Source organism: Myxococcus qinghaiensis (assembly GCF_024198215.1).
GTDB classification, from domain to species: Bacteria; Myxococcota; Myxococcia; order Myxococcales; family Myxococcaceae; genus Myxococcus; species Myxococcus qinghaiensis.
Window position 1 is genome coordinate 171,543 of sequence record NZ_JAKCFA010000009.1, and the last position, 229,473, is coordinate 401,015.

Below are 229,473 nucleotides of genomic sequence, written 5' to 3' on the forward strand. Positions count from 1 at the left end.
CAATCTCCGGGAAGCGCTCGTAGGCGCGCAGGAGCGTGGCCAGGTGCGCGGGCTCGTCGAGGTTCAGTGGTTCGTCGGTGAGTTGGAGCAGCCAGCCTCCGCCGTGGGTTCGCCGTGCACGGGGGAGCCACTCGGAGTCCAGCGTGGGCGAGGGGAAGCCGAGGAGCTGGGCGGTGGCGGCGGACCAGTAGTTGATCCACCCGAGGTGGTGCGGGACTTCGGGCGAGCGGAGGTCCTTCGAGAGCTGGAGGATGGGCAGGCCGCGTGGAGGGACGTGTGGCCCGCGTACGGGGCGAGCCATCTGCTCCACGATTTCAACCAGGGAGTTCCATGGCGTCGCGTGCCCCCATCGCGCGTGCGCGGCTTCGGCCACATGCTCCAGCAAGGAGGCTGACTGCGCACGGACGACCGCGTCCAATGGCAGCTTCGCGTGGACGCTGAGTCCCGAGGTCCCGTTGCCAGAGGACTTCGGCGGCGAAGCCAACCCATGCAGCGTCACGGGATGGAGTTCGTCACCGTTGCACACCAACGGGAAACCGCCGTCAGGCGTTCCCGCCAGGAGCCAGGCGTCACGGTTCGCCACGTGGAGCGGTACTCCTTCTTGGGAGACCTCCCACTCCAAGCGGAGTCCGGGCACGACCTGCTCCATTGCACGAGCAATGGCCAGAGGGCGGACATCTCTCTGAATCAATTCGGACGCGTGGACAGCGACGGAGAGTTTTTCGGCGGTGGCGAGCATCTCAGCATCCCGTGACGACAATCTTGAGGCCCTCGTCCAGTTCGAGGAGCGCGAGCCGGTGGCCTGCATTGCTCACGCCCACCACGAAGTCATAGCCACAAGCGCGCGCCAGTTCTCGCTCACGCTGAAGCTCGACAACCTGCGTCTTGCTGACCCGTTCCTTCAGGAAGTCCGAGTACCCGTCGAAGCGGTCCGTCTTGATTTCCCACAGCACGTTGGCGCCCACCTGCAGCGCGTCGAATCGCTTGCCGTTGATGAATACGTCTTTCCCGGGGAAGCGATTCGGCGGAAACGTGTCCGCACACGTGTCATGCACGGCATCGCCTCCGCTGTGAGGCACCAGCTTCACCTCACATTCCGGACGACGTGAAGCGGCCACCGGTGGCGGTGGATTCGTATTCGCTCCAGCCCCACCTCGCTCAGGCCGAGCTTCCGGCTGAGCCGAGGAGGATGCAGACCCGGACCGCTCCGTACCCTCGGACGTCGGTCGCACCGTGGCGCCCTCGGGATGAATGACGAGCGGAATCGGTGGCGCCAGACCGATAGGGGCGGGCACCACCACCGGCCTGGGCACGATGAGCGGACCCAAGGGGATGGCGATCTGATCGCGCGCACCCGTCTCCGGCGTGGAGCACGCCACACTGAACAGCAGCACTCCCAGGCTCGTGATGGGTCGTAGGCGCATTGGCGTGCGCATTCATCCAGGAACCACCGCACGACTCAAGCCAGTGTGGCCTCGGCGCCTGAATGATTCCGGCGAACACGCCCCTGGACATGAAGTGCGCCGGTGAACAGCCAGGCACCACTCCAGCCATCACAGTGTGATGACCCCGGTTACACCGGGCCCCGCGGACCTCGCGGCCCATCACCTCGTGCACGTCGTCAATCCGCGGAGTTGTCTCCTGGGTCGATGTGGCCTGGGCCTTGCTGAACAGCGAAGCGTTCCTGGCGCCTTCGCGGCGCGCCCCTTCGAGGTCCTTCATGCGTTCCTTCCTCTGTGTCCTCGCGAGCCTCGTCACGCTCGCCGCCTGTGCTTCCGAGCCCAAGAGGCTCGCTCCCGCCGTGGACCCGTCGAGCCCCGATGCGCCCGAGTCCTCGCCCGCGGCACTGCCCACCGCGCTCACGGCAACGCCGCCTCCTTCGACGGACTCGCATGCGCGGCACTCAGACCCTCAGAAGCCCGCTACGCCAGACGCTGGCACCACCGTCTACGCGTGCCCGATGCACCCCGAGGTCCAGTCCGACAAGCCAGGCGGCACCTGCCCCAAGTGCGGCATGAAGCTGACGCCGACAAAGCCCGAGGACACCGCGCCGTCCAAGAAGCCCGCTCCCGGTCATGAAGGACACGGAGCCCATCCGTGAGACTGCTCACCCTCGCCTGCGCGTTGCTGTTCGCGGGCGGCTGCGCCTCCATCCAGAAAGAGCGTGGCCACGCGGAGGTCGCCACCCTCGTCGAGGAGCGCATCGGCCGCAAGACCCGGTGGAACCAGGGCACGCCCGAGGACACGGAGGTGTCGCGTCATCTCGATGGACTGCTGAAGGACGACCTCACCTCCGACCACGCGGTGGAGGTGGCCCTCCTCAACAACCCCGCCCTGCAATCCACCTATGAAGACCTGGGCATCTCCCAGGCGGACATGGTGCAGGCGGGACTGCTCACCAACCCGACGTTTGACGCGAGCATCGGCTTTCCGCTCAACAACGACGGGGTCAGCGAGACGGAGTTCTCGCTGGTGCAGGGCTTCGTCGAGTTGTTCACCCTGCCGCTGCGCAAGCGCGTGGCCCAGGAGCAGTTCATCGCGGACACGCTGCGCGTCGCGCACGAAGCGCTCGCCACCGCCGCGGAGGTGCGCAAGGTGTTCAGCGAGGTCCAGGCGCGACAGCAGCTCGTGGAGCTGCGCCGCATGGTCCTCCAGGCCGCCGAGGCCGCCGCCGAGCTGGCCTCCCTTCAGCACGGCGCGGGCAACATCACCGACCTGGAGCTGGCCACGGAGCAGGCCGCTTCCGAGGAAGCACGGCTGGAGCTGGCGCGCGAGGAACTCACGCTGGTCGAGGACCGCGAGCGGCTCAACCGCTTGCTGGGCCTGTGGGGGCCGCGCACCCAGTGGGCCATCTCCGAGAAGCTCCCGGCACCACCCCAGGAGGAGGCGACACTGGAGCGACTGGAGTCGCTCGCCATCCGGCAGCGGCTCGACATCGACGCCGCGCGCAAGCAGACCCAGCTCTTGTGGAACGCGCTGGAGCTGGCGCGCAGCACGCGCTTCTTCGGCCGCGTCGACGTGGGCGTCCACACGCACCGGGACGCGAACGGCCCACGACTCCTCGGCCCCACGCTCACCCTGGAGCTGCCCATCTTCGACCAGCGACAGGCACTCATCGCCAAGCTGGAGGCCCAGCATCGCCAGGGCGAGCGTCGTCTCGCGGAGCTGTCCATCAACGCCCGCTCGGAGGTTCGCGCCGCCCGGGCCCGGCTGCTGACGCTCCGAGGCGTCGCCGAGCGCTACCAGCGTGTCGTCCTGCCCCTGCGCGAGAAGGTCGTCGAGCAGTCCCAGCTTCAATACAACGCGATGCAGATTGGCCTGTATGCGCTGCTCGACGCGAAGCAATCCCAGGTCGAGGCGTACCGCGCCTTCATCGAGACCGTCCGCGACTACTGGATGGGCCGCGCGGAGCTGGAGCAGCTCGTCGGCGGCAGTCTGCCCGGCACAACCTCGCGACAGGGCACTCCGAGCGACGCCACGCCCCCGGCATCCGAACGGCCGCCAGAGTCGACCCCTCCTGAGACCTCGCCTTCGGACCCCATTCCTCCCACCAAATCCCCTTCTGGAAACGGCCATCCCCCCGCGCATGGCCACGGAGCGACTCCATGAATCCCCTTCCCCTTGATTCCTCTCTCCGCGCGCAGGATGCGGAGGACACGACGGAGACGGCGGCCGCTCCGGGCGCGATGACCCGACGAGGCATGCTGGCGACAGCTGGCGCCACGCTCGCGGGTGGTGCGTTGCTGCTCCGGGGTGGTGTCGCCCAGGCTCAAGCCGCGCCACGTGCGTCCTCGCCGAGCGCGGGCCGACGGGACTGGCTGTCACCTGGAATGCCCAACCGGGACTATCGCCCCGTCATCGTGCCGAATGGCTCGAAGCTGCCGTGGAAGCTCGTGGACGGCGTGAAGGTCTTCCACATGGTGGCCGAGGAGGTCGAACACGAGCTGGCGCCCGGACTGAAGGTCCACTGCTGGGGCTACAACGGTCAGGTGCACGGGCCCACCATCGAAGTCGTCGAGGGCGACCGCGTCCGGTTCTACGTCACCAACCGGCTGCCCGCGCCTACCACCGTGCACTGGCACGGCCTGCTGTTGCCCAACGGAATGGACGGCGTGGGCGGCCTCAACCAGAAGTCCATCGCTCCGGGCGAGACGTTCCGCTACGAGTTCACCATCCGCCAGTCCGGCACGGGCATGTATCACTCGCACCACGACGAGATGACGCAGATGGCGCTCGGCATGGTGGGGCTGTTCATCATGCACCCCCGTCGCCCCTTGGGCCCGCGCGAGGACCGCGACTTCGCGCTCATGCTGCACGAGTGGCGCGTGGACCCCGGCGCGCGACGGCCAGACCCGAACGAGATGACGGACTTCAACCTGCTCACGTTCAACGCGAAGGCGTTCCCCGGCACGGAGCCGCTGGTGGTGCGCCAGGGCGAGCGGGTGCGCATCCGCCTGGGCAACCTGAGCGCGATGGACCACCACCCCATCCACCTGCACGGCTACCACTTCCGAATCACGGAGACGGACGCGGGACGCATCCCCGAGTCCGCGCAGTGGCCGGAGACCACGGTGCTCGTCCCCGTGGGCAGCACGCGCACCGTCGAGTTCGTGGCCGATGCGCCCGGCGACTGGGCCATGCACTGCCACATGACACACCACCTGATGAACCAGATGGGACATGACATCCCCAACCTTATCGGCGTGAAGCCGGGTGGGCTCGACGCGAAGGTGCGCACGTTGCTGCCGGGCTACATGACCATGGGACAGACGGGCATGGGCGACATGGTGGAGATGGGCATGCCGGTGCCCGCCAACTCCATCCCCATGAGCGGAGCGCGCGGCAAGCACGACGTCATCACCATGGGCGGCATGTTCACCGTGCTCAAGGTCCGCGAGCGGCTGGACGGCGACGGTGACCCGGGCTGGTACGACAATCCTCCCGGCACGCTGGCGGTGGCGGCGAACACGGAGGAACTGCGCCAGGACGGCATCGACGTGAATGCCCCACCCAAGGCACTGCCCGCATCACCGGCGGGACTCGGACGCGGGTGAGGCGTCACTCCACCTGAGCCCTCGCGGTGAGCTACACAGGGGGCTCCCTCTCAACGAACGGCCCTCTCCGGGCCGGTGGAGTCACCGACATGCGCCGCTTCACGCTGCTCCCGCTGGTGGCCACCCTGTGCCTGCCGGCCTGCCGTACTTCCGCTCCCGAAGCAGCTCAGGCCCGAGAGGCTCCCGTGACCGCCGGCGTCGTGGTCCACGGTGCCCTGCGGGAGATGATGCACCAGGGGCGCACGGCGTCGGTGGTGGACGTCGCCCAGGCAGCCGGACGCCGGGGCTCGTTCGCCGTGGGAGCCCTGGCCGACCTCGCGGGAGAAGTCACCGTCGTCGATGGAGAAGCGTGGCTCTCCTACGCGGAACAGGATGGAACCTCGCGCACCGTGCGCACGCGCGAGCCTTCCGCCGGTGCCGCCCTGCTCGTCGTGGGGCAGCTTCCCGAGACGCCAGGAATGACGCTCGACGAGGACATTCCCCTCAGCGCCCTGGGAGACCGCATCGCCGCGCTCGCCCAGGCCCAAGGAGTCGACACCACCCAGCCCATCACCTTCACCGTGGAGGGGCCACTCCAGGCGCTGGCGTGGCACGTCATCGACGGCCGCAAGCTGCGCAGTGGCGCCTCCCACCAGGAGCACGCCTCCGCGGGCGTACAGGAACAGCGAGCCCAGGCCACGGGCGTGCTGGTGGGCTTCTACTCAACGCGGCATCAAGGCATCTTCACGCATCACGACAGTGACACCCACGTGCACGTCGTGCTGCCCGAGGAGAACGCCTCGGGGCACGTCGACAACGTCACCGTGCTCCGCGGTGCACGACTGCGCCTGCCGGCGCCGACCGCTCGCTGACGTCCGGCTTCAGGTCCGCAACCTCAGCACCGTCTCGAGCCCCACGCCGGACCGCCCGCACCCGGTGGCGCATGGAAGGCGGACTGTCGCTCGGAACCGCATCTTCAGCAGAGCCTCATGCACGGCATCACCGACCGCGCCGAGCTTCTCGAGTTCGGCGGCACACCGCGGACGGACCGTCGCTCAGGTCCTCATCTTCAGCCGGGTCTCATGAACGGCATCCGCGACCGCGCCGGGCTTCTCGCGCTCGGCGGCGCGCAGCAGGCGGAGGATGCCGGGCCCGAGCACGTCAATCTCGGTGGAGGCATACGTCTCCGTGCCGAAGCGGCGGATGCTCTCCGTCTGCGTCCGCAGGATGCGCGCGTCCTGGCTGAAGATGTGGAGCGCCACCGGCATCGCCACCGGAAGCACCGCGCGCAGCAGCCAGCGCGGCAGCGGCAGGCGGAACGTCACCACCGCATAGACCAGCGTGTCCCAGTCCGACACGGGCGTCATCGCCGAGGTGACGATGATGTGGCTGCCTTCGCCAATCCGGTACTCCACCTGGGCAATCGACGGCATCAGGAAGCGGTCGAAGTGCTGCACCACACCGCCGCCCGGCGCCAGCAGCCGACCCACGACACCACTGGGACGAGGCTCGCCGATGTACTCGGCCTCCACCTTGTCCGCGCTCCGGCGCACCACCACGTCAATCTCGTTGCGCTTCTCCTCCGTGCGGAACAGGCCACCATGCAGGTAGGCCGTGTGCGGCACGTCGAGCGTGTTCTCCAGCGTGGCATGCAGCGAGCCCGGCGCGCGCAGCACGCGACGCACCGTGGTGTACTCACGCGCATCCAGCAGCGGAAAACGGAACGGCTCCGTCGTCGGCTCCGCGCCCGGCGTGGAGTACACCCAGACGAAGCCATCCTGCTCGCGTGTCGCATAGGACGTCGCGCAGCGGGTGCGGGCCTCGGGCTCGCCAAGGAAGCCCGGAATGGCGCGGCACTGCCCTCCCGTGTCGAAGCGCCAGCCGTGGTAGCCACACTGGAGCTGCCCCTCCTTCACCCGCCCCAGCGACAGGGGCACGTTGCGGTGAGGGCAGCGGTCCATCAGCGCGCCGGGCTTGCCGCCCTCGCCCCGGAACAGGACGAGCGGCGTGCCCTGGAGCGTGCGCGCCAGCGGCTTGTCGCCCAGCTCGCGCGACGCACAAAGGATGAACCAGGCATTCGGCAGGTGAACGACGGAGACGTGACCGGCGGCCGCACCTGGGGTGCGAGCCTCCTCGCGGGAGCTCATGGACGCAGTCTAATGGGAGCCCCCTCCCCGGCCTATAGCTTCAGCCGCCGCAGCCGGAGCGCGTTCACGATGACCGACACCGAGGACAGGCTCATCGCCGCGCTGGCGAAGATGGGGCTCAGGAGCAGGCCGAAGAAGGGGTACAGCACCCCCGCCGCCAGGGGCACCCCCAGCAGGTTGTAGATGAAGGCGAAGAAGAGGTTCTGCCGGATGTTGCGCAGCGAGCCCTGACTCAGCCGCCGCGCCCGGACGATGCCCCTCAAATCCCCCTTCACCAGCGTCACTCCCGCGCTCTCCATCGCGATGTCCGTGCCCGTCCCCATGGCGATGCCCACATCCGCCTGGGCCAGCGCCGGCGCGTCATTGACCCCATCCCCGGCCATGCCCACCACGCGACCCTCCTGCTGGAGCCGCTTCACCACGTCACCCTTCCCCTCCGGCAACACCCCCGCGATGACCTCGGAGATGCCCAGCCGGCGAGCCACCGCCTCCGCCGTGGTGCGGCTGTCCCCCGTCAACATCACCACCCTCAAGCCCTCCTGACGCAGCAGCGCCAGCGCCTCCGGCGTCGACTCCTTCACCGGGTCCTCCACTCCGAGCAGCCCCGCCACACGCCCCGACACCGCCACCAACACCACTGTCTGCCCCTCCTGCCGCAGCGCCTCCGCGCGAGTCGACAGCTCCGTGGCCTCCACGCCATGCGCCGCCATCAACGCCGCGTTGCCCAGCGCCACCTCCACGCCATCCACCCGCCCCACCACGCCCTTCCCGGTGTCCGAGCGGAAGTCCTCCACCGTCGTCAGCACCGCGCCACGCTGCTTCGCACCGGAGACAATCGCCTCCGCCAGCGGGTGCTCGCTGCCACGCTCCAGGCTCGCGGCCAGGCGCAGCAGCGTCGCCTCGTCGAAGCCCTCCGAGGGAACCACCGACACGAGGCGCGGCTTGCCCTCGGTGAGCGTCCCCGTCTTGTCCACCACCAGCGTGTCCACCGCCTCCAGGCGCTCCAGCGCGGCGGCGTCACGGATGAGCACCCCCGCCTGCGCGCCGCGTCCCGTGGCCACCATGATGGACATGGGCGTGGCCAGGCCCAGCGCGCACGGGCACGCGATGATGAGCACCGCCACCGCGTTGACCAGCGCATGCGCCAGCCGAGGCTCCGGGCCCCACACGCCCCACACCACCGCCGTCACCACCGCCACCACGATGACCACCGGCACGAAGACGCCGGCCACCTTGTCCGCCAGTCGCTGAATCGGCGCGCGGGTGCGCTGCGCCTCGCTCACCCGCTGGACGATGCGCGACAACAACGTGTCCTTGCCCACCCGCTCGGCCCGCATCACCAGCGAGCCCGTGCCGTTCACCGTGCCGCCCGTCACCTTCGCGCCCGACGACTTCTCCACCGGGAGCGACTCGCCCGTCACCATCGACTCGTCCACCGCGCTGGCGCCCTCCAGCACCTCACCGTCCACCGGCACCTTCTCGCCCGGCCGCACCCGAAGCCTGTCCCCCGGATGCACGTGTGCCAGCGGCACGTCCTCCTCGTGCCCGTCCTCACGCATCCGCCGAGCCACCGGAGGCGCCAGGCTCAACAGCGAGCGCAGCGCCCCCGACGTCGCGTGCCGAGCCCTCAGCTCCAGCACCTGGCCCAGGGCCACCAGCGTGACGATGACAGCGGCGGCCTCGAAATAGAGCGGCGCCGTGCCTCCATGCCCCGTGCGCAGTCCTTGCGGCAACACGTGAGGGAACAGCGTGGCGAAGACGCTGAACACATACGCCGCGCCCGTCCCCAGGGCGATGAGGGTGAACATGTTGAGGTGCCGGTTGCGCACCGATGCCCAGCCACGCTGGAAGAAGGGCCAGCCGCCCCACAGCACCACGGGCGTGGCCAGCACGAGCTGCGCCCAGGCCAGCACCGAGGCAGGCACCGCGTGCTGCACGGGCTGCCCCGGAATCATGTCCGACATCGCCAGCACCAGCAGCGGCACCGTGAGGCCCAGGCCCACGCGGAAGCGCAGCCACATGGACTTCAGCTCGGGGTCCGGAACGTCCTCCGGCAGCACCGTGCGCGGCTCCAGCGCCATGCCGCAGATGGGGCAGCTCCCCGGCCCGTCCCGCACCACCTCTGGATGCATCGGGCACACGTATTCGACGTGCGTCTCCGGCACGGAGGGCGTCTCCGGCTCCAGTGCCATGCCGCACTTCGGGCAGGCCCCCGGGTGGTCCTGACGCACCTCCGGGTCCATGGGGCACACGTACATCGCCCCTGGCGCCGCGGGCTCGGGCTCCTGCTGCTCGGAGGGCACGAGGAACCGCGCCGGGTCCGCGCGGAAGCGCTCCCGGCACTTCGGGTTGCAGAACGAGTAGGTGTGTCCGTCATGTGCCAGGCTGCCGCCCTTGGGAGCGGACGGGTCCACGCTCATCCCGCAGACGGGGTCGATGGCGTGAGCCCCCTCGCCTGGAGGCAAGGGGGGCGTCGGAGGCGAGTGGGTATGCGAGCGAGGGTGAGAGTGGCGGTTCATGGTGCGTCTCTCCTTTCACCCAGGCCAACGAGACACCCGGCCAGCTCTTACAGGTGACTTTCGGAAAGGGTGCGCACGCCCCGCCCCCGCCGCTCACTTCGGCGGTTCGTTGTAGCCCGCGTCTCCGTAGGGCTTGAGGCGCTCAAGCCACAGGTTCTCCAGCACCTGGAGCTCCGCCTTCAAGTCCGCGCCGGGCTCCTCGGGAGGCTCCAGCACATCGAGCACCTCGAAGGAGAAGCTGTCCGCGCCATGGCGGTTCCAATCCTCCAGGAGCGCGGGGATGCGCGGCATGCCGCTGGTCAGCTCGAAGCGGATGCGGTTGAGCATGCCCTGGACGTTGAGCGACGCGCCCACCAGCACCTTCCCATTGGCGCGATTGCGCACGGCATACACACCCATCGGCGGGGGCTTCTCCTTGTACTCGCGCTTCAGGTCCGAGCGGCGCGCTCGGCTCGAATCCGTGGACGACATGGCGGACTTCCTTTGGTGTGGAGGAGACGGGGGTTCAGCGGTGTCGGCGCCGCACAGCTTCAGCAGGCGTTGCTCCAGTCGCGCATGCGCCTGTGCATCCAGCGGCGCCAGCCAGTCGGGCCCCGCCAGCTTCCAGTCGATGTCGGACGGGTCCAGGCCCAGCGCGGTCAACAACGCCGACTGGCAGACGAAGAACTGCTCACGGAAGGGGAAGAGATGACCTCCCGAGACGCGCAGCGAAGCGACGGCCTCTTCGTACGTCGCGAACCAGTGGTTGAGAAAGGTGGGGCCCGCTCGCGCGAGGAGCCGCTCGAAGTCGACCTGAGGTGCGTCCCGAGCCTCCAGCGCGTGCTTCAAGTCACTCCAGGTGGTGTGTCCCTGCTCTCGCGCGATGACAGCCAGCACGTGCTTGCGCTGCACCGTGTCCCGACGCGCGAGCACCTCGCCGAGAGTCAGGCCCGCGAAGGCAGGCAGCGCGCGCAGTCGCTCCGCGGCCCGCGTGGCTCGCGCCGAGTCGGACGAGCCCAGCTCCTTGAGCAGGAGCGAAGCGCGGACCTTGCACTCGTGGAGGGTGAGGGGTTCGGCGTGGCGTGAGACGGTTCCCATGAAAAGTCCCTCGTTGGCGGCCCCACCCGTGTCACGGGCCGTGGAAGGAACTCATCGGAAACTGTGGGCCTGCCGGGAGAAGCGAGGGTGACGTCGTCTTTTCGGGAAGGCGCCCCTCGGCACCTCGCGAAGAGTTAACGGTGGGAGCAGCGCTTCGGCAAGTGCTTTCTCCGGCCGCCCGAGCAGCCTGCCTCTCGCCTGTTCAGGAGCGAGCCTTGCACGAACAGTCCAGACAGCCATGGGCCGCGCAGGAGCCACAGCTCCGCTCGAGCTGCTTCTTGAGGGCCTGCCTCGCCCGGTGCAGGCGCACGCCCGCGTTGTTGGGCGAGATTCCGACCTCACGCGCCACGTCAGGCACGGAGCGCTCCTCCAGGTCCACCTGTCGCACCAGCTCCGCGTACTCCGGCTTGAGGGTGGGCAGGAGCGTTCCCACGCAGGCACAGACGGTCTGCTTCAGCTCGGGGTCCTCCGCGGGCTCCTCGGCCTCGCGGGCTTCGCGCGCCAGGGCCCGTGTCTCCACCTGCTGGTGACGGTGGTGGTCCACCAGGGCATTGCGCAGGAGCCGGTAGAACCACGTCACCGCGCCCTCGGGCTCCGGCAGCGTGTCGCCCTTCTCCAGCGACTTCACGAAGGCGGACTGGAGGAGCTCCTCGGCCGTCGCACGGTCGCCCACGCGTCGCTCCACGAAGGCGAGGAACTGGCGATGGTTCTCCACCAGCGCGCGCGTCACCGCGTCACCGTCCTCCCGCGTCACCTCGGCGTCCTCGTTCATCTCACCACCAGCATGCCCTTCATCATCTGCATGCCGCAGGTGAAGGGGAATGTGCCGACCTTGTCCGGAGTGAAGGCCACCACTGTCTCCGACAGGCCAGGCAGGGGGCGCTGGATGCCGAAGTCGGGGATGAGCAGCTCGTCTCCACACCCACCGGAGTCCTTGCGCACGAAGCGCAGTCGCACGGGCACACCCTGCTTCAGCGTGACCTCGCTCGGCTGGTAGCCGCCCTGGACGGTAATCGTCACCTCCTGCACCGCGTCGCCTTTCTCCTCCGGCGACTTCGTCGACGACTTCGGCGCGTCCACCGGAGTCAGCAGGAAGCCGATGAAGTACTCGGGGTCCTCGGGCAGGGGCAGGCGCACCGTCACTTCGCGCTCCGCGTCGGCCGCCGGAAGTGTTCCCGTGAGGAACGCTCCCGTGGGCTCGGGAACGAGCGGCGCGGACACGTCGCCCACCTCCACCCTCCCCTTGCGGCCCGCCAGTGGAAGCGGTTGGCGGAAGGCGTCCGTCACCCAGACCCGCACCTCGCCCGAGCGCAGGGACAGCACCTCCAGATGCGTGTCTCCACTCATGGCCACGACACCTCCGTGGAACGGCGTGTGGTCGTGCTCCAGGGCCACGGCCTCGGCCACCACGCGTCCGCCGGCCTCCGTTCCCTTCACATGCACTCGCTGCCCCACGCGCGCGCTCAGCAAGGTCTTTGCGTCCTGCCCCGGCGCGGCGAGCACGAGCACCGTGGCGCCCGCTTCCTTCACCAGCGAGTACACCCCGCCCTGCTTCGCGCAGGCTTCGGCGCTCAGTCCCTCGGGAGGTGACGTCGGACACGGCGCAAGACGGAGCGTCCCCACGAGTCCGCCGCCATGCCCGTTCGCCTCCAGATGCGCGGCGAAGCGAGCCACCTCTGGCTTCCCGTCGCGCACCACCGTCACCACCATGGCCAGGTGGTCATCGGAGTGCTCCGGCCCCTGGCCCGCCAGGTGGTCATCCGAGGGCGTCAGCACGACATTCGGATAGCCCCCCTTGGCCACCTTCACGGAGCCGGTGGCCCCCGTCACCGGGCGCGGTGTCATCGCCTCGTCCAGCAGGTACACGCGGTAGCTCCCGTCACGCGTGGTCACCAGCTCCAGGTGTCCTCGGGGCGTGGACTCCACCTGCCCCCCATGAGGTGCCGCGTGGGCATGGGCCTGCCCCGCGGAGTGGGCCACGGCCGACGACGTGGGCTCGGGTGGGGGTGCGTCCTTCTTGCTGCATCCGACCACCAGTCCCGCCGCCGCGAGCACCGCGATGATTCTCTGTCCCATCGAACGCACCATCCCTCCAGAATCCAATGTCATGCGAGGCCCGTTCATCACCCGGAGCTCGCGAGCCGCTCACCCACGGGCGCGGACCCGGGAAGCGTCAGGTCATCTTCGGCGCGCACCGCTGCCTTGCGCGCCAGGTAGCGCTCCAGGGCGGGACGCCCGAAGCGATAGAACACAGCCGGGGTGACGAGCAGGTCCAGCAGCGTGGAGCTGATGAGCCCACCGAGGATGACGGTCGCCACCGGATGCAGGATTTCCTTGCCCGGAGCCCCCGAGGCGAGCGCCAGCGGCACCAGCGCGAGCCCCGCCGTGAGCGCCGTCATCAGCACCGGAACCAGTCGCTCCAACGAGCCCCTCAGCACCAGCTCGCGACTGAACACCTCGCCCTCGTGCTCCACGAGGTGGAGATAGTGCGAGATGAGCATGATGGTGTTCCGACTGGCGATGCCGCACAGGGTGACGAAGCCCACCAGCGTCGCCACCGACAGCGGCTGACCGGTGAGCACCACCGCCGTCACACTGCCTACCAATGCGAGCGGGATGTTGAGCATCACCTGCGCCACCAGTCGCACCGAGCGGAAGTGCGCGTACAGGACCAGGAACATGCCCGCGAGCGACAGCAGCGACAGCAGCGCGATGAGCCGCGTAGCGGACTGCTGACTCTCGAACTGGCCCTCGTAGGAGAGGAAGGTACCGGTCGGCAGCGTCACGCTGGCGGCCACGCGCTCGCGGACCTCTTCCACCGCGCCACCGAGGTCACGCCCCGCCACGTTGGCCATGATGACCACGCGCCGCTGGAGGTGGTCATGGTGGATGACGTTGGGCCCGCGTGACTCCACCACGTCGGCAATCGCGGCCACGGGCACTCGCGCACCGGACGGCGTGTCGACCAGCGCCCGACGAAAGGCCTCCGCGTCCACCCTCGCGCGCTCCTCGTACCGCACCAGCACGTCGAAGGTCCGCTGCCCTTCCAGCACCTGCCCCACCACCACGCCGTTGAAGGCCTTCTCCAGTTGCTCCGCCATCGCTCCCGGCTGAACGCCCAGACGCGCCGACTCCTCGCGCTTCAGGCGCACCTGGAGCTGGGGAATCAACGTCTGCTGCTCCACCTGGAGGTCCACAACACCGGGCACCTGGGCCATGACCGCGCGGACTTCTTCCGCCTTGCCTCGCAGCGCATCGAGGTCCTGGCCGAAGAGCTTCACCGCCACCTGCGCGCGGATGCCTGACAGCAGATGGTCCAGGCGATGGGAGATGGGCTGGCCCACGGACACGGACAGACCGGGCAGGACGGCCAGTCGCTCGCGAAGGTCTGCCAGCACCACGTCACGAGGTCGGCCCCCTTCCTTGAAGTCCACGTCCAGCTCCGAGTAGTGCACGCCCTCCGCGTGCTCGTCCTGCTCGGCGCGGCCCGTGCGACGTCCCACCGTCTTCACCTCCGGCACGGAGGCGATGAGCCGCTCGGCGAGCAGCCCGAAGCGGTTGGACTCCTCCAGCGAGGTGCCCGGCGGCGCCAGCACGTTCACCGTCGCGGTGCCCTCGTTGAACGGGGGGAGGAAGGAGCGGCCCAGGAAGGGCACCACCGCCACGGCGGCGAGCACCAGCAGCGTCGCGCCCACCAGCACGGGCTTGGGATGACCCAGCGCCAGGTCGAGGACCCGTCGCGCCCGCGCCTTCAACCACCGCACCAGCGCCCCGTCACCGTGCTCCAGCAAGCGCCCGCGAGTCAGCAGATAGGCGCACATCGCCGGTGTCACGGTGAGCGACACGAGAAGCGAGGCGAGGATGGACACCACATAGGCCACACCGAGCGGCGCGAAGAGGCGTCCTTCGATTCCCCCCAGCGCGAACAGCGGGAGGAACACCAGGACCACGATGAGCGTGGCGAAGACGATGGAGCCTCGCACCTCGGACGAAGCCCGGTAGATGACGCGGAGGACGGGCTCGGGCGGGTCCTTCGCGCGATTCTCCCGCAGTCGTCGATAGACGTTCTCCACGTCGACGATGGCGTCATCCACCAGCTCACCCACGGCCACCGCCAGTCCGCCGAGCGTCAGCGTGTTGATGGACAGGCCGAACGCCTTCATCACGAGCGCGGTGATGACGAAGGACAGCGGAATCGCGGTGAGCGTTATCGCCGTGGTGCGCAGGTTGACGAGGAAGAGGAACAGCACCACGACGACCAGGAGCGCGCCGTCTCGCAGCGCCTCCACCACGTTGCCGACAGCGGCCTGGATGAAGTCCGCCTGTCTGAAAAGCGTCTCCACCCGCACGTCCGAGGGCAGCGTGAGCCGGAGGTCCCTCACCGCCGCGTCCACCTGCTCCGTCAGCTCCAGGGTGCTCGCGCCGGGCTGCTTCTGCACGGCGAGGATGACGGCGGGCCGACCGTTCATCCCACCGTCACCGCGCTTCACCGCGGGGCCCACGTCCACTTCCGCGACCTGGGAGAGTCGCACCGGCACACCGTCGCGCACCGCCACCACCGTCCCGCGCAGGTCCTCCACGGAGGCACTGCGCGCGAGGTTGCGGACCAGGTACTCACGCCCTCCCTGGTCCACGAAGCCCCCCGTGGTGTTGCCTTGCGCGAGTCCCGCCGCGCGCTCCACGTCCTCGAAGGTGAGGCCGAAGGCCAGCAGCTTCTCGGGCGCCACGCGCACCTGGAATTGCTTCACGCCGCCGCCCAGCACCGTCACCTGCGCGATGCCCGGAATCGTCAGGAGCCGCTGACGCAGCACCCAGTCCGCCAAAGAGCGCAGCTCCAGCGGTGAGGTGCGGCCCTCCTCGCTCTGCACGCCGAGCAGGAGGATTTCTCCCATGATGGAGGACACGGGCGTCAGGTGGGGCGTCACGTCGCGCGGCAGTCGCTCGCGAGCCACCTGGAGCCGCTCGGTGACGAGCTGTCGGTCCAGATAGATATCCGTGCCCCAGTCGAACTCCACGTAGACGATGGACAGGCCCACACCGGAGGACGAGCGCACCCGCTGCACGCCTGGAGCGCCGTTCATCGCCGTCTCGATGGGCGTGGTGACGAGCGTCTCCACTTCTTCGGGAGACAGCCCTCCGGCCTCCGTCATCACCGTCACGGTGGGACGGTTGAGGTCCGGGAACACATCCACGGGCAGACGCGTGAGCGCCCAGCCGCCGTAGAGCAGCACCGCCACGGCCGCCAGCACGACGAACAAGCGGTGACGCAGCGAGAAGAGGATGACGTGGTCGAGCACTACCGCCCTCCCCTGGCCAACCTCAACGCAGCCACCCCAGTCACGACCACGCGCTCGCCGGCCTTCAAGCCCTGTCGCACGGCTCGCCACGCACCGTCGGTTCCGCCCAGCACCACGGGCCTCAGCTCGAAGGACTCCGGCGCGGTGTGGACGAAGACGAAGGTCCGCCCCTCGTCCTCCACCACCGCGTCCTTCGGCACCGCCAGCTCGTCCCTCTGGCCACCTTCTCCGAGCGCCACGTCCACGAACATGCCCGGCCGCAGACGCCCGTCCCTGTTGTCGACCTCGAACAACACGCGCACGCTGCGCGTCGACTCATCCACCATCTGCCCCACGTGATAGGGCCGCGCGGGGAAGTGCTGGCCCGCGTAGGCGGGCGTGGACACCAGCGCGCCGGTGGTGCCCTCCGCGCGCGCCACGTCTCCTTCGAAGACCCGCGCCTCCACCCAGAGGACGGAGGCGTCCAGCACCGCGAAGAGCGAGCGGGACGGGTCCACCTGCTCCCCCACGGATGCACGCGCCTCCACGAGCACCCCGTCGATGGGCGAGATGAGCGAGAAGCGCGCGGTGCCCTGCCCCTGGCGTGCTCCCGCGAGCACGTCTCGCGCGGACTTGGCTCGGCTCCACTCCTGCTCGGCCGTGCTCACCACGAGCCGCGCCTGTTGGACTTCCTTCTCCGCCACCACGCCCTGGAGAGACTCCAGGCGCGTCAAGTCTCGACGGGCCTGCTCCAGTGCCGCCTGAGCGCGCACGGCCTCGGCCTCCGCCTGGAAGTGGCTGGTCGACAGTCCCGTGGACTCCGAGGTGGACAGGCTCTGCTGCACCAGCGCGAGCACCTCACCGCGCTTCACGCGCTGGCCCACGAGCGGCACGGTTCCATTCGCGGCGAGCACCCGGCCCGACACGGGCGCGGACACCTGCGCGAAGCGGTCCGTGCGCGGCACCACCTTGCCTGGAGTCACCAGGCGAGACTCCAGGGAGCGCACCGCCGCGCGCTGCGTCCGCACCTCCAGGAGGAACTGCGTCTCCTTCGGAACGGTGAAGGACGCGCCTGCGACAATGGGCTGCTGAGCCGTGGCGGGCTTCCCATGTGGCGCACCCTCATGCGCCAGGGCGAGGGAGCTGGAGAGCAGCAGCGTGAGCAACATGAGGAAGACAGGGGACCCGCTCATGGCCGCACCTTCTTGTGCCGGTTCATCCACCACGCTCCCGCCACCAGCAACAGGACGATGCCACCCGTGGCGCTCCAGCCCACCGGTCCGCGCAAGCCAGGACTGGCATCGGCGGAGTCGTGTTCCGAAGACAGATGCACCGTCCCGAGCGCCAGCACATCCAGGTCATTGCCACGCGTCACGGTGACCACCGCCGCCAGCTCCGCTCCGGGCGACAGCTCCGCGTCGGCCACGTAGACACCGGGGGATTGAAGCTTCGGCACCAGCGTCTGCACGGTGGTGCCGGTGAGGGTGAGCTCCAGATGGGCACTGCTCACCGGCGCGTTCGTCTCCACGTCCGCGACCCACAGGCGCACTGGAGTCTTCGCCGCCTCTGAATGCTCCGGGTGCTTCAACACCACCTCGAAGACGTCTCCCGTGGCGGAGAGGACATGCTGCGTCTCGTCCGACCTGGAGACGGAGACGGTCTCTCCGTGGGCCGCGCCTTCATGGGCCAGGACCGGCAGCGACAGACCCGCCAGCAGCACCAACCCCCTCATCGCGACACCTCGCGCGAAAGCAGGGAGATATCCAACGGTCCTCTTCGTCCCAGCATCCCGACACGAATGGGCCACGTCCCCGAGCCGTTCATCGGTCCTCATTCCGGAACCTCACCCGTCGGCAGCCGTCCCACAGAGCGCAGCAGGGCCGTGCGTGCACGAGCCAGCGCCGCCGCTGCATCCACCGCATCCGCAGAGGCGGCGAAAGACCTGTCCCTGGCGAGCAACAACGCGTCGAGCCCGAGCTGCCCTGCCTCATAGGCGCGGCGCACCAACTCCAGATTCCGGTCCACCGAGGGATGCACCGACATCAAGGCCGTGTGTGCGGTTCGCGCCGCATCGAACATCGCGCGCGCCACGGTCTGCTCGGACTCCACCTCGCGGGTTCGCGAGACTCGCTCCGACTCACGGGCCTTGTGCCGGGCCCGAGCTTCCGCGAGCTCGCCCTGATTGCGGTCCCACAACGGCAGCGGCACCGACAGTCGAGCGATGAGCAGGTGCTCGGTGTGCAGGTCCGTGAAGGCACCGTGCGCTTCCGGCCGACGCTCTCGCTCGTAGCCCAGGGACAGCGTGGGATTGGGGATGCGCTCGCGGCGCAGCAGGTCCACCTCGGAGCCCGCGGCCTCCACCTCCGCGCGCGCGGCCACCAGGGTCGGTTGTTCGCCGCTCAGCTCCGAGGGCAACGCGTCCGTCGCGGTGGCGAGGAGCGAGACCGTGAGCGGCGCATCCGCCGGGCGCCCCAGCCGTCGATTCAGCTCGACGCGAGCCGCCTGCGCCTCCGCGTGGGCCTGTGCGACCCGAGCCTCCGCGCGGGCTCGCTCCAGGGTCGCGGCGTTGCGCTCCAGCTCCGACACATCCCCCACGGCGAAGCGGCGCACCGTGGCGGCCTCCAACTCGCGGGTCAGCTCCAGCGCCTCTCGGGCCAACGAGGACCGAGCCTCGCGCCGCTCCAGCTCCACCGCCGCATCCACCGCGCCCGCCGAAGCACTCACCATCGCCGCCTGACGCCGTGCACGCGCCGCCTCCTGGGCCGCCTTCGCGCGGTCCAGCCTCAAGCCACGCTGTCCCGCGACTTCCAGCATCTGGCTCAGCACGACCTCCGCGCGCTGCTCGCCCTGTGCCCCCGTGAGGGCATCACTGACGACCGCCACCTCCAGGGAGGGATTGTTCCGAAGCAGGCGGCCATCCGCCGCACGGACGCCCTCGGCGCCCTCCTCCTCGGCACGAGCCGCCGCGACCTCCGGACTCCGAGCCACGGCCTCCGACGCCACGCGCTCCAGCGTCCACGCCTCCAGGGGCGCGACAGCCAGCAGGAGCGACAGGGCAGCGGGCACGAGCAACATGCCCACACACCAACGCAAGTCTCGTACCCATCCCGACAACCAACGATTCCAACGAGTTGGGCGCGGGTGGTGCGCCGACAGGTGTGACCAACTCCATCACACTGTGATGGGCCCAGGCGGACACGGGCGCGGTGCCAGGAGTCGACGCTCGCTCCGTATCGTCTTCAACGCCCCATCCCACCAAGGAAGCAACGTGAAGCGAATCACTCGAAGTGTGGCCCTGCTGTCTCTGCTGGGTGCCGCGGCCTGCGGTGCGCCCGAAGATGCCGTCCAGGACGACCTGGACACGCTGACTTCGCAGGAGGGAGAGCTCACCGGCACCGAGGTGACGCTCCCTATCTGTGACACCAGTCTCACACCCTCGGGGTGGGCATGCTGGCTGGACAGCGGGAAGCAGACGGCGTGCCCCGCGGGACAAACGCCCGCTGACTACTGGTGGCGCTACACCAGTGGTTCCACGTACGTCCGCGCGGATGCGGCCCACGGGATTCGTGAAGTGAAGACCTGGTCGTTGTCCTGGGGGACGAGCAACTTCCTGTATCGGGCCGAGATGGTGCATTGCAACTCGGTTGCGCCCACGTACCAGGCATCTGCATGGAGTCGGTACACAGGCTCGCCGAACCTCCAGGCGCGGGTGACCTCCTTCGTGGACCACATCCGCCCCGCGATGGTGCGCGGCACGGTGCTCGCGTCGTCTGACGAGTTCTTCTGCGCCGGCACCGGAGGCTGCAGCGACGCGACTTCGCTGGTCCTGGTCCTCAAGAAGAGGGACCTGACGCAGTCGACCTGGACCGAAGCGCGAAGCCTGGAGTTGCCCTTCAATCGAAACGGGGCCGTGACGGCATACGAGGTCGAGACCACGGTCGAGCCCGGCATGGAGGTCGCGCTCGAAGTCTTCGTGAAGACCTCGTTCAACGCCGTGACGGAGGTTGTCTTTCACGACATCCGGCTGTTCACCGAGAAGTGCGTTCCCGACATGACCAACCCGGGACAGTGCCTGCCGTAAGCGCTCAACAAAGCCAGTCCTGAGAGGATGGGCGGCGGGAGCAGGACAAACCCGCCGCCAAAGCGCGTGATGGACCCGGTCAGCGCACCGGAAGCTCTCGAAAGGAGATTCCTTCCAGGGCCAGTCGATGCACCGACTCCATGAACAGCTCGGTTCCCACAATCACCGTGGCGAAGTTACCAACCCTGAAGAGGTCACGGTCCGGGGGCAAGGTCGCGGCATCGAGGATGGGCTCCTCGGGCAGGCGAAGCCCGACCCTTCCACAAGTCGCGCACGGCGGAGGCGAATCCGGAGGAAGACAATCCGGGTGCAGCCGTCCACGAGGTTCGATTTGAAGCTCCAGCAAAGAGGGGGGCTCTTGTTGATGGAAGCGCAGCTCCGTTCGACATCCCATGAGGCCTCGCACGCCCTCCGCTTGAAGCCCCTCCAGCACACCACTGCGAACAAGCAACAAGCTGTCGCCCAACCACGAGAAGGCGGCGAACCTGCCAGAAGCAGTCCCCACCAGCGGGCCGAATGTCGTCCCAGGTGGCAACGTCGCGGTCGACGGTGCCAGCGGCCTCACTCGTTCCCGAAGGCGCACGAACTCAGCGAAGGGCTCAGGCCGAGCCTTCAAGAACTCGTCCTGGTCTGGCAGTCCGGACAGGTCGACTGCCGGATACTGGTGCCCCGAGGAGCTCCAGGTCGCGCCGCATGCCGAGCAGTGAGCGCCAGGCAGTCCCCACCTGTGCGCGGCGTTGAGGCTCCCGTTGAAGCGAGGCCAGAGTGATTTTTCCCACCTGAGTTCAAAGACGCGCATCACGTTCCTGGCCTGGAATGGTAGGGCTGAATGGGGCCGCCCAGGAGCTGGAATCGGTAGATGAGTTCCCCCGCGTGCTTGAAGATCTCCTCAGGCCTCGCATCATCGTTTCTCCGGATGAACTCGCGCCAGGCCTCGTTCCAGGCGCCCCCAGACGGCCCTCCATCGTGAATCCGTCGGTGAAGGTCTCGCGGGATGGGCATGGTGTAGTCGTGAATCTTGAGCCCCTGACGCGCGAACCACCGTGCCAGATCTTCAGCCTGGGGGAAGATGTGGTGCTTCTCGAACCGGCCCCTCGGGAGCTGATGCGAAGGGGGGATGATACGTTCGGGGGCACTATTCCAGTTCGGGAAGACCATGACGGCGCCCTTGGGGAGTTGCTGCGCACCGCCCCAGTTCCGTCGAGGTCCCATCCCAGGTGCCGCTGCCGCCGCCGGTGGACGTGATGGAGGAAAGCGCGCGAGCTCGAAGTCGCTGGCCACGTCCTCACACCGGTAGAAACCGCACATGGCCCCGAGGCACATGAGCGTGACACACCGGTCCTCACGGGGAGCTGAGCACTCCGCGTCCGCCCCACCCATCTCCTGTGGGTCAGGGACGTGCTGAACGGAGGAGCAAGCCAGCAAGTGCGCGGCAACCAACATCCACCATGAGTCGCGAATGAGCGGCATATCGGGCGAAACCTAGCGCAGTCGCGGTGCGAGGGATTGACAAGGCCCCGCATCCCGTTTATCTCGCGTGCAGCATCAAGAGCGGTACCGCTTCGGCGGTGGCCCGACAACCTGGAGACGGACCTCCAAGGTGTCCAAACGATGCGGCTCGGGGAGCAGGTGCTCCACGGGCAAACCAAGCGTCCGAAGCGAGGCAGCTCCTCAGCTTCGGTGAGAGAGGACCTCCGTGGTTCCATCCACCTCCGCCGCATCCCCTCGCGCCATGCAGCTCCCCTGCAGCGAGAGCGCTCGAATGCGCCGCGCCCGCCACGTCACCGCCCCGCGAATGCGCGGGCCGCTACACGTCGGCTAGGGCTCCCACTCCGCGCCTCTCCCTATTCCTTTCTTCGTCGGCGCCCATGCGCCGCGCTCGCTCGACGTGTGTCGACAGCGCGGCCTCGCGCCCACTCATGTCTTCAGGGCCATGGCCCTCGTTCGAGGTTCGCAGATGAGCAGCAATTCCTTTCGGGTGATGAAGTTTGGCGGCTCCTCCGTGGGCTCACCCCGCCGACTGCGCCAGGTCATCGAGCTGATTGGCAAACACTCCCGCACGGGCCCGCTCGCCGTCGTCGTCTCCGCCATGGGTGACACCACCGACTGGCTCCTGGAAGCCGCTGACCTCGCCACACGAGGAGAACTCGAGGGCTCGCTCACCGTGGTGGCCCGCATCGCCCACCTGGCCAAGACGAACGCCGCCGCGCTCCATCCCGCGCAGTCCACCACGCTCGCCGCGCGCGTCGACCAGTTCCTCGCTCCACTCCAGCAGCTCCTCCAGGGCATCTCCCTCACCCGCGAGTGCTCCCCCGCCTCCAAGGACAAGGTGCTCGCTTTCGGAGAGCTCATCTCCGCCACCCTGCTCGCCGAGTTGCTCAAGGCCGCGGGCACCGATGCCCAATTCCGCGACGCCCGCCTGCTGCTCGTGACGGACGACACCTTCGGCACCGCGCGCGTGGATGTGGCCCGGACACGCGAGCGCCTCCAGACCGCCATCGCCGAGTGGGGAACCACCCTCCCCATCATCCCCGGCTTCATCGCCGCGACGCTGGATGGACGCACCACTACCCTGGGCCGCAACGGCTCCGACTACACGGCGGCCCTGATGGCGCAAGGCGTGGGCGCCTCGGAGGTCACCGTGTGGACCGACGTGCTCGGTCTGCACACCGCCGACCCGGACCTGGTCAGTGACGCGTACCCCGTGGCCCATCTCACCCATGGCGAGGGCCTGGAGCTCGCGGCGGTCGGCGTCCGCATGCTGCACCCGCGCACGATGATTCCCCTCATCGAGGCCGGCATCTCCCTGCGCATCCGCAACACCATGCACCCGGACCACCCGGGCACGCTCATCGACGCCATCGGCTCACGCGACGGCCAGCGCCCCACGTGCATCGCCACGCGCGAGGACCTGGCCCTGCTGGGCATCGAGGTGCGCAAGCTCTCCGACCAGTTCCAGCTCGGCGAGCGCGCCCTGGCGGCCCTGCGCGCCGCCCGCGTCACGGTGTGGATGACCGCCCAGTCCGCCAACGGCCAGTCCATCGCCCTCGTCGTTCCACGTCCCGATGCCCAGCGTGCCCGCGATGCCCTGGAGACGGAGCTCGCGCAGGAGCTGGCCCGCCGCGAGGTGGAGCCGCTCGGCATCCGCGAACCCGTGACGCTCGTCACCCTGGTGGCCGAGGCGATGGGCCACGGCGTCAATGTGGCCGGCCGCTTCTTCAGCGCCCTGGGCGCGGTGGGAGTCGGCGTGCGCGCCAGCGCACAGGGCGCCAGCTCGCGCTCCATCTCCTGCGTGGTGGACGCGGAGGACACCGCCATCGCGGTGCGCACGACACACGCGGCCTTCAACCTCGCCCACCAACAAGTCAGCCTCTTCGTGCTCGGCAAGGGCACCGTGGGTGGACAGCTCCTCGCACAGCTTCGCACCCAACAGGAGCAGCTCCGCCAGCGTCACGGCATCGCGCTGCGCGTGGTGGGAATCGCCGACAGCCGACGCACGCTGTTCGACTCCACCGGGCTCGCGTTGGACGGAATCGAGGAGCAGCTCTCCCGCGTCGTCCGAGGCGAACCCGGCACGCGCGCGCTGGCGCCCCTGCTGGACGAGCTGCGTCGGCTGCCCGTGCCCATCCTCGTCGACTGCACGGCGGACGGTGACGTGGCCCCGCTCTACACGGAGGCCTTCCGTCGGGGCATCCACGTCGTGGCCGCCAACAAGAAGCCGCTCGCCCTGCCCTGGAACGAGCGCGAGGCGCTGCTCTCCGAGGCCCGCCGACACCACGTCGCGTACCACTACGAGACAACGGTGGCCTCCAGCCTCCCCGTCATCGACACGCTCGCCAACCTGGTGCGCACCGGCGACACCGTGCGCCTCATCACCGCCTCCCTCTCCGGCAGCGTGGGCTTCATCTGCAACGAGCTGACAGCGGGCGTTCCCCTCTCGACGGCGGTCCGCACGGCCCGCGAGCGGGGCTTCACTGAGTCGGACCCGCGCGAGGACCTGTCCGGTGCGGACGTGGCACGCAAGGCGCTCATCCTGGCGCGGGAGCTGGGCCTGTCCCTGTCACTCGCCGACGTCGCGTTGGAGCCCTTCGTCCCCGAGCCCTCGGACGCGGGCGACTCCCCCGAGTCCTATCTGCGGAGCCTCCGGGCACTCGACGCCGAGTACGCGCAGAAGGTGGAGCGCTGCCGACAGTCCGGCACGGTGTTGCGTTATCTGGCCCGCATCGACCCGACGCGGTCAGGCACCGACGCACCCGTCATTCGCGTGGGACTCACCGCCGTCGAAGCGGGCCAGCCGGCCGCGGACCTGCGCGGCTCCGAGTCCTTCGTGTCCTTCACCACCACGCGGCACAGCGAGTTCCCCCTCACCGTGCGCGGCGCGGGCGCGGGGGGCGCTGTCACGGCGTCCGGCGTGCTCGCGGATATTCTCCGCGTCTCCCAGACGCTTCGGGGCCGCTGAGCCCCGCCCACCGGGAAACAGGAGCCACCACATGAAACTCGCCACCTCCCTCGTCCACGCCGGCACCCGCAGAGACCCGACCACCGGCGCGGTCGCCGTGCCCATCCACCAGTCCGCCACCTACCAGCACCCCGCGCTCGGCCAGTCCACCGGGTACGACTACTCGCGCACGAAGAACCCCACCCGCGCCGCGCTCGAGGACGCGCTCGCGGGCCTGGAAGGCGGCAGCCGGGGTCTCGCCTTCGCCTCCGGCATGGCCGCGCTGCACTGCGCCCTCCAGCTCCTTGGCCCCGAGGACCACCTGGTCCTTACCGAGGACCTCTACGGCGGCACCTTCCGACTGGTGGACAAGCTGCTCCACATCCCCCACACCTTCGTGGACACCACGCGGCTGGACGTGGTGCGCGCGGCGCTGCGCCCCAACACCAAGGCCCTGCTGGTGGAGTCACCCACCAACCCGCTGATGAAGACGGCGGACCTGCCCGCGCTCGCGGATATCGCCCGGAAGGCGGGCGCGCTCCTCATCGTCGACAACACCTTCAACACGCCCTTCCTCCAGCGTCCCCTGGAGCTGGGCGCGGACATCGTCGTCCACAGCGCGACCAAGTACCTGGCCGGCCACAACGACGTCGTCGCCGGAGCGCTCGTGGTGAAGGACGCGGCGGTGGGCGAGCGGCTCGCCTTCGTCCAGAACGGCATCGGCGCCATCCTGGGGCCTCAGGATTCCTACCTGGTGATTCGCGGGCTCAAGACGCTCGCGCTGCGCATGGAGCGCCACCAGTCCAACGCCCGCGAGGTAGCCGCGTTCCTGTCGAGCCACCCCCAGGTCGAGCGCGTCTACTACCCGGGCACGGGCGGGATGCTCTCCTTCAACGTCATCGACGCGGCGCTGGTGCCGCAGGTGCTCGCCGCCGTGCGCATCTGCCTCTTCGCCGAGTCCCTGGGCGGCGTCGAAACCCTCATCACCTTCCCCGCCACGCAGACCCACGCCGACATCCCCGTCGCGCGCCGGGAACAGCTTGGCATCACCGACAGATTGCTTCGCCTCTCCGTGGGCATCGAGGACAGCCATGACATCATCTCCGATTTGGCCCAGGCGCTCGAAGGGCGCTCCCAGCCCGTCGAGCTTCGCGACCCGACTGCTGCACACGGGTCATGAAGTCGACCCGGTGACGGGCGCCGCCGCGGTGCCCATCTACCAGGTCTCCATGTTCGACCAGCCGGGCCTGGAGCACTCCGGCGAGTTCGACTACGCGCGCTCCGGCAACCCTACGCGCAAGGCGCTGGAGGGTGTGCTCGCATCATTGGACGAAGGCGCCGGGGCCTTCGCCTTCGGCTCCGGCATGGCCGCGCTGTCCACGGTGCTGATGCTCTTCAGCGCGGGGGACCATCTGGTCGTCACCGACGACTGTTACGGCGGCACCTACCGCGTGCTCACCCGGGTGTTCAGTCGCTTCGGGCTCAAGGCCACCTTCGTGGACACGTCGGACCCGGACGCGGTGCGCGCCGCGTTCCGACCCAACACCAAGGGGCTGCTCGTCGAGACGGTGAGCAATCCGTTCCTCCGGCGCACCGACGTCACCGCCATGTCCATCCTCGCGCGGACGTACGGCGCGCTGCTCATCGTGGACAACACCTTCCTGTCCCCCTACCTCTCGCGTCCGCTCACCGAGGGCGCTGACATCGTCATCCACTCCGCCACCAAGTACCTGGGTGGACACAGCGACGTCATCGCGGGCACGGTGGCGGTGAAGACGCCGGAGCTGGCGAAGGAGGTCTACTTCCTCCAGAACGCGGTGGGCGCGGTGTTGGGTCCACAGGACTGCTTCCTGCTCCAGCGCGGCATCAAGACGCTGCAGGTCCGCATGGAGCGGCAGGTGCGCACGGCCGGGGCGCTCGCACGCTGGCTCGGAGGAAGGCCGGAGATTCGAGAGGTCTTCTATCCAGGCACCGGCGCGGTGGTGTCCTTCCGACTCGCCCATGACTCGATGGCGGCGACGTTCGTGGACTCACTGCGGCTGCCGTTGCTCGGCGTGTCGCTGGGCGCGGTGGAGAGCATCATCACCGTGCCGGCGAGGCACTCGCATGCCTCCGTGCCCGCCGCCGAGCGTGAGCGGCGGGGAATCACCGACAGCCTCATCCGCTTCTCCGTGGGACTGGAGGACCTGGAAGACCTGCAAGCGGACCTCGCGCTCGCGCTGGGCCGGGCCTTGAAGGAGGCCGCATGAAGGGGAGGTCGGGTTGACAGTCTCCGGCGGATTGGTTACGTCCTGAAGCCGATGCTCTGCTTCGTCGCTCCGTTCGGTTCCTGTTGTCGCGGCCTGTGTTGCCGCGTCACGACGGGTCCGTCCGTTCGAGCGTACTGAGCGTCTTTCGCGCGCAGGCGTGTCCGGCCCGTCCCCCAGAAACCTGGAGACGGGCCGTTCCATTTTCCCCACACGCCGGGCGCTGCATCGAAGTCCCGGCTCCAACCCCCGAGACGCGGATGCCCAACAACATCTATCCCGACGTGACGCAGCTCATTGGCCGCACGCCCATCATCCGCCTGTCGCGCGTCGGTGGCCCTGACGCGGCCACGCTGCTGGCGAAGGTCGAGTCCTTCAACCCCGGTGGCAGCGTGAAGGACCGCATCGGCCTGGCGATGATTGAGGACGCGGAGAACAAGGGCCGCCTGCGTCCGGGCATGACGATTGTCGAGCCCACCAGCGGCAACACCGGCGTGGCGCTGGCCATGGTCGCCGCGGTGAAGGGCTACCGCATCATCCTCACCATGCCGGAGAGCATGAGCGTGGAGCGCCGCCGCATCCTGGAGGCCTACGGCGCGGAGCTGGTGCTGACGCCCGCGGCCAAGGGCATGAACGGCGCCGTCGAGGCGGCCGATGAGCTCATCAAGGAGCTGGGCGACAAGGGCTTCATGCCGCAGCAGTTCCGCAACCCGGCCAACCCGGAGATTCACCGGCGCACCACGGCGAAGGAGATTCTCGGAGACCTGGACGTGCGCAAGCTCGACGCCTTCGTGGCTGGCATCGGCACGGGCGGCACGATTACCGGCGCGGGCAGCGTGCTGAAGAAGGAGAACCCGTCCCTGCAGGTCATCGCGGTGGAGCCGCTGCGCTCGCCCCTGCTCACCCAGGGCAAGGCGGGGCCGCATCGCATCCAGGGCATTGGCGCCAACTTCGTGCCGGAGGTGCTGGACCGCTCCGTCTACGACGAGGTCATCGACGTCGCGGATGTCGACGCGTACCTCGCCGCGCGGGAGCTGGCGAGCCGTGAGGGCCTGCTCGTGGGCATCTCCAGTGGCGCGGCGTTGCATGCGGCCCGGCAGGTGGCCAGACGACTGGGGCCCGGCAAGACGGTGCTCACCGTGCTGCCCGACACGGGCGAGCGGTACTGGAGTTCATTCGCTGCGTTCGCCGAGGAGCTGGCGAACACACCGCAGGGAGTCGGTGGATGATTGAGCTGCGCGGTATCAGCAAGGTGTACAGGCAGGGCGGGCGCGAGGTGTCGGCGCTCCAGGACGTGTCGCTGCGGGTGGACCCGGGGGAAGTGTTCGGCGTGCTCGGACAGAGCGGCGCCGGCAAGTCCACGCTCATCCGCTGCGTCAACCTGCTGGAGCGTCCCACCCAGGGCCGCGTGCGGGTGAATGGGAAGGAGCTGCTGTCGCTGAGTCCCGAGGAGCTGCGCCTGGCGCGGCAGGGCATCGGGATGATCTTCCAGCACTTCAACCTGTTCTCCTCGCAGACGGTGGCGGCCAACGTCGCGTATCCGCTGGAGGTGGCGGGGCTGCCGCGCGAGCAGATTCGCGCGCGCGTCGCGGAGTTGCTCGCGCTGGTGGGCCTGTCGGACAAGGCGGACACCTATCCGGCGCGGCTGTCGGGTGGGCAGAAGCAGCGGGTGGGCATCGCTCGCGCCCTGGCGCCGCGTCCTCGCATCTTGCTGTCCGACGAGGCGACGTCGTCGCTGGACCCGGAGACGACGCGCTCGGTGCTGGCGCTGCTCCGGGATTTGAACCGACAGCTCGGCCTCACCATCCTGCTCATCACCCACCAGATGGAGGTGGTGAAGGCCATCTGCGACACGGTGGCCGTGCTGGAGCAGGGACGACTCGTGGAGCAGGGCAAGGTGGTGGAGCTGCTCTCCCGTCCTGGCTCCCATCTGCATGGGCTGTGCTACCCGCCCTTCACCACGGGCGAGAGCGCCGTGCTGCGGGGTGGTCAGCGGGTGGAGCTGTCGCTGTCGGGCGAGCACTCCACGCGCCCCATCCTCTCCACCCTGGCGCGTCGCTTCGACGTGGATGCGCACCTGTTGGAGGGTTCACTGGAGCGCGTGGGCGAGGCGCGCGTGGGGCGGCTGCTCTTCGAGCTCACGGGTGCTCCGGACGCGGTGAGCCAGGCGCTGGCGTTCCTGCGCGAGCAGGGCCTGACGTCGGAGGAGGCGGCCCATGCCTGGTGAGCTGACGCATTCGCTGTGGGTGGTCACGCTGGAGACGCTCTACATGACGTCGGTGGCCACGGTGCTGGTGGTGCTCGCGGGGCTGCCCCTGGGCGTGCTGCTGGTGCTGACGGACCGGGGCGGCCTGTGGGAGCGCCCGGGGCTTCACCGTGTGCTGGGCACGTTCGTCAACGTGGGGCGCTCGGTGCCGTTCATCATCTTGATGGTGGCCATCGTTCCTTTGACTCGCCTGCTGGTGGGCACCACGATTGGCACCACCGCCGCCATCGTTCCACTGGTCGTCGCGGCGATTCCCTTCATGGGACGAGTGGTGGAGCAAGGGCTGCGCGAGGTGGACTCCGGCCTGGTGGAGGCAGCCATCGCCATGGGCTCCACCCACCGCCGCGTCATCGTCCGCGTCCTGCTTCCGGAGGCCCTGCCATCTCTCGTGCGCGGTACCGCGCTCGTGGTTATCAGCCTGCTCGGCTACAGCGCCATGGCGGGCGCCGTGGGCGGAGGTGGGCTGGGAGACCTGGCGGTGAAGTACGGCTACATGCGCTTCCGCACCGACGTCATGCTGGGCTGCCTCGCCGTGCTGCTCGCGCTGGTGCAGCTCGTGCAGTGGCTGGGTGACGGAGTGGCTTCGCGCTTCGACCACACCTCGCCCCACTCCCGCCGCGCGCACGACTGAAATATCCGCCCGGCCTCGCTGTTGCCCGCGGCCTCTCCCCCGGAATCCACACGTCATGAAGCCACCCGCGTCATTCCTCATCATCCCCCTGGCCTTCGCCGCCATCTCCGTCGCGCTGCTCGTGGGGACGGGCTGCAAGAAATCGGAGGCCCCCGCCACCGGCGAGGCGCCCGGCGTGCCCACGCTGAGGATTGGCGTCAACCCGGTGCCGCATGGAGAGATTCTCCGCGCGGCGGTGCCCGTGGCCCTTCGCTCCGGAGTGCGCATCGAGGTGGTGGAGTTCACCGACTACGTGCAACCCAACGTGGCCCTGGCGGACGGGCAGCTCGACGCCAACTACTTCCAGCATGTGCCGTATCTGGAGCGCTTCTCCGCGGACCGTCAGCTCTCGCTGAGCAGCGCGGGGGCGGTGCACCTGGAGCCCCTGGCGTTGTACTCGACGAAGTTCCGTCAGCTCGCGGAGCTGCCCGAGGGGGCGCAGGTGACGATTCCCTCCGACCCGAGCAACGCGTCGCGCGCGCTGCATCTGCTCGCGGACCAGGGCCTGCTGCGCTTGAAGGAGACGGCAGGCGCGGTCGCCACGGTGGGGGACGTGGTGGGCAATCCTCGCAAGCTGGAGCTGCGGGAGATTGACGCCGAGCAACAGCCTCGCACCCTGGAGGACGTGGCCGCCGCCGTCATCAATGGCAACTACTTCCTGGAGGCGCAGAAGCACCTGAAGCTGGACGCGAAGGTGCTGGCTCGCGAGTCCTCCACACGCAATCCCTATGCGAATGTGCTCGTCGTCCGGAAGGGTGACGAGTCCCGCCCCGAGGTCCGCGTGCTGCTCAAGGCGCTCCAGTCCGGCGAGGTGCGCCACTTCATCGAGGCCCAGTACGGCGGCGCGGTGGTGCCGGCGTTCTGATACGCGCGACTTGCTGGAGTGCGTGGGGCGCTTTGTCTGGAGAGGCAGAGCGGCGTTCGCCCCTGTGCCACTCGCAGGTGCCTTTCGCGAGGCGCTACAGCCCGAAGAGGTGTGCTGAACCACGGCGACGCCGCCTCACTTGGCGGCGGCGTCTCACTCGGAGCGCTTGAAGTCGTCCGAGCGCACCCCGTAGCGCTTGAGCAACCGGTGGAGGCTCTCGCGCTCCATGCCAGCGCGCTCGGCGGCGTGGGTGACGTTGCCGCTGAACTCCTGCATCAACGCGGTGAGGTACTCGCGGGACACCGTGTCGCGGGCGCCGTCCACCGCTTCGCGGTAGGGCAGCTTCGCCAGGGAGTCCGCCGTGGCCCTCACGCCCGGGGCCGTGGCACCCGAGGTGCCCCCGTGTGACGTGGCCACTTCGGGAGGGAGGTCCTCGGGAGTGATTCGCGTGCCTCGGGCCACGGCCACCGCTCGCGCCACCGCGTTCTCGAGCTGACGCACGTTGCCGGGCCAGTCGTAGGACGCGAGCGCGCGCAGGGCCTCGGCGGTGAAGCCCTCCACCTCGGGCCGTCCCGAGCGGGACAGGAAATGCATCGCCAGCAGCGGGACGTCCTCGCGTCGCTCTCGCAGCGCGGGCAGACGCACCGTCACCACGTTGAGGCGGTAATAGAGGTCCTCGCGGAAGCGGCCCGAGGCCACCTCGGCGGACAAGTCGCGGTGCGTGGCGGCCACCACGCGGACGTCCACCTTCACCGGCACGGTGGTGCCCACGCGTCGGACCTCCTTCTCCTGGAGGGCCCGGTTGAGCTTCACCTGCACGGGCAGCGGAAGGTCTCCAATCTCGTCGAGGAAGAGCGTGCCGCCGTGGGCCTCCTCGAAGAGTCCGGGCTTCGCCACCGTGGCGCCCGTGAAGGCGCCCTTCGCGTGGCCGAACAGCTCGCTCTCCACGAGCTCCGCGGGGAGCGCGCCACAGTTCACCGCGACGAAGGGCTTCGCGGCGCGGGGGCTCTCTTTGTGGACGGCCCGCGCGGCCAGCTCCTTGCCCGTGCCTGTCTCGCCCGTGAGCAGCACCGTGAGGTCTCTCGCCGCGACCTGGGAGATCAGTCCGTGCAGGGCATGCATCGCGGCGCTCCCGCCCAGCAGGCCGTGGAGGTCGGGGGCCGACGCGAGCCGAGCCTTCAGTCCCGCGGCCTCTCGTCCCTGGCGACGCTTCTCCAGCGCGCGTGCCACGACGAGGGCGACTTCGTCCGGGTCGAACGGCTTGGAGAGGTAGTCGTAGGCGCCGTCCTTGATGGCCTCGACGGCCTTGGGGATGCTGGCGAACGCGGTGACGAGAATCACCTCGGTGTCGGGCGCGCGGCGCTTCACCTCGCGCAGCACCGCGAAGCCGTCCGCTCCGGGCATCTGGATGTCCGTCACCACCACGTCGAAGTCACGCGAGGCCAGCAGGGCCATGGCCTGCTCGCCGTCAGCGGCCTCCGTCACGGCGTAGGCGTCTCCGAGGATGCGGGAGAACAGCTTGCGCATGTTCTCCTTGTCGTCGACCACCAGGACGCCAGGTTGCGTTTGAGTGCTCACGCCATCGCCTCCCGCTCCGCCGACACGGGGGGCAGCCGCAGCGTGAAGCGCGCGCCTCCCAGCGGGCTCGTGTCCGCTTCGATGCGTCCTCCGTGGGCCTCCGCGATGGCCTGACTCACCGCGAGCCCCAGGCCCGTGCCGGTGGACTTGGTGGTGAAGAAGGGCTCGAAGAGGCGGCGTCGGTCCTCGGGCTTCACGCCAGGGCCGGAGTCGGAGACGGCCACGCTCGCGCCGCCGTCCTTCGCGGGTGCGATTCGGACCTCAACGGTGCCACCGGTTCCGGCGGCCTCGGCGGCGTTCTTCACCAGGTTGAGGAGCACCTGACGCAGTCGCGCGGGCTGGGCCCACGCGCTCGCCGAGCCCTCCACGCGCACGTCCACCTGTCCGAGTCTCTCCGCCTCGCGCAGCCTCGCCACCACGTCCTCACACGTCTCGCGCAGGGGGATTTGCTCCACCGGGCCCTGGCCCGGACGGGAGAGGTCGAGGAGTCCTTCGACGATCTGCTGGCAACGCACGGCCTCCTCCTCCACCACTCTCAAGTCCTCCGCGAGGGCGCCTTCCGCCTTGCGTTGGAGGATGCGCACATAGCCGAGGATGACGCCGAGCGGGTTGTTGATTTCGTGCGCGACGCCCGCGGCGAGTCGGCCGACGCTGGCGAGCTTCTCGTGTTGAACGAGCTGGGCTTGATGCGTGCGCAGGGCCTCGGTCATCCGGTTGAACTGCGCGGCGAGTCGGCCGAGCTCTCCCGGGTCGTCCTCGGGGATTCGCGTGTGCAGGTCGCCCTGGGCGAGCCTCGCGGCACCTTCGGACAGACGAGCGACGGGGCGGGCCACGGAGTTCCCGATGTAGATGCCCACGCCCACGGCGAACAGCGTGGCGCCGCCGAGGAGGAGCAAGGCCCAGCGGAAGCTGGTGTGCTCGACGGCGGCGACGTGTTCCTCGAAGGAGCCGATGGAGGTGTCGAAGCGTCGCGCGAGGGCCTCGGCGCGAGCCTGGATGAGAGAGACGCGTTCCAAGGCGCGGCCATGGGCGGCGGTGACGGCGGCGTGGTCCTTCGCCAGCACGGCGGGCAGGAGCGTTTCGCGATACAGCCGGTCCAGCGCGTCACCGTTCTCCTGGATGTCCGCCACCCAGGCGCGCTCCTCGGCGTCTTGAGCCTGCTCTCGGAGCTTACGGGTGAGCGTCTCGACGCGTGCTCGCGACTCCTCGTGGAAGTGAACGTGGCTGGCGTTGCCGAGGATGATGGTGTGGGCCAGATGCGCGTACTGGTCCCTCACGGCGGTGGCCAGCTCGAGTGCCTCGCGAACCCGGCCGCCGGCCTCGCGAAGCTCGTGCGAGGCATCATGAATGTCCGCCAGCCGAGCGAGCGCGAAGCCCGAGGCGGCGGTGAACAGCGCCACCAGCGCACCGAAGGCGAGCAGCAGCTTGCGAGTCGTGGAGCCGGAGGTGGGCAGCATCGCGTTCTATATAAGGGAGTGAGGGGCTGTGTGGGTGAGCGATGTCGGCGCTTGCACAGTCTCACTCGCCCCATCACCCAGGTTGTCTCCGCGACTTCCTACCTTCGGTAGAATGCCGGTGTCGTTTCCTCTGTCGGGGGGCACAGCGATGCCATGGCTGACCGTCTGGGTCTGTGCGCTGGCCTGCGCCGTCATGGGCTGTCCGGAGGTGCATCGACGTGACGGCCTTGTGGACCGGGCCGCGCATCAGGATGCGCTGGAGAACATCCCGACACGCTGCTCCAGCGTGGAGCGCGAGCGCTACTGTGGTGGAGCCGCCTCGAAAAGCGCGGAGTGCATCCAACGCTGCGGTGAAGTGGAATGAACTGGCGAACACCCATGGGGGTCGGAGTCGCGCTGCTCCTTCCACTGCCATTGGTGCTCATCCTCGGCGGCACACTTCAACCCGAGAGACCCGAACTCTTTCGAGGACGCCCCGTCAGCCCCCTCCTCTCCAAAGAGGAACGCGGCCCACTGCGGACCTATCACCGGAACTGCACCCGGAGCACCGACTGTGAGGCACTCCTGGGTTGCCTCATGGATGCGCGAGCTCATGCCCAGTACTGCGCTGACAGCCAGTGCCTCACGGATGCGCAATGCGAGGATGGACAACACTGCCAACTCCTCGCGACGGAAGGCCATGGCCCCATGGTGCGCTACTGCTTGCTGCTCGGCGTGCGCACGGAAGGAGAGCGGTGCATCAAGGTTCCCGCCTCTCGGGAAGAGGCCTGCGCACCTGGATTCATCTGCGGGAGTTCAGGAGGATTCTGCGCGCGCCCCTGCTCGCTGACGGAGCCAGAAAGCTGCGCTCCGGACTTCTTCTGCGCGGACACCCAACCCGAACCGCTCTGCCTTCCCACCTGTGAGAAGAGTGGCTGTCCCGAAGGTCAGCACTGCATCCGCCACGAAGAAGGCGCCTCCGCCTGCGCCAGGGTGCTCGGCCCCCAGTGCCAGCAGACACCCTGCCCTTCGGGCCAGACGTGCGAGTTCATGCACGCCTCCCATCTACCCGACCGCATCTGGTCCGAGTGCGAGCAGCGCTGCGGCAAGGACTTCCCCCCCTGCCCCGATGGCCTCGTCTGTGACGGCTGGGCCTGCGAGCAGCCCTGCGACCCCAAGGGCCCCAACACTTGCGACGAAGGCTACCGCTGCTTCCAGCGCCGCCCCTCCAGTCCCTGGGTCTGTCACCCCGACTGGTGACAGACCCTCCCTCCGCACCGTCACGCGGGCAGCGACCTCAGGAACGACAACAGCGCGGCGTTGACCTCCGCGGGGCGCTCCTGCTGAACCCAGTGCCCCGCGCCAGGAATGACGAGGATGTCCTTCAGGTGGGGCACCAGCGGCTTCATCAAGTCCACCGGCGCCAGTGCACGCCCCGGGTCCTTCTCTCCCGTGATGAACAGCGCCGGCTGCTCGATTCGCACCGTCGCCAGCTCCGGCAGCTCCTCCCAGTCCCGGTCCATGTTGCGATAGCGGTTCAACCCACCCCGGAACCCGCTGCCCTCGAACTCCTTCACGAAGTACGCGACATCCTCCTCCGTGAGCCAGGCAGGCAACGTCTTGGGCGTCTCGATGCCCGTGAGGAACCCGTCCCCCGGCTTCCTCGCGCGCACCAACTCCGACGTCGTGTCGAAGCCCGCGACGCTGCCCGCCAGCACCGTGCGCATCGTCCGTGACACATCCGCCTCCAGCTCCGCCTCCGCGACACCGGGCTGCTGGAAGTACAGGATGTAGAACCACTTCTCTCCAAACACCGCCTTGAAGAGCTGCGTGGGAGGCATCGGCGTCCGCCCCAGATGCGGCACACTCATGCCGACGACGGCCCGGAAGCGCTCCGGATGAAGCGCGGCACAGGTCCACGCCATCGCCGCACCCCAGTCGTGCCCCACCACCACCGCCGTCTTCTCCCCGAGCGCATCCAGCAGCCCCACGAAGTCCGCCACCAGGTTGCGCAGGCTGTACGCCTCGACCGGCCCCGGCTTGTCGCTGCGTCCAAAACCTCGGACATCCGGCGCCACGACGCGATAGCCCGCGGCCGCGAGCGCCGGAAGCTGATGCCGCCACGAGTACCAGGACTCCGGCCACCCATGGAGCAGCAACACGAGAGGCCCCTTCCCCGCCTCCGCGACATGAAGGCGAATCCCGTTCGTCTCGAGCGTGCGATGTGTGATGTCGACCATGGGAGGGGCTCCATTCCCCTTGCGAACTGCACCTTCCCGCGAGCATGACAGAGGCTCGGGGCCTCGGGCTCCGGTGTCTTTCGAGGAGCACGCATCATGGCCTTGCGCTTCAAGAACCTGGATGGCAGCGGCCCTCAGCCGTTCAGCAGCGTCTTCAAATGGGCAGTGGCCGACAAGCTCTCCGGCCGCCGCCGCAAGTCGCCCGACCATGCGCCCGTCCCTCGCGTGGAGCCGGACCTCTCCCTGCTCGCCACGCCTCCCGCCCCCGGCGAGGGCGCGCGCCTCACCTGGCTGGGCCACGCAAGCTGGCTCGTCCAGCTCGACGGCCTGTCCCTCCTCATCGACCCCGTGCTGCGCGACGCCATCAACGTCGTCATCCACCGCAACGTCCCGCCCGGCGTCCCCATCGACAAGCTGCCGCCCATCGCCGCGAGCCTCGTCTCCCACAACCACTACGACCACCTGGACCTGCCCACGCTCATCGACGTGGGCGCCCCCGTCGTCACCGGCCTGGGACACGCCCCTGTGTTCAAGGGCTCCAAGCTCGCCGTCACCGAGCTGGACTGGTGGCAGTCCACCCGGGTGGGCCCCGTCACCGTCCACTACGTCCCCTCGCAGCACTGGAGCCGACGCGGCCTCAATGACGCCAATGAGATGCTCTGGGGCGGCTTCGTCGTCGAGGGCTCCAGCGCCCGCGTCTACCACTCCGGTGACACCGCCTGGTTCGACGGCTTCCAGGAGATTGGCCGCCGCTTCCCCAAGCTCGACGCCGCCCTGCTCCCCATTGGCGCGTATGACCCGGAGTGGTTCATGAGCCGCCAGCATATGAACCCCGAGGAGGCCGTCCGCGCCTTCGAGGCGCTCGGCGCCCGGGAGTTCCTCGCCATGCACTGGGGCACCTTCAAACTCACCGACGAGCCGCTCGACGAACCGCCCCGCCGCCTGGACGCCGAGTGGAACCGCCGGGGCTGGCCACATGAGCACGTCCACGTCCTACCGGTGGGTGGAACGCTCACCGTGCGCGGCGGTTGAAACCCACCGGGGCCTGTGTTGAGGGTTGGCCATGCTCCTCGCCACCGCCCTCTCCCTGGCGCTCTCCCAGTCCCCACCGCCGCTCACCACCGCGTCCGAGCAGAGCGGTTGGACTCGCACCGGCCGCTACCCCGAGGTGGAGTCGCTCTGCCGCGCCTTCCCCAATGCCTACCCCGGCAAGGTGCGCTGCGACACCTTCGGCACCACCCCCGAGGGCAGGCCCATGCTCGCCCTCGTCGCCAGCGCCGACGGCACCCTCACCCCCGCCGCCAACACGAAGAAGAGCCGCCCCGTCGTCTTCTTCCAGGGCGGCATCCACGCCGGTGAAATCGACGGCAAGGACGCGGGCTTCGCGCTCCTGCGGGACATCCTCTCCGGCAAGACGCTGCCGGGGGTCCTCAAGGGCGTCACCGCCGTCTTCGTCCCCGTCTTCAACGCCGACGGCCACGAGCGCTTTGGCCCCAACAACCGCCCCAACCAGGTGGGCCCCGAGGAGATGGGCTGGCGCGTCACCGCGCAGAACCTCAACCTCAACCGCGACTACACCAAGGCGGAGAGCCCGGAGATGGTGGCCCTGCTGCGCTACCTCCACTCCTGGAACGCGCTCGTCTACGCGGACCTGCACGTCACCGACGGCGCCAAGTTCGAGCCCGACGTCGCCGTCGGCATCGAGCCGCAGAAGTCCGGCCCGGAGAGCCTGCGCACCCTCGGCGTGAAGCTGCGCCAGGAGCTGTTCCAGGAGTTGGAGACGCAAGGCCACCAGCCGCTGGAGTTCTACCCCTCGTTCATCCAGGACGATGACCCGACCTCCGGCTTCGCCTACGGCGTGCCGCCCCCGCGCTTCAGCCACGCCTACGCCGCCGCGCACCACCGCTTCGGCGTGCTCGTGGAGACGCACTCCTGGAAGCCCTATGCCGAGCGCGTGAAGACCACGCGCGATGTCGTCGCCGGCCTCTTGCGCCTCGTCGCCCGCGATGGCGCCGGGCTGATGAGCGCCGTGAAGGCCGTGGACGCGGAGGCCCAGGCCGGCAAGACGCGAGACGTCGTCGTCGCGTGGAAGAACACGTCAGAGAGCCACCCCATCGCCTTCCGAGGCTACGCCTACGAGCGCGGCGCCTCCGACGTCTCCGGCCAGACGTGGATTCGCTACGACGACTCCGAGCCCCAGGTGTGGAACGTGCCGTACTTCGACAAGGTGGAGCCCGCGCTCACCATCTCCATCCCCTCGGGTGGCTACCTGGTGCCGCCGTCCCACGCCGCCTGGGTGGCCGAGAAGCTCACCACCCACGGCCTGCGCTTCCAGCGCCTGTCCCGCCCGACGCCCGCCACCGACGTGGAGGTCTTCCGCGCCACCGAGGCGAAGTGGAGCCCCCAGTCCAACGAGGGCCGTCAGACGCTCTCCGTGCAGGGCACGTGGGCGAAGCAGTCCCAGGCCCTGGCCGCGGGCGCGCTGTACGTCCCCACCGCGCAGCCGGGCGTGGAGCTGGTGGCCCACCTGCTGGAGCCCACCGCGCCGGACTCGCTGCTGGCGTGGGGCTTCTTCAACGCCCACTTCGAGCAGAAGGAATACGTCGAGGACTACGTGCTGGAGCCCTTCGCCCGGGAGCTGCTCGCGAAGGACGCCACCGTGAAGGCCGCGTGGGACGCGAAGCTCAAGGACCCCGCCTTCGCCAAGGACCCGCGCGCCCGCGTGCGCTTCTTCTACGAGCGCCACCCCGCTCGCGACACCCAGCACCGCGTCTACCCCATCTTCCGCACCGCCACCGCGCCCACGGGCCTCACCGCCGGCCGGTAGCCTGAGGACTCCGGGCCTCGACTCCCGGGGGCTCACGACGCCCTGAAACACGAAGGCCCCGGAGGCTTCACCGCCACCGGGGCCTTCTTCATGTTCCGACGAAGCACTCCGAAGCGCCGGCACTCAAGAGGAAGGCCGGCGCGTCACGTCACCGTCAGCCGATGATGCCTTCGCAGACGCAGGTGCTCGGGTTGCACGCCGTGTTCGACGGGCAGCCGCCGCAGTTCGCCTTGCACGCGCAGGAGCACGAGGCCGCATCCGGCGTGGACGTGGAGCCGCAGCTCAGCGACGACGTGTCACACGCGCAGGCGCACACGTTCGGGTCGAACTTGTAGCCCGCCGCGCACGTGGCCGTCTGGACGCACGAGCACGCGCACGTCGCCGAGTTGCACGACTCATACGTGCCGCACGTGCCACCGCAGTCCGAGGCGCACGTGTACGCGCACACCGCCGGGTCCGTGTTGCACACCTGGCCCGGAGCACCACCCCCACCACCGCAGTCCGACGGGCACTCGCACTTGTCCGTCGTCCGGTTGCAGGAGAGCTTGCCGTCGCAGTAGTCCGCTTCCGTCGCGTCGTAGTACGGGTCCGCGCGGCACGGAGGAGGCACGCCGTTGGCGTTCGTCGTCCGGTCGCTCCAGTAACGGTAGGACACCGCCGCCGCCGTGTTGTCCGCCTGCGGCCGGCAGCCACCGAAGAACGACAGCGTGCGGTTGATGCCGTCCACGTCGAAGCCGTTGGTGCGGCTGCGAGGCAGGTCCGACGCCGTGGGGCACGCCACCGCGTCCGCCACCGTCGCCACCGACACCTTCACCGACGCGCCGATGGGCGGCTGCTGGGTGCGGTAGCCCACCGACGCGATGACGCTGTCGATGATGCCGTTGATGGTGGTGGTGATGGAGGTGGAGTTGCGGATGCTGCCCACCACGCCGCCCGTCGCCTGGATGATGTCCAGGTGCTTCGGGTTGCGGGGGTCCTCCTGGTTGTGACACCACGTCGCCGTGTTGCTGGTGGCGAACTCCGGCGGGCAGATGATGCCGTGGACCTGGATGACCTGGTTCAGCGGGTTCTTCGTCGCCGCCGTGGTGCCGGTGCTCTTGAAGTACTGCTCGAAGGTGGCGATGGAGTCCGCCGAGTAGTCGTGCGTGTCCGTGAGGATGACGACCACCAGCTTGGCGCCGTCGCGGATGCGCGTGTCCGAGGACGTGCCATTCGGCACCAGCACGTTGTTGATGGCGGCCCGCGCCGCTTCCATGGGCTTCTCGTCACCCCAGCCGCTCAACCCCACCCAGCACGACTGGTTGTTCGTACAGGTGGTGGGTGTCGTCCCCGCGGGGATGGTGAGGTTGTTGCACTGGCCGGTGGCGCAGGTGCTGTTCTGCGTCAGCCACGCGCGGAACTGGTTGACGTTGCGCGTGAAGCCACGCACCAGGTTGCGGTTGACGTGGTTGTTGTTGGTGGAGGTGTAGCTGGTGGTGATCATCGCCAGACGCCAGTCCAGCGTGGAGTTGGCCAGCTTGTTCGCCACGGCCGTGGCCGCGTCCGCCAGCGACTGCTGCGAGCTGGACATGGAGCCGGAGTCGTCCACCACGAAGAGGAAGTCCACCACCGCCTGGCGCGAGGTGAACAGCTCGCACTGCACCGCGTCCGCGTCGCCGAACTGCGCCAGCGCCGAGCCGCCTGCCGTGTCCGCCAGCGCGAACAGGCTGCCCGCCTCGTTGTAGCGAGCCGTCGGCGTAATCGCGATGACCACCAGCACGCTGTCGTTGGAGCGGTGGACGTACTGCGCCTGGATGGTGAACGGACCGGCGATGCCCGCCGAGCCCGCCAGCGAGCCGGCGCTCGAGGGCACCAGCGACCGCACCAGGTTGTTCGTCTGCGTCTTCAGGTCATCGCCGCCCGCCAGCGAGTAGCGCGCCGCCAGCGCCGCGTAGCCGTCCCAGGTGGTGAAGGTCTGCGCGTAGTCACTCGTCGCGGAGGAGAACGAAGCGCCGCGGATGCCCGCCTCGTCGCCCGCGGGCGTGGTGGAGCCGCCCACCGCGCCACGCTTGTACGCAATCAGCGTCACCTGATTCGTGTCGTCCCAGCCGATGACGCCCACCGTGGAGCCCGCCACCGTGATGTTGGTGATGTTGGCGTCCTTGAACGTGGCAGGCAGCGCGAGCCGCACGTCCGCGCCGTTGTCCTCCTTGAAGGTGACAGGCCGCAGGTTGTTCGCGCGGCACGCCTGACCCGCCGGCGTGTTGGGCGCGCCGTCCGCCGGGTTCTTCGGATCCAACTCGTTGGCGTCCACCTGGCCGTTCTGGTTCGCGTCCTCCGCGCCGTCCGCGATGCCGTCACCATCCGAGTCCGCCGTCGTGGGGCTCGTGGTGGTGCCCGGGTCCGTGTCCCCCGAGTAGCCACAGTCCTTGCGCGGCGCCGCGGCCGTCGTCACACCGCGCTCCACGCCGTCGCGAAGGCCGTCGCCGTCCGTGTCCGGGTTGGTGGGGTCCGTGTCGTTCCCGTCCACCTTGCCGTTGCCGTTGGCGTCCTCACCCAGGAAGCCACCCCGGCCCGGGCCGTCCTGCAGGCCGTCACAGTCGGTGTCCGCCAGGCGCGGGTCCGACTCGTTCGCGTCCACCTTGCCGTTCTTGTTCTCGTCCTCGATGCCGTCGTTCAGGCCATCGCCGTCCGAGTCCGCCGCGTTCGGGTTGGTGCCCGTGGCGGTCTCCACCGCGTCGGGGATGCCGTCGAAGTCCGCGTCGGGGATGGAGGCGGCGCAGTCGGCCACCTTCGGGTCCGTCTCGCCGGTGTCCCGCACGCCGTTGCGGTTGCGGTCCTCCTCGCCGTCGCTGCACGAGTCGCCGTCCGTGTCCGGATTGAGCGGGTTGGTGCCCATGGTCCGCTCCTGGCTGTCCGACAGGCCGTCGCCGTCCGTGTCGCGCTTGCGCGGGTCCGTCTCGCCGGGGCTCACCGTGCCGCTCTGATTGGCGTCCTCGACGCCGTCCGCCAGCCCGTCACCATCCGAGTCGATGGCGTTGGGGTCCGTCTCACCCACCTCGCGGGCGCCATTGCGGTTGGTGTCCTCCAGGCCGTCGGGGATGCCGTCGCCGTCCGTGTCCGCCTTCACCGGCGACGTCACGGAGGTCGGGTCCATGTCCGCGCGGAAGGAGCAGCCGGTGTTGATGCTGGAGGTGCGGCCCACTTCCACGCCGTCGCGAATGCCGTCGCCGTCGGTGTCACGACGACCCGGGTCCGTCTTCAACCCACCCGCGTAGACGTTGGCGAACTCTTCCGCGTCCGTGAGGCCGTCGCAGTCGGAGTCCTTGGTCGGGTTCTTGCTGTCGTTCACATCCGTCGGCACCGTCCCCGGGTCCGGGTCCGGGTCAGGCTCGACGCCCGCGTCCTCCGGCGGCGGCGGGCCGCTGTCCGGGATGGTCGTACCCGCGTCGTCGTCACCATTTCCGGAGGGCTTGGGGTCTGGGTCTGAATCACCGCAGCCGGCCAGCAACGAAGCTGACACGAGCACGCAGGCAATGAGCCGGGCGAAGGGCATGCGCATCATTCGACTCCATGGCCCTGACTCCGGGGGGGGTTGGGATGAGTCAGGGGGAAACCGAAGTCTATGAAGACCTGAGCCTTTTGGTCAGGGACTATTCCCCTGCGTACGAGTCCTTCGTCGCTCTTCGTATGCTCGCTGTCCAACCTCATGGGCGGATTGCGCCATGACTGTTGGCGAACAGAGTTCGCGGGGTGGGAAGCGTCGGCTATCGTCTCTTTCGTGCCTGTCTTCGGTCTCGCGGCATTGTGGAATAGAGGGGCTTCACCAGAACGCGCCGCGGCGGTGGTGGAGGGGCTTGGCGAGATGCTGCCCTCCGCTCAATCGATGCAGCTCGTGGTCGCCGTGCAGGCCGAGCAGGCCGGTATCGAGCTCAAGGTGGAGGCCCCTGGCTATCCGCGTGCCGCGGTGGAGCGGCTCGCCGACGAGGTGAAGCGCAGTGGTGGCACCTTCGTGGAGTTGTGGCGCCTGCCCAAGCTGGAGCGCGATGCGCTTCGCAACAGCACCTTCGCGGGAGGGCGCGCGTTTGGGGGCGACGAGCGCACCGCCGCCGCGCGCGCGCTGGAGCAGCACGTGAGCGCGCTGGCCACCCGGCCCGAGCCTCCCGTGCCCGCGGCGCCGCCTTCGCCCCCGGCGACACCGCCCGCCGCCGCCGTGCCCCTGGCGGAGGATGATCCGCGCCGCGTGCCGTCCGCGCCTCCGGGCAGTCCCCAGCGCCGGGGCCGCCGCTTCGCGGTGAGGCTGGAGCTGGAGTTCCGCACCGAGCTGGACTTCGTGCGGGAGCACGCGCTGAACATCTCCAACGGGGGGCTCTTCGTGCGCACCGCGCACCGGCCTCCGACCGACAGCGTCGTCACCGTGGACGTGAGGCTGCCCAACGGAGAGCATCTCCAGGGAGAGGCCGTGGTGGTGCACGTGGTGGATGACCCCTACAGCGGCGGCGTGGGGCTCGCGTTCCTCAGTGACGACGCGACCTTCTCCCAGACGCTCGACGGTTACCTGGCGAGCCTGGTGGGTGGGGCGAGCTGAGTCATGGACGTCGTCGTGGAGACCTGGCCGAGGGACTGTGGCCGCTTCGAGTTGCTGTCCCGCCTGGGACGCGGCGGCATGGCGGAGGTGTTCCTCGCGCGCGTGAAGGAGGGCCCGAGGGCCGGGGAGCACGTGGCCCTCAAGCGCGTGCGGCCGGAGCGCTCACACGACGACGAGGCGCATGAGCAGCTCCTGCACGAAGCGGAGCTGGCCCGGTGCCTGCGACACCCGCACATCGTCGGCTTCGTGGAGTACGGCGAGCTGTCGGACGGGGGCTACCTGGCGCTGGAGCTGGTGGAGGGGCCTGACCTGGGGCGCGTGCTGGCGCAGTGCCGGCGGCGGCGCATCGAGCTGCCCATCGACATCTCCGTGCTCATCGTCCGGCAGGTGCTGGAGGGCCTGGCGCACGCGCACAAGGCCACGAGCACCACGGGCCGTCCGTTGGGCGTCGTGCACTGTGACGTGTCGCCGCACAACGTGCTGCTGTCGCGCACCGGTGAGGTGAAGCTGGCGGACTTCGGCGTGGCGCGCTCGCGGGCGGGGGTGGCGCTGGATGCGCGGCGCCTGGGCAAGCAGCACTATCGCTCGCCGGAGCTGCTGGCGGGCGAGGTGTCCGTGGCGGTGGACCTGTGGGCCACCGCGGTGCTGCTGTACGAGCTGCTGTCGCTGGAGTCCCCCTTCCCTTCCGGCCCTGGCGAGGAGGTGGAGTCCGCCATCCGTCATGGCCGCGTGAAGCCGGTGCGGATGCAGGTCCCCGAGGTGTCGGACGCGCTCGCGCTGGTGCTGGACCGCGCGCTGGCGCCTCACCCCTCGCAGCGCTTCAGCTCGGCGGAGCAGTTCGCGAGGGCCCTCGCGGCGCTCTCGGATGACCGCGTGGCCACCCCGCTGGCCGTGGCCGCCGTGGTGCGCGGGTTGATGGGCACGGGCGCGTGAGGCGCGGACCTCACGCGAGCTGCTGAACCGCGACGTAGGGCAGGCCCAGGTCTCCCTCCACCACCAGCCGGCTGCGGCCACCGCCCTGCTTCACCACGCGCACCTGCACGCCGATGCGCTCGGCCAGGCCAGAGACGTGGGAGATGATGCCCACCTGGCGCCCCGTGGCCTGGAGCGCGTCCAGCGTGGCCAACGCCACCTCCAGCGTCTCCGGGTCCAACGTCCCGAAGCCCTCGTCGATGAAGAGCGTCTCCACCTGCGTGGTCTCCGAGGACAGCGAGGCCAGCCCCAGCGCGAGCGCCAGGGACACCAGGAAGCTCTCGCCACCGGACAGGCTGGCCACGCCCCGCACCTCGTCGCCCATGTCCCCGTCCACCACCTGGAGGTCCAGGTCATGCCCGGGCACCCGCATCAACCGGTAGCGCCGCGCCAGCTCCTGCAAGTGCGCGTTGGCGTGCAACAACAGCGCATCCAGCGTGAGGCTCTGGGCGAAGACCTTGAAGCGCTTTCCATCATGCGAGCCGATGAGGTCACCCAGCGCCTTCCACACCTCGCCCGCGCGCCTGCGCTCGGCGATGGCCTGCGCCTCGCTGCCGTGACGGGCTCGGGCCGCGTCGTCCGCCTCCAGTCGCGCACGCAGCATCGCCTCCGCACGCCTCCGGACCACCACGTCCGCGCGCAGGCGCTCCCGGGTGGCGGTGGCCTCCTCCTCTGACAGGCGCGGCGGTCCGCTCGCCTCGTGTCCCGTGCGACGCTCGCGACGCTCGTCGTGCACCGCGCGCGCCTGGGCCTGGGCCTCGCGCAGCACGGCCAACGCCCGCGCCTCCGCCTCGCACCACGCGGAATCATTCGCCAGCAGCGCCTTCACCGCGTCCAGCGAGACACCCTGGGCCGCCAGCCGTTGCTCCAATTCCCGCCGGGCGAGCTCCAGCGCCTCTTGCGCCCGAACGAGGTCGCGCGCCGCGTCCTCCGCGCGGGCCTGTGCCACGCCTTCCGCCTGTCGTGCCTTTTCGGCCGACTCGCGCGCCCTTTCGTAGGCCGCCAGTGCTGATGCCTGCTTCGCTCGCAGCTCCGCGCGGACCTCCTCCGTGGGCCGCCCCTCCAGCAGCGCGGCGCGAGCCCGAGCCGCCGCATCCCGGGCCTGCTCCTTGAGCACAGCCTGCGCGGCGTCCTCCTCGGCGCGACGGGCGCTCACCTCCAGCAAGCCCTGGGCGCGGGCGCGGTGTCGCTGCTCTTCGTCCTCGCGAGCCTTCGCCTTCTGGACGATGTCCTCGCGCTCCTTCCACATGGAGACGCGCTTGCCGCACTTCTGCCGGAAGTCCGCGGGAGCGGCCTCCAGCTTGGCCTCCCATCCCGCGTCCGCGGCGAAGATGGGGGACACGTCCGCGAGCACCTGACGCACCGTCGCGTCCGCCGCTTCCACCCTGGCCAGGACCTCCTTCAGCGCGCCCTCCGCTCGCGTGAAGGACTCCTCCGCGCGCCGGAGCGCCTCGGAGGCCACCTCTCGGCGGGTGCGCTGTGCCTCCAGCGCCGCACGCGCCTCGCGCGCCATTCGAGCCAGACCCTCGGCGGCCTCTTCTTCGGCCTTCAGCGCGGACAGCTTCGCCTGGACGTCAGCGACCATCGCCTCCAGCCAGACACCCGCCTCCGGCGCCGAGCCTGTTTCGGGCACCTCATCGCGCGTGACAACTCGAGTCGCAAGGGATGGAACGCTCGCGTCCCGCACACCCTCGGAAGGCACCGCACCCCGCGCTGCCTGGGCATGCGCCCGCCACTGCTCGCACCCATGTGCCCACGCGTCGCGGTGCTCCGCACAGCGGGCCGCCGCGCCCTCACGCCGAGACTTCGCCTGCGTGACTCGCGCTCGCGCCGCCGCCTGCCTCGCGCTCGCGTCCACCTCTTCTCGCGAGCACTCGTTCCGCTCGGACTCCAGCGTCTCCACCCGCGCGGTGGACTCCGCCACCAGCCCCGCCAGGGCGGGCACCTCGTGCCGATACGGATGCTCCGTGGCACCACACAGCGGACACGCCTCACCCTCGCGCAGCAGCGCCCGCTGCGCCGCGTGGCCCTGCGTCGCCTGCGCCACGGACAGCGCACGACGCGCCTCCTTCAACGCCGCTTCACGCTCCAGCCGTCGCAGCCCGGCGTCCCTCACCGCGCCTGACGCGGACTCCGATTCCTCCTGGGCCGCCGTCGCCTCACGCGTGGAAGCTGCCGCCTCCGCCTCGCCCGCGCACAGCCCCTGCCGGGCCGACTCCAGCGCGCGCAGCGTCTCCTGCCTCGCGAGCAGCGACTCGCGCTGCACCCGCCGCTCCACGCCCGTCCCCTCGCCCAGCGAAGCCTCCGCGTGCGTCGCCGCGGCCTGCGCGCGCGCCTCGGCCTCCGCCGCCGAGTCCCGCTCCTGGCGCCTCAGGCGCTCCGCGCCCCGCAGCAGGTCCACGTCCCCGCGCAGCTTCTCCACGGTCGCCCGCGCCGTCCGTCCCTCGCCCAGCGCCACCTCGTACCGCTCCAGCTCGCGCTGCCAGCGCGGCCACTCCCTCGCCAGCGGCTCCCAGTGGGCTTTCTCCGACAACCAGACCCGGGCCCCCTCACCCGCCACCCGCGCGGCCTCCTCGCGGACCGCGACCTCCTCCAACGCCAACCGGGCCTTCGCCGCCTCGGCCTCGGACACCCGCGCCCGCGCCCGCGCCTCCTCCGCCTCACGCGCCGCCGTCGCGCTGCGCGCATCCAGCTCCGCCGCCGCCTCCAACGCGGGCGCAGCCTCCTCCAGCGCCGACTGCGCCTTCTCCCGCCCCTCCTCCGCCACCCGCAACGCCCCCGACAACCCGGCCGTCCGAGCCTTCGCCTCCTCCACCTCCGCGCCACGAGTCCGACGCGCGGCGTCCGCTTCCTCCCACCGCCGCCGCGCCCCCTCCGCCGCAGTCACCGGCCCGCGGAAGGACTCCGCCGCGCGAACCTCCTCCAGCTTCTTCGCCCGAGGCGCAGCCGCCGTCAGGGCCTCCGTCGCTTTCGCCTCCCGCGCCTCCGCCTCCCCCTGCGCGACCACCAGCGCCGCCCGCTCCGCGTGCCACGCCGCCGCGCCCTCCGCCTCCCCCAGTCGCGCCTCCACCTCTTCGCGCGCCTGGGCCTCCTCGACGAGCCGCCCCTCCGCCGCGCCGCGCTCCCCCGCCTCCATCAGCGAAATCGCCGCCAGCCCCTGCTCGCGGCGCATCAGCTCCTCCTGCTCACCCTTGTTCTTCTCGTGGGCGGCCATGGACAGCCGGCTGTACACCTCCGTGCCCGTCATCCGCTCCAGCAGCTCCGCGCGCTCGCTCGCATCCGCCTTCAGGAAGGCCGCGAACTCGCCCTGCGCCAGCAACGCCGAGCGGCGGAACTGGTCGAACGACAACCCCAGCCGCTCCTGGATGGCCGCCAGCACCTCGCCCTTGGTGCGGCCGAACTGCTGCCCCGTGGCCACCTCCGTGAGCGTCATCTCCTGCGGCCGGAAGCGCCCCTCCGCGCGACTGCGCGCCCGCCACACGGACCAGCGCGCCCGGTAGCGCTTCCCATCCTTCCCCTGGAAGTCCACCTCCGCGAAGCCCTCGCCCGCGCCCCGCCGCAGCATCCCGCGCACGTCGTACGCGGACAGCCGCGCCTCCTCCTCCTCGTCCGCGCGACCCACCGGCACCCCACCGCGTCCGCCCAGCCTGGGCGTCCGGTCGAACAGCGCCAGACACAGCGCATCCAGCAGCGTGCTCTTGCCCGCTCCCGTCGCGCCCGTAATCGCGAACAGCCCCAGCCTGTCGAGCGGCGGCCTGTCCAGCTCCAGCGCGAAGTTCCCCGCGAAGCTCGTCAGGTTGTTGCCGCGAATACAGAGGACCTTCATGACGCGTCCTCCTGCACCTGCGTCAGCAGCGTATGGAACGCCTCCAACAACACCTCCGAGGGCGGCTCCTCATAGTCCCGCGCATACCGCGCCCGGAAGACGTCCTCGGGCGTGCGCTCTCGCAGCGACAGCCCCGGGCTCACCTCCGCCAGCGCGCCTCCCGTGCCCGTGTACGCGGGCGTCAGCTTCACCAGCCGGGCCGCGCGCCCCTCCAGCGCCTTCTCCACCTTCTGCCGCAGCGACGGCTCCGGACGGGGCAGCGACACGCAGACCTCCAGATACGGCCGCCGCCACTCCTCCGCGTCCGCCTCCAGCGCCGGCATCGCCTCCAGCAGCGCCAGCACCTCCTCCAGCGTCGCGGCGTCACGCGCCGGCACGCGCACCATCTCCGTGCGACGCGGCACCGGCAGGGACTGCACGCCCTCCAGCTCGGCCCCCTTCAAGTCCACCAGCAACACCTGGTGCCGATACCCCGCCTCCGACAGCGACAACGGCAGGGGCGAGCCGCTGTAGCGCACGCCCTCGCGCCCGCCCACGCGCTGCGCCTTGTGCAGGTGCCCCAGCGCCGCGTACGCGACGTCGTCCGAGAACAACTCCACGGGCAGCGCATGCTGGTTGCCACCGAGAATCTTCCGCTCGCTGAGCACCGACAGCTCCGAGCCCGTCATGTAGCAATGGCCCATGGCCACCAGCGCCTGCCCTGGCTGACGTCGGTGCCGAGCGGCCTCCAGCACCTCCGAGTACACCGCGCGCACGCCCTCCACCAACCGGTCCCCCGCGTCCTCCGCCACCGGCGGCAGGTCCGACGGCCGCAGGTACGGCACCGCCGCCACCCACGCCCCCACGCGCCCCTTCGCGTCGTGCACCGGCACCAGCAGGCGCTCCAGGTTCAGCGCGCCCCGCTCGCGCGGCAGCCCGCCCACCACCTTCACGCCCAGCGCCGCGAACAGCGGGTCTGGCGCATCCAGCCGCGCCGCCGAGTCGTGGTTGCCACCGATGACGACCACGTCCAGCCGGGGCAGCCGCCGTCGGGCCTTCGCGACGAACTGGTACCAGGCCGCCTGGGCCTCCGCGCTCGGGTTGGAGGTGTCGAAGATGTCGCCGGCCACCAGCAGCACGTCCACCGCCTGGGCCTCCAGCGTGTCCAGCAGCCACTCCAGGAACGCGCCGTGCTCCGCCTCCCGCGAGACGTCGTACAGCGTGTGCCCCAGGTGCCAGTCCGACGTGTGCAGCAAGCGCATCCCGCGTTCACCCTCCCTCACCCCACGGCACTCAGGCCGCCCGGCAGCCTCCTCCGGGGAGGCCGCCTGCTCCAAGCGCCGGGCGCCTGCTCCCTTACACGCTCCCTCTGACATGCGGGCAAGCATCTGGAATTTCGCGGCTTTGCGGCCCCACCCGGCCCCCCACGTCCTGCAGGCGCGGTGAACCCCAGAAGGTGACTGGCCGAGCCCGTCCCCTCGGGGAGATGCTTTCCCTCATGGAATCCACGCTCGCCCCATGGCTCGCGCTCCTGGGCATGGGGCTCTTCGTCGTCGTCATCCTCGCCCTCGCGGCCCGGGACAAGCGTCGGCAGCGCAAGGCGTGGCTCGTCTTCGCGACGCGGCGAGGCTGGAGCTTCACCAGCTCCAAGGACTTCATGGAGGTGCAGGGGCTCCACCAGGATCGCCAGCTCTCCCTCCTCACCGAGGTGCGCGGCCGAGGCAAGGGCTCGCACCAGGTGATGGTGCTGCGCCTGGACGTGAGCGACCTCGTGCCCCAGGAGCTGCATCTGGAGACCGAGGGACTGGGCAACAAGTTCCTGAAGCTGTTCGGCGTGCGCGACGAGGAGCTGGGTGACGTAGCGCTGGACTCGGCGCTCGACCTGAAGGGCCTGTCGCCGGAGTCACACGCCCTGCTCACCACGCCCCAGGTGGGCGAACACCTGCTGCGCGCCCACCGTCACTACCAGCGCTTCTCCATCGTCGCCGGACTGCTGGAGGCGGAGTACCAGGGCATCCCCAGCTCCACCGAGAAGCTGGAGACCCATATCGCTCCGGCGCTCGCCCTGGCCGACACCCTGCTTCAGTCGGCCGGGCGAGCACCAGCGCTCAAGGCGCGCGGCCGTCAGTCCTGACGACGGCGGCGGCGCGACATCGCCAGCGCGGCCAGGGCCACCCACGCGAGCGGGCCCACCGGCGCGGCGCCGCAGCCGCAGCCATCATCCTCCCCGGGCGACTGGGGGACGGGGCCGGCGTCGGGCTGCGAACCCGCGTCCGGTGACACGCCCGCGTCCGGTGACACGCCCGCGTCCGGCTCCGAGCCCGCATCTGGAGGCCCCTGCGGTACCAGCGTGCAGTCGCCGTCACCGACGCACACCTTCACCTCGACCTCGTTCCGGTTCCCAGCCGTATCCACCACCGCGAACTTCACCAGGTGGCCACCGGGCGACAGGTCCGTCGTGTCCCAGCGGTTGTGCTCGCCGCCGAAGTGGAAGTGGTTGTCCGTGCGCTCGTCGACGTAGCGCTGCACTCCGTCGACGAAGAACTCCGCGCGCGTGCAACCGGAATCGTCGATGCAGTCGCCGTAGAACTCCGCGGACGCACCCGACACGCGCTCCTCCGCCGTGGGCCGCGTGAGCACCGCGACGGGCGCCTCGTCCTCCTTCACGGTGATGGAGAAGGTCTGCGTCGCGTCCGGGGACACGGTGTTGGCCACGCGCACCACCACTTCCACCGTCATGGCCGTCGTGGGCGTCCAGGAGATGAGGCCCGTGGCCGCGTCGATGGACATGCCCGGCGGCGAGGTGGTGAGCGAGTACGTGGGCGCCGGTCGGCCCTGCGCTTCCACGTCGTAGCGGTACGGATTGCCCACCACCGCGGTGGTAGGGGCCGTGGAGGTGATGACGGGCGCCAGGTTCTGCTGGTCCTCCTCGGTCACCGTGACGGCGCGCGAATCCAGGCCCGGCGCGGACACGGTGAAGGTGGCGACACCGTCCGCGTTGTCGGCGTCCGCGGCGGCGCTCAGCGTGACGGTCTGCGGCGTGTTCCAGTTGGCCGTCGTAAACGTGAGCGAGGCTCCTGATTGCACGGAGAGGTCCGCATCGCCCGCGGTGCGCGCCACGGTGACGGTCACGCTTCTCGCGGGCGCGCGGGTCAGCGACACGTCGAACGTCGCCGTCTCGCCCTCGGTGACGCGCACGTTGCTGGACGAGAGCACGAGCTGCGCGGAGTTGTCCTCGATGGTGGTCGCGAGCACGGACTCGGAGGTCAGCCCGCTCGACGCCACGGTGAAGGTGGCCGTGTCCACGACCGCGTCCGCATCCTCCAGCGCCTCAATCGTCACGACGCGGGGAACGCTCCAGTTCTCCGGCGTGAAGGTGAAGGTGGAGACGCCGGACACGCGCAGGTCGGTGCTGCCACCCGCCGCCTTGAAGGCATCCACGACGACCGGAGCCGAGGGTGCCTCCGCCAGCCGCACGGTGAAGGTGGCCCGGCCGCCTTCCACGACGCGCGGATAGAGTCCGGACACCACCAGACGCTGTCCGGGAGCCGTCGGCACGATGCGGCGCAGGCGTCCGCCGGAGACGCCGATGGTGTACAGCGCCCCGTCCGGTCCCACCGACGCGTCGACATACGCGCTGAAGCTCGACCCCCACAGGTCCACCGTCGCCACGGTGTTGTCCTGCACCAGCGTGACGCGCATGAAGTTGGCGGAGTTGTAGTCGCCGAAGAAGTAGTTGCCGCGGTACTCGTCCGGGAAGAGCGTGGAGTCGTAGAAGACGCCGCCGTTCATGCATCCCCCCAGTTGCTGCGTCTTCGCGGTGCCACCGCCACTGCTGACATCGGGCAAGCCCGTCTGCGTCAGGGTGAAGGTCGTCGCGCTGGGGGTGCTGGCGACGTAGAAGTCCCCGTTGAAGGACACGTCCCCGACGCCTTCGATGGTGAGCTTCTCGCCCTTGCGGAAGCCGTGGGTGCCCGTGGTGGTGAACGTGGCGATACCGCCCGCGCGCACGGCTCCAGTCGCGGCGAGGGAGCGCGTGTCCAGGTTGTTGGTGCGGTACTTGATGACGGGGGTGATGGAGTCGTTTCCGGCCGGTTGGTTGTTCTCGTAGTCGTTGTAGCCGGCGTGATTGCGCCGGTTCACGACGAAGGTCTGCTCGTAGCCGGTGCCCACCACATTGACCCAGAGCAGGCCAGTGCTCGGCTGGAAGGTCAGGGTGAACGGGTTGCGGAAGCCGCGCGCCCAGACGTACTCGTTGTTCGGCCCCACGCCGTCGTTGAACGGGTTGTCGTTGGCGGGCGTGCCATCGCGGTTGGCCCGGTTCACCTTCGCCGCCATCGACGTGAGGTCCGCATCCACGCCGGTGCCGTTCCCCAGGTCGCCAATGGCGAAGTACAGCTTGCCGTCCGGCCCGAAGCCGATACCGCCGCCGTCGTGGTTCTCTCCGCGCGTGGGCAGCCTGGAGACAATCACCGTGCGTGCCGTGCCCGTACCGTTGGAGTCCGTGTAGCGGACAATCTGCTGCTCCGACGCGGAGACGGTGACGAAGACGTAGACGTAGCGGTTGACGATGTAGTTCGGGTCGAACGCGATGCCGATGACGCCGCACTCGCTGTTGGTGTGGACGGCAGGCTCCGTCGCGAACAGGCTCGTCACCAGCGTGGTGTTGCCCGGCTGCGTCGTCTGCGGCAGGCCGTTCACCGTGGAGACGACCCGGATGGCCCCTGACTTGATGGTGACGAACAAGCGTCCGGAACCGTCCGGCGCCCACGCCATGCCCGTGGCCTGGTCCAGGGCGGTCGCCGTGTAGACGGTCTCGGTGAAACCCGTGGGTACAGCGGCCCAGACTGGCGCGGCGAGCAACAGCAGCAGAATCAAGAGTTGGCGCATGGCCCGGAAGATACAGCACGGAGCGCGGGCGCCCTGTCCTTCAATCGGACGCGCCGCGCGGGCTCGCACCCTCACCGATGTCTTTCAGCGAGGCTGTGGCCTTCACTCCCTGATGGCGCCGAGGTACCTACCAGTCGGAGCGAGTGACGCGGTACATGACGGCGGAGCTGAGGGGGCAGTCGAAGAGCTGCTCGAAGGCCTGCCCCCGTGCGCGCAGCAGGTGCTCGGCGGGACTCGCTCGACGCACGCTCACCCAGCGTGGCCGGAGGGCGCGGAGCTTGTCCAGGTACACGCCGTCATTGCCCTCGTGGTTGACGTACTCGACGCGGTTGCGCAGGTCGTCCGTCCAGTACTCACCCAGGAAGGACGTCGCGCTGTCGTAGGCGACCACGTCACCGGGGCGCAGCTCCTGCTCGCGCAGGCGCATCGCGTCCAGCGGCCACAACCAGCCAATCTGCAGACGAATCCGGTCCTCGTCCCGCACGTCCGGCGAGGCGCGCGGGCCCACCGTCGGCAGCACCCGATAGCCCACCGAGGCCTTCGCGAAGGACGCCACGCAGAGGAACGCCGCGAGGGCGGACAGCGGCGCCTGGAGATAGCGCGTGCCCAACTGCCGGTGCAGCACGGCGAACGCGACCAGCCCCGCGGCGGGAAGCGCCAGCGTGAAGCGCCCCCACCACGCCGCGGGCACCAGCACCGCCAGTCCCGCGAGCAGCGGCAGCGACAACCTGAACCAGCGCTCGCGACTGAAGAGGGCGGAGGCGCTCACCCACAGCAGCACGGGCAGGAGCAGGTACGGAAAGAGCCAGCCAAAGGCGCGCTCGCGCACGTCGGGCCAGTACATCCCTTCTTTCGCGCTCCAATTGTCCACCATGCGCTCGAAGGCCCCGGGCGCGCCGAAGAAGGCGGGAGGGCCTGCGATTTCCTCCGCGCCGATGGTGCCCGCCAGCTCGCGGCCCAGCACACGCATGCGCGCGGGCCAGAACGGGTTGCCGGTGCGCGCCGCGTTCTCCACGTACGTGGGCGCGCCCAGCCAGAGCAGCAGCAGCACCGCGAGCCCCGCCTGCCCCAGTGTCCGCCACCTCGCGCCCTTCGCGCGCCACAGCACGAGCCCGCCGCGCACGAGCAGCAGCGGAGACAGCAGCGCGAGGTGGAAGAGGCCCGTCACCTTGGTGCCCGCGTACAGGCCCAGCGCCAGCAGCGTCAGCGTGCGCGCGACGGGACTCCAGTCCTTCTCGGTGAGGAAGTAGAAGGCGGTGATGAACAGCGCGCCCGCCACCACGTCCGCGTGCGAGGTGTGAAGCTGGAGGAACACCGCCGGCAGGGCGAGCCACATCGCGCCCAGTGACGCGGCCAGCGCGGGGCTCGCGCTCGCCCGGCGACAGAGCGCGGCCACCGCGAGCGCGCCCAACAGGCCGAAGGGAACCTGCGACAGGTCATCCAGGCGCGTATGCCGGGGCAGCAGCACGTTCCAGACGGAGAGCAGCTCGGTGAGCTCGGGGTAGCCGTTGACGTACCAGACGGAGGTATCCACCCAGGTGATGCTGCCCGTCTGCACCGCGTAGTTCGTCTTGGGGACGTGGTACCAGACGACGTCCCAGGCCCAGTTGGGGAAGGACCAGGCGATGACGCTGGAGAGCACGAGCGCGCACGCCGCGGGCAGGAGCGCCCAGGCGGCCAGCTCCTGGCGCCGGTAGACGTCGCGCAAGAGCCGCACCGGAGCGCCCACGTCCGCGCGAAGCCGGGCCCACAGCTCCGCGACACCGACGCGCGACACGGCCACCGCGAGCATGGCGCCATGGAGCACGAGCCCCGCGACAGCAAGCTGCACGCGGCCCAGCTGCCCCAGCAGGCCCAGGCCCTGGACGCAGGTGAGGATGCTCGCGGCGCCGAAGAGGAGCGCGGCCATCCAGCGCTCCAACGTGGAGCGCTCACGCAAGAGCGCGGCGGACAGCGCCCAGGCGGCGACCACCACAAGCCACGTCTCCAAGGTCCAAAGCAGCCAGCCCATGCGCGTGACTCAGCGGCCCACGGCGAGGGTGCGCTCGTACAGCGTGCGCACCCGCTCGGCCAGCTCCGCCGCGTCCTGCCCCAGCGACTCCGGCGGCAGGGCCGGCAGCACGCGCACGCGCATGGACGCCCGCGCGTTCATCCACGGGCCGTCTCCGTCGAGCAGCTCCGTCGTGCCCTCCACGACGATGGGAACCACCGGTACATGCTCCTCCAGCGCGAGCTGGAAGGCGCCGCGCTTGAAGGGAAGCCGCTGGCCACCGGTGGCATAGGTGCCCTCCGGGAAGATGAGGACGGGCATGCCCCGGCGCAGCCACTTGCGGCACGGGTCCAGCAGCTGGTGCATGGCGCTGGACGAGCCCCGGACGATGGGCACGTAGGCCAGCAGCGTCATCATCCAGCCCACCAGCGGCAGGTTGAACAGCGAGGCCTTCGCCACGAACTTGTACGGGTGGTTCAGCCCCATGACGGCGAGGATGTCCATGGCGGACTGGTGGTTGACCACGATGACGCACGGCCCCTGGGGCAGGTGCTCCTTGCCCTCGAAGCGCGTGCGCCAGCCCGGGGACAGGTGCAGCCACAGCCAGTGGCACCAGCCACACACCAGCCAGTGCAACATCCGCCGGTCCCGGTCGAAGGGATAGGTGACCAGCAGCAGCAGCGCGCCCAGCGTGAAGAGCACGGGCGCGGTGAGCAGGAAGACGACCCAGAACCAGGCGGTGACGAGGTACTTCATCGAGGAGGGCCAGAAGGCTCGAGGCGAGAGGTCATCATCGGACACCGGACATAGCGTGCCGGGAGGAGGCGATACAGCCACCACCGTCCGGACACGCGCAGACGCCTGCCCGGGGGGCGGGCGTCTCAGGGCGGACGATACCCCGAATGGCACCCGCTGAGCGCATGGGGCGTGGGCCCCGCGACCTTGAGACTGGACGGGGGTGTCTTCGCCTTCACCCGAAAGCTCGGCGCCCATGAGCCGTGCGGCCTCCGAATCCCGCTGTTAGAGCAGCCCTCCCAGGGCCCACGAAAAGGCCCCGGGGCGCGCTTTCGGACGCTCCAGACGTCACGCGCACATCACTGCACGCACTCTGGCTTGCCGCGAGGCGACGGGAGCGGCGTATGGTGGCCGCCCACGAAGTCACTCGGAGGAGGCAGCGGAATGGACGCGCAGGGCCTGCACATCGAGACGCATCCCCGAGAGGGAGACCCGCTCTTGCGCGCCACGCGCCCGGACCCGTGCACGGTGGTGCTCTTCGGCGCGACGGGAGACCTGGCGCAGCGCAAGCTGTTCCCCGCCCTCTTCGAGCTGGCGCTCGCCAACCTCCTGCCGGACCACTTCTCCGTCGTCGCCTTCAGTCGCTCGCAGCTCGACGACGAGGCCTTCCGCACCCACGTGAAGGAGGGGCTGAAGAAGTTCGCGCGCACCCAGCCGCTCGACGAGGCGACGTGGCAGAAGTTCGCCCCGCGCCTGGAGGGCATCTCCGGCGGCTATGACGACCCGGCCGCCTTCCAGCGCCTGCGCGAGCGGCTGGAGCAGGTCGCCCAGCGCCAGGGCACCGAGGGCAACCAGCTCTACTACCTGGCCACGCCCGCCTCCACCTTCCCCCAGATTCTGCACAGCCTGGCCGGCGCCGGGCTGCTCAAGCGCGAGGAGCGCCCCCACGAGAAGCCCTGGCGGCGGCTGGTCATCGAGAAGCCCTTCGGCCACGACCTGGAGAGCGCGCGCGAGCTGAACCGCGAGCTGGCGGCGGTGCTGGACGAGAAGCAGATCTTCCGCATCGACCACTACCTGGGCAAGGAGACCGTCCAGAACATCCTGGTCTTCCGCTTCGCCAACGCCATCTTCGAGCCGCTGTGGAACCGCAACCACATCGACCACGTGGAAATCACGGCGGCGGAGTCCATTGGCGTGGAGGGCCGCGGCGGCTTCTACGACGAGACGGGCGTCATCCGGGACATGGTGCAGAACCACCTGCTCCAGGTGCTCGCGTTGTGCGCCATGGAGCCGCCGGTGTCCTTCGGCGCGGAGGACATCCGCGACGAGAAGAACAAGGTGTTCCGCGCGCTGCGTCCCGTGGAGGGCAAGGAGGTGGCGCGCTCCGTGGTGGCCGGCCAGTACGAGGGCTACCTCAAGGAGAAGGGCGTGAAGCCCGACTCGCGCACGCCCACGTACGTGGCCATGAAGCTCAGCGTGGACTCGTGGCGCTGGGAGGGCGTGCCCTTCTACCTGCGCGCGGGCAAGGGCCTGAAGAAGCGGATGACGGAGGTGTCCATCCACTTCAAGTCGGTGCCCATCGGCCTGTTCTCCGGCGAGGGCGCCACCTGCCAGCGCTTGCAGCCCAACGTGCTCACGGTGCGCATCCAGCCCCAGGAGGGCATCGCCCTCTCCTTCGAGTCCAAGGTGCCCGGCGAGGACGTCAACATCGCGGGCGTCACCATGGACTTCAACTACGAGGAGAGCTTCCAGAAGCCGGTGCCGGAGGCGTACGAGCGACTGCTCCTGGACTGCATGCGCGGCAACGCCACGCTCTTCGCGCGGCAGGACAGCGTGGAGCAGGCGTGGGCCTACGTGACGCCCATCCTCCAGGCCCTGGAGTCCGGCGAGGGAGGCACGGTGCACCCCTACACGGTCGGCAGCACCGGTCCCCAGGCCGCCGCCGCGCTGCTCGCCCGCGACGGGCGACGGTGGACGCAGCTATGACCGGGCTGCCTCCCCGCGTCCTCCCGCCGGAGAACCTGGCCCGGGCCGCCGCCGAGTGGATGGCGCGCTCGCTCCAGACGTCGCTCGCGATGAACCGGCGGGTGAGCCTGGCCGTGTCGGGCGGAGGCACGCCGGGGCCCGCGTACCGGGAGCTGTCGCGCCTGGTGCTGCCGTGGGAGCGGGTGGACCTGTACTTCGTGGACGAGCGCTTCGTGCCGCCGGACGACGCGGACAGCAACTACCGCATGGTGGAGGAGACGCTGATTGCGCCGCTGCGGCTGTCGCCCGCGCAGGTGTTCCGCATGGAAGGCGAGCGCGGGGACCGAGAAGCGGCCGCGCGCGAGTACGAAACAAAGCTGCCGCCGATGCTGAACGTGGTGCTGCTGGGAATGGGAGAGGACGGGCATACGGCCAGCCTCTTCCCCGGCCACCCGGCGCTGGAGGAGAAGAGCCGGCGCGTGCTGTCCGTGGTGGGCCCCAAGCCGCCGCCCTGGCGGATGACGCTCACGATGCCGACGCTGCTGTCAGCGAGCGCGGTGCTGATGCTGGTGGCGGGCGCGGGCAAGCGGGAGACGGTGCACCGGGCGCTCGCGGGGGACCTGGCGCTTCCGGCGGCCCGGGTGACGAATGCGCAGTGGATGTTGGACTCCGCCGCCGCGGGACGGTGAGCGGGCCATCTTCGGAGGAAGCATGAGTGCGGCAGCGAGCGCCCAGACGGGCGCGCAGTTCGGCGTGGCGGGAATGGGCGTCATGGGCGCGGCCCTGGCCCTGAACATCGCGGACCGCGGTTTCCGGGTGACGGCCTGGGACCGGCATCCGGAGCGCATCGACGAGATGCACCAGAAGTACGGGCATCCGGAGGTGAAGGGCACCGCGTCCCTGGAGGAGTTCGTGTCACGGCTGGAGCGCCCCCGGCGCATCCTGCTGATGATTACGGCGGGCGCGCCGGTGGACCAGATGATGGAGCGGCTGTTCCCGCTCCTGTCGCCGGGCGACGTCATCATGGACGCGGGCAACTCCTGGTTCCAGGACACGCGGCGACGCGAGGAGCTCTGCAAGAGCAAGGGCTTTCACTTCCTGGGCATCGGCGTGTCCGGCGGAGAAGAGGGCGCGCGGCACGGCCCGTCCATCATGCCCGGCGGCCCGACGGAGGCGTATGCGCTGGTGAAGCCGGTGCTGGAGGCCATCGCCGCGCGCACGGACGAGGGCCTGTGTGTCACCCACGTGGGGCCGGATGGCGCGGGCCACTTCGTGAAGATGGTGCACAACGGCATCGAGTACGCGGACATGCAGCTGCTCGCGGAGACGTACGACGTGCTGCGCCGGGGCCTGGGCCTGTCGGCGGAGGGCGTGGCGGACCTCTTCTCGCAGTGGAACAAGGGCATCGCCGAGTCCTTCCTCCTGGAGACCAGCATCAAGGTGCTGCGCAAGAAGGACGCGGAGACGGGCAAGCCGCTGGTGGACCTGGTGCTGGACAAGGCCGGGCAGAAGGGCACGGGCAAGTGGACGGTGCAGGTGGCGCTGGACCTAGGCGTGCCGATTCCCTCCATCGCCTCCGCGCTGGACGCGCGCAACCTGTCCTCGATGAAGGACCAGCGCGTGGCGGCGAGCCACAAGCTCAAGGGCCCCTCCGAGGCGCTGTCCGCCGAGGAGAAGGCGCAGCTGGGGGCGTGGGCCCATGACGCGCTGTACGCGGCGCGCGTGGTGACGTACGCGCAGGGCATGCGGCTCATCCAGACGGCGTCGCAGGAGTACAAGTGGAACGTCTCCCTGGCGGAGATGGCGCGCATCTGGCGGGGCGGCTGCATCATCCGCGCGAAGCTGCTCACCCCGCTGCGCGAGGCCTTCACGCGCCAGCCGGAGCTGCCCAACCTGCTCGTGTCGGACGCCTTCGCGCCGGTGCTCGAGAAGCTGGCGCCGTCGTGGCGCAAGCTGGTGGGCACGGCGACGAAGCTGGGCATCCCCATCCCCGTGTTCAGCTCGTCGCTGGCTTACATGGACAGCTACCGCAGCGCGGAGCTGCCGCAGAACCTCACCCAGGCCCAGCGTGACGACTTCGGCGCGCACACGTACCAGCGCCGGGACAAGCCCGACGCCGGCTTCGTGCACTCGGACTGGAGCAGCTAGCCAGGCGTTGGAGCCGGGGTGACGTCCTCACCCCGGCTTCGGCGGCGTGGCGCGCAGCTCCGCGCGGCGAATCTTGCCGCTCACCGTCTTGGGCAGCTCGGTGACGAACTCCACCTCGCGCGGGTATTTGTACGGCGCCGTCGTGCGCTTCACGTGCTCCTGGAGTTCCTTCGCCAGCTCCTGTGACGGCGTGAAGCCCGGCGCCAGCACCACGTAGGCCTTCACGCGCTGGCCAATCTTGTCGTCCGGCACGCCAATCACCGCCGACTCCGCCACGGCGGAGTGCTCCAGCAGCGCGGACTCCACCTCGAACGGGCCCACGCGGTAGCCGGACGTCTTGATGACGTCGTCCGCGCGGCCCACGAACCAGAAGTAGCCCTCCGCGTCCCGCACCGCCCTGTCCCCGGTGACGTACCAGTCACCCCGGCGGCAGGCCGCGTTGGCCGCGTCGTCACCCAGGTACTCCTGGAACAGCCCCACCGGGCGCTCCGGCGCCACGCGCACCGCGATGTCGCCCTCCTGGCCGTCCTTCACCTCCTGCCCGGCCTCGTCGATGACGCCCACGGTGAAGCCAGGGGACGGCTTGCCCATGGAGCCCACGCGCGGCTCCACCGAGGGGAACATGCCCACCACCACCACCGTCTCCGTCTGCCCGTAGCCCTCGCGGATGTGCAGCCCCGTGGCCGCCATCCACGAGTCGATGACCTCCGGGTTCAGCGGCTCGCCCGCGCTCACCGTGTGGCGCAGCGCCGTCAGGTCCACGGCCTGGAGGTCCTGGAGCACCAACGCGCGCCACGCGGTGGGCGGCGCGCAGAAGGTGGTGACGCGCTGGGACTCCAGCACCTCGAGAATCTTCGCCGCGTCGAAGCGGCCCCGGAAGTCGTAGACGACGTTGCACGCGCCCTGGCTCCACGGCCCGAAGAGCTTGCCCCAGGCGCACTTGGCCCAGCCCGTGTCACTCAACGTCAGGTGCCGGTCCTCCGGCGTCAAATCCAGCCAGTAGCGCCCGGTAATCACGTGGCCCAGGCCGTAGCTGGCGTGCGTGTGCAGCACCATCTTCGGCATGCCGGTGGTGCCGGACGTGAAGTAGATGAGCAGCGGGTCCTCCGCCCGAGTGGGCGCGAAGGCCTGGCCATGCGCGGCGGTGCCCATGGTGCCCGCCTCGTAGGAGACCCACGGCTCGGGCGCGCCCTTGCCCACCGCGACCCAGGTCTCCACGCGGCCCGTTCCCGCGAGCCCCTCGAAGCGGTCCAGGCAGCTCATGTCCGCGATGACCGCGTTGGCGTCCGCGGCCACCAACCGGTAGCGGATGTCCTTGACGGTGAGCATGGGCGTGCCGGGCATGAAGACGATGCCCACGCGGATGCAGCCCAGCACCAGGAACCACCACTCCGGTATCCGGGGCATCATGATGAAGACGCGGTCGCCCTTCTTCAGCCCCAGGCCCGTGAGGAACTGCGCGGCGTGAATCGAGCGCTGCCGCACGCCCTGCCACGTGAAGCGCTGCTCGCGCCCGGACTCGTCGGACCACAGGAGCGCCAGCGACTCCGGGCGCTCGGTGGCGTGCCGGTCCACCACGTCGGTGGAGAAGTTGAAGTGCTCGGGCCGCTCCCACTTGAAGTCCCGGTGGGTGGCCGCGTAGTCGCTCATGTTGCGAGGCGCGAACTCAGGCATGCGGGCGAGCCTGCCACGCACCCGAGGACACCGGACTCGGCGCGTGCCCGCGTTCGCACGGTGGACAACAGCGCGGCAGCCAGGCTGACGGCACGCGGCGGGCACCCCTCCACGAGTGACCTCCGCTCCAACACCGCGCAAAAGTCCCGGGCCCGGAAGTGACGACTCCCTCCAAAATGCGAAGGGGCCGGCCCTGATGGACCGACCCCTCGACGGCTTCAGGCTCCGAAGCGACGGCTCAGTTCAGCTCCATGCACGGGACGATGTTGCCCAGCCCGTTGCACGTCAGCATCGCGTCCATCAACTGCTTCTCCGCCAGCGCCGTGTGGCCGGCGGCCAGCTCGCGGCGGATGCCCTCACGCTCGGCCAGCAGGTGAAGCCACGGGTCCGGCGTGCCCTCGGCGAAGCCCTTCAGCGCGCTCAGCGCCGTGGCGTCCACCACCGCGCTCCCCGTGTGCACCAGCGCCCCGAAGTAGATGTCCCGCTCCCCCGAGCGACGCAGCGACTCCAACAGCGCCGTGGCGTCCTTCTTCGTCTCGCGCTCCCTCAGGAGCCCCGCATACCCCTGCGCCAGCGGCGCCCTCGCGGCGAAGTCCCGCGTCGCCACCTGCCGCACGTAGTCCTGCAGCACCGAGCCCCCACCCAGCGTGTCCAGCTCCTTCGCGAGCGGCAGCAGCGCCTCCACGCCCTCCTTCGAAGTCACGGTGCGGACCGCCTCGTACAGCGCCGCGCGAGCCACCACCGGCCGCTGCGCGAGCTGCTTCGCGTCCCAGGGCGCATCCCCCGTCAGCGTCAGCCACGCATCCGTGACTTGCCGCCGCCACCGCACGCGCTCCTCCGCCAGCTGCGTGCGCAGCTCCGCGGCCATCCGCCGGGCCTCCGCGCTCCAGCCCTCCTCACCCAGCGAGGCCACGGTGTCGAACGACGCCGCCGCGCGGTCCAGCAAGTCCCGCTCCCGCAGCACCAGCGCGCGGTTCCACAGCGCCTGCGCGTGGTTCGGGTTCTGCCGCAGCGCGCTCGTCAAGAGGCCCAGGGCCTCCTCGTACCGCTGCCGGCTCAGCGCGACGACGGCCTGGTCGTTGGCCTTGTCCGCGGACTCCGCCTCCCGGCCCAGGAACGCCTCCGCCTGCTGCCAGTCCCCGCGCAGCGCATACGCCGCGGCGATGCCCCGGAAGTCGTGCCGCTCCTCCAGCTCCGCCAGCGGCCTGAGCGGCAACATCTCCGTCGCATGGCTGGTGCCGCGCATCGGGCTGTAGGGGAGGAAGCGGTCCGCCTTCGGGTGGCTCAACCGCGCCTCGAAGGTGCGGGAGTCCGCGCTCGAAAGCCATACCTCGCCCGGAATCTCCGGCGGGGCCTGAAAGCGGATGAACACCGTCGCCAGGCCCGCCGCCATCGCCAGCGGCAGCGCCGTGCGGTAGACCTTCTGGAGCCTGGCCCGCAGCGGCAGCACCTTCGCGGTCACCGGCTCCACCACCTCGGGCGACTCGGCCACCGGCGCGGCGCCTCCCAGCGCCCTCGCGGCCAGCAGCTCCAGTTGCAGCAAATCCCTCAGCCCCGACTCACACTCCGAGCACCGCGTCAGGTGCTGGCGAAAGGCCTCCGCCTCCGTGGCGGACAGCTCTCCGTCCACGAAGAGGTGCAGTCGGTTGTTGGTGCATGGCGTCGTCATGAGCTCGTTGCCCCCCGCTCCCGGGCCACCGCTACCTGTGGCAGCAGCAAGTCCTTCAGGTCCCTGCGCGCCAGGGTGAGCCAACTGCCCACCGTGCCCACGGGAACGTTGAAATGCTCGGCGATGGCGTTGTAGCGCTTGCCCTCGGCGTGCAGCCGGTAGGCGTCGCGCAGGTGCGGCTTCAGCCGCTCCACCGCTTTCTGGAACTCCTCGGTGCTGACCAGCTCCCAGTTCTCCTGGGCCTCCCCCTGCGCCACCCCCTCCTGAACCAGGGCCAGGTGTGGCATCCCCCGCGACTCCGTGCGCTGCCTGCGGCAATAATCCAGGAAGCGGTTGGTCATCGTCGTGCACAGCCACGCCGCCGCCGCCGCGTCCGTCCGGTCCTTCAACGCCTCGAATTCGTTCATCGCCCGCTCGAAGGTCTCCTGGACCAGGTCCTCCGCCTCCAGGCTGGAACGGGCGGACAACCGGCGCGCCAGACCCAGCAGGCTGGGCCGGTGCTGTCGGATGAACGCTTCGTAGCGCCTCCGCTCCCGGTTGAAGAGATTTGCCATGTTGTCCTACATGCTCGCGCGGCAGGTTTCCCAGTCAAAGACGCGAAGGCGCCCGTTCCTTGAGAAAAAAGTGCAAGGACACAGACAAGCAAATGCCCGGAGGGGGGTCATTCCCGTCCGGGCATGGATCTCCAGGGGTGGGGTGCGGGCCCCGCCGCTGGTGAGGGAGGCGGCCTAGCGGGGCTCCGGAGCGGAGGCCAGGGCGGGGGTGGACGGCATCGGCAGAGGCTTGCGCTGGCGCTGAACCCCCACCTCGGTGGCGCAGTCCACGTAGTTGTTCTTCACGTGGGCGTCCGCGGCACTCGACTCGACGACTTGGACACTCGGGGACTGCTTGGAACCGGGCGTCATGCGCTCGCTCCTCGTGCTGGGATACAGGCAGCACGTACAAGTTGCTGGTGGATGAAACCTTGAAGCTGTCGCCGTCCTTAACATGCTCCGCCGCGTTGCCGTGAGAGGGCGGGGGGTGGTTTGAGTCATGAAATCCAAGGATTTCTAAATGAGCGCGGATACGTCCCGGTTGGCTTTGGAGTGGCAGGTCTGGCTGGTGGAGAACCTCGCGCTGGGAGTGACGCGGGAGGAGGCGTGTCGCGCATTGATGGGCGTGGGCGTGACGGAAGACGTGGCGAAGGAAGAGGTGGCGCGCGTGGAGGCGCACCCGTTCTTCCAGGCGTGTCAGCGGTTGGGGCGGCGCTACGGCTGGCTGGAGTCCGTGATGGATGTCTACAGCACGCTGCACCGGCAGTCGGGCGGGCATGCGGCGCTGGAGCGGCGGGAGGCGTTGAGCGCCGACGAGTTCTTCACGCGCTACTACTTCGGGCACCGGCCGGTGGTGCTGACGGGGCTGATGAAGGACTGGCCCGCGCTTACGCGCTGGACGCTGCCGTACCTGGCGGAGCGCGCGGGGGACGCGCAGGTGGAGGTGATGACGCGGCGGGAGTCGAACCCCGACCACGCGCCCGAGCCGGAGAAGCACCGCGAGACGATGCGCTTTTCCGACTACGTGCACCGCGTGGCGACGGGCGGCGCGACGAACGACTACTACATGGTGCCGCGCAACGAGAACTGGCAGCGCGACGGCCTCAAGCCGCTGCGCGACGACGTGCGCGCGCCCCAGGGCATCATCGACGCGCAGCTCCGGCCAGACATGATGACGCTGTTGTTGGGCCCGGCGGGCACCGTCACCCCGCTGCACCACGACAACATGAACGTGCTGCTGGCGCAGGTGATGGGGCGCAAGCACATCAAGCTCATCCCCTCCTTCCAGCGCCACCTGATGTACCCGCGCTACGGGACGTTCAGCCACGTGGACGCGGCGCGGCCGGACGCCGAGCGCTTCCCGCTGTACTCGGAGGCGCACGTGGTGGAGGCCGTGCTGGAGCCCGGGGAGCTGGTCTTCATCCCCGTGGGCTGGTGGCACTGGGTGCACGCGCTCGACGTGAGCGCGTCCGTCACGTTCCACCACTTCCTCGTGCCCCAGGGGAACACGTACCTGCCCACGCCCCTCTGAAGCGGGGTCGGGCTCAGTCGGACGTCTCCACCAGCAGCACGTGGTGCGTCCAGCTGTTGCGGGCGTCGCGCGAAAGCCACTGCTGGCGCTCGTCGCGCAGGGCCACCGCGGGCGCGGTGCCTGCCCGGATGCGCTGGCGCACGCCGTCGAAGAAGCGGCCCGCCGCGTCGGGGATGTCCACGGTGGAGGCGAGCACCGCGCGCGCGCCCGCCTCGATGAAGGCGGCGGGCAGGCTGAAGGGCTCGTGCGTCGTCGTGGAGGCCAGCCGGCCCGCGCTGCACGCCGCGAGGAAGACGAGCGGCGAGCCCGCAAGCTTCGTCTGCCGGACGATGTCCGCCGTCAGCGCGTAGCGGCCGTTGCCCTCGGGAGAGAGCACCACCAGCGAGGCGTCGGAGAGGACGGGGTCGCTGATGCCGTGCGCGTGAATCTCGATTTCCGTCGCGTCCGACATGCGCGAGAGCACCCGAGAGGGCGTGGCGTCGGAGCCCGACAGCAGCTCCAGCGCCGGGGGCGGCGGCTCGGGCGGCGGCGTCCAGGTGGGCAGCCGGGGCAACTGCAGCAGCGCGGGCGCCTCCACGCTGGAGACGACCAGCCTCCGGGACGCGGGCGCGCCGACGGAGGGCGGCACGGTGCGGCCCATGCGGAAGCTCCAGGGCTGCTCCGAGGGAAGCAGGTCCGTGCGCCCGAAGACAGGCGCCCAGGCCAGCACGTCCACCTGGGGGCAGCCTCGCAGCGCCTGCCGCACCCGCTCGGGGACGAGCTGCGCGCTGGGGCTCTCGGCGAAGGGCACCTTGCGGTCTCCCTGATAGTCGCCCACCAGCTCGCCGTTCGGTCCACGCGCGACGGCCACGGAGCGCTCGCTGTGCACGGCGGCGGCCAGCGCGCACTTCGTGGGCACCTGCGTCTCCAGCTGCGCGGCCATCAACTCCAGCACCCGCGCGTAGTCGCCGGTGCGCCCGGCATCGGTGACGAGCGAGGAGTAGCTCAGCGTCCACGACTCGCGCGCCAGCACGTCGGTGGACGGCAGCTTCCGCGCGTCCTCGATGGTGCGCGTGAGCAGCTCCACGCCCCGCGCGTGCTCCCGGTCCAGCGCGAAGCGGCCCTCGATGTAGCGCGCGTACACCGCGTCGCCGGGCATCGGGTTGTTGACCCGCGCGACGTCGAACACCTGGCGCAGCCGCTCCGCGTCCTTCGGGTCCGGCCGCGCGCGCGCCATCTCCGCGAACGTCGCTCCGAACATCAGGTCCAACGGCGCCTGGGGACACGCGGCGGCGGCGGCCAGCGACTCACGCGCGGCCTCCGGACGCAGCGCCAGGTAGTACGTGTGGGCCCGATTGATGTGCGGCCAGTAGCAGGTGTCGATGATGCGACCGCCGCGCGCGGACCACTCCTCCACGTAGGCGATGGCGCTGGAGAAATCGCCGCGGTCTCTCGCGATGTGGTTGAGGTTCTCCAGCGCCGTCAACTCCAGCTCCCACTCCTGGAGCTGGCGCGCCCAGGACCAGGCGGTGCGCGTGTGCTGCTCGGCCTCCGTCAGCCGCCGCAGGTCCGCGTAGAGGATGCCCAGGCGGATCTCCAGCTCCACGCAGCGCGTGGAGAAGGCGCCCTCGCGGCAGCGCTGGAGCGCGTTGAACAGGCGCTGCTCGGCCTTCCACCACTCGCCGTCCGCCGTCTCCTTGCGCGCCTGCTCGCGCTCCAGGAAGAGGTTGAACCAGGAGTCCTGCTCGCGCTGGGCGCGAGACACCAACTCCGGCAGGTAGCGCAGCGCGGCCTTGTTGTGCAGCGCCAGCCCCACGAAGAGGTCGTCCTCCCCCGAGGCCCGCACCGACTCCACCAGCGACTCCGGCGCGCTGACGCGCTTGCGCACCAGCTCCGCGTAGCCCTTCGCCAGCTCGCCCCGGCGCACGAAGTCGCGGGAGGCGACGCGCGTCACGTAATCCACGAGCGAGGAGCCCCCCTGGATGCGGTCCAGCTCCCGCGCCAGCGGCATCAGCGCCAGCACGCGCTCCTTGGACGACGCCGCGCGGACCACGTCATAGAAGTGCTGTCGCACGACGCCCGGACTCTGACGCGCCTCCTGGAGCGGCAGCGGCGCCTGGGCGTCGTCCATCAGCGCCAGCGTCGCGTCGCGCGCGCCACGCCACCTGCGGGCCCGCTCCTGCGTCTCCTCGCGCAGCGTCAGCGCGTGCGCCTTCGCCTCGCGACTCCACCCCTGCTCACCGAGCGCGGCCACCTTCTCGAAGGTCTCCGCCGCCTTCATGGTGAGGCCCATGTCGCGGAGCACCAGCGCGCGGTTCCACAAGGCCTGCGGGTGCTGGGGCTTCGACGCCAGCACGCCGTCCAGCAGGCGCAGCGCCTGCTCGTGCGCTCCCTTTGCCAGGTGCACGGCGGCCAGGTCGCTGTCGCGGTCCGGCGACGCGGTCATCCGCTCCAGGAAGGAGCCGGACTGGTTCCACTCGCCCTGCAGGCCATACGCGGCGGCGATGCCCGCCCAGTCGCCGTCCTCCTCCAGCCGGGCCAGCTCTTTCAGCGGGATGGGCTCGGGAGGAATGAGACAGCCGCCGGCGGAGACGCGCGGGCGATAGCGGTCGGCCTCCGGATAGGTGAGTCGGGCCTCGATGCGCGCGGATGCCCGGCGCTCGGCCCAGAATCGCGCCTCCACCCCGTTCCCCCCGGACGGCGTGCGCGCGAGCAGGAAGGTGACAACGAGCACGGGCGCGGCCAGCGCCAGGACCAGGGCCTTGTCGTACGTCGATTTCAACATGCTGCCCCCTCGGGCAACTCCCCCAAGCAGCCGCCCACGCGTTGGGTTCTACACCAACCTTCCTGCTGTCGCCGACTTTCGACGGAAATGAGACACCCCGCTCCCACGAGGAAGACGTTCGGGAGTCCACGTCCGCCTCGTACGAACGGACAGGCCTCCAAATCCTCGCGTGCGAATGACGCAGGTCTGGATTTCCCGTGCAACGGCAGACGTGCGGGACAACGGCACCTGCCCAGGCCGAACAGCGGGCGAGCGTGGCTCGACGCGAGGTGGCCCGAGCACCCACCCGCGACGCGGCGCTCCATCCCCCGGGAATCACTGCCTCCTGAGACAAGCGGCGAGCGAGGACGAAGGCGACGTGTCGCTTCGAGCCACTCCGAGCAAGCGAACGAGGGCACGACGTCCTGGGGGTTGGCAGTCAGTCACGAGCGGGAAGTAGCACGCCCGGCCGGGTGTCCCCATGCGCCAACCCGGAATGAAAGGACCTCGTTTGACCGCATTCCTTCGCCTCGCCGCCCTGATGTTCGTGGTTCCCTCACTCGCTTCCGCGGAAGTGGTGTGGAAGGGCGACTTCGAGACCGGAAACATTTCGCAGTGGACGCGCTCGCAGAGCGTCTCCAACAGCCGCCTCCAGGTGGTGACGGACATGGTGCGCGAAGGCCGCTATGCCCTGAAGGCCACCGTGCGCCAAGGCGATGACCCCATCGGCGCGAGCGGCAACCGCAACGAGCTGCTCTACATCAGCGAGGAGAAGACGGGCTCCACGTACTTCTACAAGTGGAGCACGCTGTTCCCACAGAACTACCCGCTGTCGGACGGGTGGCAGGTGTTCGCGCAGTGGCACCAGGAGGGCTGCTGTGGCTCGCCGCCGCTGGAGTTCTTCGTGAAGGGAGACCGGATGTTCCTGCGCGTGGGCGGCTCCGAGGCCCCCATCGCCTGGGAAGGCCCCCTCTCCCGGGGCGAGTGGCACGACTTCGTGCTCCAGGTGAAGTGGTCGTCCAACGCGAAGGTCGGCTTCGTTCAGCTCTGGCACAACGGGAAGGTGGCGCTGCCGAAGAAGATGGGCGCCACGCAGTTCGGCAGCGAGATGAACTACCTGAAGCTCGGCCTGTACCGCGAGGACAGCATCAGGCCCGAGGCGAGCGTGTACCACGATGGCTTCACCATGAGCACCGCGCTCGAGGACGTGATTCCGCCCGCGCCGGCTCCCGAGCCCGTCCCCGAGCCCGCGCCGGAGCCGACCCCCACGCCGACGCCGACGCCGGACACCACGCCGACGCCGGACACGACGCCGACGCCGATTCCCACGCCGCCGGTCGTCTCCGTCCCCACGCTGCCCGGCACCGGCACGCCGAACGTCGGCGTGGTGAACGATGACAACGGCCGCAACAACCCGCTGTCCGAGAGCGGCCCGCAGGGCTGTGGCGCGTCGGCCACGGGCGGTGCGCCGTTCGTCGCCGCCACCGCGCTGCTGGCCATGGCCGGGCTCTTGAGCCGCCGTCGCAAGCCCGCGGAGGTCCGCGCCCGTCGGCGCTGAGCCGAACCGGCGGTCCTCGTCGCCTGCTGGAAAAACGAAGCGGGTCCGTTCCTCCAGGAGCGGACCCGCTTCTTGTTTTCAGCGCCTGGGTGCCGGCCTCAGTGCGCGCCTTCCACCTTCACGCCGGGGTTGGCGCGCTGGAGGAGGAACACCAACACCAGGGAGCACGCGAAGATGGCGGTGAGCACGGTGAAGTTGGCATTGAAGGCCCGCACCAGCGCCTGCAGGTTGATGCGCTGGCTGAACAGGCCGTAGGCGGCGGACAGCGGGTCCGTCACCCGCGAGGCCACCGTGGCCTTGAGGGCGGCGAGCTGCTCCTGCGTCACCTGGCTGTACGGGTCCACGTGCGACGCGAGCGCCGTGGTGTTCACCTTCGTCAGCCGGTTGAGCGCGCTGCTCATCCACGCGGTGCCGATGGAGCCGCCCAGTTCGCGCGTCAGGTTGAAGAGTCCCGCCGCGTTGCCGCGCTGGTCCGGCCGCAGGTTGCTGAGCGCCATCACCGACAGGGGCACGAAGATGAAGCCCATGGAGCAGGCGCGGATGAAGACGGGCGTAATCAGCGCCGCCTCGTCCGCCGTGCTGCTCAAGTGGCCGTTGGTCCACAGCGACAGGCACATGCCGACGATTCCCAGGCCCACCAGCCAGCGCCCGTCCAGCTTGCCGCCGAACTTGCCGATGAGCGGCATCAACAGCACCTGGATGAAGCTGCCCTTGAGGAACACCAGGCCGATGTCGAGCGCCGAGTAGTGCATCACCGTGCCGCAGAAGAGGCTGAAGAGGAACGAGCCTCCGAACAGCGCGGTCCCGACAAGGAAGTTCACCCCCGTGGCCGCCGCATAGGAGCGGTTGGCGAACACCCTCAAATCCACCACCGGCTCGGGGGTCTCCAGCTGGTGGACGATGAAGGTGATGAGCGCCACGCCCGCCACCACGGCGAGCACGGTGATTTTCATGCTGTCGAACCAGTCCTCGCGCGTGCCCTCCTCCAGCACGAACTGGAGCGCCGCCATGCCCACCGCGAGCAGGGCGATTCCCCAGCGGTCCACGCGGGCCGTGGAGGGGGCGAAGTCCTCCTGCTTGATGTGGCGCCACGCCATGAACGCGGCGAACAGGCCCACCGGCAGGTTGATGAGGAAGATCCAGTGCCAGCTCGCCACCTCGATGAGCAGACCGCCCACCGTGGGCCCCAAAAGAGGCCCCGTCACCGCGCCCAGGCCGAAGAGCGCGCCGGCCATGCCGTGCTCCTTTTGCGGATAGCGCGCGAAGAGGATGGCCTGCGACGTGGGGATGATGGCGCCGCCGCCCATGCCCTGGAGGATGCGGAAGACCACCAGCGAAGGCAGGTTCCACGCCAGGCCACACAGCACGCTGGCCGCGGTGAAGATGAGGATGGACGCGGTGAAGTAGCGCCGGAAGCCGAAGCGCCGCTGGAGCCAGCCCGTCATCGGGATGACCACCACGTTCGCCATCATGTAGCCGGTGGACACCCAGGCAATCTGGTCCAACGGCGTGCCGAAGCTCGCGCGGATGTCGCTGAGCGCGACGTTGACGATGGAGATGTCCAGCACGGACATCAGCGCCGCGGCCATGGCGGCGATGGTGATACCGGTTTTTGAACCGGTGATGACGTCGCCCTTCACGACTAGTGGCTCCTCGTGTCGACGGTGACGACGGCGCTCATGCCCGGCTTGAGGGCGACCTTCGACTCACCGTCGAAGCGGATGAGCACGGGGATGCGCTGCACCACCTTCACGAAGTTGCCGGACGCGTTGTCCGGAGGCAGCAACGCGAAGCGCGCGCCGCTGGCGCCGGCCAGGCTGTCCACGTGGCCCTTGAAGGCGTGGCTGCCAAACGCATCCACCTCCACCTCCACCGGCTGCCCCGCCTTCATCTCGCCAACCTGGTCCTCCTTGAAGTTGGCCACCACCCACACGTCGTCCTGCGGCACCACCGCCATCAGCGGACGCTCCGGGCCCACCATCTGCCCCACCTCCACCGTGCGGCGGCTCACCACGCCGTCCACCGGCGCGCGGACGTGCGTATAGGAGACGGCCAGCTCCGCCAGGTGCAGCGCCGCCTGGGCCTGCTTGAGCTTCGCGTCGGCCAGCTTCACCGCCGCCTGCGCCGCCTGCACCTGCACTGGCCCCGTCTCCGCGGCGGCGAGCTTGCCCTGCGCCGTCTCCAGCCCGCCGGAGGAGCCCTGCACCCCCGCCTGCGTGGAGGTCAGCCGCGCGCGCGCCACGTCCAGCGACGCCTTCGCCTGGTCATACGCGGACTGCCGAGCGTCCAGGTCCGCCTGCGTCACCGCGCCCTCCTGCTTCAACGTCCTCACGCGCGTCATGTCCGAGTCCGCCAGCTTGAAGCGGGCCTCGGCCGCCGCCACGTCCGCGTGCGCCTGGTCCAGCGCCGCCTTGGACGAGCTGATGCCGCTGTTGGCCTGCACCACGCCACCGCGCGCCTGCCGCAGGTTCGCCCCGGCGTTGACCTCCGTGAGCGACAGCTGCGACTGCGCGTTGGACGCCTGCGCCTCCGCGCTCAGCACGTCCGCGCGAGCCACCTCCAGCTTCGCGTCCAGGTCCGTGGCGTCCAGCTCGACGAGCACGTCGCCGGCCTTCACCGCCTGGTTGTCGCTCACCAACACCTTGGCCACCATGCCGGACACGCGCGGCGACACGTTGGCGATGCGGCCCTCCACCTGCGCGTCATCCGTGGACTCGTGGCCACGCGTCAGCGCCCAGCGGACGCCGCCGCCCACCAGCGCCAGGGCGACGAGGGCGGGCAACACCTTCTTCGCTCGCGAGCGCGGCGCGGCGGGCTCCCTCGCGACGGAGGGGAGGTTCTTCGGAACATCGTTGTCCTGCACATCCAAGGAAGGGGAAGCAGTGCTCATGGTGGTTCTCAAAGGTTCAGCGAGTCGATGATTTGGTGGCTAACCATCTGGACGAAGCGGGTCATCCGCCGGGTCCGGCAGAGGGGAATCAGGAGGGCAAGGGGTGGCTCACGGCTCGCGGAAGGCGGGGAGGCCGGTGGAGACCTTGGCCAGCAGCTCGCGCAGGGTGTCTCGCTCCTGCTCGCTCAACGGAGCCATGAGCGCGGCCACGCGACGGTAGTGCTCGGGGAGCATCCCTTCGAGCAGTTGCCGGGCCTTTGGCGTGAGGTGCACGGTGTACATGCGACGGTCCTCCGGGTGGTCCTCCCGGGAGATGAGGCCGTCCTTCTCCAGCGTGTCGAGCAGGCCCGTCATGGTGGCGCGGCTCACGCACGAGCTCTCCGCCAGCTCCGCCGGAATGAGCCCTCGGCCGCCCTCCGTCTCGCTGGTGGAGTACAGCCGGACGAGCACCGTGAAGCGCCCCTTCGACAGCCCGTGCCGCGCCAGGCTGGCGTCGTAGGCGTCGGACAAGTCGTTCGACAGGCGCAGCAGGGTGATGCACGTCTCCAGACCGCTCGAGTCGAGCTGCGGAAAGCGCTTCGCCAGTCGCTGCAGCCGCTCGAAGCGGGTGATGGGAGGAGGACTCACGCTCATCTCGATGCTCGGCGAAAGGATGCCGCTCCCGATTAGTAAGGCCCCTAACTAGTGCACGCAATAGAAATCCACGCGCGGGCTCCAGAAGGAGACAGGCAGGGCTGCTCGCCTGCCCGGGAGTGAAGCCGGGTCCCCAAGGGGCGCGCGCACCGTTATGAAGGGGGCGTGCTCGACGTGAAGGACCCCACCGTCCAGGAGGCGCTGCGCCGTGCTTCCGAGGAGGCCGGGCTGCCGGACTACCTGCGCAGCTGCGTGTATCCCCTGCTCAGGAACCCGGAGGGGGACTGGTCTCCTTGCTGTGGAGGAGGCTGTCAGCCGTGCTCGGCCACGCTGGCGGATGTGGCGGTGCGGACGCTGGAGCTGCTGGGGACGCCCCGGCTCTCGCCCGTGCCGGTATGAGCGCGAAGCTGGCGTAGACTCACGGACCTCATGAATCCCCTCGTCCATGCGGAGGTCTCCTGGCTGGCGGCGCAAAGCCTGCGTGAGCGAAGAGACCGCATCCTCGTCACCTGCGCGGGCCTGGCGCCGGACCTGGACGGGCTCACGCTGCTCGGGGGCGAGGAGCTGTACGTGCGCTATCACCACGTGCTGTTCCATGGCTTCGTGGGCGCGCTCATCACCGCCGCGGCGTGCATGGCGCTGGGACGACAGCGGCTGCGCGTGGGGCTGCTCGCGCTGGGGACCTTCCACCTGCACCTGCTCTGCGACCTGGCGGGCAGCGGGCCCGGGTGGCCCATCCACTACTACTGGCCCATCACCTTCCGGGAGTGGTTCTGGCAGGGACAGTGGAACCTGTCCTCTTGGCAGAACGCCGTCATCGGCCTCTTCACCACGCTGGCGTGCTTCGCGTGCGCGCTTCGCTGGCGGAGGACCTTCGTGGAGCTCTTGTCCCCGCGCTGGGACGCGGAGGTGACGAAGACCTTGCGGCGGCGCTTCCTCGGGGAGCACGACGCGCCGACACCTGACAGCGGCGAGCGCTGAGCGCGGGTGACGCTCACGGCTGGCGGCAGTCGCGCCGCAGGGTCTCCACCTGGTCCTGGGGCATGGCTCGCACGGTGGCGGGCGCGAGTTCCTTGAAGCGCTCGCACTTCTCCTTCGAGTCGGCCTCCTGCTCCAGATGCTGGGTGGCCACCTGCGCGGCCTGAGCCGGCTCGCCCTTGTCTTGATAGAGGCGCTCCAGCATGACGTGCGCGCCCTCCACCTTCGGGTTCTCCGCTATCTGTCGCTTCGCCGCGACAATCGCCTCGTCGACCCGACCCTGGCGCGCAAGCTCCGTCGCCTGCTGGAGTGACGCCGTCTCCGTGCAGTAGGGGAGCAGCGCCTTCACCTTCTTCGACAGCTCCGCCTTCTGCTCGTACAGCTTCGGGTCCGCGGCCCGCCAGACCTCGCAGCGCGTGGCCCGGCGCTCGCCCTGCATGAGCGTGGACACCTGCTCGGTGACTTGCGTTGCGTCCTTGGGGCGCCCCACGTCCTCCAGTTGCTTCGCGAAGTCCAGGTGCGCCAGCGCGTCGCTCGAGTCGCGATAGGGGCTCACCTCCAAATGCTTCTGGTAGCTGCGCACCGCCGCGTCCACCTCCCCCACCGCCAGCTCCGTGCGCGCCAGCTCCCGGTTCGCCTGCGGATGGGCCGGGTTCAATTCCACCGTGCGCCGCAGCAGCGGCAGCCGCCCCGCTTCGTCCTTCTGTCGCAGACTCAGCTCCCAGTAGGGCCTCGCGTCCTTCGACCCCAGCTCCACCTGCCGTCGGTAGATGTCCATCGCGCGCTGCCGCAAGTCACCTTGGGAGCGCGCCTGGGGCGACTCGCGAAACGACGTGTTCCAGTACGCCTGCGCCAGCGCGAGCTGCACGTCCTGCTGGTTCGGGTCCTCCGCCGCCGCCTTCTGGAGCAGGTCGATGGCCTTCGCGCAGCCCGCCTTGTCGAAGCCATCCGAGGGACAGTTTCGCTGCGCCAGTCGGATGCCCTCCTGTGCCGTGGGCGACAGCGTGGCGGGGGTCGCCACGGAGGGCTTGGGCGCCGCGGACGGCGGGGAAGGCGGGACTTGTGCCAGCACGGGCGAGAGCAACCCCCACCCCGCGACGAGTAGAACCTTCGCGCTCATCTGTCCTCCTGGCTCAACGCTGGATGTGGACGTGGTCCGCCGCCGGGTCATTGCAGTCGAGGAACGTCACCGGCCCGTTCTCCGTGAAGCTGTCTTCCTCACCCACCACCCGGATGCCCGCCAGCTCCACCAGGCACATCATCTGCCGCGCATCCCGGCCAGGCACCGCCATGGAGCGCGGGTCGATGTCGAGCGCGCGTCCCCGGGTGTGTCGGCTGTTGATGGAGCCCGAGCCGACGAACCGGTTGCGCTGAGGATTGCGGAACGCGCTGGTGATGAAGGGCTCGATGCTCACCGTCGCGAAGCGGTTGTTCGCCGTCGTGTCCGCCCGGCGATTCGGACCGGCGAGGATGGAGCCCGCGCACAGGCCACCCACCCGGGCCCCCGAGCACACGTCGTCTCCACTGGGGTTGGTGTCCCCCAGCGGCCCGAGCATCAGCACCGACGGCCCCGGCGCCACCACCACCGTCGCGGGGCTCGTCGTCGCCGTACCCACCGGCACCACCTGCACGTCATCCTTGAGGAGCTTGTTCAGCTCGGCGTCCACGTCCTGGAGCAGCTTGTCCAGGTCGCCCGGCGTCTCCTCGGCGATGAGCGTGTAGTTGCCCCGGTTGAGCGTCGTGTTCCCCGGCACGCGGACATTCGCCAGCGTCGGCTGGAAGTCCGTGTCGTAATCCACGTACTCCTGTCTCAGCGTGTCCGTCTCGTCCTGACGGAGGAATGAGGACGGCGGCAGCTTCACCTCCAGCCTCCGGCCGTCGCCCAGGTCCAGCACCCCCAGCACCTCGTACTCGAGCGGAGGATTGGGGTCCCGACTGCCGGCCACCGACTGCGCGGACTTGCCACGGAACGTCAGCTCCGCGCCCGTCGCAGTGGCGGGCTCGGCAGGACCGGTGCGCGTGCCCACCGGCGCCACCGTCCACTGGATGCGGTCCGCAAGCCCCGCCTCGCCTCCCGTGACTCGCGCACGGACCACCAGCTCCTCGCTCGTCACGAACGACGTGCGCGTCGGCGTGCCCTCGCGGCGCGTGAAGGCCTCGATGATGGCCAGCGTCACCCGCTCGCCACCTTCCGGCGTCGTGACTTCCACCAGGGGCGGAGGCTCTCCACTGCCTCCCGTGCCCGTCGGCTCCGTCTCGCTCCCGCACTTGCAGCTCGCCACGAGCGCCATCAGCGCGAGCCACCCCCACCGTGCCGTCCTCTTCACGAGCGCCTCCCCCCGCCGCCCCAGAACCGGGACAGCCGTGCAGCGGCCCGCGCACTTTCACCCGCGCCGCGCCGCGCGCCAGGGGTTCGTGCCCCCGGGCTGTCGGTGACTCGACGCGCTCGCGCTCAATCCCTCACTGCTCGACGGTGCGCCCGTCTCGCGGGGCAGCCAGGCCCATGGCGCCACGCGGCCCTCGAAGGCGGGCCCTGTGTGGAGTGCGGGACAGGGCACGTGCGTGCGGGCTTGTGTCCACCACCGTGCAGCACCTTGCACTCGGGCCCGTCCACGGTCATTGCCTCGCGGCACCGCGCACGCCTAGCTTGAAGGAGTTTCCTTCAAAGGGGCCCCATGCCTGCGTACCGTGACGTGCTCGCCACGATTCCCGAACCTGACGTCGAGGCCGGGAGGCAGTGCCAGGGCCTGCTGGACATGAAGACGAAGCCGCAGGGCAGCCTGGGCCGCCTGGAGGAGCTGGCGTGTCAGTGGGCGGCGCTGCGCGGAGAGCCCGCGCCCGCCATGCCTCGCAAGGGGCTGGTGGTGATGGCGGCGGACCACGGCGTGACAGAGGAACGCGTGAGCGCCTACCCCGCTGAAGTCACGGCGCAGATGGTGGCCAACTTCGCCCGGGGCGGCGCGGCCATCAACGTGCTCGCCAGGCAGCACGGCGTGCGCGTGGAGGTCGTCGACATGGGCGTGCGCGTGCCGGTGGAAGGACTGGAGGGCGTGCGCGTGCACCGCCAGGGCCCGGGCACGGCGAACCTGGCCCGAGGGCCGGCCATGTCGCGCAAGACGGCCGAGGAGGCCCTGAGCGTGGGCGCGCTGCTCGCGCTGGAGCTGGCGGACTCGGGCGTGACGCTGCTGGGCCTGGGTGACATGGGCATCGGCAACACCACCGCGTCGGCGGCGCTCACGTGCGTGCTCGCGGGCGTGTCACCGGACATGGCCACCGGGCGCGGCACGGGCGTGGATGACGAGGGCCTGTCTCGCAAGGTGGACGTGGTGCGGCGCGCGCTCGCGGTGAACCAGCCGGACGCGGCGGACCCGCTGGACGTGCTCGCCAAGGTGGGTGGCTTCGAAATCGCGGGGCTCGCGGGCGCGGCGCTGGGCGCTGCCTCCCGGCGGGTACCCGTCATGCTGGATGGCTTCATCTCCTCCGTCGCCGGACTGGTGGCGGCCAGGCTGTGTCCCAAGGTGATGCCCTTCCTGCTCGCCAGTCACATGTCGCGCGAGGCGGGCCACCGCCGGGTGCTGGAGGCGCTGCGGCTGCGGCCCCTGCTGGATTTGGGACTGAGACTGGGCGAGGGCACGGGCGCCGTGCTGGCGATGGGGCTGATGGACAGCAGCATGCACGTGCTGCACGAGATGGCGACGTTCGCCTCGGCGGGCGTGGCGGAGAAGACCCGGCGCTGAGGCTCGCTCCCACGTCCGAAACGTGGCAGGAGTCGCGCCGAGCCACCCCATGAAGCGACTCCTCGCCGGCATCGCCTTCCTCACCCGCATCCCCGTCCCCGGGGCCGCCACGTTCGACGCGGGAGACGTGGGCCGCGCGACGCTGTGCTTTCCGCTGGTGGGCGCGCTGCTCGCCGCGCTGCTCGTCGCGTTGCGCCTGGCGCTCTACCCGCTCTTGCCGTCGATGGTGACCGCGTACCTGCTGCTCGCCGTCTACGCGCTGCTCACCGGCGCGCTGCACCTGGACGGGCTGGCGGACATGGCGGACGGCTTCGGCGGCGGGCGCACCAAGGAGGACGTGCTGCGCATCATGAGGGACCACGTCATCGGCGCGTATGGCGGGGTCGCCCTGCTGCTGACCGTGGGCCTCAAGGCCAGCGCGCTCGCGGCGCTGCTGGAGCGCGGACAGGCGGACGCGGCGCTGGTGGTGGCCCTGGCGCTGGGCCGCTGGGGCTCGGTTCCACAAGGATGGCTGTTGCCGTATGCGCGGCGGAGCGGTGGCATCGGCATGGCCATCACCGATTATGTCGGCCGCGTCGAAGTCCTCGGCGCCACGGTGCTGGCGCTCGGCTTCGCCCTGGGGCTGATGGGCTGGAAGGGCGGCGTGGCCCTGGTGATGGTGGCGTGCGTGTCGGCGCTCCAGGGCCTGTGGTGCCGGAAGAAGATTGACGGCATCACCGGCGATACCATGGGCGCCAACACCGAGGTGTGCGAGGCGCTGGTGCTCGTGCTGGCGCTGGCGCTCGGCTGAGTCACCCGGGAAGGGACGGAACGCGGCATGGACTGGCGAATGCCGAGCGGTGTGACGCGCATGATTCTGGTGCGCCACGGCAGGCCCTCCGAGGAGATGAAGGGCCGGTGTTATGGACGGCTCGACGTGGGCCTCGCGCCGGAGGGCTACGTCCAGGCGGAGCGGGCCGCGCGCCTGCTGGCCCAGGTGGAGCTCCAGGCCCTCTATTCCAGCCCCCGGCTCAGGGCGCTCGACACGGCGAGGCGGTTGGCGGCGGACCGGGGCCTGGACATCCGCGTGGAGGAGGCCTTCCGCGAAATCGACTTCGGCCTCTTCGAGGGCCTCACCTACGAGGAGGCGGAGCGCCGCTTTCCAGACGTGTACGCGGAGTGGATGGAGCATCCGGCCCGGGTGCGGTTTCCGGAGGGAGAGACGTTCTCCGAGATGCGCGAGCGCGTGCGTGTCGGTGGACGCATGCTGCGGGCTCGGCATGTCGGACAGTGCTTCGCCCTGGTGTCGCATGGCGGCGTCAATCGCACCCTCCTCGCCGAGTCGCTGGGCATGGCGGACCAGCACCTGTTCCGACTGGACCAGGTCCACGCCTCCGTGAATGTCATCGACTTCTATGGCGACGAGCCCGTGGTGAAGTTGATGAACGCGGAGCCCTGACACGCCAGGCCAGGGACTCACCCGGGCCCTCGGTTTGACTGGTTTCAGGCGCGAGGCGTACCCTTCACGGTTCACGGCTCGGTTCGATATCGCTCTGGGATTGACCGTCCGACGCGCAGGGGGGCCTGTCGCATGGAGACCGACTCGCGAGGCGAAGCGCCCGCGCCGCCTGGCGTCCCTGGAGTCCGTGAGACGCAGCGCCTCAATCCCTTCTCACCCGAGTCGCTGGGCAATCCCTACCCCGTCTATGAACAGCTCCTCCAGCGTCCGGCGTGCTGGAACCCGGAGCTGCGGCTGTGGCTGTTCTCGCGTCACGCGGACTGCGTGGAGGTGCTCTCCCATCCGCGCTTCAGCCGGAACATCGCGAGCGCGCGGAAGAGTCGCCCCGAGGACTTCCCCGCGCCTCCAGAGGCGCTCGCGGCGCTGTCCGCCATGCACAGCCAGTGGTTCCTGTTGATGGACCCGCCGGACCACACGCGCCTGCGCGCCGTGACGAAGCGCGCGCTGGGCACGCGCCTGAAGGAGCTGTCCCTGCACATCCAGGCCACGGTGGAGGCGCTCCTCTTCCAGGCGCGCCAACGGGGCGAGCTGGACGTCATCGCCGACCTGGCCGCGCCGCTGGCCCGGACGACGCTGCGCTGGCTCGTGGGCGCTGACGACCTGGACTCGGACCTGTACCAGCGGTGGGCGCTCGCGCTCGCCCGCTGTGGAGATGCCTCCGCGCCGCTGGCCGTGCGCGAGGCCGCCAGCGCCGCCACGCGCGAGGTGAGCCAATGTCTCCAGGCCTCCCTCACCCGGCGCAGGCAATCGCGGCGCGGCGATGTCCTGGGCCTGCTGGTGGCCGCGCAGGAGGATGAGCAGGCCCTGAGCGAGGAGGAGTTGCTGCCCACGTGCATGCTCCTCCTCTTCGGGGGCTACGACACCTCCGTCAACCTCATCGGCAATGGGATGCTCGCGCTGATGGAGCACCGCGCGCAGTGGGAGGCGCTGTGCGCTCAGCCCTCGCGCATCAAGGGGACGGTGGAGGAGGTGCTGCGCTTCGACACGCCATTGCAGCTCTGCTCGCGCATGGCCCAGGAAGACGTGGAGGTGGGCGGCGCCGCCGTGCGCGCGGGCGAGTGGGCCTGGGTGCTGCTGGGCGCGGCCAATCGAGACTCGAGGCGCTTCGAGCAGCCCGACACGCTCGACATCCAACGCACGGACCTCCAGCACATCGCCTTTGGCCACGGCATCCACCAGTGCATCGGGGCGGCGCTCGCGCGCATGGAGGCCCAGGGCGCGCTGGGCACGCTCGCCAGGGACCTGCCTGGACTGCGACTGGTGCCCGGCGCGTGGAGGCGGCGCGACACCGCCGTGTTCCGGGGCCTCACCTCCCTGCCCTGCCAGGGCTGAGCGGCTCAGGACGGCTTGCGCGCCACCAGGTAGATGAGGAGCGGCGTGCCCAGGGCCGCCGTCACCAGACCCACGGGAGTCTCCTTGCCCGGAAAGATGATGCGGGCCACCGCGTCGCAGAGCACGAGGAAGCTGGCGCCCACCACCACCGAGCACGGCAGCAGCACGCGCCGACTCACCCCCAGCACCCGGCGGACGATGTGGGGGACGATGAGCTCCACGAAGGCGATGGGGCCGCACCACGCGACACAGCCCGCCACGCCCAGCGCGCCCAGGCCGATGGAGGCCATGCGGACCGCGCGCACGTTGACGCCCTGCGACTCGGCGTGCTCCTCGCCGGAGATGAACACCTCCAGTGCGCGGGTGAGCGTCAGCAGGCCCACCACCGACACGGCGGCGATGGGCAGCAACATCACGATGTTCTGATAGCCCACCTGCGGCAGGTGGCCCATGGTCCACCGCATGGCCGTGAGCAGCTCGGCGGAGTCCGCGGAGAACTGCACGCCCGTGGAGATGGCGCCCGCCGCCATGGAGAAGGCGATGCCCGCGAGGACCAGGTCATTCATCCGCACGTTGCGTCCCGCGGCGATGGCGGCCACCAGCAGGCTGACCCCCAGCGCGCCCGCGAAGGCGGCGGCGGTGATGAGCGGCAGGCCCCACATCGCGGCGCGCGCGCCCAGGACGATGGCCACCAGCGCACCCAACGTGGCGCCGGCCGTGGTGCCAATGGTGCTCGGCGCGGCGAGCGGGTTGGAGAAGAGGGACTGGTACACCGCGCCCACCAGCGACAGCGTGCCGCCCACCACCAGCGCCATCAGCGTCCGGGGGATGCGCAACTGCCAGAGGATGAAGTCTCGCGCGTGCGGCGGCATGGGCGGCCCGATGAAGGGCGCCACGGCGACCACGAGCGCGCACACCGCCAGCATCACCACGAGGCGCGTCCTCATTCCCCACGCTCCAGGGACATGCCCACGAAGACCCGGCGGTTCTCGACTTCGACGCCTCGCATCCGCACGGAGAACACCCGGCCCAGGTGCTCACCCAGGTCCGGCGCGTCGTAGTGCGACTCGAAGGCGACGCGGCCCTTCGACAAGCCCAGCACGCGAATCCGTCCCTCGCTGCCCGCGCGCATCGCATGGGCGAGCACGTTGATGTCGTGGGTGATGCACAGCACGCCCAGCCCCGAGCGCCACATCTGCCCCACGAGCGCATACAGCTCCAGCTGCTGGGCGGGGTCCAGGAAGTTGGCGGGCTCGTCCAGCAGCACCAGGGGCGCCTCCTGTGCGAGCAGCGCCGCCACCGCGACGCGCTGCTGCTCTCCGCCGGACAGTTCGGTGATGGGCCGCGAGGCGAGCGGCTCCGCCTGCACGCGGGCGAGCGCCACGAGCGCGGCTTCCTCCGAGCGACGGTGGGATTCCGTGAAGCGGTAGCGCGCGGCGGCCACGTGCTCCAGCGCGGTGATGGGCTCTGACACCTGGACGCGCTGGGGCAGCCACGCGAGGAACGCGGCGCGCTCCCGAGGCGAGAGGGCTCCCACGTCGCGTCCATTCAAGGTGACGCGGCCCGCGTCGGGGCGCTGAAGGCCGAGCGCCACGCGCATCAGCGTCGTCTTGCCCGCGCCATTGGGTCCCACCACGGCGACGAAGTCTCCCGGGGCGACGCGGAGGGACACGTCCTCCAGCAACGCCCGCTCGCCCTTGCGCACCGTCGCCCCGGAGACCTCCAGAAGAGACGTCATGGGGTCTTCGTGTCGAAGCGCAGCGCGGCCTGGAGCTGCTCCACCACGTCCAGGATGCGAGGGCCGGTGGACTGCACGCCCGGGCCAGCGACCAGCTTCACCCGTCCCTGCTTCACCGCGCGCAGCACCGTCAGTTGCTTCCACGGGGCGAGCTGTCGAGCCTCCTCGTCCGGAGTCAGGCGCGGGCCCTCCACCAGCACCAGGATGATGTCCGGGTCCACCGTCATGAGCTGCTCGACGGAGACGTTGGGTGGGCCCGAGGGGTCCTCGGCGATGGCGTTGCGCGCGCCGGCTGCTTCCAGGGCCGCGCCATGGAGCGAGTTCTTTCGGATGTACCAGATGCTGGAGAGCGCGGCCTCCGGGTCCCCAATCACCAGCAACACGCGCGGCGCATCCGGCGGAGGCTTGCGCTTCAGCGTCGTTTCCACCCTCTGGGCCAGCTTCGTGGCGGCGTCCTCTCGGCCCGTCTGGCGGCCCAGCTCGCGAATGCCGTTCGCCACGTCGTCGACGGAGAGCCAGGGCAGCACCTTCACCGGGGCGAGCGCGGACAGCGAGCCCGCGGGGGCCTGCTTCACCTGTTCATCGATGATGAGCGTGGGCTTGAGGCGGGCGATGGCCTCGTAGTTGGGCGACAGCGTGGAGCCCACCTTGGGCACGGATGCCGCCTCGGGGGGCCAGGTGGCCCAGTCGGAGAGGCCCACCACCTGCTCGCCCGCACCCAGCGCGTAGAGCGTCTCTGTGATTCCGGGCGACAGCGAGACGATTCGCCGCGTGCCCGCCTCCGGGGCCGGCGCGGAGCGCTGACAGCCCGCGAGGAGCGCGAGGGAGAGGACGAGCAGGGAGAGGGAGCGCGCGACGGACATGAGCGACGGGGAGCCCGTGAAGGGTTGGCAACGTTTTGCACCATATAGTGCACGCGCGCCAGGAGGCCCACCATGCCGAAGCAACCCCACCTCATGATTCAAGGCACGGGCTCCCACGTGGGGAAGACCACGCTCGTCGCGGGGCTGTGCCGCCTGTACGCGAACAAGGGGCTGCGCGTGGCCCCCTTCAAGTCGCAGAACATGTCCCTCAACTCCTTCGTCACGGAGGAGAACGAGGAAATCGCCCGGGCCACGGCGGTGCAGTCCTTCGCGGCGCGGCAGCGGCCCATCGTCCACATGAACCCGCTGCTGCTCAAGCCCAAGTCGGACAGCGTCAGCCAGCTCATCATCCACGGCCGGCCCCACCAGGACGTCGACGCGCGCGAGTACTTCCTCTCCGACACCCACCGTGCGCTCAAGCTGGCCGCCATCCAGGAGTCCATCGACCACCTGACGCGCCACTACGACCTGGTCATCGCGGAGGGCGCGGGCAGCTGCGCGGAGCCCAACCTGCGTCCGTTCGACGTGGTGAACATGGAGGTGGCGCACCGGCTGGGCGCGCGGGTGTACCTGGCGGTGGACATCGACAAGGGCGGCATCGCGGCGGAGCTGCTCGGCACGCTGCGGGTGCTGGAGCTGGTGGCGCCGGAGGACTGCGAGCGAATCGCCGGCTTCATCATCAACAAGTTCCGAGGAGACCGGCAGGTGCTCCAGCCCGCCGTGGACTTCATCGAGCACCACGCGAAGCGGCCTGTCGTCGGGGTGATTCCCTACTTGTCGCTGGCACTGGAGGAGGAGGACCGCGTCCAGCCTCGGATGCAGGGCGCGCCGGAAATCGACGTGGCGGTGGTGTACCTGCCGCACATCTCCAACAGCACGGATTTCGACTACCTCCAAGAGGAGCCCCACGTGCGCGTCCGCTTCGTACGCTCGGTGGACCAGCTCGGCGCGCCGGACGCCATCATCCTGCCCGGCACCAAGAACACCGTGGGGGACTTGCACCACCTGCGGCGCATCGGGTTCGAGCGAGTGCTCCAGGAGTTGAGCGCCACCACGCCCATCGTCGGCATCTGCGGGGGCTTCCAGATGCTGGGGCGGGCGTTGCTGGACGAGGGGCGCCGCGAGTCCGAGCACGGGAGCACCACGGGCCTGGGGTTGTTGGACATCGACGTGGAGTTCCTACCCGGGAAGACGGTCTTCAATCGCCACTACACGCCCACGTCTGACAATCCCTTCGCGAGTGCGGGCGCGGTGTCAGGGTATGAAATCCACTCCGGACTCGTCAGGTATGCGAGCGCGAGGCCGCTCTACGCCCATGCGGGCGGAGTGGACGGCGCCGTGCATGAGAGACTGCCCATCTTCGGCACGTTCATCCATGACCTGTTCAAGAATCCCCGACTCAGCAGGGCGTTCATCGACTCATTGCGCCAGCGCAAGGGATTGCCAGTCCTGACAGCGCCCCTGTGCAACCATGACACCCGTCGTGAAGAGAGTTACAATCGCCTGGCATCCGCCCTGGCTGAGCACATGACAACGTTTGCCTGACTCCATCCCCACTCAGGCTGCGGTGCGTGGCTCCGTCACATCCACCGCTCGCACTCCCGTGTCCCCCTCCGTGGTCAAGACCGCGACGGCTCTCTCGCTGGCCAGGATGATGGCGGGATTCGAAGGGAGTCTGCACAGGTCGATGGTCGGCAACGCATCCGTATCCAACCACCATTCATCGGGCCACAGGTCCTCCACGCTCCCGCACGTGGCGCAGCTCGGCCCCCGCCGCGACGCGCAGTCCGACGCGAGCTTCCCCTGCGGCAGCAACTGGAGTTCGTAGAGGCCTTCAGGGTCCTTGAGTCCCTTGAGGTCGACTCGAACGGGAACAGCCCCACTGAGCCTCGCTTGCTCCATCGCCTGAAGCACGGGACGAGCCACGAGGAGCGTCCACGGGTCTTGCATCACCACGGGAGGGAACACTCCTCGTGCACGCCCCCGGAGCGGGCCGAAACAGGAGCCCGGCTCCAATCTGGCACCCACGGGAAGGAGTGGCAGGACACCTTCACGGAGGCGGAGGTACTCCTCCCACGGCACGGGCCTCGCCTCGCGATACTCCCGCTCGTTCTGGAGTTCCGAGAGGCTCACGTTCGGGTAGTTCAGCGCCACGCCTCCCAGCTCCGCACGACAGGTCGGACACTGGGCCCCAGGCAGCCCCCACCGGTAACTCGCCTCGTAGCTCCCGCTCCAACGTGTCCCCTGAGAGAGAGAGGAGCGCAGCCAGAAGAACTTCATCTCACCTCCGCTGGCGTCGAGAGAATCACCGAGAGTTGCTGCCAGTAGCTCATGGGCATGCCCACCAACCCGTACCGTACAATCATGCCGCTCGCCTGCGCGAAAAGCTCATCTCGCCGTGGTGGCCTCGACCCCTGGCGACGCTCGATGTAGGCGCGCCATTCCTGGTTCCACGGTCCACCCCCTGGCCCCTCGTGGATTTTCCGATGGTGCGCGACATCAATCGCCAGCGCGTACTCATGGATGTTGATGCCTCGTGCATCGAAGTACCGCTCGAACGCGCGGGGGAAGATGTGGTGCTTCTCCTTTGGCCGCGAGGCCCATTCGGAGTACGCCTTCCGCAGACGCGTCTGGCTCGGCAGCTCTTCTTTCCGATGCCATTCGATGACGAGGGCGGGGCCTCGACCAGGGAGGGGTTGAGCGGCTCCGTACAACCGTTGCGGTGCTGTCCCAGGCCGCGCTGGGAGGCTCCCTCTCAGGGCCACCGGCGGCGACGCGAGGTCTTCACAACGGAAGAGCCCGCAGGTGTCGCCCGCGCATGCGGGGGCGATGCAGCCAGCCTCGCTTTCGCTTTCCTCTGCGCAGGCCTCGGCGGAAGCATCCTGGCTGGCCTCCGTCAGCAGCCCGCCGACATCCTCAACCCCTGGCGCGGTCGACGCACATGCAAGCAGCAACACGCAGACACAAAGCGCCCAGGCCGAAGCTCTCATGTGCACCTCATCGATGCGTCAGGGTTCTACAAATCCCACCCAACCATGACACCCATCGCGAGGAAAGTTATAATGGCCTGGCATCCGCCCTGGCCGAGCACATGACAACGTTTGCCTGACTCCACATCCCGCCGAGGGGGGCGCTTGGGGATTCCCGACTGAAGCGCAGGTAGGAGGAGGCTCGACATGAAGCTCGATGGATTCGTTCGCGTGCTGCCACGAGTGGTGCTGCTGCTTGCCATGGCCTGTCAGCACGACGCCCACGCGCAGGAACAGGCCTCAATCAGTACCGCGGACAGCAACCTCGCCGCCCAGGTGCTCACACCCGTGGGCACCACGTACCCCTATACCCAGCAGTTGCAGTGGTTGGACTCCACCCGCTTCATCGTCGGGCGCCTGGATGGCTCCATGACGTTCTTCCGTCCTCCTGGCCCCACCGAGTGGGGACCCATGCTCACCGATGTCCTGCGCACCCCCGCCAACCGGGGCGTGGAGATGATGGCCGTCCGGGACGAGCGGACCTTCGTCACCTCCAACGACAACACCACCATCACCCTCTGGCGCGAGCGGGATGCCGCGCTGCAAGAGGATGCGGAGCCCGCACACCTGGACAGGCTCCCTCGCGCGTTCCGCTTCGAGAACTTCGCGTACGACGCGGATGTGGGCACCGCGAACAGCGGCGTCTTCGTCGCGCACGCGAACCGCGAGTATCTGGTGACGGGCCATGAGAACGGCTTCGTCCTCATCTGGAATGTCTCGCGCAACGGCCGCCAGCTCGCGGTGCTGAAGAAGCTCAACGTCCGCTCCCCCAACCCCATCCCCAGCCCCTTCCAGCTCTGGAACGTGCGCGACATCGTCGCGTGGCGCGATGGCATCGTCATCACCGGCGCGGAGGACGGCGACCTGGTGATGCTCCAGCTCCCCCAGGGCAACATGCTCGCCCGCAAGCGCTACAACCCGAGCGCCCAGCGTGGCATCAACGGCCTGGCCATCCTCGATGACCACCTGGTCGCCGTGGCCTGCTCCGTGGGCCCCTCGGACAAGAACACCTGGCTCTTCCGCTTGCGCCCCGCGGAGTTCCAGTCCCAGGGCTCCGTGGACCTGAAGCAGAACCTGTCCCTGCCCCAGTCCTTCGCGTTCCGCGCCGCCATGGCCCGCGTCGGCGGTCAGCCGTACGTCTTCGCCACCACACAAGAGGGCCTGCTGTGGACCGTCCTCGTCACTCCCGCCGGACAGCTCCAGGTCCAGGCCTCCAGCTCCGTGGACTTCCCCATCGGCGAGGCCATTGACTACAACCCGACCACGTCCCAACTCGCGGCCGTGGGTGTGCTCGTCAACCTCTTCAACGTCGCCGCGCCCACCCCCGCCGCTCCCGCGCCTCGCAAGCAGGCCCCCACGGTGGCCCCGCCCCAGGCACCTTCCCTGAGGCCCGAGCCCGCTCCGGCGAACTGAGGTCCCCCATGTCGCGCCACAGCGCTCCGTGGGTGCTGGGCATCGGCGCGTCGAACCACAACGGCGCCGCGTGTCTCTTGCGCGGCGACGAAGTGGTCGTGGCCATCCAGGAAGAGCGCCTGCTGCGACGCAAGCGGGCGTGGCTTCCTGGCGGGCTCGCGTCGCTGTCGGTGCGCTACTGCCTTGAGCATGCGGGCATCCGACCCGAGGACTTGAGCCTCGTCGCGTGCTGCTCGCTGATGGGGCCTCGTGGGCCCATGTTCGACGTGCGGGCCAACCCTGACCTCGCCCTCCACAAGACAGGGGTGCCGACCCTCACCCTCTCCCATCATCTGGGGCACGCCGTTGGCGCCTTCGCCACGTCCGGCTTCGACGAGGCCCTGGTGCTCGTCGCCGACGGCTTCGGCTCCAACGTCAACGACTTGTCCCTAGAGGAGCTGGCGGCGGTCGTCTCCGAACGACGAGGAGAAGAGACGCTCTCCGTCTACCGCGCCTCACGCGACGGCTTCGTCCCACTGGAGAAACACCTGGGGACGTTCCTGGAGGTCACCGCCTCCGCGGAGCTGGAGCGCTTCCAGGGGATGCCACGCTTCGGCAGCCTGGGCGGCCTGTACTCCGCCGTCGGGCGACAGCTCTTCTCGGATGTGCTCGAAGGGCCGGGCAAGGTCATGGGCCTTGCGCCCTACGGCGTGGCCGATATCCCCATCACCGACTTCTTCGACATCGTCGACGGGCGGTTCGTCTTCTCCGACGCCGCGCCTCGGCGGTTCCCTCACAACGAGCGCTGGCCCGCGCGACAGGAGGAGTACCGGAACCTCGCGGCCTCCGCGCAGGCGGCGCTGGAGGCGGGGCTGCTGCACGTCGTCCGACGCCTGCGTGCGAGCACGTCCTGCGACACGCTCTGCTACGCGGGCGGCGTCGCGCTCAACAGCGTGGCGAACGAACGCCTCTTCACCGAAGCGGGCTTCCGAGACGTCTACGTCATGCCCGCCGCCGAGGACAGCGGCACCGCCCTGGGAGCGGCGTACCACGGGCTCTGGCACCTGACAGGGCATCGGACAGGTCGACGGCTCCAGCAGGACAGCGTGGGCAGGACGTATCCCTCCACCTGGGTGGAGCGCGCCATCCAGGCGACGCCCGCCGTCGTGTCCCGCCGCCTGCCCTCGGTGGTGCCCGCCGTCGCGGACCTGCTGATGGAGGGCAAGATGCTCGGATGGTTCCAGGGAGGCTCCGAGCTGGGCCCGCGCGCGCTCGGACAGCGGAGCATCCTCTGCGACCCGCGTCCCGGTGACATGAAGGACGTCCTCAACAGCCGGGTGAAGTTTCGCGAGGCCTTCCGCCCCTTCGCGCCCGCCATCCTCGCGGAGCACGCACGCGAGTGGTTCGACCTGGACGCCACGGAGTCCGACGACAGTCCGTTCATGCTTCGCGTGTGGCGCTTTCGCGAGGAGCAGCGTCATCGCGTCCCCGCCGTCGCCCACGTCAACGGCACCGGCCGCGTCCAGACGGTCCGCGCGGAGCACGTCCCGCTGCTGCACGCGCTGCTCACGGCGTTCCATGCGCGCACCGGGGTGCCCGTCCTGCTCAACACCTCCTTCAACGTCGCGGGAGAGCCCATCGTCGAGACTCCCGAAGACGCCCTGTGGTGCCTGCTGTCCACGGGGCTCGACGGCTGCGTGCTGGGCGAGCACCTGGTCATGAAGCAGGCAGCCTACAATTCACTGCTGGACCTGGAGCTGCTCGTGCTCGGAGAGCGACTTCCTCCCGAGCCCGGCGGTTTCGCGGGTGAAAACGACCTGGGGCACCTGTTGAAGGAGCCGCTCGGGTTCGCCCTGGACGCGGAAGGTCGCGCCCTGGAGGATGCGCGCCAGATGACCGGCGGGTGGAGACATTGTGGTGCGTTCCGCGTGCGGACACCGTGGGGCACGGTGCTCCAGCTCGTCTCCCCTTCCCTCGCGGAGCTGGTGGAGACCATCGAACCCCGCATGACGGGCTGGCGACTGCTGGAGCGCGCCGCTCGGCGAGACGCCACGCTGGATGAAGGACGGCTGCTGCGGAGGCTCGGCTCGCTGCGCCGGGCTTCCATTCTCGGCTTCGGTCCGGGACTCGCTCCCGGTGCGGGAGCGTGAGGACGGCGCTCGCGAGGTGGTGCCTGGGACTGTCGTTGCTGGCAGGCACCTCCGCGCGGGCCCAGTCCTCCGAGGACGCGGGCACGCCTCCACTGTCCGAGGTCATCGACGTGGTGGGCAAGGTGCCCGACCCCGAGCCGATGGACCGCGCCTCTCAACGAGACCCCAGCAGCGTCGTCACCGTCATCTCCGTGGAGGAGCGCGGCGGCACGGCCCGCGACACCGCCGAGGTGCTCGCCACGTCCCCCGGTGTCGCCATCCAGGAGTCAGGCGGGTATGGCCAGAGCAAGAGCCTGGTCGTCCGCGGTGCCTCGTCGAACGGGACGCTGGTGCTGCTCGACGGCATCCCCCTCAACGGCGCGGGCGGCAGCGCGGACCTGTCGCGCATCCCCCTGGCGCTCGCTCGCGAGTTCGAGGTGCTGCGAGGCAGCGCGGGCGCGCGCTATGGCAGCGGGGGCCTGGGCGGCGTGGTGAACATCGTCACCCGAAGCCCTGGCGACACGCTGAGCCTGTCCGGTGAGGTGAGCTACGGAAGCTGGGATACGGCCACGGGCTGGCTCGCCGCCACCGGCCCGCTGCTGGACAGTGAGCTGCTCCTGCTCGTGCATGGCGGCACCTCCTCCGGCGGCTTCTCCTATCCCTTCGACCCCACGCCCACGCTGCCCGGAGACGCGCCCGAGACGCGGCGACGTGACAACAACGATGCACGCGGCGCGGGGGCGCTGCTGCGCGTGAGGCATCGCCTGGCGCCGGGCGTGGTGGTGGATGCGATGGGCGAGGGCTCGCTGGAAGGACGCGGACTCGCGGGCACGGTGCAGAACCCCGTCGCGGACGCGCGTCAGTCCAGCCGCCGGGGCGTGCTGAGCCTGCGCGTGCTGGGCTCGCTCGCGAACCGGGTCGACGTGTCGGCGCGCGCGCACTTCCGACAGGAGCGCCTGGAGCTGACAGGTGGCCCCGTGTCGCAGCAGGGCGTGCAGGTGCTGCGCGCGGGTGGCGGCGAGTTCGAGGGACGGCTGCCCCTGGGGGACTCGCACGTCGTGTCGGCGCTGGCGAGCGTGGGCGGAGAGGGCCTGTCCACGAACGGTGTCGCATCACCGACGGAAGAGCGGACCTCCTGGCTGCGCGCCAGCGTCATGGCGATGGACGACGTCGCGCTCTTCTCGGGACGTTTGCATGTGACACCCTCGCTGCGGCTGGAGCGCGTGGGCCCCTACACACTGTGGTCTCCCAAGCTGGGGGCCCGGGTGTCACTGCCCGCGAGCCTGGAGCTGCGCGCCAACGTGGGACAGGCCCACCGCGCGCCTTCGCTGTTGGAGCTGTACGTGCGCCAGGGCACGCTGCTGCCCAACGCGGACCTGCGCGCCGAGCGGGCCGTGTCCGCGGACGTGGCGCTGGCCCACCACACCAAGCACTCGCTCGTGTCCGTGGGCGCCTTCCACAGCCTCTACGAAGACCTCATCGCCTACGAGGCGTATCCCCCGTTCGCCGCCAAGCCCTTCAACTTCGCCTCGGCGCGCGTCTCGGGACTGGAAATGGACGCGGAGGCGCGGCCCACGTCCTTCCTGTCGGGCTCGCTGGCGTACACGCTGCTCGTCTCGCGCAACCTCCGGGACGACCCGCGCTACTACCTGAAGGAGATTCCGCTGCGCCCCCGCCACACCGTGTCGGCGCGCGTGGCCGCCGGGCCCTCGTGGCTGACGGGACGCGTGGAGCTGCGGGCCCAGTCCTCGCAACTTCGCAACCGCACCGGGGAGCTGATGCTGCCGGCCCGGGCGCTGCTGCACGCGGGCGTGTCCAGTATTTTGGGACGCCGGCCCGCGCTGACACTCTCTCTCGACGTCAAGAATGTCTTCGACACCTTCGTCGAGGACTTCGACGGCTATCCCCTGCCGGGCCGCGCCGTGCTCGCCTCCGTGGCGATGTCGCTCGACGTTTCCCCCTCCTCTCATCGAAAGGCGGACACCCCATGAATGCCGCGCCACTTCCTCCCGGGCGACACGTCGCCGTCCTGGTCTCCCTGCTGTCGTGCCTGCTCCTGACGGGCTGCCCCGACGAAGGCGTCGTCTGTAGCGAGGGACTCTCCCGCTGCGGGGACACCTGCGTGGACCTCACCAGCGAGTCCGCGAACTGTGGCGAGTGTGGCAACACCTGCGGCACCGGACAGCTCTGCGCGCAGAGCGCGTGCCGCTGTCAGCAGGGCGCCACGGCCTGCGGCGGCGCTTGTGTCGATACCCAGTCCTCGCCCGAGCATTGCGGCGGCTGCGCGGGCGAAGGCGGCAAGGTCTGCCAACCCTTCGAGGTGTGCATGAATGGCGACTGCCAGGGAAGCTGCGCCGGGGGCATGCTTCAGTGTTCAAACGGGTGCATCAATCCGGCCGTCAGCAACCTCCACTGCGGCGCTTGCGACAACGCCTGTGGCGACGCTCGCAGTTGCCGGGGCGGCGTGTGCACCTACGACGTGGTGGCCACGTGCTTCAACACCGGGCAGGTGGTGGGCATCCAGTCCGGGTCGGACTTCAAGGGCCCGAACACCCTGGTGGCCTCGTCTCCGCAGAGCGCGGCGCGGATGATGAATGTGCTGCTGGTGCTCGACTCCACGCGCAAGCTCGTCCAGGCGCGTCTGAGGGACTACGGCGTGCTGCCCGCGCGCAACGACACGGGCCGCGCTCCCAACCAGGTCCTGGTACTGGACCCGTACCTCTACATCCTCAACTCATCCGACAACACGCTTCAGATGCTCCGTCGTGAGGGAGACCCCATCCCCCCTGGCCCCCGGGACTCCCACTACCCCGACGGCATCCCCCTCACCGACATCGCGAGCGTGAGCTTCGGCGCCAACACCAATCCCTTCGGCATGACGAGGCTGAACAACGACCTCTGGGTCACCCTCTATGGCAACCTGCTGGGCGACCCGTCCGCCGGAGGCCGCGTGGTGCGTGTCTCGCTGAACGAGTTCTCCACCCCCGTCATCACGGACACCATCGTGCTGCCCTCGGGGGCCGCGCTGAAGCCCTTCCCCGACAACACGACGCTGTCCACGCCCACCGGCATCACCGCACACCACGGCAAGCTGTACGTCGCCCTCAACAACCTGAACCCCGTCACGTACAGCCCTGGCGGGCCGGGCCTGCTGGCGCGCATCGACCCCACTAGCCGCGCGGTGGACCTCATCGAGCTGGGCGACGGTTGCCTCAACCCGAGCGCCGTGGCTCCCGTGGGCGAGCAGCTCCTCGTCAGCTGCGGCGGCAAGGCCACCTACGACTCCGAGTTCAAGCTGCTGTCCGTGGAGCGCTCGGCGCTGGTGCTCCTCGACGCGCAGGACCGCGTGGTGTCCACCGCGCCCATCCAGTGCTCGCCGGGCATCGGCTCCTGTCCGATTCCCGCAGCCGGCCGCTTCGCCGTGGTGGGCAATCGCTCCTACCTGGGCGACACCAACGGCGGGCGCATCTTCGTCCACGAAGTCGTGGGCAGCACGCTCGTCGAGCGCCGGGGACTGCTGGACACGTCGGAGCCCGCCATCGCCGCCTGCCCCGCGAGTGGCTTCTCGCTGGTCAGCGACGTGGTGGCCCTGGACAAACAGTATTGAAGCAGGGGCACTTCGCCCCGACGGGGCAATGTGCCCCTGCCTCGGCGGGTCAGCTCGTCCCGCCGAGACGCGGTCCTCCGAGGGAGGTCGCTCCACGCACCCTGCTGGCATGGCGGATGCTCTAGCCCTCCGCGTGACGCACGAAGGTCGCTCCCACTCCCTCCAAGGACTCCGGCGCGACGCACCCAACCCTTCTCACGGCACACGCGGTACCTTTTGAGTACTTCCTTCCGGTCCATGCGTTATCGACCCCTCCCAGGTGCATGGACCGGAATAGCCTCGACCCACCGTGAGACTCGCTCGCAAGTTCACCCTCGCTCTCGTCCTGCTCGCCGTGGCCGTCATCGCCGGGCTGCAGGTCATCCAGGTCCGCCGTGAGCTGGAGCGCTCGGCGCTGGACATGCAACATGACCACCGGCTGCTCGGTCACACGCTCGCTGGCACCATCGGCAAGGCGTGGCAGCTCGCCGGTGAGCGTGAAGCCCTCACGCTCCTGAACCAGTCCAACAACTACCAGGAGCAGGTCCACCTGCGCTGGGTCTGGTTGGATGGCGGCCCCGGTACTCCGTCGCTCATCGGCTTCCCGCCGCGCCTGTTGGCCACGCTGCGCCAGGGCCAGGACGGCTCCATGGTGGACCCGACTCCAGAGCCCGGCCTGCTGCACTCGTACACGCCGGTCCGCATCGGCCCGCGCTTCGGCGCCATCGAAATCACCGAGTCGCTCGGCGAGGAGCGGCAGCACGTCTTCGTCACGGTGGTGGGCACCATCGTCGCCACCGGCACCATCACCTTCGCCTTCTTCATCGCCGCCATGGCCATGGGCCGCAGGCTCGTCGGAGAGCCGGTGGACGAGCTGGTGCAACTGGCGAACCGCTTCGGCCAGGGTGATTTGACGGCCCGCGTGCGGCTGCCCACCAAGCGACGCGGGGACGAAATCACCACGCTGGCCGACGCGATGAACCGCATGGGCGAACAGCTTGAGGAGACGCGCTCGCGCCTGTCCGCCGAGACTGTCGCGCGCCTGTCCGCGGTGGAGCACCTGCGCCACGCGGACCGGCTCACCACCGTGGGCAAGCTCGCCTCCGGCGTGGCGCACGAGCTGGGCACGCCGCTCAACGTGGTGATGGGCCGCGCGAAGATGATTTCGTCGGGCGAGGCGGAGGGCGAGGAGGTGGGCGAGTGCGCTCGCATCATCGGCCAGCAGGCCCAGCACATGACGGGCATCATCCGGCAGTTGCTCGACTTCGCCCGGCGCCGCGCGCCCCACCGGGCCCCGGAGGACGTGCGGGAGCTGGTGGACCGCTCGCTGTCGCTGCTCAGGCCCATGGCCTCCAAGAAGAGCATCACCCTGGTGGACGACGTGCCCCCGGGTGTCATGCTGGAGGCCGATGGAGGTCAGGTGCAGCAGGTGCTGACGAACCTGGTGATGAACGCGCTGCAGGCGATGAACAAGCCCGGCATGGTGCGCATCCACGCGACGCGCACGCGCGCCACGCCGCCCACGGATGTCGGGGGCGCGGAGAGCAGCTACGTGCGGGTGGACGTGGAGGACGAGGGCGGAGGAATCCCCGCGGACGTGCTGGGCCACGTCTTCGAGCCCTTCTTCACCACCAAGGACGTGGGCGAGGGCACGGGGCTGGGGCTGTCCGTCTCGTATGGTCTTGTCAGAGACCATGGCGGCTGGATTGCCGTGCGAAGCGAGCTGGGACGCGGTAGCTGCTTCTCCATCTATCTGCCGAGCGGAGGGGACACATGCCAGGCCGCGTCCTGATGGTCGAGGACGAGCGCGAGATGCGCGCCATGTTGGAGAAGGGACTGACTCGCCGGGGCTACACGCCCGTGGCGCTCGCGTCCGCGGATGAGGCGCTGGCGCGGCTGGCCGGCGAGGACTTCGACGTGGTGTTGACGGACTTGCGCATGCCCGGGATGGATGGGCTGGCGCTGTGCGAGCGCATCGTCCTCAACCGGCCGGACATCCCCGTCATCGTGCTGACGGCGTTCGGCAGCCTGGAGACGGCCGTCGCCGCCATCCGCGCGGGGGCGTACGACTTCGTCACCAAGCCCATCGACCTGGACGCGCTGGTGCTGGTGCTGGAGCGCGCCGTGCAGCACCGGGCCCTGCGCGACGAGGTGCGCCGGCTCAGGCAGCAATTGGGACGGCAGCAGGACAGCGGCGCGGTGGTGGGCGAGAGCCCCGCCATGCAGCAGGCCTATGCGCTCATCGACCGGGTGGCGGACCTGGACTCCACGGTGCTGATTACCGGTGAGAGCGGCACGGGCAAGGAGGTGGCGGCGCGCGCGGTGCACACGCGGGGTCGCCGCTCCGCGGGGCCATTCGTGGCGCTCAACTGTGCTGCGATGCCGGAGGCGCTGCTGGAGAGCGAGTTGTTCGGCCACGCCAAGGGCGCCTTCACGGACGCCAAGGCGACGCGCACGGGCCTCTTCGTCCAGGCCAACGGCGGCACGCTGTTCCTGGACGAGGTGGGCGAGTTGCCGCTCACGCTCCAGCCCAAGCTGCTGCGCGCGCTCCAGGAGCGGGTGGTGCGTCCGGTGGGTGGGGACACGGAGGTGCCGTTCGACGCGCGCATCGTCGCGGCGACGAACCGCGACCTGGAGCTGGCGGTGGAGGAGGGCCGGTTCCGCGAGGACTTGTACTACCGGCTCAACGTCATCGGCGTGGAGCTGCCTCCGCTGCGGGCGCGGGGCAATGACGTGCTGCTCTTGTCCCAGCGCTTCATCGAACAGTTCGCAGCGCGCAACAACAAGCGCGTGGTGGGGCTGTCGCCTGCGGCGGCGCAGCGGCTGTTGGCCTATGGGTGGCCGGGGAACGTGCGCGAGCTGCAGAACTGCATGGAGCGCGCGGTGGCGCTCACGTCGTTCGAGCAGCTCACGGTGGATGATTTGCCTGAGCGCATCCGGAACTACAGCCAGCCCAAGGTGGTGCCGGAGAACACGGACCCGTCGGAGCTGGTGACGCTGGAGGAGCTGGAGCGGCGCTACATCCACCGCGTGCTGGACACGGTGGGTGGCAGCCGGACGTTGGCGGCGCGCATCCTCGGCGTGGACCGGAAGACGCTGTACCGGAAGCTGGAGCGCGACGACGAGGCGAAGAAGCCCTGAGCGTCAGTCGAGGGTCTCCAGGCGGACCTCGAAGAGCTTGGGCCAGAGCTTGCCCGTCATGAACATGCGGCCGGTGCCGGGCTCCACCGCGATGCCGTTGAGGACGGCCTCGCGGTTGTCCAACTCGGGGGCCACGGCGCGCGTCAAGGCGGAGGCATCGATGACGGCGATGACGTGGCCGGTGGCGGGGTCGATTTCCAGCACGTTCGAGGAGTGCCAGACATTGGCGTAGATGACGCCGTTGGCGCACTCCAGCTCGTTGAGCTGGTCCTGCGGCTGGCCTTGCAGCGTGACTTCCACCGAGCCCAGGGGTTCGAAGGTGTCGAGTGAGTGGAAGGTCAGCGTGGAGCTGCCGTCGCTGCGGACCAGGCGGCCCTGCCAGTAGCACAGGCCCCAGCCATCGCCGGAGTAGCGCGTGGTGCGCTCGCGGACAGGGGGCAGGCCGCTCCAGGTGTAGAGCAGGCCCTCCGTCCAGGTGAGCTGGTAGAGGCGCTCGCCGTCACTGGCGAGTCCTTCCGTGAAGATGTTGCCCAGGTCTTCCAGCCACACGGGCGAGGCGGACTCCAGGGAGAGCTCGCGCAGCGTGCCCTCGTGGCCGGTGCTCTCGAAGAGCCGGCCCTGGTGGAAGACGAGCCCCTGCGTGAAGGCCTCCGTCGAGTGTGGATACTCCTGGACGATGCGCGCCACCTTCCGCGTGGGGCTCCCATCCGGGTTGATGCGCCGCTGCGTGGGGCCACAGCTGCAGCCGTTTCCCATCCCCATGCCCAGGACACAGAGCGCCGACACCCACGCTGATTGATGAACTCGCATCGCGGGAGTCACGCAAGCAGGAAACAAGGCTCTGCACAACACGCGCGCGGTCCGCTCCGTCCCGGACCATGCAGGCGCATCACCCCTCCTGTCGTCGCCGTCCCAGGCGAGCCCGCAGCTCCGCCGCCTGGCCCCGGTGCTGCGCCAGCTCATGCCCCAGCAGCAGGACCGCCGCCACCGCGAAGGGCAGCAGGTAGTAGACGATGCGGTACACCACGAGCGTGCCGAGCACCATCGAGGCGGACACCCCGGGCGTCAGCGCCGCCAGGATGATGGAGTCGAACACGCCCAGCCCTCCCGGCACCTGACTGGCGATGCCCACGAGCTGCGCCACCGCGAACAGCGCCACCATGCTCGGCGGCGAAATCCCCGACCCCGCAGGCAACAACACCCACAGCACCATCGCCGCCAGCGACCAGTCCAGACACGACACCCCCACCTGCTCCAAGGCCTGTCGCAGCGTGGGCAACGACACCTCCAGATGCAGCCGGGGCACCTTCAGCGTCCGCCGCACCTTCGCGCACAGGACCAGGTAGCCCAGCAACACTCCGAGCAGGCCAACACCCAACCCCCGCGCCATCCCAGGCTCGAGCGACAGCGACGACATGGCCCCCTGCCCCGCGTCCACCACCAGCGCCACACCCGCCACCGCCAGCAGCCCCGCCCAGAATGTCAGCGCGTTGAACGTCCCCACCTGCGCCACGTCCAGCGCCGTCAGCCCTCTCGCCGAATACAGCCGGTAGCGCACGCCGCCCCCCGTGAGGAACGACATGCCGATGTTGTGGCCGAACGCGTAGCCCACGAAGGACGTGAAGCCCACCTGCCGATACGGCAGCTTGCGCCCCAGGTGCCTCAGCGCCAGCGCGTCGTAGAGCGTCAACGCCAGGTAGTTGCACGCCGCGCACACCACCGCCAACGCGATGCGCTCGCGCGGAATCGACGCCAACCCGCGGGCCACGTCGGCGCCTCGAAGCTGGTGCAGCTCGTGGCGCATCACGAGGAAGGCCAACGCCAGCAACACCAGGGGAAGCACGGCGAGGAGCGCTCGCCTCAACGCGGTTCGAGAGAGCACCCTTCGACAGTGCGCACCTGCCTTCGCCCCCGCCCGCGTCGGGCAGGCAGGGACTCAGCGGGTCGGCGGGACGAGCGCCTCCGCCGTGGCGCACAAGTCCTCCATCGCGAAGGGCTTGTCCAACACCCGCGCCGCGCCCAGCAGCGCCGCGTCGCGATGCACCTGCGCATCTCCAAACGCGGTGATGAGGATGACCGGCGTCGTCCAACCCTCGCGTCGCAGCCGCGCCACCACCTCCAGCCCTGAGTACCCCGGCATGCGCACGTCGGTGATGATGAGGTCCGGCACCAACGTCTGGTCCGCCAGCAAGCCGTCGATGATGGCCTGCACCAGGCCCGGTCCATCAGCGGCCTCCACCACCTCATAGCCCTGGCGCTGGAGCGCCCTGCGCAACAACGCGCGCATCTCCGGCTGATCCTCCGCGACGAGGACTCGCGGGCGCTGCCCTCGCTCCGCGTCCAGGAGCGGCCATGGCCGCGCTCCCGACTGCTCCTGCTCTTCGTCTGGCCCCATCAAGGTCGACTCCTTCCAGCGCGGTGGGCTGCCCGCCCTCCCGCCTTGCTCGAGGAAGCACGGGACGTGACGAGCGAGCCCGGGCAGAGCATTCGACGTGCCACTTCATTCCCCAGCGGGAGGAGGCACTTCGCCCCGGGGACATTTGCCCCGAGCGGGGCACTTTGCCCCGAGGCTTCCTGCCCCGCTGCCCCCACTCCCAGAGGGAGACACCCCGCGCGAGGTCCTGGCCCGGCACATGCAAAAGGGTCTGGCATCGGTTCGGATGTGGGGACTCGCGGAACGAGCCCCGAGCAATGGCAGCCGTCGGGAGTCGGGGGACGACCAGCGGCAGACCTTTCCACCTCCAGGGGGAGCCATTCCGCGTCCTCCCCACATCTGAACCGATTCTCAAACACTCTTTCCTGACCGGACTGACTCCGGTCTCACGGAGAACGAACGATGGCCTGCTCGCTCCCCTCTCGCCGTTTCCTCGGTGCCCTGGCCCTCCTGCCCGTCGCGACGCTGGGCTTCGCGTGCGGACAGGCCCAGGCCCTGGGTTCTTCCAATTCCTCTCAAGCCACCGCCACCGTCGCCGCCACCGCGACGGCCGCCGCCGCGACGCCCTCAGGCGTGCCCGTGCAGCCCGCTCGCTTCAACCCCGCCACCACCGTCACCTCACTGGCTCCGCTCGTCGATTCAGTGAAGGGCTCCGTCGTCTATGTGGAGGTGCAGGCCCGCCCCAAGCGCATGTCCGGCATGCAGGGCCTGCCGCCGGGCCTGGCCGAGCGCTTCGGCATGATGCCGCCGGGCATGCAGGGCGCTCCGCAGCCGCGCCAGGGATTGGGCTCGGGCTTCATCATCGACGCGACGGGCACCGTGCTCACCAACAACCACGTGGTGGAGGGCGCGGACGTGGTGCGCGTGAAGTTGGAAGATGGCCGCTCGTTCGACGCGGAGGTGCTGGGCAGGGACCCGCTCACCGACGTCGCGCTGCTCAAGCTCAAGGGCGCGCCCAACAACCTGCCCTTCGTGCCGCTGGGTGACTCGGACGCGGTGCGCGTGGGCGACGCGGTGATGGCCATCGGCAACCCGTTCGGCCTGGACTCCAGCGTCAGCGCCGGCATCCTCTCCGCGCGCGCCCGGGACATCCACTCCGGCCCGTACGACGACTTCCTCCAGACGGACGCCGCCATCAACCCCGGCAACTCCGGCGGCCCGCTCTTCAACATGAAGGGCGAAGTCGTCGGCATGAACACCGCCATCATCGGCGGCGCCAGCGGCATCGGCTTCGCGGTGCCCAGCAACCTCATCCGCGCGCTCCTGCCGCAGCTCCAGGAGACGGGCGCGGTGCGCCGCGGCTACCTGGGCCTGGCCATCCAGGACCTCACGCCGGAGCTGGCGCGCGCCCTCAAGGTCGACGCCACCAAGGGCGCCGTCGTGTCCGGCATCAGCCGAGGCGGCCCCGGAGACCGGGCGGGCCTCAAGGAAGAGGACATCATCACCTCCGTCGGAGGCCGCGCGGTGGAGTCCGCCGGCACGCTCACCCGCGCCGTGGCGCTGCTCAAGCCCGACAGCCGCGTGAAGGTGGAGCTGGTGCGCGGCGGCAAGCCCATGACGCTGGACGTGACGCTCGGCACGCGCCCGGCCCAGCGCGGCGAAGAGGAAATCACGCCGCGCAACGCCTCCGCGCCCGCCACGCGCAAGCTGGGCATCAGCCTGCGAGACGCGGAGGGCGGCGGCGCTCAAATCATGGAGGTGGAGCCCGGCAGCCCCGCGGAGCGCGCGGGTCTCATGCCCGGCATGGTGCTGGTGCAGGTGGGTGACGGCAAGGTGTCCAGCGCGTCCGACGCGGTGAACACCCTGACCTCCGCGAAGTCGGGCGCCGCGCTCCTGTTGCGCGTGCGAGCCCCGGACTCGGACTCCACGGTGCTTCGCGCCCTGGAGATTCCGTAGTCCCTCACGGTGTCCGGCGGGCCTTCCCTCCCACCCGCCGGACGCCGCTGAGGTTTTCGCACGAGCCTAGAGCGAGACGATGGGCTTGAAGCCGCCGTACATCATCCGCTTCATGTCGAAGGGCATGCTCGTCATGTCGCCCAGTCGCGGGTCGTTCATGACCAGCTTGTTGATGCGATTGCGGTCGGCCTTCGACGCATAGACGATGAAGGAGAACACCACCGTCTCGCCCTCCTTGCGCTTCACGCTCCTGGCGAACAGGGCGAGCGGGCCTTCGGCGATATCATCGGCGACACATTCGGTGTACTGGAGCGCGCCGTGCTCGCGCCATATCTTGCCGGCCTTGCGAGCAATCTTGCGGTACGCGGCGAGGTTCTTCGTGGGCATTGGTAAGAGAAATCCGTCGACGTAGGGCATGCCAACCTCCAGCAGCGAGTGGAGGGGTCAGTAAACCACTTCACTCGCGCGACACCGGAGGTGTTCTGTCTTCACGACAAGATTCCGACACCGGAGCGTGCGGCGCTCACGTCCCCGGGCGGAAGCGCAGCGCGCTCCAGACGGAGTCGATGGCCACCTGCCGCACGGGCTGGACGCCCTCCTGCTCCAGGCGCCGGGCGAGGATGTCCCGGTTGAGGTCCGTGTCGAGTTGCCCCGCCTTCGGGTACGCGACCCACGTGACGCGGTCCTCCTTCGCGGCGGCGATGACGGGCGCGGCCTTCGTGTCCACGTCCTCCATCCGCGTCACGAAGAGCAGCAGCGCCTCCGCCTTCACGGAGGACGTCGTCGCGACATCGTCCAGGTCGACCCCCTTGGGCTTGCCCATGACTCGGGCCTTCATGCCGTCCTTCAAGTTCAGCTTCTTCGCCAGGCTCATGGATGGGGCCTCTCTCGATGGAAGCGGGCATGACAGCACCGCCCCCGGCGCGGGGGCAATGAACCCGCGTTCGCGCAAGCAAGAGGCCCTGGAGTCCGGGTGATGCGCGACCGACCCCCGGGGTAACCGAGGGTGTCCTGAATCCCCATTGCATTTGGCGTAGAGTCGCCCCGTGCCGCGCTGCCAGACATGTGGGCGGCGTTGGGAAGGCTCCCACGCGCCATGCCCGCCGAGCTCACCCGCCGAAGGGGCGGGACGTCCGACGTCCGTCGAGCCTGCCCCTCCCCTCATCCCCGGCTATCACGTGGAGGGGGTGCTGGCGCGCGGCGGCTTCGGCGTGCTCCTGGGTGCCCGGCGCGAGTCAGACCAGCAGCGCGTGGCCATCAAGCTGGCCCACACCGGCAATGCCCTGGCGCGCGCGCAGCTCGTCCGGGAGTCGGAGGCGCTGCGCACGCTGGGGCCGCCCACCGTGCCCGCGCTGTACGAGGTGGGCGTGCTCTCCGGGGGCATCCGCTTCCTCGTCATGGAGCACGTCCCGCTGCCCACCCTGGCGGAGCGACTGGCGCGCGCCGCGGGCCCCGTGCCGGCCCAGGAGCTGGCCTCCCTGGCGCTCTCGGTGGCGGACACCGTGGCCCTGGTGCATGCGCGGGGGCTCGCCCACTGTGACTTGAAGCCCGAGCACCTCTTCCTCAACGAGGACGGAGGCGGCCAGGTGCGCGTCTTCGACTTCGGCCTGGTGCGCGGCACCTCACTCCAGGAGGGCGCCTCCCTGCCCGGTGAGGGCGCGACGACGAGCGACTCGTCGGCCTTCGCCGGCACCGCGGAGTACATGGCGCCGGAGCAGTGCGCGGGCAACTCGGACGTGGATGCGCGCACGGACGTGTACGCGCTGGGCGTGCTGCTCTACGAGATGCTCACCGGCCGGCCTCCCTTCTTCGGCCCCACGCCGGAAGTGCTCCAGGCCCACCTGGCCCTCCGCCCCCCTCCGCCCTCGGACTTCGCGCCCGTGCCGCCCGCGCTGGAGGAGGTCGTCCTGCGCTGTCTGGCCAAGGAGCGCGCTCGCCGCCCCGAGGACGCCGCCGCGCTGGCCACCGCGCTGCGCGAGGCCTTCACCCATGCGCACCGTCCGCTCGAGCCCGTCACGCCCCGGCCCGCCGCGCCCGGGGAGCCTCGCCCCGCGCAGGTGCGCCGCTCCGTCGCCGTGCTCTTCCTGACGTCTCGCGCCAACCCCGTCAGCCTGCAGAAGGGGCTCTCCTCGTACGGGGGACACCTGGCCTTCACGGATGGGCCGCGCATCGCCGCCGTGTTCGACCCGGACGTGGGAGAGAACCCCGTGCGCCGGGCCATGCGCGCCGCCGAGGGACTGGCCGACCGGGGACTCGCCGCGAGCGCCCTCGTCGACGTGTCCGCCGTCACCGTGCAGCGCCGCCCCACCGGCACCCCGCGATATCTGGGCGCCATCCTCTCTCGCGCGGACCGCTACCCCACCGGGCCGGAGACCCATGGCCTGCTGTTGTCTCCGGCCGCCGCGGAGGCCGTGCCGGAGGTGCCGTGCACGGAGGTGCCGGGCCACCCGGGCCTCCTGCGCCCCGCGTCTCCGGGCGCGGCGCCGCGTCCCGACATCACCGTGCTCCAGCTGGGCAGCGAGGTGCTGGTGGGCCGCGAGGCGGAGCTGACCTCGCTGATGGACAGCGCCCGCGCGGCCGTGGGCGCGGCGGCCCCCACCCTGGTCACCGTCCTGGGCGAGCGGGGACTGGGCAAGAGCCACCTCGCCGCCGCGCTCGCGCGTGAACTCCAGATGCAGTTGCCACTGACTCGCATCTACACCACGCGCTCACGCGAGCCTGTTCAAGGCGATCCGGACGGCACGCTGCGCACGCTCCTGCGCTGCGCCCTCAACGCCTTCGAGAGCGAGAACACGGACACGGAGGAGCAGGGCCGCGCGGCCATCATGCAGCGGCTGGGCCCCACGCTGGGGTCGGAGCTGTGGCCGGGCGTGGCCGCGACGCTGGGCTGGTATGCGCCGGGCGGACCGGAGCTGCAGAGCTGGGCGGCGGCGCCGGGCGCGCTGCGCTCGCTGGCCATGCGCGCCACCGGTGAGCTGTTGGCCGCCACCGCCCGCGAGCGTCCGCTGTGCCTGGTCATCGACGACGCGCACTTCGCCGAGGAGACGGCGCTGGACGCGCTGGAGTACGCGTGCCTCGCCGAGGCGAGCGTGCCCATCTGGGTGTGCGTGCTCGCGCGCCCGGGGTTCGAGAAGAGCCGGCCCCTGTGGGGTGCTCGAGCGGCGCGGCAGTCCACCGTGACGCTGCGAGCGCTGGGGGCGGAGCAGGCGCAGGAGCTGTGCCGCATGCTCCTCAAGCCGGTGGAGAACGTGCCGGCGCAGGCGGTGGACCGCATCGTCGAGCGCGCCCAGCACGTGCCGCTCTACATGGTGGAGCTGGTGCGCGGCCTCAAGCGCCAGGGGCTGGTGCGCCAGCGCGCTCCGGGCGGCAGCTGGTACCTGGTCACCGACGGCGTGGAGAAGGTGCCTGAGCTGCGGCTGGTGGAGTGGCTGGCGGACCGCGAGCTGGGAGCGCTGCCGCCGACGCTGGCCGCGCACGCCCGGCTGTGCGCCCTCTTGGGGACGGACTTCACCGCCGCCACGGCGGAGGGCGTGGTGCGGGAGCTGGAGCGCGACGGCGCCGCCGGGGGCTTCCCGCTGGATGCGGGCCATGCGACGCGCCGGTTGCTCGACTCCGGCCTGCTGGTGTCCCACCGCCTGGAGGGGCTGAGCTTCCGCAACGAGCTCCTGCGCGACGCGGTCGCCGCCACCCTCCCCGCCGCCGAGCGCGAGCGCATCCACCGCGCCGCGTACCGCTACTTCCTGGGCCCCACGGGCGCCAGCGAGCGACAGCGGCTGCCCCGTCTGGCGCTGCATGCCGCCGCCGCGGACCTGCGCGACGAGGCCGCCGCGCTCTCCATCGACCTGGCCGAGTCGGCGCGCGGACGCCACGCGTTCCTCGACGCGGAGGCCATGTACACGCGCGCGCTGGAGCTGTTGGACAGCTCCGACGAGCTGCGCTGCCTCACCTCGCTGCGAGGGCGCGGGCTGATGCGCATCCGCATTGGCCGCTATGACGACTCGCTGGCGGACTTCGCCGCCGCCCGGGAGCGGGCGCGCCGGCTGGGCGACACGCGCACGGAGGTGGAGCTGCTGCTGGATGAAGCCATGGCCCTGGACTGGGTGAATGACTATCCCGCCAGTGAGGCCCGCGCGCTGGAGGCCCAGGCGATATCGGCCCGCGTGGGCTCCGCCTACGTGAAGGGGCGCCTGCTGCTCGCGGTGGGCCGCGCGCTGTTCCGCAAGGGTGAGTGGCAGGAGGCCCGCGAGCCCCTGGAGGCGGCGGCGGAGATTGCCCGGCGCCTGGGTGACGCGGGCTACGAGACGCAGGTGGTGTCCCAGCTCCTGCTCGCGGTGATGCTCCCCAACCTGGGGGACATCGACGAGACGGACCGCGTGCTGACGGAGGTCATCGCCGCGTGCTCGGAGCGGGGCGACTTGTTCCACCTGGGCAGCGCCATCAACAACCGCCGCAACCTGTGGGTGGCCCGGCGGGATTTGGCCAACGCGCTGAAGGACCAGGAGCGCTTCATGCACCTGGGACGCGAGCTGGGCATGGTGGGCTGGGAGTACTTCGCCGAGCACAACCTGGGCGAGCTGCACTACCAGGCCGGAGACGTCGACGCGGCCACGCCGCACATCACCCGGGCGATAGCGCTGGAGCGCAGGCACCCGGAGGTGGCGCCGAGGCCGTGGGCCCTGCTGCTCCAGGCGCGCACCATGGCGTGGCTCGGGCGACAGGCACGGGCCCGCGAGCTGCTCGCGCAGGTGCGGCAGGTACTGTCAGAGGGCCGCAACGGCGTGGAGTTGAGCCCTTCGGAGGAGGTGCTCTTCGCCATGGTGGAGCTGGCCACGCGCGACGCCACCTCGGAGGCGTGGTCGACGCTGCGCGAGTGGTCCGCCCAGGTGTCCGTGGAGCAGGAGCCGCTCGAGGTGCTGGAGATGATGGGGCTGGCGGCGCTGCGCCGGGGTGAGCGCGAGGAGGCCATCCGCATCCTGGCGGACGCGCTCCAGCTCGCCTCGCGACTGCCCAACCTCATGGAGGCGCGCATCCGCCGCTCGCTGGAGCGCGCGCGGGAGAGCGTCTTCCCGACGTGAGCCCGGAGGCGTGAGGGGCTCTCCCGAACACCGGTCCGCCGCGCACCGACGTCAGCTGGGCTGAGCACGCTCGCGAGCGTTTACGCGCCCGCTACGCCATGAGGCCCGGAGCCACGAAGGCCGAGTTCTCGCGCCCCAACGCACGCGCTACGCCATGAAGCCCAAGAGCTTCAGCGCACCGATGAGCACTCCCACCAGCGACTCCGCGGCAATCGCCCCCGCCGCCAGCGCGGGCACGTTGCGCACCGTCGCCTGGGGCCAGCGCCACCGGGCCAGCGCAGCCAGTGCTCCACCGAGGCACAGCGTCACCGCGAAATAGGCGGGCAGGATGAAGCCAATCCCCATCGCCACCGGTGACGGCATCCACCGCGCCGCGCGACCCCGCGAAAGCACCGTCAGGAGCGCGCCGACACCCGCCGCGATACCGCCCGCCAGCGCCGCGTTCGGCGGCAGGCCCGAGAGCCCCTTCACCGCCAGCTCCGCCACCGCTCGGAACTGATGGGAGAACGGTGCCGGCAGCGCCTCCGAGCCCAGCCCGTACGCCCGCGTCAGCAGCAGGTACGCCGGCACGCTCACCAGCGAGCCCGCCAGCGCCCCCACCAACTGCGCCCCGAGCATCCGCCGCGGCGAAGCTCCCAGGAGGTGCCCTGCCTTGAGCGCCCACATGCTCACGCCCGTCTGCGCCGCCGCGCCGGACACCACGCCACCCACAGCGATATTCGGCGCCACCGCGCCAGGCAGCAGCACGCCCGCCGCCACCTGGGAGAGCTGCCCTACCTGCGTCACTGGCGAGACATCCACCTGTCCCGCGCCTCGCGCGCACACCGCGCACAAGGGCAGCAGCACCCCCAATGCCAGCAGCACCTGCGGCACGCTCATCCCAAACAGGGCCACGCCCAGCCCCAGCGTCAACACGCCCGCCGCGCCACCGCACAGCCACGCCCACCGGGGAAGCACGCCACTCCACTTCAGTGAGCCCACGTCCTTCGCCGCGCCCCAGAAGTCACGCGCCTGCGCCGCGAGCGACACCATCGCCGAGCCCACCAGCAACCCCACGCCGGGCCACGTGAGCCAGTTCAACAGCGAGTCATAGGTCGCTTCCTTCACCGCGCCCGTGCTCAAGAGCCACGGCGCCAGCGCGCCCCAGCCCACGAGCGCGCCCACCAGCATGCTCAGGCCCAGGTGCAGCCCCGCCATCATCCCCACCGCCACCAGCATGGGACTCCACGCCAGGCCCCACGTCAGCGACGCCGCCGAAACGCCGCCCATCGAGCCCGGCGCCGCCACCATGCCCGGCAGCTTCTGGAGCACGTCCCGCACCACGGTGACTCCCGTGGACACCACCGCCGCCACCGCGAGCCACACGCCGCGCCCGCGATTCTCCTCGGGCTCCGAGGCGTGCATCGCGGTGATGAGCTCCGCCGTGGTGATTCCCGTGGGGAAGGCCAGCGCCTCCTCCTCCAGCAGACGACGCCGCAAGAGGTGCGCGGCCAGTACGCCGAGCACGCCCAGCGCCACGCTCCACACGGCCACTCCCACGCCGGGCACGTCCAATCCCATCAGCATCAGCGCCGGCAAGGGCCCCAAGAGCCCCGCCGCCGCCGGCATGGCGCCCACCGACACGGCCGCCACCTGCGTGAGGTTGTTCTCCAGCGGGGTGTACGGCGAGCCGCGCCTGCGCGACACCGCCGCCAGGCCACCGAAGCCCAGCACCGCCGCCGTGACGGAGCCGCTCTCCCACCAGCCCAGCTTCAACCCCATGGACACGTTGGTGACGGCCAGGAGCGCACCGACGACGAGCCCCATCCCCAGCGCGCGCGCCGACCACTCCCGGGACTCTCGGACAGGGGATGGCGCGGACTCGGGGACCAACGCCAGCGGTGCGTCGCTGGCGGACTCGGGGACGGCGGGGGTGGAGGACACGAGGGCTTTCGGGGGACTGCTCATCTTCCCGCCTCCGCCGAACGGCCCACCAGCTCGCGGAGCTGCGTGAGGTCCAGCGGCTTCGAAATCTTCAGATTCGGAACGTCGCGCAGGAAGGACACCGTGCGCGGGGTGAAGGCGCCGCCGGTCATGAACACCATGCGGCCCGCCTGGTCCGGCACGCTGCGACCCAGCTCGTGGTACAGGTCCATGCCCGTCATCCCCGGCATCATCACATCGCAGAGGATGAGGTCGAATCTGCTGCCGTCGTTGAGCAGTCGCAGCGCCGCCTGCGCGCTGTTCGCCGTGGCGACCTCGTGGTCCGACGCCAGCGAGCGCTGGAGCGCCAGCGTCACGTTCGGCTCGTCATCCACGACGAGGATGCGCGCCCGCGCGTTGGCGGCCACCACCGCCGTCAGCCGGGGCAACACCTCCAGCTCCCGCGTGGCCGCGCGCAGCACCACGCGGAAGGTGCTCCCCTTGCCCGGCTCGCTCTCCGCGTGGATGGAGCCACCCATGGACTCGATGATGCCGTGGCAGATGGACAGCCCCAGCCCCGTGCCCACGCCCACCGGCTTGGTGGTGAAGAACGGGTCGAAGATGCGGTCCATGACCTCCGGCGACATGCCCATGCCCGTGTCGCGCACCTCCACCAGCACCCGGCCGCGGTCTCCCGCGCGGATGACGACGCGGATTTCGTGCTCGTGCTCGGGCGAGCGGTCCTCCGGAATCGCCTGCGCCGCGTTGAGCAGCAGGTTGAGGAACACCTGGCACAGCCGCGACTCGCTGGCCTCCACCGGGGCCACCGGCTCGAACTCCGTCACCAGCCGCGCGCGGTGGCGGATGACGTTGTCCGCCATCTTGCACGCCAGCTCCACCGCGCGGCGCACGTCCACCGGCATCAGCCGCACCTCCTGCTCGCCCCGCGCGAAGACCTTCAAGTCGCGGACGATGGTGGCGATGCGCTCGGCGCCCTCCGTCGTCTCGCGCACCAGCTGCTGGAGCGAGGCGATGGCCGCCGCGGGCACCTGGCTCTCCATCCGCTCCAGCCCCTCGCGCACCAGGTGAAGGTTGACGAGCATGTAGGCCAGCGGGTTGTTGATTTCGTGCGCCACGCCCGCGCCCAGCGTGCCCACCGACGCCAGCCGGTCCGCCACGACGAGGTGCGCCTGGAGCTGCTTTCGCTCCGACGTGTCGCGGTGGACCATGATGTTCGCAATCGTGCGCCCCTCGCTGTCGCGCAGCGGGACGACGACGGACTCGCACCAGCATGTGGTGCCGTCGCGCCGCTTGAACTCCAACTCCCCCGTCCACCGCCCCTGCTTCTCCAGCGCCGCCAGCACCATGCCCGTGAGCCGGTCCGGCTCGTCCGGGTGCAACACGCGGAAGAGCGTCTGCCCCATGGCCTCCGTCTTGTTGCGGCCGAACATCCGCTCCGCGCTGGCGTTCCAGTCGATGATGCCGCCGCCCAAGTCGGTAATCACCACGCCGTCGTAGATGCTCTCGAAGATGAGCGCCTGGCGGTTCAGCTCCTGCTCGGCCTGCTTGCGCGCGGTGATGTCCATCACCGTGCCCGTCACCCGTGCGGGCATGCCGGACGCGTCGCACAGCACGTCACCCTTGCAGGAGATCCAGCGCCACCCGCTGCCCTGCGGTTCAATGCGGTAGTCCACGTCCACCTGCGTCTTCTTCTCCAACGCGGTGGACAAGGACTCGCGCACGCGCGGCAGATCCGCGGGGTGCACCACCTCCTCCAGCTCCATGGCCCGGCCGGACAGCTTGCCCACGGGCAGCCCGAGCAGCCGGTCCACGTGCTCGCTCCACGTCACCCGGCCGCTCTGCGCATTCCAATCCCAGATGCCCACGCGCGCGGCGGACAGCGCTTGCCTGAGCTGCTCCTCGCGCTGCTCCAGCAGCTCCCGCTTGGAGAAGCGGAACACCGTGACGGTGCCAATCTGGAGCCGGTCCCCCTCCTGGAGCTCCGCGGTGGCGATGGGCGTGCCGTTGAGCAGCGTGCCGTTGGTCGACTCCAGGTCCGTGACGTGGCAGCCCCCGTCGGGCGAGCGGATGATGCGGGCGTGCTTGCGGGAGACCCCGTGGTCGTCGATGCGCACCGTGGCCTCGGAGCCCCGGCCGATGATGTGCTCCCCCGGCTCCAGCCGGTACGCCTTGCCGATGGCCGCCGGCGTCGTCGTGCTGATGAGGATGAGGCAGGCGCCCGTCGAGGAAGGCGGAGCCAGCGCCATCCCCGCGCAGGTGGTGAGGTCATCCAAGGTCGTCATCAAGAGGCCCCCCGGGCCCCCGCGCCGCGTCCGTCCACCCGACCAACCCCGACTCGCGCGCGTGAGGTCACGTCCCGGGAATCCAGCAGTCCCTGGCCACGGCGTCCAACCACCCGGGGTGTTGGGGCGCCCGAGCATACGCAAGGCAACATCTGCCCCTCTGCCCCCCCACCCGAGGTGATGGGTGGTGAACGCATGACGGGGATTGGCGCGACGCGGCGGTCGCTTCGGGCCCGGGGCGTGCAGCAGGGCTCCAAGGTGGGTGCTAGGGTGCCCTCCACACATGGCGGCCGACTCCGAGAGCACGTTCCGCATCCAGGCACGGGCGGATCTGCATGGCTCCGAGCGAGGGCGCGGCGATGCGGGCAAAGGCGACAGGGGCCCCGGCACGCTCGCGGGCGAGTACATCCTCAAGGCCCTGCTCGCCTCCGGTGGCCACGGCAGCGTCTACGAAGCCGAGCATCGGATTCTGGGCCGCCGCGCCGCGGTGAAGGTGCTTCACCCCCACCTGGCGGACCAGGGCGAGATGCTCAAGCGCTTCGTGCGCGAGGCCCGCGTGGTGAACCAGATTCGCCACCCCAACATCGTGGATGTCTATGACTTCGGGCTGATGCCGGACGGCAGCCCCTACTACGTCATGGAGCTGCTCGCGGGCCGCACGCTGGGCCAGGTGGTGCAGGAGCGCGGCCGGCTGTCCGCGTCCCGCGCGCGCGCCTACCTGGAGCCCGTGTGCGGCGCGCTGGAGGCGGCGCACCGCGCGGGCGTCGTCCACCGCGACTTGAAGGCCAGCAACATCCTCGTCGTGGAGGAGGGCGAGAAGCCCCGGGTGAAGCTGCTCGACTTCGGCATCGCCAAGCTGATGCACGCGGAGGGCACGCAGGAGGGCCTCACCATCGCCGGCCAGCGGCTGGGCACCGCGCACGCCATGGCCCCCGAGCAGTTCCGCGGCGGCACCATTGGCCCGTACACGGACATCTACGCGCTGGGCGTGCTGCTGCACCAGTTGCTCACCGGCCGCTACCCCTTCCTCTGCGAGGACCGGATGGAGTTGGAGCGGCTGCACCTGGAGGCGCCCGCGCCCAGGCCCAGCGCCATCGCCCCGGTGTCGCCCGCGGTGGACGCGGTGGTGCTGCGCTGCCTGGAGAAGGACGCCAGCCGCCGCTTCACCACCGTGGGCGCCTTCCTCGCCGCGCTCGCGGACGCCGCCGAGGAGCCCGTCCAACCCACCCACCGCACCCGGCTGGCGCTCGCCGTCCACGCGGAGGTGGTGCTGCCTTTGGCCGCCCAGGACGACGACGCGATGTACGCCGTGCTCGCCGACGTGCTGGATGGCCTGGAGCAGGGCCTGCGCGGCGGAGGCTTCCTGCTCGCGCTCCAGTCCGGCACCACGCTCCTGGCGGTGCGCCCCCTGGAGAACGGCGCGCCCACCCCGGAGCGCACCGCGTACCTGCGCGAGGCCGAGCGCTCCCTGCGCATCCTCCAGCAGGCCGCGCAGAAGCTCGCCGACCCCGTGGATGCCACCGTCCACCTGTGCCTGCACCTGGGCCAGGCCGAGACGCGCGGCGACACCGGAGAGTCCGAAGTCGTCGGAGGCCCCGTCACCGACGTGGGCGCCTGGCGACTGCGCGGACCCGAGGGCTTCGCCCTCACCCCCGCCGCCGTGCTGTCCCTGGAATTCCCGGAACCGAATTAGGCCTCCCGGGAATCACAGGTATTCGTTGATTCCACCTCATCCATGACTCTCTGAGTTCTGGACTTTACACCCTGACTGTTATGATTCATCCGACACGGGAAAATTACTGCTCCTACGGCATGCAGGACGGCTGAACCCCCGGCAAAACTTGTCGAACCCATCAGCTACAGCAGCATTCTTTGGGAATGCTGGAACTGGTGGGCGACAAGGTGGCCAGCGAGCGCTGACCGCCACACACGGGGGAAAAGCATGCACCACACACCAGCCTCGCCGTCGCGTCGTCACACCAGCACCCACCCGTCTCGGGCTCGGGGATGGATGGTGGGGCTCCTGAGCCTGGCGCTCGGAGCGGGGGCCTGTGGAGTGGAAGTGGAACCGGTGGGGGAGGAGCTGGGGCACCTGCGCCACAGTCAGGTCACCACGAATGGCCTCTCGACGAATGGCCTCTCGACGAATGGCCTGTCCACGAATGGCCTCTCGACGAATGGCCTTTCAACGAATGGCCTTTCAACGAATGGCCTCTCAACGAATGGCTTCACGACGTGGTTCACCCAGGACCCGGTGAATGCGGACGCGGTGATGTCCTACGTGGTGACGTGCGCGGTGCAGCCGGGGGTCGCCCGCATGTTCACCAATCCGGTGACGGGAATCACGCACATGTGGCTCGGGGCGCTGGGGCTGGCGCCGGGCTGGGCATCGGGGCTGCCGGCGACGGAGGCGGAGCAGCAGGTGGTCTCCGCCTGCCTCGCGGCGCATGCGAACAAGTACGGCCTGCACGTGCCCATCTCCGTGCTGGGCCTCACCACGTCGAGCTCGGACGCGCCCATTCCGTACACGTCGCAGGAGCTGGCGACCTACGGCGAGCAGGAGGCGTGCTACTTCGGCAACCTGTTCGACGGCACCGGCGTCTTCGCGGCCAATGACCAGGCCTACCTGTCCGCGGACAAGAGCACCCCGCGCACGTGTGGACTGGCGTCGGGCACGGAGCAGGCCTGCCCGCCCATCACCCACGTGGGCATGTGCGCCACGTATTGCCAGGGCAGCACCGCGTCCTCGCCCTACTACACGAGCTGCACGTACAACGGGAGGCCGTACCGCCCCATCACCGCGCGCATCCGCCCGCAGGAAATCTATCGCTGCGGCGACGGCACCTGCCAGTTCACCGAGCGCTGCGGCACGGGCACCACCGCGCTGAGCTGCCGCGCGGACTGCGGCGCCTGCCCCTGAGGGCGAGGCGTTCGTCTTTCGCGACACAGTCCGCGCCGGTGCGTTGGGTCCGTGAGGGCCCCCGCCGGTGGGGACGTCCCCCTGGGTGGTGCTAGTCTTTCCCCATTCCCGAGGTTGGGCCGGACACGGGAGGTCGCATGAACGGTCTTCACTTCCTGGATGCCCCCGAGGGCACCGACATCGCCGGTTACACGGTGGAGGGACTGCTGGGCGCGGGAGGCTGTGGCGTGGTGTACCGCGCCACGCGCGACGGCCAGTCCGTGGCGCTCAAGCTCCAGTCACTGGTGCAACTGGGTGGCTGGGCCCAGCGCGAGGTCGCCATCCTGACGCGGCTGGCCCACCGCAACGTGGTGGGCTTCCGCGACGGCGGCCTGTTCCCTCCGGAGGCGCCCGAGTGGCTCTATCTGGCGATGGAGTACGTGCACGGGCGCCCGCTGGCCCAGTGGGTGGAGGAGGAGAACCCCGGCGCGCGGCGGGCGGCGCGGCTGGCGCTGGGCATGGCGCGCGGGCTGGAGGCCGCGCATGCCGCGGACGTGCTCCACCGCGACATCAAGGAAGCCAACGTGGTGGTGCGCGAGGAGGACGGCACGCCGGTGCTGATGGACTTCGGCGTGGGTGTCTATTCCGGAGCGCCCCGGCTGCCGCGCGGGGTGCTGCCCCCAGGGACGCCGCGCTACCGCAGCCCGGAGGCCCTGGCCTTCCGCCACGAGCGCCGCGCGGGCGTGTACCCGGCCACCGTGGCGGATGACCTGTACGCGCTCGGCGTCGTCCTCTACTGGATGCTCACCGCGCGCTACCCGTTCGAGAACGTGGAGACGCCCGAAGGCGAGGTGGCCGTCATCCACCACCCTCCGGTAACGCCCGCCCTGCTCAACCCCCGGGTGCCGTGGGCGCTCAGCGAGCTGTGTCTGCGGCTGCTCGCCAAGCAGCCCTGGCGTCGAGGCACCGCGAGCACCTGGTGCGCGGAGCTGGAGACGGCGCTCGCCAGCGCGGACGCGGCGTGGGACGTGCCCTTGTTCCCGGACGCGGCGGACGTGCGGGTGGACGCGCAGGGCGGCCCGCGCCCCCCGTCACGCGGGCGGCGCTCGACGGGCTCCGGGATGCTGCCCGCGATTCAGGCCATCTCCAGTCCCGCCGAAGCACCCGGACTCGTCGTCCGGGCCCGGCCGGTGACGCGGGAGGCTCGCGCCATCGAGTTACCGCGCGCCCTGCTGGCCCTGGGGGTGGGGGTGTGTCTGGTGGGTGGCGTGTGGTGGATGCGGCGCTGGCCACCTCCCCTGCTCGCGCTGACGTTGAGCAGCCGCGCGCCCACGCCGGAGCACGGCGACGCGGAGCCTCACCCTCGAGGCCCCCTTATGCCCACACCGCGTCCCACTCCCGGCTCCTCGCCGGCGCGGTGACGTGTGTGGGCTGACCTTCCAGTCGCCAACGCTGTCAGCGCCGCTTCGGAGCGCTGGCGTCGACTACCCGTCTGGACAGACACGCACCCTCGCGCGAGCCGACATCGGCTCCTTGCCGGACACGTCCCGGCGGTGTTGACTGGGAAGGTCCGCCCCGCCCCCGCGAAGTGCTCGGGACGGACACCTGACGCCGAGATTGCGACGTGATGACGCTACGAGCCAGGGTCCTGTTGATGTCGGCGGTGGCGCAGCGGCGCGGCACGCTGCGGCGCGCCTTCCAGGCTCGTGCGGGATTTTCACAAGCAGCGGAGGGCCCGGGGTTGGACGTCGCCCGCGAGGCCGGCGAGGCGGGCAGGCGGCTGGAGGAGACGGTGCGCGAGCGGACCGCGGAGCTGGAGGCCGCCAACGCGAAGCTGTCCCGCAGCCTGGAGCAGCTCCACGCCACCCAGGCCCAGCTGCTCTTCGCGGACCGGCTGATTGCGTTGGGGCGCATCGCCGCGGGCGTGGGGCACGAAATCAACAACCCCCTCGCCTTCATCCTCAGCAACCTGGAGTACATCCACCAGGAGCTCCAGCAGAAGGAGCAGCTCCCCGAGCGCGAGCGCCAGGAGGTGCTGGAGGCGCTGGCGGAGACGCGCGACGGCGCGGAGCGCATCCGCCTCATCGTGCGCGACTTGCAGACGCTGTCGCGCTCCGAGGACGTGGGCAGCGGGCCCTCGGACGTGGGCGCGGTGGTGCGCACGGCGGCGAAGATGGCCATGCACGAGCTGCGGCACCGCGCGCGGCTCATCGTCGAGTGCGACGGCGTGCCGCCCGTGCAGGGCAATGGCTCGCGGCTGGGTCAGGTGTTCCTCAACCTCCTGCTCAACGCGGCGCAGGCGATTGTGCCCGGCCAGGTGGAGCTGAACGAGGTGCGCGTCGTCGCGCGCGAGGCGATGGCCGGCCGCGTCGTCTCGGTGGAGGTGCGCGACACCGGCTGCGGCATCTCCCCCGAGCACCGCGAGCGCATCTTCGACCCGTTCTTCACCACCAAGCCGTTGGGCGTGGGCACCGGCCTGGGCCTGGCGGTGTGCCATGGCATCGTCACGTCCCTGGGCGGCACGCTGACGGTGGAGAGCGCGCCAGGGCAAGGCAGCATCTTCCGCGTCACCCTGCCCGTGGCCGGCGCCTTCGCCCAGCCCCCGCGACAACTGGACGCGGTGGTTTGAGCGACACCACCTGGTCGTCATAGGGCGTCATGCCCTCCATCGGCGGCGCGTAGAGGTGCAGCGACACGGCGCCGCGACGCGTCGTATTCAGGACGCGGTGGATGGTGTCCGGCTCCTCGAGCATCAAGTCCCCTTCCTGCGCGCGCACGGACAGCTCGGGCAGCAGCCTGTCGCCCGCCCACGCGTAGCGCGTCTCCCTCACCGCGCCGCGCACCAGCAGGGACACTCCGGACGAGCCGCCGTGGTCATGGACGAGGGAGCCCTGACCCGGCCCCCAGCACACCAGCAGCAGCTCACACGCCTCCGTCTTCGCCAGCGTCCTGCGCACGTAGCGCGACTCGTCGAACTGGATGAGTGACTCCAACAGCCCCCAGTCAGGCCGGCTGTCGCGGAGCCGGTCCACCAGCCACGACAGCGAGGGGATGGACTCCCTGCGCTCTGGCAGCGGCCAGCCGAGCAGGCTTCTCATGTCCGGGACTTCTCCGTCCCAGTCTTCCTTGGGGCGCTCTCGCATGGATCTCCCGGGATGTGCGTGGGAGTGTGGACACGGCCTGGGACCCTGGCCAGGGGTTGTCATTCGATTGTCCACGCTCGTGCGCTGGGATGCCGTGGGACAAGGGCGGACATAGGATTGCGGCGTGCGAGTTCAGAGCAGTCCCTGGGACGTGGCCGTGGTGGGGGGAGGGGCCAGTGGAACGCTGTTGGCCATCCACCTCTTGAGGCAGGCCCGCGCCCCCTTCCGAATCCTCCTGGTGGAACGAGGCGGGCAGGTGGGCCAGGGGCTCGCCTACTCGACGCGCAGCCAGCGTCACCTGCTCAACGTCCCGGCCGCGCGGATGGGCGCCTTCGCGGAGGAGCCCGAGCACTTCCTGCGCTGGCTGCGTCAGGAGACGCCCGACACGGAGGGCGGAGACTTCGTCCCCCGGCTGCGCTACGGCCAGTACCTGGACGCCGTGTTGGAGGAGTCCATCGCCCGCGCGCCCCAGGGTGTCCAGTTGGAGACGCTGTCGGGCGAGGTGACGTCGGCGCGCGAGCATGGCGGGCTGGTGACGCTGACGACCCGAGGCGGCGTGGAGCTCGTCGCGCGAGCGGTGGTGCTGGCGCTGGGCAACGCGAACCCCGCGGACCTGCGCGTGGAGGATGGCGGGCTGTACACAAGCCCGCGCTACCACCGCTCGCCGTGGGCGCCGGGCGCGCTGGACGGCATTGGCGCGGACGACACGGTGCTGCTCATCGGCACGGGGCTCACCATGGTGGATGCGGTGCTGTCGCTGGAGGAGCGCGGCCACCGGGGAGCGCTGCACGCGCTGTCGCGCCATGGACTCCTGCCACACCGCCACCCGCGCACCGTCCTCCAGGGCACCTATGCCTCGCCCGGCATCCGCGACGTGCTGCGCGCGCTGCGCGACCACGGCCTGCGCGCCCCGGAGCAGGCCCATCCCATCCCCGTGCGGGTGCGCGCGCTGTTGCGCGTGCTGCGCCACGAGGTGAGACGCGCGACGGACGCCGGGGCGAGCTGGCGCTCGGTGGTGGACGCGCTGCGGCCGGTGACGGTGCCGCTGTGGCAGCGGCTGGACTCCGGAGAGCGCCGGCGCTTCCTGCGGCACCTGCGCGCCTACTGGGACGTGCACCGCCACCGCATGGCACCCGACGTGGCGGACGGCCTGGAGCGGCTGAGGACCCAGGGCCGGCTGAGGCTGCACGCGGCCCGCGTGCGGAGCTTCCATCTGGATGACGCGGACGCGGTGCGGGTGCGCGTGCGGCGCCGGGGCGAGCGGCGCGAGGAGGACCTCCAGGTCCACCACGTGGTCAACTGCACGGGCCCGGAGGGCGACGTCACCCGCCATGGCCATCCGCTGCTGCATCGGCTCGCGGAGGAAGGCCGGGCGCGTCCGGACGCCCTCGGCCTGGGCCTGGACACCGACGGCCACGGGGCGCTGCTGGACGCGCGCGGGCATGCCGGGGGGCGCCTGTTCACCTTGGGCCCCCTGCGGCGCGGCGAGCTGTGGGAGACGACGGCCGTCCCGGAGATTCGCGCCCAGGCTCGCGCCCTGTCCGAGCACCTGCTCAAGCGGCTGGGACGCGGCTTCGTCGCCCCCCGGCGCAGCGCCGGCTGAGACTAGACTGGCGGAGGAGCCTGTCCACGGAAGAGTGGAAACCCCTGGAGCCGGGGTTTCGTGCGAGGCTTCCGGCCGCCGGGCTTCCCCCTCATGACTTCCCATCGCGCTCTCATCCCCGTGGCAGGAGGCATGCTCGCCCTCCTCCTCGTCTGCGCGGGCAGCCTGGCCTACCTGCAGCTGCGCACGGGGCCGCTGGAGCAGCGACTGGTGCGCGAGGTGAATGAGCTGGCGCAGGCGCGGTACGCGCGGCCCTCGCACGTGCAGCCCCCGAGCCCGGGCACCTTCGCCCGCCACCTGGAGCCGCTGCTGGAAGACGTGCTGCACCTGTATCAGGAGCGGCAGAAGTCGGGCACGGGGCCGGACTCGACGCTGGGGCAGCACTGCCGGGACGTGGCGGACGGGAAGCTGCCGACGTCGTCGTTGCCCTCGGCGTGCGGCGAGACGCTGGAGCGCGCGCGGCCCCTGCTGGAGCGGGTGCTGGCGGCGACACACGCGGAGTTCGGAGGGCTGCCGGAGCGGCTGGGCGTGCTCGCGCCCGTCACCCACGCGCGGGCGAACGGGAAGTTCGCGTTGATGTACGTGGTGAACCTGGCCGCGCTGGACACGCGGCTGAAGCTCGCCCAGGGCCTGCCGCTGGCGGCGCTGGACACGTGCCTGGACGCGCTGGCGCTGAGCCGCGAGCTGGAGCTGGGCGGGGGCATGGAGGGACAGCTGCTCTCCGCGACGGGCCACGGCGTGCTCTACCGGCCGTGCGCGGACGCGCTGGACGCGGCGCCGACGGAGCGCAAGCGGCTGGCGATTGCCCAGCTGATGAAGCTGGCCGAGGGCTTCGCGCCCTTCTCCCTGTCGCTGCGCCACGAGTCCGCGCTGGTGCAGCTGGTCTACTTCCGGGGCCTCTTGTCCGACGAGGCCCTGGCCGCGCTGCCGCCGCACAGCGAGGACTGCGTGCCGCTGGAGCTGCGGGACGAGGAGGCCATCGACGACGGCCCCCTGGGCTCGCGGCGCGCGTGGTGGACGCTGGTGGAGGGCTTCGACGCGCTGACGGCCGCGGCGGACCTGCCCACGCCGGCGCGCCGCAGGGCCTTCGCGCTGCTGGAGGCGAGCGAGGAGGAGGAGCGGCTGGGCTCCATCCACGGGCCGCACATCGCCACCTATGGCGAGTACGCGGAGCGGCTGGATTTGCGCAGGCTCCAGCATGACGCGCTCATCACCCTGGCGGAGGTGGACCTGGCGCGCGCCGAGCGGGGCCACTGGCCGGAGTCCCCTCCCCACCACAAGGACTCCTCCTTCGTGCTGGAGACGCTGGGCCCGTCGGAGGCCCGCATCCAGCCCTGCGCTCGCGCGCACTCGGCCCAGGGCCTGCGCGTGACGGCGGACGCCCCTCCCACCGCGCGCCGGCCGGAGCCCTGAGCGACGCACGCACGCCTCCCCTCCCCTCGGGCGGGTGTCGGCGGCCTGCTCGGGTGCCCTTCAGGGCCTACCTTCCTGCTGGACGCCGTCGCAGCCTCGGAGGGGGAATGGGCCTGCCGCACGCAAGGAGCCACTGCCGGGGCATGCCGCGGTGCGCCGGACGCCAGGGAGGGCCGCCATGAGGGCGCGCCGCTTCGTCGCGGACCTCGACTCCTCGGCCGCCATGCTGCGCGCGCTCGCGGGCTTCCTGCACGGCCGTGACTTCCCCACGCTGGGCACGCACCGGCACACCCACTCCTTGTTCGAGACGCTCCTCCCGGTGGTCAACCGCCTCTCCGTGCCGCTGCGCGAGGCCGCCTATGTCCGCGGGGGACTGGCGGAGGCCCTCACGCCGGACGCGCTGACGCACTTCGACGCGGAGGCCGTGGCGCGCTGGGTGGTGGCCCGCTATCCACGCCGGCGCTACCCGGCCGCCGTGGTGGGCGCCTCCAATGGCGCGCTGGTCCACCTGTGCGCGGCGCTGGGCATTCCGTGGCTGCCCCAGACGCAGCTGTTGTCCGTGCGCCATGACGGGCGCGTGCCCGTGGACGAGCCCTTGAAAGACTTGGACTTCGCCAGGGAGCCCGCGCGCCGCCTCCTGGAGTCCCATCCGGACCTCCAACTGCACCACACGCACGACGCCAACCACGACCGGCTCCTGTTGCGAGGCCTGACGCACTTCCGGGTGAAGCGCCGCCGCCTGGGCACCGCCTATGTCCGCTTCCTGGAGGACGTGCTGGAGCCCGGCGCCACCCTCTTCGTGTCCGAGTGCGAGCTGCGCTGGCCCACGCTGCGGCAGGGCGAGCGGCACGTCTTCCAGCAGGGGGCGCTCGGCGGAGCGAGTCCGGACGAGTACTACCTGGGCGGCCCGCGCGTGGCGGCGTGGCTGAAGAGCCAGGGCTCACCCCATCCGCGCTGGCCCACGCCGCCGCCGGACAGCGACAGCCCGGAAGCGGAGTGGGGCTTCGAGCCCGCGCTGAGCGAGGACCTCCAGCGCCTGGCGCGCAAGCGGCGCTGGCGGCTGCGGCGCATCGTCTATCCGGAGCCGGAGGCGCTCAGCCCGCTGGTGGCGGACCTGTACCGGCACTGGTACCGCGACAGGCGCATGCCGCTGGGACAGCTGCTGGTGGAGTCCTCGATTCTGCTGGAGCCCTGGTGGGCGCTGCGCACCGGCGCGGTGCCCTTCTGGATGGTGCTCAACACGCGCCCTTCCGCGCGCGCGCTGGAGCACTACCTGGACGCGTCCGAGCCCTGGGACGCGCTGTTCCTCATGCTCTGCTCCCGGGGCGTGGACTCGCTGGGCCTGGCGCCGCTCCAGCGCTGGCGGGAGCTGCTCTCCCGCGGGCTGGACCGGGGAGAGCTGCTGGGCGTGGACGAGCGCGAGTACCCGCGCGACTTCGCCTCCGCCGTCCGCTACCACCCCGCGCTGAAGCGGGCACTCACCCCCCGCCACCCCATGCCGGAGCGGATGGGCCTGGAGCGACTGGACGCCTTCCTGCGCCAGCACGGGGACCGCTACGCGGTGCGCTGGCACGACACCGACACGCGCCCGCGCCACGTGAGCGCGGGCGTGTCGTCCTCGTGGATGCAGTGAGGCGCACCGAGCAACCGAGGCAGAAGCGCGGCTACGCGGCAGACACCGCCACGGAGCCCAGGCCCTCCACGACAAGCCGCACCCGGTCTCCGGGCTGGAGCATGTGCGCGGCCGTGGCGGCGCCCGCCAGGACGATGCTGCCGGCGGGGAGCACCTGGCCCCGCTCGGCGAGCAGCGCGCACAGCTGCACCACGGACAGCACCGGGTCCCCGGAGATGGCGTCCGAGCGGGCCGACTGCACCAGCGCGTCGTTCACCGACATCTTCATCTCCAGGCGCGTCAGGTCCAGCGCGCGCGGCGAGCGCTCCTCCTCCCCCAGGACGAACAGCGAGGAGGACGAGTTGTCCGCCACCACGTCCGGCAGGGAGAAGTACTTGAAGTCGCGGTAGCGCGAGTCGAGGATCTCCATCGCGGCGAACACGGACTCGCACGCGTCCAGCGCCTCCTCGCGCGTCACCGTCCCGCGCAGCTCGCGCGCGGTGCGGAACGCGATCTCCGGCTCGATTTTCGGGTGGATGCCCCGCCCCAGTTGAATCACGCCGTCCGCCGCCACGCGCATCCGGTCCGTGAGGACGCCGTACACCGGCGAGTCCAGGTTCATCTGCCTGCGCTTGGCCTCGGACGTCAGGCCCATCTTCAGGCCGACGACGCGCTCACCCGCTGCCAGGCGGAGCTGGAGGCCCGCCTCCTGGACGGCGTAGGCCTCCGGCAGCGTGAGCTGGGGCAGCTCGTTCGTGAGCGGCGGGAGCTCGCGCCGCTCTCGCCGGGCGTCGTCCAGGCGTCGGGCCAGCTCCGAGGGGTCCACGGTCTGCGTCATTGCATCCCTCTCCAGGTGGGGTGTAGCGGGGCGGCGCAGCAGAGCACGGCCAGAAGCCCCAGGCGAGGCGGCTGATGCGCGGGTTGTCCGGCTCCGGGGTATAAGCCGCGCCACCGGAGGCACGGGGCTTCCGGGGACTGGAATCACCAGGTCGACGTGCTGCATAACCCCGGTTGTGGCCCCCGGCCGGGCGGGCATCCCGAAGCAAGGACTCCACTTCATGCGATATCTCTGGCTCTTCGCGGCAGTGCTTCTTCCCACCACGTTGGCGTTCGCGGACGAGACGCCCGGGCGGCACACCCACGACGGCTTCTACCTGCGCGGCCAGCTGGGCATCGGCTACACGCGCGCCGAGGCGAAGGACCTCGACCTGGCCATCAAGGGCGCCTCCGGCTCCCTCAACCTGGAGCTGGGCTACGCCCTCATCGACAACTTCATCATCTACGGAAAGCTCTTCGGCACCTCGACGACGAACCCGGACCTCGAAGTGGGCGACGTCACGATTGAAGGTGACGAGGACGACGACGTCGCCAGCAACTACGCGGGGCTGGGCTTGGGCGTCACGTACTACTTCATGCCCGTCAACCTCTACATCTCCGGCGCGGTGGTGGCCAACCAGCTCAGCGTCACGCAGGACGGCGAGCGCGAGGGAGAGACGGACTCCGGCGTGGGCGTGCACCTGGGCCTGGGCAAGGAGTGGTGGGTGAGCGACAACTGGGGCATCGGCATCGGCGGCGAGGTGGCGCTGGGCCGCATCCGCAGCAACGAGAACGACGGCGACGACTGGGACATCACCAGCTTCTCGCTGCTCTTCACCGCCACCTTCAACTGATTGTCGGCCTTTGGGTGGCCGTGACGCCTCCGCTCTCACGGACGCGTCACGGCCCCCGGAGCATCAGGCCTGCTGGTTGAGGCCCGCGGCGATGGCGGTCGCCGCGGAGCGCGGGCTGAAGCGCACCATGAAGGAGGCCATGACATTGAGCGCGCCGTGCACGGCCAGCACCTTCCCGCGCATCATCGCCTTGTAGGCGTGCTCCACCACGTCCTCGGGCTTCGCCACGCCGGAGCGCTGGAACAGGCGGCTCTTGTCATTGCCCGCGCGCTGGGCGAACTCCGTCTGCGTCGCGCCGGGGCAGGAGCACGTCACCGTCACGCCCGTGCCCTTCAGCTCGTACGACAGCGCCTCCGACAGCGACACGACGAACGCCTTCGTCGCGTAGTACGTGGACATGTAGGGCCCGGCCTGGAACGCGGCGGTGGAGGCCACGTTGAGGATGCGGCCCTGGCCGCGCTCGCGCATGGGCCTGGCGAACAGGTGCGCCAGCTTCAGGAGCGCGGTGCAGTTGACCTGCACCATCTCCGCCTCGCGCTTCACGTCCTGGTCCAGGAAGGGGCCGGAGGTGCCGAAGCCCGCGTTGTTGACGAGGAAGTCCACCGTCAGCCCGCGCTCGGCCACCTGCGCGAAGAGCTGCTCGGGGGCCTCCGGCTTCGCCAGGTCCGCGGGCAGCACGTGGGCCTTCACCCCGTGCTCCTTCTCCAGCGCGGCGGCGAGTTCTTCCAGCTTCGAGGCGCCGCGTGCGACGAGGATGACGTCGTGCCCGTCCCGGGCGAAGCGCCGCGCGAAATGCACTCCGAGGCCAGCCGAGGCTCCGGTGATGAGGGCCACCTTGCGTGACATGTTGTTTCCTCCCAGCGCCCTTATAGCCGAGCGCCGGGCGACTCACGCATTCGCGGCGGCTTCGCGCCGGGGGAGCGTGACTTCGAAGCGGCTGCCCAGCTCCGGCTCGCTGCGCACCTGGATGTCGCCGCCGTGGGCTTCGACAATCTGCCGGGTGATGTAGAGCCCCAGCCCCAGCCCTCCATAGTGGCGCTCGCTGACGGCGCGGCCGAAGCGCTCGAAGATGTGCGTCTGGTACTCGCGCGCGATGCCGATGCCCGAGTCCTCCACGCACAGCACCACCCGCTCCGCTTCGCCCCGGAGCGCGACGTGCACGGGCTGACCCGCGCCGTACTTCACCGCGTTGGCGAGCAGGTTCGTCAGCACCTGCTCCAGCCTGATCCGGTCCCAGTGCCCGCGCACGTCGCCCCGCACGGACACCGAGATGGGGCTGCCGGCCTGGCTGGCGGGGACGGCCAGGCGGTCCTTCGCCTCGCGCGTCAGCGCCTCCAGGTCCACGTCCTCGCGGTGCAGCACCAGCCTGCCGCTGGACAGGCGCGACACGTCCAGCAACCCGTGGACGAGCCCCGACAGCTTGTCCACCTGGCGCTGGACGACGTCGAGCTGCGAGATGACCAGCGGCGTGGGGAGGAAGGGCCGGTCCTTGCGCGTCTGCCGTCGCAGCCACTGGAGGCGGAGCTGGAGCGGGGTGAGGGGCGTCTTGAGCTCGTGGCTGGCCACGGCGAGGAACTCGTCGCGCAGGCGCACGGAGCGGCGCGCCTCGCGGTACAGCCGGGCGTTGTCCACGAGCAGCGCGGCGCGGCGGGCCAGGTCCTGCGCCGTCTCCAAGTCTGTCTGGTTGTAGTGGCGCGAGGGGCGCACCGCGAGGAAGGTGAGCGCGCCCAGCGAGCGGCCGCGCGCGAGCAGCGGCACGGAGAGGATTTCGTGGAAGCCCACCTCGCGCATCGTCTCGAAGTGGGCCTCGCTCACCGACACGCGGCGCAGCCAGGCCTCGTTGACGTCGTCCACCAGGAGGGATTCGGCGTGACGGACCACGGGGGAGGTGGGGTGCCTGCTGCCCTCCGGTCCGGTGGGGAAGCGCCGCACGCGCTGGGCGAGCGCGTCCTGGCTGGGGTCGGCGTGCGCCACCGACACGCGCTGCACGGTGCCCGTCTCGTCCAGGATATCGACGAAGCACCAGTCCGCGAGGATGGGGACACAGAGCCGGGCCAGGGTGTCCAGCGTGGCCTTGGGGTCCAACGAGGAGGAGGCCAACAGGCGACTGGCGTCCGCGAGGAAGGCCGCGCGCTGCTCCGCCGACTCCGCCTCCGCGCGAGCGTGCTGTTCCTCTCGAAGGAGGCGCGCGGACTCCAGCGCCAGTCCCGCCAGCCGGGCGAGTCGGTGGAGCGCCAGCTCGTCCTCGCGGCTGAAGTCGCCCACCTCCCGGTCGAAGAGGTAGAGCACGCCCGCGCTCGAAGGAAGGGACACGGACAGCCTGCCGCGAGGCTCCCCGCGCGAGGCGCGACGCTCCCTCGACGTGCGACCTGGCTCCTCGCTCGACGGCACCACGTAGCCGCCCCAGACCTCGTAGGCCCGTGAGAGCGACGTGACGCTCGCCCCCCGCGTCTTCCCAGGAGCGGGCGACAGGACGACGGTCGCCTGGTGGGCGCGCGTCAGGCGGCGGGCGATCTCCACGAGCACGGCGAGCGCCTCTTCGACCGTCGCGGCCGACAGGAGCTGCCTCGAGTCCGCATCCTCCGCCGCGCGCGCTTCCTCCATGGACATGGGCGCGACAGGTTCCATCGGCATGTTCGACTCCCCTTGGGCTCAACCCCCGTCCGGTCCTTGGCCCCTCCGGTGTGACGAGGGGCTTCAACGCCCGCTCCCCCTCCGGCCAGGCCAGGCCGTCAGGCGTTTGACGCGAGCGGACGACACGGACGAGAGCGCTTGCCGCAATGCTGGTGACGGCTCCGTCGGTTGCGTACATTGCGCCCCGTTCGACCCCGGTTCGCGCGGTCCCCCTCCCTCTCGGCGACCGAGGAGGCGGGCGCCCGTGAGCGGCTCGTGGGGCGGGCACGCACGGAGGGTCCGGCCATGGAGAAGGTGCTCAACTACATCGGTGGGGAGCTGTTGCCCGCCCGCGGTGGCCAGTGGCTGGACAAGCCGGAGCCCGCGACGGGGAAGACGTACGCGCAGGTGCCGGACTCGGACGCCACCGACGTCCAGCACGCGGTGGAGGCCGCCGCGCGCGCCTTCCCGGCCTGGTCCGCCACGCCCGCCGCCGAGCGCTCCCGCCTGATTCGCCGCCTGGCCGACGCCATCCGGGCCCGACTGGGTGACTTCGCCCGCGCGGAGTCCATCGACTCCGGCAAGCCGCTGTCCGTGGCGGCGAACGTGGACATCCCGCGCAGCATCCTCAACTTCGAGTTCTTCGCGGATGCTGTCACGCAGTTCTCAAGCGAAGCGCACGCCACCGACGGCGTGGCGCTCAACTACACGCTGCGCTCGCCCCTGGGCGTGGTGGGCTGCATCTCGCCGTGGAACCTGCCGCTGTATCTGCTGACGTGGAAGCTGGCGCCCGCGCTGGCCATCGGCAACTGCGTGGTGGCGAAGCCCTCCGAAGTCACGCCGATGACGGCCTATCTGCTGTCCCAGGTCTGCCGCGAGGTCGGCCTGCCGCCCGGGGTGCTCAACGTCGTCCACGGCCTGGGCCCCAAGGTGGGCGCGGCCATGAGCCAGCATCCGGACATCGCCGCCATCTCCTTCACGGGCAGCACCCGCGTGGGCTCGGAGATTGCGCGCGTGGCGGCGCCGAACTTCAAGAAGCTGTCGCTGGAGATGGGCGGGAAGAACCCGAACGTCATCTTCGAGGACTGCGACTTCGAGGAGGCGCTGGCTACGACGGTGCGCTCCTCGTTCTCCAACCAGGGACAGATTTGCCTCTGCGGCCCGCGCATCTTCGTGCAGCGCCCGATTTACGAGCGCTTCAAGGACGCGCTGGTGGCGCGCACGCGGGCGCTCAAGGTGGGTGACCCGCTGGAGGCCAGCACCGAGCAGGGCGCGCTGGTGTCGCAGCAGCACTTCGACAAGGTGATGGGCTACATCGACCTGGCGAAGCAGGAGGGCGGGCGCGTCCTCACGGGAGGACGGCGCGCGAGCCTGTCCGGCCGCTGCGCCGAGGGTTGGTTCGTGGAGCCCACGCTCATCGAGGGCCTGGACGCGGCGTGCCGCACCAACCAGGAGGAGATTTTCGGCCCGGTGGCCACGCTCATCCCCTTCGACAAGGAGGAGGAGGTGCTCGCGTGGGCCAACTCCACGAAGTACGGGCTGGCCGCCAGCGTGTGGACGAAGGACGTGACGCGGGCGCACCGCTTCGCCTCCCGGCTGCACAGCGGCATCGTCTGGGTGAACTGCTGGATGCTGCGCGACTTGCGCACGCCGTTCGGCGGGGTGAAGGACTCGGGCGTGGGACGCGAGGGCGGGTGGGAAGCGCTGCGCTTCTTCACCGAGCCGAAGAACGTGTGCATCAAGCTGTGACGCGCCGGACGGAGACACGACGTGAGCACCAGTGAGCGAGTCGATTCCCAGAAGGCCCCGGAGCCGGTGGGCCTGTATCCCCACGCACGGCGCGTGGGCAACTTGTTGTTCCTGTCGGGCGTGGGTCCGCGCGAGCGCGGGACGAAGAAGATTCCCGGCGTGGAGCTGGATGCCGAGGGCAACATCACCTCGTACGACATCGAGGCGCAGTGCCACTCGGTGTTCCGCAACGTCCGCTACATCCTGGAGGACGCGGGCTCGTCCTGGGACAAGCTGGTGGACGTCACGGTGTACCTGACGGACATGAAGAAGGACTTCCCCACGTACAACCGGCTGTGGGCGGAGTACTTCAAGGACAACCCGCCGTGCAGGACGACGCTCGAAATCAATCGGCTGCCCACGCCCATTGCCATCGAGCTCAAGTGCATCGCCACCATCGGAGACGACTGAATGGGCCGCCTGACCCCCATCAACTTCAAGAAGTGGATTGATGAGCACCGCCACCTGCTCAAGCCGCCCGTCGGCAACCAGCAGGTGTGGGCAGACCGCGAGTTCATGGTCACCGTGGTCGGCGGCCCCAACTCCCGCACGGACTTCCACATCAACGAGGGCGAGGAGTTCTTCTACCAGTTGGAGGGCACCATCAACCTGCGCGTGCTCGACGACGGCAAGCCCGTGGACATCCCCATCTCCGAGGGCGACATCTTCCTGTTGCCGCCCAAGGTGCCGCACTCGCCGCAGCGTCCCGCCGGCACGGTGGGCCTGGTGCTGGAGCGCCGCCGCCTGGCCGGAGAGCTGGACGGCTTCATGTGGCTGTGCCCCTCGTGTGGCGAGAAGCTCTATGAGGAGTTCGTGCACGTCACCAATCTGGTGACGCAGCTGCCGCCCATCTTCGAGCACTTCTACGGCAACCCCGACAACTGCACCTGCAAGAAGTGCGGGACGAAGGTCACCAAGGAAGGGCCGAAGCGTTGAAGGTCGACATCCACACGCACCTGTTGCCGGAGAAGCTGCCGCGCTTCGCGGAGCGCTATGGCTATGGCGGCTTCATCACGCTGGACCACCACCAGCCGTGCCGCGCGCGGATGCTGCGCGACGACGGGAAGTTCTTCCGCGAGGTGGAGAGCAACTGCTGGGACCCGGTGAAGCGCATCGAGGAGTGCGACTCGGCGGGTGTCCACGTGCAGGTGATTTCCACCGTGCCGGTGATGTTCAGCTACTGGACGCAGCCGGAGCACGGGCTGGACCTGTCGCGCTTCCTGAATGACCACGTCGCCTCCGTCGTGCGTGAGCACCCCAAGCGCTTCGTGGGCCTGGGCACGGTGCCGCTGCAGTCGCCGGAGCGGGCGATTCGCGAGCTGGAGCGGTGCGTGAAGGACCTGGGGCTGGCGGGCGTGCAGATTGGCAGCCACGTCAACGACTGGAACCTCTCCGACGAGAAGCTGTTCCCCTTCTTCGAGGCGGCGAGCGAGCTGGGCGCGTCCATCTTCGTCCACCCGTGGGACATGATGGGCGAGGCGAAGATGCAGAAGTACTGGCTGCCGTGGCTGGTGGGCATGCCCGCGGAGGTGTCGCTGGCCATGTGCTCGCTCATCTTCGGCGGCGTGCTGGAGCGGCTGCCCAGGCTGCGCTTCGCCTTCGCGCACGGCGGCGGCTCGTTCCCCGGGACGCTGGGGCGAATCGAGCACGGCTTCGAGGCGCGTCCGGACCTGGTGGCGGTGGACAACAAGGTGCCGCCGCGCGAGTACCTGGGACGCTTCTGGGTGGACTCGCTGGTGCATGACGCGGACACGCTGCGCTTCATCGTCAAGCTGTTCGGCGCGGACAAGGTGGCGCTGGGCAGTGACTATCCGTTCCCCCTGGGCGAGCTGCGCCCGGGCACTCTCATCGAATCGCTGAGCGAGCTGGCGCCCGACGCGCGCGAGCAACTGCTCTGGAAGAACGCCCTGGCATGGCTGGGGCGCTCCCGCGAGGACTTCGCACCATGACGACGCTTCCCTACGAAGACTCCGAGGACTTCGCGCGCCGCGCCGACGCGGAGGATGCGCTGCGCACCTTCCGTGACGCGTTCCTCTTCCCTTCCGGCCCTGACGGCAAGCCGGTGGTGTACCTGGCGGGCAACTCGCTGGGGCTCCAGCCGCGCAACGCCGCGCGCTACGTGCAGGAGGAGCTGGAGGATTGGGCGAAGCTGGGCGTGGAGGGGCACCACCAGGGGCGACACCCGTGGCTGCACTACCACGAACTCGTCACCGAGCAGGCCGCGCGGCTCGTGGGCGCGAAGCCGCAGGAAGTGGTGGTGATGAACACCCTCACGGTGAACCTGCACCTGATGATGGTGTCGTTCTACCGGCCCACGCGCGGGCGGTTCAAAATCCTGGTGGAGGGTGGCGCGTTTCCGTCGGACCAGTACGCGGTGGCGTCGCAGGCGCGCTTCCACGGGTATGACCCGCGCGAGGCGGTGCTGGAGCTGAAGCCGCGCCCTGGTGAGGAGACGCTGCGCACCGAGGACATCCTGGCCACGCTGGACCAGCATGGGCACGAGGTGGCGCTCGTGTTGCTCGGCAGCGTGAACTACCTCACGGGCCAGGCGTTCGACATCGCGGCGATTACGCGCACGGCGCACTCGAAGGGGTGCCTCGTCGGGTTCGACCTGGCGCACGGCGCGGGCAACTTGAAGCTGTCGCTGCACGACGACGGGCCGGACTTCGCGGTGTGGTGCTCGTACAAGTACCTCAACGGCGGCCCGGGGAGCCTGGGCGGGGTGTTCGTCCATGAGCGGCACTCGCGCTCGCGGGACATCCCTCGCTTCGAGGGCTGGTGGGGGCACGACAAGACGACGCGCTTCCAGATGGGGCCCGACTTCGACCCGATTCCGGGCGCGGAGGGGTGGCAGCTGTCCAACCCGCCCATCCTCCAGCTCGCGGCGCTGCGCGCGTCGTTCGAGCTGTTCGACAAGGCAGGCATGGAGGCGCTGCGCGCGAAGAGCGAGCGGCTCACGGGGTATCTGGAGTTCCTGTTGGACAAGCTGCCGTCCGCCTTCGTGAGAATCACCACGCCGAGGGACCCGAAGCAGCGCGGCGCGCAGCTCTCGTTGCGGTTCAAGGGCGAGGCGCAGGGGATGCTCAAGCGCCTGGCGGACGCGGGCATCGTCTGCGACTTCCGCAAGCCGGACATCATCCGCGCGGCGCCCGCGCCGCTGTACTGCAACTTCACGGATGTCTACCGCTTCGTGAAGACGCTGGAGGTCCATGCCCGTGGGTGAGCGGAACGAAGCCGTCACCGTGGTGGGCGCGGGCCTGGTCGGCTCGCTGCTCTCCGTGTTCCTGGCGCGCCGGGGCTACTCCGTGGAGGTGCTGGAGCGCCGCCCGGACATGCGTCGCGAGGTCATCGACGCGGGCCGCTCCATCAACCTCGCCATCTCCACGCGCGGGCTGTACGCGCTGAGGCAGGTGGGGTTGGAGGAGGAGGCGCTGAAGCACGCCATTCCCATGCGCGGGCGGATGATTCACCCGCCGAAGGGGGCGCTGGCGTATCAGCCGTACGGCAAGGACGACTCGCAGCACATCAACTCGCTGTCGCGGGCGTGGCTGAACAAGTTCCTGATGTCGGCGGCGGAGGCCACGGGCCGCGTCAACATCCGCTTCAAGCAGCGGGTGACGCAGGCGGACCTCGCGAAGGGCTCGCTCACGGTGCTGGACGAGGCCACGGGGCAGGAGCGCCAGGAGGAGGGCCGTGTGTTGTTCGGCACGGACGGCTCCGGTTCCGCGGTGCGGCAGGCGATGGAGCAGGTGCCGGGCTTCGAGGCGACGCAGGAACAGCTCGGGCACGGCTACAAGGAGCTGACGATTCCGGCGGGCCCGGGTGGCGCGTTCCAGATGGAGAAGCACGCGCTGCACATCTGGCCGCGCGGCACGTACATGTTGATTGGGCTGCCCAATGAAGACGGCAGCTTCACGTGCACGCTGTTCCTGCCGTGGAAGGGGCCGGTGAGCTTCGAGTCGTTGGACACGCCCGCGCGGCTGGAGGCGTTCTTCGAGGAGCAGTTCCCCGACGCGAAGGCGCTCATCCCGGATTTGACGGAGGCGTTCTTCGCGCGGCCCACGGGCAGCATGGTGACGGTGAAGTGCGCGCCCTGGCGCGTGGGTGACAAGGCGCTGGTGCTGGGTGACGCGGCGCACGCCATCGTGCCGTTCTTCGGGCAGGGGATGAACTGCGGCTTCGAGGACTGCACGGTGCTGGATGGGTTGCTGGAGCAGCACGGCACGTGGGCGGAGGTCTTCGGGACGCTGGAGCGGCTGCGCAAGACGAACGCGGATGCCATCGCCGACATGGCGGTGGAGAACTTCGTGGAGATGCGCGACAGCACGGGCAGCCCGCGCTTCCTGCTGGAGAAGGCGGTGGAGAAGACGCTGCTCAATGCCTTCCCGGGTGAGTTCGTCAGTCGCTACTCGATGGTGAGCTTCAGCCGGGTGCCGTACCGGCTGGCCTATGAAGTGGGGGCGATTGCCGGTGGCATCGTCTCCGAGTTGTCCGAGGGGCTGACGCGCGCCGAGGACGTGGACCTGGGGCGGGCGAAGCAGCTCATCCAGGAGCGGCTGGTGCCATTCATGAAGGAGCACGCGGATGGATTTCGGACTCAAGGGTAGGCGCGCGCTCGTCATGGGCGCATCGGCGGGGCTGGGCTACGCGACGGCGCAGGCGCTGGTGAAGGAAGGCGCCACGGTGGCCATCTGCTCGCGCGGTGGAGACAAGCTGGAGCGCGCGGCGAAGGAGCTGGGCGCGGCGCTCGCGGTGCCGTGTGACTTGACCCAACCGGGCGCGGCGAAGCGACTGGTGGATGAGGTGGTCTCGAAGCTGGGCGGCGTGGACGTGCTCGTGGTGAACACGGGCGGACCTCCGGCGGGAGGCTTCGAGTCACTGACGGCGGAGCAGTGGCAGCTCGGCTTCCAGAGTCTGTGGATGGCGGCGGTGGATGGAATCCAGGCGTCGCTGCCTGGGATGAAGGAGCGCCAGTGGGGCCGCATCATCCTGGTGACGTCGCTGGCCGCGCGCGAGGCGATGCCCAATCTCACCATCTCCAACGGCCTGCGCGCGGGGTTGCTCGGGTTGGTGAAGACGGTGAGCAATGAAGTGGCGCAGCACGGCGTCACGCTGAACGCGGTGCTGCCGGGCTTCCACGCCACGGAGCGGATGACGCAGCTGGGCCTCACGGATGAGAAGGTGGCGCCGCAGATTCCCGCGCGGCGACTCGGGCGTCCCGAGGAGCTGGCTTCGTTGGTGGCGTTCCTGTCTTCCGAGCAGGCCTCGTACATCACCGGCCAGTCCATCGTCGTCGACGGCGGCGCGCAGCGCGGGTTCTGACGTCACGGAGGCGCGGAGTTCCCTGACGGGCTCCGCGTCTCACCCGAATTCGGCGCTGAAAGCTCCGTTACCTGAATCCCGGTGTCGCCCAGTTCCTGGAGCACGGCGACGAACCGCTCGCTCGCGATGATGTGGCTTGGGCCCGGGCGGAAGCGGAACACGTCGGCATCAGGCAGAGTCGCCGCGTCGAGCCACCAACGAGTGGGCGCCAGCGTCATCTCCTGGGAGCCACACACCGGGCAAGGTTCTCCGACTGACATGGGGCGACATTCCGCTGCGTAGTCACCCGCGACGAGCAACTCCAGCTCAAGCAATGGGGAGACACCAGGGGCCATCTTCAATGCGGTCGATACGGGCTTGATTCCACGAAGCCGCGCCGCCGACAGAGCCTCAACCGCCGCTGGCTGGACGAAGAGGTTCCACGGCGCATCCATCGCAATCGGAGGGGGCTGTCCCCTCACCTGTCCGACCAGAGGACCCATTCCAGCACCAGGTCTTACGAGCGCCTCATCTGGCACGAATGAAAGCACGAGGTCGCGGAGCCGGATGTATTCCGACCAGGGCTCCTGCCGAGCCTTCACGAACTCGCGTTGCTCGGGCAGCGTGGACAGGTCCACGCTCGGATAGTTGAGGGAAATGGTCGCCCACTCCGCGAAGCACTTGCCGCAGGCCGCCCCCGGGAGCCCCCACTTTCGCCTGGCGCTGATTGTCCACTGCCGGCGATTCGCCTCCCGGTCGATGACGCTCCTGAGCGTGTAGTAACGCATCAGCGACTCACTCCCTGCAGTACCTGCTCCAACTTGCTGAGCTGCTGCCAGTAGGACATGGGCATCCCGACAAGGCGATATTTCTGGAGTATGTAGCCCGCGTGCTCGAAGTGCCTCCGCTTCGCTTCCCTGGGCGACACGGGAAAAATCAGCCTCGTCGGTTACGCGGCCGCAATGGGCACATGGACGACGTCCACTCCGGCTTTCTCATCCTAAGCTGCTCATCATGCCCTTCCGCAGTCGGCATCCTCACGTTAGGCAGAGAAGCTACGCTAGAGAGGATAGACATCCAGATCGTCGATCTCTCCTGGCAAAACATTAGCCATACTCAAATGGCGAGGATTCCCATCGGCATTCACACCCACCGCCCGAACCATGTCCATCTCAATCAAGTGCTCAGCACGTTCACGCAGGAGACTCCTTATTGAGTCAACCCGCCCCCTGAACGCCTCACGCGCCCCTCCCGTGAATGCACGGGGCAAACTTCCCCACGCCACCACCAGCAGGTCCAACTCCCCTACCGCCTCAGCAATACATTTGTCATTCACGAGCAAACCACCAGACCCAGCAACCCAAGCCTTCGGCCTCGATGAGCGCGTCGGAAATATATTCAAAATCTCCAACTCCTCGTAGCCCAGTCGATAGGCGATGGCGGCACCAAAGAAGTCGACCGTCTGATCGGAAAAGGACTTGGTAGCAAAGGATGGATTCAGCCCGATGATGCCGATTCTTCCTTTCCTTCCTTGGGGGTTTACTTGAAATCTAAGCCTATATCTAAACCGCCCCCCCAGCAGGCATCACACTTCTCGAAGGCCTCAACTGAGGCAGTCTATTCGGAACCTGAAAGCACCCTGCCGGACGATTAACTCTTCGTGAATTCACATCAATCCCCTTTCCCGGAAGACTCAGCAACGAGCAGCGGGACAAATTCCAGGTAGGACAATTCAACTGATGCGCTGCATCTCCCAGTGCCGAGGTGAGGCACTGAGGGCAACCGAGACGAAAAGGACCTGGGCTAGTCAAGTTGATCGTGTCGCGATTCCAGCGCCGAGCACCACGCTCGGGCGCGCAGGCTAAGTTGGTGACATCGCTCAACCGGCCAATTAATTCCACTTGATTAGTGTGACTTGACTGCCATGCATCGTCTCCGAGGATGCCGCTGTGGAACCACACCTCGCTCCTGGAAAGAATCGGCCAGCATCACGTGAAATCAAAGAAGTCGGCCAGAAGCTTCCCGTTTGCGTCTGGAGTGCGCGCATCAACACAGAGGCACTCGATTTTCTTCCTCCAGAGCAAACTGAACATGGCCTTGAGTTTGTCAGGATCCTTCGACTCGCCTTTCCTATTTGGGGACAAAAACACTGCTCTCGTACGCTCAGGACTGAACTGGTCGAAAAAACCTAGAATGGTATCTACCGCATCAGGCATCTTAAGGTAGGCATTTGGCTGTATCGGGCAGATGAAATTCCACCGATAACCCAGCTTCAAGACTCGCTTGAACTTATTATGAAAGGCAGTCTTTGTTTCCCCTCGCTCATGAGGAGATGTCAGGCGCAAGTAGAGCCTTCGCTCGTTACCAAGAGAATATATCCGCTTGAGCTTTGCCTCTGTGGGGATCTCTCCCCAAGTACCGAGTCTGACGTCCCTAAAAACACTTCGAAGCTGTGTGCTCTTACCTTCGCCCTGCTCGCCGACAACAAAAAGTGCGCGCTCCACATGAGACATGCAGTCCATCCTTATTCTTAGATTTCAACCGCCATCGCAATGATACCCCGGGGCTTCGATTCCCCTCTGAGAGGAATTCCTGCCAAGAGTCATCCCGCTCTTCACCAAAATCAACTCACCCACAATCCACCCCAGAGGCAACATCTATAGCAAAGCTACCTCTTGCGGACGAGAGGGTGATATTCTACCCATCCTCCGGAATACCCTCCTGCGCTCAATTCGTCGTTGGCGAACCACCCTTCCGCCGCTATTTCTTGACCTTGTTTAGGCGCGATGAATTTCCCGCAACACGACCTCAATCCAACACAACTTGCACATGGCGGGAATCATTCTCCAGGCCAGCAATTGAAAACTATTTGCCTCAGAGATCCCACTCATTCCAGCAGGTCGATTGGCCACGCCTGCGATCTTCATCGGACTGGTGATGCTTGGGCCGGCTCTCGCTGCTGACCATGGATACAAGATGACGGACACCCTGAGTCTGCGGAGCGGATGACACAGTTGGGCCTAACGGACGAGAAAGTGGCGCCGCAGATTCCCGCGCGGCGGCACGGGCGTCCCGAAAAGCTGGCCTCGCTGGTGGCGTTCCTGTCTTCCGAGCAGGCCTCGTACATCACCGGCCAGTCCGTCGTCGTCGCCGACGGCGGCGCGCAGCGCGGGTTCTAACGTCACGGCGGCGCGGAGTTCCCTGCCGGACTCCGCGTATCACCCTCCATCGAGGAACCGGAACAGCGCCTGCCCCGCCTCGTCACTGGGCATGTGTTGAGGCTCCTGCTGGATGTGGAGCGTCGCCGTGCTCAGCTTGCGTAGGCTGGCCTCGGCGGCATCGAAGGGCACCATGTCATCCTCCCGCGCGTGCCATGCGCCCACGGGCACACGGATGCCCGCAAAGGAGAAGCCCCACGGCTGAATCTGGAGGCGAGCTTCCCTCCCGGGCCCTACTCCTCCGTGCGCGAGCGTGGCCACAACACTCGCGTGCCAGGGATGTCCTTCAGGCACTCGGGTGAGCGCCTGTTCGAACGAGGTACGGAACTCCTGGGCAATATCCTCCAGCGTGCCCTCGCGATAGCGCGCATAGGCCTCCCGCGCGAAGTCCGAGTACAGCGCCAGAATGTCCACGTCTCACACGCGAGGAACCCGCTCAGCACACCGACATGCGCCACCCGCTCTGGGTACGCGGCGGCCAAGACCAGCGCATACGGCGCCCCCGCGGAGATGCCGACACTGTCCACGCGTGTCCAACCCAAGTCATCGAGCAGCGGCACGACGAGCGCCGGCCACTCGCCAATGCTTCGCATGTCGACAGGAACCGATTGCCCGTAACCAGGACAGGCCACCGTGAGAATCTCGAAGCCTTCCCGCTCCGCCATGACGGCCCAGGAAGGCTCCAGCTCAACGGAATCCATCAACCCGTGATGCAACACGACCGGGCGTCCACGCGCGCGTCTATACCTCGCGTACTCGAGCCCCCGCCCCACGCCTCGCGTGAGCGCCGGAGATGCTGGTGATGGGCTCATTCCCTGAGCCCCATGGCCGCGCCAAGGAATGAGCCCTTCGAGCCGCGTGAAGGCGCCTACGCCTCCCGAGCCAGCAGCGCATCCAGCGCGCGGTAGCTCTCGTTGAGGCCCCCTTCCATGCCCGAGGACGCCATGCCGTCGCGCTCCTCCGTCGTGTAGAAGAGCGACGTCGCCACCAGCTTCGTGCGACCGTCACCCAGGTCCTCGAGCGTCGTCGTGTTGAGGATGGTGTAGCCCGGCATCCCGTCCCACTCGAAGGTCTGCACCAGTCGCTCGGGCGGCGTCACTTCGCGGAACCTCCCCTCGAAGCCGTGCGCGCCATCCTCGGCGTGCTCGACGAAGCGCCAGTGTCCGCCGCGCTCGACCTCCAATTTCTCGACGACGAGCTTGTTGCCACGACCCCACCACTGCGCCACCTGCTTCGGGTCCGTCATCGCCCGCCAGACCCGCTCTCGCGAGGCATTGAAGATGCGCTCGGCGCGAATCTCCCGGTCGGACGGCTGCGTGACAACGGCATCCCTGGACGTCTGCTGCGAAGACTTGCTCATGACTCCTCCTCATCCTTCGTTCGCGCGAGGAACTCGCCCAGGCTGTCCAGCCGGGCGTCCAACATCCGCCGATAGCCGGCGATCCACGCCGCCTCTTCCTCCAGGCGCCGCGGCCCCAACTTGCAGGTCCTCACCCGCCCCACCTTCTCGGTGGAGACCAGCCCCGCCTCTTCCAGCACGTGCACGTGCTTCTTCATGCCCGTCAGGGTCATGTCGAAGGACCCAGCCAGTTCGCTGATGGACGCCTCGCCACGTCCCAGCCGCTCCAGCACGCCCCGACGCGTGGCATCCGCCAACGCTCCGAAGGCCAAATCGAGCCGCGAATCAAACTGAACCATATGGTTCAGTGATAATCAAGGACGCAGTCATACGCAAGTGCTCCGCGACGGAACGTGCGTACGACGGCACCGGGCCCGCTGCTCCATGTGTCCACATGCCGAGGGACCTCCCAGCCACTTCGCGCGACGTGAGGGAGCACCCCCAGGTGGGTACGTCTCGGGACACCCGAGCATCCGATGCCCCGACTCCTTGGTGGGTGCCTTCACGCAAAGTACGGTCCTCGACAGAACCCGCCCTGGAGTCCCCCGTCATGGTCTCGCGTCGCTTGGTTGTCCCCGTGGTGTCGCTCGGCCTGGCCGCGCTCGTGGTGGTGCTCGCGGTGAGCAAGGACCGCGAAACGTCGGGCCCGGAGCCCCGACCCGACGTGGCCTCCACGCCACCACCTGCGACATGCCCTCCGGGATTCCGCCCCTTCACCCTGACGAACCAGGCGAGCCAGACGGTGTGGCTCGGGCAGACGGCGGGCGCCGCGCCTCCGCCCTTCACCTGCACCACCGACACGGACTGTGGTCCGAATCAGCAGTGCAACAACCCGGGCTGTACCAACAGCGCCGACTGCAACGCCGGCAACCTGTGTGACACCAACACCGGCCAGTGCATGGTGGCGCCCGGCACCACGTGCAACGGCGGCGCGCCCATCGTCACTGTCACCCTCCCCTCCATGCAGTGTACGGGCGCCAGGCAGGTGGCGACCTGCTCGGGCTGCGGCGCAGAGGGCTGCGACTCCACCACCGGCCTGTGCAAGTGCGCGACGGGTGGCCAGGGCGCGTGCCCCACGGGGACGACGTGCGCCAACACCGTGCAGGAGTGCAGCCTCGCCAACGGCGGCACCTGCTACTTCCAGCAGGTCGTCCCCGGCGAGAACCAGGCCTGCGGCTCGGGCAACACCACGTGCCCGAAGGGACAGACGTGCGACGTGGAGCTGGGCCTGTGCCAGTACCCGCGCACGGACGGCGGCGTCCCCCTGGACGCGCTGGAGCTGACGCCCCAGGAGACGGACACGCTGTGCATGCCGTCCTCGCTTCCGCCCGCGTATGCCAATCTCCAACCCCAGCTCACGGCCTGCACCCAGGACTCGCAATGCCAGAGCAACCGCTGCCTGCTGGCCAGCGGCCCCGACATCGCAAACCCTCCCACGGCATGTCCCCAGGACGCGGGCTCCACCGCGTGCCTGTGCCGTCCCGTCGTCGGCTGGAGCGGCGGCATCTTCGGACGCACGGGGTGCCAGGCCGACGGAACGAAGTGCCAGAGCGCGGACTGCGGCAACGGACCCGGCATGCCCTGTCCCCTGGGCAAGGGCGGCACCAACCCCTTCGCCGCGGCGGAGTTCACCCTCCAGCCCAATGCCTCCGACTTCTACGACGTCACCGTCATCAACGGAGCGAACGTCAGCATCCAGATGGGGCCCACCAATGACGGCGGCTTCGCGCCGACGTCCCAGCCGTCGCCCTACACCTGCGGAACGGCGGGCTCACGCAGCGCCCAGAGCGTTCCCGACGCGGGGACGCTGGAGGCGTGCTCGTGGCAGTTCACCCCGGACACGACGGCGGGGCTCCCGGCTGACTACTCCACCCTGCTGCGCGCCATCGTCCTGCCGACGTGCGGCTCGAACACCGACTGCGGAGCGAACACCACCTGCATCGGCGGCGTGTGCCAGCCCACGCTGACGAAGTGCGCCCTCACCGAGCCGTACTGCGCGGGCAACGCCGTGTGCAGCGACCCCAACAACCCCGGCGCCGGCTATTGCAGCACCTGTGCGTCGAACAGTGACTGCGCGGGCCTGGCTGACGGAGGCACGCCGACGTGCGGCACGGCCTTCCTGCCCGGCGTCAACACGATGACGCCGCTCATCCAGACGTGTGGCCAGTCCATCGGCTGGTGGTCCTACGAGGACCTCTGCGCGGCGATGCCTCCGTTCAGCTATGGCCCGCTGAACTGCTCGCAGGTGATGAGCGCGGGCACGGTGACGGACACGCTGAACAACCTCTTCCAGTGCGCGGGGAACTTCGGCCAGTCCTGCTACAACTCGAGCGCGGGAAACACCCCCGCCTGCTGCGGCTGCGCGACGTTCCCCGGCAACCCCGCGGGGAGCTTCTGGCCCACCACGCTGGAGGCGGGCAACAACCCGGCCCAGCAGAACCAAGGGCAGTGCATCAACAACAACACCGGGTGGGCGCAGAACGTCCAGCCGTGGCTCGCGTTCCTCAAGAAGGCGTGCCCGACCGCGTACACGTATGCCTATGACGACGCGACGAGCACCTTCACGTGCATGACTCCAGGCACCGGGGGCCCGGACGGCGGGACTCCCAACTCGGTGGGCTACGGCATCGTCTTCGGTGACGTGAACTAGCCCACGAGGCCGGGCACGCTCCCCATGACGCCAGGGCGTGCTCGGCCTCAAGTGGGATTGCGCTCAGAGCAGCGAGCGCACGGCGTCCACGACCTGGGGCCACTCGCGCGAGCGCGGGTCCACGACTTCGAAGTGGCCCGCTCCTGGCAGCACGACACAGCGCACGTCGTCTCCGTGCGCGCGGCCCCGGGCACAGAAGTCCGCGCTCATCGCCACGGGGACGGTGTCGTCCTCGGAGCCATGGAGGATGACCTGGGGGACACCCAGGGGCTGGAGCGCGGCGGGAGAGGAGCGTTGGTAGCGCAGAGGCACCTCCAGCGGAGAGCCGCCGAGGAGCGCCTCCGCGGCGTTTTCGCTCAGGCCCAGCTCGTAGGCGCGCGTCACGTCGGCCACGCCCGCGAGCGAGACGATGCCGCGCGGGCGCAGCGGGTCTTCGCCGCGCAGGGAGACACCGGGCGGCAGCCGGTGACGGGCCCCGAGCCACAGCGCGAGGTGGCCGCCCGCCGAGTGTCCCAGGAAGACGACTCGGGAGAGGTCCAGCGGGTGGGAGTCCGCGAGGGTGCGCAGGAAGTCCGCGCCGAGCGCGACGTCCTCCAGCGTGCCGGGGTAGCCGCCGCCCTCGTGGCCGATGCGTCGGAACTCCAGGTTCCAGGTGGCGAAGCCGCTCGCGGTGAGCGCGGCGCACAGGTGGCCCAGGTGGGCCAGGTCATACTTCGCGCGCCAGAAGCCCCCGTGGATGGCGACGACGACGGGGTGGGGCCCCCTGCCCGGTGGAAGCCGCAGCTCCCCGAAGTGATGCGGCCCCGGGGCATACGCGATGCGTGCATCCGGCGCGGCGGGCGCCTCCTCGAGAATCCACTGCGAGCTCATGCCACCCCTCCTGATGGGCCACCGACGATTCCGAAGCCCGATGCGGCCTCAATCCAATGGATGCGCGGTCCTCGTCGGAGAACCCCGCGCACCGTCACGTAGCGTTGCTCCAGATGCGCGGCAGCGGCCTGTCGGTACTCCACCGCGCCTAGCATGACGCGCGCCTTGAGCAGTTCGTCCTCCACCTGCACCTGGAGGACCACGGGCCCTTCGACCGCGCCCTGCTCCCCCGGTGCGCCCATCAGCTCGCTGACCTGTCCCACGAACTGCGCGGGCTGCATCTCACGCGTGGTGTCACGTTCGAGCCCGAAGCGCGGCAAATCCCTCCGAGCTTGCAGCAGGTCGTGCAGGATGGACTCGACAGACCGCCCTTCCCACTCCGAGACGCGCCGCGCGATGGCGACCATCGCGTCACCATAGTCGGCGAGGTCACGGTCCAGCGGGACCTGCACCTCCACGAGAGGCTCGCGGTCTCTCCGGTAGATGGCGGCATAGGGGCGACGCGAGGGCACGCGACTCCAGCCACGCGCCTCCAGGTAGGCCCTCACGTCCAGGAAGTCGACTCGGGTTCCCAGCCGAAACAGCGGCTCGCCACTCATGGGCGGAGATCCTCGCCTACCGAGCAGCCAGCCCGGGCCGCGACGGCATGCACGTACGCGAAGCTGAGCTGCTCCTTGATGTCATTTGGACCCAACATCCCGCCCCTCCACCTCCACCTGTCCCCGAAGGCCGCCGACTGTACCTCGCTCCACCCCCATCCACGGCCCTCCCAGGCAGGCAACCTCCTGGGGCGTCCGAGTGTCCTCCGGACGCCACTCCCACCCTCCCCGAGCCCCTCCGAAGTGTTGCCAAGCGGGCTTTAAACGTTTTTAGACCAAGGATTTAGGCTTCATTCTCACGAATTTAGGCTTGATTTCCCGTCTCCAAATGTAAATACCTGCGCCCACGGATTCGCTGCCGCCGTTTTTGACGGCGGTCACCGGCCTGGAGGCACGGAAACATGGAGACGAAGGGGCTGCGGACGTTCCTGGAGATTCCCTACGACGAGCTGGAGGAGCGCAACCTCAAGGTGAAGGAGCAGCGCGTCCAGCACGTGGCCGCGGACAAGGTCCGTGAGGAGCGCATCAAGTACCTCACCGACGAGCGCAACCTGAAGGCCGTCACCGTGTGCTTCACCGACCTCGAGGGTCGGCTGCACATGCTGGACTACGACAAGAAGTTCCTGCTCAAGAGCGCCGACAACCTCACCTTCGACGGCTCCTCCATCCGCGGCTTCTCCCAGCAGTCGGAGAGCGACCTGCGGCTGAACATCGACTGGGGCTCCTTCTACTGGCTGCCCTCCGACATCTTCGGCCCCGGCAAGGTGCTGGTGTTCAGCGAAGTGCTGGAGCGCGACGGCAGCCCGTACCACGCGGACATGCGCGGCCAGCTCAAGCGCATCACCGAGGCGCTGTACCAGAAGGACGGCACCGTCTTCCACGCCGCGCCCGAAGTCGAAGGCTTCCTCTTCAAGGGCCGCGACGCCGAGCGCCACTACCACGAGACGGGCAAGTTCGACTTCATCTCCACCGGCGGCTACTACCACTCGCTGCCCGGTGACCCGCTGCGCGCCTTCATCGACAAGGCCGCCGAGGCCCAGCGCGCCATGGGCTTCCAGAACGAGAAGGACCACCCGGAAGTGGCTCCCAGCCAGTTCGAGATGAACTTCTCGTACAGCGAGGCGCTCATCTCCGCGGACCAGATTCAGCTCTACAAGCTGCTGTGCCGCCAGGTCGCCGCGCAGATGGACACCACCGCCAGCTTCCTCCCGAAGCCGGTGACGGGCGTCAACGGCAACGGCATGCACATGAACATGTCGCTGTCGAAGAACAACAAGAACCTGTTCTACGACAAGGCCGGCGAGGACAACCTGAGCCAGATGGGCTGGGACTTCATCGACCGGCTCCTCACCAACGCCAACGACATCTGCCTGGTCCTCAACTCCAGCGTGAATGCGTACCGCCGCCTGGACCCGCACTACGAGGCCCCGAATCAGATCAAGGCCAGCGCCAACAACCGCGGCGCCATGGTGCGCATCCCGTACGGCAACGAGCGCTCGGCGCGCGTCGAGTGCCGCTCCGTCGCCCCGGACGCCAACCCGTACCTGGTGCTCTACTCGCTCTTGCGCACCGGCCTGGAGGGCCCGCAGCCGCAGGAGGACGCGGAGACCAAGCGCAGCCGCACCCGCTTCCTGCCGGACAACATCTTCGACGCCATCCGCCTCTTCAAGGGCAGCTCGTTCATCGCCAACATCCTGGGTGAGAACGTGCAGTCCAAGTTCGCGGAGCTGAAGACGGCCTCCGCCGAGCGCTGCCCCAAGCAGCTGGGCGCCCGGGTGAAGACGTCCGAAATCCAGTTCCACCACGAAATCACCAACCAGTACCTCTGGAGCCAGTTCTAGGCCCTCGGCCTGGACAGCCCCAGCAGCACCAGGCCCGCCACCACCGCGACTCCGGTGGTGGCGGCCTCCCGCAGGCTCGCGCCAAACGCCACCAGCGTCAGGCCGAGCCCCAGCGTGGGCACCGCCAGTATCGCGTGCACCGGCCGCAAGTCCCGCTGCCGCTTGAAGGAGAGCCACGCCAGCGCCGCCGCCGTGACGCCGTACTGCATCAACACGGCGATGCTGGAGAGCGCGAAGAGCTCCGACAGGTTCCCCAGGTTGACGAAGAGCAGCACCGCGCCCCACGTCACGGCCAGCGCCCGCAGGGGCACGCCCCGGGGTGACATGCCCTCCAGCCCCAACAGCGACCGGCCTCCCGACGCGAGTGCGGACAGGTAGCGCGGCGTCGTCACCATCATCCCCACGCAGATGCCCAGCGCGGACACGCTGGTGCCCGCCGTCACCACCCGCGCAAGCCCCGTCCCGCCCCACACGCCCGCCGCCGCGGCCAGGGGCGCGGCGCTCGTCGCCAGCTCCGGCAGCGCCGCGACACACGCCCAGACGAGCGCCACGTACAGCCCCACCGCGCCCAGCAGCGAGCCCACCGTGGCCATGGGCACGCTGCGCTCCGATGAACGCACCTGCCCGGCAATCACCGGCACGATTTCAAAGCCCTGGTACGCGAACATCACCGTGAGCCCCGCGCGCAGCCACGCGCCATCCGAGAGCCCCGTCGTCGGCGCCACCAGGGGCCCCTCTCCCGTGGCCACGGCGAACGCGATGAGCAACGCGGCCAGCGGCAACAGCTTGAGCACCGTGAGCGACGTCCACGTCCGCGCGGAGACGCGGATGCCCGAGGCGACGATGGCCGCCAGCGCCGTCACCAGCGCGGAGGCCAGCACGCGCTGCCCCACCGGCCCCGCGAGCCCCAGCGACGGCGCGACTGCTTGCGACAACCCCGCCACCACCGCGGACGTGCTCAGGAACGCGCTGACGTAGGCCACCCAGCCGACGAGGAAGGCGACGCGCTCGCCAAACGCCGCCCGCGCGAAGACGACGGGACCGCCATCCGCGTCGAAGCGGCGACCCAGCACCGCGAAGGCCAGCGCCACCGGAATCAGCGACAGCCCGGTGAGCGCGAAGGCGAGCACCGCGCCCAGGCCCGGTGCGTGCGCGGCCACCTCCGCGGGCGCGAAGAAGATGCCCACCCCGACGATGCCGTTGACGCCCAGGGCGAGGAGCTGAAACGGACCGACCGTTCGTTCCTGGGACGACGAGGTAGGAGCGGCGAGGGGTGGGGGCACGGTCGGCAGTTCACTACAGGGCTGGCGCCGGCACCAACTCCACCCCCTGTCCTGGCGACGCGCCGGGTCGGGCGGGAGGTCGCGATATACTCGGCGGTGGCCGGGCGTTTGGCTGGGAGCGTCGCACCGGGCTCCTCCACGCGCCCGGACAGGGAGCCAAGATGCGCCGGTACGGACTGATGCTGGGGTTGCTGCTCACGGGGTGCTCCACGCTCACCCGTCCGCTCGGGGCGAACATCAACCCGGAGACTGGGGAGTACGAGACGCCCGTCGAGGAGACGGTGTACCTGGTGCCCGTCGAGGACGCGATGATGACGGCGCGGCGCATCCTGGAGTCGGAGCGCTACGACGTGCTGGAGAAGGAGGGCGGGCTGGAGCTGTTCTCCTCCGCGCACGAGCCGGGGAAGAACCAGCAGAACCTGCGCACCATCGAGCGCTACTACGTCAAGGGCGAGCGGCTGGGGCCTCGCAAGACGCTCGTCCGCGTCTTCCGCCTTCGCTACAACGAGATGGAGAACGTCGTCGAACAGGGGCCGCGCGTGGCGGGCTCGACGAACAAGGACCTGCTCTCCGAGCAGAACTCGAACCCCCTGGATGCACGGCTGGAGGCCTTCCGGACGGAGACGAACGCCCAGGGCCTCCGCCAGCAGGTCGCCCTCGCGGACCCGTTCCCGAGCGCGCCCGGCATGGAGCGCTTCCGGATGGTGCACGGCGTGCGCGACTTGGGCATCGAGCGCCAGTTGCTGGAGCGCCTGGAGATGGTGCCGGCGCTGGAGCTGGTGGGCGGCAACGCGCCCGTGCCCATGCGCTCGGTGATGCTGGAGGGCTGGGGTGAGCGGGGCGAGGCGGGAGCGGTCAGCGCGGCGGAGTGCGGCGCGCCCGTGGATGGCGCAAGCCCCCTGCTGACCGCGGGCCAGGTGCTGTTCGTCGCCGACCCGCTGGGCACCCAGGAGGTGCCGTCCATGGCGCTGCGGATGCTGTGCGAGGCCACCGCCCAGGGGCTGCCGGTGACGCTGGCCCTGTCGGTGCCCTCCTCCGAGCAGCCGCTCCTGGAGCGCTACCTCGCCAGCGAGGGCAAGTCCGAGGACGCGCAGGAGCTGCTGTCGGAGAGCGCCTTCTGGCGCCGCGTGTACCAGGACGGGCGCAGCAGCCGCGCCATGCTGTGGCTCGTCGAGCAGGTGCGCCGCCTGCGCGCCTCCGGCAAGGACGTGGCCCTGGCCGCGATTGACGGAGAGAAGGTCCAGGGCAACGAGCGCGAGGCGCTGATGGCGAAGAACCTGCTCGCCTCCCAGTCCAAGCGCGCCGGGGCCTGGACGCTGGTGCTCACCGGCAGCGTGCACGCGCGCACCGCGAAGGTGGGCTGGGACGGTGACTTCGAGCCGATGGGCGCGCGCGTGTTCCGCGCCCTGCCCAGCGCCGTGCGCGCCCTGGACATCGGCTTCAAGCGCGGCACCCAGTTCTCCTGCCGCTACAGCGTCTGGGAGGACGTGGAGTGCAACGTCTTCGCCATCAGCCCGACGAACGAGGCGCTGCAGCTCTCCAAGGTGAACCCGGGCGTGCAGCTCTTCGGCGAGACGCGGCCGGACGGCTTCCACGGGCGGCTGTACCTGGGCGCGCTGAACGCCTCGCCTCCGGCGCTCCAGTCGCAGAGCCAGGTCGCGCTGCGCTCCACGGCGAAGTAGTCCACGGGCCCTCCTCTTTCGAAGCCTCCAGAACCCCGGCGCCCGTCACTTGGGCCGGGGCTTCGTCATGTCCACCCCGGCAAGGTTCGCCGGGGACGGCAAGCGTTGCCGTTCCGAAAACCGCGCCGCGCGGCAACTCCTGCCGGAGTGGCGAGCCCCCTCGCCCGGGAAGCGGGCCGCGAGGCGCTGGCATCATCGTTGCTCTTCCCTGTCCCAGCACGCCACCCGGGTTTGCGCATGACGCGACATCTCGAGGGCGGCGCGCAGGACAAGGAAAACCCCATGATGAAGAACACCTTCACGAAGTCGGTGGCTGCTCTCGCGCTGCTCGGTGCGCTGCCCTCCGTGGCAGCTACCGCGTCGTACGCGGGCGCGCTGTGCACGTCCGTGTCGGGCTTCAAGACGCCCAGCATCTTCCGCAGCGGCCGGCTCATCAACCAGACCGGCGAGGCCATCGAGGTTGTCTGTCCCGTGCAGCGCAACGTCGTCGCCCCCACGTTCAACGAGAACGCCTCGTTCCTCATCACGGTTCGGGATCCGCACCTCACCGAGAACGTGTGCTGCACCGCGACGGTGACGGAGCCCGATGGGACGGCCATCGCCTCCGACTCCGGCTGCACCAGCGGCGCCGACACCGCCGCCCCGAAGAGCATCTCCCTCAACCTGGCGACGGTGTTCGCGTCCGTGAACGGCTACATCGCGCTGCGCTGCGAGCTGCCGGGCCCCTATGCCGGCCACCAGACCGCGCTCTCCAGCTTCTACGTCGCGGAGTAGCCACCATGTCCAAGGTCCGCTGGGGAGTCCTGGGGTTGGCTGGAGCCACCGTGGCCGCCGCCGGAGTGTGGAGTCTGAGGGGGGACGCGCCCATGACGGGCGTGCCGACGACGACTGTCGCGGAGGTTCGCACCGGACCTCCAGCGGACCTGGAGCAGGAAGTGCGCGCGCTGCGCGCGGAGCTGGAGGCCCTGCGTCGCACTCAGGGCCGCCTGGAGCAGCACCCGCACGCGGCGCCGGTGCTCCCCGTGGGGAACGCCGCCGGAAAGCAGGAGGAGGACGCCGAGGGCCAGGACGCGAAGCCCACCGAGGAGGCCCAGCGGGCCGCCCAGGAGCAACGGCGTCAGGAACGGGTGATGGAGCTGGACGCGGAGCTGGAGGCCGCCGCGAACACGGAGCCTCGGGACGCGCAGTGGGCGTCACCCACCGAGTCGCTCGTCACCCAATCCTTCCAGGGGCCGGACTTCGTGGGCTCGCGGCTGGCGCGCGTGGAGTGCCGCACGCACCTGTGCACGCTGGAAGTGGAGCACGACGACGGAGAGGCCCAGGCGGAGCTGCTCACCTCGCTCTCGCGCGTGAAGGGCCTGCGGGGACAGACCGTGGTGCGTCCCCGGAACGAAGGAGGACGCCGCACCTCTCGCGTCTACCTCTCCCGGGCGGGAGAACGCCTGCCCCTGACTCCGCGCAAGTGAGCATCCTGCGCTCGGGCCCCAGGCGGCTCTTTTCCAGGATACCCCTGGGTTGCCCGATTCGGCGCGAGCGTGCCAGCATGGACGTCCGCCCGATGTCCGCTCCGCCTCCCAGTGCTCGCGACACCCGCCCCATCGGCACTCCCTCGGAGCCCTCCGGGGCAGGCGCGGCCTATCTGCTGGTGCTGGAGGGCGAGTCGTCCTGGCGCTTCCCGCTGCCGGCCGAGGGCGTGGTGCTGGTGGGCCGCGACGACAAGGCGGACCTGAAGCTGAAGGACGAGAGCGTGTCGCGCCGTCACGCCCGCATCCTGGTGACGGACGAGGGCGCGCGCGTGGTGGACCTGGGCAGCCAGAACGGGACATCGCTCAACGGGCGTCCGCTCGACGACGCCCGGCCGCTGTTGTCCGGGGACGTGGTCTCCTTCGGCGCGGTGGTGGCGGTGGTGCGCGCGAAGCGCCGTCCCATGCCGGCGCGCAGGGCGCTCGATGCGGAGCGGCTGATGGGGCAGTTGCGCGAGGAGGTGGAGCGCGCGCTGCGCTATGGCCGGCCGCTCACGGTGCTGACGCTCGCGCTGGCGGAGCAGGACTTGTCCGAGCGCGAGGCGGTGGAGGCGGTGCTGGGCTCGGACGCGGGGCCCGCGGAGGCGGCGGGCTGGCTGGACGGGGAGCACCTGCTGTGGCTGTTGCCGGAGGTCTCCGGAGAGCCGGGCGAGGAGGGGCTGGGGGAGCGCGTGGAGGCGCTCTTGAGCGCGAGTCCTCGCGCGCGGCTGGGCGCCGCCACGTGTCCTTCGGATGGGTGTGACGCGGAGACGCTGGTGGCCGCGGCGCGCACGGCCGCGCGCACGGCGGCGCCCGGGGGCTTCGCGTCGGCGGCGGAGGGCATCACCCGGGTGACGCTGGCCGAGCGCACGGTGCTGGTGGCGGACCCGGCGATGGCGCAGCTCTACGCGCTCTTGCGCAGGCTGGCGGCCAGCGAGCTTCCAGTGCTGGTGTGCGGGGAGACGGGCGCGGGCAAGGAGAACGCCGCCTTCGCGGTGCACCATTGGTCTCGTCGGACGTCCGGGCCGTTCATCCCCGTCAACTGCGCCGCGCTCCCGGAAGGCCTGGTGGAGAGCGAGCTGTTCGGCCACGAGCGCGGGGCTTTCACCGGAGCCACCACGTCTCGCGCGGGGTTGCTGGAGAGCGCGCAGGGCGGCACGGTATTCCTGGATGAAGTGGGCGAGCTGCCCGCGTCCGCGCAGGCCAAGCTGCTGCGCGCGCTGGAGGTGCGTCGCATCACCCGCGTGGGAGACACGAAGGAGCGGCCCATCGACATCCGAGTGGTGGCCGCCACGCATCGGGACCTGGAGGCGGACGTGTCCGCGGGGCGCTTCCGGCAGGACCTGTACTTCCGGCTGGGCGCGGCCACGGTGCTGCTGCCGCCGCTGCGTGAGCGACCTCGCGAGGTGCCCATGCTCGCGCGCGACTTCCTGGAGCGGGCCTGTCTGGCGCTGGGGCGCGGCGGACTGGAGCTGGCATCGGGCACGCTGCACGCGCTGTCGCGGCACTCGTGGCCGGGCAACGTGCGCGAGCTGCGCAACCTGATGGACTACGTGGCGGCGGCGGTGACAGGGGACGTGGTGGAGCCGCATCACCTGCCGGCGCGCATGGCGGGTGGCCGGACGGTGGCGCAGGCGGAGCCCGTGGTGTCGGAACCGGAGCATGCGACGACATCGACGCAGCGACCCCGGCAGCCGCTGGCGCAGGAGATTCGTGAGCTGGAGCGGCGCAGGATGCAGGAGGCGCTGGAGGCGGCGGAGGGCGTGCAGACGCGCGCGGCGGCGCTCATCGGCATGCCCATCCGGACGTTCTCGTTCAAGCTGAAGCAGCTGGGCTTGCAGCCTCGCGCCGCGCGCCGAGGCACCTCGCCGGAATGAGCGCGCCATCCGGGCTGCTGGAGCCCCCCCGCGAGTTCGAGGAGTACCAGGTGCTCCGCCCCCTGGGGCGCGGCGCCATGGGACAGGTCTTCCTCGCGCGCGACACGCTGCTGGACCGGTTGGTGGCGGTGAAGTTCATCGCGACGCCCGCGGGGCGACTGCCGGACGCGGTGGCGCGCGCGCGGTTCTTCCAGGAGGCCCGGGCGATTGCGCGGCTCCAGCACCCCAACGTGGTGGCCATCCACCGCGTGGGCGAGGTGCGCGGCCAGCCCTATCTGGTGTCCGAGCTCATCCGGGGTGAGCCGCTGGACACGCTGCGCAAGCCCATGGACGGGCGGCAGGTGCTGGCGTTGGGGATGGGGTTGGCGCGAGGGCTCGCGGCGGCGCATCGGTGCGGCGTCCTGCACCGCGATATCAAGCCCGCCAATGCCATCCTCTCCGACGAAGGCGAGGTGAAGCTGCTCGACTTCGGGCTCGCGGAGTCGTGGACGGAGGAGGACGGTCCGCGCGCGCGGATGTGGACGGACGCGACGAGCACGGCGGTGGGTGCTCGAGACGCTCATGACTCGGGGCAAGAAGCACCGCGTGCGACGCTCGACACGGGGCGTGGAGATGGCACGGAGGAAGCTCGCGCGGAGACCGCGCGTGGGCCAGAGGCGGAGACGCGTCCCGTGTCGCAGAAGGCACAGGTTCAAACGCGCCCCATGTCACCGGGTGAAGACGCCTCGCCCAGGCCTCAGGCGCGGACACGTCCCTTGTCACCGCCTGGAGGAGAGGCGGAGCCGCACCCGCGGCCTCCCACGAGCGCAACGAGGCCCGCGCGCGATGCCCAACCCGATGCGCCTCCGGACAGCACAACACAGCAGACGGGGGCATCAGGGCCTTCGGCGCACGCGGCAAGCGGCGGCGCTCCGAATCCGAACACGGCCCCTGGAGACGTCTCCGGTCCGCGCGACGCGTCGTCTCCTGGTGGGCCCTGGGACGGTGTGCCGCCCGCGCACCGTGGGGACGCCACGCTCTCGCTGACCGTGCCGGGCACGCCGCTCTACCTCGCGCCCGAGCTGTGGCGCGGCGAGTCCGCCAGTCGGGCCAGCGACATCTACGCGCTGGGCGTGCTCCTCCATGAGCTGTGCACCGGCAACGCGCCCCACGAGCATGTGCCCCTGGCCGAGCTCAAGCGCGCCGTGCTGGAGCAGCGCCCACGCCCGCTCGTGGAGCAGGACCTGGACCTTCCTCCCGGACTGGCCGCCGTGGTGGACCGCTGCCTCGCCCTCTCTCCCGAGCAGCGCTTCGAGTCCGGAGACGCGCTGCGCGAGGCCCTGGAGGCGCTCGCCCACTCGACGCAGGCGAGTCCCCTGCCCTCCGGCAATCCCTATCGCGGACTGCGCGCCTTCGAAGCCGAGCACCGGGGCGTCTTCTTCGGCCGTGAGACGGAGCTGCGCGAGGTGATGGACCGGCTGCGCGGCGAGCGCTTCGTGCTGCTCGCGGGAGACTCGGGCGTCGGCAAGTCGTCGCTGTGTCGCGCCGGGGTGCTGCCCGTCATCGGCGGACGCGGTGACGACGGCCCCGCATGGAACATCATCTCGTGGACTCCTGGACGGCAGCCCCTGGAGGCGCTGGCGGAGGCGCTCGCTCCCGTGCTCGGCGTGGGCGCCGACGTGCTCCTGGCGCAAGTCGCCACCGAGGAACCCGGCGCGCTCGCGCGGGCCTTGCGCCGCCGTCCTTCGGGGGCTCCTCCGGTGCTCCTGTTCATCGACCAGCTCGAGGAGCTCGTCACCTTCTCCGAGCCCGCCCAGGCCGCGCGGTTCGCCGAGGAGCTGGCCCTGGCGCTGCACCGCGTTCCGCGCATCCGTGTGCTGGCCACCGCGCGCAGTGACTGCCTCACGCGACTGGTGGCGTTGCCGGGGCTGGGAGACGAGCTGCCTCGCGCGCTGTACATCGTTCGCGCCCTGTCCGAGCGAGGACTGCGCGAGGCCGTGGAGGGCCCCGCCCGCGCGCTGGGCGTTCGCTTCGAGTCCCCCGCCCTGGTCGACACGCTCGTCACGTCCGCCGCGCGCGCGGATGGTGGGCTCCCGCTGTTGCAGTTCGCGCTGGAAGCGCTGTGGGATGCCCGCGATGTCGCCCGGGGCATCATCCCCACAGAGGCGCTGGTTTCGCTCGGGGGCGTGGAGGGCGCGCTGGCTCGTCACGCGGACTCGGTGGTGGAGCGGCTCCGCCCGGAACAACGTCCGCGCGCGCGGGAGCTGCTGCTGGAGCTGGTCACCCCCGAGGGCACGCGCCTGCGCCGCACCCGCGAGGAGCTGCTGCGCGGCGCCCAGGATGACAACGGTCGCGCGGTGCTGGATGGATTGGTGCGCGGTCGACTGCTCACGGCGGGCGAGGCCGAGAGCGGTGACGGCGTCTACACGCTCGCGCACGAGAGCCTGCTGACGGGCTGGGACACGCTGCGCGGCTGGCTCGGCCAGGATGAACAGCGCCGCGCCATCCGGCACCGCCTCGCTCGTGCCGCCGCCGAGTGGGAGCGCCTGGGCCGCCCCTCCGAGCTGCTCTACTCGGAGCGCCAGCTCACGGAGGCGAGCGCCACCGGAGTGCTCCCCGAGGGGAAGGGGCAAGAGGACTTCCTCACCCGCTCGCAGCAGACGGTGCGTCGTCACCGGGCCGCGCGCTGGACGGTGGCCATCGCCGCGCCGCTCGCGCTCCTGGCCGTGGTGGCCGTGACTCGAGTCCAGTCGCGCTCGCAGCTCGAAGCCCGAATCACCCACCATCTGGACGAGGCGCGAGGGCACCGCGACGAGGCCCTCGAGAAGGACGCGACGGCACAGCGGCTGCGCCAGGAGTCACTCGCCCTCTTCGACACACCGGGTCCCGAGCGCCGCGAAGCCGCCGAGGCGCTGTGGACGCGCGTCCAGGAGGAAGAGCAAGAGGTGGAGACCCTCTCGCTGCGAGCCCAGGCTGCGCTGGAGACGGCCTGGGGCCTGGACCCGGGAAGCCCTCGGGTGAACGAGCCGCTCGCGGACCTGCTCGCCGAGCGCGCGGTACGGGCCGACCGGCAGCGACAGCCCCAGTTGCGCGCGCAACTGCTCGCACGCCTCGCGGCCTACGACACATCAGGACTGCGCCAGCAGAAGCTGGTGGCACCCGCGCGCATCTCCATCGTCACGTCACCCCCTGGGGCACGGGTGCGGCTGCTGAAGGCCACCGCTGGTGACGAGGACGTTTCTGGACAGGACCTCGGTCAGACGCCACTGCGTGAGCTGGAGCTGGCCGAAGGCTCGCACCTGCTGCTGGTGGAGGCTCCGGGTCGCTTCCCCCTACGAGCCCCCATCATGGTGCGCCCGGGCGAGTCGCTCACCCTGGACCTCGCCCTGCCCGAGTCCTCCGCCGTCCCCGAGGGCTTCGTGTACGTGCCCCCCGGCCGCTTCCTCCAGGGCGCCTCGGAGAGCGAATACCTTCGCCGCGCCTTCTTCTTCTCTCCCCCCCTGCATGAGCTGGAGACCGGCGCCTACCTCATCGCCCGGCACGAGGTGACGTTCGGCCAGTACATCGCCTTCCTGGAGACGCTGTCGCCCGAGGAGCGCGCCGCGCGCATGCCGGGCTCTCGACGCCGGCTCACCGTGGTGGACCTGTCCCGAGAGCCCGACGGACGCTGGCGCTTCAACCTGCGCCCCGCCTCCGCCAGCTACAGCGTGCTCAATGGAGAGCGGCTGCGCTACGACACGCGAGACCGCCGCCGCGAGCAGGACTGGCTGCGCTTCCCGGTGTCCGCCATCTCCTTCGAGGACTCGGAAGCCTACGTGGCCTGGCTGGACCGCACCGGCCAGGTTCCCGGAGCCCGCATCTGCACGGAGCACGAGTGGGAGCGCGCCGCCCGAGGAGCCGATGGACGCCGCTACCCGGCGGGTGACTGGCTGTCCCCGGACGACGCCAACCACGACGTGACGTACGGCCGCGAGCCCGGAGGCTTCGGGCCCGACGAGGTCGGCAGCCACCCGCGCTCACGCAGCCCCTTCGGCGTGGACGACCTCGCGGGCAATGTCTGGGAGTGGACCCGCTCCAGCGTGGACCCCTCCAAGCCCTCCGCGCAGGGCGGAAGCTGGTACCAGAGCGACCTCACCGCGCACACCGCCAACCGGGACCGCGTGGAGCCCACACAGCGCGAGGCCCTCATCGGCCTGCGCGTCTGCGCCACTCCGCGTCCCTGAGCCGGCAACCGTCGCCTGGCCCCGGCAACTCTTGCCGGCCGGAACCGCCGGCTTCCGCTGCTTCCCGGGGCTCCGTCCACCCTCCACCCGAGGTGTGTGCGGACGTGTCCGTGGCATACGCCATGCTCTAGCCGCTCCTGTCTGCCTTGAACGAAACCGAGGTCCCTCTCATGAGCGCCATCTCGAAACTGTTGTCATCCAGTCTCTGTCTCTGTCTCCTCGCCGCATGCGGGCCCCTGGCCCCCGAGGACACGTCGTCCCCCCTGGAGTCCCAGGCGTTCTCCGCTGGAAACGACGACTCCCACTCCCAGGGCACGCAGCTCCACGGCTCGCACATCCCATCCGTCTCCTACACGGGAGCCTCCGTGGTGAACGCAGGCGTCCGCCGCGAGGCGACGCTGCGACTCTTCCGGGGGGAGCTGGTCGGCCGCTTCAACCTGGCGTTGTCGGGCACCACGCCCAGCCTCTCGCAGTGCATCCCGCGTGGAACAGGACCCGAGCGAAGCTGTGGCTTCCGCGTGGAGGGCATGGGCACCTGTTCTCCGACCACGACGGTCACCGTCTCCAGTGGTGATTGCGCGAGCACGATAGGGGGCTGCACGGGCCGCCCCATCCTGCGCGTCTGCTCGGGAGAGAAGCCCTGCGAGTTCGAGCAGACGGGCTACCTGGGCACGGGCGTGGGCAGCGCGGGCCCCGATTCCCAGTGCAGCCTCTCCTCGAGTTGCCCCTCCGTGAGGTTCATCTGCCCCAGGAGCGGCATCTTCACCGTGCTGTCCGGGGCCTATACGACGACCCAGAGCGCGAGCGTGGACGTGCGCTCCAGCGCGGGCCGCTTCCCGGTGACGTACAAGGACCTGCGCGGTGAGCAGCTCATCGGCGCGCGGATGCTGAGCTCGTCGCCGTCCGGCTACGGCACCATCATCGAGGTCAAGGACGCGACCAACGCGGCCGACGTCGTCATCCCCGAGTCCCCCGGCATCTGGGACGCCAGCGGCGACACCTTCCTCTATCGCATGCAAATCCGGTCCACCTCCGGCACGTACACGGACCTGTGCACGACGGGCGCGGACCCCGCCGTGGGCTGGGCCTGGACGGTGCCCCTGGAGGGCTCCTTCTCGAAGGCGGGCGACCGCGCGGAGAGCACCAGCATCTTCACGCTCGCGTGCGACCCGGGCGTGCTCGCCAAGTGCTACCGCTGGGGCTACAAGCCGTGGCTGGATGGCGCCAACCCCGGCGCGGTGACGAGGGCCCACTGGGCCTGCACCCGCATGGCCCGCGCCGACTACTGCGGCAGCGGCACGTCCTTCACCCAGGACGGCACCCTCATCCAGCCGTGGGACGCGCTGGCGCCGAACATCATCCCCCCGCCCACCCAGGGCTCCGGCCCGGCGGGAATGCAGTTCGAGGCGGGCTGGAACACCAGTGGCCCTGCGTGTCTGAGTCACTGGCGCTGGAAGCACCTGCAGGCCGGCTGCGTGGAGCTGCAGCCGCCCATCGAGGACGCCAACGGCCACGTCATCAACGACTGCAGGGACCCGCACAACGTCGCGGGCGCGTACAAGTGCTCGCCCATCTGCGACAACGCCCAGGAGGCGCGGCAGCTCTTCAACAGCTCCGTCTTCAACAACTCCATCGCCAACGAGCAGCTCACCCGGCCCCAGCCCTGAGCTAGCCTCCCGGGCCGCGAGGAGGACGCGGCATGATGACGGGAGCCATCTGGCTGGCGACGCTGCTGTCGCTGGGGAGCGCGGGCATGAAGTGGGAACCCCAGGACAGCCACACCACCGTGCGCCTGCGAGGCGTCAGCGCCGTCGACGCACGCGTGGGTTGGGCCAGCGGTGACAAGGGGACCTTCGTCCGGACGACGGACGGAGGGGCGACGTGGAAGGCGGGCACGGTGCCCGGCGCTGAAGCCCTGGACTTCCGCGACGTGGATGCCTTCAGCGACACCACCGCGTACCTGCTCTCCATCGGCGAGGGCGACAAGTCCCGCATCTACAAGACGGTGGACGGCGGCGAGCACTGGACGCTCCAGTTCACCAACTCGACGCCCGGCGCCTTCTTCGACGGCATGGCCTTCTGGGACGAGCAACATGGCCTCGCCTTCAGCGACCCGGTGGAGGGCCGCTTCCTCGTCATCGCCACCTCCGACGGCGGCGCCACCTGGGCCCCGCTCCCCGCCAGCGCGTTTCCTCCCGCGCTCCCCGGCGAGGCGGGCTTCGCGGCCAGCGGCACCAGCATCGCCGTGCGCGCACCGAGGCAGGCCTGGTTCGGCCTGGGCGGCGCGGCGGCGCGCGTGCTGCGCACGACGGACGGAGGCAAGTCGTGGAGTGTCGCGACAACGCCCCTGGCCACGGGCGACGGCGGCGGCGTCTTCTCGCTCGTCTTCTGGAGCGACACCGACGGCGTCGCCGTGGGCGGCAACCACCAGCGTCACGACGACGCCACCGGCAACCTGGCCCTCACGCGGGACGGGGGTAGGACGTGGAGCGTGCCCCCAGGCGCGAGGCCCGCGGGCTACCGCTCCTGCGTCGCGCGGTTGCAGGGAGTGCCGGGGCCCACGCTCGTCACCGTGGGGCCGTCCGGCTCGGAGCTGTCTTCGGACGGCGCGAAGAGCTGGACGTCGCTGGGCCCCCTGGGCTTCCACGCCGTGTCCGCGTCGCCCACGGGCAGGCGCGTGTGGGCCGTCGGAGACGCGGGCCGCATCGCGACGCTCCAGCGGGCGTCCGTGTCTAGTCCTCCAGCACCTTCGCCCAGTCGTCCTCGGCGCTGAACAGCCGCGCGCCCAGTCGGACGACGATGTCCGAGTGGGCCACCGCCGCCGCGCCGCCCACCCACACGGGCACGCCCCGGGGCAGCGCTCGCATGAGCTCGGTGAGCGTGTCGCGGAACGGCTCCTCGCCCCGGTTGTTGATGGCGGACAGGCCCACCAGCTCCGGCTTCAGCTCCGCCACCGCCCGGCCCAAATCCAGCGCGGGCACCCGCTGCCCCAGGAGCGTCACCCGGAAGCCCGCGTGACGCATGCGCAGCGCCACGCCCAACAGCCCCAGCTCGTGCTCCTCCTCCGGGAAGCACGCCAGCACCGCGTGACGCCGCCCGCTGTCCGGCGCCGCGTGCAGCAGGTTCACCAGCCGGGCGCGCACCACCTGCGTCACCAGGTGCTCCTGCGCCACGCTCAACTCACCCGAGTGCCAGCGCTCGCCCACCTCGCGCTGGAGCGGCGCCAGCACGCCGTCGAACGCCTTGAGCGGGGGCAGCGCGGACAGCACCTCGTCCACCACCGCGGAGACGCCGCCCTGGTCATAGGCCTCGGCCGCGAGCAGCGCGGCGTCCCGCCAGAACTCCAGGCCCGCGCCGGAGCCCTGCACTTCGTCCTGGACGGCGGGAGCGGCGTCCAGCTCCGCGAGCAGTTGGGGCAGCAGCTTCGCCGCCTCGCTGATGGCCACGCCCTCGTCCGTCAGCTTCTTGAGCCGCTTGAGCAGCGCGACATCCCGCTCCGTGTAGACGCGGTAGCCGGCGGGCGTGCGCAAGGGCTGGAGCACCCCATACCGACGCTCCCAGGCCCGGATGAGCTCCACCCGAACCCCTGACAACTCCGCGGCGACGTGGATTCGGTAGGTGCGCTCGGCCATGGGCGATACGGGTCAGGGGCGATTCTGCGCGGTTCGCACCTGGTTCCAGAGGGCTATCAACTCCTGGGAGGACTCCGCGTACTGCGCGCCCAGCGTGAAGGTGGCCTTCAAGTGCTCGCGAGCGCCGGGCCCTCCTACCACGACCGGCGTGGGGGCGCAGGCTCGCTGAGCATCTGATAACAGCGTCATGAATTCGTCCGGTTCGCGCCCCTGAACGAAGGACAGCGCCACCATGTCCGGGTGGAGCTGCTCGCAGGCGGAGCGCAGCGCCTCGGCCGGGGTGTCCGCCCCCAGCATCGTCACCCGCCACCCCTGGCGCTTGAGCTGCACGCCCAGTCCCAGGAGGCCCCCCTCGTGGAAGTCCTGGGGCGGGCACGCCAGGAGCGCGCGCGGCCCGTTCGCCGGGCTCTCCACGCTCGACAGCACCTGCCGCAGCCGCTGGCGGATGAGCCCGGACGCCAGGTGCTCACGGGCGACGTCCAGCCGCGCGCTCATCTCCCGCAGCAGCGGCATCAGGAAGTCATCGCAGTAGCTGTCCACGTCCATGGCCTCCTGCGCCTCGTCGAGCACCCGCGACACCTCGTCCCCGTCCAGCAGCATGACGGCGGCCCAGAAGCGCTCCTGGAGCCGCTCCGCGCGGGGCATCGACGTCACGGGCGAGGCGAGCACCTGGGCGATGGCCTCGCTCACCGCCAGGCCGTCCAACTGGATGAGCCGCGCGACGCGGCGGATGGACTCCACCTCCGCGCGTGAATAGACGCGGTAGTTGTTGCCCTCCGAGCGCATGGGGCGCGGGAAGCCGTAGCGCCGCTCCCACGCGCGCAGGGTCGCCTCGCGGATGCCCGTCAGGCGAGCGATGGTGCGGATGCGCAGCATCATGGCGCCACCCCCCGGGCGGCATCCCAGCGCTCCGCCACGCCTCGCGCGCCGGACACCTTGCGCGTGAAGCCCTCCAGGGACGTCACCGCCATCAACCGGCGCACCACGGACTCCAGCCCCTGCTGGAAGACAGGCAGCGAGCCGGGCGGATGCGGCGTGCCCACCTCCAGCAGGACGTCCGGGCGCTCGTGCTCGAAGAAGGCGTAGCGCACGCCAATGGGCACACACTCCACCTTGGCCACGCGCGCCAGCAGCTCCACGCCGCGCTCCAGCCGCAGCGGCAGCTCGCCGAAGGGCCGGTGCTCGCCCTCGGGAAAGACATACAGCGCCGCGCGGGGACGCTTGAGGAGGTCCTTCGCGTAGCGCAGCGACTCCACCGACGACACGGCGTCCTTGCGGCGGATGCTGAAGGCGCCGATGCGCGCCAGGAAGGCGTAGCGGCGCAGGTTCTCCTCATCCATCAGGCAGTAGGCGTCCCACCCCGCCACGCGCGAGAGCTGGTGCAGCATGAAGCCGTCCCACCAGTTCGCGTGGTTCAGGTACACCAGCCTCCCCGGGCCCGCGGCGGGCAGCTCCCCGCGCACCCACAGGCCGCGGAACGCCGAGCGGAACTTCCACCCGATATACGCATCCAGCGCCCACTCGAAGGGGCCTCCCTTGGCCGCGGGAATCACGACGCCCTGGCCTCCTTCTTCGTCAACAGCTCCACCAGGCCCGTGAAGAGGGCCAGCCCCAGCGACACGAGCACGCTGGTCAGCAGGAAGAAGAGCACCTCCTCCAGGGGAACGAGCCCCAGGTAGATGCCCAGGTGCAGGCCCTCGCCGAAGTTCCAGATGCCCGTGGAGATGGCCAGGTGGTCCGCCACCGCCAGGTAGATGCCGATGATGAACGCGGGCACCAGCACCGCGCGCAGCACCGCGCCGGAGCGCTCCTTGTAGTGGCGCACCAGCACCACCGTCTGGAAGAGGATGAGCGGCAGCGTCCAGCCAAGCAGGTGGATGAGGTAGGCCCAGCGCGTCTCCATCATGACGACACCTCGCTCGGGGACAGGGCCCGCTCGGAGGAAGGCGTGGGCAACGACGTCGCGGGCCGCGAAGGCTCCGTGCGAGCCAGCGCGCGGGTGAGCCGGGCCCTGGCCCACAGTCCCACCAGGAGCGTCTGGAGGCCGAAGAACAGGTACTCCTCCAGCGGCAGGTAGCCCAGCTTGATGCCCCAGATGCGGCTCTCGTCGAAGCCCCACAGGCCCCACTTCACCGCCAGGTTGTCCCAGGGCGACGTCGCCGCGTAGACGACCACGAGCAAGAGCCCCATGGGCGCCAGGCTCCGCGCCGTGAAGGTGCGGCGGTAGCGCCACAGCAGGAAGACGATGGGCAATACAACGAACAGCCCGAGGAAACGCGCGTAGGTCATCCAGGTCCTCCCGTCAGCTCCGGCGCCACCCGGACCATGCGGCCTCCCGGCAGGAGCGCGTACGTGCGCCCCCGCCACGTCACCAGGCCCTGGCGACCCAGGGAGACGATGAAGGCCGTCAGCAACAGCGACTCTCCCAGCAACCAGTCCGTCAAGGCGCGCCCGAGGCCCGCGTCTCGCAAGCCCTCCACCCGAGGCGCGCCCAGCACCGCGAGCCGGAGCGCCAGCAGCGCGCGCACGATGACAAGCGACACCACGGCGGCGGCCAGCACGGGGGAGCCCAGCAGCGCGGCCAGCACCACCAGCGGCACGGTGGGCGTGAAGAGCAGCGGCACCGTGGGGTACAGCGCGGGACGGTGACTGGCCAGCACCCGCATCCAGCGCGTGAAGCGGGACAGGGGAACCTCCCAGGCGCCGATGTCACCCAGGGGCACCACGGCGGGCGCGTCGCTCAGCGCGACGTCGAGGCCGAGGGCGTGCAGGCGCTTGGACAGCTCCAGGTCCTCGCCGATGTGGTCGGCCAGGGACTTGAGCGACTCCATCGCCACCGGAGACAGCCCCAGCGCCTTGCCACACACGGACTTCGCGCCCGCGCTCATGACGTGCAGCGCGAGGAAGCTGTGATGCGTGTAGCGCAGCAGGCCCGCCATGGCCCGGCCGGCGCCATCGCGCACGTCCACCGGAGTGGGGGCCGCCGTGCTCAGCGCGGCACCTCGAACCAGGGGCGCCACGAGGCCCTCCACCAGCGCGCCCGTCACCGCGACATCCGCGTCCACGGCGAGGACGACGCGGCCCTCGGTGGGAAGCACCTCCAGCGCGTAGAGCAGGTGGCCCACCTTGCGGTTGGGCGTGAGCGGGTCGCTCGGAAGCCAGCGCACGTCGGGCGCGAGCCGAGGGCGGTAGGGCGATACGACGACCTGCTCCAGCGTGCCCGCGTACGAGATGGGCAGGGCCAGGTTCTCCAGCTCCCGAGGCGTGGGCGCGTCCACGGGACGCAGCAGCAACACCGAAGGCCGGGTGCCACGCGCCTCGACGGACGGCTCCGGCCGAGTCCCCCGGCGCATGCGAAGCAGGCGCGCGAGCGCGACGCCGCTGAAGCCCGTGGCGAGCGCGGCCCAGCCCAGTCCCAGGAGCACGGGAGCGCTCATGCCGCTGTCCCCAGCCGCGTGCGGAAGTGCGCCATCCAGCGGATGAAGGGCGAGTGGAAGCGGCGGAAGTCAGCCACCTCCCCCATGCAGTCCAGCGCGCCCTTGCGAGCCTCCATCCGCGCATAGAAGGGCGAGGACTCCAGCAACCTCGCCTGCCCCACCTCCACGTTGCCCGCCTGGAGTCGCGAGGGCACGCGCAGGCCCCACCCGGTGATGACCGTGGGCTGCGTCCTCGGCCCCGGGCCCCGCTCGCAGCGCACGCTCTGCTCACACGCCGTCATCCGCAGCGGCGCCACGCCATCCGGCAGGTGGTAGTCCACCACCGTCGTCGCGTCCTCGCGGTGCGTGCGCGCCCAGTGCCAGCCCGCGAGCCTCTCGCCCAGCAGCTCCTCGCCGTGGTTCGTGTCGTGGTAGCCCAGCCCCTCCGCCTTCACTCCCAGGGAGGACACCTCCAGCCGAGCCCGCGCGCGTGGCGCCAGCGCCTGCCAGTAGTGCGGCAGCTCGGGCATCAACCGCACCACCTCGCCCACCGGCGTCAGCGGCTGCAGGGTGAGGCGCGCGCTCACGGGCCGACCCCAGGGGGCCGTCCAGTCCTCCACGTCCATGCGCACCGTGCCGCCCTCTCCGTACGTCAGCGTGGAGCGGCCAATCCGCAGCCGCCCCGCCGACTCCACCTCGGCGTGAGGGTACTCGCTCAGGACCCAGAGGCGACGCACGCCCTCGTGGTACAGCGCGAAGTTCACCGCGCTGTGCTCCATGGGCCGCCCGCCCCGCCGCGCCGCCACCGAATAGCGCGGGGAGAAGAGCGAGCCCAACATGAAGATGCACACCGCGCTGTAGGGCCCCGCCGTCACGTCGGCGTAGAACCAACGATAGGCCCCCGCCTTGCTCGGCAGGGTGGGAATGTCTCCCAGGCTGTTCATGCGCCCCTCCGCAGATGCGCGGACACCATCTCCGCGGCGAAGCGCCCCGACAGCATGACGAGCGGCACCCCGCCCCCCGGATGCGTGCCCCCTCCCGCGAAGAACAGGCCCGGGGTGTTGCCCCGGATGCGCGGACGACGAAACGGCCCCAGCTTCCCGTGCGGCAGGAAGCCGTAGATGGAGCCTCCCGGCGCCCCCTGCGCGGCCAGGTCCACCGGCGAGCGCTGGCCGATGACTCGCACCCGGCCCTTCAGCTCCGGGAAGTGCGCGACGAGCTTCTCGAACATCTGCGCCTTCACCCGCTCCGCCTGAAGCTCCCAGGCGCGCGCCGCCGCGTCCGCCTCCGCCGCATCCACCGGCAACGCGGGCGCGTTCACCATCACGAACAGGCCGGTGCGCCCCGGCGGCGACATCGTCGGGTCCGTCGCGGTGGGGTTGCAGAAGTACACCGTCGGGTCCGTCGCGAGCTGCCCGCTGAACAGCTCGTCGAACTCGCGCCGGTAGTTCCCTCCAAACAGCACCGCGTGGTGCGGCAGCGAGGGGCGCCCCTCCACCTCCAGCAGGAGCACGAAGCCGGAGAGCGCCAGCGGCTCGTCCGCGCGACGCAGCGACTCCAGTGGGTCCGCGTTCACCACCACGCTGTCGAACGGCGCGGAGTCCTCGCCGGGCCCCACGCGGTAGCCCTCGCTCGTGTGCGCGAACCGGGCGCGCGTCCGCAGATGCACCGTGACACCCAACCTGCGCACCGCCCGCCCCAGCGCATCCACCAGCGCGCCCACGCCGCCCCGGGCATGGTGGACGCCGTACGCGCGCTCGATGTGCGGAATCAACGCGTAGGCCGCGCTCGCCTCGTACGGCGACGCGCCCGCGTACGTGGCGAACCGGCCCACGTACTGCTGCAGGTGCTCGGTGCGCAGGTGCTTCACCGCCAGCCCGTGAAGGGACGACAGCTGCATCCCCGCCATCACCGCGCCAATCCCCCGGCGGGCCACGCGGCCCATGAACCCGGCCATGCCCTCGAAGGGCGCCTCCAGGTACGGCTCGCCCGCGGCGCCCCAGATGGCGGCGGCCTCCGCGTAGAAGCCGCGGATGCCCTTGCGCTCCACCGGCTTCACTTCACTCGCGCTGTCCGCGGTGCGGTCCAGGTCCTTGTACGCGGTGAAGGCGCATCCATCCATGAAGCGATAGGTGCACTGCGGCTCCAGCTCGGTGAGCGTCGGAAGGAGGTCCAACGCGCCCAGCTGCTCGAAGGTGCCGCGCACCAGGTCCGGCAACGTCAGCAACGTGGGCCCGGTGTCCAGGGTGATTCCGTCCAGGGTGACGGCCTGCGCCTTGCCCCCCAGCGAGGCGCCTCCCTCGAAGAGCGTCACCGCGTGGCCTTCCTTCGCCAGCAGCCCCGCCGCGGTGAGTCCGCCGATGCCTCCCCCCACGACAGCGACACGAGAGGTGCTCATGACCACGGCCTCCTTCGCGCCACCTCGGCGTCCAGGGGTCCACATGCACGTGCCCGTCGGGCCACGCGCTCGCCAGCCACCGACAGGCGCTTCACGTCACCCATGGCGTTGTCCCCCCACTTCGCTCGGCAGCAGTGGCACGCGCGACTCGGCCGGCAGCGCGGGAAGCGCGGCGTGGGGCCGGAGGAAGGCGGAGGCGGCCAGCGACAGCTTGCGCCGCGTGGACACATACGCCCGCGCGCTGAACACGTCGTAGTCGCGCGCCTCGATGTCGCGGAGGATGTCGCCGTAGATGGCGCCCATCAGCCGCACCATGCGCTGGCTGCCGAAGCCCGTGAGCGCGGGCACCCCCAGGGCCGCTCGCGCGTAGTACGTCCGCGCGCGCTCCACCTGGAAGCGCATGAAGTCGCGCCACCGCGCATCCACCTTGCCCTGTCGCAAGTCCTCCTCGGACAGGCCGAAGGCCTTCAGCTCCTGGGAGGGCAGGTACACGCGCCCCCGCTCCAGGTCCTCGCGCACGTCGCGCAGGATGTTGGTGAGCTGCATGCCCCGGCCCAGGTCCGCCGCCGGCTGCAGCGCGCCCTCGTCCGAGCACCCCAGCACCGGCGTCAGCATCAACCCCACCACGCCCGCCACGCGGTAGCAGTAGAGGTCCAGCTCCTCCCACGTGTCGTAGTGGTGCTTCGTCAGGTCCATCTCCATGCCGGAGATGAGGTCCTGGAAGGGCTGCTCGGGAATCCGGTAGTGGCGCACCGTGTGCGCGAGCGCGGCGAACTCCCCCGCGTCCCACGGCGAGCTCGCCGCCACGCCCACCAGTCTTCCGCCCGGCGGCCCCAGCTCCTTCGACGCCAGCTCCGGCATGGGCACGTACAGCTCCGCCACCATGCGCCGCGCGCGCCCCAGCCGCACGGACAGCTCCTCCGTCGCCGAGCCCGCCTCGTCCACCAGGTCATCCAGCCGCCGGCAGAACGCATACAGCGCGAAGGCCGCCTTGCGACGCTGGCCGAACAGCAGGTACGAGGCGAAGAAGAAGCTCTTCGCGTGGTGACGCGTCACCCGCCGCGCCAGCCAGTATCCCCGGCGCACCAGCGCCCTGTCGTCGGACGCGCTCACGCCGCCGCCTCCACCGCCGTGGACTTCGTCCGGCTCCCGCGCGGCGACAGCTTCACGCCCTGCTGTCTTGCCCAGTCGGCCAGGCGCTCGGCGACGAGCCGCGCGGAGATGAGCACCGTGGGCAGCCCCGTGCCCGGCTGCGTGGAGGCCCCGACGAAGAAGAGGTTCTTCACCTTCGCGTCCTGGTTCGACGGACGGAAGGGGCCAATCTGCATGAAGTTCTGCGCCAGGCCGAAGGCGCTGCCCTTCGCCAGGTTGAACGTGCCCGCCCAATCATCCGGCGTGAAGACGCGCTCCACCTCGATGTCCGACTCCAGCTTCGGGAAGCCCAGCTCCGCCAGCCGCGCGAAGACCTTGGCGCGCAGCTTCGGCCCCTCCGTCTTCCAGTCCAGCGACGGGTGCTGGTGTGGCACGGGCACCAGCACGTAGAGCGAGTCCTTGCCCTCGGGCGCCAGCGACGCGTCGGTGCGCGTGGGCGCGTTGACGTAGAAGCTCGGGTCCTCCGGCACGCGGAAGCGCTTGAAGATGTCCTCGAACGAGCCCCGGTAGTCGCGGCCGAAGATGACATTGTGATGCAGCAGCTCCGGCACCTTCCGGCGCATGCCCAGGTAGAGCATGTAGCCGCTGGAGGTGTAGCGCAGCGACTCGCGGCGCTTGAGCGTGGTGGCCTGCGGGTCCAGGAGCTTCTCGTACGCGTAGGGCAGGTCCGCGTTGCACAGCACCGCGTCCGCCTCCAGCACCTCGCCGCCCTCCAGCCGGACTCCGGTGGTGCGGCCGCCGTCCGTGAGGATGCGCTCCACCGGGGTGCCGTAGTGGAAGCGCACGCCCTCCTCGATGGCCAGCCGCTCCAGCGCCTGCGGAATCGCGTACAGCCCGCCCTTGGGGAACCAGATGCCGACGCCCAGCTCGGTGAAGGGCAGCAGGCCGTAGACGGCGGGCGACTCGAAGGGAGAGACGCCCAGGTACATCGTCTGGAACGTCATCGCCGCGCGCAGCCGGTCATCGCGGAAGTAGCGGCTGACGTCCGGGTACATGCGCCGGTGGGCGCGCACCTGGAAGATGCGGGCGAGCACGCGCGGGGACAGGTAGTCGGTGATGCCCGCGTAGTTGCGGCCCACCAGGTGGTCCAGGCTGGTGCGGTACTGGACACGCCCCTGGGCCAGGAAGGCGAGGTAGCGCGCGTAGCTGCCGGGCTCCACCCGCTCCAGCTCGCGCCCCATGGCGCACAGCTCGGAGGTGAACGTCACGTCCGAGCCATCTCGAAAGTGCACACGGTAGTTCGGGTCGCACTTGAGCAACGTCAGGTAGTCCTCGATTCGGCGGCCGAGCGCGCGGAAGGTCTCCTCGAACACCTCCGGCATCAGCACGATGGTGGGACCGATGTCCCAGGTGAAGCCGTCCACCCGCAGCCGGTTGCAGCGCCCGCCCGGCCCCACCGTCTTCTCGACGACCTGGACGTCGAAGCCCTGGTGCGCCAGTCGCGCCGCGGCGGCCAGGCCTCCCACGCCAGCGCCCACCACCACCACGCGTCTGCCTTGTGTCCGCGGGCTCATGTGTTCCTCAGGCCGCGCGATGCGCGAGCCGCGCGATGAGGGCGTCCATCAAGTCCCTCACGCCGTTGGGGTTGGGCAACGACTGGAGGGTGCGCCGGGCGGCGCGAGAGGCGCGCTCCACCATCCGCTCGCACGCGGCACGGCCGCCATGCACCTCCACCAGCGTCCGGGCACGCGCCAGGGCCGCTGCGTCCTTCTGACACTCCGGCAGCGCCCAGAGCGCCTCCAGCTCCTCGCGTCCCTCCGGCGAGGCGCGCGCGTACGCCGCGAGCAAGGGGAAGGTGCGCTTGCCTTGCGTGAAGTCGCTGGCCGACGACTTGCCCGCGACGGTGGAGTCACCGAAGAGGCCGATGACGTCATCGCGCAGCTGGTAGGCGAGCCCCACCTGGCGGCCCACGCGCTCCAGCCCCTCCAACAGCTGCGCGCTCGCACCGCCCAGCATGGCGCCACAGACGAGCGGCGCGCAGAAGCCGTAGCGCGCCGTCTTGAGATAGGCCACGCGCATCACCTGGAACAGCGACACCTCCGACAGCGGCGCGCGCTCCAGCGACAAGTCCAGGTACTGCCCCGCCGCCGTGTGCCGGCACACCGCCAGGTAGTAGCGCACCACCTTGGCCACGCCCGGCAGCTCCGACTCCAGCATCGCCTCCAGCGCGCGGGCGAAGAGGTGGTCTCCCACCACCACCGCCAGGTCCTCGCCCGTCCGGCCCGGCGCCAGCACGTGGTGCAGCGCCGCGCTCCCGCGCCGCATCACCGCGCGGTCCGCCACGTCGTCATGAATCAGGAGGAAGGTGTGGAGCAGCTCCAGCCCCGCGGCGAAGCGCCACAGCTCCGCCGCCACCACCGGCGTGCCCCTGGCCAGGCAGTGCCCCGCCATCACCAGCGCGGGCCGCACCCGCTTGGCCGGCCGCAGCGCGTACAGCCGGGCCTCCTCCAGCGCCCGCGTCCACCGAGCGTCCAGGCCCGCCTCGTCCGGCAGCTCGAACAGCTCCGCAAGCGACGCCTCCACCTGCGCGTGCACCAGCATCAGCCAGGCCTGCTCCAAGGGGACGTCATCAGGCAGCGGCTGCGCGGCGGAACGCGGGAGTGCCATGGGTTGATCCTCGGGGTTCAAGAGGGTCCTGCCCTCCAGGCGTAGCGTTTGCGTCGAGGGCTTGTCAAGGCTATGTACAGGGTTTGTAAGAACCTTGTCCACCGGGGGTCACCTCATGAAGATGTGGATCACAAGCACACTGACGGCGGCCCTGCTGACCCAGGGTGCGCTGGCTTCCAGCCCTGCAGACGGCCCGCCCGACGCGACGTTACGGAGTTCCAGCGGAGATGAGGTCCGTCTCTCGAAGTGGCGTGGGAAACCGGTAATTCTCTTTTATGAGGACAAGGACTCCACGACGCTCAACGCGGGGCTGAAGGAGGAGCTGTTCGCGCGAGGCAAGGAGCGCAACCTGCTGGGCTCCGCCTGGGTGGTGGCGGTGGCCAACCTGCGGAAGTTCGACTTCTTTCCCGCTCGGCAGATTGCCCTCTCCTATGTGCGGGATGAGGAGAAGAAGGTGGGCGTGCCCATCCTGGTGGATTTGGACGGGACGATGGGCTCGGCGCCCTGGGGCCTGCCGATGAAGACCTCCAACGTGCTGCTGCTGGATGCCCAGGGCGCGGTGGTCTACCGATATTCCGGGAAGATGAAGCCGGAGGAGCAGGTGGCGTTCTTCTCGGCCCTGAGCACGCTGGTGGGGGTGGACCTCAACACGCCGGCGGCGCCCAAGGCCCCGGGAGCCACGCCGTGAAGGTGGCCATCACCGGCGCCACGGGGTTTCTGGGTCCGGGCCTTGTCCAGGGTTTGTTGAGTCAGGGACACAGCCTGCACGTGCTGACGCGGGACGTGCCTCGGGCGCTGGAGAAGCTGCCGCCGGGGGTGACGGGGGCGCCCTTCGACGGGCGATCGCCACTTGCCCCGGAGGCGCTGGCCGGCGCGGACGCGGTCATCCACCTGGCCGGGGAGCCGGTGGCGCAGCGGTGGACGAAGGACGCGAAGCAGCGCATCCACGGCAGTCGGGTGGTGGGCACGCGGATGTTGGTGGAGGCGATGAAGGCGGCGGGGACGGTGAGGCGCTTCGTGTCCACGTCGGCCATCGGATACTACGGCGGCGCGCGCGAGGCGGAGGTGCTCACGGAAGAGAGCCCGCCAGGCGACGACTTCCTGGCGCGGGTGTGCGTGGACTGGGAGGCGGAGGCGGGGAACGCGCGCGGCGCGGGCATCAGCACCGCGGTGGTGCGCATGGGCGTGGTGCTGCATCCGGACGGCGGCGCGCTCCACAAGATGCTGCCGCCCTTCCGCATGGGCGCGGGGGGCGCGGTGGGCAGTGGCCGACAGTACGTGAGCTGGATTCACCGCGAGGACGCTCAGGCGCTGGTGCGCTTCGCCCTCGAGGACGCGACGGTGGAGGGGCCCGTGAATGCGACGGCCCCGGAGCCGGTGACGAACGCGGCGTTCGCCCATGCGCTCGGCCATGCGTTGGGCCGGCCGTCGGTGATGCACATCCCCGCGTTCATGGTGAAGGCGGCCATGGGGGAGATGGCGAAGGTCGTCCTGGAGGGTCAGCGCGTGCTGCCCGCGCGGGCCCAGGCGGCGGGCTTCACCTTCCGCTTCCCTGAACTGGAGGGAGCGCTGAAGCACCTGCTGACATAGGTTGACGCGCATGGAAGCCAGGGAGCTGGAAGCGCGAGCGCGAGCCGAGGGAACCCCCGTCATCATCGGAGACATGGCCACCTTCGTGTGGCGGGGACGCGGGCCCGTCTTCGTGCAGGGTGACTTCCAGGACTGGAAGGGCGAGCCGCTGCCCCTGAAGCGCGTGGCCCCGGGCCTGTGGACCCGCTCGCTGGCGCTGCCTCGCGATGCGTACGTCGAATACGCCCTCTTCGATTCGCGCGGCCAGCGGCTGAAGGACGACTTCAACGCGCGCGTCTCCGACAACGGCTTCGGCGACGTCAATCACGCCTTCTACATGCCCGACGGCGGACCCTCGCTGCCCCTCCGGCGCTCCCGGGGCGTGCCGCGCGGCCGAGTCACCCGACACCGCGTGGACATGTCCGACCTGGGCCTGGACGGCCAGCGCACCGTGCACCTCTACGCCCCGCCGACACAGGGGCCGGTGCCGCTCCTCGTCGTGCTCGACGGAGATGACTACCTGCGCCGCGTGCGCCTGCCGGAGCTGGTGGACACGCTGGTCGCCGATGGCCGCATGCAGCCCGTCGCCCTCGCGCTCGTCTCCAATGGGGGCGTGACGCGCGGCGTGGAGTACGCGTGCAGCGAGTACACCGTGGCCCTCCTCCTATGGAAGGTGCTGCCCCTGGCCCGGGAGCACCTGTCGTTGGTGGACGAACGACACAACCCTGGCGTGCACGGGGTGCTGGGCTCGTCGCTGGGCGGGCTGATGTCGCTCTTCATCGGGCTGCGCGCGCCGGAGACGTTTGGCCGGGTGCTGACGCAGTCGGGGGCGTTCGTGGTGGAAAACCACGAGTTCGTCGTGTTCGACCTGGCGCGGCACGTGCCTCGTCGCCCGCTGGACGTGTGGATGAGCTGTGGCCGCTTCGAGGTGCTGTTGGAGGGCAACCAGCGGCTCGCCCCCTTGTTGAAGGCCACCGGGCACCGCGTCGAGTACCGGGAGTACAGCGGAGGGCACAATTACCCGGCCTGGAGGGATGACGTGGTGCGGGGGCTGGAGGCGCTGTTTGCTCCAAGGCCCCTGGCCAAGCGCCGGTAGTTGCTGCACTTCCTTGAGTGTCTTCTGGTGGTCATCAGCGCGGCATGAGTCCGTGTGCCACCTCACCTTCGCGCTGGACGCAACTGGCGCCCGGGGCGTCCGATAACTTCCTTGAGACTTCCCGGAGCCATGCCCGCACCGGCTCGCAGTCTTCCTGGAGCGCACTCATGTCGCGCATTGATGGTGGCAACCGTTCGTCCTCGCCGAAGAGCTCCGCCTCGGAGCGCTCCAGCACGGAGCGGCCGGACTCCGCCTCCAAGAACGTGCAGCAGAGCCCCGGAAAGAAGGAAGTCCAGGCACACCGCGCGGTGAGCCCGTTCCAGGGCCGCAGCGACTTCGAGCCGGAGCGCCGGCCGACGCCGCGCGCCACGCCCGCAATCAACCCCGCGCTGGCGCCCGCTGCCTCGGAGGCCTCGGCCATCGCCGGCGCGGACGCGGAGCTGGAGTTGCTCTCCGAGTTCCCCGACGCCGACGCCCAGGGTGGCATGGCCTCCGCGATGCTGCATGCGCACGCGGACGAGCCCGCCTCGCAGGCGCGAATCGTGGAGCGGCTGAAGCAGGATGGCAGGCTGGAGTCGCTGTTCGGCGAGGTGTTCCGCGAGGGCAACCCCTACGTGGAGCAGCCGCACCGCACCGCCGTCGTCCGCGCGCTCGACACCGCGCTGGCGCGAGGCACGGTGACGAGCGACGACCTGCGCACCTTCACCCGGGGCGCCTACGCCCAGGAGTGGCAGCAGATCGGCTCCGAGTTGGCCACGCCGGACGCGAAGTAGCGCCTCCTTCCGCCAGACGAGGGGAGATGCGGCGAGGCACCACGCTCTTCCTCACGCCGGACGCGCAGTAGCGCTTCCCTCCGCCAGACGAGGAGGCGCGGCGAGGCACCACGCTCTTCCTCACACCGGACGCGAAGTAGCGCTTCCTTCCGCCAGACGAGGAGGCGCGGCGAGGCACCACGCTCTTCCTCACTCCGGACGCGAAGCAGCGCGTCCTTCCGCCACACGGTGAACGTGGATCAGGGGACGAGCCGTCCGATGAGGGCGCCGCGAACGGCCTGGGCGACAGCGCGTGAGTCGCCGGTGAGTTCCTCGGGCAGCCAGTAGTAGAGCAGCCGGCCTCCGGTCTCCACCTGTGCGCGGATGAAGCGCATGCCCTGGGCTTCCGCGCGCTCGGGGCTTCGGGGGAGGCACTGCTTGCACAGGCAGGGCAGCGCGGAGTGCTCCTGGTGCGCGGTGAAGTTGATGGGTCCGCCTCCCGCGCTTCCGAGCAGGAGCTCCGCGTCCGCCGAGGTGAGGACGCGAGGCGTCTGGAGGGACATGCCCAGCGCGCCCTTCGCGGCCTGGATTCCCTTGCCGGACTCGAAGCGCAGCGTGGGGATGGCGGAGGTGACGTCGGTGATGGGGATGCGGTTCTTGCGGCCGACCCAGCCCTCGTCATCGGAGGACAGGCCTTCGAGCACGGCGACGAGCCAGAGGGCCTCGTCGGGTGGGCGGACCGTGACGAGGAAGAGGCGTCCGCCGTCCTCGAGTGGAGCCAGGTGCTTGCTCTGGCTGCGGTAGCGGTCCGTCGGCAACACCTGGCCGGGAGAGAGGCCGGCGGCCTCCTTCTCGAAAATCGCCTTGCTGATGATGGCCAGCATGTCGGGCATGTCCGCAGTGTAGCAGGGCGCCTAGAGTCTCCGGCGATGCTCGAACTGGACCTGGCCACCGTGCGGTTGCTCGACGAGGACGTCACGGTGCGGCGCGAGGCGGCGAGCGCGGTCGATGCCTCGGAGCTGGTGGGACGCTACGCGCTGAGACAGGCCCTGCTCACGGATGAGGACGCGGAGGTGCGCGCCATCTCCGCGCGTCGGCTCGGTGATGCGAGGGATGCGCGCTTTGCCTCCGCGCTGATTGAAGCGCTGGGCGATGCCATGCCGATGGTGCGGGACAGAGCGTGGCGCGCGTTGGCTCGGCTGGGAGCGGAGGCGTTGGTGCCTCACGCGGAGCGGGCGGTGCGGCGGGAGCCCGTGTGGTGGGTGCGGCGGGCGATGGTGCGTGCGGCGGCCTCCGTCGCGGGCGCGGGTGCGGTGGGGGTGTTGCTCGCGGCGCTGGAGGATCCGTTCTGGCGAGTGCGCCATGCGGCGGTGCAGGCCCTGTCGTGGTTGGGGGCGGGGAACGAAGGGCTGCGGCAGCAGGTGCGGCGGGCGGCGGAGGCGAGGGAGCAGGGACCTCTGCGCTCGGCGGTGGCGTGGCTGGAGGGTGAGTGGCGTGCAGTGGCTTCGGGTGACGTGGGGCTGCGTCCGTTTGATGCGGAGGACACCGCGATGGCGGGCCTCCACGCGGAGAGCTCACGTGGCGACGATGTGGCCTCCGCGACGACGAATGCACGACAAGCCGGCGCGGCGCCTTCCGACGCTAGGAGTTCCCCGGCATCGACAGCATCTGACAAAGCCAACGAGCAGCAAGCTGGCGCGCTGCCTTCCGACGCTACGCGTTCTTCGATGTCGGCGACGCGTCCGCTGTCGGGCGCTCTATCCTTCGGTGAACAACCATCCATCGCATCGGAGCCCGCCCATTCGCTTCCACCGCCGTGGATGGAAGCAGGCATCGCGAGTGAGGACCCCGCGGTCACGACTGCGCGATTGGAGGCACGACCCGCCGGGTCTCTCTCCGCGCGGGAGCTGGTGGAGTGGTTGGGAGATCCGCACGAGCCCCTTCGCGCGCTCGCGCGTCGTCGGCTTCGCGAGCGCGAGGACGCGGAAGCGCTGCGTCTCGCCATGCACTGGCTGGACGAGCCGCGTGTGCCGCATGCCCAGGACGAAGCGCGCGCGCTGCTGGAGCGCCTCAACGTGGACGAGGTCGACCTCGCGACCCGCGTCCTCGCGGCGCCTCCTCGTCCTGGTGCGCTCGCCTGGGCCGCACGTGTCGCGGTGAAGCAGGGACACGAGACACTCCTGACCAGTGCACGCGCCTTGGCGAAGCACCCCGAGGCCGACATCCGACGTGCGGTGATATCCGCGCTCGTGTTCGACCCGGACAGTCGAGGCCTCGTGCTGAAGGCACTCGATGACGAAGACGCCTCCGTGCGCGCCGAGGTCATCGGCGCCTGGGAGCGCAGGCCCCGCTCCACATCGGCCGTCGAGGACTTCGCCACGGCGCTGGTGGCCTTCGCCCCACGAGCCACCTCGCCCCGAGAGCGCCGGGCCGCGGCCACCGCCGCCGCATACATGGAGGCCTCCGAGCCCCTCCTCCGTGCATCTCAAGACGAGGACCCCTCCGTACGCGCGGTGGCACTGCAGGCCCTCGCGTCACTGGATTGGCTCACGGAGACCGAGCGAGAGCACGCTGAGTCCCACGAGGACCCGTGGCTGAGAGCCGCCGTGCTGGACGTCGATAGCGCGGCCCGGGTCTGCCTGGAGGACTCCGACCCGAGCGTGCGCCGCATGGCGTTGCAGCTCGCCCTCTCACACGGTCGCGCGCTCGCCTCGGATGACCCGACCTATCAATCCACGCTCGCGCTCGGCTGCGCCCTCTCCCCCGACCCGTGGATACGAGCCCGCGCCGCCGAGCAACTCCGGCCCGAGAACAGTGACGCGGAGCTGCGCGCCCTGCTGCGACTGTCACGCGACACCGAGCTGATGGTCCGCAATGCGGCGGCCTCTCCACTGGAGGACTGCGACACGCTCGATGCACGACTGGAGGCGCTGCTGGGTCTGCCTGCCACCACGCGACTGGACGTTCCTCCGGGTTCCAGCGTTCACAACAAGTTGTCCACACCAGTGGCCTCACCGCTGGAGCCTGGCGACACACGGCAGGAGCCGCCACCACGCCAGCCCGCTCCTGAGCGCGACACCGACTTGCGCATCGCCGCATGGACCTGGCGCATGCGCCGCGCCGATGACACCGCCTTCACCCTGCTCCGTGACTCGCTGCGCGCCCACACCGAGCCCGCCCGCGTCGTCACGCACCTGCAAGCGCTGACACTCACCTTCCCCGATGCCCTCTTCGCCGCGGAGCCCGAGCTCGCGCGCCTCCGCCCCACCTCCGCTCCACGACCGCGCACCGCCCCATCACCTCGCCCACCGCCTCCGCCGCGAGCCTCGTCACGTCCCCTGGGCCGCACGGGCCTGAACGTCTCGCCGCTCGTCCTCTCCGGCGCGCACCTCACCTCGCGCGAGCCCTTCTTCGAAGCACACGAAGCCGGCATCGACACCTTCTTCTGGGAGCCCCGTTACGCCGCGCTGACGCAGTTCCTCCGCAGCGGGCGCGGCCCACGCGAGCGCTCCGTCATCGTCGCGGGCACGTACCACTCAGGCCCTGCCGCCCTTCGTCGCGACGTAGAGTCCGCGCTGCGCCGACTCCGCACCTCCTGGCTCGACGTCTTCCTCCTCTTCTGGGTCCGCGCCCCCGAGCGCCTCTCCGACGAGGACTACTCCGCCCTGGAGCGCCTGCGCACCGAAGGCAAGCTGCGCGCCTTCGGCTTCTCCACGCACCTGAGAGACCTCGCTCGCGATGCGCTCACCCGACACCCCTGGCCCGTCGTGATGACCCGTCACAGCGCCGCGCACCCGGGTGCCGAAGCCGCCTTCTTCCCCGAGGCCCAGCGACAGGGCACCGGCGTGCTCACCTTCACCACTACCTGCTACGGCCGCCTGCTACGCCCTGTTCCTGGCGCTCCCCAAGACCTGCCACTGCCCTCCGCGGTGGACTGCTACCGCTACTCCCTCTCCCAGCCAGGCGTCAGCGCGAGCCTCACCGCCCCACGCAACCGTCGCGAGCTGCTGCACAACCTCGACGTGCTGTCCCGCCCGCGAATGGAGCCGGAGGCCCTGTCCGTCATGCGCGCCCACGGCGAGCGCGTGCGCGCCCAGGGACGGCAGCTCGACGCCCTGGTGCGTCGGGCGCCCGGAGGAACTCGGGAAGCGCTGCTCGCCCTCCTGGAAGAAGACGGGCCCCTGGAGCTCGGCGACCTTCCTTCAACGTGAAGGATGTGGTGAGCTTCGTCTCGCTCCTGGGGCCGCGTGCAGCCAGCCTTTCGTCCGCGATGTCACGTCGCGGCTGCCGATGACACCCATTGAAGGACGACGCGGTGCGAGGTCCGCCTGGCGGGCTTCCCCGACCTCGCCCGCCTCTGCCGTGCAGGTGGCGGCGGTCCCAGGAGCCCGCGGTTCCGCCTGGAGCGCCTGAATGGACCTGGTCTCACTCCTCCTCGAGCTCAAGCCCTTGATGGAGGACCCCGAGGCGCACTTCAGCCGCATCGCCGAGCTGCTGGAGCGCCACCAGGGCCTCGCCGAATACGAAGTCGCCCGCTTCTACGTCAGCCGCCACTGGAGCGAGGTCGTCGCCAGGCGCCTGGGCAGCGTGGACCCGCGCGAGCGCCTCCAGGCCGTGCGCCTCATCCCCCTGCTCTTCCCCCGCGTCACCGCCGCCGGCCACCTGCGCCGCCGCGTGAAGGACTCGGACTCCCGCGTGGCCTCCGCCGCGCGCGCCGCCGTGCGCAAGCTGGGGCTCGCCGACGTGTCGCTGCCCGACAGCCGCATGGAGCCGCCCCGCCGCCCGAGCCCCCGCGCCCTCGGCGGCTGGAACCCCACAGGCTGGCACTTCGGCCTCTACCCCAGGCGTCGCGAAGAGCTGGTGAAGCGCAAGCCCTCCGTCACCGCGAAGCTGCCGAAGCTCCAGTCCCGCGATGACGTGGCGAAGCTGGTGGGTGTGGACGTCGCGGACCTGGACACACTGATGCGCCCCGGCTCCGGCGCGGGCTCCGGCTACGTGGAGTTCGAGACGCCCAAGCGCTCCGGCGGCGTGCGCCGCATCTGCGCCCCGCGCGCGAAGCTCAAGGCCGCGCAGCGCGCCCTGCTCGAAGGACTCCTCACGCACCTGCCCACGCACGAAGCCGTGCATGGCTTCGTGCCCGGCCGCTCCACGGTGACGAACGCGGAGGCCCACGTCGGCGCCCACGTCGTGGTGCGCGTGGACCTGGAGGACTTCTTCCCCACGGTGCACTACCGCCGCGTGAAGGGCTTCTTCGAGGCCCACGGCTACAACGACGAGGTGTCCTCCACCCTCGCGGGCCTCACCACCTGGCGGCCCAAGCTCCCGGACGGCACCGTGGTGTGGCCCGGCGTGCTGCCCCAGGGCGCGCCCACCTCGCCCGCCATCGCCAACCTCGTCTGCCGCCGCATGGACGCGCGCCTGCACGCCCTCGCGAAGAAGGCGGGCGCTTCGTACACGCGCTACGCGGATGACCTCTCCTTCTCTTTCGTCAAACCTCCGGAGCGGCTGGGCCGCTTCCTCTGGTGGGTGAACGCCATCCTCCAGCAGGAGGGCTTCTCGGAGAACGGCGCCAAGCGCCGCGTCATGCGCCAGGGCGGGCGCCAGCGGGTGACGGGCCTCACCGTCAACCAACGAGTGGCCATCCCTCGTGAGGAGCGCCGTCGCTTCAAGGCCATCCTCGCCAACTGTCGCAAGCACGGCGTGGAGTCGCAGGCCCGGGGCCGTCCCAACTTCCCCGCCTGGCTGGAGGGCTACGCCGCCTACGTGCGCATGGTGCATCCGGAATTGGGCGCGCGCTGGCAGCGCGAGGTGAAGGAGCTGCTGAACCCATGAGCGACTTCGACGCACTGCTGGCGAAAGTGGTGGAGGACCCCGCCAACGACGCGCCGAGGCTCGCGTGCGCGGAGGCCTTGCAGGCCGTGGACGCCGCGCGCGCCGAGTTCATCCGCGTGCAACTCGCCCTGCCCGGTCGCATGGACCCGGCCCGACGCCGCTCGCTCCACCTGCGCGCACGCGAGCTGATGGACGCGCACGGCCGCGACTGGCTCAAGCCGCTGCGCGACGCGAAAGTGCACGAGCCGCGCTACCACCGGGGCTTCATCGAGGAGCTGAACCTCGCGGAGGACAAGCTCGCGAAGCACGGCCCGGAGCTGTTCGCGCTGGAGCCCGTGTCCCGGCTGTGCGTGGACACGCGCGACGGCAAGGGCCTGGAGCGCGCCGCCGAGCAGCCCTGGTTCTCCCAGGTCCGCTGGCTGCGATTGGAGGGCTCGGGAGTCGACGCCGCGACGAAGGCGCTCGCCGCCTCACCTCGGGCCGGACACCTGACGGGCCTGGTGCTGTCGGGCGCGAAGGACGCATCCGTCCGCGCCCTCGTCGAGAGCAAGGCCCTGCCCGCGCTGCGCTCCGTCAGCTTCTCCAGCGGCGCGCTGACGGACGCCAGCGCGGGGCTCCTCGCGAAGGCCACGCTGCCGTGGGAGCGGCTGTACCTGTCCGGCTCCGGCCTGTCCGACGAAGGCGTGGCGACGCTCGCGGGCGCGAAGGGACTGGGCGCGCTCCAATGGCTGACGCTCAACCGCAACGAGCTGAGCGACGAAGCAGCGGAGGCCCTCGCGAAGAGCAAGGGCCTCACGGGCCTGGAACGACTGGAGCTGTCGAAGAACGACTTGAGCGAGGAAGGCGCGCTCGCGTTCCGCACCGCCAAGGCCCTGCCGAAGCTGCGGCGCCTGGAGCTGCTGGAGATGGGCCTGGACCGGGACGAGCTGGGTCCGCTCGTCAAGCGACTGGGTGCGGGACTGCGGCTCTGAGCCGCTTCACACCTGGAGCCATCCGGGGCGACGACGCCAGCTCCGTCATCGCCCCGGCACCGCGGCTCAGGGCATCGCGACGACGCCCGGCACGGAGCGCTGTCCTGGAATCCCCAGGCCCAGCGTCCCGTGGAAGTTGGTACCCCAGCTCACCGCCGCCCCGTCGCGATTGAGGGCGATGGAGAAGTCACCACCGGCGGAGACCTTCTTCGCGCCTCGGAGCCCCTTCACCCACGTGGGCTCCAGCCGGTGGGAGCTGTCTCCGGTGCCCAACTGTCCGTGCGAGTTGCGCCCCCAGGCCCAGACGTCGGAGCCCACCGCGAAGGTGTGATTGGCGCCAGCACCCAGGTACTCCACGTCCGCCAGGCCAGGCACGGGAGACGGGTAGATGCGCGTGGACAGCCCGCCATCCCCCAACTGCCCATGGCTGTTGGAGCCCCACGTCCAGACGGTGCCGTCATCTCGCAGCGCCACCGAGTGGTAGTTGCCCGCCTCCATGGTCTTCACCCCTTCGAGCCCCACCACCTGGAACAGTGACGAGCGGTCGGTGGCAGTGCCTTCTCCGAGCTGGCCATACGCATTGTTGCCACAGCCCCACAGCGTCCCGTCCGCGCGCAGCACCAGCGAGTGGTGCTCCCCGCCCGCCACCGCCACCGCGCCCGTCATCCCCTTCATGAGCGTGGGAATCCAACGCGCCTCCAGCGTGCCGTCACCGAGCTGCCCGAAGACGTTGTAGCCCCAGCCCCACACGGAGCCGTCCTCCGTCACCGCCAGCGAGTGGTAGCTGCCCGCGGCGATGGACACCACGTGGTCCAGGCCCACCACCTGGACGGGCCTCAAGCTCTGCGTGGTGGTGCCGTCACCGAGCTGCCCGAAGACGTTGTTGCCCCACGCCCACACCGTGCCGTCCTCGGCCAGCGCCAGCGTGTGCCACGAGCCAGGAGCCACTGCCCGAATCTCCGGCAGCTCCTCCACCGTCGTCGGCATGGACTCGTCCTCGGTGGTGCCGTTGCCGAGCTGCCCATGCCCGTTGCCACCCCACGTCTGCACGGTGCCGTCCGCGAGGAGCGCCACCGCGTGCTGGTACCAGGCCCGCAGCGAGACGACGGGCGCCAGGTCCTTCGACGTCGGCAGCTTCACGTCCACCGGCGACGTCCTCGGCCCCGACTCCAGGTCGCCAAGCTGGCCGTACTCGTGACTGCCCCAGGCGCGGACTCCGCCGTCCTCCAGCAGCGCCAGCGAGTGCTGCTCGCCCGCGGACACCTCGGCGACGGCCGAGATTTCCACCACCTGCACCGGCTTGAAGCGCAGGAAGCGGGTGCTGTCGCCCACCTGCCCATAGCCGTTGTCGCCCCAGCCCCACGTCGTGCCGTCGTGAAGCACGGCCACCGCATGGTGCGAGCCCGCGGCCACCGCCTTGACGTTCTTGAGCAGCAGCACCGGCTTCGGCGTGCCCCTGGGGCTGTTGGTGCCATCACCGAGCTGCCCGGCGTTGTTCGCACCCCAGGCCCACACCGAGCCGTCGTGCAACACCGCCAGCGAGAAGGCGCGGCCGACGCTCACGCTCGCGACGGCCTCCAGCCCCGACACGCGCAGCGGCGTCGCGCTCGCGCTCGTGGTGCCATCACCGAGTTGGCCGGAGCTGTTCGCGCCCCAGGCCCACACCGCGCCGTCCTGTCCCACCGCGAGCGCATGGGCCTCGCCCATCACCACGGAGGCGATGCCCGACAAGTACTTCACCTCCACCGGCGTGGCCCGGTCCCCCTTGAAGCCATCCCCCAGCTGTCCGCTGTCATTCGCGCCCCACGTCCACACCGTGCCGTCGGCGCGCAGGGCCATGGAGGCATCGCCCCCCGCCGCCACGGCCACCACGCCCCACAGCCCCTCCAGCATCATGGGTGTCAGGCGCGGCTTGACGGTGCCATCACCGAGCTGCCCGCGCGCATTCGCGCCCCACGTCCACACCGTGCCGTCGCAAGAGAGGACCAGCGAGTGCTGCGCTCCCGTCGCGATGGAGCGGACACACGGCAGGCCCTGCGCGACCACGGGCGACGCGCGGTAGGTGGTGGTGCCATCGCCGAGCTGCCCCGAGGCGTTCTGTCCCCACGCGAGCACGGTGCCGTCACCGCGCACGAGCATCGAGTGCGACGTCCCCGCCACCAGCCGCCGTCCCTGTCCCAGACCGCGCACCTGCACGGGCAGCGCGCTCCAACCCACGGCCCCCAGGCCCAGCTGACCGAAGCGGTTGTAGCCCCACGCCAGCACCGTCCGGTCCTGACGCACCGCCAGCACATGCAGGTAGCTGCCCCCGAGCAGCGTGACGCCGGAGGCCCCGGGCACCACGCCGGGCACCACGCGCGACGCGACGCCGCCATCCCCGAGCTGGCCATACGCATTGGAGCCCCACGCGCGCAGCGTCCCGTCCAGCCCCAGCGCCATGGAGTGGTACAGCCCGCCCGCCACGGAGCGCACCCCCGTCAGCCCCGGCACCTGCACGGGACGGAACCGGTCCGCCCACGAGCCGTCACCAATCTGTCCCTCCGCGTTGTCGCCCCACGCCCACACGGTGCCGTTCTCGAGCACGGCCAGCGCATGCGCCGCGCCCGCGCTCAGGCTCCTCACGCCCGCGAGTCCCAGCACCTGCACCGGCGTCTCGCGCTGGACGCCGCCGCCATCGCCCAGCTGTCCCTCGAAGCCATCTCCCCACGCCCTCACCGTGCCGTCGATGAGCAGCGCGAGCGAGAAGTAGGTCCCCGCCGCCACGGCCACCGCCCTCGGGAGCGCCTTCACCTGCACCGGCGTGAGGCGGTCCTTCGTCGTGCCGTCACCGAGCTGGCCCACGCCGTTGTAGCCCCACGTCCACACCGTTCCATCGCTTCGCAGCGCCACCACGTGGCTGCCACCCGCGGCCAGCGACGTCACGCCACTCAAGCCCGACACCTGCACCGGCGTGAGGCGGTCCTTCGTCGTGCCGTCGCCGAGCTGCCCGTTGGCGTTGCGCCCCCAACCCCACACGGTGCCGTCGGAGCGCAGCGCGAGCGAGTGGTGTCCGGACGCGCTGACGGCGCGCACGTCCCCCAGGCCCAGCACCCGCACCGGGGCGTGCCGCTCGGCGGCGGTGCCGTCACCCAGCTGCCCGTAGTAGTTGCGCCCCCAGCTCCACACCGAGCCGTCCGACAGCGAGGCCAGCGAGTGGAAGCTGCCCGAGGCCACCGCCGTGACGCCGGACAGGCGCGTCACCGCCTCCGGAGAGAGCAGCCGCTCCGAGCTGCCATGGCCCAGCTGGCCGGAGGTGCCATTGCCCCAGGACCACAGCGTCCCGTCCGCGCGCAGCGCCACCGCGTGCTGCGTCCCCGCGGCCACCGCCGCCACCGAGCCCAGCCCGCGCACCAGCACGGGGTAGGGGCTGTCGGTGGTGGTGCCGTCTCCGAGCTGTCCGTTGGTGTTGCGACCCCAGGCGAACACCGTGCCGTCGTCAATCAGCACCAGCGAGCCGGCGTCCTGCGCGGCCAGGGCCTTCACGCGCGTGAGGCCGGCGACCTGCATCGGTGAGGGGCGGTCGGACCAGGTCCCATCGCCGAGCTGGCTGGAGGCATTGCTCCCCCAGGCCCACACGGTGCCGTCGGAGCGCAGCGCGAGCGCGTGGTAGAGGCCGGCGGCCACGGCGGTGACGTTCTTGAGCTCAACCACCTGCGTCGGCGCCAGGCGCTGGGTGAAGGTGCCGTCGCCCAGCTGGCCGTAGCTGTTGGCGCCCCAGGCCCACACGGAGCCATCCGCGCGCACGGCCAGGGAGAAGTCGAAGCCCGCGCCCAGGGCCACCACGTTCGTGAGGCCCGTGACTTGGACCGGCGTGGGCCCCGGCTGGGTGTGGCCCCGGCCGAGCTGGCCGTAGAAGTTGCTGCCCCACGCCCACACGGTGCCGTCGGAGCGCAGCGCGAGCGAGTGGAACTCGCCGGCCGCCACGCTCACCACCTCGGTGAGGCCGGGCACCTGGCGCGGCGTGGCCCGGTCCGTGGTGGTGCCGTCACCGAGCTGGCCGGAGGAGTTGCTGCCCCACGTCCACACGGTCCGGTCCGAGCGCAGCGCGAGCGAGTGGGAGTCCCCCGCCGCCACGCCGGTGATGTCCTTCAGGCCCGGTACCTGTTGGGCGAGGACCCGCTGGAAGGACATCGTCCCGGAGCCGAGCTGGCCGGAGGCATTGCCACCCCACGCCCACACGGTGCCCAGGGGTGTGACGTAGAGCGAGTGCTGGGCACCCGCGGCGACCTTGGGGGCAGACGCCACCGCGAGGGCCTGGGAGCGCGAGGCTCCCGCCTCCGCGGGGATTCGCGCCGCGACGGGCGCAGAGAAGTCATCGCACCCCGCGGCGAGCAGAACGCTCAGCACCAATACCAGCGGGAAACAGGGGCCCGCCTTCAGGTTGTCCATCCGCATCACTTCGCCTCCAGCGCGAGAAGCGGCCGTCCATACCTCGTGTCCTTGCCGGATGAGAAGCGTCGTGCACAGGCACGCTTGCCAGGAGGAGGACGGCGCGTCGGGGGTGCCCCGCCCAGGGCAACGGAGTCACACCCGTCCCAGGAGCTTCCTCCACGGGCAGGCAGGCGGAACACAGTCGCGGGGTGATTCACGTTTCTTCACGAGGAATGCGTTGCGGTGCGTCGAGGCCGGGAGAGGATTGGGAGCCCATGGACTCACCAGCGCGCTTCATCATCTTCGCGGTCCTCACGAGCCTCATCACCGTGGGGGTCCACATCTACCTGTATCGACGCCTGTTCGCGGACACGTCGGAGGACCGCCGGTGGCACCGGGTGGGCATGGGGGTGATGACGGTGCTGGGCACGCTGCTCGTGCTGTCCTGGTCCGTGACGCGCTTCCTGCCGTTGGATGCGACCTTCGCCGTGGCCACGGCCGTGTGGATGTGGATGGGCGCGGCGATGTACCTGTTGTTCGCGCTGTGGGGCATTGGCGGTGCGAGGGCGCTGTCACGGCGGTTGAGCCGGCGGGCCGCCGTGTCTCGGGCGGACGACGTGGGCCTCGTCACGTCGCTGGCGGGTGCGGGCGGCGTGGCGATGACAGCGGTCGCCGACGGCCCTGGCGAGGTGAGTCTGGCCGGTGGCGGCGAGCGTGGGGCGCCGGAAGTGAACGTGGAGCGGCGGCGATTCCTGGCGAGAGCCACGGCGGGAGGCGCGCTGCTCGCGTCGGGGGGCCTGACGAGCTACGGGATGTGGAATGCGTTCCATCCGCCGGTGGTGAATGAAGTGGCGGTGCGGCTGCCGGGGCTGCCCAAGGCGCTGGATGGCTTCAGCATCGTGCACCTGAGCGACATCCACGTGGGCCCGGTCATCCAGCGCAAGTTCATGGACGAGCTGGTGGCGCGGTGCAATGCCTTGCGCCCGGACCTGGTGGCCATCACCGGGGATTTGGTGGATGGCAAGGTCGCGTCCTTGGGGCCCTCGGTGGCGGCGCTGCGGGAGCTGCGCTCCGGGCACGGGACGTACTTCGTGACGGGGAACCACGAGTACTACTGGGACCACGCGGCGTGGGCGGGGGCGTTGGAGGGGATGGGGGTGCAGGTGCTGCGCAACCGGCATGTGCGGATTGGGGATGCGGGGGCCTCGTTCGACCTGGTGGGCGTGGATGACTGGTCCGCGGGGCACACGGGCGCGAAGCAGGGCTACGATCTGGCGGCGGCGGTGGCGGGGCGGGAGCCGGAGCGGGCGGCGGTGTTGCTCGCGCACCAGCCCTCGAACTGGCGCGTGGCGGCGCAGACGGGGATGGGCTTGCAGCTCTCCGGGCACACGCATGGGGGACAGTTCTTCCCATTCACGCTCGCGGTGTCCGCCATCTGGGAGCACGATGCGGGACACTTCGAGGAGGGCGGCAAGCACCTCTACGTCAGCCGGGGCACGGGCTTCTGGGGGCCGCCCCTGCGCGTGGGAGCGCCGCCGGAAATCGTCAAGGTGACGCTGCTGGCGGCGTGAAGGCAGACGGGCCGGGTCGATAGCCTCCGACCCGCCAGAACGTCGTCCAGGTGACGCGGCTGGCCGGAAGCCCTCGCCTCAAGAGTTCCTCCGTCCCGCGAACGAACCCGGGCCTGGAGACGGGCCTGGGGTATGGTTTTCCGCGCCATGAGCAAGGAACCGGCGAAGAGAGAGCTCAAGCAGGAACGCTCGGCGCGCACGCGCGTGGACATCCTCGAAGCCGCCATCACCCTGTTCGCGAAGCGGGGCTTCCTGGCGACGACGATGGCGGACCTGGCGCGCGCCATCCGGATGACTCCCGGCGCGCTGTACTGGCACTTCCCCACCAAGGAGGACCTGCTGCTCGCGGCGATTGATGAGCTGCACCAGCGCTACCAGACCGCCTTCGGAGACCTCATCAACGAGTACCGCACCCTGTCCGCGCGCGAGCAACTCCAGGCCTTCACCCGCCGCACCCACCACTTCCTGGGCTCGAATCGCGAGTACGGCATCTTCTTCGGCATGCTCGCGGCCGAGGCAGCGGACTCGAACGAGCGGGTGGCGGAGGCCATCCGCGAGAAGCTGGGCCTGTACGCCAAGGTGCTGGGCGGCATCCTCCGCCACGGCCAGAAGACCGGCGAGTTCCGCCAGGACATCGACGCCGAGCAGGCCGCCCACGGCGTCTTCGGCGGCTACCTGGGCGCGCTGATGTATCAGAACCTCTTCCGCGCCACGCTCGGCTACGACCCGCTCGCCTCCGCGCTGGACCTCCTCCTGACGGACGGCACCCTGGCGCGCACCAAGCCGTAGCGCCCGGCCAGCGCCGCGTCACCGCGACCTCCAGAAACGACTCGGGCGGCCCCCCTTCTTCGCGGGAGCCGCCCAAGTCCTGTCTCAACCCGTCACGCGGTCCGAATCACGGCGCCGGGAACTCGTTCTTCCGACCCGGGGTGAGGACGGTGGTGAACCTGAAGTCATCCAGGTTGTCGTTCGTGTCCGCGCTCTCCGGGCTGCGCGCCAGCGTGCCCTCCACCGTGTCGACGTCAATCAGCGCCGACGTGCTCCGCGGCCCTTCCAGCAGGTCGAACCGCTTCGTGTTCGCCACGCCGCTGATGGTGGCCTGCAGCACCGACCCCTCGTAGGCGAGCGAGTCGATGAGGGTTTCCGTCGCTCCGTCGAAGAGGCCGACAGCGTCCGCCGAGGGGCTGGCGTTGGTGCCACCGTTCTGGATGGCCGTCGTCGACAGCAACGTCTTCACGCCCGTCTGACCCACGAGCGGGTCGATGACCAGCGCAGGGCCCACCACCAGGTACTCCCCCGCCGCCAACGAGCCGACGCTCGACAGGTCAATCTTCGCGTAGCTCGCCGGCGTCGCGCTGGCGCCGTTGACGTAGACCAGGAACACGCCGCTCAGGGAGAGCGGCCCCGCCGTGGGGTTGTAGATCTCCACGAACTCCTTCGTGTCCGTGCCGCGCTGGTCGTAGTCCACCTCGTTGATGACCAGGTGGTTGATGGCCGGACGCGGAACGATGGTGATGGCCGCCGTCTTCGTCACGCCCTCGTACGTCGCGGTCACCGAGCCGCTCAGCTCCTCGGTCCCCGCCGTGAAGAGCACCTGCGCGCTCGTCTGGCCTTCGGCCACCGTCACCGTGGCCCCGGGCAGCGTCCCCAGGCCGGTGGCAGGCGTCAGCGCCAGGTTGACGACCGCGCCGCCCACGCCCGCCTTGCGGTCCAGCGTCACCGTGAAGGTCTGCTTCGCGCTCATGTAGACCGACACCGTCGCGGGCGTCAGCGTGGAGAGCTGCGCGGGCGGCGGCGTCACCGTGACAGCCGTCGTCCGGCGCACGCCGAGCAGCGACGCGGACACCGTGCCCGCGCCCTCGCCCTGCGCATCCGCGGTGAAGAGGAACGTCGCCTCCGTCATGCCCGCGGGCACCGTCACCGTGGCCGGCACCGTGCCGAACCGCGTGACTCCCGCGCCAGGAGTCGCCGCCAGCGCCACCTCCAGGTCCGCCGTCGGCGCCGAGGACAACGTCACCCGGAACTCCTGCGTCAGCCCGTAGCGGACCTCCACCGGCCCCGGAGGCGTCATCGACAGCAACCTCGGAGAGACCAGGTCCACCGTCACCGTCGCGCTGTCGGTGCTGCCGCCCAGGTCCGCCGTCACGGTGCCCGTGGGGCCCGTGGCCGCTTCGTCGACAGTGAGGGTGAACGACGCCTGCATCGCGTTCGCCGCCACCGCCAGCGTCGCGCCCGGCGTCAGCGTGCCGAAGCCCGCCGCCGGATTCACGCCCAGGTTGATGTTCGTGTTCGCGGGGGCCGGACGGTCCAGGTCCACCGTGAAGCTGACCGAGCCTCCCGGCACCACCGTCGCGTCGGACGGCGTCAGCCCCACAATCGCGGGCTGCTCCGTCGCACCCAGCACCCGGAACGACGCCTGACGCGTGGTGCCTCGCAGCGACGCGGTCAACGTCACGTTCGCCGCCGCGGCCAGCGGCTCCACCTTCACCTCCACCGCGCTCTGGCCCACCGGCACCGTCACCTTCCCGTCGACCACGCGCAGCGCGCTGCTGTCGCTGGAGGTGATGAAGACGTCGAGCGCCTCCGTATAGGTGCCCGACAGCGTCACCGTCAGCGCCTGCGGGAAGGTGCTCACCGCGCCCGTCTCACCCAGACGCGCGTACCCGCCCGGCCCGAAGCCCGTCAGCGACGGCATGGGCGGCTTCATGTCCGCCACGTTGCGCGGCAGGATTTTGGAGTCGGCGAAGTTGAACGTCAGCACGCCGCGCAGCACGCCGAACCGCGTGCCCAGCGTCGGGTCCGCGTAGGTGTAGGCCATGTCATCCACCATCAGCCCGGGCTGGGACGTGTTGCCGCTCTCGTTGACGAGGAACTGCTTGAAGGAGTCCACCGTGCTCGTGGTGCTGACGTCGTACACCTCCACCAGCACGCCCTCGAGCGCCTCGGCCCTGGGGCCGCCCGTGCGGACATCCGCCGTGGTGACGGGCACCGGCGTCGGCAGCGCATTGCCAGCGCTGCGCCGGACGTACTTCACGTCCACCAGCTCCGGCAGCCCGTTGTAGACGGTCAACGTCGCGGTGGTGATGTCCAGCCGGTCTCCCACCGCCAGGTCACCCTTGGGCGAGTAGACGTAGACGCCCGAGTTCTCCACGCTCGTGCCCGAGGGCAGCGGGTGCACCTGAAGCCAGTAGCCCTCCACCGTCGCGGCGCCCTTCACCACGCCCGTGACGATGACGTCCGTGAGCGACACCGGACGGCCCTCCAGCGGCAGACGCCCGTCCTCCCGCGTCTTCAGCGCGTGGATGGTGGACGGGCAGCCCAGGTTGCCCGGGTTCGGCGTCGCGGCGCACACGTCGCAGACATCGCCCTTGCCGTCACCGTCCTGGTCCGCCTGGTCCTGGTTCGCATTGAAGGGGCAGTTGTCCTGCCACGTCGGGAACCCATCCTGGTCGTCATCGCCCACCGCGACGCGCGTGCACGCGGTGGTGTTCGCCGCCAGCGGGCACGGGTCGCACGCGTCGCCCACGCCGTCGTTGTCGGAGTCGGCCTGCTTGCCGTTGTCCATGGGACGGATGGGGTTGAAGATGTTCGGGCAGTTGTCGATGGAGTTGCGCAGACCATCGCCGTCCGGGTCGTCCACCTTGCTCTCACCGGAGTAGACGTTCGAGCCGCGCACCGACGCCGGGAAGTCCGGGTTGTTGGAGATGCGGCGGGGCACGCACACCGGCTCGCCCTGCGGAACGCCGCAGGCGAACAGCGGATAGCCCACGGGGTTGGCGGCCTTCAGCGCCTCCAGGTTCTTGCCCACCTCCGCCTGGAGGCACAGCGTCTTGGCGGTGCCGCACACGTCCATCGCGTCACACGTCTCGGCGGTGGCCTTGAGCGCGCCCACCAGCGTCTGGTCGCCGTAGAGGGCCTTGCCGCCGCGCATCGTCAGCACGACGTCCGCGGGCTCGGCGGAGATGACCGCGCGGTGCGGCGAGGCGGCGTGGGTGCGCAGCGAGTAGATGGCCAGGTCGCCCAGCTTGCCCGGCGCGAGGCGGCCCAAGCGGCTCTGCATGTCCACCGCCTCCGCGGCGTTGGCCGTCGTCATCTTCCAGAGGTCCACGTCGCTGAACGTGCGGGCGAACTGCACGGTGTTGAGCGTGTCCGCGCACTTCAGCTCGCGCAGCACGTTCATGGAGCCGGACTGCGCCCAGTCGGTGCTCAGCGAGATGTTCACCCCCATCCGCTTGTACGCGGACACCATGGCGGTGTCGCCGTACAGCGTGAGGTTGGAGCGCGGCGACCAGATGAGCGCCGTGCCCCGGTCCGCCATCAGCGCGATTTCGCGCGCCGTCATCGCGATGCCGTGGATGAGCGTCGTGCGCGGCTGCAGCACGTCATTGGGCGCCACCGACACGCAGCGGATTTCATTGTAGGCCTCCGCGTTGATGCCCTCGCCCAGGTGCGGCAGGTAGGCGGCGACCTTGGACAGGCTGGAGGTCCTCGGCATCCTCGCGTAGGTGCAGTCCTCCGTCCGCAGGTCCGTCTCCTGGTCCCCCAGGGGATAGGTGTCATTGACGGCGGGCCACAAGTCCATGCCCTCCTGGCGCGTCACCGGGACCTGGTCCAGGTTGCGCAAGAGGCCCGCGACGCCGCCCACGCCCGCGATGGACGTGGTGCCGGAGAGCAGGTGGCGCAGCTCGATGTAGCCCACCGAGTCCGCGGCGGAGCGGGTGCTGTTGGCGACGCGGGTGTGGTTGCCCACGCCCCGGTACCAGTCCAGCCGGTGCTCATAGCGCTCGTCCGTCCACGCGTAGGGGCCGTTCTGGAAGGTGATGTGCTCGTGCGGGTTGATGAGGCCCGGGGAGATGACGCCCGTGGGGCACGAGATGTGGGTGGCGTCGGCGGCGCCATCCTCGGCGGAGCAGTCACACGCCGAGCAGGTGATGACGCCCTGGGGGTCCACCAGCACCTGACCGCCCATCAGCGTCTCGCCGTCCTTGAGCACCACGCCGGTGAAGAGGCGCCCGTTGTTGCCGGGCTTCGTCACCGCGCACGTGGCCCCATCCGCGAGCGGAGGGGCGTCCGCGGCCGCGCAGCGGGTCAGCGTCAGCGAGCAGTTCGCCTGACAGCCGTCACCGTCCGTCGCGTTGCCGTCGTCGCACGTCTCCGTGCCCTCCAGCTTGCCGTTGCCACAGACGGGCTGCTCCACCGTGGGCGTCAGCGTACAGTCCGCGTCGCAGCCGTCGCCGCTGACCCTGTTGCCGTCGTCGCATTGCTCGCCGTCTTCCTTGGCGTTGTTGCCACAGACAGCGGGGGCAACGCAGCTCGAACCCTCACATTCCGGGTCATCACCCGAGCAGGCAACGTGGGACAACAACACCGCGGCAAGCGCGGCCAGCAGGAAGCGTGGGGACTTTCGCATCTCGTGGGTCTCCCGGGGACACCGGCCTGAAGTGTGGCGGCTGGTCCTCGACACGCGCGCAGAGTAGCCCGTGGAACATTTCAGCGACAGGCGACCCCGGGGCCCCCTCCCTGAAATCCGGTGGTCAGACCGGCCCCATGAGGGGGAGGCGGGCTTGGGGCCTGGGGAGGACGTGTCCGGTTCCCAGGTTTTTGTAGAGTGGGACAACCGATGACCGCCCACACCCTGACGAGCCCCGTCTCCCGCTTCCTGGACGGCCACCTACGACGCGATGCGCAGGCGCGGGAGTTGTCGGTGGCGCGCTTCATGGCGGGCCTGTCGGGCGCCTCGGTGCTGGTGGCGGCGGCGCTGGGGCCCTCCATTGGATGGGGGCTGACGCAGGCCCTGATGGGGTTGTCCGCCGTCCTGGCCCTCTACTACACGGCGCTGTGGCGGGTGCTGCGCTCGGGGGCGTTCCACCCGGCGATTCCGTGGCTCAACGTGGCGATTGAGGTCAGCATCCCCGCGGTGGTGCTGGCGTTCGACTTGCGCTTCCAGGGGCCCATCTACGCGCTCACCGCGCCCACGCTGGTCATCTGGCCCACGCTGATTACGCTCGCGACGTTGCGCAGCAATCCCCGGCTGGCGCTGGCGGCGGGCCTCCTCGTGGCGGCCGAGTACCTGGGCATCTACTTCCTCTTCGTCCAGCCGCTCCTGCCGGAGTCGGCGCTCATCACGCTGACGCCGCGCTTCATCGCCACGCGGGCGTTCTTCTTCGTGGCCGCGGGTGTCTTCACGGCGACGCTGGCGCGGCACTTCCTCCAGCTCACGCGCGGGGCGCTGTCCGCGCTGCGCGAGCAGGAGGTCATGGGCAAGTACGTGCTGCACGAGCGCGTGGGCGCGGGTGGCATGGCGGAGGTGTACAGGGCCACGTACTGCCCGGAGGGTGGCTTCCAGAAGCAGGTGGCCCTCAAGCGCATCCTCCCCTCGTTCGCGGACGACGACGAGTTCGTCACCATGTTCCGCCGGGAGGCGGAGCTGTGCTCGTCGCTCAACCACCCCAACATCGTCCAGGTGTTCGACCTGGGGCGGCATGGCGGCACGTACTTCCTGGCGATGGAGTTCGTGGACGGGATGCCGCTCAGCTCGCTGATGCGGGGGCTGGCACGCAGGCCGCTGCCGGTGGCGGCGGTGACGTTCCTGGGCGCGGAGCTGGCGTCGGCGCTCGACTACCTGCACCGCCGCACGGGCCCGGACGGACAGCCGCTGCGGCTGGTCCACCGGGACCTCAACCCGCCCAACGTGCTGGTGTCGCGCTTCGGTGAAGTGAAGCTGTCGGACTTCGGGATTGCGCGGGACTCGGCGCGCTCGCAGCTCACCGCCGCGGGCAGCGTGCGCGGCAAGCTGGGCTACATGGCGCCCGAACAGGCGGCCGGGCGACCCTTCGATGGGCGCGCGGACCTCTTCGCGCTGGGGCTGACGCTTCACGAGGCCCTCACGGGGCGGCGCGCACTGCAGGGCTCCACACAGGAGGCGCTGCTGCGCGCGACGCTGGACCAGGAGCTGGCGCCGCCCTCGCACTTCAACCCGGAGGTGTCGCCCGCGCTGGACGCGGCGGTGATGGGCTTGCTCGAGAAGCGGCCGGAGCAACGCACCGCCAGCGGCGCGCTGTTGCGACAGCAGCTGCTCGCGGTGGATGGCGAGGGCGCGCCCTATCCTCGAGGCCAGGCGCTGCTCGCGAACGCGCTGCGCGAGGCCCAGGCGCGCAACCAGCAGGACAAAGCGGACAAGGCCGGAGAGGCCTCGGGACAAGCACCTCCTCGGGCTCCCGCCACCGCGCGTCCGGCCTGACGCGCACCCCATTCAAATCTCCTGCGCCCGTGACGCCTTCGCGCTAATCAGGGCGCGCACGCCTCACCGGGAGCGACACACCATGGACGTGGCCGTCCTCACCTTTGCCGACCTGCCGGAGCTGGACGCCTACGACGCTCCCCTGCTTCCCGCGCTCAAGGCGCTCGGACTGGATGCGCGGCCCGTCGTGTGGGACGACCCGACGGTGGACTTCCGCACCGTGCGCCTGGCCGTCGTGCGCACCACCTGGGACAGCCACCTGCGCCGCGACACCTTCGTCGCCTGGGCCCAGAAGGTCGGCCGCCTCACGAAGCTCCACAATCCCGCGGACGTGCTGCGCTGGAATACCCACAAGTTCTACCTGCGTGAGCTGGAGGCCAAGGGCATCCCCGTGACGCCCACCGTCTGGGTGGAGCGCGGCGGAACCCTGGACGTCGGCGCCCTCATGAAGTCGCGCGGCTGGGACACCGTCGTCCTCAAGCCCGCCGTGTCCGCGGGCGCGCTCAAGACGCACATCCTCCCGCGCTCGGAAGCCGCCTCCGCCACCGCGCTCGTCACGGAGCTGGCCGCCGGGTGCGAGCTGATGGTGCAGCCCTACCTCACCGCCTTCGAGACCGAGGGCGAGCGCAGCTACATCTCCTTCGACGGCGCCTTCAGCCACGCGGTGCGCAGGCCTCCCACGCTCAAGTCCGCGCCCCGAGGCTTCGCGCAGCCCTCCCTCTTCACACCCGACAACCGCGAGGAAGTCCGACTGGCGGAGCGCGTGCTGGAGGCCATGGGCCCACCGCTGCTCTACGCGCGCGTGGACGTGGCCACGGACAACGAGGGCGTCACGCGCCTGCAGGAAGTGGAAGTCACCGAGCCCTCCCTCTTCCTGTCCCTCGACCCCGAGGCCCCGGGCCGACTCGCCCGCGCCATCGCAGCCAAGCTGTGACGCCGTGACGCCTTAGAGAGCGCACACCCGCGTGTCGGTGTTGCGGAACACGCACAGCAGCTTCGGCAGGCGCTTCTTCCAGAAGAACCAGTCGTGCTGCCCGCTCGGCTCATGGACGTAGGCCACGTCGTAGCCCCGGCTCCTCAGCGCCGCGAGGAACTGGAGGTTGGACTGACAGTCGTCGGAGCCCTGCTCTCCGTCGTCCGTGCAGCCCGTCGCGGGCGAGCCATGGTCCACGTAGAAGCGCACCGGCACCACCGGCTCCTGCCCCGCGCGCACCACCATGGCGTTGCCGTCGTCCCGGTCCACCTCACCGTCGTGCGGCCAGAACAGCGTCCCCGACTGCGTGCCCACGAAGCCGAACTTCTCCGGGAACTGGAAGCCCGCGTACACGGAGATGAGCCCGCCCAGCGACGCGCCGAAGATGCCCGTGTCCTGCGGCCCCGTCTTCACCCGGAAGCCCGCCTCCACGCGAGGCATCAGGTCATCCTTCAGGAAGGCCAGGTACTCGTCGCCCTTGGGCGCGGGCCAGCCCGGCGCTCGCGCGGGTGGGAAGGTGTACTGCGCCAGTCGCACGTCCTGATTGGGCAGCGCCACGAAGACGAGCACCGCCGCGTCCTGGGGCCGCGCCTTGTAGTGCGCGTCCGCCGCGTCCACGAAGGACTCGCGGGTGATGCTCTCGTTGCCGTCGTGCACGTACATCACCGGCAGCGTCGGACACTCCGGACCGTCGTACGAAGGCGGCGTGTAGACGAACACGTCGCGCGCATCGCCGAGCACCGTGGCGTGCACGCCGTACCAGGCGGTGAGCCGCCCCTTCGTCGCGTCCTGCGCGTCCGGGTACACGAGCGAGTTGAACTGGCCCACCGCGTTGCGGTTGAGGCGGTCCCACACCACGTTCCTCGCGCGAGGGTCCTCGAAGAAGCTCCCGCCCTTCACCAGCTTGTAGGGGTGCGGCCCCGTGCGAGGGATGTCCACCTCCGCGACGAACAGGTCCGTGTCGCGCACCTGCGTGAGCTGCGTGGCGGTGGGCGACCATTCGTTGAAGTCGCCGGCCACGTACGTGTCGCGCGCGGCATCGCCCCGGACGAAGAAGACCACCCGCTGCCGGCCGGAGCTCGCGTCGCTCACCAGCGGCGTGCCGCCCTGCGCCGCCACGTCCGCGACGAACTGGTCGATGGCCGCCGTGCGGACCTCGGGCGAGGTGGCCCGGCTCATCGCGAGCTGCAGGCCCCCCCAGAGGGAGATGGGCGCGCCGCGCACGACGGACGAGCGCTGACAGGCCCAGCTCTCCGGTCCCGAGCCACCATCCGGTGCGACGCCCCCATCCGGGTACGACTGGGTGAAGGGCGGGGGCCGCACGTACACCGAGCCCTCGGAGTCATCACACGCGGACAGCAGCGTCGCGCACAGCAGGACAGCGGACAGACGGCGCATCAACGTCTCCAGGAGCTGGAGGGAACAGTCGCTACGGCTGGGGCTTGGCGGCGGTGGCGGCGCTCGGCACCGTGAACTCACGCCCCCACAACCGCACCTTCGTGGCCTTGTCGGCCTCGCCGTCGAAGAAGACGCTCGCCTTCACCTTCACCGAGGGCGGCACCTTGATGGAGTCGGACGCCTGTCCCGGGGAGCGCGCCTGGAGCGGCGTGGCGAAGCCATCCTTGTCCAGGAGCTGCGCGCCGCCGCCTTCCTGGAGTCCGAGCAGGTGCAGCGGCTCGGCCGTCTTGTTCGTCACGGCCAGCACCACCTCCACCCCGCCTCCGTTGGACGCCTTCACCTCCAGCACGGACAGCTCCGTGTTGGCGTGGACCTCGTCCGCCGCGGACAGCGTGCGTGAGCCATCCGTGCTCACCGCGCCCTTGCGGCCTTCCTTCATCCCCTCCACCACGCCGCTGCTGGCGCCCTTGGCCACTTCCACCGTCTTGCCCACCACCGCGGCCGTGACGTCCTTCGCGGTTTCCCCCTGGCAGGCGGGGACGAGGATCAACAACGGGGCGAGCAGCAAGTGGCGCATGGGACCTCCAGACGAATGTGGGCGCGGGTGTACTACAGGCCCCCGCCCGGGCGCGAGAGGGGCCTCCCCCGCCTGGTTTCCGACCATTCGTGGACACCTGGACGCACCTTCTCGCGCCTGGCGGGCCCCGAAGAGGTTATGAGTCACCCCATGGCTCGCGCTCTGCTGCTCTCGCTGCTGGTGAGGCAGCACATGGCTCTGAAGGAAAAGTTTCGCGCCAAGTACCCACATCCCTGGCTGGTGTGGGAGGCGGGCGCGTGGAACGTCCCCGAGACGACGGAGGGGAACGTGGGTGCCACCCGACTGCCCTTGACGGACCTGCGGGACTGCCTGCCCGCCGGGGACGCCATGTGCTTCGAGCTGGTGGCGCTGGCGGAGCGAGGCCCCATGCGACTGGGCCGCGCCTCGAACAACGCGCTGGTGGTCAACGACGCCACGGTGTCGAGGGAGCAGCTCATCCTCACCCCCCGGCCCCACGCGGGCTGGCATGTGGCGAAGGTGGCGGATGCCCGGCCGGTGAAGCTGGAGGGCCAGGAACTCTCCGAGGACGGCGCGGAGCTGAGCCCCGGCGCGAAGCTGGAGGTGGGCGACGTGCGCTTCACCTTCCATGACGCGGACGGCTTCGACGAGCGCATCTCCCGCATCGCCGCGCAGGTCCTGGCGCAGACGGCCGCCTCGCGCTGAGGCGGCAGGCCGCGCAACAGGGCTCGCCAAGAGCAGCGCGGCATGAGCGCCCTCACGCACGAAGGAGCGGCGCTCGCCACGAGCAGCCTGCCCGTCCCGAAGGGGCCTCGCGGCGCGGCTGCCTGCTCCTACCGTGAGGCCGGGTCAGCGCTCGCCGCGCGAGTGCCCTTGCGCGGCGCGGGTGCGTTCCGGGTGCCCTTCTTCGCGCTCGTCTTCGCGGTGAGGGACTTGGCCAGCGGCACCTCCAGCTCGGCGTGGGAGTCCAGTCGCACCGAGCGCTCCGACGACACGTAGCCCGCCAGCTCCACCTTCAGGGTCAGCGGCACCTCGCGGCGAGGCAGCTCACGCACCAGCGGGGTGATGCCCAGCACCTCGCCCGTGTCCGAGCGCACCACCTGCGCGCCCTCCGGGAAGGAGTGCACGGTGAGCCTGACGGCGGGATGCGCGAGCTCGGGCAGCGACGGCTCCGCCCGGGCCTCGGCCTCGCGCCGGGGCGCCACGACGGACTCCGGCGCGCGCGCGAGGAGGGACTCGTCCGCCGAGCCGGACAAGCCCGTCGAGTTCACCGACTCCGTCGAGCGCATCCCGGTCCACAGCAGCGCGCCCGTCAGCAGCGCCAGCACGCCTCCGCCCGCGGCCATCACCGCGCGACGGCGCGTCGCTCCGACGACGGCCATCCGCCGCGTGGGCCGCTCCGAGGCCTCCAGCGCCGCCAGGGCCTCCGGCGACGAGGGCGCTTGGAGGGGCATCAGCAACAACCCCGTCGTCACCTCCGCGAGCGTCTGGGGCCGCGCCTCCGGCTCCTTCGCCAGGCAGCGCATCACCAGGTCCGCGAGCTGGGGCGGCAGCGGCTCGCCCGAAGGCAGGTGCGAGGGCAGCGGCGGCGGCGGCTGGGTGATGATCTGCACCACCAGCTGACCGAAGGCCTCCGCCTGGAACGGCGGATGCCCGCTGAGCATCTCGTAGAAGATGTTGCCCACCGCGTAGATGTCCGAGCGCGCGTCCACCGAGAGACCCGCGGCCTGCTCCGGAGACATGTACGCCGGCGTGCCGATGATGGTGCCGTCCAGCGTGCCGGTGGGGGCCCCCTCGGAGGACAGGTGCTTGGCCACGCCGAAGTCCAGCACCTTCACGAAGTCCGGCTGGCCCGCGCGCTGGGTGAGGAAGAGGTTGTCCGGCTTGATGTCCCGGTGCACCACGCCCACCTGGTGGGCCGCGCCCAGCGCCGCGCACACCTGCACGGCGATGCGCTGGATGCGCGCGAGCGACAGCGGCTCCTGCCTCAGGAGCGCGCTCAGCCCCTGGCCCCGCAACAGCTCCATGACGCAGTAGACGTGGCCGCCCTCGCCCTCGTCCACGAAGTCGAAGATCTCCACGATGTGCTCGTGGTTGATTTGATTCACGGTGCGGGCTTCCTGGAAGAAGCGCTGCACGAAGCCGCCGTCCCGCGCGTGCTCCGGCTTCAGCACCTTCAGGGCCACCTGCCGTCCCAGCCGCGCGTGACGCGCCTGGAACACCCGTCCCATGGAGCCTTCACCCAGGAACGTCTCGAGCTGGTAGCTGCCCAGCACCGAGCCTTCCCGCAACTCCACGCCCATCCGGGGCTCGCCACTCATGGAGCCTCCACGACCGGACAGCAGGGTCTGCGCGAAGAGGTCATCGTTGCCCATGGTGTGAAGAACTCTCCATGCCCAGGCCCAACGGCAACCCACGCCGGACCCTCTGTCTTCCACGCAACGTCCGCGCCGTTGCCTCCGCCAGAGGTCCACCAGGACCCCTCACTCCAGGCGGAGGCTCCAAGCCCGCATGCACGCCTCCACGCTCCGTCCGCCGTCCACCCACGGACGGGCGTGCCCACCTGTCGCCGGTGCCGTTGCGTCAGGGAGTCCCCGCGCGAAGCTGGCACCGACCCTCCACACAGGCCTGCTCGGCGGCGCAGACCGTGCCGCAGGCGCCGCAGTTCAGCGGATCCGACCCCCGGTCGATGCCCTCGTCGATCTGCCCATCGCAGTCGTCGTCCACGTTGTTGCACTTCTCCTCGGGCTCCGGGAGGCAGCAGTACTTGGGCCCGTCGTTGGGCAGCGACGTGCACACGTACCCTTCCCCGCCACAGTCGGCCTCCACCTCGCAGGTGTAGGGAGAGTCCTTGGGGAAATCCACCGCGCAGCCCGCCACGCCGGACACCAGCAGCAGGGAGGCGAAGGCTCGCAGCCAGCAATTGAAGGTCTTCATGGGTTCAGAAGCTCCCGCCAACGACGACGTGGACCGCGGTGGCCGCGCCCGCGCTGACCGTGCCCGTGGGCGCCGGCGCCTCGCTGCGCGAGGGCACCACCAGCAACCACGTCACGCTGCCCGCCGTCACCGCGCCACCACCGATGAGCAGCGCCGTGGCCAGGTTGGCCTGCGACTGCGCATCCAGCCGCTCCTTGCGCGTCACGTCGATCATCCCGTCTCCATCCGCGTCCTTCGCCCGGGACTCCACGTCCTTGGCGCTCTTGCCCATCACCGCGCCCACGCCCACCGCCACCAGGCCCACCACCGCCGTGTAGAGCGCCGGCCGCTTGTAGATGGGCGTGCCGCCCGAGCTCTTCGCCGCCTTCCGGGCCACCGCGTCCTCAGGGCCCTCCGGCGCCGGACCGGAGATCTCCATCCGGACCTCCACCTGCTCGCGCGCACCGGGCTTGAGCGTCAGCGTCTTGGTGTAGGGCGCGTACTCCTCCGCGGACACCTCCAGCTGCGCGGTGCCCGGCGGCAGGCGCGCCTCCACGCTGCCCACGCCGAGGATGCGCTCGCCCACCTTCACCACCGCGGTGGGGACGTTGACGCTCACCTTCAGCACCGCGCGCGGACGGCCCAGCGCCATCATCCGGCTGCCCAGCTTGCTGGCCGCTTCCTTCTGGAAGGCCGCGTCCTTCGGGTTGCGTCCGGACACCACGTCCTCGTGCACCACGTTGCGGTCGCGGTCGTACGTCCACGCGCGCAGCGTCCAGCCCGCGTCCTCCAGCGACAGCCGCGCCGTGGTGAGCAGGTCCGCGTCCAGCGCCTCCGCCGGCTCCGCCAGACACGAGGCCTGCGTGCAGCGCAGCGTCGCGTCGTAGCGGTTCTCCAGCCGCTCGCGCACGTCGCGGGGGCTGCCGCCGAAGGCCACCATGCCGGAGGACACCGCGCCCTTCGCCAGCTCCCGCAGCCAGACCGAGGCCTGCTGCGCGCCCGCGCGCTCCGGCGTGTCCAGACCCACGAGGATGAAGCGCGGCGTCAGCGACACGCCCTCGTCCTCGGGTCTCAGGTCCAACCCCATGCCCGGCTGCTCAGGGGTGTCCTGGGTGGATGAATCGGAGCTGAGGTCCAGCCCCAGGCCCTGCTCCTGGGCCCGCGCGGGACGGGCCAGCAGCACGAGCGCCAGCATGGCGACAGGCAGAACGGCGGGAATGCGCATGCCGTCGTTCTACTCCTTTGCCATTCCCAACGGAATGATCGGCCGGGTTCCAGACACCGGAGGTCGGCGTGTGGGTGTCAACCCTGTACGACATGGCCGCCTGCCCTGCGCGCGGAGGGGAAGCGGCTCGCGGCAGGAAGCTTGCCGGGTGTCGCGGGGGTCCGCATCTCCCATCCTAAGGAGGCGTGACATATGGCGGACGCAAAGCTCTGGATTCTTGTGGGGAACGCGAGCCGGGCAAGGCTCTTCGCGACGGACGCGAAGGCGGAGAAGGAGTGGAGTCTGGTCGAGGAGTTCCTCCACGAGGAGAGCCGAGCGAAGAGCGTGCAGCTGCGCGAACAGCCAGACAACCCCAACGCCGGCACCCTGCATGGCCCGCCGGGTGAGAACGAGCCCAACGGCCGCCGGGAGCTGGAGCATGACCGCTTCGCCCGGGAGCTGTCCGTCGCCCTGGACAAGGGCCATGACAGCCACGCCTTCGACAAGCTCGTCATCGCCGCGCCTCCCGAATTCCTCGGCAGGCTGCGCAAGGCGCTGAGCACCCGGGTGCGGCAGCGCGTGCTGCTGGATGTGGGCTCCGACTACTCCACGGTGCCCGCCCGCGATTTGCCTGAGCGCGTCCCCCTCCTCTAGCGTGGCCTTTTCCGGAATTTCCGGAAGCGGCAGTCCGGGCGCCAGCGGTGGGGCGGGCGCCCGGGTCCGCGCGGAGTGAGCGCGGCACGAGGAGCATGAATGGCGGCGGTGAAGGCGGTCCTGCTGGACCTGGGCAACGTCCTCGTCTTCCACGACAACGCGTTGCTCTTCTCCAGACTGGGCGCGTGTGCCCGGATGCAGGCGCACGAAGTCTCCCAGCGGCTGATGGGCGCCGGGTGGACCGCGGCCAACAAGGGCCAGCTGGACGCGGAGGGCATCCGCCGCAGCGTGTGCGGGGCGCTCCAGGTGGAGCTGCCCATGGCGGAGTTCGCGCCCCTGTGGAGCAGCCACTTCACCACCCACGACGCGGTGCTGCCCCGGGTGGAGTCCCTCGTCGGGCGGGTGAAGCTGGTGCTGGTGTCCAACACCAACGCGCTGCACGCCGCCTACCTGCGGCCCCGGCTGCCGCTGCTCCAGCGCTTCGACGCGCTGGTGATGAGCTGCGAGGTGGGCAGCGTCAAGCCGGAGCCGGACATCTACCGCATCGCCCTGGAGCGCGCGGGCTGCGCGCCCGAAGAGGCCGCCTTCTTCGACGACCTGCCGGAGTTCGTGGACACCGCCAACGCGCTGGGCCTGCGCGGGCGGCTGTTCACCACCGCCGCCGCCTTCGACGCGCAGCTCCAGGAACTGGGCCTATGAGGCTCGGTGGCTACGTCCTGCACCGCGACAACCAGGACACGCTGGCGCCCTGCCTTCAAGGCCTGCTGGCCCTCTGCGACGAAGTGGTGGCGATGGACTCCGGCTCCACGGATGGCTCGGCGGAGCTGGCGCGCTCACTGGGCGCGCGCTCGCTGTCACACGCCTGGCGGGGCTACGGCGCCGCGCGCGTGGCCGCGGTGAACGCGCTGGCGCCGTGCGACTACGTCTTCTACCTGGACTCGGACGAGTCGCTGGAGCCCGGCGCGCTGGACACGCTGCGCGCGTGGAAGGGCTCCTCGCCCGACGCGGACGTCTACCGGCTGCCCCGGCGCGACTGGGCGGAGATGGAGGGCCGCCGCTTCCTCTTCCGCACCCAGTGGCGCGCGCGGCTGGTGCGGCGGGAGAAGGCCGTGTGGCACGCGCGGCACATCGTCCACGAGGCCCTGCCGAAGATGCGGGGCGGGCGCGTGCAGGCGCCCATCGACCACCGCTTCGCCACCTCCGTGGCGCGCCGCTGCGCCAAGGAGGAGCGCTACGCACTGCTCTGGGCCCTGCGCGCCCACTTCGAGCAGCGCCGGCTCAAGCCCGTGGTCCTCCAGCGCCTGGCCGCGTGGGTGCGGGATGGCGTGCTCAACGGCGCCGTCTTTCGCGGCGGAGCGGACGCCTCCCGGCTGGCGTGGGGCGTGGCCGGCTACCACTCCATCAAGTACGCGTACCTGCGCGAGCTGCGCCAGGGCCGGTACGCGAAGCTGGCGCGCATCTATTCGGAGGAGCGCTACGACGAGCTGTTCGCCCGCGTGCGCGAGGGCCGGCTGGACTGAGGCCCACTCACTCGTACTTGGCCACGGGCGGCTCACGCAGCCCCGCCTCCGCCCACTTCTGGTACGCGGGCTGGGACAGGAGGGTGTCGCGGTACGCGGCGCTCACCGGCTCCAGCGCCACGTCGTAGGTGACGAAGCGCGTGGCCACCGGCGTGAAGAAGGCGTCCGCGATGGTGAAGTGGGCGCCGAAGAGGAACGGTCCGCCCTGCCCGAAGCGGGCGCGGCAGTCGGTCCACAAGGCCTGGATGCGGGCGATGTCCTCGGCGACGCCCGGCACCCGGCCCTGTCCCGGCCGGCGAGCGCGCAGGTTCATCCCCATGTGCTCGCGCAGCTTCGTGAAGCTGGAGTGCATCTCCGCCGTCACCGAGCGCGCCACCGCGCGGGCCACGCGCTCCTGGGGCCACAGGTGGGCCTCCGGAAACGTCTCCGCCAGATACTCGCAGATGGCCAGCGAGTCCCAGATGGACAGGTCACCATGCTTGAGCAGCGGCAGGCGTCCGCTGGGCGAGTGCCGGGCGATGAGCTCGCGCGTCTCCGGGGTGTCCAGGGGGATGACCACCTCCTGGAACGGCTGCCCGGTGTGGGCCAGCGCCAGATACGGCCGAAGCGACCACGAGGAGTAGTTCTTCGAGGCAACGACGAGGGTGAGCGGGGACATGGCGCGCACGGTAGCGCTCCATGCGGCGGGATGCCCGTGCTTCAGTGCGCCGGGGTGTTGCGGCTCAAGAGCGAGCGCACGCGAGACAACCACGGCTGACGACGGCGGTGCTCCGGCGGGTCGATGCGGTACACGGCCACCGGCAGGCGGATGTTCTTCATCTCGCCCCGGCCCAGCCGCACCGGCGGGGACTCGAGCTGTCCCTCCACCTGTCGCGCCACCGTCTCGCTGACGTAGAGCGTGCCGGGCCTCGCCAACGCTTCGATGCGCGCGGCCAGGTTGACGCCCTCGCCGAACACGTCGCCCTCGCGGTGCACGACGACGCCCAGATGCACGCCCACGCGCATGACGACGCGGCGCTCGACGGCCACCAGGTCGTTGTGCACCTTGAGGGCCTGCTGAAGCTCCAGCCCGAAGTCCACGGCGGCAAGGCCCCCCTCGAACTCCAAGAGGAAGCCATCCTCCAGGCGCTTCACCTCGCGGCCACCGTGGCGAGGCAACAGCTCGCGGACCAGCACGGCGTGCTCGTCGCGCACCACCTGCTGGAGCGCCTCGTCACGCCAGGACTGACGTCCCACCGCCTCGATGCCCGTGAACAGGATGGCCGACAGTTTCCCCGGCTCGGGTTCCTCCACCACCATCGCTCATCTCCCCTCCCCCCGATGCCAATTGTTTGAAACGTTACTCCAGGACGAGGTCCCCGGTCCCAGCCGAGCCCCCCGTCACGGCTGGGACCGGGCCCCGGATGACTCCTCGCCCTGGGAGGGCGCGGCCATGCATTTCGTGAATTCCCTGGCCCCTCACGGCATGGCCTCAACGGCCGCTCGCTCTCTGCCTTGCTGCGTCAGAGCCCGTGAGGATAAAGGACAACAAGTGAACCATCCTGTTCGACTCCATCAGGATAATTCATCACTGACGCGGCGCGCAAACCTCCCATGAGGTCGGACACCAAGGTGTTCGACCTCCAACGTGGGGAGTCGGGTGGGGGTCCTGCTCAGGACAAGTGAGGGGTGGGCCTCACAGGTCGTCGCAGGGGGTTCCCAGGCGCGCCCCGGTGTAGACGCCGAGCTCGTTGTAGATGAGCGCCAGGTTCTCCGAGACGGGCACCTGCCGCAGCTTGCGGCGGGCCTTCTTCTCCACCCAGACGGAGGGCAGCTCGCGGTCCAACAGCAGCTGGAGGTCGCCCTTCTTGGTGGAGAAAATCTCTCCCTTGGAGTCGGAGACGACGTTGAGCATCTGCTGCGGCTTCAGCCGTCCCCTCGGGCCGATGAAGACTCGGAAGCTCTTCTGCTCCGCTTCGGACCGGCCGCGCTCCACCAGGAAGTAGACGCCCTTCGTGTCGCGCAGCAGGGCGTACGGCTCGTACTTCATGGGGCTGGGGTTGTAGGCCGCCTTGCGCAGCAGCTCGCGCGCGGGCTCCGCCGCCATCAACGTGAAGGGCGTCTCGCGCTGGCCGCAGCGCACCGAGCAGGTGCCCGCCGTCGCGTCCACCTTGACGACGGAGTACGCGCGCGCGTCCAGGCCGCTCCCGTCGAAGGACAGCTCCGGGTTCCAGAAGCGCGGCTCGAAGAAGGAGCCGGTGGAGAGCCGGACGACGTTGGGGGCGATGGGCACCTCGGTGAAGGTGGCGCCGTCTCCGTAGAAGAGCTGGCGCTGCGAGCTCTCGAAGACCTCCGTCGAGGAGACGTAGTGCCCCTTGCCGTCGGTGCAGACAGCGGTGCGCTCCAGGAGGATGCGCTTGCGCAGCGAGTCCTCGCGTCCCCAAGGGGGCTCGTGGGCGAGGACGGAGGAGGAGGACAGCGTCAGGAGCAGCGCGAGGCGACGGGCCAGGGTCATGGGAGGAAGCCTCACAGGTGGTCCAGGAAGAAGTCGGCGTAGGAGGCGGTGTCCATGCCGCCGGAGGCGGGGGCGATGGTCCACTGGAGCGTGCCGTTCTCCACCTTGCCGCCGTAGCTGGCGCCATTGCGGCACTCCATGCGCCGCAGCGCGCGCTTCACCGTCGTGCGCGCCTCCTCCGAGTCCCGGCACAGGTTCACGAGGGCCTCCAGCGGTCCGGCGCAGTACGCGCCGATGGGGTGCTCGCGCAGCTCCTGGTCGGGCACGGTGTCCCAGGCCACCACGATGGGGAAGGACGTGCCGCACTTCTCGTGGGTCTCCTTCACCCGCCTGGCCAGGTCGCGCTCCTCGGAGGCGGCCCAGAACGCCTTGTCGAACGCGGAGGCGCGCTGGAGCGTGCCGTCCGCGAGCTGCCGCTGGTACAGCTCCACCACGTCGTCGACGTCCACCTTCTTGGAGCGCTCCTCGCTGAGGTAGAGGGTGACGGGGTCTTCCTTGTCGAAGCGGTTGAGGGTGTTCCTCCCGTTCGACTTCTTGGACGGGGCCAGACGTACCAGGCGCAGGCGCTTGCCGCGCCAGTCCGTCCAGTAGGCGTTGTCGTCGCTGACGCTGTGGAGGGCGACCTTGCCGTCCAGGTCATCACCTGGGGCGTGGAACTGGACCAGGGCCTTGCGGGAGCCCTCGGGCAGCAGCGGGACGATGGTGATGACGTCTCCGCCCTCGGACGTGAAGACCGACGCCTGTCCTTCCGGCTTGGGGGCTTCCCCCGTGGGGCGCGCGTTTCGGGAACAGCCGAGCGCGACGACCACGACACTCAACGCCAACAAGACTCTCAAGCAACTCCCCCTGGGTGTGGAGCCCCGCGTGGACGCCCGTCACGGGCGCCGCCTTCACAGGGCGATGTCGTACTGCTTGCAGTATTGGCGCACCTGGGTGCGCTCCGTGGCGGGCACGCGAAGCCAGACGGTGCGCGCGTTGGACAAGTCCTTCTGACGGCAGTGCACGCGCGTCATCAGCGCGAAGGAGGCGCCCGTGACTTGGGTCCGCTGACTGCGGCGCACCAGGTGGAGGGCCTCGGCCGGGTCTCCGCGCTCCAGCGCCTGCTCCGCCAGCTCCAGGTCCGCGAGCGCGCCGGCCTGGATGGTCTCCTTGCCACGCCGCGTCTCCGTCTCGGGCGTCGGGCGCGGGGTGCCTCCGGGGTTTCGGGCCAGCTCGGTGGACCCGTTGCCCCGGGGCTTCGCCTTCACCTCCGCGCTCGCCTCCGAGGTCGAGGGCACCGCGTTGGGAGGACCGACGGCGAGCGCGCCCTCCGGCTTCGCCTTCTCCAGCGGCGAGTCCTCGCGCGGCGCCTGGGCGTCCTGTCCCACGGGGGGCGGGTTCGCCTGCACCAGCGACGAAGGCGGGGCCTCGAGCCCACCAATCCCCACGGCCGTCGGGTTCGCCTGCACCGGCGACGAAGGAAGGGCCTCGGGCGTGCCATGTCCCACGGCCGGCGGGTTCGCCTGCACCAGAGATGATGGAGGGGCCTCGGGCGTGCCATGTCCCACGGCCGGCGAGTTCCCTTGCGTCAGGGCGGAGGGAGGGGGGGCATCGCCAGGCGATGCGGGAGGAGCCTCGCGCGCCGGGACGGGCGGAGCCGGGTTGTTCGAGGCGGACAGGGAGGCGTCCCGAGACGAGAGGGGCAGGACGCGCGTGAGCCCCAGGCCCACGGCGATGAGCAGGCCCGCGGCCAGCGCCGCCCGCACCAGGAACTTGCGCGAGACGATGGCCGCGACTCCTCGCGAGGCGGAGCGAATCGTCGGAGGCTCGGGCTCCGAGTCGTCGGACTCCGAGGGGGCCGGGCTCACCGGCGCGGCCGTCGGCGGCCTCCACACTTCGAGCGGAGCCATCGCCACGGCCTCGGGCACGGGAGGCGAGGAGGAGCCCGCCTTCGGCGACGACACGCGCACCGACTTCCCGACGAGGCCAGAGGACGCCGAAGGACGTGAAGCATCGCCCTGCGCCGAGCGCCGAGCAGCCTCCGCGACGTGCGAGGCCTCACCATTCGCGACGCGCCGAGATGCCTCGGCAGCCTGCGCGGACTCACCATTCACAGGGCGCCGAGCTGCCTCGGCGGCCTGCGCGGACTCACCATTCGCGACGCGCCGGGATGCCTCGGCAGCCTGCGCGGACTCACCATTCACAGGGCGCCGCGCGGACTCTGGAGCCTGCGCGGGCTCACCCTGCGCGGACCGGCGGGACGGTGCGTGCTGGGACGGACGACGGGGCGCGGCGGCCACCGTGGCGGGCCTCGACGGAGGAGACGCGATGGGCCGGGGCTGCACGGTCGCCGTGGGCACCTGCGCGGCGGGCGGAGCGACGACTTGCGGCGGCATGTCCGCGGGCGGCGTCACGGTGCGCAGCGGCGTCCCCGTCAGCGCGGCGATGAAGGCGCTCACATCCGGGAAGCGGTCCTCTGGGCGCTTGGCCAGCGCCTTTTCAATCGCGCGGATGACGTGCTCGGGCGTCTCCGGAGCCGCTTCGGCCAGGGGCTCCGGTGGATCATAAACGATGCGGTAGATGAGCTCCGGAAGGATGCCCCCGTCCTTGAAGGGCAGCTTGCGGGCCAGCATCTCGTAGACCATGCACCCGAACGAGAAGATGTCCGTGCGCAGGTCCACGTCCTTGTTCTTCCCCGTCGCCTGCTCCGGCGCCATGTACTGCGGCGTGCCCAGCAGGATGGCGTCCTGCGTCTGCACCGTCTTCGAATCCAGAATCTTGGAGATGCCGAAGTCGAGCAGCTTCACGTGCTCCACCTGCATGCCCGCTATTTCCATGGGCACCAGGAACACGTTGCCGGGCTTCAAGTCCCGGTGGATGACGCCCGCGCCGTGCGCCGCCTGCAGCGCGGAGCCCATCTGCCGCGCAATCGAGAACACCTCCGGCAGCGTCAGCGGCGCGCCCTTGCGCATCCGCCGCGACAGCGGCATCCCGCGCAGGTGCTCCATCACCAGGAACGGCGAGCCGTCCTCCAGCGTGTCGAAGTCGATGACCTCCACGATGTTCGGATGGCCCAGCCGCGACGCAATCTCCGCCTCGCGCCGGAAGCGAAGGTAGACGTCCTTCCCCAGGCTCGAGTCGGGCCGCAGCACCTTGATGGCCACCTGCCGACCCGGCAGCCGCAGATGACGCGCCAGGAAGACGGTGCCCATGCCGCCTCGGCCGAGCACGCCGGAAATCTCGTACGTGTCCCGAAGGACGGTGCCGAGTGGAATGTCGTGTGCCGCCGAGGAACTCATGGAAGACCGGCCTTCACTCCGGAAGCCGCATTCTATCCTGGAGCCCCTGACACGCCTTGGCCAGTCATCTGGCGTTGCTACACGTCCCTGTGGGATTTCCGCAAGGACACTGGACGCCGGCACGCCCCGACTCGGGCGCGCCGGCTATCGACTTCTCACAGCTTGAGGAACGGGGGATTGCGGGAACTCCGTACCCAACCTACCTGGCGGGTGGCGTCGCCAACTCGCTCGCCGCGCGCAGCTCCTTCACCACGCGTGTGGCGCCGTAGACATGCTCCAGGGCGGCGAGGATGCCGTCCCCATGCACCGCCACCGCGCGGTTCGTCTCGGGGACGTACGCATACCGGCCGCCGAGCGAGTGCAGGTTGCCGTCGAAGATGAGGCCCACGACGCGCCCCTCGCGGTCCACGACGGGAGAGCCGGAGTTGCCGCCGATGATGTCGTTGGTGGTGGCCATGTCCAGCGGCGTCGCGTCCGGCACCTTGCCCTTCGCCTTCATCCAGGTGTCCGGCAGCTTGAAGGGGTCCTTGCCCGTGTGCCGCGCGTACGCGCCACCAAACGTCGTCAGCGCGGGCACGGCGCGGCCATTCTCGTCCCAGCCCTTCACCTGCCCGGCGTTGAGGCGCAGCGTGAAGGTGGCGTCGGGGTAGCCGGAGGTGCCGAACACCGCGAGGTGCGCCTTGGCCAGCCGCTCGCCGTTGCGCTTGAGCACCGCCTCCACCGTGTCCTCGTAGCGCTTGCGCACCGCTCTCGCCTCCGCGTCCACCTTGCGCGCGAAGAGCACCATCGGGTCCTTCGACGCGTCCACCGCCGCCTTGCCGCCGTCCAGCAGCGCCTGCCGCGTCTTCACGTCACCCAGCTTCGTGCCGCGCACCAGCGAGCGCGCCAGCGCCTCGGGAGCCTCCGCGCCGAGCACCTGCCGCACGAAGGGGTCATCGGCGCCCAGCGTCTCGCGCAGGCGGCCCAGGCCGAACGCGAGCACCGCCTCGTCCAGCTCCAAGGTGATGGGCGCGGCGCGCAGGAGGTTCTGCCGCAGCGAGGGGAGCTGCGCGTCGGTGTACTCGCGCAGGCGCTCCGCGTTGGCCTTGGGCTGCTCGTCGGCGATTCGCACCAGGTGGCGCGCCAGCGAGAACAGCTCGGAGGAGAACGCGTCAGTGCCTTCCTTCATCCGGTACTCGGGCATCATGCGGCGGTACGCGTCGAGCGCCTTCGCCGTCTCCTCCCACGCCCCCGCCGTGGCGGCCTTCACCGTGGCGTTGGCCTCCACGCGCTTGCGCAGCTCCGCCTCGTCCTCGCGCTTGCGTGCGAGCAGCGACGGGTCCGCCAGGGCCTGGTGCCGACCGCGCAGCGCCTTCAGCCCGTTCTCCACCCCGCGCAGCCGCGAGCGCGTGGTGCGGTAGCGCTCCGGAGAGCCGCTGGAGTACTCCTTCAGCTTGCCTCGCAGTTCGGAGAGCTGCAGCAGCGTGTAGGGCAGATTCACGTCGCGCTGGAACTCCAGCTCCGCGACGGTGGCCTTGCGCTCGGTGCCGCCGGGGTGGCCAGAGACGAAGACCAGGTCCCCGTCCTTGGCGCCCTGCTTCGCCCACGGCAGGTAGTCCGGGCTCTTCGCGGGCGCGTCATCCTTCCACACGCGCAGGAAGGCCACGTCGTAGCCGAAGCGCGGGAAGTGGAAGTTGTCCGGGTCCCCACCGAAGGCCGCCATGGAGAACTCGGGGGCGAAGGCCAGGCGCACGTCCTGGAAGCGGCGGTACTCGTAGAGGTGATACTTGCCGCCGTTGAACAGCGTCACCACGTCACAGCGCACGTCGGTGGACGTCGCGCACGCGGACTCCACGGCGGACATCTCCTTCTTGAGCGCGGTGTTGAAGGCCGCGCCGGTGAGGCCCTTCGTCGCCCCGTTCATCCGCTCGGTGACGTCGGTCATCTTCACCAGCTGGTTGGCCTCCACCTTGGGGCAGCGGCGCTCTTCCGCCGGCGTGCGGGCCTGGAAGCCCCTGGACAGCAGGTCCTCCTTGGGGGAGGACAAATCCTCGATGCAGCCGCGGACACAGTGGTGGTTCGTCATCACCAGGCCGTCCGGAGACACGAAGCTGGCGGAGCAGCCGCCGGCAAGTCTCACCGAGCCGAGCCGGACCTTGTCCAGCCACGCCTGCGTGGGCGTGAAACCATGGGCCTTGTTCACCGACTCCACGGGAAAGGCGTCGTAGGTCCACATGCCCTCGTCCGCGGCGGCGGGGAGGGACATGAGCAGGCCAAGTGCGAGCAATGCACGGTCCACGTTTGTTCGTCCTTCTGGTTGACGGGGTGAGAAAGGCGCCGGTGAACGCCTGCTCGGGGGGTGCATTCCCGAGCGGGAATCACGCGTCGCGTCAGGTATGGTGGAGACAATGGCCGCGAAGCACCACATCTATCTGGTCCCCGGGTTTTTCGGGTTCATCAACCTGGGCGAGCTCGTCTACTTCGGACATGCACTCGACTACCTGAAGGCGGAGCTGGCTCGTCGTGGCATGGGGGAGTCGGAGGTCGTCATCGTCCTGTCTCATCCGACGGCGTCCATCCGGACACGGACGGCGGACCTGCTCCGGGCGGTCCAGGAGACGGCGAGCGGGGATGACGGCCCCATCCATCTCATCGGGCACTCGACGGGAGGCCTGGACGCGCGGCTGTTCGTCAGCCCTGGCGCGCAGCTGGCGGAGGGGCTGGAGCTGGAGCCCTTCGCGCGGCGGGTGCGCTCGGTGGTGACGGTGTCCGCGCCACACGCGGGCACGCCGCTGGCGTCGTTCTTCCTGGGGCTCTTCGGACAGAAGCTGTTGAAGCTGCTGTCGCTGTTCACCGTGTACGTGCTGCGCTTCGGTCGGCTGCCGCTGCGGGTGGTGTTCCGCTTCGGGCACCTGATGGCGCGCGCGGATGACCAGCTCGGGTGGAAGCAGACGCTGTTGGACCAGCTCTATGCCCAGCTCCTGGGAGACTTCTCCTCCGAGCGGCGCGACGCGGTGGCGAAGTTCCTGAGCGACGTGGGCAATGACACATCGCTGATTCCGCAGCTCACACCGGAGGGCATTGATTTGTTCAACGCGAGCACGTTGGACAGGCCGGGCGTGCGCTATGGCTCGGTGGTGACGCAGGCGCGGCCGCCGTCGCTGCGCACGCGCGTGTCGGCGGGGCTGGACCCCTACGCGCAGCTCACGCACACCATCTACGCGTTCATGTATGGGCAGACGCAGCGGATGCCGCTGACGGCGCTGCCGCTGCACTCGCCCGCGCAGACGGCGGCGCTGGTGCAGGCGTATGGGGCGATGCCGGGCCCCACGGCGTGTGACGGCATCGTCCCCACCCGCTCGCAAGTCTATGGGCGCGTGCTGGCGGCGGTGCGCGCGGACCACCTGGATGCGATTGGCCATTTCGACCAGCCGGCGCACCAGCCGCCGCACGTGGACTGGCTCATCTCCGGCTCCGGCTTCCGGCGGCCCCAGTTCGAGGCCACGTGGAAGGCCATCACCGACTTCCTCTTCGAGGACGAGCCGCGCTGAGCCCTCCCGGGACTCGGCCAGGCCCCAGCCTCCCTGGCCCACCAGCGAGCGAGCCCACGCGCATCCCGCGCTCGGAGACCCAGATTGGGCTCATGGGCAGAGAGCAGGAACGACCAGGACAAGCCGAGGAAGGCTCCAGTGGGGCCTCGCGCCTGCTCGCCAACGCGGACCGCATCCTCATGCTCTGGGAGGCGAGCGTGAGGAAGCGGGTCCCCGCCGCGGCCACCGAGAGCCATCCGATTCTCATCGACACGCTTCCCGCGCTGCTCCAGCAGATCGCCGAGGCCCTCTCCGAGAATCATCCCCGGCGCGACGCGACCGAGGGAAACATCCTCGCGGAGGCGCATGGCGGTGAGCGTGTCCGCATGACGGGGTTTCGCCTGGAGGACGTCGTCACGGAGTACCAGGTGCTTCGCGGGGTGCTCTTCTCCGTGCTCGAGGAGGAGATGCCCTTGAGCCCTTCGGAGCGGAACAGGCTCCATGTCTCCCTGGACGAGGCCATCGGCAAGGCCTGCACGGCCTACGTCGTGGTGCAGGAGGGACTCCGGGAGCAGCTCTTCGCCACGCTTGCCCACGATTTGCGCAGCCCCCTGAGCGCCGCCAAGGTCAGCGTCAGTCTCATCCTGCGCAAGCCCTCGGGAGACCAGGTGCCGCGCTGGGCCGCGCGCATCGCCGACAACATCGACCGGGCGGACCGGCTGGTGCAGAACCTCCTGGATGCGCTCCGGGTCCATGCCGGTGGCCGGCTCTCACTCGTGCTGGAAGAGCGCGACTTCGTCGAAGTCGTGCGTGAGGCCCTCGAGAATCAGCGGACCGAGCACGGGGAGCGGTTCACGCTCATCGCCCCGGAGCCTGTCCCAGGCCACTTCGAGCCAGACTCGCTGAGGCGCGCGGTGGAGAACCTGGTCAGCAACGCCGTCAAGTATGGCGCGTCCACCCGGCCCATCACCGTCTCCGTGAAGCAGTCCCACGAGCGCGTCTTCATCACGGTGCACAACCATGGGAGCGTGATTCCCGTGGAGCAGCAGGCGACGCTGTTCCGGGCCTTCCACCGACTTCCAGACGCGGAGGAAGGCACCAAGCGGGGCTGGGGGCTGGGACTGGCCCAGGCCCGAGGCGCCGCCGAGGCCCACGGCGGGAGCATCGGCGTGGACAGCCTCCCCGAGGTCGGAACCACCTTCGTCATCGACATCCCGAAGGATGCGCGCCCGTTCCAGAAACGCCGTCCCACGGATTGAGCCCGGGACAGCAAACCCCCAGACAAGCGCCCTGCGCGCTCGGTGGCGCGATGGGATGAAACCTTGGCGCCATGCGATTGGCGCCCGTGTGGGGCGGTTCGTAACTCTTGGGCGTGGCCGAATTCACGGCGCGACGACGAAGAGAAGGAAGGTCCCCATGTCGAAGGTCTGGCTCATCACTGGAAGCTCTCGCGGCCTTGGCCGTGATTTGGCGGAGGCCGTGCTGGCAGCCGGTCACCGGCTCGTGGCCACGGCGCGCAAGCCGGAGCAACTGAAGGACCTGGTGGAGCGGTATGGCGACCGGGTGCGCGCGGTGGCGCTCGACGTGACGGACCCCGCCGCCGCGCGAGCGGCCATCGCGGAGGCGACCCGCGCCTTCGGGCGGCTGGACGTCGTCGTCAACAACGCGGGCTACGCCAACGTGGCCGCCATCGAGGACGTGGACGAGGCGGACTTCCGCGAGCAGTTCGAGACGAACTTCTTCGGGATGATGCATGTCACCCGCGCCGCCCTGCCGGTGCTCCGCGCGCAGAAGGACGGGCACATCATCCAGGTGTCCTCCATCGGCGGACGCCGAGGCTCGCCCGGACTGGCGTCATACCAGTCCGCGAAGTGGGCGATGGAAGGGTTCTCGGAGGTCCTCGCGCAGGAAGTGGCGCCGCTGGGCATCCGGGTGACCATCGTCGAGCCCGGGGGCATGCGCACCGACTGGGCCGGCTCGTCCATGCACGTCGGTGACATCAGCGACGCCTACAAGCCCACGGTGGGCGCCTTCACCCAGCACGTGCGACAGGGCGCGGACGGCCCGCGTGGAGACCCCGCCAAGGCCGCGAAGGCGATTCTCCAGATTGCCGACGAGCCGCGGCCACCCCTGCGCCTGCTGCTCGGGTCCGACGCCGTGTTCCTCGCGGAGGTCATCGTCCGGGAGCGCGCGGCGGAGGACTCCCGGTGGAAGCCGCTCAGCATCTCCACGGACGTTGATGGGCTGATTCCCTTCGCGGAGACTCCGGTCGCCCGGATGTTGGTGACCAAGAGGAACTGACGTGCCCGCCGACCTCGTCCCTGTTCCCAGTGTGCTGCTCGACCGCCTCGCCGCGCTCGGCGTGGAGGTCGAGCGCGTGCTGCGACACGCGGGCCTGGTCCGCTCGCGCTTCCAGGAGCCCAAGGCGCGCCTGACGACGCGGGAGTTCATGGCGTTCTGGCACGCAGTGGAGGCCGTAGGGGGCGGGAGGGACGTCGGCCTGCGCGTGGGCTCCGGGGCGAGACCCCACCACTTCGACGTCGCCTCCATGGCGGCGCTCCACGCACCCACGCTGGGCGAGGCCCTGGCGAAGCTCGCCCGCTACAAAGGCTTGGTCTGCCCGGAGGAGGTGACAGTCGAAGTCGTAAAGGGCGAGGCGCGCTTCCGGTTCCATTGGCTGCTGGCGGAGGGGCCCTTGCCCCTGTTCCTCGTCGACGCGACGTTCGCCTCCACGCTGGCGCTCGCGCGCAGAGGCACGGGCAAGTCGCTGGTGCCCCGACGCGTCGAGCTGGCGAGACGTCGCTCCGACGCGGAGCTGCTCACCCGCCACTTCGGCTGCAAGGTCCGGTTCGATGCGCCCGTGGACATGCTCGTGTTCGAGGCGAGCGCGCTCGACGAGCCCTTCCTCACGCACAACGCGGACCTGCTGGCGATGCTGGTGCCCGGGCTGGAGCGGGAGAGGGAGCAGCGACAGCGACACACCGTGGCGGACGACGTGCGCCTGGCGTTGAGACGCCGCATGTGCGGCGAGCGTCCCTCCGTCGAGAAGGTCGCCGAGGAGCTGCACCTGAGCTCGCGCACGCTCCAGCGAAAGCTGGAGGCAGAAGGGACGACGTACCAGCACCTGCTCGATGAAGTGCGCCACCAGTCCGCGCGCCAGCTGCTCGCGAGCACGGACCTGGACGCCAACGAGGTGGCGTTCCTGCTGGGCTTCGAGGAGCTGAACTCCTTCAGCCGCGCGTTCCAGGGCTGGGAGGGGACGACCCCGCTGCGCTGGCGTGGCGCCTCGCGCGAAGGGGCTGACGGGGCGGGCCGTCGAGCAAGCCGCACAGCGTCCTGACAGCGGCGCGGAGCCCGGCGGGGCTCGCCCCCGAGAACCCCAGCACCAACCCCTGCCGCCGCCCTCGCCCCAGGTAGAGCGGGGACAGTCGGCGCGCGCCCAGGCCCCGTGCGTCCGTCCGCTCAATCACAGCCACATCCTGGAGTCCTTCCGCCAGGAACGCCGTGACATGCATCCCCGCCTCCGCCGCGCCGAGCTGCAATTCCCCCCGCGTCTCTCGCTCCAGGGCATCCAGGAGCGCGTCGCGGCGCTCCGCATAGACCAGACGCATCTGCCGCAGGTGCGCGGCGTAGTGCCCTGACTCCATGAAGTGCGCCATCGCGGCCTGCGTGAGCGGAGGCGCATGGCCATCCGTGGCGGCGCGCGCGGCGGTGAAGGCGTCCACCAACGCCTCCGGGACGACGAGGAAGGCCAGTCGCAACGAAGGGAACATCACCTTGTTGAAGGTGCCCGCGTAGAGGACACGCCCCGCCACGTCCATGCCCTGAATCGCGGCGAGTGGCCGCGTCGCATAGCGGAACTCGCTGTCGTAGTCGTCCTCGAACAGCCACATCCCGGAGGCGCGCGCATGCTCCAGCAGGGCCAGCCTTCGTGACAGGCTCATCGTCACGCCCAGCGGGTACTGGTGCGAAGGCGTGACATAGGCCAGCCGGGCCTTCGGCGCTCGCGCCAGCGCCACCTCCACGCGCGGGCCATTCCCGTCCACGGGGACCGGATGCAGGCGCGCGCCCGCGGACTCGAAGGCCACGCGGGCACCGAGATAGCCCGGCTCCTCCAGCCACACCCCATCCCCTTCATCGAGGAGAAGCCTGGCCGTCAGGTCCAGGGCCTGCTGTGTGCTCGCGAAGACCAGGACCTGGCGCCAGTCACAACGCACGCCGCGAGCCGGCCCCAGGTGCGCCGCGATGGCCTCTCGCAGTGGACGAAAGCCCTCGGGCTCGCCAGCGGTCATCCGTCCCGGCTCCAGCATGCGTGCCTGCTTCGCCACCGTGCGAGCCCACAGCGTCGTGGGAAAGAGCTCCAGCGCGGGCAGGCACGGCGTGAAGGGACGCACGTCACGCGGCTCGGCAGGAAGCACGTCGCTCGCCATGCGCCGCCCCCGCCGGGACAGCCCGCCCAGGCTCGCGGCCTTTGCGCCCCCGTGAGCAGGCACGAAGCGCGGCCCTCGAGCAGACACGGAGCGAGGCCCTCGAGCGTGGTCTGGCAACGCAACGACGCTGCCCGAGCCCACGCGTCGCTCCAGGAAGCCCTCCGCGTCGAGCTGCGCGAAGGCCTCCTCCACCGTCCCTCGTGAAATCCCCAGCTCCCGGGACAGCGTGCGCGTGGACGGCAGGCGGCTTCGGGGCGCGAGCGTCCCCGCGAGGATGGCCTCGCGCAGCCGCTCGTAGAGCTGTCGATGCAAGGGGCCCGCTTCCCTGCCCGCGTCCGGCATGAGGAACGGCAGCGACACACCCACGGAGCGCTTCGACATGCGCACTCTGTAGCCAGGGCTCCGGCCCACCACAACCCGAGCCCGGCTGAAAGTGGTCCAGTCCTCTGACACGGAATGGCGCTTTCATGTGGACCACTCCGGGAGCACTGTTGCCGGCATCGAAGCTCAGGGAGTCTCCGTCATGACCACGCCCGCCACCCCGTTCTCCTTCGTTCTCGAAACCCCCGCTGCCCTGCCGGAGGAAGCACACCGTCACTTCCTCGCGAAGCTCTCCGTGGAGACGGACGCCGCCGACCTGCACCTGGATTTGGAGCGCGGCAAGAAGGGCTTCGTCGTCGTGGACGTCCGCTCGCCGGACGCCTACGCGGAGCGCCACATCCCCGGCGCCCTGAACCTGCCCGCGCGGACGCTCTCCGCCGCCACGACGGCGAACCTGAGCAAGGACGACGTCATCGTCACCTATTGCTGGAGCCCCGGATGCAACGGCTCCACCAAGGCCGCCGCGCGCCTGTCAGCGCTGGGCTTCCGCGTGAAGGAGCTCATCGGCGGAATCGAGTACTGGGTGAAGGAGGGCTACGCCACCGAAGGCACCGCGCCCCAGGGTCAGCCCGTCTACGCCGAGCGCCCGGCGCGCTGACCGAGCGAGGCCCGCGCGAAACAGCGGCTCAGTACACGCCGATGAGGATGACCTTCACGCGGGGATTGCCCAGGTACTCTTCCAGCCGCCACCGGCTGCGCAGCTCATCCTCGGGCAGGCCCAGGCCGGACTCCGGCGGCGCGTCCGCGCTGGCCAGCGCATCGCGCAGATGCGTCACCGCCCACGCGTCGAACTTGGGGTCGCCCGAGCCTTCCAGCACCTTGAGGTCCAGCAGCTTCCCGTCCCGCGCCTGCCGCACCTCCAGCACCGTGGCGAGCGCGAGCACCGGCGCGGTGACGTCCATCATGAACATGTTCGCCGCCCGCCCCGCCTCGACGGCCGCCGCCAGGCGGTTGCGCTGCTCCAGCCGCCTGTCCCTCTTCTCCGCCACATATGGCGAGCCCGTCTTCCCGAAGCGCTCGGTGGCCTCCACCTGCTCGCGCTTGAGACGCGAGCCCAGCACCTTCAGGTCCGGCGACGGCGGATTCACCAGCTTCTTGGCGAAGCGGTCCTGGAGGTTCGTGAAGTACGGATTCACCGCGCCGCTCTCCGCACGCGCCGTCGCACTCGCATCCGCCGCCCACCCATCCACCCGCTCCTTCGCCTCCGCCGCTTCCCGCTGAGCGATGGCGCGACGGTCCGGCACCGAGCCGTCATTGCGAAGCGTCGTGCCCGACTGAGCCGGCTTGCCCGGAGGCTCGCTGCCCCAGAGCCCCTTCGGCACGAGTGAAACCGTCGGCGGCGCGGCCCGGGTGGGCGCATCCTCCGGAGTGCCCGAGGGCTCCTGCTCCTTCGACGTGGCTCCAGGCGCCTCCGCGACGGCCGAGGGCGGCTCCTCCTTCTTCTTGCCCTCGGGCGTCCGCGCGATGTCCTCGGGTGGACGCTCCGTCCGACGCGGGGGTGGAGCACGCTCGGGCACGGGGGGCCGCGCGGCGGGGGCTGGAGCAGGTGGCGGCGCCGCGGGCGCCTTGGGCTCCAGGTAGACGAGCTCCAGCTCAGTCACCGCGCTGGGACGCGATGGCGCGGCCGACCGCACTCGCGACAGCGCCAGGAAGAGCGCCGCGTGCACGAGCACGGAGACCACGACCGCAATCCACCACGATGAACGCCGGGACACCTTCAGAGTCTGCCTCCTGCCTCCCCCGAGGAGAAGCACCCTGACGTCCAAGCCCGATGACGTCCAGTCGCCCCCTTCCGCCGCCTCCCTGACGCGGGGGTCGCGTCACGGGCCACCACCCGAGTGGTTTCTCGTGGGAGTTCACGCTGGCCTGCCCCCGAGGCCGCTCTTTCTGCTCGCCCGGGTCCACGTGCGCCTCGACGGCGCGGACGCGCGCACCCACCCCTGAGCGTCACGCGTCGGCGGACGGACCGCCCGGCTGGCCGTCCGCTCTCCAGCCAGGACGCCTCGTCATGGCGCCTGGGGAAGGCCATCCCCACCTTTGGGAAAGCCTTCTTGGAGGGAGCGCCAACCATGAACTTTCCCAGCCATGTGAATGTCCCCAGTGAGACGCGTGAGGAGATCATCGACCTGCTGAACAACCTGCTGGCCGACTCCATCGACCTGCACTGGCAAATCAAGCAAGCGCACTGGAACATCCGGGGTACCCACTTCTACAGCCGTCACCTGCTCTTCGACGACCTGGCCAAGCACGCGCGCAAGCAGGCCGACGAGTTCGCCGAGCGCGCCGGCACCCTGGGCGGCTACGCCGAGGGCACCATCCGGCTGGCCGCCAAGAACAGCGAGCTGCCCGAGTACGACCTCAAGGCCGTGGAGAGCGAGGACCACCTGAAGTGCCTCGTGGACCGCTTCGCGCGCTACGGCGCCTCCATCCGCGGCGGCATCCAGCGCTGCGATGAGCTGGAGGAGCCCATCACCGTGGACCTGCTCACCCAGGTTCTGGGCGACGTGGAGCTGGACATGTGGTTCCTGGAGAGCCACCTCAACGGCACCGCGCGCCCCACTCCGCGCGTCAAGGGCGGCCGCGACGAGTCCCGCTCCAGCGAGCCCACCCGGCCTCCGCACGCCTGAGCCACGCCCGGCACCCTGAACTCCCTTCCCACGGGCCCGGCGCTTCCACGAGCGTCCGGGCCCGTGTCGGCATATAGAAGGCGACCTCGGAATCCAGAGGACGCCACATGAGCGCTGAGACACGGATGGACGGGAAGGTGTGCCTCATCACCGGGGCCACCGGCGGCATCGGCCTGGAGACGGCCAAGGCCCTAGGACGCCTGGGCGCCACGGTGGTGCTTGTCGGAAGGGCCCCCGCCCGCACCCAGGCCGCCGTGGACGCGGTGAACCAGTCCGTCGCGGGCGCGCGCGTCGACACGATTCTCGCGGACCTCAGCTCGCTGCAAGCCGTGCGTGCGCTGGCCGACACCTTCCGCTCGCGCTACTCGCGCCTGGACGTGCTGCTCAACAACGCGGGCCTCATCATCGACCGCCGCGAGGTGACGGTGGATGGGTTGGAGGCCACATTCGCCACCAACCACCTGGCGCCCTTCCTCCTGACGCACCTCTTGCTGGACACGCTCAAGGCCAGCGGCCCCGCGCGCGTCATCAACGTGTCGTCGGACGCGCACTACGTCGGCAAGCTCGACCTCACCGACCTCCAGAGCGAGCGCCGCTACGACGGCTTCCGCGTCTACGCCACGTCCAAGCTGGCCAACATCCTGTTCACCCACTCGCTGGCGAAGCGGCTGGAGGGCACGCGCGTGACGACGAACGCGGTGCACCCCGGCACGGTGCGCTCGGGCTTCGGCCACAACACCCAGGGCTTCTTCCGCTGGGTTGTGAAGCTGGGCGGGCCGTTCTTCCTGTCCGCAAAGAGCGGCGCGCGAACCTCCATCTACCTGGCGTCCTCGCCGGAGGTGGACGGAGTCTCCGGGAAGTACTTCTTCCGTTGCCGGCAGAGGAAGCCGTCCGCCGCCGCGCGGGACGACGCCCTCGCCGAGCAGCTCTGGCGGGAAAGCGCGCGGCTCACGGGAGTCCAACCATGATTGACCTGTACACGTTCGCCACGCCCAACGGGCGCAAGGTTTCCATCGCCCTGGAGGAGCTGGGGCTGCCCTACACCGCGAAGTCGGTGAACATCGGCAAGGGCGAGCAGTTCAAGCCCGAGTTCCTGGCCATCAACCCCAACAACAAGATTCCCGCCATCGTCGACTCGGAGGGGCCGGGCGGCAGCCCCATCACCGTCTTCGAGTCGGGCGCCATCCTCCTGTACCTCGCGGAGAAGACGGGCCAGCTCATGCCCTCCAGCCTGCGCGGCAAGACGGAGGTGACGCAGTGGCTGATGTTCCAGATGGGCGGCGTGGGCCCCATGTTCGGCCAGCTCAACCACTTCGGCCGCTTCGCCTCCACCAAGATTCCCTACGCCATCGACCGCTACACCGAGGAGTCGAAGCGACTGCTCAAGGTGCTCGACGGGCAGCTCGGCAAGGGGGACTACGTGGCGGGCCGCTACTCCATCGCGGACATCGCCCTCTACCCGTGGGTCGCGGGCATGCGCTCTTACGTCCCGGAAATCTTCGCGGGCCTGGGCCAGGTGCCGCAGTGGCTGTCGCGCGTGGGTGACCGTCCCGCCGTGCAGCGCGGCATGAAGGTCCCCTGAGCGTTACCGTTCCTCCCTCCATGCCCGCGCTCGAACAGCTTCGCTTCGACAACTCGTACGCCCGCCTGCCCCCCGGCTTCGGCGCCAGGGTGTCTCCTCGCGCCTTCCCGAATGCCCGGGTGGTGAGCCTCAACCCCGCCGCGCTGCGCCTCCTGGAGCTGACGCCGGAGGAGGCTCGACGGCCGGAGTTCGTCGAGGCGTTCGGCGGGGGGCGTCCGCTGCCGGGCATGGAGCCCTTCGCCATGGTGTACGCCGGGCACCAGTTCGGCGTGTACGTGCCCCGACTGGGAGACGGCCGTGCCCTGCTGCTGGGGCAGGTACGCACCAGCGAGGGCTCGTCGTGGGATTTGCACCTCAAGGGCGGCGGACCCACGCCCTTCTCGCGCGGCGGAGACGGGCGCGCCGTGCTGCGCTCCTCCATCCGTGAGTACTTGTGCGGCGAGGCCATGCACGGGCTGGGCATCCCCACCACGCGCGCGCTGTGTCTGATTGGCGGCGACGAGCGGGTGTACCGCGAGGAAGTCGAGCCGGGCGCCATGCTGGTGCGGATGGCTCCGTCCCACGTGCGCTTCGGCACGTTCGAGTTCTTCCACCACTCCGAGCAGCACGAGCACGTGGCGCTGCTGGCCGACCACGTCATCGACGCGCACTTCCCGCACCTGTCCGGGGCACCGGGGCGCCACGCGCGCTTCTACGCGGAAGTGGTGGAGCGCACCGCGCGACTGGTGGCGCAATGGCAGGCGGTGGGCTTCGCGCACGGGGTGATGAACACGGACAACATGTCCATCCTCGGCCTCACCCTGGACTACGGCCCCTTCGGCTTCCTGGACGAGTTCGAGCCGGGCTTCATCTGCAACCACTCCGACCACCGGGGCCGCTACGCATTCGACCAGCAGCCGCGCATCGCGATGTGGAACCTGGCGTGTCTGGGTGAAGCGCTCCTCACGCTGATATCCGAGGACGAGGCCCGCGCGGTGCTCACCACCTTCGAGCCCACCTTCAAGGAGCACTTCCTGAAGTTGATGCGCCAGAAGCTGGGCCTCCAGGAGGCCCGCGACGAGGACCGCGCCCTGGTGGGGGACTTGTTCGCGCGCATGGCCGAGGCCCGCGTGGACTACACGCGGTTCTTCCGCGCGCTGGGACACCTGGACTCGGTGGGGGCGATGTTCGCGGACCGGGCGGGCTTCGACGCGTGGGCGGAGCGCTACCGCGCGCGGCTCGCCTCGGAAGGCAGCGTGGACGTGGAGCGGCGAGCGCGGATGGAGCGCGTCAATCCGCGCTACGTGCTGCGCAACTGGATGGCGCAGGCCGCCATCACCCGCGCCCAGGAGGGCGACTTCACGGAGGTGGACCGCCTGCTCGCCGCCCTGGAAGACCCCTTCACGCAGCGCTCCGAGTACGAGGAGTACACCACGGAGCCTCCTGCCTGGGGCCGGCACCTGGTGGTGAGCTGCAGTTCCTGAAGCAAGGAGGCTCCCCGGCTGGCGCGCGCCGAAGTGTCTGGATTAGAACCACGCGCCATGGCTGCTGACGTTGTCATTCCCAAGAACGAGCTCAGTGAGTTCGACCTGCCCCGTGTCTGTGTCATCACCGGCCAGACGGAGGGCATCAGCTTCAAGCCCGTGAAGTTCGCGTGGTATCCGCGCTGGCTGCTCATCTTCGTGCCGTTCGCGGCCCTCATCGTGCTGCTCATCGCGATAGCACTCACCAAGCGCGCCAAGGGCACCCTGCCCTTCAGCGAAGAGGGGTGGGCCCGGTGGCAGCGCAGCAAGCTGCTCTTCGGACTCTCCTTCCTGGGCACCATCGCCATCCTGGTGGGCGGCATCGCGGTGTTCGCGGGCAGGAGCGACGGGACTCCCATCCTGGTCGCGGTGCTGCTCGCCGTCCTCTTGCCCGTCGTGGCCTATTACGCGGTGATGAAGGGACGGGTGCCCCTGGTGAAGCGAATCGACAACCGGCACCTCACCCTCTCCCTCCCCAGCGAGTCGGCGGCGACCACCATCACCGCGCACCTGAGCTCCGGGCGGCGACAGTCGCGCGGCATGCAGCACCCGCTGGAGCGGCAGTCGGCATGAGCGTGGAGACGCCACCGGAGGGCGCCTCCTGCGCGGGGCATCCCGACGCCATCGCCAGTTGGGTGTGTGGCCGCTGCGGCACGTTCATGTGTCCGGACTGCGAGCGGCGGGTGCGCCCGGAGGCGCGCCCCATGTGCCCCTCGTGCTGGGACCTGCGCGAGCGCACCGTCAACGCGCCGGAAGTCGCGGGCATGGGGTTCGTGGTCAGCGGGCTCGTGCTGGGCGTGCTCTCGCTCGTCCCCATGTGCATCGCCGTCCAGATTGCCTCGGTGATAGTGAACATCGTGGCCCTGTACCGCACCCGGGAGCCCCCCGGACGGCAGCGACGGTGGATGCCCATCACCGGCCTCGTCCTGACGGGCGTGGGACTCGTCGGCAGCGCCATCGTCGCGTTGTTGGGCTCCGTCTAGCCCGCCTGCCTGGAAGGTTGGCGAGCCGAAAGTCCCTCCCGAAGGCGCTTGCCGCGCGGGAGGAGCGGGCTGACCTTTCACCTTCCATGACGACGGACCTCACCCGCCTGCCCTCGCGCGGGCCCCAGGGCGCCTTTCACGTCGTCGTCGAGTCCCCTCGGGGCTCGACGGTGAAGCTCAAGTACGACGCCGCGCTCTCGGCCTTCACGCTCTCCCGCCCCCTCACTCGGGGGCTGCGGTATCCGTTCGACTGGGGCTTCATCCCGTCGACGAAGGGTCCGGACGGAGACCCGCTCGATGCCATGGTGTTGTGGGACGACACCACGTGGCCCGGGGTGGTGCTGCCCTGCCGCGCGCTGGGCGTCCTCCAGGTGGACCAGAAGCGCAAGGGCGGCAAGCCGGGCGAGCGTGAGCGCAATGACCGCATCATCGCGCTGCCCACGGCATCGCCTCGCACCGAGCACCTGCGCACGTACCAGGACGTGTCCCGCCGCGAGCGCGAGGAGCTGGCGCACTTCTTCCTCACCGCCGTGCACTTCGAGGACAAGGACGCGCGCATCCTCGGGTGGGAAGGCCCCGAGGCCGCCGAGCGGATGCTGACCACTCAGGCCATGACGGGAGGCTAGGCAGATGGCCCAACCCACACCCATTCGAGGACTGGGCCCGGACAGCGAGCTGGGCGAGGCCGCGCGGCGCATCCTCGCGGGCCGGCTGGCGGATGTCCGCAAGCCCGAGGCGAAGCTCGCGGAGGAGCTCGACGACGACGGCGTCCACGACATGCGCGTGGCCACGCGCCGGCTGCGCGCCGCCATCCAGGTGTTCCGTCCGCTCGGCGGGCTGGGCAAGCTGGAGGTGGAGGTGAAGCGGCTCCAGGACGCGCTGGGCGACGTGAGGGACTTGCACGTCCAGGCGGCCTGGCTGGAGGAGGTCGCGAAGAAGTCGCGCCGCGAGAAGCCCGACACGCGCGCGGGCATCGCCGCGCTGGGCAAGGCGCGCCTCGCGGGACTGAAGGCGAAGGAGAAGCGGCTGCGCTCGGAGCTGGAGCGGTGGGCTTCGCGCACCATGCCCCGGCTGCTGCGCAAGATGGACGGGCTGGAGGACGACCACCGCTTCGGCGGGCGCCGGGTGAAGGAGCCCCTGCTCTGGCGGGTGCGCCGCGTGCGCAAGCGGATGAAGGTCTACATGGACGCGCCCGACGCCGCGTCCGCGCATGCGCTGCGCAAGGACTTGAAGAAGCTGCGCTACGAGCTGGAGATCTTCCAGCCCGCGTTCCGCCGCACGCTGGGCGCGCTGGTGGAGGTGCTCGTCCCGCTCCAGGAAGGACTGGGGGAGCTGCACGACGCGGACGTGAGGCTGGAGGTGTTCGAGCGACTCGCCGCCGGAGGCAAGCCCGGGGAGCGCAAGGCCGCGCGAGCCCTGTTGCCGCTCATCCGCGAGGGCCGGGCACAGCGCTCCGCGGAGATTGCTCGCGAGCTCCAGCGCTGGCACGCCGAGGCGATTCCCCGGCGGCTGCTCCAGGTGCTCGCGTAGCAAGACCGCGAGCGCCCGGGCCTATGGCGCTTCGAAGAGGGCCTTCTGGATGGGAAGGGCTTCTTCCAGGTGCTTCTGGACGGCCATCCGCTGCACGCGCAGCTCCTGCTGGAGGGCTTCGTTCTGGGCCTGCGGGGCGAGCAGGGCATCCGCCAGCATGGCCGTGCGAGCGTGGGCCGCGAGCTGAGCGTCCATCAGCGCCAGGTCGAAGCGCTCTCCCTCCAGTCCGTCCAGCGCCATCATCAGCCGCTGGACCTCCTCCATGAGCTGCATCGAGACCTCGCTGTCCGCGGGCCGAATCCCCTGGGCCGCGGCCAGGGCATCCAGCTGCTGTCGCGCGGCCGTGTGCTCGGTGACCATCTCCGCGCTGAAGTCACGCACGGGCTCGGTGGTGGCCCGGGATTGTCCCAGCGTGCCCAGGGCCACCTCTCCTTCATTGGCCACCTGCAGCACCCGGACTATCTGGGCGTCATCGAGCGTCAGCGTCTGCTCGCTCAGTCCCGGGTCCACGCTCTCACGATTGTTGTCTGAGCAAGCCGACGTCAGCATCACCGCGCTCGCCAGGAGCGCCCTCATCATCCAGGATTTCGCCACGTGCATGTCCCCTCCCCGTTCCAATCAGGCTCGCGGAGGTTGTGGAGGGGAAGGTGGGAGGGGTATCGGCGTCGAAGCTGATTCCCTTGTCGACCAGGCGATAGGGATTCGGGGCTCAGCCGTCACAGTCCGCGGGGCAGTCCTGGTGTGTCTCGTGCGACTCGCAGAACCCATCGCCGCACGAGTCACCGACGGGACTGTCGCAGTCGGTGGGGCAGCTCAGATGCGACTCGAGCGCCTCGCAATATCCGTTGCCACACGTCCCGCCGATGGGGCCGGCGCCACAGTCTGCGGGGCAGCTCTGCCGCGTCTCGGAGGACTCGCACCATGCGTTGCCACACACGGCACCGATGGGACCGGCGCTACAATCGGAGGGACAGCTCTGCTGCGTCTCGAAGGGCTCACACAATCCGTTGCCGCAAGGGTCGCCGGGACTGTCGCAGTCGAGTGGACAGGTCTGGGGTGTCTCCCCGAGGTCACAGACGCCGTCCTCTCCACAGGGGCCCTGGGGAGGCTCTTCCTCGGTGAGCGTGGCTTGCGCGACGAAGCGGTCCGCGACCTGTGTCGGCCCGCCCGCGTTACAGCCGAGGAGCGCGCCGAGACACCATCCACCCAGGAGGACGATTAGTTGCTGCTTCATGTGTGTGACCCCTCTCGAAAGAGGGGTCTGGGATTACCATGGTGGCGGCGGACAGCGTGACACCGTCACACCCTGATTACTGCTGCTGTGTGGGTTGCTCCTGGGTGGAGCCGGTCCCCGTGGTGCTTCCCTGGGAGGTCGCGTCGATGCTCACGGCCTTGGCTTCCCCTGTCTCATCCATGGTGTACGAGACGCGGACCTGGGCGCCTTCCTGGATGTCCTCGGCGACGGAGCGGAACCCATCCACGGTCACCTGCGTCTCGGGTTTGACCGTCAAGCGGAGCTGGGGCTCACCATTCTGACTGAGCAGGACCTCGGTCTCAGTCGCGCGAATCAACTCGCCGGTGAACTGCTGCGGGGTGTTCTGCTGGGCCTGTGTTCCCGACGCGGTGCCACTGCTCGACTGCGAGCCGGAGGGAACCGGGAGCATGACCACGGGCTGCTGGGGCTGCTGCTGCGTGCCCTGCTGCGCCTGTGGCTGCTGGGGGGTGCCCGAGGCGCCCGTCGAGGAGTCGGTGGTCCCGGAGGCAGGCTGCTGCGTGGTCGTCGAAGGCGCGGTGGCGATGGGCTGCTGCTCCGTGCCCGATGTGGCGGGCTGCTGCTCCGTGCCGCTCGTCGTCTGACCCTGCTGCTGTCGAGCATCGAGTTGTTCGAGGGGAGACAGCGGCTGCGTGCCCTCGTCGACCTGTTGCCCCGAGCCTCCGGAGGCCTGTCCCGAGCTGGAGTCCGTGGGCGACCCGGTGGACGGTGTGGACGACGTGCCCGTCCCCGAGGAAGAGGCCACGGGTGACTGCGTGTCTTGTCCCGTCCCCGACTGCGTGCCCGACGGTGCGGAGCCGCTCTGTGCCGTCTGCTGCTCGGCGCGCTGCTCCGCGCGGAGTTCGGCTTCCCGCTCCGCCCGCAGGTCGGCCTGTCGCTCCGCCTCTCTCTCCGCGTCGGTGGAGCTGGCCTGGGCCTGCTGCTGCGCGTCCGTGGCCTGCTGTCCCGCCTGGGCGGCCTGCTGCTGCGCGTCCGCGGCCTGCTGTCCCGTCTGTGCGGCTTGCTGCTGAGCGTCCGCGGCCTGCTGTCCCGTCTGGGCGGCTTGCTGCTGAGCGTCCGAGGCTTGCTGTCCCGTCTGTGCGGCTTGCTGCTGAGCGTCCGAGGCTTGCTGTCCCGCCTGAGCAGCTTGCTGCTGTGCACCCGCGGCTTGCTGTCCCGCCTGGGCAGCCTGCTGCTGAGCAGCTCCGGTTGCCTGGGTGGCCTGCTGCTGCGCGGCCCCCGCCTGTTGCTGCGCGCCCCCGGCCTGCTGCGTCGCATCCGTGGCCTGCTGCCGGGCCTGGGCGGCCTGTTGCGCGGCCTCTGTCTGCTGTGCGGTCTGGGACTGGTCCGCCTCGCCCTCCTCGCGCTGAGCGCGGGCCTTGGCTTCGTCCAGAGCCTCCTGCTTCTGCCGCACCTCCTCCTGGGCGCTGTTCGCCTGATGCTGCTGTTCACTCGCGGTCGCCTCTGCGCCCTGCCGCGACTGCGCCTCCTGGCCGCGCTCGCGGCAGCCGGTGACGAGCAACGCGGCGGCACCGGCGGCCACCCACCCTCTCGCGCGGACCTTCATGAAGACCCCCTGTCGTGACTTCCGAAAAAGAAACATGGGAAGTCATCGAATCTCGCCAACCCACGCCCTCTCCGGGCGGCCGCCCACTCGCCCGTCCTCCAGCGGGCAGCCCGGCTCACGACGCCCTACCCTTTCCTGGAGTTTGGCGATAAGGGGCGCACCCCCATGCATGCCTGTGGACTCGACTTCGGAACCAGCAACACCGCCGCGGCCCTGCCTGACGGCACGGTGCTGTCGCTGCAACCCCACACCTCGGAGCCCCGCCTCTTCCGCTCCGTGATGTTCTTTCCGGACGACGAGCGCGAAATCTACACGGGCGCCGACGCCATCAACCGCTACATGGAGGACAACACCGGGCGCTTCATCCAGTCCGTGAAGTCCTTCCTCCACTCCAACTCCTTCCGCGCCACCCAGGTGAAGGGCCGCACCTTCACCATCGAGGACCTGGTCGCCATCCTCCTGCGCCGCGTGCGCGAGGCCGCGGGCGCCCACATGGGTGGCCTTCCGGAGGCCGTCATCCTCGGCCGCCCCGCCGTCTTCACGCCGGACAAGGACGCGGACGCGCTCGCCCAGAAGCGCCTGCACCGCGCCGCCGAGCTGGCGGGCTTCCAGCACATCGAGTTCCTCATCGAGCCCATCGCCGCCGCGCTCGCCTACGAGGCGCAGCTCACCCGCGATGAGCTGGTCCTCGTGGCCGACTTCGGCGCCGGCACCACGGACCTCACGCTGATGCGCCTGGGCCCCTCGCGCCGAGGCGTCAAGGACCGCCGCCCGGACGTCGTGGGCTCCACCGGTGTCCGCATCGGCGGTGACCGCTTCGACGCCGAAATCATGCGCCACAAGCTCCTGCCGCGTTTTGGCGCGGGCTCCACCTATCGGGTGCGAGGCTTGAGCGACAAGCGCCTGCCCATGCCCCAACACGTCATGGCCAAGCTCTTGTCCTGGCACGAGATGTCCTTCATCCGGGAGAAGTCCACCCAGGACCTGCTGGACACCATGCTGGAGACCAGTGACAAGCAGCCCGAAATCGAGGCGCTCCACGACCTGGTGATGGACAACCTGGGCTATCGCCTGTTCCGCGCGATTGAAGCCGCCAAGGTGCGCCTGTCGCGCGACGAGGTGGCCACCGTGGACTTCGAGGAGGCCCGCATCAACCTCCACGAGCCCATCACCCGCGCGGAGTTCGAGGTGTTCAGCAAGCCGCTGCTCGACGAGCTGGAGCAGTGCACGGTGGGGCTGCTGTCGCGTCACCCCGAGGCGGCGAACATCGACGCCGTGTTCCTCACGGGCGGCTCCTCGCAGATTCCCGCCGTGCGCCAGCTCTATGTGAATCGCTTCGGCGAGGAGCGCGTGCGCACCGCGGACGCCTTCACCTCCGTGGCCGAGGGTCTGGGACGCGCCTCCGCGTCTTTCGGCTGAGCCGCGGACACGCGCTCACTTCGTGTAGACGAAGCATGGCATCCAGCGTCTGGTAGCTCGCCTTGGAGTCTTCCGCACGAATCGCGGGTGCTTCCGCGTGTGGAGCGCATCCACGATGACACGCCGCCCGGCGCTATCGCGTTCCGGGCGGCGCGAGTCACGTCGCGACTACTCGGACCAGTGAACGCGGCCCAGGCCGACGCGGAGCATGTCGCACACGTAGAAGATGTCGTCGTAGGGGTAGTTGTCGTAGACGCCCCGCGCGGGGATGCAGCGCGCGTTGTTCGGGTACGGAGCGTTCAGGTCGAGGGCCAGGAGGCGGCAGCTCTCATGGTCCGTGGGGCCACCACACTCCTCGGTGCAGCTGTCGGCGTGAATCCACTGCGGGTTGTAGAGGGGGTAGGAATCCGCCTCCACCCAGCACAGGCCCGAAGCACACTCCGTGTCGAACTGGCAGCTCTGGCCCGTCGCCGTCAGGCTCTGGGTCTGCTCCGAGGTCTCCGGCGTGGGCTCGGGGGTCGGCTCCGCGGGCGCGGCGTTGCAGCCGAGGAACGTGAGCGAAAAGAGGGAGGCAGTCACTGCGAGGAGGTTCCGCATGGGGGAGTCCTTTCCAGGTGAAGGGAGGGGCGGAACCAACCATTCCTGGGGAACGGAACCAAGTGGACTTCTCGCGAATTCTTATTTTCAGGGATAGAATTAGGTTTCAATTGACTCAGGGTGCATCGGTCGTTCCAGGAAGCTCCGCCCTCGAGGAGAGACCGCGCCCGTCTTGTCGAGACGCGTCGTGAGCGCGCCGCACAGGATGTGGGATGCGACGACTCTCTCGAGTCCTGCTCCCCGCCGCGTGGGTCTGGGCCGCGGTGCTGTCTCCCGGCTGTGATGACGGCGACCCCTCCGAGACACCGCCGAGAGCGGATGGAGGACCCGGTGCGGACGCGGGCGCTGGAGGTGACGGGGGTTCGGGCCCCGTGCCCGATGCGGGGGGAATCGAGCCAGGCCCTGTCGACGCCATCATCGCCGCCATGCCGACGGGCTCTTGGAAGGAGCTGCCGGGGACGAACATGGCGGACGTGTGTCCCCTGCCGTACTCCAGCTACCCGTGCGAAGCGGTGATGATTGCGTGGAGCGGTGGGGCCTATGACTCGCTCCGGGACAGGTTGATTGTCTGGGGCGGCGGGCATGACGACTCGCCGTACAACAACGTCTTCACGTTCGACCTGGCGTCGATGACGTGGAAGCGGTGGACGGAGCTGCCCACGGGGATGACGGGCAACAGCGTCACGCCGGTGATGCGGGACAAGCGGTTGGAGACGTGTGGCTTCTATCCGTCCGTCGCGTCGCTCGACATCCCGGACACGAGCCTGACGGCCAGCGGCTACGTGCGTCCGGAGCTATGTGACGAGCCGAGCATTCTCGCCCAGGTCGACTCGCAGCAGCCGCGCAGTGCGCACACCTACGGCAATATCGCCTTCAGCGAGGCGACGGGTCGCTTCTATGTGCTCGGCTCCGTGGGTACGTATCCCAGCGGGCAGGCGGGCTCCAGGTTGGTGATGGGCTTCGACTTCGGGACGGGGCGCTGGGTGCGCGGCGCGAACAACCCTGTCATCGACTACGGAGCGAGCGCCGCCGATGCGCGCGGGCACGTCTGGTACGTGGGGCCGAGGAAGCTGCATGAGTACGACCCGGTCGCCGACACCTGGACAGCGCATGCGGCGGACGGCGCGGGCTACTACTACGCGGGCGCGGATGTGGACACGCGGCGCAACGTCCTGGCGCTGGTGCGCGAGGGCGCCACGGTGTCGACGTATGCGTTGAGCGACGCGGGGAAGACGCACGCCACCGTCAGCACCACGGGGTTGAGCACGCCGGTGGGCGGAGCGCCGGGGCTCGCGTACTCACCGGTGCTGGACCGGTTCGTCGCGTACCCTGGTGGGAAGAGGCTGGCGATGCTCGACCTGCCGAACGCGCGCTGGGTGGAAGTCACGGGCACGGGGGATGACCCGGGTCCTGCCGCGTCGAATGGCACCTATGGGCGGTTCCGCTACAGCCGCGCGCGCAACGTGTTCATCGTCGTGAGCGGGACACGGCGCAACGTGTTCCTCTGGAAGCCGCCCGCGACGGCACCGTAGCGGGCCACGTCCAGGACGCAAAGAGCGCTGGTCTATACTCCATAACAGACCAGCCTCCCCGAGCTGATCACTTCCAGCCTGCTTCTTCATCCTTCCGCCCAAACATCAAACTTCCGAAGATGGAGGCATGCCTTCCATCCACTTCATCTGCCATGAGAATGAACACCTCCACCGAGTGTCCGCAGATGGCCACTGGGAAAGTGGCAACTGGGCAATCAAAGCAGACGAAGCCAAGCAGCTCGTCGGCGGGATGATCTACCTCCACAAGACGAAGGCAAAGCCCTCTTACTTCGGCGGCAGGATCGAGGGGGTTCGCGCACTGGTCACCACAGGTAATGGACCCACCTTGTTCGTCCTCCGCTTCAAGCACCTTCAAGAAGCCAGAGAGGTTCGATGGAAAGGGGTCAACTACGGAAGGGCCTGGACAAGCGGAGTGGTGGCCGACTGAAGGCAGTGGAGCGCACACCTGCGATGCGCATTCACCTGATGGTTGCGCGCCCCTTGCGGTGCGTGGTGACAGGTCCGAAAGCGCCCGCGACTCGGGCTGGCGCCGTCTGTCACCGGAACGCCGATGATGCACCCCACTCCGCCACGGGAATGAAGCGGAGCCCCTCGGGCGGAGGCGTCATCGCCAGCACCCGCTCCACCACGGTGCGGTGGAACAGATACACGACATGCTCCTCAAGGGCGAAGGCCAGCCGCTCCTCCAGCGGAATCTCCCGGAGGACAGCCTCATCGAGCACGAGCCGGTCGAGCAGCAGCATGAACAATCCCGTCTCGGAGTCCTCGAAGTCGGAGTGCTCCCGATCCACGCAGCGAATCTCCCGCCACATATGGACCAGCCAGTAACGATGTACGGCGTCTCCAACCTCGACGTCAGCAGGAATGAACTGGACACCTCGGAGGTCCGCGGCTTCAAGAACCTCCTTGAGCCGCGACGACACAACGGGCGCCGGCAGACTGTGAAAGTCCGCCATGATGGGCTTCGCTGGAACGGGTTCGCCGAGCCGCAATTTGACCGGTTCACTGACAGCCACGGGCCGGGCCTTTCGGAACGCGCTTCCGGACTGGTTCCACGCCAGCAGCGGATGGTGCTGCGAGCGCGCGCGCATGAGGACGAAGTACTCGTGTTGCATGCGTCTACGCCCCCACCTGAAGTGCTCGTCGTGGAAGAGCCTTTTGCGTGGTGCCGTGACGTGCACCATGACGTCGACCGCGCGGACATGGGAGGCGTGGCTTGCCCGGAATGCTCAGCGCGCCAGAGCAGCCATTGCCCCCTGGGAGGTAGTCCAAACCATCGGTGGTGAGGGTCCAAGCCCCCTTCGCGACCTTCCCCAATATGTCTCGGCTGAGGCGGTCCAACGTATTCGTCAGAGCCGTGGGCGTCGCGCAGAAGCCCCCACGGTCTACCGACCGCGATACACCCTCCAAAAGCTTGTTCACGGCCTCGGGATAGGCCAGGTCCAGGTCGAAGGCCCAGCCGCCTGAGTGGGGGCCCCGGTGAACTGGGACATGAAGCTCACAGGCGACCGCGGGAACGGTGGGAAGAAAGACACCGTTCTCCGCGCGGTTGATATCGTAACCGAAGTACCAGCAGGCACGCGCCCAGTCCTCGTCTCCACTCATCGACTCCGAGCAGAGCAGGTGATGGGCTGCGATGGAATAGGCCCCGGTGAACCAAGGGTGCGATTCAGGCTCCGCTCCGTTGAGGATGTTCCTGCTC

General features: G+C 70.0%; 185 protein-coding genes, 1 pseudogene and 1 riboswitch (2 of these 187 running past the window's edge). Of the genes and pseudogenes, 95 read left to right on the forward strand and 91 right to left on the reverse strand.

What is annotated here, in order from left to right; translation table 11 throughout:
• Both LZ199_RS18670 and LZ199_RS46150 read right to left on the reverse strand, forming a co-directional pair.
• A protein-coding gene (locus LZ199_RS18670) for a DUF5953 family protein (RefSeq protein WP_253995072.1) crosses the window boundary here: on the reverse strand, positions 1-739 show its 5' portion. The gene continues 20 nt to the left of window position 1, outside the view; the window shows 739 of its 759 coding nt (coding positions 1-739); it begins with the start codon at positions 737-739; its stop codon lies off the left edge, out of view.
• Position 740: 1 nt separating this feature from the next.
• On the reverse strand, positions 741-1,436 hold the full coding sequence (locus LZ199_RS46150; RefSeq protein WP_323389792.1) for a DUF6310 domain-containing protein: 696 nt from the start codon (positions 1,434-1,436) through the stop codon (positions 741-743).
• Positions 1,437-1,720: 284 nt separating this feature from the next.
• On the opposite strand from LZ199_RS46150, the gene LZ199_RS18680 reads away from it, so the two are divergent.
• The 4 genes from LZ199_RS18680 (at position 1,721) to LZ199_RS18695 (ending at position 5,905) form a co-directional block, all read left to right on the forward strand.
• A complete protein-coding gene (locus LZ199_RS18680; RefSeq protein ID WP_253995074.1) occupies positions 1,721-2,101 on the forward strand; it encodes a heavy metal-binding domain-containing protein in 381 nt (126 codons plus the stop codon).
• Positions 2,098-3,609 carry a TolC family protein gene (locus LZ199_RS18685; protein ID WP_253995075.1) on the forward strand — a complete coding sequence of 504 codons (1,512 nt, stop codon included), beginning with the start codon at positions 2,098-2,100 and terminating at the stop codon, positions 3,607-3,609. The genes LZ199_RS18680 and LZ199_RS18685 overlap by 4 nt, the downstream gene beginning before the upstream one ends.
• Positions 3,606-5,054 (forward strand): multicopper oxidase family protein, encoded by a 1,449-nt coding sequence (locus LZ199_RS18690; RefSeq protein WP_253995076.1) that lies wholly within the window; start codon positions 3,606-3,608, stop codon positions 5,052-5,054. Before LZ199_RS18685 ends, LZ199_RS18690 begins: the two co-directional genes overlap by 4 nt.
• 89 nt (positions 5,055-5,143) lie before the next feature.
• Positions 5,144-5,905 (forward strand): acetolactate decarboxylase, encoded by a 762-nt coding sequence (locus LZ199_RS18695; protein ID WP_253995077.1) that lies wholly within the window; start codon positions 5,144-5,146, stop codon positions 5,903-5,905.
• Between the two features lie 183 nt (positions 5,906-6,088).
• On the opposite strand, the gene LZ199_RS18700 is transcribed toward LZ199_RS18695, so the two are convergent.
• From LZ199_RS18700 to LZ199_RS18740, 9 genes are all read right to left on the reverse strand, one after another.
• Positions 6,089-7,180 carry an aromatic ring-hydroxylating oxygenase subunit alpha gene (locus tag LZ199_RS18700; RefSeq protein WP_253995078.1) on the reverse strand — a complete coding sequence of 364 codons (1,092 nt, stop codon included), beginning with the start codon at positions 7,178-7,180 and terminating at the stop codon, positions 6,089-6,091.
• Positions 7,181-7,212: 32 nt separating this feature from the next.
• Entirely contained in the window at positions 7,213-9,699 is a 2,487-nt protein-coding gene (locus tag LZ199_RS18705; RefSeq protein WP_253995079.1) for a heavy metal translocating P-type ATPase, read from the reverse strand.
• Between the two features lie 93 nt (positions 9,700-9,792).
• Positions 9,793-10,776 carry a GIY-YIG nuclease family protein gene (locus LZ199_RS18710; protein WP_253995080.1) on the reverse strand — a complete coding sequence of 328 codons (984 nt, stop codon included), beginning with the start codon at positions 10,774-10,776 and terminating at the stop codon, positions 9,793-9,795.
• A 202-nt stretch (positions 10,777-10,978) separates the two neighbouring features.
• Complete coding sequence (locus LZ199_RS18715; protein ID WP_253995081.1) at positions 10,979-11,548, reverse strand: RNA polymerase sigma factor; 570 nt, start codon at positions 11,546-11,548, stop codon at positions 10,979-10,981.
• A complete protein-coding gene (locus tag LZ199_RS18720) occupies positions 11,545-12,864 on the reverse strand; it encodes a cupredoxin domain-containing protein (protein WP_253995082.1) in 1,320 nt (439 codons plus the stop codon). The genes LZ199_RS18715 and LZ199_RS18720 overlap by 4 nt, the downstream gene beginning before the upstream one ends.
• Before the next feature lie 35 nt (positions 12,865-12,899).
• Positions 12,900-16,073, reverse strand: a complete 3,174-nt coding sequence (locus LZ199_RS18725; RefSeq protein WP_253995083.1) for an efflux RND transporter permease subunit — start codon at positions 16,071-16,073, stop codon at positions 12,900-12,902.
• Positions 16,073-17,245, reverse strand: a complete 1,173-nt coding sequence (locus LZ199_RS18730; protein ID WP_253995084.1) for an efflux RND transporter periplasmic adaptor subunit — start codon at positions 17,243-17,245, stop codon at positions 16,073-16,075. Before LZ199_RS18730 ends, LZ199_RS18725 begins: the two co-directional genes overlap by 1 nt.
• A complete protein-coding gene (locus tag LZ199_RS18735) occupies positions 17,242-17,784 on the reverse strand; it encodes a hypothetical protein (protein ID WP_253995085.1) in 543 nt (180 codons plus the stop codon). The genes LZ199_RS18730 and LZ199_RS18735 overlap by 4 nt, the downstream gene beginning before the upstream one ends.
• Before the next feature lie 98 nt (positions 17,785-17,882).
• Positions 17,883-19,127: a TolC family protein gene (locus LZ199_RS18740; RefSeq protein WP_253995086.1), complete on the reverse strand. Its 1,245-nt coding sequence runs from the start codon at positions 19,125-19,127 to the stop codon at positions 17,883-17,885.
• A 193-nt stretch (positions 19,128-19,320) separates the two neighbouring features.
• Between LZ199_RS18740 and LZ199_RS18745 the strand changes: the two genes are divergently transcribed.
• Complete coding sequence (locus LZ199_RS18745; RefSeq protein WP_253995087.1) at positions 19,321-20,133, forward strand: hypothetical protein; 813 nt, start codon at positions 19,321-19,323, stop codon at positions 20,131-20,133.
• Positions 20,134-20,212: 79 nt separating this feature from the next.
• On the opposite strand, the gene sitI6 (LZ199_RS18750) is transcribed toward LZ199_RS18745, so the two are convergent.
• Together sitI6 (LZ199_RS18750) and sitA6 (LZ199_RS18755) are read right to left on the reverse strand one after the other, a co-directional pair.
• Complete coding sequence (gene sitI6 / locus LZ199_RS18750) at positions 20,213-20,935, reverse strand: SitI6 family double-CXXCG motif immunity protein (protein ID WP_407667216.1); 723 nt, start codon at positions 20,933-20,935, stop codon at positions 20,213-20,215.
• Entirely contained in the window at positions 20,932-21,603 is a 672-nt protein-coding gene (gene sitA6 / locus LZ199_RS18755; RefSeq protein ID WP_456094063.1) for a SitA6 family polymorphic toxin lipoprotein, read from the reverse strand. Before sitA6 (LZ199_RS18755) ends, sitI6 (LZ199_RS18750) begins: the two co-directional genes overlap by 4 nt.
• Positions 21,604-21,670: 67 nt before the next feature.
• A riboswitch (SAM-I-IV-variant riboswitch) is annotated at positions 21,671-21,791 on the forward strand.
• Positions 21,792-22,090: 299 nt separating this feature from the next.
• Here sitA6 (LZ199_RS18755) and thrA point away from each other — a divergent pair.
• The 7 genes from thrA to LZ199_RS18790 all read left to right on the forward strand — a co-directional run bounded on the left by thrA (position 22,091) and on the right by LZ199_RS18790 (position 30,618).
• The gene (gene thrA, locus LZ199_RS18760) at positions 22,091-24,592 is read left to right on the forward strand and encodes a bifunctional aspartate kinase/homoserine dehydrogenase I (RefSeq protein WP_253995089.1); all 2,502 of its coding nucleotides are present in this window, start codon (positions 22,091-22,093) and stop codon (positions 24,590-24,592) included.
• 31 nt (positions 24,593-24,623) lie between these two features.
• Complete coding sequence (locus LZ199_RS18765) at positions 24,624-25,751, forward strand: trans-sulfuration enzyme family protein (protein WP_253995090.1); 1,128 nt, start codon at positions 24,624-24,626, stop codon at positions 25,749-25,751.
• Complete coding sequence (locus LZ199_RS18770; protein WP_253995091.1) at positions 25,663-26,820, forward strand: trans-sulfuration enzyme family protein; 1,158 nt, start codon at positions 25,663-25,665, stop codon at positions 26,818-26,820. The genes LZ199_RS18765 and LZ199_RS18770 overlap by 89 nt, the downstream gene beginning before the upstream one ends.
• A 257-nt stretch (positions 26,821-27,077) precedes the next feature.
• Positions 27,078-28,046, forward strand: a complete 969-nt coding sequence (cysK, locus tag LZ199_RS18775) for a cysteine synthase A (protein ID WP_253995092.1) — start codon at positions 27,078-27,080, stop codon at positions 28,044-28,046.
• A complete protein-coding gene (locus tag LZ199_RS18780) occupies positions 28,043-29,044 on the forward strand; it encodes a methionine ABC transporter ATP-binding protein (RefSeq protein WP_253995093.1) in 1,002 nt (333 codons plus the stop codon). The genes cysK and LZ199_RS18780 overlap by 4 nt, the downstream gene beginning before the upstream one ends.
• Positions 29,034-29,714: a methionine ABC transporter permease gene (locus LZ199_RS18785; protein WP_253995094.1), complete on the forward strand. Its 681-nt coding sequence runs from the start codon at positions 29,034-29,036 to the stop codon at positions 29,712-29,714. Before LZ199_RS18780 ends, LZ199_RS18785 begins: the two co-directional genes overlap by 11 nt.
• Positions 29,715-29,769: 55 nt before the next feature.
• Complete coding sequence (locus LZ199_RS18790; RefSeq protein WP_253995095.1) at positions 29,770-30,618, forward strand: MetQ/NlpA family ABC transporter substrate-binding protein; 849 nt, start codon at positions 29,770-29,772, stop codon at positions 30,616-30,618.
• A 153-nt stretch (positions 30,619-30,771) separates the two neighbouring features.
• Here the strand turns inward: LZ199_RS18790 and LZ199_RS18795 are convergent, their stop codons facing one another.
• Both LZ199_RS18795 and LZ199_RS18800 read right to left on the reverse strand, forming a co-directional pair.
• Complete coding sequence (locus LZ199_RS18795; protein WP_323389793.1) at positions 30,772-32,196, reverse strand: sigma-54-dependent transcriptional regulator; 1,425 nt, start codon at positions 32,194-32,196, stop codon at positions 30,772-30,774.
• The gene (locus LZ199_RS18800) at positions 32,193-33,653 is read right to left on the reverse strand and encodes a sensor histidine kinase (RefSeq protein WP_253995096.1); all 1,461 of its coding nucleotides are present in this window, start codon (positions 33,651-33,653) and stop codon (positions 32,193-32,195) included. The genes LZ199_RS18795 and LZ199_RS18800 overlap by 4 nt, the downstream gene beginning before the upstream one ends.
• A 148-nt stretch (positions 33,654-33,801) precedes the next feature.
• Between LZ199_RS18800 and LZ199_RS18805 the strand changes: the two genes are divergently transcribed.
• Both LZ199_RS18805 and LZ199_RS18810 read left to right on the forward strand, forming a co-directional pair.
• Positions 33,802-34,017 (forward strand): hypothetical protein, encoded by a 216-nt coding sequence (locus LZ199_RS18805; protein WP_253995097.1) that lies wholly within the window; start codon positions 33,802-33,804, stop codon positions 34,015-34,017.
• Between the two features lie 665 nt (positions 34,018-34,682).
• Positions 34,683-34,892, forward strand: a complete 210-nt coding sequence (locus tag LZ199_RS18810) for a hypothetical protein (protein WP_253995098.1) — start codon at positions 34,683-34,685, stop codon at positions 34,890-34,892.
• Between the two features lie 20 nt (positions 34,893-34,912).
• Here LZ199_RS18810 and LZ199_RS18815 read toward each other — a convergent pair whose 3' ends face one another.
• A complete protein-coding gene (locus LZ199_RS18815; protein WP_253995099.1) occupies positions 34,913-35,872 on the reverse strand; it encodes an alpha/beta fold hydrolase in 960 nt (319 codons plus the stop codon).
• A 96-nt stretch (positions 35,873-35,968) separates the two neighbouring features.
• On the opposite strand from LZ199_RS18815, the gene LZ199_RS18820 reads away from it, so the two are divergent.
• Both LZ199_RS18820 and LZ199_RS18825 read left to right on the forward strand, forming a co-directional pair.
• Positions 35,969-36,904 carry an MBL fold metallo-hydrolase gene (locus LZ199_RS18820; protein ID WP_253995100.1) on the forward strand — a complete coding sequence of 312 codons (936 nt, stop codon included), beginning with the start codon at positions 35,969-35,971 and terminating at the stop codon, positions 36,902-36,904.
• Between the two features lie 31 nt (positions 36,905-36,935).
• On the forward strand, positions 36,936-38,699 hold the full coding sequence (locus LZ199_RS18825) for a M14 family zinc carboxypeptidase (RefSeq protein ID WP_253995101.1): 1,764 nt from the start codon (positions 36,936-36,938) through the stop codon (positions 38,697-38,699).
• 154 nt (positions 38,700-38,853) lie between these two features.
• Here LZ199_RS18825 and cglD read toward each other — a convergent pair whose 3' ends face one another.
• Positions 38,854-42,240 (reverse strand): adventurous gliding motility lipoprotein CglD, encoded by a 3,387-nt coding sequence (gene cglD, locus LZ199_RS18830; protein WP_253995295.1) that lies wholly within the window; start codon positions 42,238-42,240, stop codon positions 38,854-38,856.
• A gap of 219 nt (positions 42,241-42,459) precedes the next feature.
• Here cglD and LZ199_RS18835 point away from each other — a divergent pair, with 219 nt between their 5' ends.
• Positions 42,460-43,266: a TIGR02266 family protein gene (locus LZ199_RS18835; protein WP_253995102.1), complete on the forward strand. Its 807-nt coding sequence runs from the start codon at positions 42,460-42,462 to the stop codon at positions 43,264-43,266.
• A gap of 3 nt (positions 43,267-43,269) precedes the next feature.
• Complete coding sequence (locus LZ199_RS18840) at positions 43,270-44,199, forward strand: serine/threonine-protein kinase (protein ID WP_253995103.1); 930 nt, start codon at positions 43,270-43,272, stop codon at positions 44,197-44,199.
• A 10-nt stretch (positions 44,200-44,209) separates the two neighbouring features.
• Here LZ199_RS18840 and LZ199_RS18845 read toward each other — a convergent pair whose 3' ends face one another.
• On the reverse strand, positions 44,210-48,064 hold the full coding sequence (locus LZ199_RS18845; RefSeq protein WP_253995104.1) for an AAA family ATPase: 3,855 nt from the start codon (positions 48,062-48,064) through the stop codon (positions 44,210-44,212).
• Positions 48,061-49,305 carry an exonuclease SbcCD subunit D C-terminal domain-containing protein gene (locus LZ199_RS18850; protein WP_253995105.1) on the reverse strand — a complete coding sequence of 415 codons (1,245 nt, stop codon included), beginning with the start codon at positions 49,303-49,305 and terminating at the stop codon, positions 48,061-48,063. Before LZ199_RS18850 ends, LZ199_RS18845 begins: the two co-directional genes overlap by 4 nt.
• Positions 49,306-49,541: 236 nt before the next feature.
• Here LZ199_RS18850 and LZ199_RS18855 point away from each other — a divergent pair, with 236 nt between their 5' ends.
• Complete coding sequence (locus LZ199_RS18855) at positions 49,542-50,177, forward strand: hypothetical protein (protein WP_253995106.1); 636 nt, start codon at positions 49,542-49,544, stop codon at positions 50,175-50,177.
• Here the strand turns inward: LZ199_RS18855 and LZ199_RS18860 are convergent.
• The 3 genes from LZ199_RS18860 to LZ199_RS18870 all read right to left on the reverse strand — a co-directional run bounded on the left by LZ199_RS18860 (position 50,168) and on the right by LZ199_RS18870 (position 55,679).
• On the reverse strand, positions 50,168-52,933 hold the full coding sequence (locus LZ199_RS18860; RefSeq protein ID WP_253995107.1) for a PQQ-dependent sugar dehydrogenase: 2,766 nt from the start codon (positions 52,931-52,933) through the stop codon (positions 50,168-50,170). The genes LZ199_RS18855 and LZ199_RS18860 overlap by 10 nt on opposite strands.
• Positions 52,934-53,060: 127 nt before the next feature.
• Positions 53,061-54,944 carry a hypothetical protein gene (locus LZ199_RS18865; protein WP_253995108.1) on the reverse strand — a complete coding sequence of 628 codons (1,884 nt, stop codon included), beginning with the start codon at positions 54,942-54,944 and terminating at the stop codon, positions 53,061-53,063.
• Between the two features lie 9 nt (positions 54,945-54,953).
• On the reverse strand, positions 54,954-55,679 hold the full coding sequence (locus LZ199_RS18870) for a lysophospholipid acyltransferase family protein (RefSeq protein ID WP_253995109.1): 726 nt from the start codon (positions 55,677-55,679) through the stop codon (positions 54,954-54,956).
• Positions 55,680-56,102: 423 nt separating this feature from the next.
• On the opposite strand from LZ199_RS18870, the gene zwf reads away from it, so the two are divergent.
• The 3 genes from zwf to gndA are packed head-to-tail and all read left to right on the forward strand — an operon-like array spanning position 56,103 to position 59,771.
• Positions 56,103-57,644 (forward strand): glucose-6-phosphate dehydrogenase, encoded by a 1,542-nt coding sequence (gene zwf / locus LZ199_RS18875; RefSeq protein WP_253995110.1) that lies wholly within the window; start codon positions 56,103-56,105, stop codon positions 57,642-57,644.
• Positions 57,641-58,312, forward strand: a complete 672-nt coding sequence (gene pgl / locus LZ199_RS18880; RefSeq protein ID WP_253995111.1) for a 6-phosphogluconolactonase — start codon at positions 57,641-57,643, stop codon at positions 58,310-58,312. The genes zwf and pgl overlap by 4 nt, the downstream gene beginning before the upstream one ends.
• Positions 58,313-58,334: 22 nt before the next feature.
• Entirely contained in the window at positions 58,335-59,771 is a 1,437-nt protein-coding gene (gene gndA, locus LZ199_RS18885) for an NADP-dependent phosphogluconate dehydrogenase (RefSeq protein WP_253995112.1), read from the forward strand.
• Positions 59,772-59,798: 27 nt separating this feature from the next.
• Here gndA and LZ199_RS18890 read toward each other — a convergent pair whose 3' ends face one another.
• The 4 genes from LZ199_RS18890 to LZ199_RS18905 all read right to left on the reverse strand — a co-directional run bounded on the left by LZ199_RS18890 (position 59,799) and on the right by LZ199_RS18905 (position 64,019).
• Positions 59,799-61,445, reverse strand: a complete 1,647-nt coding sequence (locus LZ199_RS18890) for an acyl-CoA synthetase (protein WP_253995113.1) — start codon at positions 61,443-61,445, stop codon at positions 59,799-59,801.
• Positions 61,446-61,683: 238 nt separating this feature from the next.
• Positions 61,684-63,114 carry a zf-HC2 domain-containing protein gene (locus tag LZ199_RS18895; protein WP_253995114.1) on the reverse strand — a complete coding sequence of 477 codons (1,431 nt, stop codon included), beginning with the start codon at positions 63,112-63,114 and terminating at the stop codon, positions 61,684-61,686.
• Complete coding sequence (locus LZ199_RS18900; RefSeq protein ID WP_253995115.1) at positions 63,111-63,668, reverse strand: RNA polymerase sigma factor; 558 nt, start codon at positions 63,666-63,668, stop codon at positions 63,111-63,113. The genes LZ199_RS18895 and LZ199_RS18900 overlap by 4 nt, the downstream gene beginning before the upstream one ends.
• 174 nt (positions 63,669-63,842) lie before the next feature.
• Entirely contained in the window at positions 63,843-64,019 is a 177-nt protein-coding gene (locus LZ199_RS18905; RefSeq protein WP_163869481.1) for a hypothetical protein, read from the reverse strand.
• Positions 64,020-64,167: 148 nt separating this feature from the next.
• Between LZ199_RS18905 and LZ199_RS18910 the strand changes: the two genes are divergently transcribed.
• On the forward strand, positions 64,168-65,178 hold the full coding sequence (locus LZ199_RS18910; RefSeq protein ID WP_253995116.1) for a cupin-like domain-containing protein: 1,011 nt from the start codon (positions 64,168-64,170) through the stop codon (positions 65,176-65,178).
• A 13-nt stretch (positions 65,179-65,191) separates the two neighbouring features.
• Here LZ199_RS18910 and LZ199_RS18915 read toward each other — a convergent pair whose 3' ends face one another.
• The gene (locus LZ199_RS18915) at positions 65,192-67,942 is read right to left on the reverse strand and encodes a CHAT domain-containing protein (protein ID WP_253995117.1); all 2,751 of its coding nucleotides are present in this window, start codon (positions 67,940-67,942) and stop codon (positions 65,192-65,194) included.
• A gap of 490 nt (positions 67,943-68,432) precedes the next feature.
• Between LZ199_RS18915 and LZ199_RS18920 the strand changes: the two genes are divergently transcribed.
• Entirely contained in the window at positions 68,433-69,479 is a 1,047-nt protein-coding gene (locus tag LZ199_RS18920; RefSeq protein ID WP_253995118.1) for a heparin lyase I family protein, read from the forward strand.
• A gap of 98 nt (positions 69,480-69,577) precedes the next feature.
• On the opposite strand, the gene LZ199_RS18925 is transcribed toward LZ199_RS18920, so the two are convergent.
• From LZ199_RS18925 to LZ199_RS18935, 3 genes are all read right to left on the reverse strand, one after another.
• Positions 69,578-71,119: a DHA2 family efflux MFS transporter permease subunit gene (locus LZ199_RS18925; protein ID WP_253995119.1), complete on the reverse strand. Its 1,542-nt coding sequence runs from the start codon at positions 71,117-71,119 to the stop codon at positions 69,578-69,580.
• 2 nt (positions 71,120-71,121) lie between these two features.
• Complete coding sequence (locus LZ199_RS18930) at positions 71,122-72,369, reverse strand: HlyD family secretion protein (RefSeq protein WP_253995120.1); 1,248 nt, start codon at positions 72,367-72,369, stop codon at positions 71,122-71,124.
• A gap of 108 nt (positions 72,370-72,477) precedes the next feature.
• Positions 72,478-73,002: a MarR family winged helix-turn-helix transcriptional regulator gene (locus LZ199_RS18935; RefSeq protein WP_253995121.1), complete on the reverse strand. Its 525-nt coding sequence runs from the start codon at positions 73,000-73,002 to the stop codon at positions 72,478-72,480.
• Positions 73,003-73,167: 165 nt separating this feature from the next.
• On the opposite strand from LZ199_RS18935, the gene LZ199_RS18940 reads away from it, so the two are divergent.
• Both LZ199_RS18940 and LZ199_RS18945 read left to right on the forward strand, forming a co-directional pair.
• A complete protein-coding gene (locus LZ199_RS18940) occupies positions 73,168-73,401 on the forward strand; it encodes a hypothetical protein (RefSeq protein WP_253995122.1) in 234 nt (77 codons plus the stop codon).
• 30 nt (positions 73,402-73,431) lie between these two features.
• Positions 73,432-73,983 (forward strand): metal-dependent hydrolase, encoded by a 552-nt coding sequence (locus tag LZ199_RS18945; protein ID WP_253995123.1) that lies wholly within the window; start codon positions 73,432-73,434, stop codon positions 73,981-73,983.
• A gap of 13 nt (positions 73,984-73,996) precedes the next feature.
• Here the strand turns inward: LZ199_RS18945 and LZ199_RS18950 are convergent, their stop codons facing one another.
• Positions 73,997-75,100, reverse strand: a complete 1,104-nt coding sequence (locus LZ199_RS18950; RefSeq protein WP_253995124.1) for a tetratricopeptide repeat protein — start codon at positions 75,098-75,100, stop codon at positions 73,997-73,999.
• Between the two features lie 13 nt (positions 75,101-75,113).
• A complete protein-coding gene (locus tag LZ199_RS46710; protein WP_253995125.1) occupies positions 75,114-76,307 on the reverse strand; it encodes a D-Ala-D-Ala carboxypeptidase family metallohydrolase in 1,194 nt (397 codons plus the stop codon).
• 348 nt (positions 76,308-76,655) lie between these two features.
• Between LZ199_RS46710 and cobT the strand changes: the two genes are divergently transcribed.
• The 4 genes from cobT to LZ199_RS18975 all read left to right on the forward strand — a co-directional run bounded on the left by cobT (position 76,656) and on the right by LZ199_RS18975 (position 80,547).
• On the forward strand, positions 76,656-77,717 hold the full coding sequence (gene cobT / locus LZ199_RS18960) for a nicotinate-nucleotide--dimethylbenzimidazole phosphoribosyltransferase (protein WP_253995126.1): 1,062 nt from the start codon (positions 76,656-76,658) through the stop codon (positions 77,715-77,717).
• Positions 77,718-77,766: 49 nt separating this feature from the next.
• Positions 77,767-78,507 carry an adenosylcobinamide-GDP ribazoletransferase gene (gene cobS / locus LZ199_RS18965; RefSeq protein ID WP_253995127.1) on the forward strand — a complete coding sequence of 247 codons (741 nt, stop codon included), beginning with the start codon at positions 77,767-77,769 and terminating at the stop codon, positions 78,505-78,507.
• Between the two features lie 27 nt (positions 78,508-78,534).
• The gene (locus LZ199_RS18970) at positions 78,535-79,155 is read left to right on the forward strand and encodes a histidine phosphatase family protein (protein WP_253995128.1); all 621 of its coding nucleotides are present in this window, start codon (positions 78,535-78,537) and stop codon (positions 79,153-79,155) included.
• A 132-nt stretch (positions 79,156-79,287) separates the two neighbouring features.
• On the forward strand, positions 79,288-80,547 hold the full coding sequence (locus tag LZ199_RS18975; RefSeq protein ID WP_253995129.1) for a cytochrome P450: 1,260 nt from the start codon (positions 79,288-79,290) through the stop codon (positions 80,545-80,547).
• A gap of 5 nt (positions 80,548-80,552) precedes the next feature.
• On the opposite strand, the gene LZ199_RS18980 is transcribed toward LZ199_RS18975, so the two are convergent.
• From LZ199_RS18980 to LZ199_RS18990, 3 genes are read right to left on the reverse strand one after another with little or no spacing between them, the layout of a single operon-like run.
• Positions 80,553-81,494, reverse strand: coding sequence for a FecCD family ABC transporter permease (locus tag LZ199_RS18980; protein WP_253995130.1), 942 nt, complete (start codon positions 81,492-81,494; stop codon positions 80,553-80,555).
• Entirely contained in the window at positions 81,491-82,285 is a 795-nt protein-coding gene (locus LZ199_RS18985; RefSeq protein ID WP_253995131.1) for an ABC transporter ATP-binding protein, read from the reverse strand. Before LZ199_RS18985 ends, LZ199_RS18980 begins: the two co-directional genes overlap by 4 nt.
• Complete coding sequence (locus tag LZ199_RS18990) at positions 82,282-83,148, reverse strand: ABC transporter substrate-binding protein (protein ID WP_253995132.1); 867 nt, start codon at positions 83,146-83,148, stop codon at positions 82,282-82,284. The genes LZ199_RS18985 and LZ199_RS18990 overlap by 4 nt, the downstream gene beginning before the upstream one ends.
• Before the next feature lie 72 nt (positions 83,149-83,220).
• On the opposite strand from LZ199_RS18990, the gene LZ199_RS18995 reads away from it, so the two are divergent.
• Positions 83,221-84,693 carry a cobyric acid synthase gene (locus LZ199_RS18995; protein WP_253995133.1) on the forward strand — a complete coding sequence of 491 codons (1,473 nt, stop codon included), beginning with the start codon at positions 83,221-83,223 and terminating at the stop codon, positions 84,691-84,693.
• Positions 84,694-84,705: 12 nt separating this feature from the next.
• Here the strand turns inward: LZ199_RS18995 and sitI6 (LZ199_RS19000) are convergent, their stop codons facing one another.
• Positions 84,706-85,428: a SitI6 family double-CXXCG motif immunity protein gene (sitI6, locus tag LZ199_RS19000; RefSeq protein WP_253995134.1), complete on the reverse strand. Its 723-nt coding sequence runs from the start codon at positions 85,426-85,428 to the stop codon at positions 84,706-84,708.
• Entirely contained in the window at positions 85,425-86,138 is a 714-nt protein-coding gene (sitA6, locus tag LZ199_RS19005; protein WP_253995135.1) for a SitA6 family polymorphic toxin lipoprotein, read from the reverse strand. Before sitA6 (LZ199_RS19005) ends, sitI6 (LZ199_RS19000) begins: the two co-directional genes overlap by 4 nt.
• A gap of 186 nt (positions 86,139-86,324) precedes the next feature.
• Between sitA6 (LZ199_RS19005) and LZ199_RS19010 the strand changes: the two genes are divergently transcribed.
• The 6 genes from LZ199_RS19010 to LZ199_RS19035 all read left to right on the forward strand — a co-directional run bounded on the left by LZ199_RS19010 (position 86,325) and on the right by LZ199_RS19035 (position 96,425).
• A complete protein-coding gene (locus LZ199_RS19010; protein ID WP_253995136.1) occupies positions 86,325-87,590 on the forward strand; it encodes a hypothetical protein in 1,266 nt (421 codons plus the stop codon).
• A gap of 8 nt (positions 87,591-87,598) precedes the next feature.
• Entirely contained in the window at positions 87,599-89,719 is a 2,121-nt protein-coding gene (locus LZ199_RS19015) for a carbamoyltransferase family protein (RefSeq protein ID WP_253995137.1), read from the forward strand.
• On the forward strand, positions 89,716-91,689 hold the full coding sequence (locus LZ199_RS19020; protein WP_253995138.1) for a TonB-dependent receptor plug domain-containing protein: 1,974 nt from the start codon (positions 89,716-89,718) through the stop codon (positions 91,687-91,689). The genes LZ199_RS19015 and LZ199_RS19020 overlap by 4 nt, the downstream gene beginning before the upstream one ends.
• A complete protein-coding gene (locus LZ199_RS19025; RefSeq protein WP_253995139.1) occupies positions 91,686-93,305 on the forward strand; it encodes an MXAN_6577-like cysteine-rich protein in 1,620 nt (539 codons plus the stop codon). Before LZ199_RS19020 ends, LZ199_RS19025 begins: the two co-directional genes overlap by 4 nt.
• Positions 93,306-93,594: 289 nt before the next feature.
• On the forward strand, positions 93,595-95,076 hold the full coding sequence (locus tag LZ199_RS19030; RefSeq protein ID WP_253995140.1) for a sensor histidine kinase: 1,482 nt from the start codon (positions 93,595-93,597) through the stop codon (positions 95,074-95,076).
• Entirely contained in the window at positions 95,058-96,425 is a 1,368-nt protein-coding gene (locus LZ199_RS19035) for a sigma-54-dependent transcriptional regulator (protein ID WP_253995141.1), read from the forward strand. Before LZ199_RS19030 ends, LZ199_RS19035 begins: the two co-directional genes overlap by 19 nt.
• Positions 96,426-96,428: 3 nt before the next feature.
• Here LZ199_RS19035 and LZ199_RS19040 read toward each other — a convergent pair whose 3' ends face one another.
• From LZ199_RS19040 to LZ199_RS19050, 3 genes are all read right to left on the reverse strand, one after another.
• Positions 96,429-97,211 (reverse strand): glutaminyl-peptide cyclotransferase, encoded by a 783-nt coding sequence (locus LZ199_RS19040; RefSeq protein WP_253995142.1) that lies wholly within the window; start codon positions 97,209-97,211, stop codon positions 96,429-96,431.
• A 103-nt stretch (positions 97,212-97,314) separates the two neighbouring features.
• Entirely contained in the window at positions 97,315-98,289 is a 975-nt protein-coding gene (locus tag LZ199_RS19045) for a lysylphosphatidylglycerol synthase domain-containing protein (RefSeq protein ID WP_253995143.1), read from the reverse strand.
• A gap of 72 nt (positions 98,290-98,361) precedes the next feature.
• Complete coding sequence (locus LZ199_RS19050) at positions 98,362-98,820, reverse strand: response regulator transcription factor (protein WP_253995144.1); 459 nt, start codon at positions 98,818-98,820, stop codon at positions 98,362-98,364.
• A 441-nt stretch (positions 98,821-99,261) separates the two neighbouring features.
• Here LZ199_RS19050 and LZ199_RS19055 point away from each other — a divergent pair, with 441 nt between their 5' ends.
• The gene (locus LZ199_RS19055; RefSeq protein ID WP_253995145.1) at positions 99,262-100,755 is read left to right on the forward strand and encodes a Do family serine endopeptidase; all 1,494 of its coding nucleotides are present in this window, start codon (positions 99,262-99,264) and stop codon (positions 100,753-100,755) included.
• Positions 100,756-100,821: 66 nt separating this feature from the next.
• Here the strand turns inward: LZ199_RS19055 and LZ199_RS19060 are convergent, their stop codons facing one another.
• Together LZ199_RS19060 and LZ199_RS19065 are read right to left on the reverse strand one after the other, a co-directional pair.
• Complete coding sequence (locus LZ199_RS19060) at positions 100,822-101,172, reverse strand: DUF1428 domain-containing protein (protein ID WP_256569227.1); 351 nt, start codon at positions 101,170-101,172, stop codon at positions 100,822-100,824.
• 106 nt (positions 101,173-101,278) lie between these two features.
• Positions 101,279-101,629, reverse strand: a complete 351-nt coding sequence (locus LZ199_RS19065; protein WP_253995147.1) for a hypothetical protein — start codon at positions 101,627-101,629, stop codon at positions 101,279-101,281.
• Between the two features lie 172 nt (positions 101,630-101,801).
• Here LZ199_RS19065 and LZ199_RS19070 point away from each other — a divergent pair, with 172 nt between their 5' ends.
• A complete protein-coding gene (locus LZ199_RS19070; protein WP_253995148.1) occupies positions 101,802-105,830 on the forward strand; it encodes a serine/threonine-protein kinase in 4,029 nt (1,342 codons plus the stop codon).
• Between the two features lie 147 nt (positions 105,831-105,977).
• On the opposite strand, the gene LZ199_RS19075 is transcribed toward LZ199_RS19070, so the two are convergent.
• Both LZ199_RS19075 and LZ199_RS19080 read right to left on the reverse strand, forming a co-directional pair.
• On the reverse strand, positions 105,978-107,777 hold the full coding sequence (locus LZ199_RS19075; RefSeq protein ID WP_253995149.1) for an OPT/YSL family transporter: 1,800 nt from the start codon (positions 107,775-107,777) through the stop codon (positions 105,978-105,980).
• Complete coding sequence (locus LZ199_RS19080) at positions 107,774-110,035, reverse strand: PAS domain S-box protein (RefSeq protein ID WP_253995150.1); 2,262 nt, start codon at positions 110,033-110,035, stop codon at positions 107,774-107,776. The genes LZ199_RS19075 and LZ199_RS19080 overlap by 4 nt, the downstream gene beginning before the upstream one ends.
• A gap of 283 nt (positions 110,036-110,318) precedes the next feature.
• Here LZ199_RS19080 and LZ199_RS19085 point away from each other — a divergent pair, with 283 nt between their 5' ends.
• The 4 genes from LZ199_RS19085 (at position 110,319) to LZ199_RS19100 (ending at position 115,563) form a co-directional block, all read left to right on the forward strand.
• Complete coding sequence (locus LZ199_RS19085; RefSeq protein WP_253995151.1) at positions 110,319-111,728, forward strand: serine/threonine-protein kinase; 1,410 nt, start codon at positions 110,319-110,321, stop codon at positions 111,726-111,728.
• Between the two features lie 249 nt (positions 111,729-111,977).
• Positions 111,978-112,955, forward strand: a complete 978-nt coding sequence (locus LZ199_RS19090; protein ID WP_253995152.1) for a hypothetical protein — start codon at positions 111,978-111,980, stop codon at positions 112,953-112,955.
• A 137-nt stretch (positions 112,956-113,092) separates the two neighbouring features.
• The gene (locus LZ199_RS19095; RefSeq protein WP_253995153.1) at positions 113,093-114,355 is read left to right on the forward strand and encodes a serine/threonine-protein kinase; all 1,263 of its coding nucleotides are present in this window, start codon (positions 113,093-113,095) and stop codon (positions 114,353-114,355) included.
• 206 nt (positions 114,356-114,561) lie between these two features.
• Positions 114,562-115,563: a sensor histidine kinase gene (locus LZ199_RS19100; RefSeq protein ID WP_253995296.1), complete on the forward strand. Its 1,002-nt coding sequence runs from the start codon at positions 114,562-114,564 to the stop codon at positions 115,561-115,563.
• On the opposite strand, the gene LZ199_RS19105 is transcribed toward LZ199_RS19100, so the two are convergent.
• Complete coding sequence (locus LZ199_RS19105) at positions 115,502-116,032, reverse strand: cysteine dioxygenase (protein ID WP_253995154.1); 531 nt, start codon at positions 116,030-116,032, stop codon at positions 115,502-115,504. The two genes, LZ199_RS19100 and LZ199_RS19105, sit on opposite strands and share 62 nt — an antisense overlap.
• Before the next feature lie 169 nt (positions 116,033-116,201).
• Here LZ199_RS19105 and LZ199_RS19110 point away from each other — a divergent pair, with 169 nt between their 5' ends.
• The 3 genes from LZ199_RS19110 to LZ199_RS19120 all read left to right on the forward strand — a co-directional run bounded on the left by LZ199_RS19110 (position 116,202) and on the right by LZ199_RS19120 (position 120,726).
• Complete coding sequence (locus LZ199_RS19110) at positions 116,202-117,680, forward strand: FAD/NAD(P)-binding protein (RefSeq protein ID WP_253995155.1); 1,479 nt, start codon at positions 116,202-116,204, stop codon at positions 117,678-117,680.
• Positions 117,681-117,812: 132 nt separating this feature from the next.
• Positions 117,813-119,093 (forward strand): hypothetical protein, encoded by a 1,281-nt coding sequence (locus LZ199_RS19115; protein ID WP_253995156.1) that lies wholly within the window; start codon positions 117,813-117,815, stop codon positions 119,091-119,093.
• A gap of 178 nt (positions 119,094-119,271) precedes the next feature.
• Positions 119,272-120,726 (forward strand): hypothetical protein, encoded by a 1,455-nt coding sequence (locus tag LZ199_RS19120; RefSeq protein WP_253995157.1) that lies wholly within the window; start codon positions 119,272-119,274, stop codon positions 120,724-120,726.
• Between the two features lie 31 nt (positions 120,727-120,757).
• Here the strand turns inward: LZ199_RS19120 and LZ199_RS19125 are convergent, their stop codons facing one another.
• Entirely contained in the window at positions 120,758-121,543 is a 786-nt protein-coding gene (locus LZ199_RS19125; RefSeq protein WP_253995158.1) for a 2-keto-4-pentenoate hydratase, read from the reverse strand.
• A gap of 220 nt (positions 121,544-121,763) precedes the next feature.
• Here LZ199_RS19125 and LZ199_RS19130 point away from each other — a divergent pair, with 220 nt between their 5' ends.
• Entirely contained in the window at positions 121,764-122,375 is a 612-nt protein-coding gene (locus tag LZ199_RS19130; protein ID WP_253995159.1) for an outer membrane beta-barrel protein, read from the forward strand.
• A gap of 63 nt (positions 122,376-122,438) precedes the next feature.
• Here LZ199_RS19130 and LZ199_RS19135 read toward each other — a convergent pair whose 3' ends face one another.
• Both LZ199_RS19135 and LZ199_RS19140 read right to left on the reverse strand, forming a co-directional pair.
• Entirely contained in the window at positions 122,439-123,221 is a 783-nt protein-coding gene (locus tag LZ199_RS19135; RefSeq protein WP_253995160.1) for an SDR family NAD(P)-dependent oxidoreductase, read from the reverse strand.
• Positions 123,222-123,263: 42 nt separating this feature from the next.
• Positions 123,264-125,009: a GAF domain-containing sensor histidine kinase gene (locus LZ199_RS19140; RefSeq protein ID WP_253995161.1), complete on the reverse strand. Its 1,746-nt coding sequence runs from the start codon at positions 125,007-125,009 to the stop codon at positions 123,264-123,266.
• A 285-nt stretch (positions 125,010-125,294) separates the two neighbouring features.
• Here LZ199_RS19140 and LZ199_RS19145 point away from each other — a divergent pair, with 285 nt between their 5' ends.
• From LZ199_RS19145 to LZ199_RS19175, 7 genes are read left to right on the forward strand one after another with little or no spacing between them, the layout of a single operon-like run.
• Positions 125,295-126,737: an aldehyde dehydrogenase gene (locus tag LZ199_RS19145; protein ID WP_253995162.1), complete on the forward strand. Its 1,443-nt coding sequence runs from the start codon at positions 125,295-125,297 to the stop codon at positions 126,735-126,737.
• Between the two features lie 21 nt (positions 126,738-126,758).
• Complete coding sequence (locus LZ199_RS19150) at positions 126,759-127,187, forward strand: RidA family protein (RefSeq protein WP_163862819.1); 429 nt, start codon at positions 126,759-126,761, stop codon at positions 127,185-127,187.
• Positions 127,188-127,712 carry a 3-hydroxyanthranilate 3,4-dioxygenase gene (gene nbaC, locus LZ199_RS19155; RefSeq protein WP_253995163.1) on the forward strand — a complete coding sequence of 175 codons (525 nt, stop codon included), beginning with the start codon at positions 127,188-127,190 and terminating at the stop codon, positions 127,710-127,712.
• Positions 127,709-128,725, forward strand: coding sequence for an amidohydrolase family protein (locus LZ199_RS19160; RefSeq protein ID WP_253995164.1), 1,017 nt, complete (start codon positions 127,709-127,711; stop codon positions 128,723-128,725). The genes nbaC and LZ199_RS19160 overlap by 4 nt, the downstream gene beginning before the upstream one ends.
• The gene (gene kynU, locus LZ199_RS19165; RefSeq protein ID WP_253995165.1) at positions 128,722-129,999 is read left to right on the forward strand and encodes a kynureninase; all 1,278 of its coding nucleotides are present in this window, start codon (positions 128,722-128,724) and stop codon (positions 129,997-129,999) included. The genes LZ199_RS19160 and kynU overlap by 4 nt, the downstream gene beginning before the upstream one ends.
• Positions 129,986-131,383 carry an FAD-dependent oxidoreductase gene (locus LZ199_RS19170; RefSeq protein ID WP_256569229.1) on the forward strand — a complete coding sequence of 466 codons (1,398 nt, stop codon included), beginning with the start codon at positions 129,986-129,988 and terminating at the stop codon, positions 131,381-131,383. Before kynU ends, LZ199_RS19170 begins: the two co-directional genes overlap by 14 nt.
• Complete coding sequence (locus LZ199_RS19175) at positions 131,361-132,098, forward strand: SDR family oxidoreductase (protein ID WP_253995167.1); 738 nt, start codon at positions 131,361-131,363, stop codon at positions 132,096-132,098. The genes LZ199_RS19170 and LZ199_RS19175 overlap by 23 nt, the downstream gene beginning before the upstream one ends.
• A 2-nt stretch (positions 132,099-132,100) precedes the next feature.
• Here LZ199_RS19175 and sitI6 (LZ199_RS19180) read toward each other — a convergent pair whose 3' ends face one another.
• The 3 genes from sitI6 (LZ199_RS19180) to LZ199_RS19185 form a co-directional block, all read right to left on the reverse strand.
• Positions 132,101-132,865, reverse strand: a complete 765-nt coding sequence (sitI6, locus tag LZ199_RS19180) for a SitI6 family double-CXXCG motif immunity protein (RefSeq protein ID WP_253995168.1) — start codon at positions 132,863-132,865, stop codon at positions 132,101-132,103.
• Positions 132,866-133,137: 272 nt separating this feature from the next.
• Positions 133,138-133,659 carry a DUF1643 domain-containing protein gene (locus LZ199_RS46975; RefSeq protein WP_407667219.1) on the reverse strand — a complete coding sequence of 174 codons (522 nt, stop codon included), beginning with the start codon at positions 133,657-133,659 and terminating at the stop codon, positions 133,138-133,140.
• A gap of 406 nt (positions 133,660-134,065) precedes the next feature.
• Positions 134,066-134,590: a hypothetical protein gene (locus tag LZ199_RS19185; RefSeq protein ID WP_253995169.1), complete on the reverse strand. Its 525-nt coding sequence runs from the start codon at positions 134,588-134,590 to the stop codon at positions 134,066-134,068.
• Positions 134,591-135,082: 492 nt separating this feature from the next.
• Here LZ199_RS19185 and LZ199_RS19190 point away from each other — a divergent pair, with 492 nt between their 5' ends.
• The gene (locus LZ199_RS19190; protein WP_407667217.1) at positions 135,083-135,256 is read left to right on the forward strand and encodes an SDR family oxidoreductase; all 174 of its coding nucleotides are present in this window, start codon (positions 135,083-135,085) and stop codon (positions 135,254-135,256) included.
• A 39-nt stretch (positions 135,257-135,295) separates the two neighbouring features.
• Here the strand turns inward: LZ199_RS19190 and LZ199_RS19195 are convergent, their stop codons facing one another.
• The 4 genes and pseudogenes from LZ199_RS19195 to LZ199_RS19205 all read right to left on the reverse strand — a co-directional run bounded on the left by LZ199_RS19195 (position 135,296) and on the right by LZ199_RS19205 (position 136,993).
• The gene (locus LZ199_RS19195; protein ID WP_253995170.1) at positions 135,296-135,709 is read right to left on the reverse strand and encodes a hypothetical protein; all 414 of its coding nucleotides are present in this window, start codon (positions 135,707-135,709) and stop codon (positions 135,296-135,298) included.
• Between the two features lie 53 nt (positions 135,710-135,762).
• Positions 135,763-136,107 (reverse strand): annotated as a pseudogene (locus LZ199_RS46980) (alpha/beta fold hydrolase); the annotation flags it as partial.
• Positions 136,108-136,163: 56 nt separating this feature from the next.
• Entirely contained in the window at positions 136,164-136,655 is a 492-nt protein-coding gene (locus LZ199_RS19200) for an SRPBCC family protein (RefSeq protein ID WP_253995171.1), read from the reverse strand.
• Complete coding sequence (locus LZ199_RS19205; RefSeq protein ID WP_163862833.1) at positions 136,652-136,993, reverse strand: ArsR/SmtB family transcription factor; 342 nt, start codon at positions 136,991-136,993, stop codon at positions 136,652-136,654. The genes LZ199_RS19200 and LZ199_RS19205 overlap by 4 nt, the downstream gene beginning before the upstream one ends.
• A gap of 251 nt (positions 136,994-137,244) precedes the next feature.
• Here LZ199_RS19205 and LZ199_RS19210 point away from each other — a divergent pair, with 251 nt between their 5' ends.
• The gene (locus tag LZ199_RS19210) at positions 137,245-139,344 is read left to right on the forward strand and encodes a thaumatin family protein (RefSeq protein ID WP_253995172.1); all 2,100 of its coding nucleotides are present in this window, start codon (positions 137,245-137,247) and stop codon (positions 139,342-139,344) included.
• A gap of 63 nt (positions 139,345-139,407) precedes the next feature.
• Here LZ199_RS19210 and LZ199_RS19215 read toward each other — a convergent pair whose 3' ends face one another.
• Together LZ199_RS19215 and LZ199_RS19220 are read right to left on the reverse strand one after the other, a co-directional pair.
• Entirely contained in the window at positions 139,408-140,214 is an 807-nt protein-coding gene (locus LZ199_RS19215; RefSeq protein ID WP_253995173.1) for an alpha/beta hydrolase family protein, read from the reverse strand.
• On the reverse strand, positions 140,211-140,813 hold the full coding sequence (locus tag LZ199_RS19220; RefSeq protein WP_253995174.1) for a hypothetical protein: 603 nt from the start codon (positions 140,811-140,813) through the stop codon (positions 140,211-140,213). Before LZ199_RS19220 ends, LZ199_RS19215 begins: the two co-directional genes overlap by 4 nt.
• Before the next feature lie 401 nt (positions 140,814-141,214).
• Between LZ199_RS19220 and LZ199_RS19225 the strand changes: the two genes are divergently transcribed.
• Complete coding sequence (locus tag LZ199_RS19225) at positions 141,215-142,654, forward strand: glutamine synthetase family protein (RefSeq protein WP_253995175.1); 1,440 nt, start codon at positions 141,215-141,217, stop codon at positions 142,652-142,654.
• On the opposite strand, the gene LZ199_RS19230 is transcribed toward LZ199_RS19225, so the two are convergent.
• Positions 142,651-143,937 (reverse strand): APC family permease, encoded by a 1,287-nt coding sequence (locus LZ199_RS19230; protein ID WP_253995176.1) that lies wholly within the window; start codon positions 143,935-143,937, stop codon positions 142,651-142,653. The genes LZ199_RS19225 and LZ199_RS19230 overlap by 4 nt on opposite strands.
• 161 nt (positions 143,938-144,098) lie before the next feature.
• Here LZ199_RS19230 and LZ199_RS19235 point away from each other — a divergent pair, with 161 nt between their 5' ends.
• The 7 genes from LZ199_RS19235 to LZ199_RS19265 all read left to right on the forward strand — a co-directional run bounded on the left by LZ199_RS19235 (position 144,099) and on the right by LZ199_RS19265 (position 155,973).
• A complete protein-coding gene (locus LZ199_RS19235) occupies positions 144,099-145,619 on the forward strand; it encodes a hypothetical protein (RefSeq protein ID WP_253995177.1) in 1,521 nt (506 codons plus the stop codon).
• 282 nt (positions 145,620-145,901) lie between these two features.
• Positions 145,902-146,393, forward strand: coding sequence for a hypothetical protein (locus tag LZ199_RS19240; RefSeq protein ID WP_253995178.1), 492 nt, complete (start codon positions 145,902-145,904; stop codon positions 146,391-146,393).
• 5 nt (positions 146,394-146,398) lie between these two features.
• Positions 146,399-147,085 (forward strand): hypothetical protein, encoded by a 687-nt coding sequence (locus LZ199_RS19245; RefSeq protein WP_253995179.1) that lies wholly within the window; start codon positions 146,399-146,401, stop codon positions 147,083-147,085.
• 77 nt (positions 147,086-147,162) lie between these two features.
• Complete coding sequence (locus LZ199_RS19250; RefSeq protein ID WP_253995180.1) at positions 147,163-148,998, forward strand: sigma 54-interacting transcriptional regulator; 1,836 nt, start codon at positions 147,163-147,165, stop codon at positions 148,996-148,998.
• Entirely contained in the window at positions 148,995-153,200 is a 4,206-nt protein-coding gene (locus LZ199_RS19255; protein ID WP_253995181.1) for an nSTAND1 domain-containing NTPase, read from the forward strand. The genes LZ199_RS19250 and LZ199_RS19255 overlap by 4 nt, the downstream gene beginning before the upstream one ends.
• 170 nt (positions 153,201-153,370) lie before the next feature.
• Entirely contained in the window at positions 153,371-154,867 is a 1,497-nt protein-coding gene (locus LZ199_RS19260; protein ID WP_253995182.1) for an ADYC domain-containing protein, read from the forward strand.
• 32 nt (positions 154,868-154,899) lie between these two features.
• A complete protein-coding gene (locus tag LZ199_RS19265) occupies positions 154,900-155,973 on the forward strand; it encodes a WD40/YVTN/BNR-like repeat-containing protein (protein WP_253995183.1) in 1,074 nt (357 codons plus the stop codon).
• Here the strand turns inward: LZ199_RS19265 and LZ199_RS19270 are convergent.
• The 11 genes from LZ199_RS19270 to LZ199_RS19320 all read right to left on the reverse strand — a co-directional run bounded on the left by LZ199_RS19270 (position 155,933) and on the right by LZ199_RS19320 (position 166,405).
• Complete coding sequence (locus tag LZ199_RS19270; RefSeq protein WP_253995184.1) at positions 155,933-156,832, reverse strand: MerR family transcriptional regulator; 900 nt, start codon at positions 156,830-156,832, stop codon at positions 155,933-155,935. The genes LZ199_RS19265 and LZ199_RS19270 overlap by 41 nt on opposite strands.
• Positions 156,833-156,844: 12 nt before the next feature.
• Positions 156,845-157,711, reverse strand: coding sequence for a MerR family transcriptional regulator (locus LZ199_RS19275; protein WP_253995185.1), 867 nt, complete (start codon positions 157,709-157,711; stop codon positions 156,845-156,847).
• Positions 157,708-158,385, reverse strand: coding sequence for a lysophospholipid acyltransferase family protein (locus tag LZ199_RS19280; protein WP_253995186.1), 678 nt, complete (start codon positions 158,383-158,385; stop codon positions 157,708-157,710). The genes LZ199_RS19275 and LZ199_RS19280 overlap by 4 nt, the downstream gene beginning before the upstream one ends.
• Positions 158,382-158,738, reverse strand: coding sequence for a lycopene cyclase domain-containing protein (locus tag LZ199_RS19285; RefSeq protein WP_253995187.1), 357 nt, complete (start codon positions 158,736-158,738; stop codon positions 158,382-158,384). The genes LZ199_RS19280 and LZ199_RS19285 overlap by 4 nt, the downstream gene beginning before the upstream one ends.
• The gene (locus tag LZ199_RS19290) at positions 158,735-159,121 is read right to left on the reverse strand and encodes a lycopene cyclase domain-containing protein (protein ID WP_253995188.1); all 387 of its coding nucleotides are present in this window, start codon (positions 159,119-159,121) and stop codon (positions 158,735-158,737) included. Before LZ199_RS19290 ends, LZ199_RS19285 begins: the two co-directional genes overlap by 4 nt.
• On the reverse strand, positions 159,118-160,269 hold the full coding sequence (locus LZ199_RS19295; RefSeq protein ID WP_253995189.1) for a glycosyltransferase: 1,152 nt from the start codon (positions 160,267-160,269) through the stop codon (positions 159,118-159,120). The genes LZ199_RS19290 and LZ199_RS19295 overlap by 4 nt, the downstream gene beginning before the upstream one ends.
• Entirely contained in the window at positions 160,266-161,192 is a 927-nt protein-coding gene (locus LZ199_RS19300; protein ID WP_253995190.1) for a carotenoid 1,2-hydratase, read from the reverse strand. The genes LZ199_RS19295 and LZ199_RS19300 overlap by 4 nt, the downstream gene beginning before the upstream one ends.
• Positions 161,189-162,646, reverse strand: coding sequence for a phytoene desaturase family protein (locus tag LZ199_RS19305; protein WP_253995191.1), 1,458 nt, complete (start codon positions 162,644-162,646; stop codon positions 161,189-161,191). The genes LZ199_RS19300 and LZ199_RS19305 overlap by 4 nt, the downstream gene beginning before the upstream one ends.
• A gap of 96 nt (positions 162,647-162,742) precedes the next feature.
• Positions 162,743-163,759: a phytoene/squalene synthase family protein gene (locus tag LZ199_RS19310; RefSeq protein ID WP_253995192.1), complete on the reverse strand. Its 1,017-nt coding sequence runs from the start codon at positions 163,757-163,759 to the stop codon at positions 162,743-162,745.
• Positions 163,756-165,312: a phytoene desaturase family protein gene (locus LZ199_RS19315; RefSeq protein ID WP_253995193.1), complete on the reverse strand. Its 1,557-nt coding sequence runs from the start codon at positions 165,310-165,312 to the stop codon at positions 163,756-163,758. Before LZ199_RS19315 ends, LZ199_RS19310 begins: the two co-directional genes overlap by 4 nt.
• 7 nt (positions 165,313-165,319) lie before the next feature.
• On the reverse strand, positions 165,320-166,405 hold the full coding sequence (locus LZ199_RS19320; RefSeq protein WP_253995194.1) for a polyprenyl synthetase family protein: 1,086 nt from the start codon (positions 166,403-166,405) through the stop codon (positions 165,320-165,322).
• A gap of 115 nt (positions 166,406-166,520) precedes the next feature.
• On the opposite strand from LZ199_RS19320, the gene LZ199_RS19325 reads away from it, so the two are divergent.
• The 4 genes from LZ199_RS19325 to LZ199_RS19340 all read left to right on the forward strand — a co-directional run bounded on the left by LZ199_RS19325 (position 166,521) and on the right by LZ199_RS19340 (position 169,843).
• Positions 166,521-167,093, forward strand: coding sequence for a peroxiredoxin family protein (locus LZ199_RS19325; protein WP_253995195.1), 573 nt, complete (start codon positions 166,521-166,523; stop codon positions 167,091-167,093).
• A complete protein-coding gene (locus LZ199_RS19330) occupies positions 167,090-167,995 on the forward strand; it encodes a TIGR01777 family oxidoreductase (protein ID WP_253995196.1) in 906 nt (301 codons plus the stop codon). Before LZ199_RS19325 ends, LZ199_RS19330 begins: the two co-directional genes overlap by 4 nt.
• 10 nt (positions 167,996-168,005) lie before the next feature.
• Positions 168,006-169,070: an alpha/beta hydrolase-fold protein gene (locus LZ199_RS19335; RefSeq protein ID WP_253995197.1), complete on the forward strand. Its 1,065-nt coding sequence runs from the start codon at positions 168,006-168,008 to the stop codon at positions 169,068-169,070.
• Positions 169,071-169,237: 167 nt separating this feature from the next.
• Complete coding sequence (locus LZ199_RS19340; protein ID WP_253995198.1) at positions 169,238-169,843, forward strand: hypothetical protein; 606 nt, start codon at positions 169,238-169,240, stop codon at positions 169,841-169,843.
• 239 nt (positions 169,844-170,082) lie between these two features.
• On the opposite strand, the gene LZ199_RS19345 is transcribed toward LZ199_RS19340, so the two are convergent.
• Positions 170,083-170,715, reverse strand: a complete 633-nt coding sequence (locus LZ199_RS19345; protein ID WP_253995199.1) for a hypothetical protein — start codon at positions 170,713-170,715, stop codon at positions 170,083-170,085.
• A 36-nt stretch (positions 170,716-170,751) separates the two neighbouring features.
• On the opposite strand from LZ199_RS19345, the gene LZ199_RS19350 reads away from it, so the two are divergent.
• The 3 genes from LZ199_RS19350 to LZ199_RS19360 all read left to right on the forward strand — a co-directional run bounded on the left by LZ199_RS19350 (position 170,752) and on the right by LZ199_RS19360 (position 176,625).
• Positions 170,752-174,033 (forward strand): aldo/keto reductase, encoded by a 3,282-nt coding sequence (locus LZ199_RS19350; protein WP_253995200.1) that lies wholly within the window; start codon positions 170,752-170,754, stop codon positions 174,031-174,033.
• 202 nt (positions 174,034-174,235) lie between these two features.
• Complete coding sequence (locus tag LZ199_RS19355) at positions 174,236-175,654, forward strand: reverse transcriptase family protein (RefSeq protein ID WP_253995201.1); 1,419 nt, start codon at positions 174,236-174,238, stop codon at positions 175,652-175,654.
• Positions 175,651-176,625 carry a TIGR02996 domain-containing protein gene (locus tag LZ199_RS19360; RefSeq protein WP_253995202.1) on the forward strand — a complete coding sequence of 325 codons (975 nt, stop codon included), beginning with the start codon at positions 175,651-175,653 and terminating at the stop codon, positions 176,623-176,625. Before LZ199_RS19355 ends, LZ199_RS19360 begins: the two co-directional genes overlap by 4 nt.
• A 66-nt stretch (positions 176,626-176,691) precedes the next feature.
• On the opposite strand, the gene LZ199_RS19365 is transcribed toward LZ199_RS19360, so the two are convergent.
• A complete protein-coding gene (locus LZ199_RS19365) occupies positions 176,692-181,059 on the reverse strand; it encodes an RCC1 domain-containing protein (protein ID WP_253995203.1) in 4,368 nt (1,455 codons plus the stop codon).
• Positions 181,060-181,310: 251 nt separating this feature from the next.
• Between LZ199_RS19365 and LZ199_RS19370 the strand changes: the two genes are divergently transcribed.
• Both LZ199_RS19370 and LZ199_RS19375 read left to right on the forward strand, forming a co-directional pair.
• Positions 181,311-182,606: a metallophosphoesterase gene (locus LZ199_RS19370; RefSeq protein ID WP_253995204.1), complete on the forward strand. Its 1,296-nt coding sequence runs from the start codon at positions 181,311-181,313 to the stop codon at positions 182,604-182,606.
• Between the two features lie 147 nt (positions 182,607-182,753).
• Entirely contained in the window at positions 182,754-183,395 is a 642-nt protein-coding gene (locus LZ199_RS19375; RefSeq protein ID WP_253995205.1) for a TetR/AcrR family transcriptional regulator, read from the forward strand.
• Between the two features lie 106 nt (positions 183,396-183,501).
• On the opposite strand, the gene LZ199_RS19380 is transcribed toward LZ199_RS19375, so the two are convergent.
• Positions 183,502-188,016: an amidohydrolase family protein gene (locus LZ199_RS19380; RefSeq protein ID WP_253995206.1), complete on the reverse strand. Its 4,515-nt coding sequence runs from the start codon at positions 188,014-188,016 to the stop codon at positions 183,502-183,504.
• Positions 188,017-188,226: 210 nt separating this feature from the next.
• Between LZ199_RS19380 and LZ199_RS19385 the strand changes: the two genes are divergently transcribed.
• Positions 188,227-189,846, forward strand: coding sequence for a serine/threonine-protein kinase (locus LZ199_RS19385; protein ID WP_253995207.1), 1,620 nt, complete (start codon positions 188,227-188,229; stop codon positions 189,844-189,846).
• Positions 189,847-189,928: 82 nt separating this feature from the next.
• Positions 189,929-190,780: an ATP-grasp domain-containing protein gene (locus LZ199_RS19390; protein ID WP_253995208.1), complete on the forward strand. Its 852-nt coding sequence runs from the start codon at positions 189,929-189,931 to the stop codon at positions 190,778-190,780.
• Between the two features lie 12 nt (positions 190,781-190,792).
• Here LZ199_RS19390 and LZ199_RS19395 read toward each other — a convergent pair whose 3' ends face one another.
• Both LZ199_RS19395 and LZ199_RS19400 read right to left on the reverse strand, forming a co-directional pair.
• Entirely contained in the window at positions 190,793-192,217 is a 1,425-nt protein-coding gene (locus tag LZ199_RS19395) for an alpha/beta hydrolase (protein WP_253995209.1), read from the reverse strand.
• 31 nt (positions 192,218-192,248) lie between these two features.
• Complete coding sequence (locus LZ199_RS19400) at positions 192,249-192,794, reverse strand: hypothetical protein (protein ID WP_253995210.1); 546 nt, start codon at positions 192,792-192,794, stop codon at positions 192,249-192,251.
• A gap of 150 nt (positions 192,795-192,944) precedes the next feature.
• Here LZ199_RS19400 and LZ199_RS19405 point away from each other — a divergent pair, with 150 nt between their 5' ends.
• Positions 192,945-193,478, forward strand: a complete 534-nt coding sequence (locus tag LZ199_RS19405; RefSeq protein ID WP_253995211.1) for an FHA domain-containing protein — start codon at positions 192,945-192,947, stop codon at positions 193,476-193,478.
• A gap of 128 nt (positions 193,479-193,606) precedes the next feature.
• Here LZ199_RS19405 and LZ199_RS19410 read toward each other — a convergent pair whose 3' ends face one another.
• The 3 genes from LZ199_RS19410 to LZ199_RS46160 all read right to left on the reverse strand — a co-directional run bounded on the left by LZ199_RS19410 (position 193,607) and on the right by LZ199_RS46160 (position 196,914).
• A complete protein-coding gene (locus tag LZ199_RS19410) occupies positions 193,607-195,148 on the reverse strand; it encodes a serine/threonine-protein kinase (RefSeq protein ID WP_253995212.1) in 1,542 nt (513 codons plus the stop codon).
• Positions 195,149-195,356: 208 nt separating this feature from the next.
• Positions 195,357-195,710: a hypothetical protein gene (locus LZ199_RS19415; RefSeq protein WP_253995213.1), complete on the reverse strand. Its 354-nt coding sequence runs from the start codon at positions 195,708-195,710 to the stop codon at positions 195,357-195,359.
• Positions 195,711-195,714: 4 nt separating this feature from the next.
• Positions 195,715-196,914, reverse strand: a complete 1,200-nt coding sequence (locus LZ199_RS46160) for a PEGA domain-containing protein (RefSeq protein ID WP_256569230.1) — start codon at positions 196,912-196,914, stop codon at positions 195,715-195,717.
• A gap of 192 nt (positions 196,915-197,106) precedes the next feature.
• On the opposite strand from LZ199_RS46160, the gene LZ199_RS19430 reads away from it, so the two are divergent.
• The 3 genes from LZ199_RS19430 to LZ199_RS19440 all read left to right on the forward strand — a co-directional run bounded on the left by LZ199_RS19430 (position 197,107) and on the right by LZ199_RS19440 (position 199,067).
• Entirely contained in the window at positions 197,107-197,547 is a 441-nt protein-coding gene (locus LZ199_RS19430; RefSeq protein WP_253995214.1) for a host attachment protein, read from the forward strand.
• 99 nt (positions 197,548-197,646) lie between these two features.
• The gene (locus tag LZ199_RS19435) at positions 197,647-198,246 is read left to right on the forward strand and encodes an HAD family hydrolase (protein ID WP_253995215.1); all 600 of its coding nucleotides are present in this window, start codon (positions 197,647-197,649) and stop codon (positions 198,244-198,246) included.
• On the forward strand, positions 198,243-199,067 hold the full coding sequence (locus tag LZ199_RS19440) for a glycosyltransferase family 2 protein (RefSeq protein ID WP_253995216.1): 825 nt from the start codon (positions 198,243-198,245) through the stop codon (positions 199,065-199,067). The genes LZ199_RS19435 and LZ199_RS19440 overlap by 4 nt, the downstream gene beginning before the upstream one ends.
• A 7-nt stretch (positions 199,068-199,074) precedes the next feature.
• On the opposite strand, the gene LZ199_RS19445 is transcribed toward LZ199_RS19440, so the two are convergent.
• The 6 genes from LZ199_RS19445 to LZ199_RS19470 all read right to left on the reverse strand — a co-directional run bounded on the left by LZ199_RS19445 (position 199,075) and on the right by LZ199_RS19470 (position 207,117).
• A complete protein-coding gene (locus LZ199_RS19445) occupies positions 199,075-199,725 on the reverse strand; it encodes a glutathione S-transferase family protein (protein WP_253995297.1) in 651 nt (216 codons plus the stop codon).
• 41 nt (positions 199,726-199,766) lie between these two features.
• Positions 199,767-200,366 (reverse strand): adenylate/guanylate cyclase domain-containing protein, encoded by a 600-nt coding sequence (locus tag LZ199_RS19450; RefSeq protein ID WP_253995217.1) that lies wholly within the window; start codon positions 200,364-200,366, stop codon positions 199,767-199,769.
• Between the two features lie 376 nt (positions 200,367-200,742).
• Positions 200,743-201,561 (reverse strand): hypothetical protein, encoded by an 819-nt coding sequence (locus LZ199_RS19455; RefSeq protein WP_253995218.1) that lies wholly within the window; start codon positions 201,559-201,561, stop codon positions 200,743-200,745.
• Positions 201,562-201,572: 11 nt separating this feature from the next.
• Positions 201,573-202,397 carry a hypothetical protein gene (locus LZ199_RS19460; protein ID WP_253995219.1) on the reverse strand — a complete coding sequence of 275 codons (825 nt, stop codon included), beginning with the start codon at positions 202,395-202,397 and terminating at the stop codon, positions 201,573-201,575.
• Positions 202,398-202,451: 54 nt separating this feature from the next.
• Entirely contained in the window at positions 202,452-204,839 is a 2,388-nt protein-coding gene (locus tag LZ199_RS19465; RefSeq protein ID WP_253995220.1) for a serine/threonine-protein kinase, read from the reverse strand.
• A gap of 199 nt (positions 204,840-205,038) precedes the next feature.
• Positions 205,039-207,117 (reverse strand): S46 family peptidase, encoded by a 2,079-nt coding sequence (locus tag LZ199_RS19470; protein WP_253995221.1) that lies wholly within the window; start codon positions 207,115-207,117, stop codon positions 205,039-205,041.
• A gap of 109 nt (positions 207,118-207,226) precedes the next feature.
• Here LZ199_RS19470 and LZ199_RS19475 point away from each other — a divergent pair, with 109 nt between their 5' ends.
• The 4 genes from LZ199_RS19475 (at position 207,227) to LZ199_RS19490 (ending at position 211,688) form a co-directional block, all read left to right on the forward strand.
• Positions 207,227-208,369 (forward strand): esterase/lipase family protein, encoded by a 1,143-nt coding sequence (locus LZ199_RS19475; RefSeq protein WP_253995222.1) that lies wholly within the window; start codon positions 207,227-207,229, stop codon positions 208,367-208,369.
• Positions 208,370-208,461: 92 nt separating this feature from the next.
• The gene (locus LZ199_RS19480) at positions 208,462-209,607 is read left to right on the forward strand and encodes a sensor histidine kinase (RefSeq protein ID WP_253995223.1); all 1,146 of its coding nucleotides are present in this window, start codon (positions 208,462-208,464) and stop codon (positions 209,605-209,607) included.
• 157 nt (positions 209,608-209,764) lie between these two features.
• The gene (locus LZ199_RS19485) at positions 209,765-210,649 is read left to right on the forward strand and encodes an oxidoreductase (RefSeq protein WP_253995224.1); all 885 of its coding nucleotides are present in this window, start codon (positions 209,765-209,767) and stop codon (positions 210,647-210,649) included.
• Between the two features lies 1 nt (position 210,650).
• Entirely contained in the window at positions 210,651-211,688 is a 1,038-nt protein-coding gene (locus LZ199_RS19490; protein WP_253995225.1) for an AraC family transcriptional regulator, read from the forward strand.
• Here the strand turns inward: LZ199_RS19490 and pdxR are convergent.
• Positions 211,579-213,159: a MocR-like pyridoxine biosynthesis transcription factor PdxR gene (pdxR, locus tag LZ199_RS19495; RefSeq protein ID WP_253995226.1), complete on the reverse strand. Its 1,581-nt coding sequence runs from the start codon at positions 213,157-213,159 to the stop codon at positions 211,579-211,581. The two genes, LZ199_RS19490 and pdxR, sit on opposite strands and share 110 nt — an antisense overlap.
• 142 nt (positions 213,160-213,301) lie before the next feature.
• On the opposite strand from pdxR, the gene LZ199_RS19500 reads away from it, so the two are divergent.
• The gene (locus LZ199_RS19500) at positions 213,302-213,757 is read left to right on the forward strand and encodes a rhodanese-like domain-containing protein (protein ID WP_253995227.1); all 456 of its coding nucleotides are present in this window, start codon (positions 213,302-213,304) and stop codon (positions 213,755-213,757) included.
• A gap of 28 nt (positions 213,758-213,785) precedes the next feature.
• Here LZ199_RS19500 and LZ199_RS19505 read toward each other — a convergent pair whose 3' ends face one another.
• Positions 213,786-214,841: a ferrichrome ABC transporter substrate-binding protein gene (locus tag LZ199_RS19505; RefSeq protein ID WP_253995228.1), complete on the reverse strand. Its 1,056-nt coding sequence runs from the start codon at positions 214,839-214,841 to the stop codon at positions 213,786-213,788.
• Between the two features lie 387 nt (positions 214,842-215,228).
• On the opposite strand from LZ199_RS19505, the gene dps reads away from it, so the two are divergent.
• From dps to LZ199_RS19545, 8 genes are all read left to right on the forward strand, one after another.
• On the forward strand, positions 215,229-215,786 hold the full coding sequence (dps, locus tag LZ199_RS19510) for a DNA starvation/stationary phase protection protein Dps (protein ID WP_253995229.1): 558 nt from the start codon (positions 215,229-215,231) through the stop codon (positions 215,784-215,786).
• Positions 215,787-215,893: 107 nt separating this feature from the next.
• Complete coding sequence (locus tag LZ199_RS19515) at positions 215,894-216,754, forward strand: SDR family oxidoreductase (RefSeq protein WP_253995230.1); 861 nt, start codon at positions 215,894-215,896, stop codon at positions 216,752-216,754.
• Positions 216,751-217,368: a glutathione S-transferase N-terminal domain-containing protein gene (locus LZ199_RS19520; protein ID WP_253995231.1), complete on the forward strand. Its 618-nt coding sequence runs from the start codon at positions 216,751-216,753 to the stop codon at positions 217,366-217,368. Before LZ199_RS19515 ends, LZ199_RS19520 begins: the two co-directional genes overlap by 4 nt.
• A gap of 20 nt (positions 217,369-217,388) precedes the next feature.
• Positions 217,389-218,831 (forward strand): protein adenylyltransferase SelO, encoded by a 1,443-nt coding sequence (locus LZ199_RS19525; RefSeq protein WP_253995232.1) that lies wholly within the window; start codon positions 217,389-217,391, stop codon positions 218,829-218,831.
• Between the two features lie 57 nt (positions 218,832-218,888).
• Positions 218,889-219,443 (forward strand): hypothetical protein, encoded by a 555-nt coding sequence (locus tag LZ199_RS19530; RefSeq protein WP_253995233.1) that lies wholly within the window; start codon positions 218,889-218,891, stop codon positions 219,441-219,443.
• Positions 219,440-219,853 carry a hypothetical protein gene (locus tag LZ199_RS19535; protein ID WP_253995234.1) on the forward strand — a complete coding sequence of 138 codons (414 nt, stop codon included), beginning with the start codon at positions 219,440-219,442 and terminating at the stop codon, positions 219,851-219,853. Before LZ199_RS19530 ends, LZ199_RS19535 begins: the two co-directional genes overlap by 4 nt.
• A gap of 86 nt (positions 219,854-219,939) precedes the next feature.
• Positions 219,940-220,479, forward strand: a complete 540-nt coding sequence (locus tag LZ199_RS19540; protein WP_253995235.1) for an inorganic diphosphatase — start codon at positions 219,940-219,942, stop codon at positions 220,477-220,479.
• Positions 220,480-220,483: 4 nt separating this feature from the next.
• On the forward strand, positions 220,484-221,383 hold the full coding sequence (locus LZ199_RS19545; RefSeq protein ID WP_253995236.1) for a CHAD domain-containing protein: 900 nt from the start codon (positions 220,484-220,486) through the stop codon (positions 221,381-221,383).
• Between the two features lie 21 nt (positions 221,384-221,404).
• Here the strand turns inward: LZ199_RS19545 and LZ199_RS19550 are convergent, their stop codons facing one another.
• From LZ199_RS19550 to LZ199_RS19560, 3 genes are all read right to left on the reverse strand, one after another.
• On the reverse strand, positions 221,405-221,983 hold the full coding sequence (locus tag LZ199_RS19550; RefSeq protein WP_253995237.1) for a DUF4142 domain-containing protein: 579 nt from the start codon (positions 221,981-221,983) through the stop codon (positions 221,405-221,407).
• Positions 221,984-222,092: 109 nt separating this feature from the next.
• Positions 222,093-222,617, reverse strand: a complete 525-nt coding sequence (locus tag LZ199_RS19555; protein ID WP_253995238.1) for a hypothetical protein — start codon at positions 222,615-222,617, stop codon at positions 222,093-222,095.
• A 76-nt stretch (positions 222,618-222,693) separates the two neighbouring features.
• Positions 222,694-224,202, reverse strand: a complete 1,509-nt coding sequence (locus LZ199_RS19560; RefSeq protein ID WP_253995239.1) for a hypothetical protein — start codon at positions 224,200-224,202, stop codon at positions 222,694-222,696.
• Positions 224,203-224,367: 165 nt separating this feature from the next.
• Here LZ199_RS19560 and LZ199_RS19565 point away from each other — a divergent pair, with 165 nt between their 5' ends.
• Complete coding sequence (locus LZ199_RS19565) at positions 224,368-225,621, forward strand: Hsp70 family protein (RefSeq protein WP_253995240.1); 1,254 nt, start codon at positions 224,368-224,370, stop codon at positions 225,619-225,621.
• Between the two features lie 168 nt (positions 225,622-225,789).
• Here LZ199_RS19565 and LZ199_RS19570 read toward each other — a convergent pair whose 3' ends face one another.
• Positions 225,790-226,218 carry a hypothetical protein gene (locus LZ199_RS19570; RefSeq protein ID WP_253995241.1) on the reverse strand — a complete coding sequence of 143 codons (429 nt, stop codon included), beginning with the start codon at positions 226,216-226,218 and terminating at the stop codon, positions 225,790-225,792.
• Between the two features lie 212 nt (positions 226,219-226,430).
• Here LZ199_RS19570 and LZ199_RS19575 point away from each other — a divergent pair, with 212 nt between their 5' ends.
• Positions 226,431-227,750 carry a Kelch repeat-containing protein gene (locus LZ199_RS19575; protein ID WP_253995242.1) on the forward strand — a complete coding sequence of 440 codons (1,320 nt, stop codon included), beginning with the start codon at positions 226,431-226,433 and terminating at the stop codon, positions 227,748-227,750.
• Positions 227,751-227,877: 127 nt separating this feature from the next.
• Entirely contained in the window at positions 227,878-228,198 is a 321-nt protein-coding gene (locus LZ199_RS19580) for a hypothetical protein (RefSeq protein ID WP_253995243.1), read from the forward strand.
• Positions 228,199-228,307: 109 nt separating this feature from the next.
• Here LZ199_RS19580 and LZ199_RS19585 read toward each other — a convergent pair whose 3' ends face one another.
• Positions 228,308-228,955, reverse strand: coding sequence for a DUF1629 domain-containing protein (locus LZ199_RS19585; protein WP_253995244.1), 648 nt, complete (start codon positions 228,953-228,955; stop codon positions 228,308-228,310).
• A protein-coding gene (locus LZ199_RS19590) for an AHH domain-containing protein (protein ID WP_253995245.1) crosses the window boundary here: on the reverse strand, positions 228,891-229,473 show its 3' portion. It continues 152 nt past the right edge of the window; 583 of the gene's 735 nt are visible here — the last part of the coding sequence; its start codon lies beyond the right edge, outside the window; its stop codon occupies positions 228,891-228,893. Before LZ199_RS19590 ends, LZ199_RS19585 begins: the two co-directional genes overlap by 65 nt.

What these genes read in the sequence shown, in the direction of transcription:
- LZ199_RS46150 (WP_323389792.1), bottom strand. Translation starts at nt 1,436, where the DNA reads ATGCGCACGCCAATGCGCCTACGACCCATCACGAGCCTGGGAGTGCTG.
- LZ199_RS18680 (WP_253995074.1), top strand. Translation starts at nt 1,721, where the DNA reads ATGCGTTCCTTCCTCTGTGTCCTCGCGAGCCTCGTCACGCTCGCCGCC.
- LZ199_RS18690 (WP_253995076.1), top strand. Translation starts at nt 3,606, where the DNA reads ATGAATCCCCTTCCCCTTGATTCCTCTCTCCGCGCGCAGGATGCGGAG.
- LZ199_RS18695 (WP_253995077.1), top strand. Translation starts at nt 5,144, where the DNA reads ATGCGCCGCTTCACGCTGCTCCCGCTGGTGGCCACCCTGTGCCTGCCG.
- LZ199_RS18700 (WP_253995078.1), bottom strand. Translation starts at nt 7,180, where the DNA reads ATGAGCTCCCGCGAGGAGGCTCGCACCCCAGGTGCGGCCGCCGGTCAC.
- LZ199_RS18705 (WP_253995079.1), bottom strand. Translation starts at nt 9,699, where the DNA reads ATGAACCGCCACTCTCACCCTCGCTCGCATACCCACTCGCCTCCGACG.
- LZ199_RS18710 (WP_253995080.1), bottom strand. Translation starts at nt 10,776, where the DNA reads ATGGGAACCGTCTCACGCCACGCCGAACCCCTCACCCTCCACGAGTGC.
- LZ199_RS18715 (WP_253995081.1), bottom strand. Translation starts at nt 11,548, where the DNA reads ATGAACGAGGACGCCGAGGTGACGCGGGAGGACGGTGACGCGGTGACG.
- LZ199_RS18720 (WP_253995082.1), bottom strand. Translation starts at nt 12,864, where the DNA reads ATGGTGCGTTCGATGGGACAGAGAATCATCGCGGTGCTCGCGGCGGCG.
- LZ199_RS18730 (WP_253995084.1), bottom strand. Translation starts at nt 17,245, where the DNA reads ATGAGCGGGTCCCCTGTCTTCCTCATGTTGCTCACGCTGCTGCTCTCC.
- LZ199_RS18735 (WP_253995085.1), bottom strand. Translation starts at nt 17,784, where the DNA reads ATGAGGGGGTTGGTGCTGCTGGCGGGTCTGTCGCTGCCGGTCCTGGCC.
- LZ199_RS18740 (WP_253995086.1), bottom strand. Translation starts at nt 19,127, where the DNA reads ATGTTGCTCGTGCCCGCTGCCCTGTCGCTCCTGCTGGCTGTCGCGCCC.
- sitA6 (WP_456094063.1), bottom strand. Translation starts at nt 21,603, where the DNA reads ATGCCGCTCATTCGCGACTCATGGTGGATGTTGGTTGCCGCGCACTTG.
- thrA (WP_253995089.1), top strand. Translation starts at nt 22,091, where the DNA reads ATGAGCAGCAATTCCTTTCGGGTGATGAAGTTTGGCGGCTCCTCCGTG.
- LZ199_RS18765 (WP_253995090.1), top strand. Translation starts at nt 24,624, where the DNA reads ATGAAACTCGCCACCTCCCTCGTCCACGCCGGCACCCGCAGAGACCCG.
- LZ199_RS18770 (WP_253995091.1), top strand. Translation starts at nt 25,663, where the DNA reads ATGACATCATCTCCGATTTGGCCCAGGCGCTCGAAGGGCGCTCCCAGC.
- cysK (WP_253995092.1), top strand. Translation starts at nt 27,078, where the DNA reads ATGCCCAACAACATCTATCCCGACGTGACGCAGCTCATTGGCCGCACG.
- LZ199_RS18780 (WP_253995093.1), top strand. Translation starts at nt 28,043, where the DNA reads ATGATTGAGCTGCGCGGTATCAGCAAGGTGTACAGGCAGGGCGGGCGC.
- LZ199_RS18785 (WP_253995094.1), top strand. Translation starts at nt 29,034, where the DNA reads ATGCCTGGTGAGCTGACGCATTCGCTGTGGGTGGTCACGCTGGAGACG.
- LZ199_RS18790 (WP_253995095.1), top strand. Translation starts at nt 29,770, where the DNA reads ATGAAGCCACCCGCGTCATTCCTCATCATCCCCCTGGCCTTCGCCGCC.
- LZ199_RS18800 (WP_253995096.1), bottom strand. Translation starts at nt 33,653, where the DNA reads ATGCTGCCCACCTCCGGCTCCACGACTCGCAAGCTGCTGCTCGCCTTC.
- LZ199_RS18805 (WP_253995097.1), top strand. Translation starts at nt 33,802, where the DNA reads ATGCCATGGCTGACCGTCTGGGTCTGTGCGCTGGCCTGCGCCGTCATG.
- LZ199_RS18810 (WP_253995098.1), top strand. Translation starts at nt 34,683, where the DNA reads ATGCACGCCTCCCATCTACCCGACCGCATCTGGTCCGAGTGCGAGCAG.
- LZ199_RS18815 (WP_253995099.1), bottom strand. Translation starts at nt 35,872, where the DNA reads ATGGTCGACATCACACATCGCACGCTCGAGACGAACGGGATTCGCCTT.
- LZ199_RS18820 (WP_253995100.1), top strand. Translation starts at nt 35,969, where the DNA reads ATGGCCTTGCGCTTCAAGAACCTGGATGGCAGCGGCCCTCAGCCGTTC.
- LZ199_RS18825 (WP_253995101.1), top strand. Translation starts at nt 36,936, where the DNA reads ATGCTCCTCGCCACCGCCCTCTCCCTGGCGCTCTCCCAGTCCCCACCG.
- cglD (WP_253995295.1), bottom strand. Translation starts at nt 42,240, where the DNA reads ATGCGCATGCCCTTCGCCCGGCTCATTGCCTGCGTGCTCGTGTCAGCT.
- LZ199_RS18840 (WP_253995103.1), top strand. Translation starts at nt 43,270, where the DNA reads ATGGACGTCGTCGTGGAGACCTGGCCGAGGGACTGTGGCCGCTTCGAG.
- LZ199_RS18845 (WP_253995104.1), bottom strand. Translation starts at nt 48,064, where the DNA reads ATGAAGGTCCTCTGTATTCGCGGCAACAACCTGACGAGCTTCGCGGGG.
- LZ199_RS18850 (WP_253995105.1), bottom strand. Translation starts at nt 49,305, where the DNA reads ATGCGCTTGCTGCACACGTCGGACTGGCACCTGGGGCACACGCTGTAC.
- LZ199_RS18855 (WP_253995106.1), top strand. Translation starts at nt 49,542, where the DNA reads ATGGAATCCACGCTCGCCCCATGGCTCGCGCTCCTGGGCATGGGGCTC.
- LZ199_RS18860 (WP_253995107.1), bottom strand. Translation starts at nt 52,933, where the DNA reads ATGCGCCAACTCTTGATTCTGCTGCTGTTGCTCGCCGCGCCAGTCTGG.
- LZ199_RS18865 (WP_253995108.1), bottom strand. Translation starts at nt 54,944, where the DNA reads ATGGGCTGGCTGCTTTGGACCTTGGAGACGTGGCTTGTGGTGGTCGCC.
- LZ199_RS18870 (WP_253995109.1), bottom strand. Translation starts at nt 55,679, where the DNA reads ATGAAGTACCTCGTCACCGCCTGGTTCTGGGTCGTCTTCCTGCTCACC.
- zwf (WP_253995110.1), top strand. Translation starts at nt 56,103, where the DNA reads ATGGACGCGCAGGGCCTGCACATCGAGACGCATCCCCGAGAGGGAGAC.
- pgl (WP_253995111.1), top strand. Translation starts at nt 57,641, where the DNA reads ATGACCGGGCTGCCTCCCCGCGTCCTCCCGCCGGAGAACCTGGCCCGG.
- gndA (WP_253995112.1), top strand. Translation starts at nt 58,335, where the DNA reads ATGAGTGCGGCAGCGAGCGCCCAGACGGGCGCGCAGTTCGGCGTGGCG.
- LZ199_RS18890 (WP_253995113.1), bottom strand. Translation starts at nt 61,445, where the DNA reads ATGCCTGAGTTCGCGCCTCGCAACATGAGCGACTACGCGGCCACCCAC.
- LZ199_RS18895 (WP_253995114.1), bottom strand. Translation starts at nt 63,114, where the DNA reads ATGACGACGCCATGCACCAACAACCGACTGCACCTCTTCGTGGACGGA.
- LZ199_RS18900 (WP_253995115.1), bottom strand. Translation starts at nt 63,668, where the DNA reads ATGGCAAATCTCTTCAACCGGGAGCGGAGGCGCTACGAAGCGTTCATC.
- LZ199_RS18905 (WP_163869481.1), bottom strand. Translation starts at nt 64,019, where the DNA reads ATGACGCCCGGTTCCAAGCAGTCCCCGAGTGTCCAAGTCGTCGAGTCG.
- LZ199_RS18910 (WP_253995116.1), top strand. Translation starts at nt 64,168, where the DNA reads ATGAGCGCGGATACGTCCCGGTTGGCTTTGGAGTGGCAGGTCTGGCTG.
- LZ199_RS18915 (WP_253995117.1), bottom strand. Translation starts at nt 67,942, where the DNA reads ATGTTGAAATCGACGTACGACAAGGCCCTGGTCCTGGCGCTGGCCGCG.
- LZ199_RS18930 (WP_253995120.1), bottom strand. Translation starts at nt 72,369, where the DNA reads ATGAGCACTGCTTCCCCTTCCTTGGATGTGCAGGACAACGATGTTCCG.
- LZ199_RS18935 (WP_253995121.1), bottom strand. Translation starts at nt 73,002, where the DNA reads ATGAGCGTGAGTCCTCCTCCCATCACCCGCTTCGAGCGGCTGCAGCGA.
- LZ199_RS18945 (WP_253995123.1), top strand. Translation starts at nt 73,432, where the DNA reads ATGAATCCCCTCGTCCATGCGGAGGTCTCCTGGCTGGCGGCGCAAAGC.
- LZ199_RS18950 (WP_253995124.1), bottom strand. Translation starts at nt 75,100, where the DNA reads ATGAGCGCGAAGGTTCTACTCGTCGCGGGGTGGGGGTTGCTCTCGCCC.
- cobT (WP_253995126.1), top strand. Translation starts at nt 76,656, where the DNA reads ATGCCTGCGTACCGTGACGTGCTCGCCACGATTCCCGAACCTGACGTC.
- cobS (WP_253995127.1), top strand. Translation starts at nt 77,767, where the DNA reads ATGAAGCGACTCCTCGCCGGCATCGCCTTCCTCACCCGCATCCCCGTC.
- LZ199_RS18970 (WP_253995128.1), top strand. Translation starts at nt 78,535, where the DNA reads ATGGACTGGCGAATGCCGAGCGGTGTGACGCGCATGATTCTGGTGCGC.
- LZ199_RS18975 (WP_253995129.1), top strand. Translation starts at nt 79,288, where the DNA reads ATGGAGACCGACTCGCGAGGCGAAGCGCCCGCGCCGCCTGGCGTCCCT.
- LZ199_RS18980 (WP_253995130.1), bottom strand. Translation starts at nt 81,494, where the DNA reads ATGAGGACGCGCCTCGTGGTGATGCTGGCGGTGTGCGCGCTCGTGGTC.
- LZ199_RS18985 (WP_253995131.1), bottom strand. Translation starts at nt 82,285, where the DNA reads ATGACGTCTCTTCTGGAGGTCTCCGGGGCGACGGTGCGCAAGGGCGAG.
- LZ199_RS18990 (WP_253995132.1), bottom strand. Translation starts at nt 83,148, where the DNA reads ATGTCCGTCGCGCGCTCCCTCTCCCTGCTCGTCCTCTCCCTCGCGCTC.
- LZ199_RS18995 (WP_253995133.1), top strand. Translation starts at nt 83,221, where the DNA reads ATGCCGAAGCAACCCCACCTCATGATTCAAGGCACGGGCTCCCACGTG.
- sitI6 (WP_253995134.1), bottom strand. Translation starts at nt 85,428, where the DNA reads ATGAAGTTCTTCTGGCTGCGCTCCTCTCTCTCTCAGGGGACACGTTGG.
- sitA6 (WP_253995135.1), bottom strand. Translation starts at nt 86,138, where the DNA reads ATGAGAGCTTCGGCCTGGGCGCTTTGTGTCTGCGTGTTGCTGCTTGCA.
- LZ199_RS19010 (WP_253995136.1), top strand. Translation starts at nt 86,325, where the DNA reads ATGAAGCTCGATGGATTCGTTCGCGTGCTGCCACGAGTGGTGCTGCTG.
- LZ199_RS19015 (WP_253995137.1), top strand. Translation starts at nt 87,599, where the DNA reads ATGTCGCGCCACAGCGCTCCGTGGGTGCTGGGCATCGGCGCGTCGAAC.
- LZ199_RS19025 (WP_253995139.1), top strand. Translation starts at nt 91,686, where the DNA reads ATGAATGCCGCGCCACTTCCTCCCGGGCGACACGTCGCCGTCCTGGTC.
- LZ199_RS19035 (WP_253995141.1), top strand. Translation starts at nt 95,058, where the DNA reads ATGCCAGGCCGCGTCCTGATGGTCGAGGACGAGCGCGAGATGCGCGCC.
- LZ199_RS19050 (WP_253995144.1), bottom strand. Translation starts at nt 98,820, where the DNA reads ATGGGGCCAGACGAAGAGCAGGAGCAGTCGGGAGCGCGGCCATGGCCG.
- LZ199_RS19055 (WP_253995145.1), top strand. Translation starts at nt 99,262, where the DNA reads ATGGCCTGCTCGCTCCCCTCTCGCCGTTTCCTCGGTGCCCTGGCCCTC.
- LZ199_RS19060 (WP_256569227.1), bottom strand. Translation starts at nt 101,172, where the DNA reads ATGCCCTACGTCGACGGATTTCTCTTACCAATGCCCACGAAGAACCTC.
- LZ199_RS19065 (WP_253995147.1), bottom strand. Translation starts at nt 101,629, where the DNA reads ATGAGCCTGGCGAAGAAGCTGAACTTGAAGGACGGCATGAAGGCCCGA.
- LZ199_RS19075 (WP_253995149.1), bottom strand. Translation starts at nt 107,777, where the DNA reads ATGAGCAGTCCCCCGAAAGCCCTCGTGTCCTCCACCCCCGCCGTCCCC.
- LZ199_RS19080 (WP_253995150.1), bottom strand. Translation starts at nt 110,035, where the DNA reads ATGACGACCTTGGATGACCTCACCACCTGCGCGGGGATGGCGCTGGCT.
- LZ199_RS19085 (WP_253995151.1), top strand. Translation starts at nt 110,319, where the DNA reads ATGGCGGCCGACTCCGAGAGCACGTTCCGCATCCAGGCACGGGCGGAT.
- LZ199_RS19090 (WP_253995152.1), top strand. Translation starts at nt 111,978, where the DNA reads ATGCACCACACACCAGCCTCGCCGTCGCGTCGTCACACCAGCACCCAC.
- LZ199_RS19095 (WP_253995153.1), top strand. Translation starts at nt 113,093, where the DNA reads ATGAACGGTCTTCACTTCCTGGATGCCCCCGAGGGCACCGACATCGCC.
- LZ199_RS19100 (WP_253995296.1), top strand. Translation starts at nt 114,562, where the DNA reads ATGACGCTACGAGCCAGGGTCCTGTTGATGTCGGCGGTGGCGCAGCGG.
- LZ199_RS19105 (WP_253995154.1), bottom strand. Translation starts at nt 116,032, where the DNA reads ATGAGAAGCCTGCTCGGCTGGCCGCTGCCAGAGCGCAGGGAGTCCATC.
- LZ199_RS19115 (WP_253995156.1), top strand. Translation starts at nt 117,813, where the DNA reads ATGCTCGCCCTCCTCCTCGTCTGCGCGGGCAGCCTGGCCTACCTGCAG.
- LZ199_RS19120 (WP_253995157.1), top strand. Translation starts at nt 119,272, where the DNA reads ATGAGGGCGCGCCGCTTCGTCGCGGACCTCGACTCCTCGGCCGCCATG.
- LZ199_RS19125 (WP_253995158.1), bottom strand. Translation starts at nt 121,543, where the DNA reads ATGACGCAGACCGTGGACCCCTCGGAGCTGGCCCGACGCCTGGACGAC.
- LZ199_RS19130 (WP_253995159.1), top strand. Translation starts at nt 121,764, where the DNA reads ATGCGATATCTCTGGCTCTTCGCGGCAGTGCTTCTTCCCACCACGTTG.
- LZ199_RS19135 (WP_253995160.1), bottom strand. Translation starts at nt 123,221, where the DNA reads ATGTCACGCAAGGTGGCCCTCATCACCGGAGCCTCGGCTGGCCTCGGA.
- LZ199_RS19140 (WP_253995161.1), bottom strand. Translation starts at nt 125,009, where the DNA reads ATGCCGATGGAACCTGTCGCGCCCATGTCCATGGAGGAAGCGCGCGCG.
- LZ199_RS19145 (WP_253995162.1), top strand. Translation starts at nt 125,295, where the DNA reads ATGGAGAAGGTGCTCAACTACATCGGTGGGGAGCTGTTGCCCGCCCGC.
- nbaC (WP_253995163.1), top strand. Translation starts at nt 127,188, where the DNA reads ATGGGCCGCCTGACCCCCATCAACTTCAAGAAGTGGATTGATGAGCAC.
- kynU (WP_253995165.1), top strand. Translation starts at nt 128,722, where the DNA reads ATGACGACGCTTCCCTACGAAGACTCCGAGGACTTCGCGCGCCGCGCC.
- LZ199_RS19170 (WP_256569229.1), top strand. Translation starts at nt 129,986, where the DNA reads ATGCCCGTGGGTGAGCGGAACGAAGCCGTCACCGTGGTGGGCGCGGGC.
- LZ199_RS19175 (WP_253995167.1), top strand. Translation starts at nt 131,361, where the DNA reads ATGGATTTCGGACTCAAGGGTAGGCGCGCGCTCGTCATGGGCGCATCG.
- sitI6 (WP_253995168.1), bottom strand. Translation starts at nt 132,865, where the DNA reads ATGCGTTACTACACGCTCAGGAGCGTCATCGACCGGGAGGCGAATCGC.
- LZ199_RS19185 (WP_253995169.1), bottom strand. Translation starts at nt 134,590, where the DNA reads ATGTCTCATGTGGAGCGCGCACTTTTTGTTGTCGGCGAGCAGGGCGAA.
- LZ199_RS19190 (WP_407667217.1), top strand. Translation starts at nt 135,083, where the DNA reads ATGACACAGTTGGGCCTAACGGACGAGAAAGTGGCGCCGCAGATTCCC.
- LZ199_RS19200 (WP_253995171.1), bottom strand. Translation starts at nt 136,655, where the DNA reads ATGAGCAAGTCTTCGCAGCAGACGTCCAGGGATGCCGTTGTCACGCAG.
- LZ199_RS19205 (WP_163862833.1), bottom strand. Translation starts at nt 136,993, where the DNA reads ATGGTTCAGTTTGATTCGCGGCTCGATTTGGCCTTCGGAGCGTTGGCG.
- LZ199_RS19210 (WP_253995172.1), top strand. Translation starts at nt 137,245, where the DNA reads ATGGTCTCGCGTCGCTTGGTTGTCCCCGTGGTGTCGCTCGGCCTGGCC.
- LZ199_RS19215 (WP_253995173.1), bottom strand. Translation starts at nt 140,214, where the DNA reads ATGAGCTCGCAGTGGATTCTCGAGGAGGCGCCCGCCGCGCCGGATGCA.
- LZ199_RS19220 (WP_253995174.1), bottom strand. Translation starts at nt 140,813, where the DNA reads ATGAGTGGCGAGCCGCTGTTTCGGCTGGGAACCCGAGTCGACTTCCTG.
- LZ199_RS19225 (WP_253995175.1), top strand. Translation starts at nt 141,215, where the DNA reads ATGGAGACGAAGGGGCTGCGGACGTTCCTGGAGATTCCCTACGACGAG.
- LZ199_RS19235 (WP_253995177.1), top strand. Translation starts at nt 144,099, where the DNA reads ATGCGCCGGTACGGACTGATGCTGGGGTTGCTGCTCACGGGGTGCTCC.
- LZ199_RS19240 (WP_253995178.1), top strand. Translation starts at nt 145,902, where the DNA reads ATGATGAAGAACACCTTCACGAAGTCGGTGGCTGCTCTCGCGCTGCTC.
- LZ199_RS19245 (WP_253995179.1), top strand. Translation starts at nt 146,399, where the DNA reads ATGTCCAAGGTCCGCTGGGGAGTCCTGGGGTTGGCTGGAGCCACCGTG.
- LZ199_RS19250 (WP_253995180.1), top strand. Translation starts at nt 147,163, where the DNA reads ATGGACGTCCGCCCGATGTCCGCTCCGCCTCCCAGTGCTCGCGACACC.
- LZ199_RS19255 (WP_253995181.1), top strand. Translation starts at nt 148,995, where the DNA reads ATGAGCGCGCCATCCGGGCTGCTGGAGCCCCCCCGCGAGTTCGAGGAG.
- LZ199_RS19260 (WP_253995182.1), top strand. Translation starts at nt 153,371, where the DNA reads ATGAGCGCCATCTCGAAACTGTTGTCATCCAGTCTCTGTCTCTGTCTC.
- LZ199_RS19265 (WP_253995183.1), top strand. Translation starts at nt 154,900, where the DNA reads ATGATGACGGGAGCCATCTGGCTGGCGACGCTGCTGTCGCTGGGGAGC.
- LZ199_RS19270 (WP_253995184.1), bottom strand. Translation starts at nt 156,832, where the DNA reads ATGGCCGAGCGCACCTACCGAATCCACGTCGCCGCGGAGTTGTCAGGG.
- LZ199_RS19275 (WP_253995185.1), bottom strand. Translation starts at nt 157,711, where the DNA reads ATGATGCTGCGCATCCGCACCATCGCTCGCCTGACGGGCATCCGCGAG.
- LZ199_RS19285 (WP_253995187.1), bottom strand. Translation starts at nt 158,738, where the DNA reads ATGATGGAGACGCGCTGGGCCTACCTCATCCACCTGCTTGGCTGGACG.
- LZ199_RS19290 (WP_253995188.1), bottom strand. Translation starts at nt 159,121, where the DNA reads ATGACCTACGCGCGTTTCCTCGGGCTGTTCGTTGTATTGCCCATCGTC.
- LZ199_RS19295 (WP_253995189.1), bottom strand. Translation starts at nt 160,269, where the DNA reads ATGAGCGCTCCCGTGCTCCTGGGACTGGGCTGGGCCGCGCTCGCCACG.
- LZ199_RS19300 (WP_253995190.1), bottom strand. Translation starts at nt 161,192, where the DNA reads ATGAACAGCCTGGGAGACATTCCCACCCTGCCGAGCAAGGCGGGGGCC.
- LZ199_RS19305 (WP_253995191.1), bottom strand. Translation starts at nt 162,646, where the DNA reads ATGAGCACCTCTCGTGTCGCTGTCGTGGGGGGAGGCATCGGCGGACTC.
- LZ199_RS19315 (WP_253995193.1), bottom strand. Translation starts at nt 165,312, where the DNA reads ATGAGCCCGCGGACACAAGGCAGACGCGTGGTGGTGGTGGGCGCTGGC.
- LZ199_RS19320 (WP_253995194.1), bottom strand. Translation starts at nt 166,405, where the DNA reads ATGGCACTCCCGCGTTCCGCCGCGCAGCCGCTGCCTGATGACGTCCCC.
- LZ199_RS19325 (WP_253995195.1), top strand. Translation starts at nt 166,521, where the DNA reads ATGAAGATGTGGATCACAAGCACACTGACGGCGGCCCTGCTGACCCAG.
- LZ199_RS19335 (WP_253995197.1), top strand. Translation starts at nt 168,006, where the DNA reads ATGGAAGCCAGGGAGCTGGAAGCGCGAGCGCGAGCCGAGGGAACCCCC.
- LZ199_RS19340 (WP_253995198.1), top strand. Translation starts at nt 169,238, where the DNA reads ATGTCGCGCATTGATGGTGGCAACCGTTCGTCCTCGCCGAAGAGCTCC.
- LZ199_RS19345 (WP_253995199.1), bottom strand. Translation starts at nt 170,715, where the DNA reads ATGCCCGACATGCTGGCCATCATCAGCAAGGCGATTTTCGAGAAGGAG.
- LZ199_RS19350 (WP_253995200.1), top strand. Translation starts at nt 170,752, where the DNA reads ATGCTCGAACTGGACCTGGCCACCGTGCGGTTGCTCGACGAGGACGTC.
- LZ199_RS19355 (WP_253995201.1), top strand. Translation starts at nt 174,236, where the DNA reads ATGGACCTGGTCTCACTCCTCCTCGAGCTCAAGCCCTTGATGGAGGAC.
- LZ199_RS19360 (WP_253995202.1), top strand. Translation starts at nt 175,651, where the DNA reads ATGAGCGACTTCGACGCACTGCTGGCGAAAGTGGTGGAGGACCCCGCC.
- LZ199_RS19365 (WP_253995203.1), bottom strand. Translation starts at nt 181,059, where the DNA reads ATGCGGATGGACAACCTGAAGGCGGGCCCCTGTTTCCCGCTGGTATTG.
- LZ199_RS19370 (WP_253995204.1), top strand. Translation starts at nt 181,311, where the DNA reads ATGGACTCACCAGCGCGCTTCATCATCTTCGCGGTCCTCACGAGCCTC.
- LZ199_RS19375 (WP_253995205.1), top strand. Translation starts at nt 182,754, where the DNA reads ATGAGCAAGGAACCGGCGAAGAGAGAGCTCAAGCAGGAACGCTCGGCG.
- LZ199_RS19380 (WP_253995206.1), bottom strand. Translation starts at nt 188,016, where the DNA reads ATGCGAAAGTCCCCACGCTTCCTGCTGGCCGCGCTTGCCGCGGTGTTG.
- LZ199_RS19385 (WP_253995207.1), top strand. Translation starts at nt 188,227, where the DNA reads ATGACCGCCCACACCCTGACGAGCCCCGTCTCCCGCTTCCTGGACGGC.
- LZ199_RS19390 (WP_253995208.1), top strand. Translation starts at nt 189,929, where the DNA reads ATGGACGTGGCCGTCCTCACCTTTGCCGACCTGCCGGAGCTGGACGCC.
- LZ199_RS19395 (WP_253995209.1), bottom strand. Translation starts at nt 192,217, where the DNA reads ATGCGCCGTCTGTCCGCTGTCCTGCTGTGCGCGACGCTGCTGTCCGCG.
- LZ199_RS19400 (WP_253995210.1), bottom strand. Translation starts at nt 192,794, where the DNA reads ATGCGCCACTTGCTGCTCGCCCCGTTGTTGATCCTCGTCCCCGCCTGC.
- LZ199_RS19405 (WP_253995211.1), top strand. Translation starts at nt 192,945, where the DNA reads ATGGCTCGCGCTCTGCTGCTCTCGCTGCTGGTGAGGCAGCACATGGCT.
- LZ199_RS19410 (WP_253995212.1), bottom strand. Translation starts at nt 195,148, where the DNA reads ATGGGCAACGATGACCTCTTCGCGCAGACCCTGCTGTCCGGTCGTGGA.
- LZ199_RS19415 (WP_253995213.1), bottom strand. Translation starts at nt 195,710, where the DNA reads ATGAAGACCTTCAATTGCTGGCTGCGAGCCTTCGCCTCCCTGCTGCTG.
- LZ199_RS46160 (WP_256569230.1), bottom strand. Translation starts at nt 196,914, where the DNA reads ATGCGCATTCCCGCCGTTCTGCCTGTCGCCATGCTGGCGCTCGTGCTG.
- LZ199_RS19430 (WP_253995214.1), top strand. Translation starts at nt 197,107, where the DNA reads ATGGCGGACGCAAAGCTCTGGATTCTTGTGGGGAACGCGAGCCGGGCA.
- LZ199_RS19435 (WP_253995215.1), top strand. Translation starts at nt 197,647, where the DNA reads ATGGCGGCGGTGAAGGCGGTCCTGCTGGACCTGGGCAACGTCCTCGTC.
- LZ199_RS19440 (WP_253995216.1), top strand. Translation starts at nt 198,243, where the DNA reads ATGAGGCTCGGTGGCTACGTCCTGCACCGCGACAACCAGGACACGCTG.
- LZ199_RS19445 (WP_253995297.1), bottom strand. Translation starts at nt 199,725, where the DNA reads ATGTCCCCGCTCACCCTCGTCGTTGCCTCGAAGAACTACTCCTCGTGG.
- LZ199_RS19450 (WP_253995217.1), bottom strand. Translation starts at nt 200,366, where the DNA reads ATGGTGGTGGAGGAACCCGAGCCGGGGAAACTGTCGGCCATCCTGTTC.
- LZ199_RS19455 (WP_253995218.1), bottom strand. Translation starts at nt 201,561, where the DNA reads ATGACCCTGGCCCGTCGCCTCGCGCTGCTCCTGACGCTGTCCTCCTCC.
- LZ199_RS19465 (WP_253995220.1), bottom strand. Translation starts at nt 204,839, where the DNA reads ATGAGTTCCTCGGCGGCACACGACATTCCACTCGGCACCGTCCTTCGG.
- LZ199_RS19475 (WP_253995222.1), top strand. Translation starts at nt 207,227, where the DNA reads ATGGCCGCGAAGCACCACATCTATCTGGTCCCCGGGTTTTTCGGGTTC.
- LZ199_RS19480 (WP_253995223.1), top strand. Translation starts at nt 208,462, where the DNA reads ATGGGCAGAGAGCAGGAACGACCAGGACAAGCCGAGGAAGGCTCCAGT.
- LZ199_RS19485 (WP_253995224.1), top strand. Translation starts at nt 209,765, where the DNA reads ATGTCGAAGGTCTGGCTCATCACTGGAAGCTCTCGCGGCCTTGGCCGT.
- pdxR (WP_253995226.1), bottom strand. Translation starts at nt 213,159, where the DNA reads ATGTCGAAGCGCTCCGTGGGTGTGTCGCTGCCGTTCCTCATGCCGGAC.
- LZ199_RS19500 (WP_253995227.1), top strand. Translation starts at nt 213,302, where the DNA reads ATGACCACGCCCGCCACCCCGTTCTCCTTCGTTCTCGAAACCCCCGCT.
- dps (WP_253995229.1), top strand. Translation starts at nt 215,229, where the DNA reads ATGAACTTTCCCAGCCATGTGAATGTCCCCAGTGAGACGCGTGAGGAG.
- LZ199_RS19515 (WP_253995230.1), top strand. Translation starts at nt 215,894, where the DNA reads ATGAGCGCTGAGACACGGATGGACGGGAAGGTGTGCCTCATCACCGGG.
- LZ199_RS19520 (WP_253995231.1), top strand. Translation starts at nt 216,751, where the DNA reads ATGATTGACCTGTACACGTTCGCCACGCCCAACGGGCGCAAGGTTTCC.
- LZ199_RS19525 (WP_253995232.1), top strand. Translation starts at nt 217,389, where the DNA reads ATGCCCGCGCTCGAACAGCTTCGCTTCGACAACTCGTACGCCCGCCTG.
- LZ199_RS19530 (WP_253995233.1), top strand. Translation starts at nt 218,889, where the DNA reads ATGGCTGCTGACGTTGTCATTCCCAAGAACGAGCTCAGTGAGTTCGAC.
- LZ199_RS19535 (WP_253995234.1), top strand. Translation starts at nt 219,440, where the DNA reads ATGAGCGTGGAGACGCCACCGGAGGGCGCCTCCTGCGCGGGGCATCCC.
- LZ199_RS19540 (WP_253995235.1), top strand. Translation starts at nt 219,940, where the DNA reads ATGACGACGGACCTCACCCGCCTGCCCTCGCGCGGGCCCCAGGGCGCC.
- LZ199_RS19545 (WP_253995236.1), top strand. Translation starts at nt 220,484, where the DNA reads ATGGCCCAACCCACACCCATTCGAGGACTGGGCCCGGACAGCGAGCTG.
- LZ199_RS19550 (WP_253995237.1), bottom strand. Translation starts at nt 221,983, where the DNA reads ATGCACGTGGCGAAATCCTGGATGATGAGGGCGCTCCTGGCGAGCGCG.
- LZ199_RS19555 (WP_253995238.1), bottom strand. Translation starts at nt 222,617, where the DNA reads ATGAAGCAGCAACTAATCGTCCTCCTGGGTGGATGGTGTCTCGGCGCG.
- LZ199_RS19560 (WP_253995239.1), bottom strand. Translation starts at nt 224,202, where the DNA reads ATGAAGGTCCGCGCGAGAGGGTGGGTGGCCGCCGGTGCCGCCGCGTTG.
- LZ199_RS19565 (WP_253995240.1), top strand. Translation starts at nt 224,368, where the DNA reads ATGCATGCCTGTGGACTCGACTTCGGAACCAGCAACACCGCCGCGGCC.
- LZ199_RS19570 (WP_253995241.1), bottom strand. Translation starts at nt 226,218, where the DNA reads ATGCGGAACCTCCTCGCAGTGACTGCCTCCCTCTTTTCGCTCACGTTC.
- LZ199_RS19575 (WP_253995242.1), top strand. Translation starts at nt 226,431, where the DNA reads ATGCGACGACTCTCTCGAGTCCTGCTCCCCGCCGCGTGGGTCTGGGCC.
- LZ199_RS19580 (WP_253995243.1), top strand. Translation starts at nt 227,878, where the DNA reads ATGCCTTCCATCCACTTCATCTGCCATGAGAATGAACACCTCCACCGA.
- LZ199_RS19585 (WP_253995244.1), bottom strand. Translation starts at nt 228,955, where the DNA reads ATGGTGCACGTCACGGCACCACGCAAAAGGCTCTTCCACGACGAGCAC.